Source organism: Neoroseomonas alkaliterrae (genome assembly GCF_014199195.1).
GTDB classification, from domain to species: domain Bacteria; phylum Pseudomonadota; class Alphaproteobacteria; order Acetobacterales; family Acetobacteraceae; genus Neoroseomonas; species Neoroseomonas alkaliterrae.
In genome coordinates this window covers 1-170898 of the sequence record NZ_JACIJE010000010.1, presented here as the reverse complement: position 1 = coordinate 170898, position 170898 = coordinate 1, and the positions used below count along the sequence as shown (strand labels likewise).

The window sequence follows — 170898 nt, the reverse complement described above, 5'->3', positions numbered from 1 at the left end:
CCATGGTGAGCCTCCGATGCTCACCAGGGTGAATCACATCACCCCCGCGTCGGGGAATCCCCCACCTGAGTCACACGCCATGGGAATTGGTATAACATTCCGCCTGGATCACTCGATGGGGGCTGGTCAATGACGACATGCCGGAACTCGGCGCGGCGACCCCGCTCGAGACCTGCCTCGCGGAAGCGCGCGAGGCCGGCTTCGAGGGCATCGAGCTCGGCAACAAGTTCCCGCGCGAGGCGCCAGTCCTGGCACCGATCCTCGCGCGCCACGGGCTCGCCCTGGCCTCGGGCTGGTATGGCGCGCGGTTGCTCGAACGCGATGTGGAGGCGGAGATGGCGGCGGCGGAGCCGCATCTTTCTCTGCTCTCCGTCATGGGCTGCACGGTCTGCGTCTTCGCCGAGGTCTCGCGCGCCGTGCACGGGGCGCGGACGACGCCGCTCTCCCGCCGGCCCGTGCTGGGCGAGGAGGACTGGGCCGTGCTGGCGCCACGCATGAACGAGATGGCGCGGCGCATGGCCGCGCGCGGCCTTCGGCTCGCCTACCACCACCATCTCGGGACGGTGGTGCAGAGCGAGGCCGAGATAGACCGGCTGATGGCGGCCACTGATCCCGCGGTCGGGCTGCTTCTCGATACCGGCCACCTCACGGCTGCCGGCGGCGACCCGGTCGCGGCGGCACGCCGCCATGCGCCGCGCATCGCGCATGTGCATTGCAAGGACTTGCGCCGGGACGTCCTCGGGCGCACGACGGCGGCCGACCTGCCCTTCCTCGCGGCGGTGCTGGAGGGCCTCTTCACCGTGCCCGGCGACGGGATGGTGGATTTCGCCGCCGTCCTGGATGCCCTGGCCGCGGGAGGCTACCGCGGCTGGCTGGTGGTGGAGGCCGAGCAGGATCCCGCGAAGGCGCATCCCCTGACCTATGCGCGGCTGGGGCATGACCATCTCGCGGCCCTCGCCGCGCGCGCCTTTCCCGCCTGACCGCGCGGCGCGCGCCGGTCAGCCGATCCCCTCCATGCCCGCCAGCGCGAGGATCGCGGCAAGCGTAGTGCGCATGCCGCGCAGGCTTTCCTCCGGCGCCACGTCCAGCCATTCCTCGAGCGAATGCGCCCGCCCGCCGCGACCGCCCGCGCCGACCTTCAGGGCCGGGATGCCGAGGCTCATCGGCACATTCGCATCGGTGGAGGAGAATTCGAAGCGCGGCGTGTAGCCCTCGGCCGCCACGGCCGCGGCGGCGAAGGCGCGGATCGGCGCGCCCGCCGGCGTCTCGCCGGCCGGGCGATCACCGACGCGCTGCACCTCGGCGGTGATGACGCCGGCATTGATCGAACGCGCCGCATTCTCGGCCGCCACCGCCTCGTCCACGATGGCGAGGAAGCGCGCATCGAGCCGATCGAGCTCGGCCGCCGAGGCGGAGCGCAGGTCCACCTCCATCGTCACCGCATTGGGGATGGCGTTGATCGAGGTGCCGCCCGAGACGATGCTGACGCAATGCGTCGTCGGCGGGGAATTCGGCACCTCGACGGCGGCAAGCGCGCGGGCCGCCTCGGCCATCGCATACATCGGGTTCACCAGCCCGAAGGCGGCGTAGGAATGCCCGCCCGGGCCGCGGAAGGTCACGCGGTAGCGGCGCGAGCCGACGCCGCCGGCGACGATGCGGTCCACCTCCGGGCTGTCCACCGTGAGGAAGGCCCGGATGCGCTCGCGGTGGCGCGAGCGCGCGAAGAGGTGCCGCACGCCGCGCAGGTCGCCGAGCCCTTCCTCGCCGACGTCGCCGACGAAGAGGATGTCGTCCCGCGTGCGGATGCCCGCCGCATCGAGGGCGCGGATGAAGCCGAGATTGACCGCGAGCGACCAGGTGTCGTCCGAGATGCCCGGGGCGTAGAGCCGGCTGCCCTCGCGGCGGACGCGCACATCCGTGCCGGCGGGGAACACCGTGTCGAGATGCGCGGCGACGACCAGGATGCCACCATTCCCGAAGCCGCGCCGCAGGCCCATGACGTTGCCGATCTCGTCCTGCTCGACCTCCTCGAGGCCGTGGTCGCGCAGCATCCCGAGATAGGCCGCGGCGCGCCTCTCCTCGCCGAAGGGGGGCGCGGGGATCTCGGTCAGGGTGATGACATCCTGCACGATCCGCTCATGCTCGGCGGCGAGCGTCGCGGCGGCGGCGGCGAAACGCGCATCGGCGCGGATGGCGGCGATGGTGTCGGTGGCGTTCATCGTCTCGGTTCCCTTGCACTTCGCTGTCCCGGGCGCGAAGGCGGCGCCGCATGCGCCCGCTCACGCGATGCCCGCCGCATAGCCATCCCTCTGCGGGTCCGCCGCACCTTCCAGCAGCCCGTCCCACATCGCAATGCCATGCACACCGGCGAAGGCATAGGTGGCGGGCACGCGCTTCACGCGGTAGCCATCCGCCCGCAGCGCCGCCTCGGCCGCGCGGGGGATGCGCAGGGAGAGGTCGAGCGTCTCGCTCGTCGCGCTGATCCGCGGCGCCAGCACCGCCTCCTGGATGCCCATGCCGAAGTCGAGCAGGTTCACCAGCACCTGCGCGAGGGCCACGCCGATCCAGGCACCGCCCGGCGCGCCGAGGGTCGCGACAGGCTCCTCGCCCTCCATCACGATCAGCGGCGACATGGAGGAAAAGCGCCGCTTGCCCGGCGCGATGGAGGTCGCCCGGCCGGGCCGCGGGTCGTACCAGTTCATCGCCCCGTTCAGCATGAAGCCGAGGCCGGGCGGCACCACCCCCGAAGGCATGCCGAGCGTGTGCGTGACGCTGACCACCATCCCGTCCCGATCCACGCAGGAGATGGTCGTCGTGCCCTTGGGCTCGGCGCCCGCGCGGGCGAGGCTGGCGCGCTCGCCTGCCTTGATGCACGCCGCGCAGTCGGCGGCGTAGGCATCCGACAGCAGGCGGTCGAGCGGAATGTCCACGAAATCCGGGTCGCCGACATGGCGATCCTTGTCGAGCCCCGCGCGCTTCAGCGCCTCGGCCAGCACGGCGATCATCGCGGGGCTGTTGTGCCCCATCCCCGGCAGGTCGAAATGCTCGAGGATGCGCAGCACCTCGCCCACGAAGATGCCGCCCGCGGGCGGGGGCGGCAGCACAAGCGTGCGGCCGCGATAGGGCACGCGCAGCGGCGCGACGCGCCGCGCTTGCACGGCGGCGAGGTCGGCTGCGGTGACCAGCCCGCCATGGGCGGCCATGTCGGCGGCGATGCGCCGTGCGATCTCCCCGGTGTAGAAGGCATCGGCGCCGTCGCGGGCGATCGTCTCGAGCGTCGCGGCGAGATCCTCGTTCACCACGCGCTCGCCCGGCCGCTTCGGCGTGCCGTCCGCGCGCAGGTAGAGCCGCGCGGCATCCGGCGTGTGCGCGAGCTTGTCCGCGATGTTGACGCGGCCATAGGCGCGTTCGTCGGCCGTCATCATCATGTGGACATGCGGGCGGACCATCCACCCCTCGCGCGCGCAGGCGATGGCGCCGGCGAAGAGGTCGCGCCAGGGCAGCCGCCCGAAGGCGCCATGCGCCTCGGCGAAGGTCCGCAGGATGGAGGGCACCGTGACGGAGGCGCGGCCGACCTCGTTCGGCGCGCCTTTCAGCACGAAGCCGTAGCCGTCCGTGCATTCGCGCTCGAAGAGATGCGCCCACATCGCCTCATGGGCGGCGGCGGGGCAGGGGGAGAGGCCGTCGAAGACGATCTGCGCGCGGCTGCGCGGATCATGCACCGTCATCACGCCGAGCCCGCCGAGGCCGCACATCATCGGGTCCACGACACCCTGGGTGAAGGCGCAGGCCAGCGTCGCATCCATCGCGTTGCCGCCGGCGGCGAGCACGGCCGCGCCCGCCTCCACGGCCTCGGGCTGCGGCGCGACGATCATGGCGCGCGCGGGCGGGATCCGGCGCATCGGGCGCGGCATGGCTCAGCGCCTTCGCCAAAGGATGGTGCCGTCGGCGGCGGGCAGCCTTTCCACCCGCCCCTGGGCTTCGAGGCGGCGCAGATGCGCGAGCGTCTCGCCGAGGCCGAAGCCGAGGTTGCGGTCGTCGAGCGGCCGCCGGAACAGCGCGGGCAGCAGGCCGTGCGCCGTCGCGGGCGCGGCGCAGGCGGCTTCGAGCAGCGCGAGGCGCTCCTCGTGATGCGCCGCGAGCGCATCGAGACGCGCATGCAGCCCGCGGAAGGGCTCGCCATGCGAGGGCAGCACCAGCGTCTCCTCCGGCAGGGCGCGGAAGCGGTCGAGCGAGGCGAGGAAGGCCCCGAGAGGATCGGCCATCGGCTCGCCGGCATGCAGCCCGACATAGGGCGTGATGCGCGGCAGGATCTGGTCCGCCGCGATCAGCACGCCGGCCTCGGGGCAATGCAGGCAGGCCATGTCGGGCGCGTGCCCCTGGCCGGTGATGACGTGCCATTCCCGCCCGCCGATGCGCAGCCGCTGCCCGTCCGCGATGGACGCGAAGGCGCGCGGCGGCGGCGCGACCGCCCGCACATAGAGCGGCCCGCGCGCGCGCAGGAAGGCGCAGTAGGTTTCCGGCGCGCCGGCCGCGTGCGCGAAGGCCGCCTGGTGGTCCAGCATCTCCGCGCCGGTGTCGAACCACAGGGACCGCGCCTGAAGCCACTCGATGCGCGTCATCATTGGCGTCACGCCGTGCGCGCCGCAGAGCCAGCCCATCAGCCCGGCATGGTCGGGGTGGAAATGCGTCACCAGCAGCCCCGAGAGCGCGCGGCCGCCGAAGGCGGGGCCGCCGAGCGCCGCCTGCCAGTGGCCGCGGGTCTCGTCATTGGCGACGCCGGCATCCACCGCCGTCCAGCCCGCCTCGTCCTCGATCAGCCAGACATTCACGTGATGCGGCGCGAAGGGGAGGGGAAAGCGCATCCAGCGCAGGCCGGGCACGACCTCCCGCGCCTCGCCCGGCGGCGGGGTTTCGATGGGGGCCGGCTGGAGCGCGGCGGCCGCGCTCATGCCAGCATCGCCTCGCGCAGCCGCCCCAGCGAGGAGGCATCGAGGCCGAGCCCATCGGCCGCCAGCCCCTCGACGCCGCCGAAACGCGTCAGCGCCGCGTCCAACGCCTCCTCGAGCAGCGCCGGATGGGTGGCGAGGATCGCATCCGCCGCCGCCCGCGGTACGCCCGGCGGCAGCGGATGGTCGCGGCGCCAGAAGCGGTCGGTCGCGACATAGTCCGCGACCACCGTCGCGCGGTCGGCGCCGAGCACCGTCAGGATCAGCGCCGCGCCGATGCCCGTGCGGTCCTTCCCGGCCGAGCAATGGAACAGCAGCGGGCGCCGTTCCTCCTCGAGCAGCAGCGCGAAGAGGCGCCGGTAGGCCGGGAGATGGTCGCTCACATAGGCGAGATAGGCCTCCCGCAGCAGCGCCGTCGCCCCTTCGCCGGTCGCCGCCCCGCGTTCGAGCATGTCGCGCAGCGAGGCGCCGACGAAGGGCTCGATCGGCAGCGGATGCGCCGCCGCGCCGGGCGGCAGGCGGGAGGGCGCGCGCGCCGCCTCCTGCGTGCCGCGCAAGTCGCAGACCGTCCTCAGCCCGGTCCGGGCGAGCTGCCCGAGATCCGCCTCGGTCAGCCCGTGCAGCGCGGCGGAGCGGTAGGCGATGCCGTGGCGCACGCGACGCCCGTCGGCCACCGGCCAGCCGCCGATGTCGCGCAGGTTGGAGGCGCCCTCGAGGGCAAGGACGCGGGGATGGGCCTGGGTCATAAGACCAGTATCGCGGCTGCCGGCCGCCCTGCCCATTGCCCCCGGCGCCGATCGGGTCGAACCTGGGCGCAACGCTGGAGGAACCGTGACAGACGCCGCGATCGACTGCGACCTGCATCCGGCCGTGCCCGGGGTGGCGGCCCTGCTGCCCTACATGGACGAATACTGGCGCCACACGCTGGTCGAGCGCGGGATCGAGACGCTCGAAAGCGCCTCCTACCCGCCCAATGCGCCCTCTACCTGCCGGGCGGACTGGCGCGGGCCGAAGGGCCAGGCGCCGGGCGATGTCGCCCTGCTGCGGCGCCAGGTGCTCGACCGCTGGGGTGCTGCGGCGGGCATCCTGAACCCGCTCTTTCCCGCGCAACTGCCCTTCAGCCGCGACATGTCGGCCGCCATGGCGCGGGCGGTGAACGACTGGGTGCGGGCCGAATGGCTCGACCGCGACGCGCGGCTGCGCGCCTCCATCCTGCTGCCCAACGGCGTCGAGGAGGCGGTGGCCGAGATCGAGCGCCTCGCGCCCGATCGCCGCTTCGTGCAGGGCATGGTGCTCTGCATGGGCGAGATCCCGCTTGGCCGGCGCGAATGGTGGCCGGTCCATGCGGCGCTGGAGCGCCACGGCCTGCCGCTCGGCATCCATGCCGGCAGCGCCTGGCGGCACCCGCCCACCTCGGTCGGCTGGCCGTCCTGGCATGTCGAGGAATACGCGGCCAATTCCCTCGGCTTCCAGGCGAGCCTCGCCTCCCTGGTGACCGAAGGCGTGTTCGGGAAGTTCCCCGGCCTGACGGTGGTGCTGATCGAGAGCGGCGTGTCCTGGCTGCCGGCCTTCCTCTGGCGCCTCACCAAGTGCTGGAAGGGCGTGCGCTTCGAGATCCCGTGGGTGGACCGCCCGCCGGCCGAGATCGTGCGCGACCATGTGCGCCTGACCATCCGCCCCTTCGATGCGCCCGAGGATCCGGCGGTGGTGGAGCGGCTGATGGACCATCTGCGCTCGGACGCCATGCTGCTCTGGGCGACCGACTGGCCGCACTGGCATTTCGAGGGCGACGCAACCGCCCCGCCCGGCCTTCCGCCAGGGCTGCTGCACAGGATCATGGTGGACAATCCGCGCGCGACCTATGCTCGCATCCGGGAAGGAGGCACCGCATGAACCTCGTCCGCCCCATCGCCGCGCCGGGCCGCCCGGCCGCCGCGACCCTCGGCCTCGTGGATTGCGACATCCATCCGCGCGTGCGCGACCTCGGCGAGTTCCGCCCCTTCCTCACCGAGGCGGCGTGGCACCGCCTTGCCACCTACGGCATCCATGCGCGGCACGGCTTCGCCAAGGGTTATCCCTTCCCGAAGGCCGCGCCGCTCGCCTGCCGGCGCGACGCCTGGCCGCCGGGCGGCGGACCGCCCGCCTCGGACCTGCCCTTCCTGCAGGCGCAGCTGCTCGACGCCTACGGCATGGATGTGGGCGTGCTGAACCCGCTGCAGCCCTCGGGGCAGGGCGACGTGAATGACGGGCTGTCGGTCGCGCTCGCCAGCGCGGTCAACGAATGGCAGGTCGAGCACTGGCTGCGGCACGAGCCGCGGCTGCGCGGCTCGATCGTCGTGCCCTACGAGGACGGCGCCGCCTCGGCCGAGGAGATCCGCCGCCGGGCCGGCGATCCGCGCTTCTGCCAGGTGCTGCTGATGAGCCGCACCTCCGAGCCGCTCGGCCGGCAACGCTACTGGCCGATCTGGCAGGCGGCGGCGGAGGCGGGGCTGCCCGTCGGCATCCACGCCTTCGGCTATTCCGGCCACGCCATGACGAATGGCGGCTGGCCCTCCTTCTATGTCGAGGAGGTGCAGGAGCACGCGACCAGCGCGCAGGCGCAGGTCAGTTCCATGGTGGTGGAGGGCATCTTCGAGCGCTTCCCGGGCCTCAAGGTCATCATGATCGAATGCGGCTTCGGCTGGATGCCCTCGCTCGCCTGGCGGCTCGATGCGACGTGGAAGCGGCTGAAGGACGAAGTGCCGCACCTGAAGCGCGCGCCGTCCGAGGTCATGCGCGAGCATGTCTTCGTCTCGACCCAGCCGATCGAGGAGCCGGAGCGGCCCGAGCACCTGCTCGACGCCATGGAATGGATCGGCTGGGACCGCATCCTCTTCGCCTCCGACTATCCGCACTGGGATTTCGACGACCCGCGCCTCGCCATTCCCGCCTTCATCCCGGAGGAGAAGCGCGCAGCGATCTACGGCGGCAATGCGCGGAGGCTGTTCGGGTTCTGATGGCGAGGCATGTGGTGGCGCCGGTCGCGGAAATCCCGCCCGGCGCGCGCAAGGTGATCGAGGCCGCAGGCAAGCGCATCGTGGTGTTCAACCTGGACGGCGCCTTCTTCGCGCTGCTCGACCGCTGCCCCCATCAGGGCGGGCCGCTCTCGGGCGGCATCCTCTGCGGCCTGACCCAGTCGGAGGAACCGGGCACCTACCGCTTCTCGCGCGCGGGCGAGTTCATCCGCTGCCCCTGGCACCAGTGGGAGTTCGACATCCGCACCGGCAAGTCCTGGTTCGACCCGCGCCGGACCAAGGTGCGGCCCTTCCCGGCGCGGGTGGAGGCCGGCGCGGCGCTCGTGGAGGGCCCCTACACCGCCGAGACCTTCCCGGTGCGCGTCGAGGATTCCTACGTGGTGGTGGAGGCCTAGGCGGCCCCGGCGCGCGGCGCCTAGCCCGCCCCCGGCTGAAGCGCTTCACGGCGCGCGGCCCTCCGGCCGCGCATGCTGGGCACCGCCACGCTCGCGCCATTCTCGGCCGTGATCATGGCGCCTACAGTCGCGCCACGGCATGCGGGACTCCGCCGCGCGCCGCAGCCTTCCGCCCGGAGCCGACAGAACCATGGCGAGCCCGCGCTTCATCCTGAAGACCGACCTCCAGGGGCTCGAACCCGTGCTGGTGGGCGGCGCGCCCGTGCTCGAGGCCGATGCGCGGCTGCGCGCCCTGCTCGGCCCCGAGCGCGCGGCGCTCTTCGCCGAGCCGGTCGTGACCTGGGGCAATGGTCGCCATGCGGGCTCGGTCTCCTGGTATGCCGATGCGGCGGGCGAGCCGGTGCCGCTGGCCGCCCTGCCGCCGGCCCGTCGCGCGGCGGTGGAGGCGAGGCTGCAGGCCGAGCTCGCGGCCCTCGCCCCCCTCATGGGCGATCCGCTGCTGCGCGCCGCGCTCGTGACGGCGGGCCCGGACTCGATCCTCGCCCTCGATGACCGGCCGCTGATCGCGGGGTGGGGCCTCGCGCCCGCCGGGGCGCTGCGGGATCCAGCCGCCCGCGCGGCGCATCTGCGCGCGGCCTATGGCGCCCTCCTGCCGCCGGCGCTGCTGGCCGAGGGGCCGCCGCCGGCCGAGCCGCCCCGTCCCGCGCCTCCCCCGCGCCCGGCCCCGGCCGCCGCCCCTCCACCGCCGCCGCCGCCGGCCGTGGCCGCACCGGCGGCGCGCGCCACCGCCTCGGCCTGGAACTGGTGGCTGCTGCCGGCCGGCCTGCTGGTCGCGCTCGCCTTCCTTGCGCTCGGCTTCTGGCTGGGCTGGCGGCTGATCTCGGAACGGGTGGCCGAGCAGCGCCTCGTCGCGCCGGTCGCCGATGCCAGCCGGATCGAGGAGCAGATCGCCCGCCAGCGCGAGACCAACGACGCGCTGCGGCGCGAGATCGAGCAGGCGCGCCAGGCCCTGCAGGGCGATGTGTGCCGCCCCGGCGATTTCGGCCTCTCGCCGCTGACCCCGCCGCAGATCACGCCCATGCAGCCCTCGGCCCTGCCGCCGCCGGCGCCGGGCCAGCAGGCCTTCCAGGGCACGCTGATCGAACTGCTCGACCAGGGGACGGTGCTGGTGCTCGGGCCGCTGGCGAGCGGGCAGGGGGTGGGCACCGGCACCGGCTTCGTCGTGGCCCCCGGCGTGATCGTGACCAACGCCCATGTCGTCGCGCCGCTCGATCCGCAGCGGGTCTATGTGGTCAACCGCCGCCTCGGCCGGCCCGTCGCCGTGCAGGTCGCCGCGCAGACTCCGGACCCGCAGCCCGGGCGGCCCGATTTCGCGCTGCTGCGGCTGCCGGCGGAGTCGCAGCCGCTCGCCGCGCTCGGGCTCACGCGCGTGGCAAGCCGGCTCGATCCCGTCATCGCCGCCGGCTTCCCGCAGGCCATCATGCAGACGGATGCGAATTTCCGCGCCCTGCTCGACGGCAACACCCAGGCCATCCCGGAACTGGCGGTGACCGACGGGCTGGTCAGCGCGGTGCAGAACCTGCCCTCGGGCCTGACGGTCATGCCGCATACGGCGGCGATCAGCCGCGGCAATTCCGGCGGGCCGCTGGTGGACCGCTGCGGGCGGGTGGTGGGCGTGAACACCTTCGGCTTCTTCAACGCCGAGCAGGGCGAGCGCGTCTCCTACGCGCAGAAGGTGGAATCGCTGCTCGCCTTCCTGCAGGCCCATGGCGTCGCGGTGCCCGACCTCGCCGGCGCCTGCCAGCCCGCCACCGTCGCGCCCGCGCCGGCCGCGCCCGCGGCGGTGGGCGCTCCGGTGGCGCCCGGCGCGGATGCGGCACCGGCGAGCCCGCCCGCGCCCACGGCGCCGGCCCCGGTGCCGGTCCCGCGGCCGGCCCCGCGCTGAGGGGCGAGGCGCGCACCCCGCCATGGACGAGAGCCTGATCGCCACGACGCTCAACCGGGACCTGCTCGCGCAGGGCGTCGGCGGGCAGCTCGCGGTCCAGCACTGGGAGCAGCTGACGCAGTATCTGCGTCGCGCCCTCTCGCCCCGCCACGCGGCGCTGTTCGCCGAGCCCAACCCGGACCCGGAGCGCGGCAGCATCGACTGGTATGCGCCGGGGCAGGGGCCCGCGGTCCCGCTGCCGCAGCTCGACCCCGCGGCGCAGCAGGCCGCGCTCGCCGCGCTGATGCCGATGGTCGCCGAGATCCAGGCGGCGGCGGCGAAGCTCCGCGAATCGCCGAACGAGGGCGAGCGCTTCCTGGGCGAGCTGCTGCGCCTCGCGCTCGAGATCCCGGACCAGTCGGCGATCCGGCTGCGTGACGGCCAGGCCGTGCTGGCCCCCTGGGGTCACACCGCGGCCGGCGCGGGCGCGGTGCGCGAGCTGCTCGTGCGCATGATGCCGCAGCCCGTGGCGCCGATGGCCATGCGCAGGATGCCTGACGCGCCCGCCGCCTCCGGCGGCCGGGCCTGGCCCTGGCTGCTGGCCTTCCTGCTGCTGCTGCTCGCGCTGCTGCTCGCGCTGTGGCTGCTCTGGCGCGATCCCTTCGGCTGGTTCGCCGTGCCGCAGGCGCAATGCGCCGCGCCGCCAGGCCATGCCGCGGCGCTCGACGTGCTGCGGGAGGAGGAGGCGCGCGAGGGCGCGCTGCGGGCCGAACTCGCGCGCATCGTCGCCGAAGCCGGCGAGCGCCGTCTGCTCTGCCGCGCCCCGGAACCGCCGCCGCCGCCCCCGGCGCCGGTCCGCCCGCCCGAACCTCCCGCCCGCCCGCCTCAGCCTCAGCCGCCGCAGCCCCCGCCGCAGGAGCAGCAGCGCAACACCGACCTCGACCGCGCCGACCGCCAGGGCGCGCGGCGCGGGCGCACGCAGGTCATCCTCGCCTGGGACGACCGCAACGACCTCGACCTCGCGGTGATCTGCCCCAACGGGCAGCGCATCGACTTCCGCAACCGCGCGGCCTGCGGCGGCGCGCTCGACATCGACCGCAACGCGGCCGGCGGGCCGCTGACGCGCACCCCGGTCGAGAACATCGTCTTCGAGCAGAACCCCGCCCCCGGCACCTACCGCATCGTCGTGGACTATTTCGACCGCGCCGACGGGCCGCGCACGCCCTACCGCGTGACGATCCGCCAGGAGGGCCAGCCCGACCGCGTCATCACCGGCGTCGCGCAGGAAGGCGTGCGCGACCGCGTGGTGGGCGAGTTCACGGTGCCGCCATGAGCACGACCATGCTCCGCCTCGCCGCGACGCGCGCGCAGGATCTGCGGCCGCTGCTGCCGATGCCCCCGGCCGAGGCCCATGCCGCGCTGCAGGCCGAGGCGCAGCGCCTGTCGCCGGCCCATGCCGCGCTGTTCGCGCAGCCCGTGGCCGAGGAGGGCGCCATCGCCTGGGCCGCCCCGGGCGCGCGGATGGCGCGCTACGCCGACCTCGACGCCGCATCGCGCGCCACGCTCGCCGCCGAGGCGGGGCGCATCCTCTCCGACCTGCGGCGCGAGGCGGAGCGCCAGGCGGCCGAGGGCGGCGGCGCGCTCGCGAGACTGTGGCCCGCGATCGCGGAGATCCCGTCCTTCGACCTGCTCTTCGTGGTGGATGGCAGGCCGGTGCTGGCAGGCTGGGGCCATGTCGGGGCCGCGGCGCCCGGCCCGCTCGGCCTGCTCGCGCGCTTCGACGACGGGCTGCCCTGGCAGCCGCCGCCGCGCCGGCCCTGGGGGATCTGGGCGGCCACGCTCGCCGCCCTCGCGCTGCTGGCCCTGCTCGCGGGGCTGGCCGGGCCGCTGCTCGCCTGGCGGTTCCTCAGCCCGCCGCAGGCCGCCTGCGTGGCCGCGGAGGGCGACCTCGCCGCGCTCGCCCGGCTGGTCGAGACGGAGCGGAGCGAGCGCGACCTGCGGACCGAACTCGCCCGGCTGGAGGAGGAACTCGGACGCCGGCGCCTCGCCTGCCCGCTGCCGCGCGCGCCCGAGCCGCCCCGCCCGCCCGAGCCGGAACCCCCGCGCCCCGAGGAACCCCTGCCGCCCCCGCCGCCCGAGCCACCCCCGCCGCCGCCCGAGCCCGAGCCGCCGCGCGGCCCGCCCCCCGGCACCGAGCCCTGCAACGTGGACACGCAATCGGGCGGCGCGGGGGAGACGCGCACGCGCCACTACCTCGGCCCGAACCCGGGCCCCGTGACGCTCGACTACGACACCCAGACGGTGCCGGACCGCATCGAGGTGCGCTACCGCGGCCGCGTCATCGCCGCCACGCCGGGCATGGTCAGCGGGCGCGGGCGCATCGGCTTCGACTGGCGGCCGCAGGGGGGCGACTACGTGGTGGAGGTCGTGGTGATCGGGCCCTTCGCGAACACCCGCTGGCGCTACCGCCTCAACTGCCCGGTGAACTGATGCGCGCAACCCTCGGCAAGCATTGTTTGGCGCGAAGCGCGGCGCTGCGGCAAACTGCGCCGCGCGAGACGGAACGCCCATGAGCAGCACGACCACCGCCGGCCTGATCAGCCTGGTGCCGTCCTCCGGCATCCAGTTCCTCGACCTCGATTTCGACATGGACCGGCTGCCGCGCGGCGCGCGCTCCTACTGGGAGGAGACGCTGCGCGAGCAGCGCGACCACGAGGGCAAGTCCCCGGTCATCCTGCGCGTGCTGGAAGCCGACGAGGAGGGCAACCTCGCCGATCCGGTCACGCGGCAGGTGCCCCCGCCCGAGGAGACCTACGCCATCTCCCGCGCCCAGGCGCTCGAGCCCTTCCTGAACAAATGGGTGCCTCTGCCCTATTTCCGCGTCCATGCGCGGGGGGCGGACGGCAAGGATGTGTTCGACCGCGGCCCCTCCAACTGGGCGCGTGCCTATGTGGCGGAGAAGCCGCAGCGCGACATGGAGGGCCGTTCGCACCGCCTCGTCCTCGCCTTCGACACGGCGCTGATGCCGCGCAGCCCCGAGCGCCCCTATGTCGCGCCCGCGCCCGAGGACAGCGCGCGCCAGCAGGAATTCGCCCCCGTCCTCGGCCATGCCGAGAATGCCTGGTTCCTGAACGAGGCCTGGGTCGGCCAGTGGCTCGAGGAAGCCTTCCGCGAACTGCGGCAGGCCCAGCGCGGCGGCCGCGCGTTGCGCGCGGAGGACTTCCCCCATGCCTGCGAGCACTGGGCGCGCTACCTCTCCTTCCTCGGCCTGCTGGAGGGCATCGGCATCCTGCCGCGGGTGCGGCTGGTGGATGTCGTCTCGGACAATCGCGGCTATGCGCCGATCAATGTCGATCTCGTGCTCGACATCGGCAATTCGCGCACCTGCGGCGTGCTGGTCGAGGAGAGCCAGGACGCGCCCTCGCTGAACAACTCCTCGGTGCTGGCGCTGCGCGACCTCTCGCGGCCCGAGAACACCTACGCCCGCCCCTTCGAGAGCCGCGTCGAGTTCGCCGTCGGCTCCTTCGGCCGGGATGCCATCTCGCGCCGCTCGGGCCGGGCGAACGCCTTCCGCTGGCCCTCGCCGGTGCGCGTGGGCCCCGAGGCGATGCGCCTTGCCGCCGCGACCCAGGGCAATGAGGGCGCGACCGGCATATCAAGCCCCAAACGCTACCTCTGGGACCGGCGGCCCAACGTGCAGGGCTGGCGCTTCAACGGGCGGGCGAGCGACGGCGTGACGACGGAGCCGCCCGTCTCCGGCCCCTTCATGGCGCATGTGACGGAGACCGGGGAGGCACTGCGCCTGCTGCGCGGGCGCGGCCAGCCGGCGGTGCGCGCGCGCTTCTCGCGTTCCGCCATGTTCACCTTCATGCTGGCCGAGCTGCTGATGCAGGCGGTCAGCCAGATCAACGCGCCGGCCACGCGCGCCGCCCGCCGCTTCGCCGACGTGCCGCGGCGGCTGCGCCGGGTGATCCTGACCCTGCCGCCCGCCATGCCGCTCGCCGAGCAGAAGATCCTGCGCGAAAGGGCGGAGGGTGCGATCAAGCTCGCCTGGGACATGCTCGGCTGGACCGAGGCCGGCCCCGCCGCGCCGCCCGAGCCGCGCGTGCTGCTCAACCTCGACGAGGCGACGGCGACCCAGGTGGTCTGGCTCTACACCGAGATCACCCAGCGCCTGCAGGGCGATGCGGCCGGGTTCTTCGAGCTCGCCGGGCGCGTGCGGCCCGAACGCGGGCGCGAGCCCTGCCTGCGCGTCGCCTCGATCGACATCGGCGGCGGCACCACCGACCTGATGGTGGTGACCTGGAGCGTGGAGAACCGCGACACCATCGTGCCGCGCCAGGAGTTCCGCGAAGGCTTCAAGATCGCCGGCGACGAAGTGCTGGAAGGGCTGATCACGCATCTCGTGCTGCCGCAGGTGGCCGATGCGCTGCGCGCCGCCGGGATGTCCGATCCGCAGGCCTTCCTGCGCCAGACGCTGGGCGGGGATCGCGGCGGGCAGTCGGAGGTGGAACGCCATCTGCGCCGGCAGTTCGTCGCGCAGGTGCTGGAACCGGTCGGCCTCGCCGTGCTGCACGCCTATGAACGGATCGAGGGCCGGCAGATGGGCGAGGTGTTCCGCGCCCGCATCGCCGAGGTGCTGGCGGCCGAGCCGCAGCCGGCCAGCCCGCGCGCCATCGCCTTCTTCGAGACCGCGGCGCGGCAGGCCGGCGCGCAGGGCTTCGCCGTCGGCGATGTCGAGGTGGCGGCCGATGCGCGGCGCGTCGAGGCGGTGATCCAGGCGACCCTCGCGCCGGTGCTGGCCGACCTTTGCGAGGTGGTCTGGCATTACGACTGCGACGTGCTGCTGCTCTCGGGCCGGCCGTCGCGGCTGCGCGCGGTGACGGACATCGTGCTGGCGAAATCCCCGGTGCCGCCGCACCGCATCATCGGCATGCACCGCTACCAGGTAGGCGGCTGGTATCCGTTCCGCGACGCCAATGCGCGCATCGAGGACCCCAAGACCAGCGCGGCGGTGGGCGCGATGCTCTGCGCGCTCGCGGAAGGGCGGCTCGAAGCCTTCCTGATGCGCACGAGCCAGCTGCAGATGAAATCCACCGCGCGCTACATCGGGCGGATGGAGATCTCGGGCCAGATCCGCGAGCAGGGCGTGCTGCTGTCGGAGGTGGATCTGGAGAAGTCGCTCCGGCCCGGCGAGGAGGTCGCCTTCACCATGACCTTCGCCGCGCCGACCTTCCTCGGCTTCCGGCAATTGCCGATCGAGCGCTGGCCGGCGACACCGCTCTACGCCCTGGAATTCGCCAACCCTGAAAGCGTTCCGCGCATGGCGCTCCCGTTGAAGGTCAAGATCCGCCGCGCCGACATGGACCCAGACGCCCCGGGCCAGGAGGAGAAGCGCGAGGATTTCCGCGTCGAGGAGATCGAGGATGCGGAAGGCACCGCGCTGCGCCGCACCGATGTCGAGATCCGGTTGCAGACCATGAAGAGCGAGGCCGGCTATTGGCGCGACACCGGCGTTGTGGGGATGGCATGAGGCTCGACGCCAGCACCGATGCCGCCCTTGCCGCCGCCGCCCGCGGCACCGCCGAGGCGGCGATGGAGGCGACCGCCTGGCTCGCCGACAACCGCGCGACCGTGCGGGAGGAGGCGCAGGCCATCGCGCGCGACTTCCGTAAATTCGCGCGCCGTGCGCGGAAACTCGAAGCGGCTGCCGAGCGGCCGATGTGCGTCGCGGTCTTCGGGCCCTCGCAATCCGGCAAGTCCTACCTGATCTCCGCGCTCGCCCGGCGCGGGCAGGAACCCGTCACCGCGATGTTCGACGGCGTCGCACTCGACTTCGTGCGCGACATCAACCCCGAGGGCGGGCAGGAGGCGACGGGGCTCGTCACGCGCTTCACGCTGCGCCCGCCTGCGGCACTGCCGGGCCATCCGGTGGCGCTGCGGCTGCTGTCGCAGACTGATGTGATCAAGATCCTCGGCAACACCTTCCTCGAGGATTTCGACCCGGCGGAGGTGGACATCCCCTCGCCGGAACTCGTGCAGTCGCATTGCGCGAAATTCGCCGCGCGCGCCGGGGGCGAGCCGCTCGACCGCCTGACCGAGGACGATGTTGACGATCTGCGCGAGTATTTCGAATCCCTCTTTCGCGGCCATCCCATCGTGCCCGGCCTCGGTTCCGCCTTCTGGTCCCAGGCCGCGCAGATCGCGCCGCGCCTGCCGGTGGCCGAGCGCGCGGCCTTCTTTTCGATCCTGTGGAACGGGCACGAGGCCTTCACCGCCGCGGCGCGGGAGCTGCTGGTCGCGCTCGCCGCGCTCGACTTCCCCGACGAGGCCTTCGCGCCGCTCGCAGCCCTCGCCCCGCGCGAGACCTCCATCATCGACGTCCGCACGCTCGGCATGCTCGGCGATCCGGCGGACGGGACGCTCGCGGTGCGGACCCGCTCGGGCCGTCAGGCGACGCTGCCGCGCGCCGCGCTCGCGGCGCTGGTCGCCGAGCTCACCATCGCGCTGCGCGACAAGCCCTGGGATTTCTTCGACGTCACCGACCTGCTCGACTTCCCCGGCGCGCGCTCGCGCGAGAAGCTGACGCAGCCGGGGCGCTTCCTGGCCGAGAAGGGCAAGCTGCCCGGCCTCTTCCTGCGCGGGAAGGTCGCCTACCTCTACCAGCGCTACTGCGCGGAGCAGGAGATCACCTCCATGCTCCTCTGCATCGGGCCATCCAACCAGGAGGTCCGCACGCTCCCGCGCATGATCAAGGACTGGGTGGACGGAACCCTCGGCGCGACGCCGGAGGAACGCGCGCGGCACCGCAACGCGCTGTTCCTGGTGCTGACCAAGTTCGACACCGAGTTCGAGGAGAAGAAGGGCGCGACCGAAGGCACCGGCAGCCGCTGGACCATCCGCCTGAACGCCTCGCTGCTCGACTTCTTCGGCAAGGAGCACGACTGGCCGCGCAACTGGGCGAACGGCCAGCCCTTCGCCAACACCTACTGGCTGCGCAACCCCAATGTCGCGGCCAAGCACATCCTCGACTACGACGAGCAGGGGCGGGAGGCCGCGCCGCGCGCCTCCGAGGCGGCGCGCATCGCCCGGCTGCGCGAGGAGTTCCTCGCCAACGAGGATTGCCGCCGCCATTTCGCCGACCCCGCCCGCGCCTGGGACGCGGCGATGACGCTGAATGACGGCGGCATCTCCTACCTCGCCGAGAGCCTCCGCCCGGTCTGCGACCCGTCCCTCAAGCGCGCGCAGATCGCCGCGCGGCTGGAGGCGCTGCGCGCCGACATGGCCGGCCGGCTCTCGCCCTACTGGCATTCGGGCGACCTCGCCGCGGAACTGGCCAAACGGCGGGAGGAAGCGCGCGTGATCGGCCGCGCGCTCGTCGCCTGTGCCGCCGCCCAGGGCTTCGGCCGGCTGATCCGGAGCCTGCAGGTCACGCCGGAGGAACTGACCTCGGCCTGGTGGCGCATGCAGACCGAGCCCGCCGAGGAGACTCCGGTCGGCGCGCGGCTGGGCGAGGAGGATTATCTCGCCGAACTGGGCGATCTCGTCGCGCCGGCCGGCGGCACCGCGCACCGCGCGCGCGACGCCTTCGAGCGCTATGCGGACCTCGCCGTGGCCGAGTGGCTCGACAAGATGCACCGCGCGGCGGGCGAGCCGGAGATGGCCGAGCAGCTCAAGCTGCCGCGCGAGGTCGCCTCGGCGCTCGTCGCGCAGCTCGGCGCCGGGGCGCGGCGCACGGGGCTTTCCGCGCGCATCGCGCAGCGCCTGCGCGAGGCCGCCTCCTACCGCCAGAAGCTGAGCGAGAGCGCCGCGAAGCCCGTGATGGTCGCCGAGGGCATCGTGAACCGCTACGTCCACACCCTCGGCTACGCGGACATGCCGCCCGATCAGCGCCCGCGCGCCGGCCGCACGGACCGCCCCGTCTTCGCGCCGCGCCCGCCGGTCAACGGCATGCCGCATCTCGGGCCGCAGCCCGAGCCCTACGACAAGCAGTTCCACGTGGACTGGATCAGCGCCTTCGCGCGCCTCGCGGAGGAGAATGTCACCGCGCCCGGCGGCGGGGAGGTGGACGTCGTGCAGAATGCGCGGCTCGGGAAGATCCTGGGCGCGCTCGGCCAGGCGGCATGATCGCGCTGCGCGCCGCCGCCGACCCCGCCCATCCCGAGGGCGGGCACGCGATCGTGCTGCTTCAGGGCGTGATGACGCCGCCGGCCGATCCGCGCTTCCGCATCCTGCGCGAAGGCTGGGCGAAGGGCACGCTCGGGCCCGATGGCTGGCAGGTGGGTGATGCGCTGCTCAGCCCCGATCGCGTGGAACCGTCTCCGCAGGGGGTGCGGTTCTATCTCGGCCCACAGGTGGTGGATTGGCTGGAGGCCGGACCGGTGCTCTTCGCCGTGCCGGGGGCCGGGGTGCAGGCACCGCTGTTCTGGCCCGACGTGCCGCCACTGCATGGCGGCAGCGGGCACAGCATCGCCGAGCCGTCGCGCGCGCCGCCGCCGCGCCCGGCGCTGCCGATCGAGGATCCCGACGCGACCATCGCCGTCGCCCCGCGGCCCGCACCGCCGCCGGAAGCGCCGCCGCCGCCCGCCGCGCCGGCGCCTGTCGTCGCCGCGCGCCGTGGTTCGGCACTCTCCTGGGTGTTGCTCCTCCTCCTTCTCGCCCTCGGCGCCGGCGGCGTGTGGTGGTGGCAGACCGGCGCCGAGGCGCCGCGGATCGCCGAGGCGCTCGCGCCGGGACGGCCGCCGGAGCCGGCGCTCCCGCCCGTCCGCCCGCAGCAGGAAGCCCAGGGCCCGGCCACGCTCGACGGGCTGAGCGTGCCGGAGGTGATCGAGCGCGCCGCATCGCCCGCCGCCATCGCCGCCGAGGCGGCGCGCCGCCACGAGGCCGGGCGCTACGACGACGCGCTGCTGCTGTGGGAGGCGGCGGCCCGGGCGGGCCATGCGCCGGCGCTGACGCGGCTCGCGGGCCTCTACGACCCTGTCGGCTTCGTCCCGGGGCGGCCCTTCCGCGACCCGGACCCGCGCCAGGCCGCGCGCCATTATCGCGATGCCGTGGCGGCCGGCGATGCGGCGGCGGCGGAACCGCGCGCGCGCCTGCGTCGTTGGCTCGACGACCGCGCGCGCGAGGGCGATCTGAATGCGCCGCTGACGATCGGGGATTTCTGGCCATGACGCCGCGCCGCCTGATGCTGCTCGCCACAGCCTCCCTGCTGCCCGCCGCCGCGCTGGCGCAGCGCGCGCCGCGCCAGCCGCTGCTCATTCCCGGCAAGACGACGCTGTTCCAGCGCGTCATCCTCCGCCCCGGCGCGACGCTGCACGCCCAGCCCGAGGCGCCGCAGGCCCGCCCCGCCGCCGGCTTCTCGGTGATGCATGTCTATGCCCGGCGCGACGGCTGGATCGAGGTCGGGCGCGAGGCCGATGGCCGCGTCGAGGGCTGGGTGCGCGAGGAGCGCGCGATCGACTGGCGCCACGCCATGGTCGGCGCCTTCACCAACCCCGCCGGCCGCGAGCGTGCGATGTTCCTGCGCGACGCGCAGACGCTGCGCGGCCTTCTCGCCTCGCCCTCCATGACGCAGGACGCGGTGGCGCTGCGCGCCGCGGCGGGCCAGCCGGGCAGCCCGGTGCTCGCGCTCGAGCCCGAGACCTTCATCGACATCCAGCGCAACTTCTACCTGCTGCCGATCCTCGAGGCCGAGATCGTGCAGCGCCGCGACGGCACGCAGATGCGGCTGCTCGAAGTCATCTCCGCCCCCGCCGAGCTGCGCCAGGCCCCGCAGCAGGCCGACCCGGCGCGACTGCGTGATTTCCGCGGCGCCGTCGTGTTCGTCATAGACAGCACCATCTCGATGCAGCCCTATATCGAGCGCACGCGCGAGGCGATCCGCCGCATCGTCGCGCGCATCGGCGATACGGCGGTGCGCGACAATTTCCGCTTCGGCATGGTCGCCTACCGCGCCGACATCTCCGCCCGCCCGCAGCTCGAATACGTGGCGCGGGTGATCGCGACACCCGACCTCTCGCGCCCGCCGGGCGCCATCCTGCCGGCGCTCGATTCCGTGCGCGCCGCCAGCGTCTCGACCGAGCAGTTCGACGAGGACGCCATCGCGGGCCTGCGCCTGGCGATAGACCAGGTGGACTGGTCGGCCTTCGGCGGCCGCTACGTGGTGCTGATCACGGACGCCGGGGCGCTCGACGCCACGGATCCGAAGTCGCAGACGCGCCTCGGCATCCCGGAGATCAGGGCGCTGGCGGAGGCGCGCGGCATCGCGCTCTTCGCGATCCATCTCCTCACGCCAGAGGGGCGCGCAAACCACGCCTCGGCGCGGGCGCAGTACACGGAACTGACCCGCTACGGGGCGGCGGGCTCGCTCTACTTCCCGGTGGAAGGGGGCAGCCCGGCCGCCTTCGACCGCGTCGTGAACGGGCTGACGGACGCGCTGTTCCGCCAGGTGGCGGACACGGTGGGCCGCCCCGTGGGTGGCGTCGCCCCGGCACGCACGCCCGAGGCCGAGCGCATCGCCCAGCAGGTCGAGATCGTCGGCACCGCGATGCGCCTCGCCTATCTCGGGCGCGAGGGCGGCACCACCGCGCCCGATGTCGTGCGCTCCTTCACCACCGACCGCGACCTGCGCGACCCCACCATCGCCGCGCTGGACGTGCGCGTGCTGCTGACGCGCAACCAGTTGTCGGACCTGTCGCAGGCGCTGACGCGCATCCTCGATGCCGGGCTCGCCGGCCGCTCGGACCCGCGCACCTTCTTCGGCCAGTTGCGCGCGGCCTTCGCGGCGACGGCGCGCGACCCGGCGCGCCTCGGCAATCTCGCCCGCATCGGCCAGGCGCTGGGCGAGTATCTCGACGGCCTGCCCTACCAGAGCCAGGTGATGGAACTCACCGAGCAGGAATGGCTCGCCATGGGCGCGGCCGCGCAGCGCGAGCTGATCAACGGCATCGAGGCCAAGCTGCGCCTCTACCAGGAATTCGCCGCGCGCCCGGACCTGTGGGTGACGCTGGACGGCCGCCCCGGGGGCGAGGCCTTCTTCCCCGTTCCGCTCGACGCGCTGCCGTGACGGCGCTGCTCTCCCTGCGCGATGTCCGCAAGGCCTATCGCGGGGACGCCGCGCCCTTCGCGCTCGAGGTGCCCCGCTTCGAGCTCGCGGAGGGCGAGGCGCTGGCCCTTGCCGGCCCATCGGGCAGCGGGAAGTCCACGCTGCTGATGATGCTCGCCCTTGCCGCGCCCCCCGATGCGGGCGGCTTCGTCTTCGCGGGCACGGACATCATGCGTCTCTGGCGTGGGGCTCGGCGCGACGCGCTGGCCGCGCTGCGCGCGCGCCGCATCGGCGTCGTGCCGCAGACGGGCGGCCTGCTGTCCTACCTGACGGCGGAGGCGAACATCGCGCTGACCCAGCGCATCGCCGGCCGGCGGGATGCCGCGCGCCTGCGCATGCTGGCCGAGGAGCTCGGCATCGCGGCGCAGCTCGGCAGGCGTCCGGCGGAACTCTCCGTCGGCCAGCGCCAGCGCGTGGCGATCGCGCGCGCGCTCGCCCATCGCCCGGCCCTCGTGCTGGCGGACGAGCCCACGGCCTCCGTTCATCCGGAACTCGCCGACGCCGTGCTCGCGCTGCTGCGCCGCGAATGCGCCGCATCGGGCGCCGCCCTGCTCGTCGCGACGCATGATCCCGACCGCGCGGCGCGCGCCGGCTATCCGGTGCTGGCCTGCGCCACCCATGCGCCGGATGCCTCTGGCGTGGCGCGCTCGGTCTTCGACCGGCCGCCGCTCGCCGAGGCGGCCTGACGATGCTGCGCCTCGCCCTTGCCGACCTGTGGCACGAGCGGGTGCTGTTCCTCTGCTCGGCCCTCGGCTGCGCGGCGGTGCTCGCGCCGCTGATCGTGCTGTTCGGCCTGCGCCAGGGCGTGGTCGCGGGGCTGCGGGCCGAACTGCTCGAGGATCCGCGCGCGCGGGAGATCGTCTCGGTCGTCAACCGCACGCTCGAACCGGCGCTGTTCGAGCGCCTTGCGGCCGATCCGCGCATCGCCTTCATCGTCCCGCGCACCCGCGCGCTGTCGGCGACGATCCTGCTCGAGCACCCGGACCGCCCCGGCAGCGGCCTGCGCGTCGAGCTGCTGCCGACGGCGCCGGGCGATCCGCTTCTGCCCGGCCGCGGCGCGATGGCGGCCGACGAGATGGTGCTCTCCGCAACCGCGCTGCAGCGGCTGGGCGTAGCGGTGGGCGGCGGCGTCGTCGCCTCGGTGGCGCGCAGCCGCGAGGGGCGGCGCGAGGTGCTGAGCCTTCCCATGCGCGTCGTGGCCGAGGCGCCGTCCTCCGCCGCCCTGCGGGACGCCGCCTTCGCCACCCTTCCCGTGCTGCTGCTGACCGAGGATTTCCTCGACGGGACCGCCGCGCCGGATGCCCGGCCGGGCGGCGAGGAGGAGGCGCGCCGTCGCCCCTTCGCCGGCTTCCGCCTGCACGCCGCCCGGCTGGAGGACGTCCCCGCGCTCGACCGCGAGTTCCGCGTGGCGGGCATCGAGGTCGCCTCGCGCGCGGAGGCGGTGGCGGGCCTGCTGCGCCTCGACCGCAACCTCGCGCTGCTGTTCCTGACCATCGCCGGGGCAGGGGGGCTCGGCTACCTCGTCAGCCTCGGCGTCGGCCTCTGGGCGCAGGTGGAGCGCAAGCGTCGCGACCTGGCGCTGCTCGCGCTGCTCGGGCTGCGGCGCCGCGCGCTGCTCGCCCTGCCGCTGATCCAGGCGGGCGCCGTCGCGCTCGCCGGCGCGGCGCTCGCGGTCGCCATCGCGGCGGGTGTCGCGGGGGTGCTGAACCGGGCTTTCGCCGGCAGCGTCACCGGCGATCGTCCGGTCTGCCTGCTGACCCATGCCATGGCGGCGGGCGCGGCCGGCGTGACGCTGCTCGGCGCGCTGCTCGCCGCCGTGCTGGCGGGGCTGCGCGCCGGCGCGGTGCCGCCCGCCGAAGGCCTTTCGGAGGGCTGAGCCATGCGCGCCGCCTTCGCCGCCCTGCTCCTTCTCGCCGCGCCGGCCGCGGCCGAGGCGCCCTGGCCGCAGGATTTCATCAATCCGCGTCCCGCCGAGGGCGATCTCCTGCTGCCGATGCCCTGCGGCGGCGCAATGGCTTTCCGCCCGGTCGAGACGCCGGCGGGGCCGGGCGCGCTTGATGATCGCCCCGTGACGATCGGCACCACCGACCCCGCCGGGGGCGCCGCGGAGTTTGCGCGGCGCGAGGCCGTGGCCGGCCCCTTCGCGCGGGAGGGCCGCGACGTCGCGCTCTTCTGGATCGGCAAATACGAGGTCACGCGGGACCAATATGCGGCGGTGATGGAGGAGCGTTGCCCGGCGCCCTCGGCGGAAGGCCGCCTGCCTGCCGCGTCGCTCTCCTGGTTCGATGCCGTCGCCTTCGGGCAGCGCTACACCACCTGGCTGCTGCGCAATGCGCGGGCGCGGGTTCCGCAGGCCGACGGCGTGCCCGCCTTCATCCGCCTGCCGACGGAGGAGGAATGGGAATACGCCGCGCGTGGCGGTGCCGCGGTCAGCGAACTGGACTTCCTCGGCCGCACCTTCCCGATGCCCGAAGGCACGGCGCGCCATGCCTGGTTCCAGGGGCCTCGATCGGCGGCGGGCCGCGCGCAGCCGGTCGGGATGCTCGAACCCAACCCGCTCGGCCTGCACGACGTGCTCGGCAATGTCGGGGAGATGGTGCTCGAGCCCTTCCGCGCCGTGCGCGTCGGACGGCGGCACGGCCAGGCCGGCGGCGTGGTCGTCAAGGGCGGGGATTTCCGCACGCCGGAGGCCGCGCTGCGCTCCTCGCTGCGCATCGAGATCCCGCCCTACGACCCGACGGACGGCCAGCCGACCCGCCTGCCCACGGTCGGCTTCCGCGTCGTGCTGGCGGCGCATGTCACCACCTCGCTGCGCCGGGCGGAGGCGCTGAACCGCGCCTTCGAGGCCGAGAGCCGCGCCAGCGGCACGGAGGCGGAGAACGCCCGCCGCCAGATCGCCGCGCTGCGCGAAGGCGCGGATGCGCGTCTGCGCCAGGGCCTCGATCGGCTCGAGGCGCAGCTCATGGCGGCCGAGCGCCAGCGGCTCGAGCAGGAGCGCGCCGGGCTTCGCGCGCAGCTCGAGGGCGCGGCGGTGCTCGCCCGCTCGGCGGTGCTCTCGCAGCGGCGGCTCGACGGTTTCCAGGCGCTGCTCGACGGCGCGGATGTGGTGCAGGCCAGCCCCGAGATGCGCGCGAACTGGGCGCGCGCGGCCGAGGGGCTGCGCGTGGAGCGGGAGCTCGCGCTCGATGGCTACGGGCGGATCGTCGCCGATCTCGGCCGCAGCGCCGACCGCGCAACGCTCACGACCGAGGCGGGCGTCGTCGCGCGCGAGACGGAGGCGCGCGGCGTGCCCGACCTGCGCCCCTTCCTCGACATCGCCGCGCGGCATGCCGCCGATTCACGCGACCGCGGCCTGCCCGCGCGCGACCGGATGCGCGAGGAGGTGATCGCCGCCGGCCGCGCCATGGCCCCGCCGGCCCAGGCGGCCGCGCCGCCAGCGCGCCAGCCCGAGCCCGCGCCCGCCGCGCGCCCGCCCCAGGCCGCCCCGCCCGCGCGGCCCGCGCCGCCGCCTGTCGCGGCCCTCCCGCCGCCGCCGCCCGCGCCGCCGGTCACGGCGGAGCCTGAGCCGCCTGCGGCCTCCCGCCCGTCCCAGTCCTCGCAGTCCCCGCGATCTTCGCCGCCCGCGCAGCGGTCGCCGCCGCTCGGCACGCCGGGCATCAGCGTGAAGCCGCCGATCCAGCGCAGCGCGCCTGCCGAGCGGTGGGATCCCTTCGGCCCGCCGCCGGGCCTGCGCTGATCACTCGTCGTCGGAGCGCGAGGGCGGGCCGGCGAGCACGCCGCCGTCAATCACGATGGTCTGCCCGGTCATGAAGGAGCCGGCGGCGGAAGCGAGGAACACCGCCGCGCCCGCGATCTCGTCCGGCTCGCCGATGCGCTTGAGCGGCGTGTCCTTCGTGCGCTTCTTGTAGATGCCCGGATCCTCCCACAGCGCGCGGGCGAAGTCGGTGCGGATGAGGCCGGGCGCGATGGCGTTGGCGCGCACGTTCTTCGGTCCCCATTCGACCGCGAGGTTGCGCACGAGCTGCATGTCGGCTGCCTTGGAGATGGCATAGGCGCCGAGCACCGGCGAGCCGCGGAAGCCGCCGATGGAGGAGACGACGATGATCGAGCCGCCGCCGCGCTCGGCCATGCCCGGCGCGGTCATGTGCGCGAGCCAGAGGTTCGACTTGATGTTGGTCGCCATGATCTTGTCGAAGATCTCGTCCGGCATCGTCATCGCCGGGCCGAAATGCGGATTGATCGCGGCGTTGCAGACCATGACGTCCACCTGGCCCCAGGCGGCGATGGTCTGGTCGATCAGCGCCTGGCATTCGTTCTTGCGGCCGATATTGCAGGCCACCGCCATGGCTGTGCCGCCCTTGGCCTTGATCGCCTCCACCACCTCCTGGCAGGCCTCGATCTTGCGGGAGGAGACGACGACCTTCGCCCCGTGTTCCGCCATGCGTTCGCAGATGGCGCGGCCGATGCCGCGGCTCCCGCCGGTCACGACGGCGACCTTGCCGGTCAGGTCGAACAGGGACATGGCGCTTCCTCTCCCGCTGTCTCGCCGCGATGAAAGCAGCAGGAGGCGCGCCGCGGCAACCGGGGTTCCCGGGGCGGGCGCTTGCCGCCGGGCGCATCCTGCACGACACTCCGCCCCGACCGAGCGGTCGAAAGGCCGCGGATCAGGGAGAAGACGCCAGTGGCAGACCCCGCGTTCGTTCAGCATGACGCGAAGGGCGAGGTGCATGTGCTCCGCCTCGCGAATCCGCCCGTCAACACGCTTCGCACCGAGGTGCGCGCGGGGCTGCTCGCCGGCCTCAACGCGGCGAAGGCCGCCGGGGCGAAGGCGGTGGTGCTGATCGGCAGCGGGCGCATGTTCAGCGCCGGCGCCGAGATGACCGAGTTCGGCAAGCCGCGCCAGCCGCCCTCGCTGACCGAGGTTTTCGACGCCATCGAGACCTTTCCCGGCATCGTCGTCGCGGCGATCCATGGCTCCGCGCTCGGCGGCGGGCTCGAACTCGCGCTGGCCTGCCATGCGCGGCTCGCCTCGCCGGGCGCGCAGGTCGGCCTGCCGGAGGTCAAGCGCGGCTTCGTGCCCGGCGCGGGCGGAACCCAGCGCCTGCCGCGGCTGATCGGGCCGGAGGCCGCGGCGAAGATCATCGTCTCGGGCGACCCGGTGCCGGCCGAGCAGGCGGTGAAGCTCGGCTTCGTGGATGCCATCATCGAGGGCGACCTCGAGGCCGGCGCGGTGGCCTGGGCGCGCGCGAACATCGGCAGGACCTTCACGCTGGCGCGCGACCGCACCGACAGGATCAGCGGCCAGGATCCGGCGGCCTATGACGCGGTGGTGGCGGGGCTGCTCAAGCGCACGCGCGGGCAGGAAAGCCCCAAGGGCTGCGCGGAGGCGGTGCGGGCCTCCTTCACCATGCCCTTCGAGGAGGGGCTCGCGAAGGAGCGGGAACTGTTCCAGACGCTGGTCTCCGGCGAGCAGTCCAAGGCGCTGCGCCACATCTTCTTCGGCGAGCGCGAGGTGCTGCGCATCCCCGGCATGCCGGCGGATGCCAAGCCGCTGCCGGTGGAGCGGCTGGTGGTGATCGGCGGCGGCACCATGGGCGGCGGCATCGCCATGAGCGCGGCCAATTTCGGCGTGCCGGTGACGATCGTGGAGACGAGCGATGAGGCGCTGGCCAAGGGCCTCGCGCGCTGCCATGCGAACTGGGAGCGGACGGTCGCCTCCGGGCGGCTTTCCCAGGCTGAATACGAGAAGCGCAAGGCCCTGCTGACCGGCAGCACGGATTTCGAAGGCACCGTCGCGAAGGCCGACCTGGTGATCGAGGCGGTGTTCGAGAACATGGAGGTGAAGAAGGAGGTCTTCGCGCGTCTGGACAAGGCGGCGCGGCCGGGGGTGGTGCTGGCGTCCAACACCTCGACCCTGTCCATCGACGAGATCGCCTCGGCGACCACGCGCCCCGAGCTGGTGCTGGGGATGCATTTCTTCTCCCCGGCGAATGTGATGCGTCTGCTCGAGAACGTGCGCGGGGCGAAATCCTCCTGGACGGCGATCGCGACCGCGACGGAGTTCGGCAAGCGCATCGGCAAGCTGCCGGTGCTGGTGGGCAACTGCGACGGCTTCGTCGGCAACCGCATGACCGGCAAGCGCACGCCGCAGGTCGAGAAGCTGCTGCTGGAAGGCTGCCTGCCGCAGGACATCGACCGCGTGATGGAAGGCTACGGCATGGCGATGGGGCCGCTCGCCACCGGCGACCTCGCCGGCCTCGACATCGGCGCGGCCGTGCGCAAGGCGCGCGGGACGGTGGCGCCGATCGCGGATGCCATCGTCGCGCAGGGCCGCTTCGGGCAGAAGACCGGCAAGGGCTGGTACATGTACGACGAGAAGCGCAACCGCATCCCCGACCCCGAGGTCGAGAGGATCATCCTCGAGGTGGCGGAGAAGATGCAGGTGCGGCGGCGCAAGATCTCCGACGAGGAGATCCTCGACCGCCTGCTGCTGCCGATGGTGAACGAAGGCGCGCGCATCCTCGAGGAAGGCATCGCCTACCGGCCGATCGACATCGACGTGATCTTCGTCAACGGCTTCGGCTGGCCGGCCTTCCGCGGCGGGCCGATGTTCTGGGCGGACACGCAGGGGCTGAAGACGGTGCGCGACAAGCTCCGGCGCTACGCCGAGGCGACCAACGACGCCAACCTGAAGCCCGCGGCACTGATCGAGAAACTCGCGGCCGAGGGCGGAACCTTCGCCGGCATGGGCCGCTGACCGGATTCGAACGGGAGCAAAGAGGATGGAACTCCGCTTCACCGAAGAGGAACGCGCCTTCCGCCAGGAAGTGCGCGAATGGATCGACGCCAACCTGCCAGCCGAGACGCGCGAGCGCATGGCCTCGGGCCGCACGCCGACCAAGGCGATGCAGGTGGACTGGCAGAAGCGGCTCTACGCCAAGGGCTGGGCGGTGCCGCACTGGCCGGTGGAATGGGGCGGCCAGCCCTGGTCCGCGATCAAGCGCTTCATCCTGAGCGAGGAGATCCAGTCCACGCCGGCGCCTTCGCCGCTCGGCTTCAACTGCAACATGCTCGGGCCGGTGCTGATCGCCTTCGGGACGGAGGAGCAGAAGAAGTTCTTCCTGCCCAAGCTCGCGAGCCTCGATCTCTGGTTCTGCCAGGGATTCTCCGAGCCCGGCGCGGGCTCGGACCTCGCCAGCCTCAAGACGCGGGCGGTGCGCGAGGGCGACCACTACATCGTCAACGGCCAGAAGACCTGGACGACGCTCGCGCAGCACGCGGACTGGATCTTCCTGCTGGTCCGCACCGACCCCAACGCGGCCAAGCAGCAGGAGGGGATCTCCTTCCTGGTCGTGGACATGAAGACGCCTGGCATCACCGTGCGGCCGATCATCACCATCGACGGCGCGCATGAGGTGAACGAGGTCTTCTTCGACGACGTGAAGGTGCCGGTGGCGAACCTCGTCGGCACCGAGAACCGCGGCTGGGACTGCGCGAAGTTCCTGCTGTCGAACGAGCGGACCGGCCAGGCGCGCGTGGGCGCTTCCAAGGAGCGCATCCGCCGGCTGAAGCTGATCGCGAAGGAAGCCCCGGGGGGCGGGCGGCCGATCATCGAGGATCCGCGCTTCCGCTCGCGCCTGACGGATGTCGAGGTGCAGCTCAAGGCGCTGGAGATGACGACGCTGCGCGTGCTCGCCGACGAGAACCGCCAGCTCAGCCAGCGCAAGCCGAACCCGGCTTCCTCGGTGCTGAAGATCCGCGGGACGGAGCTGCAGCAGGCGATCAGCGAGCTCTACGTGATGGCGGCCGGCCCCTACGGCCTCGTCGCGCCGCACGATCCGGAGGCCGATGGCCGCAACGAGCCCGACGTGGCCGAGGACTGGCAGACGCTCGCGCAGGCGACCTACTTCAACTGGCGCAAGCAGAGCATCTACGGCGGATCGACCGAGATCCAGAAGAACATCATGGCCAAGGCCTTCCTGGGACTCTGACGCACCATGGATTTCGACCTCTCCGAAGACCAGCGGCTCCTGCAGGACAGCCTCCAGAAGCTGCTGAAGGACAAGTACGGCTTCGAGCAGCGCAAGGGCTACATGAAGTCCGAGACCGGCTGGTCGCGCGACCTGTGGGCGGCCTATGCGGAGCTCGGCCTGCTCGGCATGCCTTTCGCGGAAGCCGATGGCGGCCTCGGCTACGGCGCCGTCGAGACCATGATCGTGATGGAGCAGTTCGGCCGCGCCCTCGCGCTCGAGCCCTTCGTCTCGACCGTGGTGATGGGCGGCGGTTTCCTCCGCCATGGCGCGAGCGCGGAGCAGCGCGCCGCCATGGTGCCGGAGATCGCGGCCGGGAAAAGGCTGCTCGCCTTCGCCCACACCGAGCCGCAGTCGCGCTTCGACCTGCACGATGTCGCGACCACCGCGAAGAAGGACGGCGCGGGCTGGATACTCGACGGCCGCAAGGGCGTCGTCCTGCATGGCGACACCGCCGATGACCTGGTCGTGACCGCGCGCATCTCCGGCCAGCGGCGCGACCGCGAGGGGATCGGCGTCTTCCTCGTGCCCGCGACCGCGCAGGGCGTGTCGCGGCGGGGCTTCCGCACCTCGGACGGCCAGCGCGCGGCGGATATCACCTTCGACAACGTGAAGGTGGGCCCCGAGGCCGAACTCAAGGGCGGCCTCGCGCTGGCCGAGCGCGTCGTGGACGAGACCATCGCGGCGCTGGCGGCCGAGGCGGTGGGCTGCATGGAGGCGGCCAAGGACCTCACGGTGGACTACCTCAAGACGCGCAAGCAGTTCGGCCGCCCGATCGGATCCTTCCAGGCGCTGCAGCACCGCGCGGCGGAGATGATGGTCTGCCTCGAGCAGGCGCGCTCCATGGCGATGCTCGCCGCGATGATGGCGAGCGAGCCCGATGCCGCCGAGCGCCGCCGCCAGATGCGGGCGGTGAAGATCGAGGTCGGGCGCAACGCGCGCTTCGTCGGCCAGCAGACCATCCAGATGCATGGCGGCATCGCCATGACGATGGAATATGCCGGCGGCCACTACCTCAAGCGGCTGACGGTGATCGAGAACATGTTCGGCGACATGGACCACCACCTCGCCGCGCTCAGCGAGGAGGGCGGCGTCTTCCTCGCCGCATGAGCGGCGCGGAAGCGGCGCGCGCGGCCGGCCTCGCCGCCTTCCGCGCGAGCCTCGCGGGCGATGCGCCGCCCGAGGGGCTCCCCGCGCCGCTCGCCGCCCTGTGGTGGGATGCGAAGGGCGACTGGACGCGCGCGCACGAGGCCGCGCAGGCCGGAGGCGACGCCGACAGCGCCTGGGTCCACGCCTATCTGCACCGCAAGGAAGGCGACCTCGCCAACGCGCGCTACTGGTATGCCCGCGCCGGCCGCTCCGCCGCGTCCGGCGCGCTCGATGACGAATGGGCCGCGATCGCCGCGGCGATGCTCTCACGCTGAGGGCGCGGCATTGTCCCAGCGGTCGCAGAAGGCCTCGACATCCTCGGAGCGGAACTCCTCGAGCCGCTGCATGATGGTCGCGAAATCCCAGTCCCACCAGGCGATGCGCGCGAGCCGTGCGGCGATCGCGCGCGGGAAGCGCTCGCGGATCAGGCGCGCCGGCACCCCGCCCACGATGGTGTAGGGCGCGACATCCTTCGCCACCACCGCGCCCGCGGCCAGCACGGCGCCATCGCCCACCGTCACGCCGGCGAGCACCGTCACGCCATGGCCGATCCAGACGTCGTTGCCGATGCGCGTGCGCTGCGCCCGGCGCGCGGCGAAGAAGGCGGCGTCGCGCTTCTGCGCCGGGTCGTAGTATTCCGGGCAGTAGGTGAAGCGGTGCTGCGAGACGCGGCCCATCGGGTGGTTCGGCGGGCCGATGCGCACGCAGGCCGCGATGGCGCAGAACTTCCCGATCTCGGCATCGGCCACCTGGCAGTCATGCCCGAGATAGGAGGCATCGCCGATCGTCGCGTATTCGATGCGGCAATCCTCCAGGATCTCGCAGCGCGCGCCGATGCGGGCCTCGCGCAGGCGGACGCTCGGGTGGATGACGGTCTCGGCGATCTTGGGCCGGGGCTGGTCCATGGGCAGACTCCGCAGGCGGGGCGGGCGCAGCACGCCGGGGCAGGGCAGGGCGGTCAAGGCGGAGAAGGTGCCGGGCCATCCGCACAGCACGCGCAAGGGTTGCGCGCGCCCCGCGCGGTGCCCATGGTTGCGGCACGCCCGAACGGAGAGCCCGATGCCCGCCCCGATCCAGCTCTGGACCTGGCCGACGCCGAACGGTCACAAGATCCACATCATGTTCGAGGAACTGGCCGAGCAGGGCCGCGCCATCCCCTACGAGGTCGTCCCCGTCGCGATCGGCAAGGGCGAGCAGTTCCGCCCCGAGTTCCTCGCCATCACGCCCAACCACCGCATCCCCGCCATCGTGGACCCCGAAGGGCCGGGCGGCGTCCCGTTCAAGCTGTTCGAGAGCGGGGCGATCCTGATCTACCTCGCGGAGAAGGCCGGCTCCCCGCTGCTGCCGGCCGAGCCGGGGACGCGCTACACCTGCCTGCAATGGCTGATGTTCCAGATGGGCGGCGTCGGGCCGATGTTCGGCCAGTACAACCACTTCGCGAACTACGCCGCGGAGAAGATCCCCTACGCCATCGAGCGCTACGCCAACGAGGTCGCGCGCCTGCACCGCGTGCTCGACAAGCGCCTCGCGGAAAGCGCCTATCTCGCGGGGCCGGACTACTCGATCGCCGACATCGCCACCTTCCCCTGGATCCGCAACCCGGACCGTCGCGGCGTTGATCTCGGTCAATATCCGCATGTGAAGCGCTGGCACGATGCCATCGCCGCCCGCCCGGCGGTGCGGCGGGGCGTCGATGTGCTGGCCGAGCACCAGCGCCGCGGCCCGATGACCGACGCCGAACGCGACGTGATGTTCGGCAAGACCCAGTTCGCGGCGCGCTGATCCGCCGCGGGCCAACAGGAACGCCACGAACCCATGGCCGAGATCGACCACATCGTCATTGGCGCCCGCACCCTCGAGGAAGGGGCGCGCTACGTCGAGAGCCTGCTCGGCGTGAAGCCCTCCAGGGGCGGCGCGCATCCCGGCGTCGGCACGCACAACATGCTGCTCGGCATGGGGGCGAACTGCTACATCGAGATCATCGCGCCCGACCCCGACCAGCCCGAGCCCGCCCATCCGCGCCCCTTCGACCTCGACGACGCGGCCATGCGCACCATGCTCGAGGCCGAGCCGCGGCTGATCGCCTATGTCGCCTCCACCCCCGCTCTCGATGCCGTGGTCGCGCGCCTCGGCCCCTCGCATGCGGGGGAGATCCGCGCCATGTCGCGCGGCAACCTCTCCTGGCGCATGGCCTTCCCGCCGCAGCGCCAGGACATGGACAACCTGATCCCGCCCCTGATCCAGTGGGAGGGGGAGCGCGCGGCGAAGCACATCCGCGATTCCGGCTGGCGCCTCGTCTCCTTCGAGGCGGAGCACCCGGATCCGCAGTCGGTGATCGCCGCGCTGACTGCCCGCGGCCTCGCCGAGGCGGTGAAGGTCCGCCAGAGCCCGCATCCGCGCATGATCGCCCATCTGCGCCACCGCGACGGGCGCGAGGCGACGCTGACGAGCGCCTGAGCCCTCGCGCCTGCCGGGTGCGGTCCCGGCGCATGGCACGATGCGGAAACATTCCCGCCCGCAGAATGGATCCGGCCGGAGGTCGCGGCCTTTCGCCGCTGCGGCGCGGACGGTAGAAATCGGATCGGCCCCGCGCCATGTCGCGGCGCAGGGGCAGGGGAGCAGGTCAGGCATGGCGGGCAGGTTTGCAGGCGGCACGAGGCGGGTCTCCGTCGCCGGCCCCGCCGCGCGCGGCCGCCCCCCGTCAGCCCGCCCTGCGGTAGCGCCAGACGCTCGCCGGCGGGAAGTTCAGCGGCGTGAAGGCCTCGCGCCGCCCGGTCAGGCCCAGCGCCTTGCAGGGCAGGGGCGAGGTCACGCAGTAGGTGTAGAGCAGGAAGCCGCGCCCGGGCGCGACCGCCTCCACCGCCTCGACGAAGGCGCGCTGGCGCGCCGTCGGCAGCAGCACCAGCGGGATGCCGCAGATCGCCGTGCCCACGCGGCCATGCAGCGCGGCCGGCAGCGCCTCGGCCAGCGCGAAGGCATCGCCTTCGATCACCGTCACCCCCGGCAGTTCGCGCGCGAGGTGGCGGGCCATCTCGGGCACGATCTCCACCACCACGAGCCGGTCCGCCGGCACCCCGCCCTCGAGCAGCGCGCGGCTGACCGCCCCGGTGCCCGCGCCGAGCTCCACCACCACCTCGTCCGGCCCGCGCTCGACCAGCGCGGCGATCTTCCGGCCGAGCGCCGGGGAGGAGGGCACGATCGAGCCCATCTGCAGCGGGTTGGCGGCCCAGCGGCGAAGGAACAGGCCGACGCCCCCGGCCTCGCGCTGTGCCCGTTGCTCTCCTGCGGCGATGCCGGACATCCCATGCTCCGTGACAGAATGATGACGATTCAAGGGCTTGCAGCCCGTTTGCTGATAGGTCGCGGAACCGCGTCGCGCCAGTTACGGTTGAGTGGCAGGCAGGGCGGAGGTTCGGCGTGACGGCGCGCGTGCTGGTGGTGGACGACATCCCCGCCAATCTCCGGCTGCTCGAGGCGAAACTCCGCGCCGAATACTTCGAGGTCGCGCTCGCGGCCTCGGGCCCGGAGGCGCTCGCGCTCGCCACCGCCTGGTCGCCCGACGTCGTGCTGCTCGACGTCATGATGCCCGGCATGGACGGCTACGAGGTGTGCCGCCGCCTCAAGGGGCAGGAGGGGACGGCGCATATCCCGGTCGTCATGGTGACCGCTCTGACCGAACAGGCCGAGCGCGTGCGTGGGCTCGAAGCCGGGGCGGATGATTTCATCTCGAAGCCGGTGGACACCACGCTGCTCTTCGCCCGCCTGCGCGCCCTGCTGCGCGTGAAGCAGGTGCTCGACGCCTGGCGCCAGCGCGCCGAGACGGCGAAGGAACTCGGCTTCGAATCCGCCGGCGCGCCCGAGGAGGAGTTCATCGGCGCGCGCGTGCTGCTCGCCGGCGGGGATGATGCCGAAGCCGCCGTGGTGGCCGAGGCGCTGTCCGCCGACGGCATCCTGCTCGAACAGGCGCCGGACGAGACGGCCGCCTGGGAGCGCCTGCAGGCGATGCTGCACGACCTCGTGCTGGTGAGCCTGCCGCTCGCCGGGGGCGATGCGCTGCGCCTCTCCTCCCGCTTGCGGGCGCATGGCGAGAGTCGCGACCTGCCGCTCGTCCTGCTCGCCGCCGAGGACCAGCGCGCGGGCGTGCTGCGGGCCTTCGAACTCGGCGCCTCCGACCATGTGATGCGGCCGGTGGATCCGCCGGAGCTGCGCGCGCGGGTGCGCAACCAGCTCCGCCGGCGGCGCTACCAGGACCTGCTGCGCGAAAGCCTCGACCGCTCGCTCGAGATGGCGGTCACCGACGCGCTGACCGGCCTGCGCAACCGCCCCTACATCCGCCGTCATCTCGATTCGCTGCTGCGCAGCGGCACCGCCGCCGCCGTGCTGCTGATGGATGTGGACCGCTTCAAGCCGCTCAACGACCGCTACGGCCATGCGGCCGGCGATGCCGCGCTCAAGGAGGTCGCCGCTCGCCTGCGCGAACAGTTGCGCGCGGTGGACGTGGTGGGGCGCTACGGGGGCGAGGAGTTCATGGTCGTCATGTCCGGCGCGACGGAGGAGGAGGCGACGGCGGTCGCCGATCGCCTGCGCGCGGCCATCGCCGATGCGCCCTTCGATGTGGGGCCGGTCACGCTGCCGGTCACCATGAGCATCGGCGTCGCCGTCTCCGGCGGGCAGACGGCGGCGGACGGGCTGATCGCGGCGGCGGATGCGGCGCTCTACCGCGCCAAGGAAGGCGGGCGGAACCGGGTCGAGGCCGCGCGGCCCGAGGACTGGCAGGCGGGCGCGGCCTGAGCGGCGCGCCCCGCGCCCGGGCGCGGCGGGGTTCCAACGCAAAACGGGCGCGGCCCTGCGGCGCGCCCGCTCGATCCCCCTGGGGTGGTCACGCGGCGGGCGCCCTGGCCCGCCGGCGCGTCACTTGATCTTGGCTTCGCGGAAGACGACGTGCTTGCGCGCCACCGGGTCGTATTTCCGCTTCTCCATCTTCCCGGTCATCGTCCGGGTGTTCTTCTTCGTGACGTAGAAATAGCCGGTATCGGCGCTGCTCACGAGGCGGATGAGAATCGTATTCGCTTTGGCCATGACATGACTCCATGGCCCGTGGGCGAGCCGGCCCCGGGCGTCAGACGGCGCACCCTACCCATGATGGCGCCCGCGTCAAGCGAAAGCGGCGCGCCGCGCGCCAGCCCGGCGCGGTCCGGCCGGGCGGAGGCGGCTGCATCGCCCTCACCGCGCCACCGCCGCCGCATGGGCCAGCGGGTCGAGCGCCAGCGCGCGCGCCGCGGCGAGCTCGGCATCCGCCACCTCGCCCGGCGGGCAGCGCGCCCGCAGCGCTTCGATCTCGGCCGCCGGCACGGGATGGCGCAGCGCGCGCTGGCGGGTCTGCGCCGGCCCCATCGGCCGCGCGCCGGCCCTGAGCGCCGCCAGCGCGCGCGCCGTCTCCTCCGCGCCGCCCGCCATGCACAGCCCGGGTAGCACGCCGAGGCCCTGCAGCGGCCAGCCCGCCGGCATCACCAGCCGCGACCAGGACATCTGCAACTCGCCCCCGTCGGGAAGCGGAACCACAAGCTGCACCAGCCCCTTGCCGGTGGTGGCCGTGCCGGCGATCGCCGCCCGCCCGCGATCGCCGAGCGTGGCCGCCACGATCTCGGCCGCCGAGGCGGTGCGCCCGTCCACCACCACCACCAGAGGCCGGCCTTCGGCAAGGTCGCCGCCCGCGGTCACGTAGATCCGGCTCGCCTCGGGATGCCGCCCGGCGGTGCGGAAGGCCTCGCCGGGGCCGAGGAAGATGTCCGCCACCGCCGCCGCCTGGGACAGCAGCCCGCCGCGATTGCCGCGCAGGTCCAGCATCACCGCCCGCGGGGACCATTGGCTCAGCGCCCCGAGCAGCACCGCCGCCGCCTGGCGCTCCGTCTGGGCCGAGAAGGCGGGGATGCGGATGACCAGCACCTCCTCCGCGCGCTCGGCCGTGACCGGGCTGCCGGGCGGCAGGACGCGGCGCAGCGCCACCTCCTCGCGCCGCCGGCCGCGCTCGATCAGCAGGACCACCTCCGTGCCTTCCGGCCCTTCGAGCAGCAGCGCCGCCGAGGCGGCATCGCGCGGACGCAGCCGGATGCCGTCGATCGCCAGCACGCGGTCCCCGACCCGCAGCCCCGCCTCGGCGGCCGGCCCGGACGGCGAGACCGCGACCACCACCGTCCCACCCTGCCGGCCCGGGGCCAGCCGGAGGCCGAGACCCGCCTCGCCGGTCCGGCGCTCGCGCGCGGTCTGCGCCTCCTCCGGCGTCACGTAGCGGCTGAACGGGTCGAGGTGGCTGAACACCGCCTCGAAACTCGCCTGCACGAGGCGCGGCGCCCCCGCCCGCCTGACCGCCGCCGAGGCGCCCCAGGCCGCCTGGTGGAACAGCGTCAGCCGGTCCGCCGCCGCGCCGCCGGCGGCCGCGCGGCGCTCGCCGGCCTCCTGCATGGGCAAGGGGCGCGCGAGGAGGGTGCGTTCCCCCTGCCGCAGGACCACGTCGCGGCCCGCGCGCTGGATCGAGAGTTCGGGATCGAGCGATGCCATGCCCTGCAGCGCCCAGAGCAGGAGGTCGGCCGGCGTTGCCGCATCGAGGTGCCGGTCGAGGATGGTCTCGAACCCCGCGCCGAGCACAAGGCGCATCTCCTCGCGCGGATAGGCGCCGGTCCGCGCCGCCTCCTGCGCCGCCGCGAGGCCGGGCAGCAGCAGCAGCAGCAGCAGCAGCAGGATCAGCCGCGCCGGCCGCCCCGCCCGCCCCTGGGCGCCGCCCTGCCGCGCCCGCGCGCCGCCAGCCCCTGCATGAGGTGGAACACCATGCCCCCGGTGCGGGGCGTGGCTTCGGCAAGCCTTGCCTCCACCGCCTGGCCCAGCGTGAAGGTCAGCCTCGATCTGCGACCGGCCAGCGTTTGCGTGGCCTCGTCCAGGTCCCATCGGTCGTCCGGCAATGATCCGAGAGGGACGATTCCGCTCGCCCCGTTCTCCTCCAGCGTGACGAAGAGGCCGAAGCGAGTCACCCCGGAAATGCGCACCTCGAACGACTCTCCGACGCGCTGTGCCATGAACGCCGCGAGGTAGCGGTCCACCGCGTCGCGCTCGGCCGCCGCGGCGCGGCGTTCCGTGCTCGTGATGTGTTCGGCGGTGTCGGGGAAGCGCGCCGCCTCGGTCTCCTGCAGCCCGTCCTGGCCGAGGCGCAGCCCGCGGATCAGCGCGCGGTGCACCAGCAGGTCCGCGTAGCGGCGGATGGGCGAGGTGAAATGCGCGTAGCGCGGCAGCGCGAGGCCGAAATGGCCGATGTTGTCCGGCGCATAGGCGGCCTGGGACTGGCCGCGCAGCACCGCCTCGTTCACCAGCCTCTCCTGCGGGCTGCCGCGCACCTTCGCGAGCACGCCCGCGAAGTCGCGCGGATGCAGCCGGTCCGATGGCGGCAGCGAGATCCCGAAAGTCGCGAGGAACTGGCGCAGCCCCTCCATCTTCTGGTCCGAGGGGCGGTCATGCACGCGGTACATGCAGGGCTGGCGGAGGCGTTCCAGCTCCTCCGCCGCGCAGACATTGGCCGCGACCATGAACTCCTCGATCAGCCGGTGGGCATCGAGGCGCGGGCGCGGCACCACCGCCTCCACCTGGCCGCGCTCGTTCAGCACGACCTTGCGCTCGGGCACGTCGAGATCCAGCGTCCCGCGCCGCTCGCGCGCGGCGAGCAGCGTGCGGAAGGCGCCGTAGAGCCGGGCGACATGGCCCGCGGGCAGGGCGGCCGGGTCCTTGCCGGCATCGGCGGCGGCCTGCACCTGCTCGTAGGTCAGCCGCGCGGCCGAGCGCATGATGCCGCGACCGAAGGCGTGCGCCTGCTTCCGCCCCTGGCCGTCGAAGCGCATCTCGACGAAGAGGCAGCCGCGATCCTCGCCAGGGCGCAGGCTGCACCAGCCGTTCGACAGCGCCTCGGGCAGCATCGGCACGACGCGGTCGGGGAAATAGACCGAGTTGCCCCGCGCCCAGGCCTCGCGGTCGAGCGCCGAGCCGGGCGTCACGTAATGCGCGACATCGGCGATGGCGACGATCACGCGCCAGCCCTCGCCCTCGGGCTCGGCGAAGACGGCGTCGTCGAAGTCGCGCGCATCCTCGCCGTCGATCGTCACCAGCGGGATGTCGCGCAGGTCAACCCGCCCCCGCCCGCTGACACCGCGCGCGCGCTCGGCCTGCTGCACCGCCTCGGCGGGGAAGATGTCGGGGATGCCATGGGCGTGGATGCAGACCAGCGAGACCGAGCGCGGCTCGCCCATCACGCCGAGCACCTCGGTGATGCGCGCCGGCTTGGGGCCGAAATGGCGGGTCGAGGGCAGGGGCTCGGCGAGCACGATCTGCCCCGGCCGCGCGCCCCCGGCATCGGCGGGCGCGACCTGCCAGATGCCCTTCTGCCGCCGGTCGGTCGGGATGATCTGCCCTTCCTCGTAGACGCCGAGGATGCGCGCGGGCGGCGCCCCGCCGATGCGCTTGAAGGTGCGCCCCTCGTACTTGCCGGGCCCGATCGGGCGCAGCCGCGCAAGCACCCGCTCGCCCGCGGTCAGCGCCGGCTGCCCCTTCGCCTCGGGGCGCATGTAGATGACCGGAGGGCGGCCCTCGCCCTGCCATTGCAGGGGGCGCGCGATGGGATCGCCGTCGGGATCGGTGCCGGTCACCTCGACCGGCGCGATCTCGGGCAGCCGGGAGGGATGGATCATCGCCCGCTTGCCGGCCGGCGCGGCGCCGCCCTCGGCGGCGATCTCGCGCATCAGGGCGCGCAGGGCCGGGCGCTGCTCCGCCGTCAGGTTGAAGGCGCGCGCGATCTCGGATTTGCGGACGCGCCCGGTCGCGCCGGCGAGGAACGCCCGCAGCGCCGCCTTGCTCGGCAGCTCCGGCGGTGCGGCCTCACGGGCCGCGGCGCGCCGTTTCGCGCTCGCCTTCGGGCCGGCGGCGGATTTCGCGGTCGCGCGATGCGGCTTGCCGGAGGCGGGCTGGCGCTTGGGGCGCGCGGCGGGTTCGGGCGCCTCGGCCTCCCCCGCGGGCGGGGCGGCGCGCGGCGCGCGCGCCGCACCGCGCCTCGCGGCGGTGCCGCCCGCCTTGCCGGCCCGGGCCTTGTGCCCCTTGGCGGGCGGCCCCCTGCGGACCATCAGCCGGAGGTCTTGCGCGAGCGGGTGGCCGGGCGGGCCTTGGCGGCGGCCTTGCCGGAAGGCTTGGCGGCGGCCTTGGCCGGCCGCGCGGCCCCCTTCGGCGCCTTGGCGGCGGGCTTGGCGGCCGCCTTGCGCGCCGCGGGCTTGCGCGCGGGGGCGGCCGGCGCCTCGGCCTTGCGCGCCGGGGCCTTCGGCGCGGCCGCCTTGCGCCCCGCCGCCCCGCGCGGCTTCAGCGCCTTGCCCTTCTGCTCCAGCAGCGCCACCGCGTCGTCGAGCGTGATGTCCTCCATGGCGACATCGCGCGGCAGGTTCGCCACCGTCTTGCCGTGCTGCGCGTAGGGGCCGAAGCGGCCCTTGCGCACCACCACCGGCTCGCCGTCCGCGGGATGGGGGCCGAGTTCGCGCACCCTCGCGCGTGCATCGGCAAGCAGGGCGAGCGCCCGGTTCATGCCGATGGTCAGCACGTCGTCGTCCTTGTCGAGCGACTTGAAGATGGAGCCGCAGCGCACGTAGGGGCCGAAGCGGCCGAGGCCGGCGGAAATCTCCTCCCCGGTCTCGGGATCGCGGCCGATCACCCGCGGCAGGGAGAGCAGCCCGAGCGCCTGATCCAGCGTCACCGAATCAGGCGATACCCCGTTGGGAAGGCTGGTTCTCTTCGGCTTGACCGGCTTGCCCTTGGCATCCGTCCCGCCCTCGCCGAGCTGGATGTAGAAGCCGAAGGGCCCGCGCTTGAGCCAGACCTTCTGGCCGGTCGCCGGATCCTCGCCGAGTTCCTGGTCCCCGCCCGCGCCCTCTGCGCTGCCGGAATCGACGCCAAAGGGGCGCGTGTAGCGGCATTCGGGGTAGTTCGAGCAGCCGATGAAGGCGCCCGTCCGGCCGAGCCGCAGGCCGAGCCGCCCGTTGCCGCAGCTCGGGCAGGCGCGCGGGTCCGTGCCGTCCTCGCGCGGGGGGAAGATGTGCGGGCCGAGATCCTCGTCCAGCGCGTCGATCACGTCGCGGATCTTGAGATCCTTGGTCGCCTCGACAGCGGCCGAGAAATCCTTCCAGAAGGCGCGCATAACCGCGCGCCAGTCGGTCTGGCCGGCCGAGATCTCGTCGAGCTTCTCCTCCATCTGCGAGGTGAAGCCCGTATCCACGTATTTCTCGAAGAAGCGCACCAGGAAGGTGGTCACCATCCGCCCGAGATCCTGCGCCACGAAGCGTCGCTTCTCGAGCGTGACGTATTTCAGGTCCTGCAACCGCTGCAGGATCGAGGCGTAGGTCGAGGGGCGCCCGATTCCGAGTTCCTCCAGCCGCTTCACGAGCGAGGCTTCCGAATAGCGCGGCGGCGGTTGCGTGAAATGCTGGCTGGCGGTGACCTCGCCGCGCTTGAGGGGATCGCCCTGCTGCATCGGCGGGAGGATGCGGCCGTCCTCCTCCTCGGTCGGCTCGGCAGGCTTGATCCCGGCGCGGAGGTCGGCGGCCCGGTCGTCCTCGTCCTCCTTGTAGAGCTTGAGGAAGCCATCGAAGGCCACGACGGAACCCGTTGCCCGGAAACGGATCTTCCCGTCGGCGCTGGCGATCTCGACGGCCGTCTGGTCGAGTTCCGCGGCCGCCATCTGCGAGGCGACGGCGCGCTTCCAGATCAGTTCGTAGAGCCGCGCCTGGGCGCCATCGAGTTCGCCGGCCATGGCTTCCGGCGTGCGGCTCACGTCGGTGGGCCGGATCGCCTCGTGCGCCTCCTGGGCGTTCTTGGCCTTGGTCTGGTACTCGCGGGGGGCGGAGGGCAGGTAGTCGGGGCCGAAGGCGTCCTTCACGTGGTCGCGGATGGCGAACATCGCCTCCCGCGCCATGGAGACGCCGTCCGTCCGCATGTAGGTGATATGCCCGGCCTCATAGAGCGCCTGCGCCGTGCGCATCGCCTGCTGCGCGCCCATGCCGAGCTTGCGGGAGGCCTCCATCTGCAGCGTGGAGGTCATGAAGGGCGGCGGCGGATTGCGCCGCGTGCGCTTCTTCTCCACCGAGGCGACGGCGTAGGTGCCCGCCTCGGCCAGCGCCTTGGCGCGCTTCGCGCTCGCCTCGTCCGGCAGGTCGAACTGGTCGAGCTTCCTGCCGTCCAGATGCGTCAGGCGGGCGGTGAAGGGGGCGCCGGCGGGGGTCTGGAACTTCGCCTCCAGCGTCCAGTACTCGCGGGGCTTGAAGGCCTCGATCTCGGCCTCGCGCTCGCAGATCAGGCGCAGGGCCACGGACTGCACGCGCCCGGCCGAGCGCGAGCCCGGCAGCTTGCGCCACAGCAGCGGCGAGAGCGTGTAGCCCACGAGGTAATCGAGCGCGCGGCGGGCGAGATAGGCCTCGATCAGCGGCTGGTCGAGGTCGCGCGGGTGCTCGACCGCATGCTGGACCGCCCGCTTGGTGATCTCGTTGAAGGTGATGCGCCGGACATCCTTGCCCTTCAGCGCCCCGCGCTGGCCGAGCATGTCCTTCACATGCCAGGAGATCGCCTCCCCCTCCCGGTCCGGGTCGGTCGCGAGGTAGAGGCGCTTCGCTCCCTTCAGCGCGGCGGCGATCTTGCCGACCTGCTGTTCCCCGCGCGGGTCCTTGCCCCAGACCATGGCGAAGTCCTGGTCGGGCAGGACGGCGCCGTCCTTCTCCTCGAGGTCGCGGACATGGCCGAAGGAGGCGAGCACGGTGAAATCCCGCCCGAGATACTTCTCGATCGTCTTGGCCTTGGCCGGGGATTCGACGACGACGACGTCGGACATGGATATGAGTGTCACCCGTTCGCAGAGCGGACCACGCGATGGCCCGGCAGCAGCGCCACCCGGCCCTCGAGCTCCAGATCCGTGAGCACGGCCTGGAGTTCGGGGGCAGTCAGGTGGCAGCGGCGGAGCACCTCGTCAACCGATACCGGTGACAATCCAATCAGTTCAAGAACTTCGCCCGGGCCTTCCGGGGGCGGGCCCAGCCCTTCCGGCTCTGTTTCCTCCGGATCCGGGTGGTTCCGCGGGGCGAACAGGGGCGCCTCGCGCGGTGCCTCGGGCAGGTGCTCCAGCACATCCGTCGCGGTCTCGACCAGGTGCGCGCCCTGGCGCAGCAGGTCGTTCGAGCCACGGCAGCGCGGATCGAGCGGGCTGCCGGGCACGGCGAAGATCTCGCGCCCCTGCTCGAGGGCGAGGCGGGCGGTGATCAGCGTGCCCGAGCGGTGCGCCGCCTCGACCACCACCACGCCGAGGCACAGCCCCGCGACGATCCGGTTGCGCTTCGGGAAATGCCGGTTGGTCGCCACCGTGCCGAGCGGCGCCTCGCTCACCACCGCCCCGCGCGCCGCGATGCGCTCGGCAAGCGCCACGTTCTCCGGCGGGTAGGGCCGGTCCACCCCGCCGGGCAGCACGGCGACCGTCCCGCCCGTTCGCAGCGCCCCCTCATGCGCGGCGGTGTCGATGCCGCGGGCGAGGCCCGAGACCACGGCGAGCCCCGCCTGGGCGAGGCTCTCGGCCAGCTCCTCGGCGATCCGCCGCCCCGCGGCCGAGGCGTTGCGCGCCCCGACCACGGCCACAGAAGGCGCGGCCAGCAGCGAGGCATCCCCCAGCACCGCCAGCACCGGTGGCGCGTCCGGCAGGCGGGCGAGCAGCGGTGGGTAGAGCGGGTCGTCGAGGAAGACGAAGCGGCCGCCGCGCTTCGCGAGCGCCGCCGCCTCCTGCCGCGCCTCGGCTTCGGATGGCGGGCGGAAGGGCGCGGCGCGGCCGGCGCCGAGGGCCGGCAGCGCGGCCAGGGCCGCCGCGCCGTCCCGGTGCCGGGCGATCAGCTTGCGGAAGGTGAGGGGGCCGATGCCCTCGGTGCGGGCGAGGCGCAGGCGGGCGAGGGCGTCGGCGTGGTCCATCGGGGGCGCGTGTTCGACCCCGGCGGAAGGACGGGGAAGCGAAACTACGCACCACCCGCAGGAAGATTCAACCCACGCGCGATATCACCCCTTCTGGCCGATCCGCGGCTCCGTCCCGGCGAGCAGCCGACGGATGTTCGCCTCGTGCCTCCAGACGATCAGCACGCCGACGAGCAGCGCGAGCAGCGCGTGCTCGGCATCCGACAGGAGGAGGGCCAGCAGCGGCGCGGCGGCGAAGGCGGCGAGCGCGCCGGCCGAGGAGATCCGCGTCACCCGCGCCGCCACCAGCCAGACCGCGCAGCAGGCGAGCCCGACCGGCCACATGGCGGCGAGATAGACGCCAAGGCCCGTCGCGACGCCCTTGCCGCCGCGGAAGGCCAGCCAGACCGGGAAGGTGTGCCCCAGCACGGCCGCCGTGCCGGCCACGAGATCCTGCTCCCCCGCGACCCAGCGCAGGAGCAGCACGGCCGCCACACCCTTCAGGCCATCGAGCAGCAGCGTCGCGGCCGCCAGTCCCTTGCGCCCCGTCCGGAGCACGTTCGTCGCGCCGATATTGCCCGAGCCGATGGCGCGGATGTCGCCGAGGCCCGCCGCCTTCGTCAGCACGAGGCCGAAGGGCACCGAGCCGATCAGGTAGCCCCCCGCCAGCGCCAGCAGGAAGGCGATGGAAGGGTCGGTGATCATGCGCCGAAGACCCGTCGCCCGGCCTTCCAGGTGCCGAGCACGCGGCCCTCCAGCGCGCGGCCGTCGAAGGGCGAGTTCTGCGCCTTGCCCGGCAGGCTGCCGGCCTCGACCTTCCAGCCGCGCTCGGGGTGGAACAGCACGAGATCCGCCGGGGCGCCCTTCGCCAGCCGGCCAACCGGGAGGCCGAGCAGGGCCGCCGGCCGGCAGGTCAGCAGGGCCAGGGCCTCGAGCATCGGGAGGTCCCCGCCATGCACGCGCGCGAGCGTGACCGCGAGCAGCGTGGCGAGCCCCGCCCCGCCCGCCTCGGCCTGGGCGAAGGGCAGGCGCTTGTCGTCGGCGTCGCGCGGCTGGTGGTCGGAGGCGACGGCGTCGATCGTGCCGTCCTTCAGCGCCGCCACCACGGCCTGGCGGTCGGCCTCGGTGCGCAGCGGCGGGCTGAGCTTGGCATAGGTGCGGTAGTCGCCGATCGCCGTCTCGTTGAGGTCGAAATAGGGCGGCGCCGTGTCGCAGGTGACGCGGAGCCCCTCGGCCTTGGCCGCGCGGATGAGGTCGAGCGCGGCGGCGGTGGAGACATGGGCGAAATGCACATGCCCGCCGGTGATGCGCGCAAGCGCGATGTCGCGCGCGACCATCATCGCCTCCGCCGCCGGCGGGATGCCGGGCAGGCCGAGACGGGTGGCGAGCTCGCCTTCGGTCGCGGCGCCTCCGGCGGCAAGCGTGGGCTCCTCCGGATGCTGCACCACGAAGGCGCCGAAGGCCCGCGCATAGGACAGCGCGAGCCGCATCGTGCGCGCCGAGGCGATCGCGCGCGCCCCGTCGGTGAAGGCGATGGCGCCGGCCTCGCGCAGCAGGCCGAACTCGGCGAGTTCCTTGCCCGCGCAGCCTGCCGTCGCCGCGCCATAGGGCAGCAGCGAGACCGAGCCCGTGGCCTCCCCGCGCCGGATCATGAAGGAGAGCAGCGCGGGATCGTCCAGCGCGGGGTCGGTGTCCGGCAGCACGCAGAGCGTGGTGATGCCGCCCGCGGCCGCCGCGCCCGCCGCGCTCGCGATGCTCTCCCGGTGCTCGGCGCCAGGCTCGCCGAGATTGGCGCGCAGGTCCACGAGCCCGGGGGCGAGGCAGGCGCCGCCGGCGTCCAGCACCTCCGCCCCCTCGGGCGCGGCGAGGCCCGGGCCGAGATCGGCGATGACGCCCTCGCGCACCAGCAGGGCCCCGCGGGAATCCGTCCCGCTCGCGGGGTCGAGCAGGCGGGCATCGGTGATGAGCAGGTCGCGCATGGGGCCGGTTATAGACGGGCGCGCGAGTCCCGCCAGCCATGCGCGGCGCGGCCCGGGCGCGACGCTGGCCGCCGCGCCTGCTATGGGCGGGGGATGACGCTCGCCCTGCATCTCGAGACGCCGCGGGACTGGGACGCCCTCGGCGCGGCATGGGAGGCGCTGGAGGCGCGGGCGGAGGCGAGCGTCTTCCAGTCCTGGGCCTGGGTCGGCTGCCTCGCCGCCGAGCGCTACGAGGCGCCGCTGCTGGTCCGGGCCGAGGCGGGCGGGGCCTGCGTCGGCCTCGCGCTGTTCAACCGCGCCGGCGGCGCCCTGCATCTGCACGAGAGCGGCGATCCCGCCCGCGACCGCCCCTTCATCGAGCACAACGGCCCGCTGGTGGCGCGCGATGCGCCGCCGGGCACGCGGGGCGCGATGCTGGCCGCGGCGCTGCGCGCGGCGGGCGGCGGCGGGCTGCGCCTGTCCGGCGTGCCGGCCGGTCTGCCGGCCGAGGCGGGCGGCGTCATCTGGCATGCGCGGCCGCGCCCCGCGCCCTGGGTGGACCTCGACGCCGTGCGGGCGGCCGGCGGTGACTGGCTGGCGACGCTTTCGGCCAATGCGCGGTCGCAAATGCGGCGCTCGGACCGGCTGATCGCCGAGGCGGGCCCGATCGCGGCGCAGGAGGCGACGAGCGCGGAGGAGGCCAGCCGCTTCCTGGACGAGCTGATGGCGCTGCACGCCGCGCGATGGGACGGCCGGGGCGAGGGCGGGGCCTTCGCCACGCCCTTCCTGCGGCGTTTCCACGCCGCGCTGGTGCAGCGGCTGCTGGCGCGCGGGATGCTGGAGCTGCTGCGCGTCACCGCGGGCGGGTCGCTCGTCGGCGTGCTCTACAACCTTCGCCATGGCGGCATGGTCTCGGCCTATCAGAGCGGCTGGGCGGCGGCGCAGGACCCGCAGCGCAAGCCCGGCCTCGCCTGCCACCACCAGGCGATCCGGCGGGCGCTCGCGCGCGGGGATCGCGGCTACGACTTTCTCGCCGGCGAGGCGCGCTACAAGACGAGCCTCGCCAATGCCTCGCGCGAACTGGTCTGGGCGACGGTGGTGCCGCGGCTTTCGCTGCGCGGGCTGGTCGGGCGGATCGCGCGGCGGGGCGGAGCGGCGGGGTAGCCGGTCCGGCGCGGGTCGTATCGCCGAACCCGACAAGCGGTGCAGCAACGCCGATCCCCGCCGACCGGGCGACAGCCCGCGGTTCCGCCCGCAGGCGCGATGCCCGCAGGCGACAGGGCGCAGCGTGCCGGTTTCAGCGAGGGGCGGTGCGGCCCGGCCCGCGGGCGTTCATGCGGGCGCCTTGTTCCGCCACAGCGCGGCGTGGCGGGCGAACATCACCTCCTGGTCGAAGTCCCGTTCCGCGCGCGCGCGGTTCGCCGCGCCGATCGCCGCGCGCAGCCCGGCATCGCGGAGCAGCGCGCCGAGGGCGGCGGCGAGGGCGGCGTCCTCGCGCGCCGCGACATGCGGCGCGTTCTCCGGGGCGAGCATGGCGCGCACGTCGCCGACATCGGTCGCGGCCACGGGCAGCGCCGTCGCCATGGCCTCGAGCACCGAGAAGGGCATCTGCTCGGTGTCCGAGGAGAGCGCGAAGAGATCGAGCGCGCGATAGGCCGCGGCGGGGTCGGGGACATGGCCGGTGAAGCGGGTCCGCTCCGCGATGCCGAGCTCGGCCGCGAGCGCGCCGAGCATGACCCGTTCCGGCCCGTCGCCGATGACCGCGAGGCGGCAGTCCAGGCCCTCGCGCGCGAGGATCGCGACCGCGCGCAGCAGGCGCGCGACGTTCTTCTCGGCCCGCAGCGCTGCCACGGTGCCGATCAGCGGGCCCTCGCCCGGCACGGCGAGGTCCGCGCGCGGACCGCGCGGGGCGAAGCGCGCGAGGTCGATGCCGTTTGGCACGTAGAACAGCGTCCGATCCGGCAGCCGCCAGACCTCCCGCGCCGTGGCGAGCAGCGTCAGGGAGGGCAGCAGCACCCGGCTGCGCCGGAGCACGAGGCGGCGCGTCCAGACCCGGCGCGGCTTCTGCCCCGCGGCCTCGTCCGGGCCGAAGCCGTCCTCCATGTGCAGGTGCGGCAGGCGCGGCGGGACGAGGTTCGCCATCGCCCATTCGATGCTGCCCCAGTTGCTGGTGATCAGCGCGTCCGGGCCCACCGCGGCGATGGCGCGGCGGATACGCAGCAGGCGGGCGGGCAGCGCTTCGCCCTCGCGGCGCGGGAAGGCGATGGTCTCGATGCGCAGGCCCGGGGCGAGGCGTTCCACGCAGTCGAAGCGGCCATCAAGGGCAACGACGGCATGGCGGAAGCCCTCGCCGAAGCGGTTCATCAGCGCGGCCGCGCGCACCTGCGCGCCGCCCACGGTGAAGGAGGGGAAGACGTGCAGGAGGCGGGGCGCGGGCGGCGTCATCGCCGCGCGGGCCGGATGCGGCGCAGCGCGGCGAGCGCCATCTCGATCACCCTTGTCTCGGCGCCGTGCGGGCGGCCGGCCAGCCACCAGAGCGCGAAGGCGGCGCCGAGATGCGTCGCGGCGCCCGCCAGGGCGAGCAGGAGCAGCCGCAGCAGCGCCTCGCCGAGCTCGCCCGAGGCCGGCGGGAGGGCCGAGCGGAGCGCGAGGACCACCGCCGTCATGAGCAGGGCGGCGAGCAGCGGTCTCGCCACCGCCGCGCCCGCCATGGCGAGGCTGTAGCCGAGTTCGCGCCCACCCAGCCGGTGCCAGACCAGGGCATTGCCCAGAGATGTCGCGAGCAGCGCGGCCGCCATGCCGGTCGCCCCGTCCCACCAGATGCCGAGGACGACGAAGGGCAGGCGCAGCAGCAGCGTCGCGGCATAGGTGGCGACCATCTGCCCCAGCCGGTCGCGGATCGTCAGGATGCTGTGCGGGAAGAGGGCGATGTAGTCCACCAGCGCGAACAGCGCGCAGAGCGCGATCAGCGGCGCCGTGCCGGCCCAGTTCCGGCCGAGCGCGATGCGCTCGATCTCGGGCGCGGTCAGCGCGATGCCGACCGAAAGCGGCACGATCACCGCCGCGACCAGGGCGAGGCTTTCGAGGAAATGCCGGCGCAGGCGATCGGGCTCGCCCTGCACATTCGCATATCCGGCATAGAGCGGCTGCCTGACCGGCGAGGCGATCTCACTCACCGGCGCCGCGCCGAGCTGGTGGGCGACGGCATAGCGCCCCGTCGCGCCGACGCCCTGCAGCGCGCCGAGCAGGAGGTTCGGCGAGATGAGGTCGGTCGCGTTGCACAGGTTCAGGGCGAAGAGCCACTTCGAGAAGGACAGGAACTCCCGCCAATGCGTCAGGCACAGGCGTGGCCGATGCGGCGCGAGCAGGTAGGAATAGGGCACCGTGACCATCTTCGCGGCGAGGTTGCCGAGCACCAGCGCCCAGTAGTTGCCGAGCACGATGGCGAGCACGACCGTGAGCGCGAAGGAGAGCAGCCGCTGCGTGATCTGCAGCCGGAAGGCCGGGCCGAAGCGCAGTTCCCGCTGCTGGCGCATCAGGCCGATGCTCGTGAATCCGTCGAGCAGCGTCGTCGCCGCCACCACCATCAGCACGGCCTCGATCCGCGGCTCGCCCACCGCCCAGGCCTGCAGCGGCGCCGTCGCGACCGTGATCGCCGCGAGCAGGACGCAGCGGATCAGGTTCATCGTCCAGGCGGTGTCGTAGACGTCGCGGTCCACCGTCTCGCGCCGCACGAGCAGCAGCGCATAGCCGGTGGCCAGCGCCATGTCGGCCAGGGTGAAGGCGGCCGCGGCCAGGGCTATGATGCCGAAATCCTCCGGCATCAGCAGGCGGGCGAGGATCAGCGTCGAGAGGACGCCGATCAGACGGGCGGCGAGCCGTGCGGCCACCATGAAGGCCGCGCCCTTCGCCACCCGCTGCGCGAGTGAGCCGCTCATGCCTCGCGCGCCGCCGCTGCCATCGCCGCCACCCGCCGCGCATTCCCCGCCCAGGTGAGGTCGCGCGCCAGGATCTCGGCCCGCGCCGCCGCCCCGAGGCGCGCGCGCAGCGCGGGATCGGCGGCGAGCAGGCCGATCGCCTCCCACATCGCGCCCTCCCGCGCGGGGTCGAACAGCATCGCGGTGCGGCCGTGCTCCAGCACCTCGCGGATGTTGGGCTGGTCCGGCGCGACGATCGCGCGGCCCGCGGCCATGTACTCGAACACCTTCAGCGGCGAGGCATAGGGCACCGAGGCCGGCTGCAGCGCGATGTCGAAGCCCGCGACATGGCCCGGGATCGCCGCGCGCTGGGCAAGGCCGGTGAAGCGCACGCGGTCCGCGATGCCGAGCTCGGCCGCCAGCGCCTCGAGCCCCGGCCGCGCCGGGCCCTCGCCGACCACGGTCAGGGCGAGGCGCGTCGGCCCCCGCCAGGCGGCGATGCCCCGCAGCACGGCATCGAGCCCGTGCCAGTCCCGCACGAAGCCGACGAAGCCGAGGACCAGCGGATCGCCGCCCGGCGCCGGCGCGGGCTCGGGGAACTCGGCGAGGTCTATGCCGTTCGGCACCACCGTGATGCGCGCGGGGTCCACGCCCGCCGCGGCCACGCGATCGGCCAGCACCTGCGTCACCGGCAGCACCCGTGTCGCGCGGCGCCAGACGAAGCCCTCGCTCCAGCGCGCCAGCCCACCGAGCGCGAGGCCGCCGAAGCGCGCGCGCTCCTCGGCGAGCGGGGCATTGACCTCGACCAGGAAGGGCAGGCGGAGCCGCCGCGCGAGCCAGGCGCCCGAGAGGTAGAACAGGTTGTAGCGCTCGTAGATCGCATCCGGGTGGAAGGCGCGCGCCTCGCGCGCGAGGCGCCAATAGGCCGGCACGGAATAGGCGAGCTCGGCAAGCTCCGCCGCGAAACGCGGCAGGCTGCGGCGGATGCGCGCGACGAGGCCGCTGTCCCCGCCGAGTTCCGCCTCGGCGAAGGCGGCGGGGCCGACGACGCGCACCTCGTGGCCCGCGGCGCGCAGGGCGGCGACCAGCGCCTCGAGATGCACGCCCTGGCCGTCCTTCGAGCCGATGCGGTGGGAGTAGAGGATTCTCATGCGTCGCGCGCTTCCCCGGGGCTGAGGCGCCGCCGCAGCGCGCCGGCGGCATGGCGCAGGATGGCGAGCGCGCCTGCCGGGTGGCGCGGGTCGGCCAGCACCACGCCGATGCGCTGCTTGCGGCATCCGACCCACATGCGCTTGTAGTCGTCGTCGCCGCGCCCGAAATCGAGCGCGCGGATGTCCTGTTCGTCGAGGATGTGGCGGATCATCAGGGCGGTCAGGATGGTTCCCGGGCTTTCGGCGCGGGCGGCCTCGTCGTGGAACAGCTTCGGCACCAGCGCCCGCCGCCCGCCATGGTCGAGGATCCAGTACTGCGCCGCGATGGGCGCGCCATCCGCGCGGCGGCGCAGGATGCCGAGGCGCAGCACGCCCTCGGCGGCGGCCGCGCGCATCAGCGCGGCATCGAAGGCGGGGAAGGGTTCGGCGGGCTTCCAGCTGCGCGCGCGCACCGCCTCGAAGGCGGCGATGGCGGCCTCCAGCGCGGGGCCGGGCGCGGCGGTGATCTCATGGTCCAGCCCGCCTGCGGCCTGGGCGAGGCGGCGGCGGATCGTGTTGCGCAGCCGCGAGGGCCGCGAGGCGAGATAGGCGTCCCAGCCGAGCCGCTCCGCCCAGGCCTCGCGCCAATGCCCGGCATGGCGGTAGCGAAGCGGGAGGAGGCCCGCGGCACGCAGGCCCCGCAGGAAGTCCTCGATGCCCGGCGCGGCGGGATCGAGCGTGTCGAGCAGGCCCGGCGGGCTGCCGCGCCACAGCGTGCCGAGCCGCCGCCCGGCCGCGAACCAGTCCGCCCCCGGCGGGCCGAGCGGCGCCCAGCCCTGGGAATAGGGCACGGTCAGGCTCGACAGCCGCCGGCCCTCGCGCCGCAGCATCAGCCAGACGCCCTCGGCCTCCTGCGCCTCGGCCGCGGTGCCCGGCGGCAGGGCATGGGCGGCGACGGTGGCGAACCAGGGGCGGGAGGCGAAGAAGTCGCCCCCTGCCGGCGCGGGCAGGACGGCATCCGCGGCGGGCGGCGGGAAGGGCTGCATCGGGCGGCGGACCATGCCACGCGCGGGCGCGTGGTGCCAGGACGCCAGGGCGAGGCTCGCGCTCATGCCGCGCCGTCGCGCAGGCGATAGACGATCAGCCCGGCCCATTCGCGCAGCATCAGCCAGGACGCGCCGAGCACGGCGGGTCGCGGCACGGCGTCCGCCCAGCCGCCCCGCGGCGGGCCGTAGAGGCGGAGCGGGGCCGGATGCACGGCGAGACCGGCGCGGCGGAAGGCCGCCGTGGCGCGGGCGAGGTGCCAGCCGTGGCTGACCAGATGCACCGTGCCGATGCCCTCGGCGCGCAGCATCGCCGCCGAGAGCATCGCGTTGCCGCGCGTGTCCGCCGCCTCGGCCTCGATCCAGCGGGCAGTGACGCCGAAATCGGCGGCGAGGCTCGCCGCCATGACGCGCGCGACCGGCGGCTGGCCGGGGCCGAGCGTGCCGCCCGTGACCAGCACGGGCAGGCCGCTGCGCCGGTGCAGCGCCGCCCCGGCGCGCAGGCGTTCGAGCGTGAGCGGCCCGGGCTCGGTGCCGGCAAGGCCGCGGACGGTGTCGCCGCCGAGGATGACGATGGCGCCCGGTGGCGTCGTGGCGGCTTCCGGGATCCTCTCCTCGAGCCCCGCGCGCAGGCTGCCCGCCGCGAAGGGTGTCGCGAGGACGAGGATGCCGAGCCCGCCCGCTGCCGCGAGCGCGCCCGCGAACCGCGCGCGCCGCCAGGCGAGCAGCCCGCCGGCGAGCGCCGCCCAGGCGAGGATCAGCGGCGGCAGGAGCTGCGCTGTCAGGATCGAGGCGAGGCGCATCCCGTCTCAGTCTGCGGCCGCGCGCAGGGTCGTGCCGGCGGCGCGGCCGGGCCAGCGGACCTCCTCCCAGGAGCCCGGCCGGCCGCCGAGTTCCTCGCGGAAGAAGGCGTAGAAGGCGTCGAGCCAGCCGAGGAAGGCATCGAGGTCGCGCGCCGTCCGCACATAGGGCGTGTTGCCCGGCACCAGCGAGGGCGAGTGGTAGGTCAGCACGAAGACGCGATGCCCTGCCGCGTGCATGGCGCGGGCGAGGCGCTTCGCCTCCTCGATGGTGATGCCCTCGGGGCTGAGGCGGATGCGTTCGAGCAGGCCGAAGCGCGCGGCGACCCCGGTCACGCCGAGCCGCGTCGCGCCGCGGTTGAAGACCAGCGGCGCGAGGCTGCCGTCCCGCCGGCCTGCGAGTCGGCCGACCAGCGCCGCGGCGACCGGGATCTCCATCAGCGTGCGTTCGTGGTCGAGCCAGTAGGGCTGCGCCGAGAGGCGCCAGAAATCCGCGGGCGCGGGGCAGTTCTCCGCAGGCCAGAAGGGCATGACGCTGGTGTCGGCGGCATAGCCGAGCGCCCTCAGGATGTCGGCCGTGCGCACGCCGACGCCGAAGCGCCCGGTGCGCCAGATGCGCGGGCGCGTGCCGAAGGCCTCCTCGATCATCGCGGTCAGCATGCGCGCCTTCTCGAGCTGCAGGCGCGTGGGCAGGTTGCCGGCGAAGCTGTTGTGGTCGGAGACCGTCTCGTCGAAGGGCGGCGTCACCCAGGGATGGAGCTGCGCGCCGACCTCGGCGACGCCGGAGGCGATGAGCTCGCGCAGCGGCGCGCGCCCGTCCGGCAGCGCCGCGACGGGGTAGTCCGTGAGGTAGAGCGGGCGCACACCGTGCCGCTCGAAGACGCGATGCGCCAGCGCCTGCGCGGCCATCGAGCGGACATCGGTGTTCTGCCGGTCGAAGGGCCGCGACCAGTCGAAGGCTTCCTCGGCATCCACCATCGTCAGCAGCAGCGGCTGGCTGTCCGGCGGGATCGCGACCGGGCTGTGGAAGCGGCGGTCGAGCACCGAGGCGCCGGCGCCGAGGCCGGTCGGCGCCGGCGGCGCGGATGCGGGCGCGGCGGCCGGCCGCGGCTGCCCGCGATAGACGGCGAGGTAGCGCGCGGCCACCTCGTCCATGCTGAAGCGGGCCAGCGCGAGGCCGCGCGCCGCCTCACCGATGCGCCGGCGCAGCGCGGGATCGCGCACCAGGGCGAGCAGCGCGGCGATCAGCCCCTGCTGGTCGGTGAAGGCGAGGCCGGTCTCGCCGTCCACCACGAAATCCTCGTTCACCCCCGGCAGGCGGCGGACGACGACGGGCAGGCCATGGGCCATCGCCTCCGGCACCACCGTGCCGAAGCCTTCGAGGCGCGAGGCGAAGGCGAGGATGTCCGCGCCGGCGAACCAGGGATGCGGGTCGTCCTGGCGGCCGGCGAAGAGCACCGCCTCGGCAAGGCCAAGCGCGGCCACGCGCGCATGCAGATGCGCCACGTAGTCGGGTTCGAGTTCCGGCCCGACCAGCACGAGGCGCGCGCCGGGCGCCTCCGCGCGCACGGCGGGCAGCGCCTCGATCAGCGCGAGGGGGTCCTTGCGCTCGCACAGCCCGCCCACGAAGAGTAGCACGGGATCCTGCTCCGCCACGCCGAGCCGCGCGCGCATCGCCGGCCGCAGCGAGGCGGCATCGGCGGGGATGGTGATGCCGCAGGGGATGAGGTGGCAGCGGGCGGGATCGGCGACCGCGGCGAGGTTCTCCTCCTGCAGGCGGGGCGAGATGCCGATGTAGTCGTGGAACAGCGCGAAGCCGCGCCGCGCGATGGCGCGGAAGCTCGGGCGGTAGCGCGAGACCAGCACGGGGATGCTGTCGTCGAGCGTCGCGGAGATGACGAGCCGGCGGCCGGCGAGCCGCGTGAGCAGGTAGGTGACGAAATACCAGTCCGCATGGGTGCGGACATGGACCGCCGCGTAGCGATGGAGGTTGCGCAGGAACCAGCCGATCAGCGCGAGGTGGTGGCGCAGCACGCCCGTGGGGCGCCGCTGCAGGTAGATGATGCGCGCGAGCGTCGAGCAGGCGGCGTCCTGGGGCTGCACCGTCTCGCCCGGGGTGCGGGTCACGAGCAGATCGTGCGCGACCTCGGGCGCCTGTTCCTGCATCACGGCGCTGCAGCGTTCGAGGAAGACGCCCTCGCCGGTGAAGTCCGGGCGGTAGAACTTGAGGACGTGCAGGATGCGGACGGGAGCGGGCGGCGCGCTCATGGAGGCGGCAGCTTCCGTGCGCCGCGGCCGAACGACGCGTGATAGGTTGTCACGAGTTCCCGATCCGAGACCGGCGGGTCGTCGCGCAGGCGCCCGAAGAACCAAAGGCCGGATGCGAAATCCGCCGAGTTGGGCAGGAACCGGTCGAGAAGCCTCAGCGGCGCGGCGGCGAGCATCCCGGCCAGCCCCGCGACGCGCTGCCAAGCCCCCGCGGCCGAGATCGCGCGCAGGAAGCCCGCGAAACCGGCCCCGAGCGTGCTGCCGGCGCCCATTGCCACGCCCGCGGCCACCTCGTCGAAGGCTCGGAAAAGCCGGCGATGGCCGATCGGCGTGAAGCGCGTGAAATCGTAGGCGCCCATGTGGACAGGCTGCAGGAAGGGCGTGACGGCATAGACATACCCGCCGGGCCGCAGCACGCGGACGACCTCGGCAGCGCAGCGAGCGGGATCGGCAACATGCTCGAACACGGCGACCGCGACGACCAGATCGAAGGAACAGCTCTCGAAGGGCAGGTCGTGAGCGTCGGCGATCGCATCCACCTCCGCCGCGAAGGCGACATCCGTGTGCACGACATGGTCCTCGGCCGAGCCCAGGCGACATCCGCCGGAGCCGATGACGAGGACGGCAGGCGAGGAAGTCTTTGCCCGGACATGGGCCAGCGCGTCTTCCGGGCCGGGATAGGCGATGCTGCTCTGCACGTCGGCGAGGCGTCGCACGATCCGCCGTCCCAGTCGGCGCAAGCCCGATGTGCGGTCGGCAGCGCGGCCGTAGCTCGCCCCGCCATAGCCCTGCCCTCCGACGTAGTCCGCCACGGCGAAGGCCGAGTTCGCGTCGTTGATGAGCACCGGGATGCCGTTCACCCTGGGAAAGACCGCGGCGCACGCGCTGCAGCGCAGCCGGTCCGGGCCTTCCTCGACCAGCGCGGCGCGGTCAACGGGGCAGGCCAGTGCGACGCCTCGAAGCCTTGCCGGCGGCGCTGCGGATTCCTGGCGGTCCATCGTCGTCTCCGGTGCCACGACGTCACATTCCATGATGACCGGCTACGCCGCAGCCAGCCGGCAACCCTCGCGCAGCCCGCCCTGGCGGGCGAGCCAGCCCTCCAGCACCAGCAGCTGCCACAGGATCTGGGCGTTGTTCGCCCGCCCGGCGGCATGCTCGGCCACCAGCGCGCCGAGGGCGGCGCGGTCGAACAGGCCGGCATCGAGCATCGCGGGCCCGCTCAGCCGCGCCGCGATCTCCGCTGCGCGGGCGCGGAAGCCGGCGGCGAGGTCGTCGGCGAAGCCCTGCTTGCGCCCCCAGAGCAGCGCCTCGGGCAGGCGGCCGGCCATGGCGCGGCGCAGGACGTGCTTGCCCACCCCCTGGCGCAGCTTCTCCCGCGCCGGCAGGCCGAGGCCGAAGGCCACCACCCTGTGGTCGAGCATCGGCGCGCGCAGTTCGAGCGAGACGGCCATCGCGCTGCGGTCGGTCTTCACCAAGATGTCGCCGGGCAGGTAGGTGTGAAGGTCGGCATATTGCGCGGCGAGCAGAGGCTGGTCGGGGTCGCAGCGGCCGATCGCGGCGACGAAGCGGGCAGCGGGGTCGTGGCCCTCGACGCTGGCGCGGAAGGCGGGCGTGTAGAGCGCGCGGCGGCGCGCCGCGTCCATCTTGCAGGCGGTGGCGTAGTAGCCGAGGGCGGAATCGAGGCTGATCTCGGTCAGCGTTGTGCGCGCCCTCAGCCAGCGCGGGGCGCGTTCGAGGCGCGGGTAGATCGCGGCGAGCCTGCCGATGACACCGCGCCGCAGCCTGGCCGGGATGTGCGCGCGCACCGCCTCGACGAGGCTGTGGAAGCGGTGGCGGCGATAGCCCGCGAAGACCTCGTCCCCGCCATCGCCGGAGAGAGCCACCGTGACGTGGCGGCGCGCCAACCGGCACACGGCGAGCGTCGGCACGGCGGAATGGTCGCCGAAGGGCTCGCCGAAGATGGCGGCGATGTCGCGCGCGGCGGCGATGTAGTCGGTCGTGCCTTCCTCGGTGTGATGGGCGGCGCCGACGCGCGCGGCGACCTCGGCGGCCATCGGCCGCTCGTCGGCGCCGGCGAAGCCGATGGTGAAGGCATCGAGCGGCGGGCCGCCCGCCTCGGCCCGCGCCGCGGCGGCGAGCGCGACGACGGAGGCGGAATCCAAGCCGCCCGAGAGGAAGGCGCCGAGCGGGACGTCGCTCATCAGCTGGTCGCGCACCGCGGCATCAAGCAGGCGGCGCAGTTCGGCGGGCGCATCGGCCGGCGCGTCGGCGAGGTGGGTCGGCGGCGCCCAGTAGGGAAGGGGCTGCGGCCGGACCGTCTCGCCGCGCCGCAGCAGCATCTGGTGCGCGGCAGGCAGACGGCGGATCGCGGCATGGATCGTCGCCGGGTCGGGGATGTAGCCGAGGGCGAGGAAGTCATCGAGTGCTGCGGCATCGAGGCCGCGCGGCGTCTCGGGCAAGGCGGTCAGGCCGCCGATCTCCGAGGCGAAGGCGAAGCTTCCGTCGGGTAGCCAAGTGTAGTGCAGAGGCTTCTCGCCAAGCCGGTCGCGGGCGAGGAACAACTCGCCGCGCGCGCCATCCCACAGCGCGAAGGCGAACATGCCCTGCAGCCGGGCGGTCAGGCCGGTGCCCCAGCGCCGCCAGCCTTCGAGAAGCACCTCGGTGTCGCTGCGCGTGCGGAAACGGGCGCCCTGGGCGGCAAGTTCGGCGCGCAGGCGTTCGTGATTGTAGATCTCGCCGTTGAAGACGACGCAGATCGTGCTGTCCTCGGTGAACATGGGCTGGGCGCCGCCGGCGACATCCACGATGGCGAGCCGCAGATGGCAGAAGCCGAGATGCGGTTCGGCATGCAGCCCCGTGCCGTCCGGGCCGCGATGGGCCATGGCGGCGGCCATGGCGCGCAGCCGCGCCTCGGGCGGAATGCCGGGCGAGACGGGATGGAACAGGCCGCCGATGCCGCACATGGGGCGATCCTACGCGCTGCCGTGGCGTTCGGCACGAACGGAGCGGCGGGCGGCGAGGGGCAACACCATAGGCCAGGAACGTTCCGTATTAAGGATGAAATACAAAGAAAACGACGACGCGACCACAACCATTGCGGGTAGATCCATGCCGTTTTGGTGTATAGTGAAAGGGCGTCTTCGTATGGAGGTTGCAGTCGGCATGGCGATGCATCGGCCCGCGGGTCCGGACTCGCTGAGTGCAAGCGGCTTTCGAAGCCAGAAAGAGGCGGCGGCCGGGCAGCATGCGGACACACGCCTGCCGCGCAGCGTGGCGGCGCTGTTCATCCTCGGCATGAGCCTGCTCTGCTGGGGTCTCATCGGCATGGGGTTGAGGGCGCTGTTGTCCTAGGGGCGGGGCCTGCCCGCCGGCGGTGACGCGGTCCGAGCAGGAACCGTGCGCCTGGGGAGCCCGGCATCACGCTCCGTCCGCAGGCGACAGGCCGGGCCGCCCGGCCTTGATCCAGTCCAGCACCGTGGCAAGCCCCTCCCTCAGGCCGAGCGGTTCGCCGGTGCCGAGCGTCGCGCGCATCGCCGTGAGGTCGCCGTAGGAATGGCGGATTTCTCCGGCCCGCGCAGGGCCGTGCGAGACCCGCGCCTCGCGGCCTGCGATCGCTGCGATCTCGGCGACCAGGTCGAGGATGCTCGTCGGCCGCCCGGTGCAGACATTGACGACGGGCGCCTCCGTGCTCGCCGCCGCGGCGGCGGCGATCAGGGCGGCCACGACATCCGAGACATGGATGAAGTCCCGCGTCTGGCGGCCGTCGCCGTGGATGGTCAGCGGGCGGCCCTCCAGGACGGCGGCGGCGAAGATGGAGATCACGCCGGAATAGGGCGAGCCCGGATCCTGGCGCGGGCCGAAGACATTGAAGAAGCGAAGCCCGCAACTGCGCAGGCCGTGCATCGCGCCGCCGGCGCGGGCGTGCAGCTCGCTGCCGAGCTTGTCTGCGCCATAGGAGGAGAGCGGCCGCGGCAGGGCGTGCTCGGCGATCGGCAGCGCCGCCTGCTCCCCATAGACGGCGGCCGAGGAGGCATAGACGACCGGCACGGCGGCCTCCCGCGCGGCGTCGAGCACCCGGATCGTGCCGCCGAGATTGACCGCATGGCTGCCCATCCAGTCCTGCCGGCAGCGCTCGACCGAGGCGATGGCGGCGAGATGGAAGCAGCCGTCAACCCCCTCCATCGCCCTCCGCACTGTGCCCGCGTCCGTGACATCGCCGCGGATCAGGGTGGCGCCGGGGGCGAGGTTCTCGATCCGGCCGGTGGAGAGGTCGTCGAGAACGACGACCTGATCCCCGCGGGCGATGAGCGCTTGCGCGAGATGCGAGCCGATGAAGCCGCACCCACCAGTGATGAGATGACGCGACAGGAAGAGGATCCTCCGGCGATGCGTTCAATGGGGAGCGGGGGAAAGAGGCGGAAGGGGGTCGGGATGCTTGGCGGGGAGGAACCGGACGTCAATGTGCCGACGCGCCAGCTGGATCGGCATTGGATTGCAACAAAAGCCGAGACGCAACACAATTTTTCTTCATTTTCAGGATCTTCAGGGGTCAGCCTTGCCATCCGGTTGCAGGTCGGGCGCATCAAAATTGAAGCGGATCGTTCACAAATGGCAGTGAATAACGAAACGACCATGAATTCATACAAATCTCATGCTTGTGAACGGAGGTGTCACTGGCATATACACCCGGTTAGGGGAACCTATGGTTGCGTGAGCCGCGTCACAAAATCGAGCATCTCTGGGGGATTTTGACGGCCGCGCTTCCCTAGGCAGTGGGTAAGGGGGGTCTTTCGTGTCTGGAACCGTCATCCAGCCGCAGGCGCCTGTCGCCGCGGTGGGCGAGATCGTCGGCGTCACCTTCCAGAACGCGGGTGCGAGCACGCTCGCCGCCGGCATCGCCACCTTCGGGCAGGCCTTCGTGGCCGGGGATCTGCCCGCCGGCTCCACGCTCATGGCCCGCATCGGCGCGACGCTCGTGCCCGTGCAGGTCGATGCCAAGACCTTCCACCCCGACGGGTCGGTGAGCTTCGCCGTGCTGTCGCTCGCGCGGCCGGCGCTCGCCGCGGGCGAGAGCCTCCAGGTGCTGCTGCGCCCCGCCGAGGCGACGGCCGCGCCGGCCATCAACCTCGACACCGCGCTCGCCGGCCGCAGCTTCGTGGTCGAGATCACGCCCCAGGGCGGCGCGACGCAGAGCATCGACGTTCTCGCGATTCTGCGGGACGCCGTGGCGAAGGGCACGGCCAGCTACTGGCAGCAGGGGCCTCTCGCGACCGAGGCGCGCGTCTCGGTGGACCTTCCGGGCTCGCAGCGGCTCGTCTTCGACGTCACCGCCTATGCGGGCGGCGGCTATTCCGTGCAGGCCCAGTTCAACAACGACGAGGCCATGGGGCCGACGGGCGGCACCGTCACCTACACCGCCGTGGTGCGCATGGACGGGCGGGAGGTGGACCGCCAGAGCGTCACCCAGGCGCAGTACCAGAACTGGCGCGAACTCTATGCATCGAACGAGACCGATGGCGGCCAGGGCATCGGCGCGCCCACGCGCGGCTGGCTGAACATCCAGCACGACATCCCCTACCTGCAGGAGACGGGGGCGATCGCGCGCTACGACCTCGATTTCGGGATCGCGGAGACGAAGCTCGCCGACTGGGCGACGCAGATGCAGTCCGCGAGCTGGGGGCAGCCGCTCTCGGCGAACGGTGTCACGCAATACATGCCGATGACCGGCGGGCGGGATGACATCGGCATCACCACGGCGGCGAACACCGCCTGGCTGATCAGCCAGGACGCGCGCGCGGCCGCCTTCGCCCTCGGCCAGGCCGAGGCCGCGACCGCGGTGCCCTGGAACTTCTGGGATGCCGCCAACGGAACCTGGCTGAACACCGACAATTACCCGCGGCTGTGGACGGACCCGCGCGGCGGCACCGGCACGCCCGGCGATCCCAACTCGCGTGGCCTGACGCAGCAGGTTTCCACGACCACCGGCTGGTCGCCGGACCGCGCGCACCAGCCTGACCTATCCTTCGTTCCCTATCTGCTCACGGGCGACCGGGCGATCCTCGACACGGTCTACGCCCAGGCCTCGTTCTCGATCATGGGCCTCTGGCCCGACCCCCGGCTCCAGGGCGAGGGCATCGTCGTCAACGGCAACCAGGTCCGCAGTTCCGCCTGGGCATTGAGGCAGGTGCAGAACGCGGCCTGGGCGGCGCCGGAAGGCAGCGCGGAGCAGGCCTATTTCCAGGAGATCGCCGACCGCAACTGGGCCTGGCTGGTCGAGCAGATCCCGTCCTGGACGGCCATGCAGGGCGAGGCCTATGGCTGGCTGCCGGGAGCCTATGGGACGGCGGGCGCGCTGGCGCCATGGCAGCAGGACTATTTCGCGAGCACGGCGATAGCGGCGGCAAGCCGCGGCAACGCCGATGCGATGACCTTCCTGCAGTGGCAGACGAACTTCCTGGTCGGTCGGTTCATGCAGGGCCAGAACGGCTTCGCCGCGCATGACGGCGCCGCCTACAACATCGCGATCTCGCCCACCAACAGCAACCAGCCCTATACGACCTGGGCGGAGATCGGTGCCGCGACGGTCGCGCGCGGCATGTCCAACGGCACGGGCTGGTCCCAGAGCAACGGGGAGTATGCCCGCCTCGCCGGCTCGACGCTCGCCGGCATCTATCTCCTGACCGGCAACGAGGATGCGCTCAACGCCTTCCGCATGCTGGTCAATGACGGCGCGCCGGGCATGACGGCCGCGACCTATGCGATCGCGCCGCAATACGCGCTGTCGCTGGTGGATGAACTGAGCGGCATCGTGAAGGGCACGGCAGGCGACGACGTGATGGAACGCTCGGCCGCGGGCGGCGTCCTCGACTTCGACCTCGGCGCGGGGAAGGACGTGCTGGCGCTCGGCCCCGGCAACGACATGGCCATGGTCCGCAACGCCGAGACGGTCCTCGGCGGCGCCGGCAACGATGCGGTGACGGTGATCGGCGCCGAGGGCGGCACCTTCGTGGACCTCGGCTCCGGGACGGATACGCTGAGCCTGCTCGGGGGCACGGTGACGGTCTCCGGGGCGGAGCGCATCGTCGGCCTCGGCATGGCCGATGACGTCGTCCTGATGGATCGCCTGCTGGCGGACTCGCCGGTGGTGGATCTCGGCGCCGGAGCGGATCGCCTGCGCCTCGCGCCCGGGGACAATGTCGCCCGGGTCGCCAATGTCGAGACGGTGCTGGGGGGCACGGGCCGTGACGACGTGACGGTGCTGGCGGCGTCGCCGGGCAGCCTGTTCGATCTTGGCGCGGGCCTGGACGTGCTGCGGCTTGCGGGAAGCGGCAGCCTGTCGGTGCGGGCGGCGGGGGTGGAGACGATCCTCGGCGGCGCGGCGAGTGAGAGCGTGACGCTGCTGACGGCGATCACGGACGGTCTGGTCTCGCTGGGGGCGGGCAGCGACACGCTGCAGCTCGGCAACTTCGCGAACAAGGCGCTCGTGGAGGGGGTGGAGACGATCCTCGGCGGCACGGGCGCGGACTGGGTGATCCTGCAGAGCGCGGCGCTGCCGGGCACGCTGGTGGATCTCGGGGCGGGCAACGACACGCTGCGGCTTGGGGTGTTCAACAACACCGTGACGGTGCGGAACGTGGAGACGATCATCGGCTCGGGCCTGGCCGATGTGGTCACGCTGGGGACGGCGGCGGACGGGACGGTGGTGAGCCTCGGCGTCGGGCAGGACCGGTTGAACCTCGCCAACGGCACCAACCGGGTGACGGCAAACCTGGTCGAGACGGTGATCGGCGGCACCGGCGCGGACGACGTGACCTTCGGGGCGGCGACGGCGCTCGCCTCCTTCGTGGATCTCGGCGCCGGGGCGGACATCCTGCGCCTCGCCAACGGGGCCAACACCGTCACCGTCGCCAATGTCGAGACGGTGCTGGGGGGCACGGGCCGTGACGACGTGACGGTGCTGGCGGCGTCGCCGGGCAGCCTGTTCGATCTTGGCGCGGGCCTGGACGTGCTGCGGCTTGCGGGAAGCGGCAGCCTGTCGGTGCGGGCGGCGGGGGTGGAGACGATCCTCGGCGGCGCGGCGAATGAGAGCGTGACGCTGCTGACGGCGATCACGGACGGTCTGGTCTCGCTGGGGGCGGGCAGCGACACGCTGCAGCTGGGCAACTTCGCGAACAAGGCGCTCGTGGAGGGGGTGGAGACGATTCTCGGCGGCACGGGCGCGGACTGGGTGATCCTGCAGAGCGCGGCGCTGCCGGGCACGCTGGTGGATCTCGGGGCGGGCAACGACACGCTGCGGCTCGGGGTGTTCAACAACACCGTGACGGTGCGGAATGTCGAGACGATCATCGGCTCGGGCCTGGCCGATGTGGTCACGCTGGGGACGGCGGCGGACGGGACGGTCGTGAGCCTCGGCGCGGGTCAGGACCGGTTGAACCTCGCCAACGGCGCCAACCGGGTGACGGCGAACCTGGTCGAGACGGTGATCGGCGGCACCGGCGCGGACGACGTGACCTTCGGGACGGCGACGATGCTCGCCTCCTTCGTGGATCTCGGCGCCGGGGCGGACATCCTGCGCCTCGCCAACGGGGCCAACACCGTCACTGTCGCCAATGTCGAGACGGTGCTGGGGGGCAGCGGGGAGGACCGGATCACGGTGACCGGTTCCGTCGGTGCGCGCATCGAGGGGCGCGGCGGGTCCGACCTGATCGCGGGCGGCGCGGGGGCCGACACGATCATCGGCGGCGCAGGCGCGGACACGATGAGCGGGGGCGGCGGCGCGGACTGGTTCATCTTCGAGGCGGGGGATTCCTCCCTGTCGAGCCCGGACGTGATCCTCGACTTCCTGGCCTCGCAGGGGGATCGCCTCATCGTCGCGGGCCGCGACATGCACGACTACGTGGCGCGCGGCGAAGCCGCCTTCGCCCCCGGCGGTGGGCCGCAGATGCGCTTCATCGAGGCGACCGGGCGCGCGGAGTTCGACATTGACGGCAACGGCACCGCCGATCTGGCCATCATCCTTCAGGCCGGCATGACGACCGCGCTGCGGCAGGCGCCGGGGGATTTCGCGTAGGACGGGCCGCGACCGGGTGGAAACACCCGGAGGGCCGGGCAAGCCCCGCGGGACACGTATTCGCGCGTATCGCCGCGCGCCCCTGGCGCGGGGCACTGGCCCCTTGCCGTCACGGGCCGCGGGCGAGGGCATCCTTCCGGGGCGGGCGCCGGGCGCCTCGCTCTGCGGAACGCCGCAAGCGCCAGCCCCCGACGCGCATCGTCAGCCGGTCCGGCGGTTCCGCCCGTGCGCGGGGCGGCCCGGTCCGTGCCCGCTGGACGGAGGCCGCAATCAGCCCGGCAGAAGCCTCGGGAAGCCCTCGCTGACGATGCGCCGGTAGGTCGCGGCGAGGGCGGCCGGGTCGCGGCCCGCGCGCGCCTGCCGCAGCGCCTCGACCTGCCGGGCGTAGTGCACGGGGTCCGGGTCGTGCAGCGCCTGCTCGATCGCGGCCTCGAGGCCCGCCTCGTCCTCGCAGAGCGCGCCGATCTCGCCCATCGTCGCGAAGGCCTGCGCGCTCAGCGGCACGCGCGTGGCGATCACCGGGCGCAGCCAGGTGATCGCGTCGATCAGCGCGCCGCTGGCCGAGAGGTCGTAATAGCCGCGGCGGAAGGGCAGCACGACGTAATGCAGGCTGCGGATCCGCGCGGTGAACTCCTCGCGCGGCAATTGCGCCGCGGATGGCGGATGCGCGAGGACATCGGCGCCTTCATCCGGCGCGTTGCGGGGCATGGCCCCGACATGGACGAACTCCGCCTCCGCACCATGGCGTGCACGGATGCGCCGGGCGACGCGCAGGAACACATCCATGCCCTTGTCCGCCGTGCCGAGGCCGACGAAGCCGAAGCGCAGCGGCTTCTCCAGCACGGCCGGGGGCTCCGTGGCCTCGGCGGTGTTGATCGGCAGCGGCAGGGCGTCCGTCCGCGCTTGCGCGCCGGGCAGGCGTTCGCCGAGCGCATCGCGGATCCCTTCCTCGAGAACGAGGAAGCGCAGCGGCACCGGATAGCGCGCCGTCAGCGACGAGCGGGTGTCGAGCGCCCGCCACAGCGGGTTGCGCGGCCGGTAGCCGAAGGCATCGTTCAGGTTGCCGTGGAAGCCGACCTGCACCGCGGCGCGCCGGCCCGAGAGCCGCGCCGCCCAGGCGGCGGCGAAGGCGGTGGTGGCGTTGGTCGAGATCAGGAAGACGAGATGCGGCTCGTTCTTCGGCGCGGCGCGCAGCGCGCGGAGGAGGATGCCGAACTCCTGCCGCAGCCGGCGCGGGCAGACCACCGCGGGCTTGCCGTAATGCATCTCCGGGATGGAGATCGGCGCGAAGGTCACGTTGGGCAGGACCGTCAGCGCGGAGTCGCGCCGCAACTGCTCGACATGCGAGGGGTCGGCGTGGATGCGGACCTCCTGGCCGGGGAAGGCGCGCGCGACGATCTGCGTCGTCGCCGCGTTCCCCGGGGCATGGGTGGTGCCCTTCCAGGACAGTTCGAAGACCAGGATCATGACGGGCGGGGGAAGAGTTCCGCCTCGACCAGCGCGCAGATGGCATGGCCGAGCGCCTCGTGCCCTTCCTGGATGCGGGGCGTGCGGTCGGACGGGACATGGATGCAGATCTCACAGAGCGCATCCATCGGCCCCTGCGCCTGGCCGGTGAAGCCGATGCTCACAAGCCCCGCGGCGCGCGCCGCCTCGAGCGCGGCCAGCACGTTCGGCGAGCGGCCCGAGGTCGAGAGCGCGAAGAGCATGTCGCCGGGCCGCCCCAGCGCCTCGACCTGGCGGGCGAAGACGCGGTCATAGCCGTAGTCGTTGCCGATCGCCGTCAGGATCGAGGTGTCCGTCGTCAGGGCGATGGCGGCAAGGCCCGGGCGGTCGTAGTTGAAGCGCGAGACGAGTTCCCCCGCCCAGTGCTGGGCATCCGCCGCGCTGCCGCCATTGCCGCAGAGCAGCAGCTTGCCCCCGCGGCGCAGGCAGGCCGCGACCATCGAGGCCGCGCGCTGCGCCGCGGCGCACAGCGCCGCGTCCGCCGCCATGGCCGCGAGCATGGCCGCGGTGCCGGAAAGCTGCTCGGCGATCGGGTTCTGTCCCGTCATGTCGTGTCGGTCCTGCGGTGCCGGAGTTCGAAGCCTTCGGCAGGTTACGGCAGATCGCGCGCAACCGGTATCGGCAGGCTTGCAGGCGGCGGGGTGGAAGGCCGCTCGGGCACGGCAGGCACGCCCGGCTCACGCGCCCGCCGGCCCATCGGCAGGCATCGCTTGCCTGCCGCCGGGCCGCGCTGCTTCCATTCCCGCTCGGTCAGGCGCGGCGCCTGCCGCGCCGTTCCGTCCCGACCGAACCCAGGAGAGAGCCGTCCCATGGAGTTTCCCAGGCCGGGCATCCGGAGCCTCACCCGCGGCGCCTTCGTCCCCGTGCGCGCCCGCGCCCCGCTGCGCATCGGCCTTGCCGGCGGCGGCACCGACCTCTCGCCCTTCACCGACACCCATGGCGGCTGCGTGCTCAATGCCACGGTCAACCTCTACGCCTACGCCCACATCCTGCCGCGCGAGGACGGGCGGCTGGTCTTCGAGGCCGCCGAGACGGGCGAGCGCTTCGAGGGAGCGGCCGACGAGCCGATCCCGGATGGCGAGGCGGCGAGGCTGCATCGGGGCGTGCATGCCTCGATCGTCAGGCGCTTCCTGGGCGGCAAGCCGCTGGCGGTCACCGTCCGCACCACGGTGGACGTGCCCGCGGGCTCGGGCATGGGCGGATCCTCGGCGCTGGTCGTCGCGCTGATCGCCGCCTACCAGGAGTATCTCGGCCTTTCCCTCGGCGAGTACGACCTCGCGCGGCTGGCCTTCGAGATCGAGCGGATCGAGCTCGGCCTCGCGGGCGGGCGGCAGGACCAGTACGCCGCGGCCTTCGGCGGCTTCAACTTCATCGAGTTCCACGCGGGAGAGCGCGTGATCGTCAACCCGCTGCGCGTGCGCCCGCCGCTCGTGAAGGAGCTCGAGGCCTCGCTGGTGCTCTACTACACGGGCCGCTCGCGCAGCTCGGCGGCTATCATCGAGAAGCAGCAGGCCAACATGCAGCAGGGATCGAGCGCGGCGATCGAGGCGCTGCTGCGCCTGAAGGCCGAGGCGGTGACGATGAAGGAGGCGATCCTGACCGGCGACCTCCGCCTCGCTGCCGAGACGATCAATCGCGGCTGGGAGGCGAAGAAGGCGACGGCGGAGGGCATCTCCTCCTCGGAGATCGAGCGAGTCCTCGAACTCGCTCTGGCCAACCGCGCCCTGGCGGGCAAGGTCTCGGGCGCGGGCGGCGGCGGCTTCCTGATGGTGATGGCCGATCCCTTCGACCGGCAGCGGGTGCTCGATGTCCTCGCACAGCAGCCCGGCCGCGTGCTCCCCTGCACCTTCTCGGCAGAGGGCGCGGAGGCCTGGCGCGCGCGGCTGTAGCGCGCGCCTGCCGGGGGCGCGGGCGAAGGTGGCAGGCAAGACCCGGCCGGAGACAAGCCGTACGGCCCTTGCCGCGCGTCGATCAGGCCAGCGGGGAGCCCGGCAGCGCCGCGATGAAGCGGTGCAGGTTCCCGCCGGGGAAGAGATGGCCCGGTATCCCGGCCCGGCGCGCCGCCTCGATGTCGGTGTCGCGGTCGCCCACCAGCAGGCTGCGCGCCGCATCCACCGGCCAGGCGGCCATCAGGTCCTCGATCATGCCGGGGGCGGGCTTGCGCCGCCGGCTGTCCCGCCGCCATTCGGGCAGCGGCGCCTCGGGGTGGTAGGGGCAGTATTCGAAGGCGTCCACATGCGCGGCGTGGCGGGCGAGCTCGCCTGCCATCCAGCGGTGCATCACGCCGATCTGCGCCTCGGGGTAGAGGCCGCGCGCCACCCCGGCCTGGTTGGTGACGACGAAGACGAAGCAACCGGCATCGTTCAGCGCGGCGATCGCCTCCGCCGCGCCGGGGATCCAGCGCGCCTCCTCGGGGCGGTGGGGATGGCCGGTATCCTCGATCAGCACGCCGTCGCGGTCGAGGAACACCGCCGGCCGGCGCGCCATGGCCGGGATTGCCGACTGCGCGGCCGCATAGTCCTCCGGCACGCCGATATCCAGGAAGAAGCCGTCGAAGCCGATGCCGAGCAGCCTGCCCTCGGTGGCGAGCCGGGGGAACACATCGACCTCCAGCGAGACCGGGCCGGGCGGGACGCATCCGGCAATCGCGCGGTCGAGGAGGTAGACGCCGCCATTGATCGGCCCGCCCGCGATGCCCTCCGCCGGGCGCGGGGCGAAACCCGTCACCGTCCCGTCCGCCGCCAGCGCCACCGTGCCGTAGCGCGCGCCCGGCGCTTCCCGCCGCAGCGCGAGCACGCCGAGGATCCCCTCGCGCCAGGCACCAGGCAGGCGCAGCAGGTTCACGTCGAACAGCGTGTCGCCGTTCAGCAGCAGGAAGCGCGGCGCGAGGCGGTCGCGGAACAGCCGGAGCGCCCCGGCCGTGCCGAGCGGCTCGGGCTCGGTCAGCACTTCGATGCGCGCGCCGCGCAGGAGGCGGCCGTGATAGGGCGCGAAGCGTTCGGCCTCGAAGCCGGCGAGCAGCGTGACGCGCGGGATGCCGTGGCGCGCGACCTCCTCGATCAGCCAGTCGAGGAAGGGCCGGCCGCCGACCTCGAGCAGCGGCTTCGGCATGTGGCGCGTCAGCGCGCCGAGCCGCGTGCCGCGCCCGCCCACCAGGATGACCGCCTGTTCGGGGATCATGCCGCCGGCACCGCGCCGTTCAGTTGCGCCGGACCGAAAGGCGCGCGCCCTCGGTGACGAGGCCCGCGCGCTGCGCCTCGAGCACGCGCATCAGCAGCGCCCTTTCGCGCCCGCCGTCGCGCGGCGTGCCCTCGCCGCCGATCTCGATCACCGCCAGCACCGGGCCGCCCGGATGCCCGCCGCGCAGCGCGTGCAGCGCCTGGTCCGCGCGCGCGCGCAGCCCGTCGCCGACGATGCGGCCGTCGAGCCAACTCGCCACCGCCACCGTGCCGGGCCGGTCGCTCGGCTGGCGCGCGCGGAAACTGCCGCCGCCCGGCGCGGCCACGCTGAAGGTCACGTCCTGGTCGGAGACCGAGAGCGTCAGTTGCCGGCGCAGGCGCGCCACCGCATCCCAGTTCACCCCGGGCGGGAACAGCACGAGCCGCGCGCGCACCGGCACGCCGTCGCACAGCAGGGAGCCGTCGCCCTGCGCGTCGCAATACTCGGCCGGGAGCAGCGCGACCGCGCGCTCCTGCGGGACGAGGGCGGCCGAGCCGGCGTTCAGCCGCGAGGCCGTCATGGCCGCGGCGGCGGCGGGCAGAAGCGCCACCGCCGCGGCGATGGCCGCGAGCAGCGGCGCGCGCGCCGGCGGCTCGCCGGGCCCGCTCAGCACCGGCGGGCGGCCGCGATCCTCGCGGAAGGGCAGGCCGGCGGCGATCAGCAGCAGCAGCACGATCGAGAAGAAGCCCCAGCCGTAGAGGACGTGGTCGGCCTCGACCGCGGCTGCGCTGCCCTCGATATGGCCGAGCACGACGAGGCCGAAGGCGCGCACCCCGTTCGCGATGACCGGCACCACCAGCGCGAGCACCATCACGATCAGCCGCCGCCACGGGCTGCGGAACATCACGAAGGCATAGAGCGCGCCGAAGGCGAGGGCGGCGATGATGAAGCGCAGCCCGGCGCAGGCCTCGGCGACGTAGAAACTGCCGGCCGGGATCTCGATCAGCAGGTCGTCCACGTAGTGGGGGATGCCGGTGAAATCGAGGCCGATATCCACCATGTGCGCCGTCACGCTCTGCAGCATCGGCACGGTGAAGGCGCCGAAGGGCACGAGGAAGACGAGGTAGGCGAGCGGTGCCGCCATGGCGAGCGCGACCCGCCAGCCGAGCGTGCCGAGCACCAGAGCATAGACGACGCCGAGCGCGGCGAATTGCCGCCCCTCCATCACGCCGAGGCGCTCGGCGATGAACCAGGCCGCAGCGGCGGGAAGCCCCAGCAGCGCGAGCGCGGGCGCGGGCACCGGGCGCAGGAGCGCAAGGCGGTGCCGCCGTTCCCAGGCGAGCCAGAGGGCGATCGGCAGGATCAGCCAGCCATGATTGTAGGCTGCCGAACTCTCCCAGATGCGCACGGCGTGCACGGCCTCGGCGGCGAAGATCGCGCCCCAGGCGGCGAGGCCCGTCGCCAGCAGGATCAGCGGCAGGCGCCAGGCCGAGGGGCCGGGCGTGGCCTCGCTTGCCGCGATTTCGCCGCTCGCCACGGCGCGGCGCAGATCGGTCATGGCCGGTTCCCCCGGTTGCGCCGCGCGTCATCCTGCATGCGCGCAAGCCTAGCGCAGCCGGCGGCGGGCGGCGATGCCGCGGCCGCAGCCGCCTGAAAGATGATGCTGCCCGTCATGCCGGCAGCAGCGCATCGAGGGCCGCGAGCGTCGCCGGCCAGTCGTGGCCGGCGCGCACCGCTTCGCGCGCCGCGGCGCCGATCTCGCCATGCCCGCCCGCGAGCACCTCGGCGATGCGCGCCGCCATGCCGTCCGCCGTGGATTCCACCAGCAGGTCGCGGCCGGGCTGCGCGCGTACGCCCTCGAAGGCTTCGGGGGTGGCCAGGACGGGGCGGGCCATCGCCATCGCTTCGAGCACCTTGTTCTGGATGCCGCGCGCTATGCGCAGCGGCGCCACCGCGACCGCCGCATGGGCGATGTAGGGGCGCGTGTCGGGCACGGCGCCGGTGACATGCACATTCGGTGCTTCCAGCGCCCGCACCGCCGCGGAGGGGTTGGCGCCGACAATCCAGAACTCGGGCGCCGGGCTGAGCGCGGCGAGGCGCGGCATGACCTCGGCCGCGAACCACCCCACCGCCTCGACATTCGGGCGGTAGTCCATGGTGCCTGTGAAGACGAGCGCGGGTGCGGGACCATAGGGGCGCGGCCAGGGGGCGGCGGGATCGAAGCGTGCGAGGTCCACGCCATTGGGGATGGCGCCGATGCGTCCGGCGCATTCCGGGGCGAGGCGGGCGAAGAAGGCGGCCTCCTCGGCCGAGACGAACAGGCTCGTATCGAACTGCATCACGGCCCGGCGTTCGAAGGCGAGCAGCGTGCGCGCCTCCCGCGCCCAGACCTGGCGCATGGGAAAGCCGGCATCGGCGGCGTAGGCCTGCCACTTGGCCGAATCCACATCCACGAGGTCGAGCACGCGGCGCCGCATCCGCTCCGCGCCGGGCAGCAGCAGATAGGGTGCGACCGAGGAGGAATAGCCGAAGGCCATGTCCCAGCGCCCGGCGGCGAGGCCCTCGCGCACCCAGGCGGCGAGGCCCGCATGGTGGAACCAGGCGAGCGAGAGCGGCAGTCCGGGCCGGAAGCGGGCGAGGGCGCGCATCCCCGCGAGCGCGCCGCGCGGGATGGGAAGCGCCTTCACCTCGGCGCAGCGGGCCTGAAGCGCCGGCAGATGCGCGAGATCGGCCGGGTCGTCCACGAGGCAGCCGAGCGAGACCTCGTGCCGCGCCGCGAGGTGATCGAGCATGTGCCAGGCGCGGATCTTGTCCCCCTTGTTCGGCGGATAGGGGATGCGGTGGGCAAGGAAGAGCAGGCGGGGCATGGGTGAGAATCAGGCGGAAGGAACGCCGGCGCGCATCGCGGGTTCGTGCGTCGCGGCCGCGTGCGGGGTTGCCAAGCGCGGCCTCCTGGTGGCGCGGGATGGGGCGCAGGCCCGGCGGCGGCATCGCCGCAGGCAGCGCGCCTCACCGCCAAGAGCCATTCGTGCGGCGCGGTCTTCGGCTCTATCCTCGCCACGAGACCGACGCGCAACGGCCGGAGGCCAGGGACCAGGATGGAACGGAGCGTGTTCAAGAGCCTGATCCCGGCCCCGCTCCGCGCCCTTCGCTGGCGGCTGCGCTGGCTGCGGCAGACCGAGGCCTTCGCCGCCGCGCCCATCGCCTGCCTCGCGCGTGCGGCGCGCTTCACGATCAGCGAATTGGCGCGGCCGGAGTTCGGCTTCACGACCCCCGACGGGCTGAGGCTGCGCAGCATGCGCAACAATTTCAGCAGCTTCGCGATGTGCACCGTGGGCGAGCGCGACACGGAGATGGCCCGCTTCATCGCGCGCCATGTCCCGGTCGGCGGAACCTTCGTGGACGCCGGCGCGAATATCGGGGCCTATTCCCTCATCGCCGCCCGACGGATCGGCCCCTCGGGTCGCCTCCTCGCCTTCGAGGCGCATCCGCGAACCTGAGAATTCCTCCGCGCCAATCTCGCGAGCATCGGGCATCCCGGCACGCGGGTGTTCCAGTGCGCGCTCGGCGCGCAGGATGGCCGGGTTGCGCTCGCCTTCCACGGCGCGAATCCCGGGGAGACCCATGTGGCGCATGGATCCTCCACACCCGGTGCGGCATCCGTGCCGATGCGCAGGCTGGACGACGTGCTCGCCGAGGAAGGAATCCACGCCATCGACTACCTGAAGATCGACGTCGAGGGCTTCGAATTCCCGGTCCTGCAGGGTGCGATGGGCATTCTCGGCTCGAGCCCCCGGGTGGCGGTGCAGACCGAGATGCAGGAACGCCACGCGGCGCGCTACGGGCATGGGCTGGACGGGATCGGGCGTCTGCTGGCCCTGGCGGGGTTCCGGCCGCACCGCATCGCTCCGGACGGGACGCCGCATCGGCTCGAGGGCGCGGCCAGGGGCGAGGTGGTCTGGCTGCGCGATGCGTGAGCGGTAGCGGCCCGCGTCGCGAAGGCGACGGTCATGCCGCGCATCGGAGCGCGCGCGCCGGAACGCGCGGCATGTCCCGCGGCACGATGTTGAGCTGCGCGCTGGCCGCGTAATGCTCGGGCCCCGTGAAGGGCGCCCCGGCGCCCAGGAGCCAGAGATAGGCCTCGCGCGCGCGGGCATGGTTCAGCGTCTCGGTGATCTGCGCGAGGCTCTGCAGCGCCCAGCGGGAATAATCCCCGCGGCTCGTCCGCCAGGTGTCGCCATTGTGCCAGTCGCGCTGGCGCGTCGCCGCCGCGATGGCTGACCATGTCCGCAGGATCTGGTCATTCGGCCCGTCGGGTCGCGTGATGGCGATGAGGTAGGCCACCCCGTCCTCGCGCGGGAAGCCGGAGGCGCCCGCGAAGAAGCGGCCCACCAGGAAGTTCGTCATCCAGGCGAGGCAGACGCGCGCATCGTCGCTGCCGCGCCGCGCCGCGAGCGCCACCGTTGATGCGAGGTAGTCCTGCTGCCAGGGCGGCAGCGCCCCTGGCGTGCCGTAGGCGCCCGGCACCCATCCATGGGCCTCGCCCTGGCGTGCGGTCCAGTCCGCGAGGCGACTCCTCATCCAGAGCCAGTTGGTCGCCGTTGCGGCGCGAAGATACTCGCCGGCGGGATCGCCCTCGGGCGCGATCCAGGCCGCGTTGTCGAGCTGGCGCATGGACCAGGCATGCGTGCGGTTCTGCGCGCCATTCAGCATGATGACGTCATCGAGCGGCGCGCCCACGGGTGCGCCGCGGCGCTGGTCGCGCCAATGGAACACGATGTTCCAGCACCCCTGCGCGAGCAGGCCGTCGAGGAAGGCGCGTCGCCCTGTCAGCAGATAGGGCACGTAGCTGAGGTCGGGCTGGTGGGACTTGGTCATGCCCCAGCCAGTACCATCCGGGATCTGCTGCGCGAGGCCGCGTGGGGGCCGCCCACCCCGCCCGTCCGACCACAGGCCAGGCCAGTCCCGCGTGTTCAGCCACGTCGCCTGCCGCCTGGTGTCGCCGCTGTCCCAGTGATGCCAGGGAATGGCCCCGGCGGCTTCCGCCTGGTCCAGCGAGAACTCGGCCGCGCGCCGGTCGGCCCCGCAGAGCCAGAAGGCTTGATATCCTGTGACCGGACCGATGTCCGGCCGGCCGCCCCCGGTGCCCATGGCGGTGGTGATGTTCCGCGGCGCGAGGGGCGCATCCCAGGCCGGCGCCGATCGCGCCCGCGCGAGATCCTCGAGCCGCGCCAGTTCGACGCCCGTGCTCTGGTCATAGCGCGCGATTGCGGCCGTCTCGGCGAGATAGCCGACGTCGTGGCGCAGGAAGGGCGCGCGCGGTGGCGCACCGCCGCCGCGCGCCGCGCCCCGCATCCGGCCGAAGCCCTGGTACTGGAAGTGGCGGGGCAGTTCGGCAAGCAGTGCCTCGCGGCCATCGAGCGAGAGCGCAACGCGATAGGCGGCCTCGCCGCCGCCGGGCCGCATCGCGATGTCGTTCCGCAGCCAGAGATCCACCCACAGCGAGCCGTCCGCGCGCAGGGCGAGGTCGGCCAGCAGGCGCATGGATTCCGCCCCGCCGATCGCCGAGGGGGGGACGGGCAGGCTGAGCCTCTCCTGCACAGCGAGGGGGCCGGATTGCCAGGGCGTGGCCTCGCGCCGGGCCATCCATGCGGCGAGCAGATCCACACGCCAGGGGGCGCCTGCCCTGAGCGGCGTGATGTCGAGGACCGCCGCACGCCCAGCCAGCATGGCGGCGACATCGAGCCGCCCACCTTCCGCCGCGCCGCCGCGCGTGAGCACGAGCCCGATCCTCTCGCCCGCGCGCAGGGCCGGGACGGTGATGCTGACGATGCCATGCCGCGCCGAGCCGTCCGGATGGCGGATCTTGAGATCGAACTGCGTCGGCAGGCTGCGGCCATCGGTGCGACGGCAGCCGAGAAGCGCGCCGCGCGGCAGGTCTCCGGCGCGGAAGGCCTGGCCGAACACGAGCACCGCGGCATCGGAAGGGCCTTCGATGGTCAGGCCGACGATATCGCCGGGCCTCGCCGCGCAGGGCGGCGGCACGGGCATGACGAGCCTCGGCCCGCCCTGCGCCATCGCCTCGCGGCCGAACGGCGCCGCGAGGGCTCCGCCGAGGACCAGCGCGCCGCGCCGGGAGACAGGCACGGGGTCCATCATCGGCGCGTCTCCAGGATGTGCCGGAACAGCGCGAGCTGCCCCTGCGTCGTTGCTTCCCAGCCGAACTGCTCCGCATGGGCCCGGGTTGCGGCGCGCGCCTCGGCCGTGCCGGGCAGGGCGGCCACGGCGGCGGCGATCGCGCGCGGGTCCGCATCGACGACCACGCGGCCCGCCGCCTCCGTCGAGACGGCTTCGCGCGCGCCCCAGGCTTCGGTGCACACGACCGGCGTGCCGCAGGCCATGGATTCCAGCAGCACATTCGCCCAGCCCTCGCGCGCGGAAGCGAGGAGCATCACATCCGCCGCGCCATACCAGCGCGGAAGTTCGCGATGCGGGCGGGCGCCGGGCATCCGGAGCCGGTCCTGCACGCCGAGCCGGGCGGCCAGCGCCTCGAGCGCGGCGCGCTCTGGCCCTTCGCCGAGGATCACGAGGCGGTATCCGGGCAGATGCCGCAACGCCTCGATCGCGAGGTGGTGGCGCTTGCGTTCGATGAGATGCCCGACCGAGAGGATGGTCGGCCCATCCATATGCAGTTCCACGCGCAGCGCCGCGCGCGCCTCCGGCGGCCGGAACAGCGCGGTGTCCACGCCGTTGCGCAGCACCACGATCCTGTCGCGCGGCACGCCGAGGGCGACGAGGCCTTCCGCGAGCCCTGCGCTGACGGCGATGATGCCGTCCGCCTCGGCGAGCGCCTTGCGGATCATGCGCCCGGCGAAGGGCAGATCCGGAAGCTGGCTCGTATCGGAGCCCCGCGCCGTCAGGACCACCGGCTTGCCGAGAGCGCGCGCGATGCGGACCGCCGCGACACCGTCGGGGAAGAGGTAGTGGGCGTCGATGAGGTCGAAGTCGAAGCCCGAGCGCGCGAGATCCGAGAACGCGGCGAGGCCGGCCCGCGCCATGGCGCGCGGGTTGGTGGCGAGCCCCAGGCCCGGCACGGCGATGAAGCGCGGATGGAGCACGTGGATCCCGTGGCGCTGCTCCTCGTGCGGCACGGCGGCGCGCGACGGGCCGCGCCCCGGCCACCAGGGCACCGGCGCGATGACCTTGGCGACCGCCTCACCGCTTGCGAGCAGATGCCTCAGCCGGTTCTCGACGAAGACGCCGTGGTTCGGCTGCGCCGCGTTCGGATAGAGACTGCTGAAGGTTGCGAGCCGCACGGGCCCGCCAGCCCGCGCTCGCCTGTCCGGCGCCGGGCGCGGGGCTTCCCTCGTCGGGGCGGGGTGGTTCCTGTTCGAGCATGTCGAACGGCCATCGGTATCGCCGACGGAACTCGTCGGGCACGGCGGCCCAGATGCAGAGCCAGACGACTCCGGCCAGCATGGCGAGGAAATAGGCTGTCTGCATGCCGTGACCTTCCCTTCCGCGCTCATGCCGCCCTCGCGGCCTTCTCCCGGCGCCAGAGCGGCTCCGGGGCGGCGGCGCCGGACTGTGCCAAGGCGGGTGCCGCCGCGCTCTGGCGCACCAGCGCATGCGTCGCCCCGAGCACGATCATCAGCGTCCAGAACACGTCCCAATAGGCGAGCGACAGGAAGGCGCCGCCCACGAGATAGGCCAGGATCGAAACCTGCGACATGCGCGCGAGGTCGCCGGCCCAGGCGAGGTCCGGCCTGCCGCGCGAGGCGGCGATGATGCGCCGCGTGTAGAGCACCCCGAGGCCGATCATCGCCAGCCACACGCCGAACAGGATGAAGCCGTGCTCCCCGAGGACCTCGAAGTAGATGCTGTGCGTCGCGCGGGCGACGACGCCGGGCGCGTAGGTATCCACGACGCCCTGGTCATAGACGGCGCGGAAGCCGCCGCCGGTCAGCGGCCTCGCGAGGGCGACCTTGAGCGCGGCTTCCCAGATGCGCACGCGGCCCATCGCCGAGCCGTCCTGCTCGAAGGTCTCGATCGTCTCCATCCGCTCGACCCAGCTCTGCGGCATGAAGGCGATCACGCTGCCCACCGCGAGCACGATCGCGATGCCCGAGAGCAGCTTGCCCTTCGTCCGCAGCCAGAAGACGCCCGCCACGACGACCATGGTGACGAGCGCGCCGCGCGACTGGGTGCCGATGGTGGCGAAGAGCGTGAGCACCATCGCCACCGCAAGCCCGACCCTGACGAGGTGATGCGCCGAATGCATGCGCAGCCAGTTCATCAGCGGGATGACGATGAGCAGCGCGACCGCGATGTGGTTGCGATCGGCGATCATGGTGTCCTGCGGCCCCAGGACCCGGTGCGCGCCGCCGGTGACGATGGTGAAGACGCCGCCGCGCACGCCGAAATAGCCAATGCCGATCACCATCAGCCACACGAGCGCGTGGATGCGCCAGCGTTCCGTCAGCAGTGCCGCGGTCAGGAGCAGGCCCGCGATGATCTTGATCGTCCGGTCCCATTTCGCCCAGGCGGCATCGGCCGGACCGATCGCGACGAAGGTGGTCAGCGTGATCCCGACGGCGAAGACGACCATCAGGACCATGAGCGCATTGGGTCGGAAGCTCCGCGGCTCGCGCGCCATGATGCAGCCCACCACCGTCGCGAAGAAGGCGAGCGCGGCCCAGGGGATCGTCTGCGCCATGCCCCAGGCGAGGCGGTGCGCGTTCATGAACGAGATCCAGGACCACACCAGGATCCCGACGAAGGGCCGGGCGAGCGCGATCAGCAGCAGAAGCCCCGTGAGGGCGATGAAGACGGCGTCGCGCACCAGCGGGCGGCCCGGTCAGCCCCGGCGCAACTCGGCCATGAGCCGTTCGGCCTCGGCGCGCTCGGGGAAGGCGTCGGAGCGGGCGAGCAGGGGCTCGAGCACGCGCGCGGCCTCCGCCCGTTCGCCGGTCGCCGCCAGCGTCCAGGCAAGGCGATAGGCCATGCCGGCAGCGGCGGCCGGGTTCGTCCCCTGCGCGCCGGCAACCGCCTGGCGGAGCAGCGGCAGGGCGCGCTGCGGCTCGCCGCCGCGCGCGAGGATCCAGCCGAGCGTGTCCGCGATCTCGACGGTGGGCGCGAGGAAGAAGGCGCGCTCGGCGAGGCCGCGGGCCTCGCGCAGCGCCTCCGCGCCGCCCTTCTCCTGCAGCAGCCAGGCGAGGTTGTTCAGCGCGATCGCGTCGCGCGGCGCGCGTTCGGCCACGGCGCGGAACTCGCGCTCGGCCTCCGCGCTGTCGCCGCGCTGCATCGCGAGCTGCGCGAGCATCGCGCGCGGCGGCACGTCGTCGGGCGAGCGCGCGATCCAGGCGCGCAGGAGCTCCACTGCCTCGTCGCGGCGCTCCGCCTGCACCAGGGCCGCCGCCTGGCGCATGGTCAGCTCGGCGCTCGGATTGGCGCGCGCGGCCGCGGCGTAGGCCTGCGCCGCATCGGCGGCGCGCCCGGCCCCCATCAGGACATCGCCGCGCAGCGGCGCCGTCACCGTCGCGGCGCCGGGCAGGCGGCCGAGCCGTTCCACCGTCGCCAGCGCCGCATCCACCCCACCCTGCTGCTGCGCGAGCGCGATCGAGGTGCCGAGCAGCAGCGGATCGGTCGGGGCGGAGCGCAGCCCGGCATCGATCAGCGCCTCGGCCGCGCGGTGGTCGCCCCGGCGGGCGAGCAGCAGCGCGAGCTGGCGCATCGCCCGTGAATCGCGCGGGTTCTCGGCCAGCGCCGAGCGGGCCGCCGCCTCCGCTTCCGGCCAGCGCTCCTGCGCCGCGCGCACCTCGGACAGCCGCAGCGCCACCGTGCCGCCCTGGCCGGGCGCGCTGCGCAGCGCATCCGACTGCAGCAGCGCGACCGCGCGCTCGTGGTGGCCGCTGCGCGCGAGCACGGTGGCGAGCGCGAAGGCGAGGCCGGCATTGTCCGGGTTGGCGGCCTGCGCCTGCTCGAGCAGCGCGAGGCCCGCCGCGGCCCGCGGCCCGCCTGCGAGCGCGGTCGCGGCGAGCCGCCCGAGCGCCTCGGCATTCCCGGGATCGCGCTGCAGCACCTCGCCCAGCAGCCGCTCGGCCTCCTCGGCGCGGCCCTGCGAGGTCGCGACACGCGCAAGGCCCAGCCGCGCGGGGACGGAATCCGGATTGGCGCGCAGCACGCCCTCGAAGGTCGCGCGCGCGGCGTCGGGCTCGTAGCGGATGAACTGGATCATGCCGCGCAGCACCTGCGCCGCCTCGCCCTGCCGCTGCGCATCGTCGAGGCGGCCGAGCTCGGCCTCGGCGGCGGCGACGTTGCCCTGCGCGATCTCGCCCATCGCGAGCATCAGCCGCGCGCCCGGCACCGCCGGATTGGCCCGCAGCGCGCCCTGCGCCGCCTCCGCCATGCCCGCGAAATCACCGATGGACAGGCGCGAGGCGGCAAGCCGCGCGAGCCGCGTCGCATCGCCCGGCGCGAGCGCATCGGCGCGCGCGAAGGCTTCTGCGGCCTCGCGCGGACGGCCGGCTGCGATCTGCGCGCGGCCGAGCAGGTCGTAGGCCTCGACATCCTGGACGCCGCGGCGGACCAGGTTGTTCAGCACCTCGGCCGCATTGCGCGGGCGGTTCGCCTGCAGCTCGAGCGCGGCGAGCAGCCGCGCGCCGCGCGGATCCTCCGGCCGGCGCGCGACATGGCGCTGGGCGGCGTCGATCGCCTGCGCCGTCTGGTTGAGCTGCTGCTTGACGGTCGCCATCAGCAGCAGCCCCTCCGGCGTGTTGGGCAGCACCGCGCCGAGGCGGTTCAGCGTCTCCTCCGCCTGGCGCCATTCCTGGGCGCGCACCTGCAGCACCGCGAGCATGTAGTTCGCACCGGCATGACCCGGGGCCGTGCGCAGCGCGGCCTCCACATCCGCCCGCGCCGCCGCGTTGTCGCCCTGGCGCAGCCGGATCTCCGCGCGCTGCAGCCGTGCCAGCACATTGCCGGGCTGCGCGGCGATCGCGCGGCTCGTCACCTCGACCGCCGCAGGCAGCTCGCCGCGCTCGACGAGGAAGGTCGTCTTGCGCAGCAGGGCGGCCACATTGTCCGGCTCGATCCGCAGCGCCGCGTCCAGCGCGGCCTCCGCGCCCGCGCGGTCGCCCGCCTGCACGCGCACCGCGGCGAGCACGATGTGCGCCTCGGCGAGGCCCGGTGCCACGGCCACCGCGGCCTCCGCCGAGCGGCGGGCGTCCGCGGCCTGGTCCAGCGTGAGCTGCGCCGCCGCGCGGCCGGCGAGGATCACGCCCGCGAGGCGCGGCTCGGTGCCGGCGGCGGGTTCGGCGAACTCGCGCAGCACCTCGCGCGCGCGGTTGAGCGCGATCTGCGCGCGGATCAGCAGCGCGGTCGAGGCCACCCGGTCGTGGCCGCGCTCGATCGCCGCGCGCGCCTCCTTCTCGGCCGTGTCGGCATCGCCGAGGTCGAGGCTCGCCTGCGCCAGGGCGTAGCGCAGGGCGCCGTTGTCCGGCGCGCGGCGCACGGCGTTGCGCAGCTCGATCTGCGCCGTGCGGAGGTCGCCGCGCGCCTGCGCGGCCTGGGCGCGTTCGAGCGTGGCGTAGGCCTGGCCTGCGGGCAGCATGAGCACGGTGCCGAGGAGGGCCGCGCGCAGCAGGGATCGGGTTCGCTGTGCCATGGCTCAGCCTCCTTCGGGTTTCTGGTCCGCCGTGCCGCGCGCGGCGGCGATGCCGTGCGCGTCCAGCAGGTTGTAGAGCGTCGGGCGGCTCACGCCGAGCATTCTCGCCGCCTGGGCGAGATTGCCGTGGCTCAGCGCCAGCGCGCGGTCGAGGGTCTCGCGCTCGGCGCGCATCCGCGCGCTGCGCAGGTCGAGGTCCGGCTCGCCGGCCGCCTCCTCCTCGGGTGCTGCGAGCTCGAGCTCGGCCGCCGTGATCTGCGTGCCCTCGGCCATCAGGACGGCGCGCTGGACGCGGTTCTGCAGCTCGCGGACATTGCCCGGCCAGGAATGCGCGGCCATCGCCTCGAGCGCGCCGGGATCGAAGCCGCGGATCCGACGGCCGAACTCCTCGGCGTAGCGGGCGAGGAAATAGCGGGCGAGCAGCACGATGTCGCCGCCGCGCTCGCGCAGCGGCGGCACGCGCACGGTCATGGAGTTCAGCCGGTAGAGCAGGTCGCCGCGGAACTGGCCGCTCTGGGACTGCTCCTCCAGCGGCTGGTTGGTCGCCGAGACGATGCGCACATCCACGCGGATCTGCTGCCGGCCGCCGACCCGCTCGAACACCTGGTCCTGCAGGAAGCGCAGGAGCTTGGCCTGAAGCTGGACCGGCATCTCGCCGATCTCGTCGAGGAACACCGTGCCGCCGTCGGCGACCTCGAACTTGCCCGGCGTCATGCGCACCGCGCCGGTGAAGGCGCCGCGCTCGTGGCCGAAGAGCTCGGCTTCCAGCAGGTTCTCGGGGATCGCCGCGCAGTTGAGCGGGATGAAGGGCTTGCGGGCGCGGGGGCCGAGCTCGTGCAGCGCGCGCGCCAGCGCCTCCTTGCCGGTGCCGCTCTCGCCGAAGATCAGGACCGGGACCGAGACCGAGGCGAGGCGCTCGATGGTGCGGCAGACCTTCAGCATCGCCTCGTCGGCGGTGATGATGCCGCGCACGGGGGAGGGGCGGGGGCTGGCGGCGAGGCGGCGGTTCTCCTGCTCCAGCTCGCGCACGCGCAGCGCGCGGTCGAGGATGGTGCGCAGCAGCTCGGGCTCCACCGGCTTCTCGCAGAAATCATAGGCGCCGAGGCCGATGGCGCGGAGCGCGTTCTCCCGCTGGCCCTGCCCGGTCGCGACCACCACCGGAAGGTCGGGATGGGCGCGGCGCAGCGCCTCGAGCGTTGCGAAACCTTCCGAGACGCCCTCGGCGTCGGGCGGCAGGCCGAGGTCGAGCAGCGTCACCGAGGGCTGTTCCTTGGCCGCGAGGTGTTCGGCCTGGGGCCGCGTGCCCGCCAGGATCACCCGCCATTCGGGGAAGGCCCAGCGATACTGGGCCGACAGGCCGGGATCGTCCTCGACGATCAGGAGTTTGGGCTTGCTCATGGGGTGCCGGCCGGCAGGCGCAGGCGCATCGTCGTGCCCTCGCCGGGGCGGCTCAGGACGTCGAGCCGGCCGCCGGCATTCGCGAGCAGCTCGCGCGCCTGCCAGGCCCCGATGCCGCTGCCGCCGGGCTTGGAGGTCGCCATCGGGCGGAACAGCTCGTTGCGGATGAAGGTCTCGCTCATGCCAGGGCCGCGGTCGATGATGTCCACCTCGAGCCCGGCATCGGCGGGGCGCACCACGACGCGCACCGGGACGGTGGGCGGGGAGGCCTCGATCGCATTGTCGAGCAGGTGGGTCACGGCGGCGTCGAAGCTTTCGGGGGGCATGGCGACGAGAGGAAGGTGGGAACCCTCCTGCACGAGTTCCAGCGCGCCGGCACGGTTGCGCGCGAGCGCGCGCAGCCTCTCCATCACCGCGAAGCTGCCGCTGGCGGGGCGCGGCGCGGCGCCATCCTCCTGCCGCAGCCGGGCGATGAGCGTGTTGATACGGCTCACCGAGGACCGCATCGTGGTCAGCAGGTCCCGCTGGAACTCCGGGTCGTCCAGGTTCGCCTCGGCATTGGCGAGCATGAGGCTGAGCTGGTTGGACACCGTCTTCACGTCATGCGCGACGAAGGCGAAGCGCTTCGCGTAATCCGCGAGGCGGCGGCTGTCGGCGAGGCGCTCCGCGGCCTGGCGTTCGGCGAGGAACATCGCCACGGCGCGGCCGAGCGTGCCGAGGAGTTCGTTCACTTCCTCGTCAAGCGGGAAATGGGCGCGCGGCGGGGCGAGCAGCACCGCGCCGGTCAGGCCCTCGCGGTGATGCAGCAGCGGCACCGCGAGCCACAGCCGCCCCGAGCCGGCGAGCGGATCGCCTTCCGCCGGCGGGCCGAGGCGCAGGACCTCGCCGCGTTCGGCGAGGGCGCGATGCACCGGATGGTCGGGGAAGAGCACGACCGGCACGTCCGGCGCATTCCAGAAGGCGCTGCCGACCAGCGACCCGTCGGGGCTTTTCGTCAGCAGGATGCCGCCGGGCACGTCCACCGCATCGGCGATGGCGCGGATGGCGCGCACCGGCGCCGGGCTCTCCTCGTCGGCAGCGGAGAGCGTCGCTGTCGCGCGCATCCATTCGCGCCGGTAGTCGTACCGGGCCGCGAAGAAGTGGTCCACGATGCTGCGCCGGATGCGCGAGCGGAAGGAACGCGAGGAGAGCGCGACGGCGAGCGCCATCAGCGCCCCGGCAATGAGCCCGACCTGCGCGGTCCCGCCCCAGTCGGCATCGAGGTGGCGCAGCGCCTCGCCCACGGCGCCCACGCCGAGGAGGAAGGCGCCGGCGATCACCAGCGTCGCGCCGTGGAAGACCACCTCGCGCGAGACGGCCGGGCTGCGCTTCCAGCGCCTGTCGCGCAGCGCGGCCAGCACCAGCAGGGCCGGCGCGATGCCCCACAGAGCGCCGCGCGCATTCCACAGGACGGGGGAGAAGGCGCCGCTCAGCGCCGCATCGGCCAGGAGCACGAGGTCGAAGGCTGCCATGCCGCCGATGACGATGCAGGGCAGGTTGGCATGCCAGCGCGCGGCCTCGTCGAGATTGCGGATGATGTTCTCCGCGACGAGCACCACGAGCAGCGCGAGGGCAAGGCGGGCCGGGACCGCGAAGGCCGCCGGCAGGGCGGTGTCCAGTTGCGCCATGCGGGCCATCTCGACACCCGCGGCGAGCGGCAGCAGCGCCGCGGCGGCGAGGCCGAAGGCGCGGGCGAGCGGCACCGCGCCCGGCCCGCCCAGCCGGCGCCCGAGCGCGAGCAGCACCAGCAGCCCGAAGGCGGTCTGGACCAGATCGAGCAGCCCCGGCGGGCCGGTCAGCGGCGCGACCGGCCAGACCGCGACCGAGGCGGCCCAGGCCGCGGTGGCGAGGCAGAAGGCGGCCGGCAGCCAGGCCGGGCGCCGCCCCGCCGCGGCGAGCGGGATGAGCACGGCCCAGAGAGCGCACAGCGCCGCCGCGACGGCATGCACCGGCACCGATGCCATCATCGCCTCACCCCGGGGAACGGGCCCCGGCCGCGATCACCGAGAGCCCTCCTGGAACAGCACGACGCGCACCGTCGCGATCAGGATCAGAAGGTCGAGGAAGAGGTTGCGGCGGCACACGTAGTAGAGATCATAGGAAAGCTTCAGACGCGCGTCCTCGACCGAGGCGCCATAGGGGCAGTTCACCTGGGCCCAGCCGGTGATGCCCGGCTTGACCAGCATCCGCGCCTCGTAGTGCGGGATGGCCTCGGCAAGGCGCGCGACGAATTCCGGGCGCTCGGGCCGCGGCCCGACGATCGCCATCTCGCCACGCAGGACGTTGATGAGCTGCGGCAGCTCGTCGATCCGGACAAGGCGGATGAAGCGGCCGACGCGCGTGACGCGTGTGTCGTTCGGCCGCGCCCAGACGGCGCCGCCGGCCTCGGCATCCTCCCGCATGCTGCGGAACTTGAACACCGTGAAGACTCGGCCGTGCAGGCCGAGCCGCTGCTGCCGGTAGAGGATCGGTCCGGGGCTTTCGAGTCGGATCGCGATCACGGTCAGGATCATGACCGGCAGTGTCAGGAGCAGGATCGCGAGCGCGAGGACGATATCGAGGCCACGCCGGAAGGCGGCGGTGGCCGCGCTCTCGGCGCAGGTCTCGCGGGGCCGCCAGTCCTGGGGAAGCGACTCGAGATCCACCCGGCCGAGCGCATGCTCGACGAAACGCGACGTGGTCCAGACGGGAACGCGGAGCGCGCGGAGCCGGTCGGCCTCGCCGGGCGGCAGGCTCGCCGGATCGTCCGCGACCACGGCATCGAGGGGACGGGTGCGCAGCACCCGCTCGAGAAGCCGGGGACGGGTGGCATCGAGGCCCGGGGGAATGCCGTCGAGAACGGCATAGAAGGGATCGGCGGCGAGCCGCCCGCGCAGCCTTGCCGCGCCCGGCCCGGGCAGAAGGGCGACCCGCAGCCGCAGCAGGCCGCTGCGCAGCGCGAGGTAGAAGGCGGAGCGCGTGAGCAGCACGGCGCAGACGAAGGCGACGACCAGCTGCGTCACGCTCATGCCGATGCCGGGAAGCGGGGCGTGCGGCAGCATGTGCGCCGCCACCGGCGCGACGATGACCAGCAGCAGCCCGCCGAGCACGGCGCCGGCGAAGAGGCGGGCCGCGCGAAGCGAGTTCGTGGGATGGTACAGCCCGGTCGCGGCCACGGCGAAACTCGCGCAGATCGCGAGAACGCCCGACAGGACGAGAACGCCCGGCAGATCGGCAGTCGTTCCCTGAGGCAGTCCGAGATGCAGGATCAGGGCGAAGGCAGCGAAACACGCGAGCGCCTCGGTCACGGACAGCAGAAGCAGCTCCGACCGAACGCTGTGCCCGAAGAGATTGGTCACCGTGCAGCTCCTATGGACCGCCACGCGCACTCCCCAGCGACGCGCAACAGTCGTCTAGTGACTGCCCCCCTCGACATGATGTGACCATCCTTCCTGCGCGTTGACAAGCGGTTAATGCCTTAAAAATCCGTGTCTGTCGAAAATAAATATCTCACAGATACGCGAGGAGCAGAGTTGCAGAAATTTGGACGTTCATCCGCCGGAGAGCCCGCCGGCACCCCCTTATCGGCACAATCTGCCGTCTCCCGGTTGTATTCGCCGGAGAGAACACTCTTGTGACCTTGCGCACACCGGAAGGTCGCCGGCTATGGTTTGACCCGAATGCCCGACCGCGCAGAGCCGTGATCGGATTCCCGTTTGAAAAATGAGGCAGATCTCCTACAAACGATCCGACCGTTGGTCACTTGTTAACCCGCGCTCGGGGCAAGGCACACTGCGTCCGCTCACGCGCCCGCATCCCCGATCGGGCGGCGGCGTCAGAGGTTCGGGAGGTCATTGATGCTCAGGGTCTGTTCCATCCTCGCCGCGGCCCTGCTCGCCGCCTGCGCCCCGATGTCGCCGCCGCCGTCCGATGCCGCCGCGGTACCGCCTCCGGCCAGCGAGCAGAACTACGTCATCGGGCCCGGCGATACGCTCGGCATCTTCGTCTATCGCGCGCCCGAACTCTCCATGGACGTTCCCGTGCGCCCCGATGGCCGCATCTCCATCCCGCTCGTGCCCGACATCCAGGCTGCGGGGCGGACGCCGACCGGGCTTGCGCGTGAACTCGAGACGCGGCTCCGGCAATACGTCGTGGATCCGAACGTCACCGTCATCGTCCGCTCCTTCGTCGGCCCTCCGAACCGCATGATCCGCGTGATCGGCGAGGTCGCGCAGCCGCAGGCGATCCCCTATCGTGACGGCATGACCATCCTCGATGTCATGATCGCGACCGGCGGCCTCACGCGATTCGCCGCGGGCAACCGCGCCGAGCTGATCCGCCGCGACGCCTCGGGCGCCCGGCAATCCATCCCGGTGCGGCTCAACGACCTCGTGCGTGGCGGCGACATTTCGCAGGACATGCCGGTGCGCCCCGGTGATACGCTGGTGATCCCCCAGAGCTGGTTCTGAACCGATGAACATCCCCGCGCCGATCCTCCGATCGGCCAAGGCGTCCTGGCGTCATCGCTGGGTCGCGCTCGCCGCTGCCTGGCTCGTCTGCCTGGTCGGCTGGGCGATCGTCTACACCATGCCCAACCAGTATCAGGCCAGCGCGCGTCTCTACGCCGAGGCGGACGTCATCCTCGGCCAGGCGCTGCGCGGCATCGCCGTGGACGGCGCGCCGCAGCAGCAGGTCGAGTTGCTGACGCGCACCATGCTCGCCCGCCCCAACCTCGAACGTGTCGTCGCGCGGACGGATCTCGACATGCGGGTGGACAGCGCCCGCTCTCGCGAGGCGCTGCTCGACGAGCTGGCGCGCGAGATTCGCGTCACCCCTCAGGGCCGCAGCCTCTACCAGATCACCTATACCGATCACGATCCGCGCGTGGCGCAGGCGGTCGTGCGGACGCTTCTCGACCTCTTCATGGAGCGCGCGGCGAGCAACGACCGCCAGGCCATGGAGAATGCCCGCAGCTTCGTGAACCAGCAGATCAACAGCTACGAGACCCAGCTCCGCGAGGCCGAGCGCCGGCGCGCCGAGTTCCGCGCGCGCTACCTCGACCTGCTTCCCTCGGACGCGCGCGGCGGCGTCAGCCGGCTTGAGGACGAGCGCCGGCGCCTCGCCACGCTGCAGGGCGAGCTCGCGGATGCCCGGGCGCGTCGCGACGTGCTGCGCCAGCAGATCGAGGCCCTGCCGACGCAGCGCGCGGCGGGCGGCGGGGGCGGGGATCCGCGTCTCGCCCAGGCCGAGCGGGAGTTGCGCGAGCTGCGCCTGCGCTACACCGAGCAGCACCCGGCGGTGATCGCGCAGCGCAACATCATCGCCGAGCTGCGCTCCAGCGGTGCCGGCCGCGGCGGTGGCGGCGGCGTGGTCGCCGCGCCGCAGAGCACCCAGCGCGAGCTCCTCCAGTCGCGCCTCGTGGATGTCGAGCTCGCCATCGCCTCGCACGAAAGGCAGATCGCCAGCAGCACCGAGGAGGTGGAGCGGCTCGAGACGCTCGCCCGCAGCGCGCCGCAGTTGCAGGCGGAGTTCGACAACCTCGACCGCGACTATGGCGTGCTGCGCCGCCAGTACGAGGAGCTGCTGGCGCGGCGCGAATCGCTCCAGCTCGCCGGCGCGGCGCGCACCGGCGCCGACCAGGTGCGGATCGAGGTGGTCGAGCCGCCGACGGTTCCCACCATCCCGCGCGGCCCGAACCGGATCCTGTTCGCCTCGGTCGTGCTGGTGCTCGGGATCGGCGCGGGCGGCGCGCTCGCGGTCTTCCTCGGCCTGCTCGATCGGGGCTTTTACTCGCTGCGGGACCTGCGCGAGATCGGCCTGCCGGTGCTCGGGTCGGTGGCGGAGGTCGGCGCACCGCGCCGGCTCGTGCCCGCGGCCGTCTTCGCGGGCGGCCTCATCCTGCTGGTCGGGGCCTATGGGGCGATGCTCGCCCGCGGCCCCGAACTGGTTGCGCAGGGTTCGCGCCTTGTGGCACGGCTTCTCGCATGAGCGTGCAATCGCAACGCAGCCTCGCCGAACGCGCGGTCGAGGCCCTGGGCGGGGCTGGCGTGCTGCGCGGCGCGGCACCGGGCGGTGGCGCGCCCGCCGCACCTCCGCGCACCGCGCCTCTCGAATCGGCGGCGCCGCCCGCACCGGAACCGGCCCATCCGCCGATTGCGCGGGAGGCGCTCATCGCCGCGGGCGGCGTCAGCCTCCAGGGCACGCGCACGCGCTGCGCCGAGGAGATGGCGGTCATCCAGCAGCAGGTGCTGCGTGCGCTGAAGGACATCGAGCCCGCGCCGGAGCGGTGCGCGCGCCTCGTCCTCGTCACCAGCGCGCGGCCGGCGGAGGGCAAGACCTTCACCTCGCTGAACCTCGCGGTCGCGGTCGCGCGGCACGGCGGGATGGGCGCGCTGCTGCTCGATGGCGACGGCAAGCGCGGCAGCCTGACCAGCCTGCTCGGCTGCGAGGGCGCCCAGGGCCTGAGGGACATCGCGGCCGATCCGGCGCTGGACCCGGCGCGCATCGTCAGGCCAACCGAGGTCGCCCGCCTCCGCTTCATGCCCTCAGGCGTGGCGCCGGCGAGCGCGACGGATCCCAAAGCCTCCCCCAAGGCGCTTGCCGAGGCCTTCCACCGCATCGCCGCGGCCTTTCCGGACGACCTGCTGATCGTCGACGCCCCCCCCGTCCTTGCGACGAGCGACGCGAGCGCGGCGGCCGCCCTGGCCGGCCAGGTCCTGATCGTGGTCCGGGCGGAGGCCACCCAACGATCCGAAGTCGAGGCCGCGCTCGACATGCTGGACGCCTGTCCCACGCTCCAGCTCGTCCTCAACCGCGCGACCGCCTCCACGCCGGACAGTTTCGGGGCATACGGATATGAGGCCTACGCCAGCTGAACCGAAGGACGCGCGGCTGAGCCGGCGGCGGCGCGCCGCCTGGACGGCGGCCGCGGCCTGCGGCGGCATCCTCGCCGCGGCGCTGCCCGCCCGGGCCCAGGAGGCGACGGCCCCGGCCTCGGCCCCGGCCAGTGGTGGGGCCGCCGCCTCCCCGGGGGGCTCGGGCCAGGCACAGCCCGCGCCGGTGCGCCCCTTCGCCGGGACCGAACAGCAGCCGGTGGGCGGCATAGGTCCGTTCGGCGCCATCCCGCCCGCGAATTTCGTGCGCCCGGAGGCGCGGCCCGGCGGTTTCCTCGAACCCTTCTATGGCGGGCCGCCCGTCAATCTCGGCGGCAGCACGCCCACGCGCGGCTACGTGATCGAGCCGGCGCTGACGCTGCGCGTGCTCGCCACCGACAACAGCCAGATCGGGGACAGCCGTCGCGATTCGGAATTCGTGACAACGATCGCGCCGCAGATCCGCATCGCCGCCGAGACGGCCGCGCTGCGGGGATCCTTCTTCTACGCGCCTAGCGTGAATTTCTACGCGAACGGGACCGAGGATACGCGGATCGACAACCGCTTCCTCGGCGCCGCCACCCTCACGGTGGTGCCCGAGCGCGTCTTCGTGGATTTCCGCGCGCTGGGCAACGTGACGCCGATCGCGCCCGGCTTCAACGATGCCACCATCGCCTCCTCGCGCCGGGACGGCTTCACGCAGAACTACTTCTTCACGGTCAGCCCCTACGCCATCCAGCGCTGGGGCAGCGCCGCGACCTCGGTGATCGGCTACAATTTCGCCTATTCGCGGCGCGACGGCACCTCCACCCGTCTCTTTCCCGGCGGCCCCGAGGTTTCGAACGACAGCGAGCTCATCACCCATAGCGGCTTCGCCGCCGTGCGGTCGGGCGAGGATCTCGGCCGGCTGGTCCTGGAGGCGCGCGTTTCGGGCACCGCCTATGTCGGCGGCGGGGAGATCACCGATGGCGCGGAGCGGGGACTCGCCCTGCTCGAGGCACGCTACGCCATCACGCCCACCGTCGCCGTGCTCGGCGAAGTCGGTTACGAGCATCTGCGCTTCGGCGGCGTCCCGCCCTATCGCGTGGATGGCATGGTCTGGGGTGTCGGCCTGCGCCTGGACCCGAGCCCCAACACCACCATCACCGCCCGCTATCGCCGCCGCGACGGCTTCGATGCCCCTTCGGTGGAAGCGCGGATCGGCCTCGGCCAGCGCACCGTCGCCTTCGCCAGCTATTCGGAACAGGTGACCACGGCGCTTGCGCAGGTGTCCGACCTGCTGAGCACCGTGACGGTGGACGAGTTCGGCAATGCCATCGGCCGCGACGGCGCGCCCATTCCGCAGCTCGACAGCGGCGCCTTCCTCGGCCAGCAGAACGGGCTGTTCCGCAGCCGACGTGGCACGGCCTCGATCTCCCACCAGCTCCCGCGCGATACCTTCACCCTGCAATACGTCTTCGACCGCAGGACGCCGCTCGCCTCGGCTCCGGGGGAGTTCGCCTTCGCGCAGGAGACGCAGAGCGTCGCGCTGCTGTGGCGCCGCGAGATCGGGCCGGTCACGACCGGCTTCGGGTCCGTCGGCTACAGCTGGAACCGCTCGGACACCCTCGCCTCGCAATACGACACGCTTACGGCGCGGGTCGGGGTTGTGCACAGCTTCTCCGAGCGCCTGGTGGGCTCGCTGCAATACCAGTTCACCGAGAGGCTGCGGAGCGAGGGCGGCAATGCCGGGGCCTTCGCGCCGCGGGACACGACGCAGAACACCGTCATCGCCTCCATCACGACACGCTTCTGAAGGGCGAGGGGCCGGGCGCAACGGCCCGGCCCGCCTCCTGCCGCATGGGATGAGTTCGCAGCATGCTCGTCGAACACTACGGCTTCCGCGAGCCGCCCTTCCTGCTCACGCCCGACCCGCGGGTCTTCTACGCGAGCCAGGGGCACAGCCGCGCCTATGCGCATCTGGTCTACGGCATCGCGCAGCGCGAGGGCTTCATCATCGTCACCGGCGAGGTCGGGGCGGGCAAGACCACGCTGATCGAGCGGCTGTGCGCCGAGCTCGAACCGGGGGCCTTCATCGTCTCGCGCATCGAGACCTCCCAGGTCCAGGGCGAGGATCTGCTGCGCCTCGTCGCGCGCGGCTTCGGCGTGCCGACGGCCGGCACCAAGGCCGACCTGCTCGGCGCCATATCGGACAAGCTCCGCGCCACCGCCGGGGAGGGGCAGCCGCGCCACCTGCTGATCGTGGACGAGGCGCAGGCGCTCTCGCCCACCGCGCTCGAGGAGCTGCGCATGCTCTCGAACGTGACCGCGGGCGGGCGGGCGCTGCTGCAGACGCTGCTGATTGGCCAGCCGCAGCTCCGGCGACTGATCGCCAGCCCCGACCTCGACCAGCTCCGCCAGCGCGTGCTGGCCTCCTACCACCTCGACGGGCTCAGCAAGGCCGAGACGCGCGCCTATATCGAGTTCCGCCTGCGCGCCGCGGGCTGGGAAGGCCGGCCGGCCTGGGAGGAGGGCGCGATGGAGCGCGTGCATGAGCTGACCGGCGGCATCCCGCGCCGGATCAACCGGCTCTGCTCGCGGGTGCTGCTTGCCGGCGCGCTCGAGAAGGTGGACCTGCTCACCATCCGCATGGTCGAGGAGACGGCCGCCGAGCTCGAAGCCGATCTCGGCGCGGGCCTGAAGCCGGGCGAGGAGCCGGCGCCGCCCCCCGATCCCGGCGCAGGCGAGCTCGCCATCCTGCGCGCAGCGGTCGAGGGGCTCGCGAAGCGGCTCGATGCGCTGGAGAAGTCGAGCCAGCGGCGCGAGCGGATGCTCGGCCAGCTCGCCGACCTCGTCTCCACCTACACCAGGCGGCGGTGACATGAGCGCAGCCTCAGCATCCGTCCCGCGCAACGCCATGACGGTGGATGTCGAGGACTGGTTCCAGGTCCAGGCCTTCGCCGGCTGCATCCCGCGCAGCGCGTGGGAGACGCTCGAGCGCCGCGTCGAGGCGAATACCGGGCGCATCCTCGACACCTTCGCGCGGCACGGCGTTCAGGCGACCTTCTTCACCCTGGGCTGGGTCGCCGAGCGGCACCCGGCGCTGGTCCGGCGCATCGTCGCGGCGGGCCACGAGCTCGCGAGCCACGGCCATGGGCACGAGCTCGTGCATGAGATCGGCGAGGCCGCCTTCCGCGCGGACATCCGCCGCGCCAAGGCCGCGCTCGAGGATGCGGGCGGCGTGGCGGTGCGCGGCTACCGCGCGCCGACCTTCTCGGTCGGGCCGCACACGCCCTGGGCGCATCGGGTGCTGGCGGAGGAGGGCTACGCCTATTCCTCCTCGGTCTTCCCGGTGAAGCACGACCTCTACGGCGCGCCGAATGCGCCGCGCGCGCCGCACCGCCCGCACGCCGACGGCGTGATCGAACTGCCGATGACGACGCTGCGCGCCGCTGGGCGCAACCTGCCCTGCGCCGGGGGCGGCTGGTTCCGCCTCGTGCCCTATCCGCTGTTCCGCACCGCGCTGCGCCGGGTGAACCGGCGGGAGGGCGCGCGCGGCATCTTCTACTTCCACCCCTGGGAGGTGGACCCCGCCCAGCCGCGCGTCGCCGAGGCCGGCAGGCTCTCGCGCTTCCGCCACTACACCGGCCTTGCGAGCATGATGGCGCGGCTCGAGGCGCTGCTGCGCGACTTCTCCTGGGGCCGGATAGACCAGGTCTTCGCGCCCGACCTCGCGGCGGCCTGAGCCATGGCGGTGAAGATCGTGGAGATGGACGCACGCAGCGCCGCGGCCTGGGACGCCTTCGTGCGCGCGCGGCCGGAGGCGACCTTCTTCCACCTGAGCCCCTGGGCCACGGTCATCGGCCGCGCCTTCGGCCACGCGACGCACTACGTGATGGCCGAGCAGGACGGCGCGGTGGTCGGCATCCTGCCGCTGGCGCGGATGAAGACGCTGTTGTTCGGCGACCTGCTCTCCTCCACGCCCTTCTGCGTCTATGGCGGCAGCGTGGCGGCCACGCCGGAGGCGGCGGCGGCGCTCGAGGCCCATGCGCTGGCGCTGCGCGAGAGGCTCGGCTCGCCCGCGCTCGAGTTTCGCCGGCGCGAGGCGCCCGATCCGGGCTGGACGCCGCGCCCGCCGCTCTACTTCACCTTCCGCAAGCCGATCGCGATCACCGGCGACGACGCGAAGGACATGCAGGCCAACATCCCGCGCAAGCAGCGCGCGGAGGTGCGGAAGGCGATCGAGAAGTTCCGCCTGCGCTCGGTCTCGGGCAGCGACACGCGCACCCTGCATCGCGTCTATGCCGAGAGCGTGCGGAACCTGGGCAGCCCGGTCTTTCCCGCGCGCTATTTCCGCCTGCTGGCGGAGGCCTTCCCGGGCGAGCATGACGTGACCACCGTGCTCGATGGCGATACCGCCGTGGCCTCGGTGCTGAACTTCCACTTCCGCGAGGAGGTGCTGCCCTATTACGGCGGCGGGCTGCGCGCGGCGCGCGAGAACCGCGCCAACGAGTTCATGTACTGGGAGGTGATGCGCCGAGCGGGCCGCGAGCGCGGCGCGAGGCTGTTCGATTTCGGGCGCAGCAAGCTCGGCACCGGCGCCTTCGACTACAAGAAGAACTGGGGCTTCGAGCCGCAGGAGCTGCCCTATTGCTACCGCCTGGCCGAGGGCGCGGCGATCCCGGAGAACAACCCGAACAATCCGAAGTACCGGCTGTTCATCGCCGCGTGGAAGCGGCTGCCGGTGGCGGTGGCGAATGTGCTGGGGCCGCCGCTCGTCCGGGGCCTTGGCTGAGCGGGGCGCTCGCGACGGGGCGCGTCATGCCCCGGCGGCCGGACGATGGCGTGTTCCGCCGGCGAGGCCGGACGGGTTGCTGGCCGACACAGCGGCCTCGCCGCGTGGCGCTCCGGACGGCGCGCAGCCGGGCCGCGAGGGCCCGCGCCGGAAAGTCCCAGCCGCGCGCATCGGGCGTCAGCGGCGCCGGATACGCTCCTCGAAGGCCGCGAGCCAGGCCGTGACGCGGGCCCGGTTCGCACCGAGATCCGACCAGCCGATCAGGCTGCGCGAATAGAGCCAGAGGCCCGTGCCGGCGCCGGCCGGCGCAACCTCGGCCACCACGATGTCGGGGTAGTTCATCAGCCGCGTGCGCGCGACCCATTGCACCTGTCGCCGCGCCGGGAACTCCGCCAGCGGGAAGGTGCGCGGCATGGAAGCGGCGACGGCGCGGATCGCCGCGAGCGCCTCCTCCGGCGATACGGGGAAAGGGTCCCGGTGCAGATGGCCCGCGCCCGGTGCCGTCGCCGGCGTCAGCAGGCAGGTGTTGGGCGAGGTCGGCAGGACGAGCGTGGCGAAGTCCACGGGCTCGGGCGCCGGCACGCCCTGCGCGCCGCGGGAGAGGAGCAGGCGGATCATGGGCGGATCCTCAGCCGGATGACGCCGCGGATCTCGGCGCCGGGGTCCACAGGGCGGCCCTTCCGCAGCACCTCGATTCGGCCTTCGCGGGCCAGCGCGATCGCCTCGCGCCGCACGCGGCCCATCAGGGGGCGCCAGTCCTCGGGCGCGAGGGCACGCGCCACCTCGGAGGGGCAGAGGCTCTTGTCCGCGCCCCGCGCCACCGCGGCTGCGAGGATGGCTTCGCGGATCGCGGCGTCGCTCACGGCGCGATCCAGGTGGCGGAAAGCCGCCCGGCCTCGTCCCAGGCGAAGCGGGCGCGGCGGTGCCCCTCATGGGCGAGCAGCAGCCAGTCGAGGCTGTCCATCGCGATCACCACCGCCATGAAGTTGCCGCGCCCGGCCTCGGCATCGCGCGGCGCGGGGGGTGGCGCCGCAACGGCGGCCCCGGGCGGTTCCACCGCCGCGTAGCACATTCGGGAGGAGGCACGGCTGCCGCTCCAGGCGCTCTCGGCCAGGGCGTCGTCGTGATGCAGGCTGACCGTGCCCGCGATGCGCAACTGCACCTGCGCGGCCGCATCGTAGGCATGCAGCATGACGCGCGGCTCGGCGGCGAGTTCCGTCGCCTTGGCGCTGCGCCGGTCGGTGTGCAGGCGCAGCCGGCGCGTGCCGGGATCGAAGGCGCGCAGCACGACGGTGCGCGCATTCGGCGCGCCATCGGTCCCGCGCGTGGCGAGGGTCGGCGTATGAAGCGGGCTCCGCCGGTCCGCGACGCCGCGGGCGAGCAGGGCGAAGGCGCCGGCGAGGGCGTCCTCGAGCCGGTCGGGCGGCGGCGGCCGCGTCATGGCCGCGAGCCGGCGCGAGCGACGCCCCGCGTGGTGGTGTGCATCCCCATGGCGCCGGTATGACGCTGTGGCGTCGCGGCGCAAGCCCCGGATGCGTCGGGCGGGCGATGGTCGGGCCGTGCAGAGCGTTCCTGACGGGCTGGAGGCCGGCCAGCGGCAGCGGCCGCAGCGCCCGGACGCGAGGGGGCGACGCCGCGCGAGCGTGGCATCAACCCCCTGTGGCGCGGCATCAGGCGGTGGCCCGTTCCACGCGGGGGCCGGGGGCGGGCAGGGCGGCGATCTCGCGGATGATCTTGCGGCGCACCGCTTCCGCGAAGGCCTCGTAGCCCTCGGCCACCATCAGGAAGGCCCCCGGCCCGCCAATGACCTCGTCGCGGAAATACGCGTCGATCGGCGGAAGCCCGGCAAGCAGGGCCGCGGGCTGGGGATTGCGGTCGAGCACCGCGAGGCCGTTCAAGGTGACGCCACGGGCGAGCGCCTCGGCCCGCGCATCCGCGACAGGGCGCCCGGAATTGTTCACGCCATCGCCCGAGATGTCCACGACACGGCGCAGCCCTTCGTAGCGCGTGCCGAACTGGCGCATGGCGAAGTCGATCGCGCCGGAGATCGAAGTGTAGAGGTAGGTCTCGCGCGAGGCCCCATCCACGGCGGCGGCGAACCGGGCGCAGGCGTCCGGCCCGTCGAGCTTCGTCCAGGGCACGAGGATGTGCTGGATGTTCCAGTCGGACCAGACGAAGAGCGTGACGGCGATGGTCCCGATCGGCCCCCGCGCGATGCCCCGGGCAAGGCGCGGGTCGCGGAAGGCGGCGGCATAGCCGCGCATCTGCATCTCCATCTCCTCGGCATCCACCGAACGCGAGACATCCACGGCGAGGACGAGCTCGACATCCACCTCCTCCGCGGCGCGAGCGGCACGAGCTGACAGGAGAGCGGGAGAGGCGAGGCCGGTGGCGAGGAGCAGTCGGCGGGAGAGCATACGCGGCATGGCAGGGCCTCCTTTCGCGGGGCCGTGCGCGGCTGCCTGTCCATCCCGGTGCCTTCGTCGCGGAAGGCATTACGGCACAAATAGCGAACAGGATTGTGCATTGCAACAATCCAGGCGCGCGTGGGCGGGATCTTTCAGCCCTGTTGCATCAAAGGCACGCCTGCTCCGGCAGCCCGGTGCCCGAAGGCCGAAAGCCGCCGCGCCGGATGGTCCCTGGCCGTGGCTTCAGAACCCGCCGCCCGCCGCGAGCCACGCCTCCTCCTCCGGCGTGCTCGCCCGCCCCAGGGCCGCGTTGCGGTGCGGGAAGCGGCCGAAGCGCTGGATGACGACGCGATGCCGCCACGCATAGTCGATCGCGCCCCCAGGCCGGGCATGGCGCGGGTCGTCGCGCAGCCCCTCGAACAGCGCGACCGAGAGATCCTGGTCCGCCATCGCCTCGGAATGCTCGAAGGGCAGGTAGAGGAAGGGGCGCTGGATCGAGGTCAGCGCGAGGTCGAAGCGCCGGCGCAGCACGGCCTCGCGTGCGATCTCCCGCATCATCGCATCCGCCGCGAAGGCCTCGGCGCTGCCGCGGTGAAGGTTGCGCGGGAACTGGTCGAGCAGGATGGCGAGCGCCAGCGCACCCAGCGGGCTGTCCGCCCAGCCGGCGAGCGCGCCCTCCCGCGCGGCGGCGACCGTGTCGGAATAGCGCGCGCGGATGGCCTCGTCGAAGGCCGGGTCCTTGCGGAACCAGGCTTCGCGGAAGGTGTCCGGGCCTTCGGAGAACCAGAAGCCGAGGATGTCGTCGGGCGTCGTCATGCGAGGGCCTTCTCCAGCACGCGGACGGAATGCAGCGCCTCGCGCCCGGCGAGGTCGGCGATCTGGTGGCGGCAGGAGGTGCCGTCGGCGACGATGATCGCATCCGGTGCGGCGGCGCGCACCGCCGGCAGCAGGGCGAGGTCGGCCATGGCCTTCGAGACGCCGAGAGTCTCCGCCTGGTAGCCGAAGGCCCCGGCCATGCCGCAGCAGGAGGAGGCAATGGGCGCGACCTTCAGCCCCGGGATGCGCTTCAGCAGCGCGATCGCGGGCGGGAAGGCGCCGAAGGCCTTCTGGTGGCAATGGCCGTGGATATGCGCCTCGGCCTGCAGCGGCTTGAGCGGCAGCGCCGCCTTCTCCTGCTCGAGGAACTCGGCGAGGAGGAAGGCGCGTGCGGCGATCGCGCGCGCGGGCTCGCCCGGCAGCAGGGCGAGGAACTCATCGCGCAGCGTCGTCAGCGAGGAGGGCTCGATGCCGATGACGGGGCTGTTCCAGGCGGAGAGGGTCTCGATGGTGCGGCGCGCCTCGGCGCGGGCCTGCTCGACCAGACCGGCGGCGAGCAGCGTGCGGCCATCGTCGAGTGGCCGCATGCCGCGCGGCGGGCGCGCCACGGCCGGGTCGTAGCCGGCGGCGCGCAGGATTCGGATGGCGGCGCGCAGGTTCTCCGGTTCGAAATAGCGGTTGAAGGCGTCGGGCAGCAGGATGACCTCGCCCTCGCGGCCGTCCGGGGCGCGCAGCTCGGCATCGTGGAAGGCATGCCAGCGGAAGCGCGGAAGGCGGCGCTCCGCGGCAAGGCCCAGAACCCGTTCGGACAGCGCCGCGAGGCCAGGGATGGCATCGCGCGCATTGGCGATCGGCGGCAGCAGCGAGGCCCAGCGCGCCCAGCGCGGCATGGTGGCGATGATGCGCTCCCGCCAGGAGATGCCATGCCGCGATGCGCGCGCGGCCAGCACCTCGACCTTCATCCGCGCCATGTCCACGCCGGTCGGGCATTCGCGCTTGCAGCCCTTGCAGGAGACGCAGAGCGCCATCGCCGCCGCGACCTCGTCCGATGCCAGCGCATCCGGCCCCAGTTGCCGCGTCAGCGCGAGGCGCAGCGTGTTGGCGCGCCCGCGCGTGAGGTGCTGCTCGTCCCGCGTGACGCGGTAGGAGGGGCACATGACATTGGCGTCGAACTTCCGGCAGGTGCCGTTGTTGTTGCACATCTCGACCGCGCCGAGGAAACCGCCGAGCGGGCCGGGATGCTCCGACCAGTCGAGGACCGGCGTGATCGCATCATCCGCCGCATAGCCCGGCGCGTAGCGGAACAGGCTGCGGTCATCCATCCTCGGCGGGCGGACGACCCGCCCCGGGTTGAGCAGCGCGTTCGGGTCGAAGGAATCCTTCACCTCCTCGAAGGCGCGGGTGATGCGGCTGCCGAACATCGGCTCGTTGAACTCGGAGCGCACGATGCCGTCGCCGTGCTCGCCGGAATGGCTGCCCTTGTATTCGCGCACCAGCGCGAAGCATTCCTCCGCGATCGCGCGCATCTTCCGCACATCGGCCTCGTCCTTCATGTTCAGCACGGGCCGCACATGCAGGCAGCCGACGGAGGCATGGGCATACCAGGTGCCCTTGGTGCCGTACCGCTCGAACACCGCGTTCAGGCGCTCGGTGTAGTCGGCGAGGTCGGGCAGCGCGACGGCGCAATCCTCGATGAAGGAGACCGGCTTCCCGTCGCCCTTCATGGACATCATGATGTTCAGGCCGGCCTCGCGGACCTCGGCGATGGCGGCCTGGAAGCCGGCATCGGTGGCGCGCACCACGGCATCCGGGTAGCCGAGATCGGCCATCATCTCGTCCAGCCCGTCGAGAGCACGCAGCAGCGGCGCGTCCTCATGACCGTGGAACTCGACGATCAGCAGGCTGTCCGGTTCGCCCTTCACCATGCGGTCGATGGTGGCGCGGTAGATCGGGATGGAGCGGCCGAGGTCGATCATCGTCCGGTCCACCAGCTCCACCGCCTCGGGGTCGAGCGTAACGAGGTGCTGGGCGGCCGCCATGGCCGCGCGGAAGGTCGGGAACTGGCAGATCCCGAGCATCTTGCGCGGCTTGATCGGCCAGAGTTTGAGGTCGAGAGCGGCGGAGAAGGCGAGCGTGCCCTCGCTGCCGACCAGCAGGCGGGCGAGGTTGCCGCGTCCTTCCGCGCGCGCCGCCGGCGTCAGGCACTCGATGTTGTAGCCGCCGACGCGCCGCAACTGGTTCGGGAAGCGGGCGGCGATCTCCTCGGCCTCCCTCGCGCCGAGCGCGCGCAGGCGCTGGATGAGGTCGGCCATCGGCGCCGGCACATCCGCGCCGAGATTGTCCGGCAGGTCGGCGAAGGTGAAGCGCGACCCGTCCGCGAGCAGCGCGTCGATCGCCGTCACGTTGTCCGCCATCAGCCCGTAGCGGATGGATTTCGACCCGCAGGAATTGTTGCCCGCCATCCCGCCGATGGTGCAGCGCTGCCAGGTGGAGGGGTCCACCGGGAAGAACAGCCCGTGCTTCTTCAGCGCATCGTTCAGCGCGCCGAGCGTGATGCCCGGCTGCACGCGCGCGCGCGCGGCCGCCGTATCCACCTCGATGACTGCGCGCAGGTACTTCGTGCAGTCGAGAACCAGCGCGCGGTTGACCGTCTGCCCGCATTGCGAGGTGCCGCCGCCGCGCGGCAGCACGGGGATGCCCTCCTCTCGGCAGATCGCCATTGCGGCCTGCACGTCCTCGATGCTGCGCGGCACCAGGACGCCGTAGGGTTCGATCTGGTAGATCGAGGCATCGGTGGCGTAGCGGCCGCGGTCGGCGGCGGAGAACAGCACCTCTGCCTGCGTCTCGCGGCGCAGGCGGGCGGCGAGGCGGCTGTCGCCGATGCTGGGGCGGGTCGTGACGTTCATGCGGCGCTCTTCCAGTGGTCGCGGCGGCGGATCTGATGCCTCCCGCGGCGGAACGGCCGGACCCTAGCCCGTCGCCGCGCCGCTGTCCGATCCATAATGCTCATCGGCATGAGAAGCGGCGCTCATGATCGCGCCGGCTCATGGGGGGCACGCGCCGAACTCATTGGCGTGGGGTGCTGCTTGGGTGCAGAAAGCGCCCGAGCAAGGAGAGCGTCCATGGCCTATTTCCAGTCCAAGCCCGTCGCGGGCCGCCATTTCCTCCAGATCCCGGGCCCGACCAACGTGCCCGACCGTGTGCTGCGCGCGATGGACAACCCGACCATGGACCATCGCGGGCCGGATTTCGGCCTGTTCGGCAAGGCGCTGCTCGAGAAGATCCGCCACGTCTTCAAGACGACCTCGCATGTGGTCATCTACCCCGCGAGCGGCACCGGCGCGTGGGAAGCGGCGCTGACCAACACGCTTTCGCCGGGCGACCGGGTGCTGATGTGCGAGACGGGCTGGTTCGCCCATCTCTGGCACGAGATGGCCGGCCGGTTGGGCATTGTCGCGGATTTCGTCAAGACCGACTGGCGCCGCGGCGCCGACGTCGCGCAGATCGAGCAGCGCCTGCGCGAGGACAAGGCGCATGCGATCAAGGCGGTCTGCGTCGTGCACAACGAGACCAGCACGGGCTGCACCTCCCGCATCGACGAGGTGCGCCGCGCCATGGACGCGGCCGGCCATCCGGCGCTGCTGCTGGTGGACACGATCTCCTCGCTGGGCTCCATCGACTACCGCCACGACGAATGGGGCGTGGACGTGACGGTGGCGGGCTCGCAGAAGGGCCTGATGCTGCCGCCGGGCCTCTCCTTCAACGCGGTCAGCGCCAAGGCGCTGAAGGCGAGCGAGACGGCCCGCCTGCCGCGCTCCTTCTGGGACTGGAAGCCGATGCTCGCGGCCAACGCCACCGGCTACTTCCCCTACACGCCGGCGACGAACCTTCTCTACGGCCTCGACGCCGCAGTGGACATGCTGCTGGAGGAAGGCCTCGACAACGTCTTCGCCCGCCACGACCGCCACGCGGAGGCGACGCGCCGCGCCGTCCGCCACTGGGGATTCGAGATCCAGTGCGCCGAACCGCGGCACTATTCCTCCAGCCTGACCGCCGTGCGGCTGCCGGAAGGCCACAGCGCGAACGCGCTGCGCGCGACCATCCTCGAGCGGCACAACATGTCGCTCGGCAACGGCCTCGGCCAGTTGAACGACCGGGTATTCCGCATCGGCCATCTCGGCGATTTCGGCGACCTGCAGCTCATCGGCACGCTCGGCGGCGTGGAGATGGGGCTGCGCGCGGCCGGCGTGCCGCACCAGCCGGGCGGGGTGCAGGCCGCGATGGACTACCTCTCCGGCAACGCCTGACAAGGCTCGCGTGAGAGGGGAGAGGCGCGCCTCTCCCCGTCGCCTCATGCGCCGTGGATCGCGGCCCAGATGCGTTCCGGGGTCGCGGGCATGTCGATGTGCTTCCCGCCCAGCGCATCGGAAATCGCGTTCATCACCGCCGGCAGCGAGCCCGCGCAGCCCGCCTCGCCGCATCCCTTCGCGCCGAGCGGGTTCGTCTTGCACGGATCGGGCAGGCTCTCGAAGCCGAAGAACGGCACGTCGTCGGCGCGCGGCAGGCCGTAATCCATGAAGGAACCGGTCAGGGGCTGCCCGTCCTCGGTGTAGGCCACGCGCTCGTGCAGCGCCTGGCCGATGCCCTGGACGATCCCGCCATGCGCCTGGCCCTCGACCAGCAGCGGGTTCACGATCACGCCGAAGTCGTTGACCGAGGTGTAGCGGTCGATGCGGACATGCCCGGTCTCCGGATCGATCTCCACCTCGCAGATGTGGCAGCCATTGGGGAAGGCCATCGGCGCCTGGTCGAGGACGGTGCGGCTGTCGAGCGCGTTCGGTACGTCCTGGGGCAGGGGGCCGATCTCCCGCAGGCGCGCGGCCAGTTCCATGATGCCGATGCCGCGGTCGGTTCCGGCGATGGTGAAGCGGCCGTCGGCGAACTCGATGTCCTCGGTCGCGGCCTCCAGGATGTAGCCCGCCGCGCGGCGGCCCTTCTCGATCACGATGTCGGCGGCCTGCAGGATGGCCGAGCCCGAGGCCATCAGCGACTTCGACCCGCCCGTGCCGCCGCCGGCGATCAGCCGGTCGGAATCCCCCTGCACGAGGCGGATGCGCTCGAAGGGCACGCCGAGGCGCGCGTGCAGCACCTGCGCGAAGGGCGTCCAATGGCCCTGGCCGTAATCGAGCGTGCCGGTGACGATGGTGACGCTGCCATCCTCCCCGAAGACGATCTCGCCCTGCTCCTTCAACGGCGGCGCGGTGCATTCGAGGAAGTTGCCGAGGCCGCGCCCGCGCAGCATCCCCCGCGCCGCGCTCTCGGCCTTGCGCGCGGGGAAGCCGTCCCAGTCCGCGGCGGCGAGCGCGCGGTCGAGCACGGCGGTGAAATGGCCGGAATCGTAGATGGAGCCGGATGCGGCGCGGAACGGGAACTGCTCCGGCCGGATGTGGTTCAGCCTGCGCAGCGCGATCGGGTCCTTGCCCATCTCGCGCGCGGCGGTCTCGATCAGGCGCTCCATGAAGTAGTTCGCCTCCGGCCGGCCGGCGCCGCGATAGGCGGAGATGGGCGTGGTGTTGGTGACGACGTTCTTCGTCTCGACCAGCAGGAGCGGCGTCGCGTAGTTGGACTGGATGTTCTTGGTGAAGTTGCCGGTCCCCATGTTGTTGCCGACGGTCGAGAGATAGGCGCCCATATTGCCGTAGGAGACGAGCTTCACCGCGAGGAACCGCCCCTCGGCGTCGATCGCGAGCGAGGCCTCCGTCTCGTGGTCGCGCCCGTGGCAGTCGGAGAGGAAGGAGCCCGTCCGCTCGTCGGTCCATTTCACCGGGCGTCCGAGCAGCTTGGCCGCGTGCAGGATGCAGGCGTATTCCGGATAGGCGCTGGCCTTCATGCCGAAGGAACCGCCGACATTGCCGGTGAGGATCCTGACCTTCTCCGGCGAAACCTTCAGGATGTCGCGCGCGAGCTGGTTGCGCAGGCCGAACACGCCCTGGCAGCCGAGGCGCAGCACGTAGCGCCCCTCCTCCGCCTCGAAGCTGCCGATCGCGCTGCGCGGCTCCATCGCGCAGACGACGATGCGGTTGCTGCGGATGCGCAGCGTGGTGACATGCGCGGCCTTCGCGAAGGCCTCGGCCACCTTCTCGGCGTCGCCATGGCGGAAATCGAGCACGACATTGCCCGGCACATGGTCGTAGAGCTGCGGGGCGCCGGGGGCTGCGGCGGCGGAGGCCTCCGTCACCGCCTCCAGCGGCTCGATGTCGAGTTCCACCGCCTCGGCAGCGTCCCGGGCCTGGGCCTTGGTCTCGGCGACGACGAAGGCGACCGGATCGCCGACGAAGCGCACCTTGTCGGCGGCGAGCGGCCCGCGCTCGATGTTGATCAGGGGGCTGCCGTCCTTGCTCGTGAACGGCAGCAGGCAGCGCATCGGGCCGTATTCCGCCATGTCCGCGGCGGTGAAGACGCCGAGCACGCCGGGCATCGCGCGCGCCGCCTCCGTGCCGATGCCGCGGATGATGCCATGCGCGTAGGGGCTGCGGACCATCACGCACCAGACCTGCCCTTCGAGCGCGATATCGTCCGTGTAGCGGCCACGCCCGGTGAGCAGGAGCGGATCCTCCTGGCGCGGCACGGGCTGGCCGATCCCGTATTTCAGCAGGGACGGGTCGGGCATGGCGGTGTCGGGCATCGGGACCTCTGGCTTCGCTGCGGTTCGCACAGAGGGTAGGAGCGTCTTGTTGCAATGCAACAGGGCGCGCTTGACCCGCCGCGCGCGCCAGCCCAGCGTGCCGCGCCGGTGCGGGAGGCAGCATGGGCAGGCTCGTCGTCGTCGGCTCCTACAACCGGGACACGGTGCTGCGCGTCCCGCGCTTCCCACGCCCGGGCGAGACGCTCGCGGCGATCGGGCTCGCGCGCTTCCACGGCGGCAAGGGCAGCAACCAGGCGGTCGCGGCGGCGCGCAGCGGGGCGCAGGTCGCCATTCGCGCCGCAATCGGCACGGACGATGCAGGCGCGGAGGCGCTCGCGCTATGGCGCGCGGAGGGGGTGGACGCCGCCGCCGTGGAGCGCATCGCCGGCGTGCCGACCGGCGAAGCAGTGATTCTGGTGGATGATGCGGGCGAGAACCAGATCGTCATCCTGGGCGGGGCAAATGACGCGCTTCCCGCCCAGGCCGATATCCCGGCGATCGCCGCCGCCGCCCTGGTCCTGGCGCAGCTCGAGACGCCGATCGAGGCGACGCTCGCGGCCTTCCGCACCGCCCGTCGCTCCGGTGCGGCGACGCTGCTGAATGCGGCCCCCGCGCGGCCGCTGCCGGAGGAGGCGCTCGCGCTCACCGACATCCTGATCGTCAATGAGACCGAGGCGGCGCTGCTGCTGGGCCGCGCTGGCGAGGCCGAGGTTCTGGCGCGCGCCCTCTCGCCGCGCCATGCGCGGGGCGTGGTGCTGACGGCAGGCGCGGCGGGCGCGTTCTGGGCGCGCGGGGACGAGGTGCTCCACGTGCCGGCGCCGCCGACCGAGGTGGTGGACAGCACCGGCGCCGGCGATGCCTTCATCGGCGCCTTCGCCGCCGCCCTCGCCGAGGGGCTTGCCGGACGCGAAGCCTTGCGCCGCGGCGTCGTGGCGGGCTCGCTCGCCTGCCGCCGGGCGGGTGCCGTGCCGTCGCTGCCGCGGCGGGAGGCGATCGAGGCGCTCCTCGCGGCGGGCTACCAGGAGGGGTAGTAGCCCTGGGGCCCGGGCGGGGCGTAGCCGGGCTCGGGCTGCCAGTAGGAGCCGGGCGGCGGCCGGTAGGGGTCCGGGGCCTGGTAGTAGCCGGGCTGCCCGCCATAGGGCGGGTAATAGGCGCGGGCCGTGGGCGGCTGGCCATAGGGCGCGGCCGCATAGCCGGGCGGCGGGGCGCCGTAGCCCTGGTAGGGCGGCGGCTGGTAGGCGGCATAACCACCCTGGTAGGGCGCCTGCGGCGTGGTCGCCGCGCCGAGCGCCGCGCCGCCCAGGCCGCCGGCGACGGCGCCCACCGCCGCGCCGCGATGCCCGCCGGCGAGGCCGCCGAGCAGCGCCCCCGTGCCCGCGCCGATCAGGCCGCCGCCGACGGCGCGCTGCGTGGGATCATAGGGATTGGTGCAGGCCGCGAGGGCGAAGGCGAGCACGCCTGCCGCCATCATCCGGGTCGTGGGTCTGGCCATGGTCGTCGGGCTCCGATTCGTGAGGCAGCCTGGCGCGGCAAAGCGGCGCTGCTGTGGCGATGCGCTCAGCGCCCCTGCCGGCCATAGGCCGGGGCCTGGGGCAGCGCCGCCGAGGGCGGCCGACCGATATAGGTGCCCATGGGCTGCGGCGCTTCGTAGCGCGTGTCCCGCGGCGGCGGCTCGGGCAGAGGGCGCCAGGGTGGCGAATGGCCGACCGGCGGCGCATGGCCCGGCCATGGTTCCCATCGCGGCGGGCCGACCGGCACCCAGCCGTGGAAGATCGTGGTGCCGGTGGCGGGCGGCGGAGGGGCGACCCCGGGCGCGTGAGGGGCCGGCCGCGGCGGCGCGGGCGCGGGGCTGGGTTCGCCGTAGAGCACCCGCGGCTCCGCCGGTGCCTGATCCCCGTAGATGACGCGCGGCAGGCGGGACTCGGGGGCCTGCGCGGCAGCACCGGCCGGCAGCGCGGCAAGCGCGGCGAGCGCGAGGAGCACGACGGGGCGGGGGGATGGCTCCATGCTGCGTGGATCCTACCGCGAATGCCGCCCCTCCGCAGCACGCGCTTGCGTGAAGGCGAGCGCCGTCAGACCGGCCGGTCGCCCTTCTCCACGCGCAGGGTGCGGTTGTCCACGCCGGGCAGCATCCGCGCCGGGTCGCGCGTGACGATGACGTCGAGGACCGTGGGGCAGTCCGCATGCGCGAGGCCCTCGCGGATGGCGCCAGCCAGCGCGTCCGGGCTCTCCACCCGGATGCCGCGGCAGCCGAAGGCGCGCGCGGCCGCCGCGTAGTCCGTCTCCGCAAGGTCGGAGGACTGGTAGTTGCCCGGCCCGTAGACCGCGTGCTGCAGCGCCTTCACATAGCCCGACGCGCCGTTGTTGAAGACGCAGAGCACGTAATTGGCGCCGACGCGGCGGGCCGTCTCGATCTCGCCGATGGTCATGTTGAAGCCGCCATCGCCGGTCAGGCCGACGACGCGGCGCTTCGGCCCGGCGGCCATCTGCGCGCCCATGGCACCCGGCGCGCCGTAGCCGATGGAGGCGAAGCCGCGATCGGCGATGAAGTGCCGCCCGGCCTTCTTGGTGTCGAACAGCAGCCCGCCCCAGTGGCCGGCGAAGCCGCCATCGGCGACGAGGATGTCCTCCTCGCCCATCGCCTGGTTGAGTTCGTGGATCAGACGGCCGACATTGATCGGCGTCTCGTTCGAATGCAGGCGGTCGGCGGCGCCGGCGAGCCAGGCCGCCATGCGCGGGGCGGCGGCGGCGGCGAACTCCGCACGGCCTTCTGGCAGCGGACCCGCCGGCAGGGCGGCGAGAAGGTCCTCCAGCGCGAGGCGTGCATCGGCGGCGAGCGCGATATCGGCCCGCGTGGTGCGGCCGATCTCCTCCGACACGATCTCGATGTGGATCAGCGGCACGCCGGCGGGCATGAGGGAGAAGCGTTTGGTCGCGATCTCCCCGAGCTTGCAGCCGACGACGATGAGCAGGTCGGCCTCGGCGATGAAGTCGTTGGCGATGCGCGAATACCGCCCGAACACGCCGAGCGAGAGTGGATGCGTGCAGGCGATCGCGCCCTTGCCCGACATGGTGTGCGCGACCGGGATCCTCTGGCTTTCGGCCAGCGCGATCAGCGCGTCATGCGCGCCGCTGACATGGATGCCGCCGCCCACCAGCAGCAGCGGGCGCCTAGCCTTGGCGAGCAGCGCGGCGGCGCGTTCCAGTTCACGCCCGTCAGGCCGCGTGCGGCGCGCCTGCGCGGCCAGCGTGCCGGGATCGGCCCAGATCTCGTCGGCGGAGAAGGTGTGCTCGCCGTGGCAGACGTCCTCCGGCACGTCGAGCACCACCGGGCCGGGGCGGCCGGAGGTGGCGACGGCGAAGGCGCGGCGGACGAATTCCGGGATGCGCTTCGTGCTCTCGACGCGGATGAGTTCCTTGCAGGCGGGGCGGAGGATCTCCACCTGCCGCGCCTCCTGCGTCATGTTCTTCCAGGCGTGGTCGCGGTTGGCATCGCCGGTGATGGCGACGAGCGGAATGCCGGCGTTGAGCGATTCCACCAGCCCGGTGACGAGGTTCGTCGCCCCCGGCCCGAGCGTCGCGTCCACCACGCCCGGACGGTTCGTCACCCGCGCCCAGGCATCGGCGGCGAAGGTGCCGCAGCGTTCGTCGTTGATCAGGTAGTGCTTCAGGCCAAGCGCGCGCACCGCCTCGTAGAAGGGCAGCAACTGGAAGCCGCCCATGCCGAACATCGGCCCGACCTGATGGGCCTCGAGCATGCGCGCCAGCGCCTCGCCGCCGGTGATGGTGAGGGTCGCGTTGGATTGGCTCACGCGCGGTGGTCCTTCTCGATCGCTTCGGCCAGCAGGGTGATCGCCTCGCGCACCGTCCCGCCGGGCCTGAGGCCGAGCGCGGCGGCGCGCGCATTGACGGCGGAGACGATGCCGGTGGCGACCGCGGAGCGGCCGTCCCCGATCCGCGCCGTCCAGGCGGAATATGTGGCCGCCGCGATGCCGCGGGCATCGAGCGCGGGAAGGCGCGTGTAGCCCGCGCCGTCCACGCCGCCATCGGCATCGTTGTAGAGTGCCGCGAACACCGCGGCGCGCGCCGCGCTCTCGGGCCGGCCGCCGAGCAGCGCGCCATGGCTGCCGGTGACGACGATGGTCCCGTCGTCGTCGGGCGTCATCAGCGAGTTGGAATCCATGGCCGAGGCGCGGGCGCGTCCCGGGACTTCCAGCGGAAAGCGCGATTCCACGCTGTCCGGCGCCTCGGCGGCGGGAACGGCGGAAGCGGCGAGGCGTCGCGCGGCCTCCCGGCACCACATGCCGGGCTCGATGCCGAGGGCGGCGGCGGCGGCGTTCGCGTGGCTGACGATGCCGCGCCCGAGCATGTCGAAACCATCCCCGATCCGCGCGCTGCGATGGGAGCAGCAGGCGGCCGGGATGCCGAGCGGCTGGAGGTAGCCGAGCCCCGCGATGCCCGCGCCTTCGAGTCCGATTCCCGCATCGTTCAGCAGCACGCCCGCCACGCGCGCCTTGGCCGCGAGATAGGCGGCGTAGATGCCGCCATGGGAGCCGCCGACGATGACGCGCCCTTGCGCCTCCGGCCCCAGCCGGGTGACGCTGTCCACCACGATGAGCCGGTCCAGCATGGCCGCGTTCCCTCTCCCGTGGCGGGAGTAGAGCGCGCCTGCGGGGCTGGCAACAGGGGAAGGAACGGCATGTCGAACGAGACGGCGCGGCGGATGGCGATGCTGCGCGACATGGCGCGCATCCGCGCCTTCGAGCGCGAGGCGGTGGCCGCCATGCGATCCGGCGAGGCGCCGGGTGTGGTGCACCCCTCCATCGGGCAGGAGGCGGTGGCGGTGGGCGTCTGCGGCAATCTCCGCCGCGCGGACCGCATCACCAGCACCCATCGCGGCCACGGGCACGCCATCGCCAAGGGCGCCGATGCGCGGGCGATGATGCTCGAACTGCACGGCCGCGCGGGCGGCTCCTGCGGCGGCAAGGGGGGCTCGATGCACATCGCCGATTTCGCGGTGGGCATGCTGGGCGCCAATGGCGTGGTGGGCGCGGGCATCCCGATCGCCTGCGGCGCCGCCCAGGCCATCAGGCTGAGGAAGGAGGAGGCGATCGTCGCCTGCTTCTTCGGCGACGGCGCGGTGAACCGCGGCCCGTTCCTCGAAGGCATGAACTGGGCGGCGCTGTACCGCCTGCCGGTGCTCTTCGTCTGCGAGGACAACGGCTTCGCCGCCTTCACCCGCAACAGCGCGGTGACGGCGGGCGCCGGCCCGGCCGCGCGCGCCGAGGCCTGCGGGGTGCCCGCGAGCGCGGTGGACGGCGAGGACGTGCTGGCGGTGGACGCGGTGGCGGCCGAGCTCGTGGCGCGGATCCGCGCCGGTCAGGGGCCGCAGTTCCTGCACGCGCGGTGCTATCGCTGGGAGGGGCACACCGGCACCGATGCCGCGGCCTACCGCCCGGCGGAGGAGGCCGCCGCCGCGCGCGGGCGCGACTGCATCCGGCGCCTGGCCGCGCTGCTGGAGCAGGCGGGCGTCGCGCCGGGCGAGATCGCGGTGGTGGAGGCCGAGGCCGCGGCGGAGATGGCGGCCCATCGCGCCGCCGCGCTTGCCGCGCCCTGGCCGCCACCCGAGGCCGCCTTCAGCGATGTCCAGGATACGGGGGCGCCGGCATGACGCGCATGACCTTCGCCGAGGCGACGCGGCGCGCGCTGGCCGAGGAGATGCGCCGCGACCCGCTGGTCTGGGCGCTGGGCGAGGACCTCGTGCAGGGCGGCATCTTCGGCCAGTACAAGGGCCTGGCCGAGGAGTTCGGCCCGGAGCGCATCGTCTCCACCCCGATCAGCGAGAGCACGATCATGGGCGCGGGGCTCGGCGCCGCGCTCTGCGGCACGCGGCCCGTGATCGAGATGCGCATCGCCGACTTCACCCTCTGTGCCATGGACGAGCTGGTCAGCCAGATCGCGAAGGTGCGCTACATGTTCGGCGGGCAGGGGCGCGCGGCGCTGGTGGTGCGGATGCCGCAGGGGATGTGGCGCAACTCGGCCGCCCAGCACAGCCAGTGCCTGGAGGCGTGGCTGACGCACATCCCGGGCCTCGTCGTCGCCGCGCCCGGCACGCCGGCCGATGCGGCGGGGCTGCTCAAGGCGGCGATCCGGTCGGACGACCCCGTGGTGCTGATGGAGCCAAAGAACCTCTGGACCGCGGAAGGCGAGGTGCCGGAGGAGGTCGCGCCGATCCCCTTCGGCGTGGCGCGCCGGGCGGCGGAGGGCGATGCGGTGACGGTCGTGACCTGGTCGGCGATGGTGCCGGTGGTCGAGCAGGGCGCGCGCGAGAGCGGGATAGGCTGCGACGTGTTCGACCTGCGCAGCCTCTGGCCCTGGGACGAGGCGGCTGTGCTGGCCTCGGTGCGGCGCACCGGGAGGCTGCTGGTGGTGCATGAGGCGGTGACGGTCTCGGGCTTCGGCGCGGAGGTCGTGGCGCGCGTGCTGGAGGCGGTCGGGCCTTCGGGCCTGCGCGCGGCCGAGCGCCTCGGCGCACCGCGCGCGCCGGTGCCGTTCAGCCCGCCGCTCGAGGAGGCGATCCGCATCACGCCCGCGCGCGTGGCCGAGGCGATCCGGCGCATCGCCGCGACCTGAGGGCAGGCGCGCGCTCTCCGGGCGCGGCTGCTGCGGGCTGTCCTAAAGGCCCATCGAGCGCGGCAGCCACAGGGCGAGGTCGGGCACGGCCATGACGGCGGCCGCGGCTGCGCCCATGGCGAGGACGAGCCATGCCACCCAGGGGATCGTGCTCTCGATCGGCACCCCGGCGATGCGGCAGGAGACCATCAGGTTCACCGCCATCGGCGGGGTGAACTGCCCGATCGCGATCATCATCGTCAGCACCACGCCGAACCAGGTGAGATCCCACTGGAAGGCGGCGGCGATCGGCAGCAGCACCGGCAGCATGATCAGGAAGATCGAGATGCCGTCGAGGAACATCCCGACCACCACGAGGAACAGCGTCAGCAGCACGAGCGTCCCGGCCGAGCCGAAGCCGAGGCCCACCACCCAGTCCGCGATCGGGCGCACGATGCCGAGCGTGCTGGTGGACCAGGCGAAGACGGTGGCCAGCGCGACCACGATCAGGATGACGGCGGAGATCTCGCCGGCCTCGACCAGCATCTCGTAGACATCGCGCAGGCTCAGCGTGCGATAGACGAAGAAGCCGACGAACAGGCCGAAGAACACCGCCACGACCGCGGCTTCGGTCGGCGTGAACAGCCCGACCCGCATGCCGCCGAGGATGAGGACGGGGGCGAGCAGGCCCCAGATCGCCTCGCGGAAGGTCTGCCAGACGGCCAGCGCCTCCTGCCGGCGGGCCTTGCCGCCGAAATCCTTCACGATGGAGATCATCACCACCGCAGCGATGATGCAGAGGCCGGCGAGCAGCCCCGGGATCAGCCCGGCGGCGAAGATCGCGGGCACCGAGACGCCTGGCACCAGGACCGCGTAGACGATGAAGGCGATCGAGGGCGGAATGAGGATGTCGATCGCCGCCGCCGCCCCGACCGTGCTCGCGATGAAGGGGCGGGGGTAGCCGTCTTCCGCCATGCTCTTCGTCATCACCTGGCCGACCGCCGCGGCGCAGGCCGGGCCCGACCCGGTGATGCCGCCGAGGACCATCGCCACCATCACCGAGACCGAGGCGAGCGCCCCGCGCCCCGCGCCGACGAGCGCCGAGGCGAAGCGCACGAGGCGCAGCGCCACGCCCGTCCGTTCGAAGACGCAGCCGACGAGCACGAACATCGGAATGGCGATCAGCGGATACTTGGCGATGCCGGCATAGACGTTGGTCGGCATCGCCATGATGGACTGGCTGGCGAGCCAGATGGAGAAGGCCCCGGCGAGACCGAGGCCGACGCCCACCGGCACGCCCGCGGCAAGCATCACGCCGAAGACGATGAAGAGGCTCGCCGCGATCATGCCGCCCCGCCGCGGAGCAGACGCACCAGCCGCCCGGCCGCGCGCGCGATCACGAGCAGCGAGAGCAGCGGCAGCCAGCCCGTGTACCACCAGTTCGGATTGCCGAGCCCGTTCGAGAGCACCTCGAAGCGATACTCGTCGTAGGCAAGCCACGCCCCGTACCAGGCCAGCAGCCCGAAGCAGAGGATGGCGAGCAGCAGCGCCACGACCTCGAGCCCGCGCTGCCAGCCCGCCGGCAGCAGGGCGGCGAAATACTCGACCCGGATGTGCCGCCCGCCGGCGGCCGCGAGCGCGGTGCCGACCATGGTCACGATCACCATCAGCACGACGGAGTACTCCTCGGTGACGGCCAGCGAGGCGTCGGTCAGATAGCGCACCACGACATTGGCGGCGGTGATGAGCGCCATCGCGCCCATCGCGGCGGCGAGCAGCACGCGCTCGAAGGCGAGCGGGACGCGCACCGGCGGGTCCGGCGCGCGCGCGCCCGGGTCCAGGTCTGCGCTCACCGTCGCGTCAGGAGGTGGCGCGGCTGATCGCCGCCTGCGCCTTCTGCACCAGCGTCTGGCCCACGGTCTGCGCCCATTTGTCGAAGACCGGCCGCGTGGCGTTGGCGAAGGCGGTCTTCTCCTCCGGCGTGAGCTCGGCCACCGCGACGCCGCGGCGGATGCATTCCTCGATCGCGGAGCGGTCCCCGCCGATGCCGATGCCGCGGCGGGAGTTCGCGATCTGCTGCCGCGCCGCGTCCTTAGCGGCATCGGTGATGAGCGCGCGGTCGGCGGCGTTGAAGCCGTCCATGATGGATTTCGCGACCACGAAGATCCCGGCATCCGCCACGTAGTTCCAGATGGTCAGGTGCCGCTGCGCCAGCGTGTCCATGCGGAAGGCGAGGAAGAGGTTGACCGGGTTCTCCTGCCCGTCCACCGCGCCGGTCGAGAGGGCCGGCTGGAGGTCGGCGAAGGACATCTGCAGCGGGTTGGCGCCGAGGGCGGTGAAGATCTCGCTGAAGATGACGCCCGCGGCGAAGCGGATCTTCATGCCGCGCAGATCCTCCGGCCGCCGCACCTCGCGCCGCGAGTTGGACAGTTCGCGGAAGCCGTTCTCGCCCCAGGCCACGGGCACCACCTCGCGCGTGGCGAGCACGCGGAACAGGTCCTGCCCGACCTCGCCGTTGATCACCGCGTCGAAGCCGCGGTGGTCGCGCAGCAGGAAGGGCAGGGAGAAGAGGTTCATCTCGCGGATCTGGGGCGAGATGTTGATGGTGCTGAACACGGCCATGTCGATCACGCCCTGGCGCATCGCCACCAGTTCGCGCGTCTGGTCGCCGCCCACGAGCTGGCTGCCGGGATAGACCTTCATGTTGATCCGCCCGCCCGAGCGCTCGCGCACCAGGTCGGCCCAGACGAAGGCGCCGTCCGAGAGCGGGATCGGCCGGTTGCCGACCACCGAGACCTTGTATTCGGGCCGGTACTGCTGCTGCGCGCGCACGCGCAGCGGGATCGCGAGGCCGGCGCCGGCGGCGCCGAGCAGCAGCGTCCGGCGCGAGGCGGGCGGAATCGTCGCGGTCATGAGGCGGTCTCCCTGGACGGTCGTTCCCTGCGCCGGTGCCCGGCGCTTGGGGCCAAGACTGGCCCGGCGGGCCGCCCGACCGCAAGCGCCCCGGCGCTTGATCGCCTGCGACGGGCGCGGCAGAGGGGGCGGGGGAGGAACCGCCGATGATCCCGACCTCGAACCTCGCGAGCCTGCTGCTGCAGACCGCCGCCCGCCTGCCCGAGCGCCCGGGGCTGGTGTGGCGGGAGCGGAGCTGGAGCTGGGCCGAGATCGCCGGCCGCGTGCGCGCGGCGGCCGCGACGCTCCGGGCGCGCGGCATCGGCAGCGGCGACCGCGTCCTCGTCCACGCGCGCAACGGCAATGCGATCTTCGAATCCTGCTGGGCCTGCTGGCTGATCGGCGCGGTCTGGGTGCCGACGAATTTCCGGCTCAGCCCGCCCGAGGTCGCCTGGCTCGCCGCCAATGCCGGCTGCCGCGCGCATCTGTTCGATCCTGGCTTCCCCCAGCACCGGGAGGCGGCGCGCGAGGGGAACCCGGCCTGCTCGCTCGAGGTCACGATGGGGCAGGGGGAAAGCCCCACCTGGGATGATCTGGTTGCCGAGGGGCGGGGGGCGCCGGTCGGCGAGACGGCGGCGGTGGATCGTGACCACCCGGCCTGGCTTTTCTACACCTCCGGCACCACGGGCCGTCCCAAGGGCGGCACGCTGACGCACGGGCAGCTCGCCTTCGTCGTCACCAACCACATCGCGGACCTGATGCCGGGGCTGTCGCATCGCGACGCCTCGCTGGTGGTGGCGCCGCTCTCCCATGGCGCGGGCATCCACGCCATGGCGCAGGTCGCGCGCGGGGCCGTCTCGGTGCTGCTGCCGGGCGAGAGGCTGGACGTGCCCGAAGCCTGGCGCCTCGTGGAAAAGCACCGGGTGAGCAACATGTTCACCGTGCCGACCATCCTGAACGCGCTGTGCCGCGACCCGAGCGTGGACGCGCACGACCATTCCTCGCTGCGCCACGTGATCTATGCCGGCGCGCCGATGTACCGCGAGGACCAGAAGCACGCGCTGCGCAAGCTCGGCTTCTGCCTCGTGCAGTATTTCGGGCTCGGCGAGGTCACCGGCAACATCACGGTGCTGCCGCCCGAATGGCACAGCATCGAGGATGATCCCACGATGCCCATCGGCTCCTGCGGGTATCCGCGCACCGGGATCGAGGTGGCGATCCTCGATGCGGAGAACAGGCGCCTGCCGCCGGGCGCCACGGGCGAGATCTGCGTGCGGGGCCCCGCGGTGATGGCCGGCTACTTCGAGAACCCGGAGGCGAACGCCAAGGCCTTCGCCGGCGGCTGGTTCCACACCGGGGATCTCGGCCACCTCGACGAGCGCGGGTTCCTCACCATCACCGGGCGGCAGTCGGACATGTACATCTCGGGCGGATCGAACGTGTATCCGCGCGAGATCGAGGAGGTCCTGCTGACCTTCCCCGGCGTCGCCGAGGCCTGCGTGGTCGGCGTCCCGCACGAGAAATGGGGCGAGACCGGCATCGCCGTGCTGGTGCCCGAACCCGGCGCGACGCTCGATCCCGCCGCGGTGATGGCGCATCTCGACGGCCGGCTCGGACGCTACAAGTGGCCGTCGCGGATCGTGCTGTGGGATGCGCTGCCGCGCTCGGGTTACGGCAAGGTGCCGAAGAACGAGGTGAGGCGGCTGCTGGTGGAACGCGGCGAGGCCTGAGCCTCAGCCGCGCCCCTCGAAGGGCATTTTCGTCGCCTTGATGGTGAGGGTGAAGATGTTCGATTCGAGCGGCAGGTTCGCCATGTGCAGGACCGCCTGGCCGACATGGTTGACGTCCATCGTCGGCTCGACGGCGATGGAGCCATCGGCCTGCTTGACGCCCTGGGCCATGCGGCGCGTCATCGGGGTCGCCGCATTGCCGATGTCGATCTGCCCCGCGCAGATGTCGTATTTCCGGCCATCGAGCATCAGCGACTTGGTCAGCCCCGTGATGGCGTGCTTGGTCGCGGTGTAGGGCGCGCTGTCGGGCCGCGGCGTATGCGCGCTGATCGAGCCGTTGTTGATGATGCGCCCGCCCTGCGGCGACTGGTCCTTCATGATGCGGAAGGCGGCCTGCGCGCAGAGGAAGGAGCCGGTGAGGTTCACCGCCACCACCCGTGACCAGTCGGCATAGGTCAGGTCCTCGAAGGGCGTGCCCGGCACGTTCTGGCCGGCATTGTTGAACAGGAGGTCGAGCCGGCCGAATTTCTGCTTCACCGCGCCGAAGAGCGCGTCCACGGCGGCGGGATCGGACACGTCGGCGGGAATGGCGAGAGCGCGCGAGGCCGCATCGCCGGCCAGCGCGATGGTTTCCTCCAGCGGCTCCTTGCGGCGGCCGGTCAGCACCACGGTCCAGCCGCCGCCGAGCAGCGCGAGCGCGGCCGCCCTTCCCACGCCCGTGCCGGCTCCGGTGACGACGGCGATCCTGCTGCTGGTGCTCATGTCCGCTTCCTCGATGCGTGTGGCGACGTGGCGCGCAATGTGCGCGGCGCGCGCCGACCTGGCAACGCCGGTTGCCGGCCCGCACGGTGGCTGACATCCTCCCGCCGCATCGGAAGGGGAGGAAGGTGATGGCAGGCTGGCCGCAGGGCGAGGCATGGCCGGGCTTCGTCGCCGCCTGGCAGGCGGCGGTGGCGCAGGACGGGGTGCTCGCGGAATGGCGGCGCGGCGCGGCGGTGCGCTTCGCGATCCTGAGCGGGGAGGCACGCGCCGAGTTCGCCTTCGGCGATGCCGCCGCCTCGGCGGATTTCGCGCTCGCGGCGCCGCCTCGGATCTGGTCGCGCTTCCTCGAGCCGGTTCCGCCGCGCCACCACCATGCGATCTTCGCGATGCGCCACCGCGTGCCGGAGTTCCGCCTGGAAGGCGAGGAGCGCGCCTTCATCCGGCACTGCCACCTCGCGCGCCGCGTGCTCGAGATCGGGCGCTGGCTGGTCCTGCATGGCGCGGGCCCCGTGCCCGCCTTCCCGCGCCCCTCGCTCCCGGCGCCGCTCCGGCCCGAGCCCGCCGGGCGCTACGCGACCGTCGCCGCGGATGGCCGCGACTGGCGCATCTATGCCGAACAGGCAGGGCAGGGGCGGGACATCCTCTGCCTGCACACCGCCGGGGCCGATGGCCGCCAGTTCCACGGGCTGATGGCGGATCCGCGCATCACCGGCGCCTGGCGCATGACCGCCTTCGACATGCCCTGGCACGGCAAGAGCCCCCCGCCCGCCGAAGCCCCCGGCGCCTGGCGCCTGACGACCGATCGCTATGTCGCGCTCATCATGGGTGCGGTGCAGGCCTTCGGGCTGCGCAAGCCGGTGCTGCTCGGCGCTTCCATGTCGGGGGAGATCTGCCTCGAGGTCGCGCTGCGCCACCCGGAGGCCTTCTCCGCCATCATCGCCTGCGAGGCCTGCGACCATGTCCCGGGGCGGCGCAGCGCCTGGGCCGACGATCCGGGCATCAACCAGGCGATCTTCGTGCCGGAATGGATACACGGCCTGATCGCCCCGCAGAGCCCCGCCGAATGCGCGGCCGACATCTGGTGGCACTATTCCCAGGGCGGCTATGCCACCTTCGACCGCGACATCGGCTTCTATTCAGGCGAGTGGGACGCGCGCGACCGCGTGCACCGCATAGACACCAGCCGCTGCCCGCTCTTCATGCTCACCGGGGAGTACGACTATTCCTGCACCGCCGAGATGTCGGAGGCGACGGCCGCGAAGATCAAGGGCGCGCGCTTCACGCGCATGAACGGCATCGGCCATTTTCCCTTCGCGGAGAACCCCGCGCTCTTCGCGGAGTATCTGCTGCCCATCCTTGGCGAGGTGGCGCGCGGTCAGTAGACCGCGCGTCCGCCGGAGATGTCGAAGACCGCCCCGGTCGAGAAGGAGCATTCCTCCGAGGCCAGCCAGCAGGCCATGGCCGCGATCTCCTCCACCGTCACGAAGCGGTCCATCGGGATCTTCGACCGCATCCACGCGATCTGCTCGCTCGTCATCTGGCGGAACAGGTCCGTCTCCGCCGCCGCGGGGGTGATGCAGTTGGCCAGCACGCCGGTTCTGGCCAGTTCCTTGCCGAGCGACTTGGTGAAGCCGATCAGCCCCGCCTTCGAGGCGCTGTAGTGCGAGGCGTTCGGGTTGCCCTCCTTGCCCGCGATCGAGGCGATGTTGACGATCCGGCCGTAGCCCCCGGCGATCATCCCTGGAACCACCGCGCGGGTGACGAGGTAGGGCGCGATGAGGTTGACCTCGACCACGCGGCGCCACTCCGCCACCGGCAACGCCCAGGACGGCGCGTTGCCGCCGGTGATGCCGGCATTGTTCACCAGCACGTCCACCTTGCCATGGGCGGCGAGGGTCTCGGCATGGGCGCGGGCGATCGCGTCCTCATCGGTCAGGTCGAGAACATGCGCGCTCGCGCGGCCGAGGGCGCGCGCCGAGTCCTGCGCCGCCGCGCCGTCCATGTCCCACACCGCGACGGAGCCGCCCGATTCGATGATGCGCCGCGCGATGGCGAGGCCGATGCCTCTCGCCGCGCCCGTCACGATGGCCACGCGCCCTGTCAGGTCCAACCGGTTCATGCCGCCTCCTCACGATGGCCGGTGCAGTCTCGTCCCGCGCGGGCCGGCGGGGAAGCCCGCGTAACCGGGCGGTTCCCAACCCGCCCGGTCCGCCCCTATAGTCGCGCATCACCGCCCGCACCAAGCCGGCGGGAGAGAGGGAGAGAACATCCATGAAGCGCAGGGACCTGGTGCGCGGCGTCGGTGCCGGCACGGCGCTGCTGGCGCTGCCGCATGTCGCGCGCGCCCAGCAGGCGATCACGCTGAACGGCGCGGTGCAGTTCAACGATGACCACGTCTTCACCCGCGCCCTGGTGCGCTTCGAGGAGCTGGTGAAGCGCTACTACACCGCCGGGCCGGTGAACTTCGTGCTGCACAAGAACTCGAGCCTCGGGCTGGAGAAGCAGTATTTCGAGTACATGTCGGCCGGCCGCGGCGCCGTGGATTACGGCATCGTCTCGCCCGCCCACATGTCCACCTTCAGCCGCGCGGCACCCTTTGTGGACGCGCCCTTCCTGTTCCGCGACCTCGCGCACTGGAACCAGGTGCTCGACCAGGACCTCTTCGCCCCCGTGGCGCAGGAGATCGAGCGCCGCGCGCGCGTGGCGCTGATCGGCTATGCCGGTGGCGGGGTGCGCAACATCTTCGCCAACAAGCGCGTGACCAACATGGCCGAGCTTCGCGGCCTCAAGGTCCGCGTGCAGGGAGCGCCGATCTGGTCGCGCACCTTCCAGGCGGCGGGCATGTCGCCCTCGGTCATCGCCTACAACGAGGTCTACAACGCCATCCAGAACAACGTCATCGAGGCCGGCGAGAACGAGGCGGCGGGCGTGGAGGCGATGCGCTTCTACGAGGTCGCGCCCAACCTCATCATGACGCAGCACGCGATCACCATCCGCCCGATCTGCTTCTCGACCCAGACGCTCGCGCGGCTGCCCGCGCCGCTGCAGGAAGCGATCCGCCGCGCGGGCCGCGAGGCCGGCGCCTTCGGCCGCCAGGCGGAGAGCACCGAGGACGGGCAGAAGCTCGAGGCGCTGGAGCGCGCCGGCCGCCTGCGCCGCATCGAGTTCACCGAACGCGCCGCGCTCAAGCGTGCGGTAGACCCGGTGATGGTCGCCTATGCGCGCGAGGTGGATGCCGAGGCGATCTACAACCGCATCAACGCGCTCTCCTCCTGAACGCGGCGCGGCCGGGGGCTTTGCGCCCCCGGCCCCTTCCTTCCCGATCCTGGAGTTCCGCATGCCATCCAGCGCCATCCGCGGCGCGGTCCGGCGGGCTGCCGCGCTCTATGCGCGCTTCCTCTCAGCCCTGCTGGCCGTCTCGGTGCTCATCCTCGTCGTTCCGGTGAGCCTGCAGGTCTTCTCGCGCTACACGCCGCTGCTGCCCCACTACATCTGGACCGAGGAGATGGCGCGCTTCCTGCTGGTCTGGATGATCATGATCGGCGCCATGGTCGGCATGCGCGAAGGGATCCACTTCGTCGTGGACCTCTGGCCCGATCTGCGCGGGCGCGCGCGGGCGGCGCTCGACCTCGTGAGCGGGGTCTGTGTGCTGGCCTTCGCTGCGGCCTTCGTCTGGTACGGCATCGAGTTCGTGGACTTCGCCTGGTTCCGCATCAGCGAACTGGCGGAACTGCCGCTCTGGCTGATCCACCTGCCATGGCCGATCCTTGGTGCGACCTGGATCCTCTTCGCCGGAGAGAAGTTCGTGGACGACCTCCGCATCCTGTTCGGGGGCGATGGGCCATGATGGGGGGCAACGTCCTCGATCCGGCGCAGGCCTCCTGGATCCTGTTCGGCACCTTCTTCACGTTGCTGTTCCTGCGCGTTCCGGTCGCCGTGGCCCTCGGCCTGGCCTGCCTGCCGGTGCTGATGCTCGAGCCGCGCCTCGGCGCCATGACGCTGATGCAGGAATCCTTCAACGCCTACAATTCCTTCATCCTGCTCGCGGTGCCCTTCTTCCTGCTGACCGCCAACCTGATGAACATCGGCGGGATCACGACGCGGCTCGTGCGGCTCTCGCGCGCGCTGGTGGGGCATTTCCCGGGCGCGCTCGCGCAGGTGAATGTCGTGCTCTCCTTCTTCTTCGCGGGCATCAGCGGCAGTTCGACCGCGGATGCGGCAAGCCAGTCCAAGATCTTCATCCCGGCGATGGAAAAGGAGGGCTACAGCACCTCCTTCGCCGTCTCGATCACCGCGGTCAGTTCGGTTCTCGCGGTCATCATCCCGCCCTCCATCCTGATGATCATCTGGGGCGGCGTGCTCACGGTCTCCATCGGCGCGCTGTTCCTGGCCGGCATCATTCCCGGCCTGCTCATCGCGCTGGCGCAGATGGGCACGGTCCACGCCTATTCGAAGCTGCGGCGCTACCCCACCTATCCGCGGGCGGGGCTCGGCGAGATCGGTGCGGCGGCGTTCGTCGCCCTTCCTGCGCTGGCCACGCCCGCGCTCATCATCGGGGGCAAGGTCTTCGGCTGGTTCACGGCGACCGAGAGCGCCTGCATCGCGGTGCTCTATGCCGGCTTCCTGGCGCTGCTCGTCTATCGCGAGATGGACCTCAAGGGGCTCTTCGCCGCACTCGGGGAGACGGGGCGGCTGGCCGGGGTGACGCTGTTCTGCGTCGGCACCGCCTCCTGCTTCGGGTGGCTGCTCGCCTACTACAAGATCCCGGAGGCCATCCTTTCCGGGGTCGCCGCCTGGGGCATGGGGCCGATCATGACCGGCTTCTTCGTCGCGGCCGTCTTCCTGGTGGTGGGCTGCTTCCTGGACGCGATCCCCTCGATCATCATCGTCGGCGCCATCCTCCAGCCGATCGCCCTGGGGGCCGGCCTCGATCCCGTGCATTTCGCGATGATCGGCATCGTCAGCCTCGCCTTCGGCCTCGTGACTCCGCCCTACGGCCTGTGCCTGCTGATCGCCTGCTCGGTCGGGCGGATGCGGCTCGGGCAGGTGATGCGGGACGTGTCGGTGATGCTGCTGCCGATGTTCGTGGTCCTGGCGCTCGTCATCATCTTCCCGAAGATCGCACTGTTCCTGCCGCAACTGGTCTCGCCGGAGTTCCTTGACTGACGCAGGCGGCGCTTGCCTGGGCGCCGCGGGGCGGCGAAACAGCGTGACGGGGCGCGAGCCCCGCGCGCCGACCGCCCGGAGAATGCATGCCCAGCGACCGCAAGCCCCGGATCTTCATCGACGGCTACAACCTCTCCCTCGAGCAGGGCACGGGGGTTGCGACCTATGCTCGGAACCTTTCCTTCTCTCTGCGCGACCTCGGGGCCGAGGTGGGGGTGCTCTATGGCACCAAGGCTTCGACCCTCGGCCGCCATGCCCTGCTACGCGAGATCGCCTTCTTCGACCCCGGCATGCCGAGCGGCAACGCCTTCACCGAGGCGCTCAGACGCTACACCCGCCCATTGCGCTCGGCCTTCGGCGAGGTCGCGACGCAGGTTCCCATCACCGGCCAGGTGATCCGCCACACCTTCCGCAGCCGCCTGCCGCATTTCGACCATATCTGGAACGTCCGCGGCCTGTTCGAGGCGCAGCGCGTGCATTTCCGCCTCTATCGCACGAGGCTCGCGGTGCAGTTCCGCCGCCCGCCGGATCTGATGCACTGGACCTACCCGCTCGCGCTCTTCGCGCGCGGGGCGCGCAACGTCTACACGATCCACGACCTCGTGCCACTGCGGCTGCCCTACACGACGCTCGACAACAAGCGCAGCTACTTCCGCCTTGCGCGCCTGATCGGGCGCCGGGCGGACCACATCATCACGGTCAGCGAGGCCTCGAAGCGGGACATCGTGAACCTGCTCGGCGTGCCCTCGGAGCAGGTGAGCAACACCTACCAGGCGGTCGAGATTCCGGCGCGCTACGCGAACAAGCCCGTCGCCGATGTGCGCGCGGAGCTCGAAGGCACCTTCGGCCTGCCCTACAAGGGCTACTTCCTGTTCTTCGGCGCGATCGAGCCGAAGAAGAATGTCGGCCGGCTCCTCGAGGCCTATCTCGGTTCCGGCGTGCAGGATCCTCTGGTGCTGGTCGGCAAGCAGGCCTGGAAGTCGGAGCAGGAACTGCGCCTGCTCTTCGGCAATGACCATGTCCGCTACCTGCTGACGCGCGACGGCGTGACCGAGACGCGCTTCCGCGTGCGCCATGTGGACTATGCCCCGTTCCCCCTGCTGGTCAGCCTGATCCGCGGCGCCAAGGCGGTGCTCTTCCCCTCCCTCTATGAAGGCTTCGGCCTGCCGGCGCTGGAGGCGATGCTGCTCGGCACGCCGGTGATGACCTCCAACACCTCCTCCATGCCCGAGGTCGTCGGCGATGCCGCGCTGAAGGTGGACCCCTATGATGTCCGGGCCATGGTGGAGGCGATCCGGGCGCTCGACGCCGACGCCGACCTGCGCGGACGCCTCGCCGATCTTGGCCCGAAACAGGCTTCCCTCTTCGCGCCGGAACGCTATCAGGAACGGATCCGCGACGCCTATGCGCGCGTCGGGCTGCGGCTCGGCGAAGGGGCGCTGCGCGGGGACGGGGATCGGGATGGCTGACGAGCATTTCGGACCGGCCGCGGCGGGGGACCACCTCCGCCACGCCGATGCGCTGCGGGACCGGCGGCTCTGGACGGCCGCGGCCGCGGCCTATGCGGAGCATCTCGCGCTGCATCCGGGGGATTGGGCGGCGCGCATCCAGATGGGGCATTGCCTGAAGGAGGATGGCGATCTCGCCGCCGCGCTCGCCGCCTATCGCGAGGCGGCTTCGGCCGCGCCGCATTCGGCGGATGCGCATCTGCAGCTCGCCCATGCGCTGAAGCTGCTGGGTCAGGGGGAGGCCGCCTGGCGCTCCTATGCGCGTGCCCTGGAACTCGCGCCCGACAACGAGGATGCGGCGCGCGGTGCGGCCTCGCTCGCCGCCGTCGCTTCGGGCGTGGCCGTCAGCCCGCCGGTGGCGGGGCAGCTCGCACAGCTCGTCTTCGACAGTTCGGACCTCGTCGCCTATGTCATGCACAACCGGACGCCGACCGGCATCCAGCGCGTGCAACTCAACGTGACCATGCGCGCGCTGCTCGACCCGATCGAGGGCACCAGCACGGCAGCCGTCGCCTTCGACGAGGATTCGGGCTTCTGGCGCGAGATCGGCCGCGATCTCTTCCTGCGGATCTGGAACCTCTCGCGCACGGGGGGCGACCCGGACGCGCCGGCGTGGCGGGAAGCCGTGGCCGAGCTGCGCCGCGCCTTGCGGGAAGCCCCGGACTTCGCCTTCGCGCCGGGCGCGACACTGGTGAACCTCGGCACCTCCTGGTGGATCAAGGACTACTTCCTGCGCGTGCGGCATGTCGCGCGCCTGCACGGCGTGCGCTACGTGCCGCTGGTCTATGACTGCATCCCGCTCATGGCGCCCGAGCATTGCCAGCCGCTGCTCGTGGAGGAGTTCGCGCAGTGGTTCTCCTCCATGGCGATGCTGGCGGACAGCGCGCTCGCCATTTCGGAGTGGTCGGCCGCGGATGCCCGGCGCATCGCCGCCGAGGTCGCGCCCGAGCGCGCCTTGCCGGTCTCGGTCATGCCCCTCGATGCCGATCTGCGCCAGGACCTCGGGGCGGCGGCGGCGGAATCCTGGCCCCTTCGGCCGGACCTGCCCGAGCCGGGAGAGCCCTTCGTCCTCTGCGTCGGCACCATCGAGAGCCGCAAGAACCACCTGATGCTGTTCCACGCCTGGCTCACGCTGATCCGCCGGCACGGGGCGGCGCGCGTGCCGCGCCTTGTCTGCGTCGGCAAGCCGGGCTGGCTCGCCGATGCGGCAATGACGCTGTGGCGCAACGCGGCGGCGCTGCGCGAGCGCGTGCTGATCGCGCATGGCGTGCCGGATGTGGCGCTCGCCGCGCTCTATGGCCGCGCCCTCTTCACCGTGACCAACAGCTTCTACGAAGGCTGGGGCCTGCCGGTGACCGAGAGCCTCGCCTTCGGCCGGCTGCCGCTGGTCGCGCGCAACACCTCGCTCGTCGAGGCGGGCGGCGATTCGGCCGTCTATTTCGAGCCGAACAACCTGCCGGACCTCGTGGCGAAGCTCGAAACGCTGATCTTCGACGATGCCGAGCGTGCGCGCCTCGAGGCGCGGATACCGCATTCCGTCCGCCTGAGGCGCTGGTCGGACATCGCGGAGCAGGTGATGCGGGCGGCAACGGCCAGCCAGGAGCGCGCGCCGCCGCCGGTGATCGCGCCGGGCATCGTGCATCCGCTGCGCCTCACGGGCGGGGGCGAGGCGACACGGCTGAAGGCCATGGCGGATATCCTCCGCCACGGGCTCGCCTGGCATCCGCTCGAGCCCTGGGGCTGCTGGACGCGGCCGGGGGTCGCGATGCTGCACATCCGGCTGCCGGCCGGCAGTGCCGGGGGCAGGTGGCGCGTGCATCTCGGCTGCGTCATGCCGCCCGGCGATGCGGCGCCGCGCATCCGCGCATTCGGCGCCGGCGCCAGCCCCGGGCGCTTCCTGTCGGTCAGCGCGGAACCGGAGCGCCGCTTCGCCTGCGTCCTGGAGACCGAGGCGACGGAGGAGGGGATCATCGTCGAGATCGACGGCGGCGCAGGCGTCCGCATCGCGGCGGAGGACGGCGGCGCGGGCTGCACGGTCGGGCTCGGCGTCACCGATGTCATGGTCTGCCGGCCGGAGGACCTCGCCGCACGGCAGGATTTCCTGGAGCGGCTGGCCTTCCTTGTCCTGGGCCCCGGCTGAGCCCGGCGCGCGCGCCGGGCGGCCCCTTTGACCCGGGCGCCAAGGCGGAAGATGCTGGCGTGACGGAGGAACAGACACATGGCTCACTACCCCTTCACCGCCGCCGATCTCGAAGCCCTGCGGCAGTGGGACACGCCGACCATCTGCAACGCGCTCGAACTCGTCGCGCCGCATCGCCGCGGGCACGGCTTCACGGTGCGGCCGATGGTCGCCGTGGACCCGAAGCTGCCGCCGATCTGCGGCCTCGCGCGCACGGGCACCCTGCGCGCGGCCTTCCCGTCGGGACGGTCGAAGGAGGCGGACCGGGCCATGCGGATCGCCTGGTACGAATACGTCGCGAATGCCGAACTGCCGACCGTGGTCTGCCTGCAGGATCTCGACGACACGCCCGGCGTGGGGGCCTTCTGGGGCGAGGTGAACAGCGCGGTGCACCAGGGCCTCGGCGCGCAGGGCGTGGTGACGAACGGCTCGGTGCGCGACCTCGACATGTTCGCGCCGGGCTTCCAGGGCATCGCGGGGGTGGTCAACCCGTCGCACGCCTATGTGCACATCGTCGCGCTCAACCTCGACGTGACCATCCATGGCATGCAGGTGCGGCACGACGACGTGGTCCATGCCGACCGGCACGGGGCGGTCGTGATCCCGCATGACGTGGTGACGAAGCTGCCGGCGGCGATCGAGCTCGGCGCGCGGCGCGAGAAGGTGATCCTCGACATGGTGAAGTCGCCCGGCTTCAACGTGGCGAAGCTCAAGGAAGCCCTGTCGAAGGCCGACGACATCCACTGAGCCGATGCGCGAACCGCTCTGCCGCGTGCTGCCCGGATGGGTGGACCATTACGGGCACATGAACCTCGCCTACTACCTCGTCGCCTTCGATCTGGCGACGGATGCGCTCTGGCCGTCGCTGGGGCTGGGCAAGGCGTTCCAGGCGAAGGGACTCGGCACCTTCGCCGCGGAATCCTGGCAGGCCTATACGCGGGAAGTGACCGAGGGCGCGCCGCTCGCCTTCGACAGCGAGGTGCTGGCCTATGACGCGAAGCGCCTGCTGTGCCGGCACGTCATGTACCACGCGGAGGAAGGCTGGCAGGCCGCCGAGAACGAGGTGCTCTACCTCTGCGTGGATCTCGGCGCGCGGCGTGTCGGCGCATGGCCCGAGGAGGTGATCGCGCGCTTCGCGGCGCGCGCCACCGGGGCGCCGGCCAAGCGGCTCGCGCTGAAGCGCTGAGCGTCGGCTCTCGCGGGTCTAGTTCAGCCGCTCCCGGATCCGCGCGATGCCCGCCTCGGCGCATTGGTCGTCGAGATGCCCGCCGGGCGCGCCGCCGACGCCGATCGCGCCGACCACCTCCTCGCCGGCCCGGATGGGCATGCCGCCGCCGACGATCAGGAACCCCGCGATGTCGGGCAGGCGCGCGGCGCCCGGGTTGGTGCGGACGGTCTCCAGGATCTGGCTCGTGCTGGCGCGCATCGAGACCGCCGTGTAGGCCTTGGCCTGGGCGGAGGAGACGGTGTGCGGCCCCGCGCCATCCGCCCTGAGCAGCGCGCGCAGCACCCCGGCGCGGTCCACCACGGCGGCGCTGACGCGGTGGCCGCGCCCGGCGCAGGCCTCCACCGCGGCGGCAGCGGCCTCGGCGGCGAGCGCGGCGCTGACCGTGCGCTCGGTGACGAGGCCCTGGGCGGCGCCCGGCAGGGGAGCGAGAAGGGCGGCAAGGATCAGCGGAAGGTGGCGCATCGGGACGGCTCGGCGGCGTTTGCGCGCGCAGGATGTCGCATCGGCGCCCCGGCGCGCAAGCAGCGCTCATGCCTGGTGGCGCAGCACGCCGCCCACCACCGTCGCGACCACCTGCGTCTGCCGGATCGCGGCCGGATCGCAGGCGAGGATGTCGGTGTCGAGCACCGCGAGGTCGGCGAGCTTCCCGACTTCGAGACTGCCCTTCTCGTGCTCCTCCCGCTGCGCCCAGGCGCCGAGCCTCGTGTAGGCGGCCAGAGCCTGCATCGGCGTCACGGCTTCGGCCGCATCGAGATCGGCGCCGGTCTGGCTACGCCGCGTGACCATCGCGGCGATCGCGGTGAAGGGATTGACGCGGCAGACCGCAAAATCCGAATGGCCCGGTGCCGGGATGCCGGCGGCGATCAGGCTGCGATGCGGCCACATGTGGCGCATCGCCGCCTGGCCGCGATTGGCGACATAGGCCTCGCCGAGCTCGTCCATGAAGCCGGTGGCCGAGGAATCGACGAAGCCGCCGCGCTTCAGCCTTTCGAGGATGGGCGGCGTCACGTAGCAGCAGTGTTCCACGCGCATCCGGTGGTCGGCCACGGGATGCGCGGCAAGGGCGGCTTCCATCACATCCAGCGCGAAGTCGATGCCGCGGTCGCCCACGCCCTCGATCATCACCTGCAGCCCGGCCCTGTGCGCGGCGGTGGCGCGCGCCGTCAGGTCGTCCTTGTCGTAGAGCAGCATGCCGGTGTTGGGCACCGGCTCGCCCGGGACCGGCGTGCCGACATAGGGTTCCCAATAGGCTGCGGTGCGCCCCGAGGTTGAACAGTCCGGGCACCATTCCACGCCGATCAGCCGCAGCCATTCGTCGCCGAAGCCGGAGCGGATGCCCGCGCCGATCAGATGCGGGATCAGCGGCTCGTCGCGCCCGCTCGCGATGATGCCCATGCGCATCCGCCACCGGCCGTCGCGCCGCATCTGCTGGTAGGCTCGGATCGCCCTGATCGGCGTCAGCGAATTCGCCACCGAGGTGATGCCATGGCGCAGGCATTCGTCCTGCACCATCTCCATGCCCTCGGCGATGTCGGCCTCGCTGTCCGCGGCGTGCACGGCGTTGAGGAAGATGTGCGCCGCCGTCTCGCGCACCAGGCCGGTGAAGGCGCCGGTGGCGGGGTCGCGGTCGAAGGCGCCGAAGGGCGGATCCGGGGCGTCGGGCGGGATGCCGCAGGCGGCGAAGGCGGCGCGGTTGGCAAGGCCCAGATGCCCGTCCGTGCGCAGGATGAAGACCGGCCGCCCGCAGCCCGCCGCATCGAGTTCGTCGAGCGTGGGATAGCCGCCCGAGGCGCGCTCGTTCAGCCGGTAGAAGGCGCCCCAGCGCCCGGGCGGCAGGCCTCGGCACACCGCGCGGATGGTCGCGAGGAGCGCCTCGCGGCTCGTCACCCGATCGGGCGAGACCAGGGTCCAGGTGCGCAGCCGCACGGCATAGGCGTCGGGGTGGGCGTGGCTGTCCACGATGCCGGGAATGACGCGCCGGCCTTCGGCATCCAGCAGGCGCGTGCCCGCGCCGACATGCGCGCGCATCGCCTCGCTGCTGCCGAGCGCCACGATGCGCCCGCCGTAGGCCGCCAGGGCCGCGACCTCCGTGCCCGCCGCGTCCATCGTCGCGACGCGGCCGTTGAGCAGGACGAAATCCGCGTTCATGCCGCCGCCCTGTCGATGTGGTCGCGCAGCCGGTACCAGCCGCCGATGACGGGCAGGAACCAGTTCGGGTTGCCGTTGTAGAGAGGCAGGGTGGGGAAGGGGAGGCCGTCGAGCGCGAAGGGCGCGTTCGCGGCGCCCGCGATCTTGAGCGCGGCGTTGTGCCCGAGCCATGTCGCCATCGCCACGCCCGAGCCCTGGCATCCCGCCGCGTAGTGGATGCCGTCCTGCACGCCGATATGGGGCAGGAAGTCGAAGGTGAAGGCGACGTTGCCGGTCCATGCATGGGTGATGCGCAGCGACTTCGCTTCGGGGAAGACGGCGGTCATCGCCCGGTGCAGCGCCGGCGCCGCATTCGCGGGGTCGGTCGGGCCGAAGCTCGCGCGCCCGCCCCAGAGGATGCGGTTGCCGGTCGGCGAGGGGCGGAAATAGTTCAGCACGCGACGCGTGTCGCTGATCATGCGGCGGCCGGGGAAAAGACGGTCCATCGTCTCGGCGGGCAGTTCCTCCGTGGCGATGATGTAGGACCCGACCGGGATCATCCGCCGCGCGAGCCACGGCATCGCAGCGTTGCCATGCGCGTCCCGTGAATAGCCGTTGGTCGCGACCAGCACCGCGTCGGCGCGCATCTGCCCGCGATCGGTCGCGAGGCGGAAACCCTCGCCCTCCCGCCGGATGCCGCCGACGCGCACGCCATCCACAAGCCGCGCGCCGGCCGCCTCCACCGCGGCGGCGAGGCCGCGCGCATACTTGCCCGGATGCAGGCTGCCGGAGGCATCGGCCAGCATGCCGCCATGGTAGTGGTCGCTGCCCAGCGCCTCGCGCTGGCGCGCGCGCGGGAGCATGCGCGTGGGCAGCCCCGTGACCTCGGCGATGAACTCGGCGCGCGCGGCGAGGGCGTCGTAGTGCCTCGGCGTCCAGGCCGGCACGAAGCGGCCGCAGCGCACGTAGTCGCAGTCGATCCCCTCGCGTGCGATGGTCTCCTCGATGAAGGGGAAGGAGGCGGCCGCGGCCTCGGCGATGGCGCGCGCCTTCTCCTTGCCGTGATGCTTCTCGAGCGCGCCGGAGGCCACCTTCAGCCCGCCCGAGACCATCCCGCCATTGCGTGAGGAGGCGCCCCAGCCGATGCGCTCGGCGTCGATCACCGAGACGTCGTGGCCGAGCCTGCGCAGCGTGAGCGCCGCGGAAAGCCCGGCATAGCCCCCGCCGACCACGGCGACGCCGGTGCGGTCCGGCAGGACGCTGTCGCGCCGCGGCGGTTCCGCGGCCTCCCACCACCAGGGGAGCGTCTTGAAGCCCGGTGCGAAAGGCGACGCGTCTTGGGTCATTGCCGGATGCTTCCGCCCGTGGTCAGATTTCGCCTCGGGAGAGTTCACGCCGCCACGGCAGCGATCGCAAGTGGGTTCGCAGGCAGGGCTCGGCTCCGGCCGCCATCGCCCTCGCCCTGCAGAGGAGGGACGGTGATGCAGAGCTTCCATGAGGATTGCGTCGCACTGGCGATGCGCCGCTTCCGCCGTGGCGAGGTCGGGCGCCGGGCGCTGCTGCGCGGACTTGCCGGCCTCGGCCTCGGGGCGATGGCCGTGCCCGATGCGCTGGCCCAGGCGGTTCGCCAGATCGTCATGGTCAATTGGGGCGGCATCGCCAACCAGGGCTTCGGCCGCTTCTACGGCGAGCCGTTCATGGCGGCGAACCCGGGCTGGCGCGTGGTGCAGGACAGCACCGGCCCTTCCGCCGGGCGCATCCGCTCGATGGTCGAGAGCGGGCGCGTCACCTGGGACATCTGCGACAGTTCCGCCACCACCTCGCACCTGCTCGGCGGGATGAACCTGCTGACGCGGGTGGATTACGGCGTGGTCAAGCGCGAGGACGTGATCGGCCCGACCTTCGCGCTGGAGTTCGGCGCCGCCCCCTATTCCTTCAGCAGCGTGCTCGTCTACGACAGCAGCAAGTTCCCGACCGCGCCCACCGGCTGGGCGGATTTCTGGGACCTGCAGCGCTTCCCCGGCACGCGCCTGCTGCGCCGCGACGCCGCCGGCGCGCTCGACGCGGCGCAACTCTCGCTCGGCAAGGATCCGGCGAATCTCTATCCGCTCGATGTGCGCGCGAGCCTCGAGCGCGTGCGCCAGATCCGGCGCAACCTCGTCTTCTGGACCAGCGGCTCCGAATCCGAGCAGTTCATGCGCACGGGCGAGGCGGTGATGGGCCAGATCTGGCACACCCGCGCCAAGGTGCTCGAGCAGGAGACCAACGGCCGCATCAAGTTCATCTGGAACCAGGGCATTCTGCAGCCGGGCATCATGGTGATCCCGCGCGGCAATCCCGCCGGGGCGATGGTGCAGAACTTCCTCGCCTCCATGCTGGCGAATGCCGAGCAGCAGGTCGAGCTGCTGAAGTTCCTCGGCAACGGGCCCACCAATCCGCGTGCCGCCGCCCTGGTTCCCGAGGAATACAGGCGCTTCAACCCGACCGACCCCGCCAATGCGCGCGTGCAGGTGCCGCAGGATGGCCAGTGGTGGGGCGCGAACTACGCCCGGGTGAACGCCGACTACATCGACATGGTGACCGGCTGAGCGGCGCCACGCTGCGCGGGACCGCAGCATGATCCTGGTGGTGAAGTCGGGCGGCGAGGCGGCCCTTCCCGAATGGCGCGAGCATTTCGCCGCGTTCGCGCCCGGCCTCGAATGCCGCTGGTGGGACGACCCGGCGCTCGACCCCGCCAGCGTGGATTTCGCGCTGGTCTGGGACCCCGAACCCGGGCGCCTCGCCCGCATGCCGCGGCTGCGGGCGATCTTCGGCTCCGGCGCGGGGGTGGACCTGATCGCCGCCGACCCTGACCTGCCGCGGCATGTGCCGCTCGTGCGCTGCGTGCCGCCCGAGGCGACGCAACGCATGGCCGAGTTCGTCGCCTGGGCGGTGCTCTCGCTGAACCGGGATGCACGGCGCATGGCGATCGCCCAGGCCCGCCGCGCGTGGGACTATTTCGAGGCGCCCTTCGCCGCCGCCGAGCAGACCGTCGGCATCATGGGCCTCGGAGCCATGGGCCGGCGCGCGGCGGAGGTGCTGCGCGCGATCGGCGTGCCGGTCATCGGCTGGTCGCGCACGCGCAAGGCGCTTGCCGGCGTCGAGTGCTTCGCGGGGCCGGACGAACTGACGGCCTTCCTCGCGCGCAGCCAGGTGCTGGTGTGCCTGCTGCCCGCGACACCCGAGACCACGGGCATCATCGCCGCGCCGCTTCTCGCGCGCCTGCCGCGCGGGGCCGGTCTCGTCCAGGCCGGGCGCGGCGCGCACCAGGTGCTGCCCGACATCCTCGCCGCACTCGACAGCGGCCAGTTGTCCGGCGCGGTGCTCGACGTATTCGAGCCCGAGCCGCTGCCGCCCGACAGCCCGGCCTGGGCGCATCCCCGCGTCATCGTCACGCCGCATGTCGGGAGCCTGCCGAGCCGACGCGAGCGCGCGCGCTATGTCGCCGACTGCATCGCGCGCCTCGGTCGTGGCGAGAGGCTGCCCAACCTCTACGATCCTGAGCGAGGCTACTGATGCCGCTCCCGCCCCCGCCGGTGAAGCCGGACCCCGCCCATGTCCCGAGCGAGCAGGAGGTGCGCGAGGATCTCGCCGCCGCCTACCGGCTCATCGCCCTGTTCGGCATGACCGATCTCGTCTTCACCCATCTCTCGGCCCGGCTGCCGGGGGAGGGGCATCGCTTCCTCGTCAACCCCTATGGCATGCTGTTCGAAGAGATCACGGCGAGCAGCCTCGTCGTCGTGGATGCGGATGGCGAGCCGATGCAGCAGACCGCCTGGCCGGTGAATCCGGCGGGCTTCGTCATCCACTCGGCGGTCCATCGCGGGCGCGCGGATGCGATGTGCGTGATGCACACGCACACCCTGGCCGGCATGGCCGTCGCCGCGCAGTCCGGCGGGCTGCTGCCGCTGAACCAGATGAGCATGGAGTTCGACGGTCGCGTCGCGCTGCACGACTACGAAGGCATCGCCGCGGACGACAACCTCTCGGAACGCGAAAGGCTGGTGCGCGACCTCGGCGACAGGCCCTGCATGATCCTGCGCCATCACGGGCTGCTGACCGTGGGCCGCACGGTCGCCGAAGCCTTCTACTGGATGTATTACCTGGAGCAGGCCTGTCGCATCCAGCTCGCGGCGCAGTCCTCGGGCGCGCCGCTCGCATTGCCGCCGCCCCCGGTCGTCCGGCGCGCGCGCGAGCAATTCGGCACCGGGCCCACCAAGGGCTGGCTGCCCTGGCAGGCGCTGCGGCGCAAGCTCGACCGCGAGCAGCCGGACTACCGCTCGTGAGCGAGCCGAAGGGCCATGCGCTCGCGCTGCTGAGCCTGACGAAGAAGTACGGCGATTTCGTCGCCGTCGCCGATGTCACCCTCGATGTCGGGCGCGGGGAGTTCCTGACGCTGCTCGGCCCCTCTGGCTCCGGCAAGACGACGATCCTGATGGCCGTGGCGGGCTTCGTCGCGCCCACGGCCGGCGCGATCCTGCTCGACGGGCGCGACATCACGCCGCTGCCGCCAGAGAAGCGCGACTTCGGGATGGTGTTCCAGGGCTATGCGCTGTTCCCGCACATGACGGTGGCGGAGAACGTCGCCTTTCCGCTCCGCGTGCGGCGGCTGCCGCGCGCCGAACGCGACGCCAGGGTGCGCGCCGCACTCGACCTGGTGCAGCTCGAAGCCTTCGCGGACCGCCTGCCGAGGCAGCTCTCGGGCGGGCAGCAGCAGCGCGTCGCGCTCGCCCGCGCACTCGTCTTCGACCCGGCGCTGCTGCTGCTGGACGAGCCGCTCTCCGCCCTCGACAAGAAGCTGCGCGCCGAACTGCAGGAGGAACTGAAGGCCCTGCATCGCCGCGTGGGACGGACCTTCGTGAACGTGACGCATGACCAGGAGGAGGCGCTCTCGCTCTCCGACCGGATCGCCATCCTCAACCACGGCAGGCTCGTGCAGGCGGGCGCGCCCGGCGCGCTCTACGAACGGCCGCGCACGCGCTTCGTCGCGGATTTCCTCGGCAAGTCGAACTTCCTCGAAGGCACGGTGTGGGGGCCGGCCCCCGGCGGCTTCGCGCTCGATGTCGGCGGTGCGCGCCTCGCGGTCCGCCTGCCCGATGGCGAGTCGCCGCCCGCCGAGGGCGCGCGCAGCCTGCTCTCGCTGCGCCCCGAGAAGGTCGCCCTCCTGAGCGGGGAGGAAAGCGCCGAGAACATCGCCGAGGGCCGCATCCTCGCCTTCGCCTATCACGGAACGGGCTTCGCCCTGCGCGTGGAGACCGCGCATCTCGGCGAGATCCGCGCCATCCTGCCGGCCTGGAAGGCGCCGATCGCGCCCGCCGAGGGCCTGGCCGTCCGTCTCGGCTGGGCGGCCGATGCCGCGGTCCCGGTGCAGGAGGACGCGGCGTGAGCGGCGCGGGCCGCCCCGGCGCGGGATGGTGGCTGCTGCTGCTGCCCGCGCTGGTGCTGGTGGTGGTGTTCTACGTCGCGCCGATCGCCCAGGTCCTGACGATCAGCGTGACCGAGCCGGAGCCGGGCCTCGGCAACTACGAAAGGCTCTTCACCTCACCGGCGGTGCAGCGCGTCATCCTCACCACGCTGCGCATCTGCATCATCACCACCGCCATCGCCCTGCTGCTCGGCTACGCGATCGCCTATGCCATCACGCTGGCGAGCCCGCGCGCCAGAGGCTGGTGGATCCTCGCCGTGCTGGTGCCGCTCTGGATCTCGGTGCTGGTCCGCGCCTTCGCCTGGGTGACGCTCCTGCGCCGGCAGGGCCTCGTGAACAACACGCTGCTCGAACTCGGCGTGATCGCCGAACCGCTGCCGCTCGTGTGGAACGAGTTCGGCATTATCGTCGGCATGGTGCACTACATGGTGCCCTTCGCCGTGCTGCCGATGCTCGCCTCGATGCGCGAGATAGACCCGCGCCTGCTCGCCGCCGCGCGCGGCCTCGGCGCCTCGCGGGGTGAGGTGTTCCGCCGGGTCTTCCTGCCGCTCTCCATGCCCGGCGTGATCGCGGCTGGCGTGCTGGTCTTCATCTTCTCGCTCGGCTTCTACATCACGCCGGCGATCCTCGGCGGCGGCAAGACCCTGATGGTGGCTGAATGGATCGGCCTGCAGATCCTCGACCTCGTGCGCTGGGGCCTCGGCACGATGATGGCGACGATGCTGGTGGTGGCGATCCTGCTCACGCTCGCCGTCTTCTCGCGCATCGTGGATCTGCGCCGCATCTTCGGGGCGGGGGGCTGAGGCGATGGACGGCGCCTACCGCAGCGGCCCCGCCGGGCGCTTCCTGGCCTGGAGCACCGCGCTCTATCTCGTGCTGCCCATCCTGATCGTCCTGCCCGTGGCGCTGACGGACCAGCGTTTCCTCTCGCTTCCCTACGAGCGGATCTCTCTCCAGCATTTCCGCACGGTGCTGACCTCGCCCGAATGGCTCGGCTCGATCTGGCAGTCCTTCACCATCGCGCTCGCCTCGACGGCGCTCTCGGTCGTGGCGGGGACTCTCTGCGCCATAGGCTGCTGGCGGATCTCCCGGCGCGCGACGGAGATGGTGCGCGTGCTGATGCTGCTGCCGCTCATCATCCCCTCCATCGTCTATGCCATCGGGCTCTATCGCTATTTCGGCGCGCTCGACCTGCTGGACCGCTTCCTCGGCGTCGTCATCGCCCATGGCGTGACGGGCATCCCCTATGTCGTCATCACCGTCTCGACGGCGCTCGCCGCCTTCGATCCGCGGCTCGAGCAGGCGGCGCGCGGCATGGGGGCCTCGCTGTCGCAGACGCTGCGCTGGGTGATCCTGCCGCGCATCGCGCCGGGCATCTTCTCCGGCGCCATCTTCGCCTTCATCCATTCCTGGGACGAGCTGGTGATGGTGCTGTTCATCGCCTCGCGCGACGTCTTCACCCTGCCGCGCCGGATCTGGGATGGCATCAACGAGAACCTCGACCCCGCCATGGCCGCCGTCGCGGTCCTGCTGATCCTGTTCACGCTGCTGCTGCTGATGGCCGACCTCGCGCTGCGGCGGCGGTCCCAGGGCCGGTGAGTGCGGCCGCCCCGCTACAGCGCCTTGCGGAACCACACCCTGGCATGGCCCGCCGGCATGCCCTCCAGCCGGCCGAACTCGACATAGCCGTTGCGCTGCCAGAAGCCGGGCGCCTGGAAGGAGAAGGTGTCGGTATAGGCGTTGGTGCAGCCGCGCTCCCGCGCGATCGCCTCGGCGCGCTTCAGCAGCTCCCCGCCGAAGCCCTTGCCGCGCAGCTCGGCGCTGAGCCACAGCCAGTCGATGAACAGCCAGCCCCAGAAGGTCAGGCCGAGCAGCCCGCCCGCCGTGCGCCCCTCGGCATCCTGGACCAGCAGCGTCACCGGCTCGCGGTCATACGGGCCGCCCATCGCCTGGTTGAAGTCGTGCAGCCCGCGCTGGATGGCCCCGACCGCCTCGAATTCCGGGGCGGCGTCCTCGACGATCTCGTAGGCCTTCTCGGTCGCGCTCATCCGCCGAAACGTCCCCAGCCCGCCACCGCGACGGTCAGCAGGCCCAGCATCAGGTTGAATGTGACAGCCTTGCGGATGGTGTCGAGCGCGGCCGCCGCTGCCGCCCGGTCGCCCGCCGCCACCGCGGCGCGCATCCGCGCCCAGGGGCCGAGCGCGACGAACAGGAACACGCCCGCCATGCCAAGCCCCGCGAGGTGCATCGCATGGACATGCCAGATGCTCGCCGCGAAACCCCAGTACCAGCCGATCCACATCGCCCAGCCGGTCAGGATCACCACCGGCACGACATGCCACAGCATCCGGAAGAAGCGGCGGAACACGCCCTCCATCAGCGCGATGCGCTGCGGCGGTTCCAGCGCCTCATGCGCCGCCGGCCGCAGCATCAGGATCGCGAAGGCCATGCCGCCGACCCAGACCACCGCACCCAGCAGGTGCAGCACATAGAGCGTGGTCGCCATCCTCAGCCTTTCCTCAATCCGCGCAGCGCCTCGGCCAGGGCCCGCGTCTCCTCCGCCGCCACCCCCTTGGGCGCGGCCTCCACGGCGCCGAGGCCGGCCATGAAGGCCTGGGCGAAGGCGGTGCGGTTGCCGAGCGTGGGGCCGAGCAGCGGCAGGCCGCGCTGCGCGATCGCGGCGCTCACCTGGTCGCGCAGCCGCCCCGCGCTCGGCACGCGGTTGAGAACCAGCGCGACCGGGCGGCCTTCCTTCTTCGCGAGGTCGAGGGTTGCGTCCATGGACCACAGGTCGGCCGCCGAGGGCTGCAGCGGCACCAGCACCAGATCGGCCGCGCGGATCGCCACGCGCGCATCGGTGTCGTCATGCGGTGCGGTGTCGAGCAGCACGATATCCTGCTCCCGCCGCAGGCGGTCGAGCACGCCCGGCACGCGCCAGCCCGAGGGCGCCTCGAAATGCAGCGGCCGGGCGCGGCGCGCCTGGCCGCGCAACTCGTCCCAGCGGGCGAGGCTGCGCTGCGGGTCCACGTCGAGCAGCGCCACCCGCTCCCCGGCCTCGGCGAAGGCGGTGGCGAGGTTTGCGGCGATCGTGGATTTCCCAGCGCCGCCCTTGCGCTGCGCGACGGCGATGACGAAGGCCATGCGCGACTCCGTATGTGGCCGCGCAGCATAGCAGGGCAGGGCACGCCATGCGCCCCGCCCTGCCGCTCACGTCAGTTCAGGAAGGGGTTGCCCCCGCGCGGTCCGCGCTGCCGCGGCCCGTAATGGGCGGCAAGGTAGTCCACGATGGTCTGGCGCAGCTCGCCTTCCAGCGGGTTCATGCCGTGCTTCTCGGTCATCCAGTCCATCAGCTCGTCCCAGCGATCGCGGGTGAAGGCGCTGCGGCGGATGACCGCGGTGTTGTGGCAGGCGACGCAGTAGCCGAAGGTCTCCGAACGGCCGGGCCCCTCGGCGAGCACCGTCTCCTCCTCGACATTCGCGGCGGCGACCGCGGCCGCCGCCTCCGCCTGGCGGCGGACCTCGGCGGCGCGGGCCTCGGCGGCGCGCTGCTCGGCCTCGAAGGCGAGGCGCGCTGGCGTGGGCGGCAGGGGCGGGGCGGGCTTGCTCCGCTCCTGCAGGCGTCCCTGGTGGACCGCGAGCGTCAGGATCAGCGCCCCGAAGCCCGCGATCATCAGTTGCGTGACGGCCATGTCGCCCCTTCAGCCGACCAGGATCGCCGCCCGGCTGACCGGGTTCGCGCCATAGCCCTGGGGGTTCCAGTTCGCCGGCGCGTGGGGCTGCATGCGGCCCTCGCTGTCGGTGGCGCGGTACCAGATCTCGAAGTATCCGTCCGAGGGCAGGCGCACGCGGCCCGTCCAGCGCTGCCAGGCGTGCCGGTTGTGCGGCTGGCCGAGTGTGACCTCCTGCCAGGTCGCGCCGAAATCCACCGAGACATGCATCGCGCGCACGGTCAGGTCGCCGGCCCAGGCGGCGCCGCGCACCTCGACCTCGCGCGTGCCCGCGGGCAGGCGCGTGCCATGGGCGATGTTCGTCAGCACGGAGCGGACGGGCATGCTCTCCATGTCGGCGAAGTCGCGCCCGTCATTGCGGCTGCCCGGCACGATCGGGCGGACCGGCAGGCGGTAGGAGGTGCCGCCCATGCCCCGGCCGCGATGCGGCTCGGCCAGGATCTCGATGCGGTTGAACCACTTCTGGCTCAGGCTGCCCGGCCAGCCGGGGATGATCAGGCGCGCCGGGGCGCCATGGATGTGCGGGATGGGCTGGCCGTTCATGCGGAAGGCGATGATCGAATCCTCGTCCATCGCCTTGGCGATGCGCATGCCGCGGCTGATCGCCGGCCCCTGCGCGGAGAGGTGGTTGTCCACGCCGTGATGGCCGGTGTAGCGGCCCGTCTCCTTCAGCCCGGCCGCGCGCAGCACGTCACGCAGCCGCACCCCGGTCCATTCGCAGTTGGAGATGGCGCCGTTGCCCCACTGGTTGCCCGAGGTCTGCGGATTGAAGGCGGCGCGGCCATTGCCGCCGCATTCCATCTGCAGCCGCCGCGTCACCACCTCGAAGCGGCTCTCGAGCTCGCCGAGGGTGAGTTCGAGGCGGTTGTTCACCTCGCCCTCGATGGTGATCTTCCAGCTCCGCGGGTCGCCGGTGAAGGGGTCGGGGATCTGGCCGTTGTTGCGGATGAAGAACTTGTCCGCCGGGGTCACGTCGTCATCGAGCATGTGCTCGGGTGTCTCGGCCACGAGGGGGCGCTCGCCGAGGACGATGAGCTGCGCCTTGCCGTCCATGCGCAGCAGCTGCGGCCCGCCCGAGCCCTGCGCCATCGCGGCGGGCACGAAGCCCGGCGGGGCATTGCGGGCGAAGGGGATGGCCGCGCCCAGGCTCGCGCCCATGGCGGCGAGCGCGGCGCCCTTCAGCGCGCCGCGGCGCCCCCAGACGAGCGCATCGGCGCGCTCGGGGTCGTCGCGATAGAGTTCCTCGAGGCTGCGCTCGTGCGTTTTGTGACCCGGCATGGTGTCCTCCCTTGCTTCAACGCTGGTGCATATAAGGTAACGATGACATGTGCGCCTCCGCAAGTCGCCTCGCGCTGCTGACGCCGCAGGAGATGGCCGCCGCCGATGCCGCGGCGATCGCCGGCGGCATTCCCGGCGAGCGCCTGATGGAGGCCGCCGGCCGCGCCGTCGCCCGCGCCGCCATGGCCGCCTTCCGCCCCTGCCGGACGCTGGTCCTCGCCGGTCCGGGCAACAATGGCGGGGATGGCTATGTCGCGGCGCGGCTGCTCGAACAGGCCGGCTGGCCGGTCGCGGTCGCGGCGCTCACGCCGCCGCGCGAAGGCTCCGATGCCGCGCGGGCCGCCACACGCTGGCGCGGCCCGATGCGCCCTTTCGCCCCGGAGGAGGCGGCGCGCGCCGGGCTGGTGGTGGATGCGGTCTTCGGCGCCGGGCTGGCACGGCCGGTGGAAGGCATCGTGGCCGCGACGCTCGCCGCCGCCGGCGGGCCGATCCTGGCCGTGGACGTGCCTTCGGGCCTCGACGGCGCGACCGGGCAGGCGAGGGGATACGCCCCGCAGGCCGCGCTCACCGTCACCTTCTTCCGCCGCAAACCGGGGCATCTGCTGATGCCCGGCCGCGCGCTGTGCGGGCGGATTCTGCTCGCCGATATCGGCCTTCCCGAATCGGTGCTGCGAACCGTACGGCCCAGCACATGGGAGAACGGCCCTGGCCTCTGGCGCCTGCCCGCCATCACGCCCCTCGCGCACAAGTACAGCCGCGGCGTCGTCACCATCCTGGCCGGCGCGGGGATGACCGGTGCGGCGCGCCTGGCGGCGGCGGGCGCGAGGCGCGCGGGGGCGGGGCTGGTGACCCTCGCCGCGCCGGATCGCGCTGCCGGTGACGTGCTGCGCGCGGGCGAGCCCGGCGTCATCGTCACCGAGGCGCCCATCGCCGCGCTGCTCGCCGATGCCCGGCGCGATGTGTGGGTGATCGGCCCCGGCATGACGGCGGAGGAGGGGACGCTCGCGGCCTTCGGGGCAGTGGCATCGGCGGGGCGACGCGTGGTTGCCGATGCCGGGCTGCTGGCGGCGGCGGCGGGTGCGCCGGAGCGCCTGCGCGGTGCGGCGGTGCTGACCCCGCATGAGGGGGAGTTCACCCGCCTGTTCGGTTCCCCCGGCACGGACAGGCTTTGCGCCGCGCGCGCGGCGGCCGCGCGACTGGGATCGGTGGTGCTGCTCAAGGGGCCGGACACGGTGGTGGCGGCGCCGGATGGCCGCGCCGCGATAAATGCCCATGCACCGCCCTGGCTGGCGACGGCGGGAACGGGCGACGTGCTGGCCGGGATGATCGCCGCCCTGCTCGCCCAGGGGATGCCCCCCTTCGAGGCGGCGTCCGCCGCGGCATGGCTGCATGGCGATGCCGCCCTGCGCTGCGGGCCGGGCCTCGTTGCGGAGGACCTTGCCGCGGCACTTCAGAAAACACTTGAGGAATGCCGCGCAACGTGAGTTGTTTGAATCGCATGTAAAAAACCGGACGTCGCGCACCACGATTTTATTACTGAGACGACCGAAATAGGATCGAGACTCCCCTTGCCGCGGGAGGTTGCCCTGCCCCAATATATCGGTGGTTGAACCAAGGCGCTCCACAAGATGTGGCGCGTCCCGCAAAATGAGATGATCGCAGCCTAGGGCGTTGAATTTTCGGATTCTTTTCGTCTAGGGTTGCGTATCGGGGAACCTAGGGGGATCCAATGAGCAGCAGCCTCGTTTCCACGCTCCACAATGAGGAGCGCTCACTCGTCGCCGAGCTTCGGGCCTCCAAGCCCTTCCAGAGGCTGGAAGGCATCCGTCGCCTCCTGGCGCTCTATGACGCACAGCCCTCGGTTGCAACGGGCCTCGACATGCCCGCGACCGCCGGCGCCGGCGAGGTCATCCAGCTCACGCCCGCCATGGCCGTCGGCCCGGCCGAGCCTGCCATCCCGCTGCCCGGCCCGGCCGCGGCGCCCGTCGCCGTTGCCCCCGTCGCCGCGGCGGCCGAGGCCGCGGTCGCCGATGCCGTGCGCGGCCCGGCCCCGGCGATGGTGGGCCCGGAGCCGGTGGGCGGCGAATCCGCCAGCGTCGTCTCCAGCGTGCGCGCGGCCCTGCTCGGGATCGGCAAGGGCTGACGTAGACCGGCGTGGGGCGCGGCCGGTTGCCGCGCCGCGCGCCGCCGGGTGCGGGATGGGGGTTCCGTCGCCCGGATCGGCGCGCAGCCATGGGGGTGGCTGCGCGCCGGCAATATCGGGAAGGGCCGCGGGCATCAGCCTGCGGCCCTTTTCCGTTGTGACCCGCACGGCAGGCTCATGGCACCGTTCCGCGCTGGAATCTCACCGGTTGTTTCGCTAGATTTCAATCGTTGGGAACTGAGGTGAGCCATGAGCGAGGTCGCCGTCCAGGACGGGTTGCTCGACAGGGCGCTGCGCCGCGTCTCCTCGCTCTGGCGGGACATGGCGGCTGCCGTCGGCGTCAGCGAGCAGCAGGCCGACATTGCCGCCCGCCTGCGCGATGCGCTCGACGGCCGCGGCGGGGAGGTTTCCGCCCGCAACCGCGCCGCCGGCCTCGCCGAGGCCTATCGCGCGCTTGACCGCGACGGCCGGATGGACTTCCTGCGCGCGCTCGCCGGCTTCGATTCCGACCCGGCCGCCGTGGCCCGCGCCATGGAGGCGGTGGCCGCCGCGCAGGACCCGGCCGAGCGCGCCGTTGCGACCGCCCGCCTGCGCCGCGCCCTCGAGCCCCCGCGCATCCGCCTGCTGACCGCCTTCGCCGCCATTCCGGACGGGGTGAAGCTGCTGGTGGAGATGCGTGCCGCGCTGCTCTCCGGCATGGCGGGCGACAAGACGCTGCAGGCGCTCGAGACCGACCTGAAAGGCCTGCTCGCCGCCTGGTTCGACGTCGCCTTCCTGGAACTGCGCCGGATCGACTGGCATTCCCCGGCGGTCATCCTCGAGAAGCTGGTGCAGTACGAGGCGGTGCATCGGATCCGCACCTGGCGGGACTTGAAGAACCGGCTCGATTCCGACCGGCGCTGCTACGCCTTCTTCCATCCGCGGATGCCCGAGGAACCGCTGATCTTCGTCGAAGTCGCGCTGGTCAAGGGCATGTCGGACAGCGTCCAGCGCCTGCTGGACGAGAAGGCGCCGGTCCTCGATGCGCGCGAGGCGGACACCGCCGTCTTCTATTCCATCAACAACTGCCAGCGGGGCCTGGACGGGATCTCCTTCGGCAATTTCCTGATCAAGCGCGTGGTCGAGGTTCTGGGGAACGAATTCAGGAACATCAAGACGTTCTGCACGCTTTCTCCCATTCCAGGCTATCGGCGATGGCTCGATGCGGCGCTCATGGCCGGGGAAATCGCCCTGACCGACGCCGAGGAAAAGGCGCTCCTCGCCCTCATGCCCCCGCAGGCGGCGCTGCCCGCGCCCGAGGCCGGCGCGCCCGAGGCCGAGGGCACGCAGCCCCGCCCGCCCGGCCTCGTCGCCCTGCAGCGGCTTCTCTCGGATACCGCCTGGAAGCGCGACGAGGCGGCGCAGAAGGTGCTGGAGCCGATCCTGACCCGCCTCTGCGCGCTCTACCTCGCCAAGGAGGACGCGCCGGGCCGGCCCGGCCGGGCGCGCGACCCGGTGGCGCATTTCCACCTCTCCAACGGCGCGCGGATCGAGCGGCTGAACTGGCGCGGCGACGTCTCCGAGAACGGCTACCGCCAGTCCGCCGGGCTGATGGTGAACTACCTCTATGATCCGGAACGGATCGAGGAGAACCACGAGATCTACATGGGCGAGGGCAAGCGCGCCGTCTCCACCGCGCTGCGCCGCCTCGCCCGCGCCTGATACCCCTCGGAGTAAGGATCGGCCTTTGTCGGCAGGGTAGCAGGATCGGGGTCCGCGCGCGGCCACCCCACCAGCCCCGCGCGTGAGACCAGCGGGCGAACGGTCGAACCTTTCTTCCCCGCCTGAGGCGTTCCGCCCGCCGCGTGAGGCGCATCACGGCGGAGGCGGGCGCGAAGGCGCATCACATCGCCCCGCGGACCGGACAGCGCGCCGCGGAGCGAGAGGAAGCCATGTCGCTCAGCGTGATCCTGTTCTTCGCCCTGCCTGGCCTGCTGCTGGCGCTCGGCACCCGCCGCCCGGCCGCGGCCGCCCGCCGCGGCGGCGATCCGGTCGCCTTCCCGCTGCGCCGCCGCGCCGGCTGAGCCGCGGCGCGCGGCCTTCTCGGCCCGCGGCGGAACGCCCATAGTCTCCCGGACGAACCTCGACGGGAGAGACCGGGACATGACCGCGCAGGGGAAGGGAAGGCGCCTCGACACGCCGGATGCGGCGCGGCGCGTCGAGATCCTGCACGCGCTGGAGCGCAAGCTGCTCTGGCTCTCGGCCTGGATGATCCACCACGCCAACCACATCCGCCCGAACAGGGACGGGCTGAAGGTGGGCGGGCACCAGGCCTCCTGCGCCTCGGCGGTCTCGATCCTCGCCGCGCTCTATTTCGGCATCCTGCGCCCGGCGGACCGGGTGGCGGTGAAACCCCATGCGGGGCCGGTCTTCCATGCCATCAACTACCTGCTCGGCCGCCAGCAGCGCGAGCGGCTCGAGACGCTGCGCCAGTTCCGCGGCATCCAGCCCTATCCCTCGCGGACCAAGGACGGCGCGGAGGTGGATTTTTCCACCGGCTCGGTCGGGCTCGGCGTGGCGCTCGCCTCCTTCGGCTCGCTGGTGCAGGACTATGTGCATCTGCACGGCTTCGCGCCGGAGGGGCTGCCGCAGGGCCGGCATGTGGCGGTGGTGGGCGATGCCGAGCTCGACGAGGGCAACATCTACGAGGCCCTGCTCGAAGGCTGGAAGCACGACATCCGCAATGTCTGGTGGGTGGTGGACTACAACCGCCAGTCTCTCGATTCGGTGGTGCCCGACCGGCTGTTCGGGCGCATCGAGGGGCTGTTCCGCGACATGGGCTGGAATGTCGTCACCCTCAAATACGGCCGCCGGCTGGAAGCCGCCTTCGCCCGGCCGGGCGGCGAGGCGCTGCGCCGCTGGATCGACGACTGCCCGAACTCCCTCTACGCCGCGCTGACCTTCCAGGGGGGCGCGGCCTGGCGGCAGGCGCTGCTCGCTGACCTTGGCCGTTCCGAGGGCATCCGCGCCATCATCGACCCGCTGACCGATGACGAACTTGCGGCGCTGATGACCAATCTCGGCGGGCACGACATCGAGACGCTGATCGAGGCCTTCCGCGCCCAGGACGCCGAGGGCGACCAGCCCACCTGCTTCATCGCCTACACCATCAAGGGCATGGGCCTGCCCTTCGCCGGCCACAAGGACAACCATGCCGGGCTGATGACGAAGGAGCAGATGGCCGGCTTCCGCCAGTCCCTCGGCATCCGCGAGGGGCATGAGTGGGATCCCTTCGAGGGCCTCGGCATCCCCGAGCAGGAACTGAGGGATTTCCTCGCCTCCGTCCCCTTCGCGCAGCCGCTGACGCCGGGCGGGCGCGCGCTCTCGGCGCCCGCGATCCATGTCCCGGCGGCCTTCGCCCCGCCGCGGGTGGGCGAGGGGCGGCGGATCGCGACCCAGGCGGCCTTCGGCGACATCCTGGCCGAGATCGGCCGCGGGCAGGGCGAGTTCGCCGAACTCGCGAAGCGGATCGTGACCACCAGCCCGGACGTGACGGTCAGCACCAATCTCGGCCCCTGGGTGAACCGCCGCGGCATCTTCGACCGGCACAAGAAGAACGACGTCTTCCGCGATGCGAAACTCGCCTCCGCCCAGCGCTGGGGCATGTCGCCCGAGGGCCAGCACATCGAGCTCGGCATCGCGGAGCAGAACCTGTTCCTGGTGCTGGCGGGCCTCGGTCTGGCCGACCGGCTCTACGGCGCGCGGCTGCTGCCGGTCGGCACGGTCTACGACCCCTTCGTCAATCGCGGCCTCGATGCGCTGATCTACGCCTGCTACCAGGATGCGCGCTTCCTGCTGGTCTCCACCCCCTCGGGCCTGACGCTGGCGCCTGAGGGCGGGCAGCACCAGAGCGTGAACACGCCGCTGATCGGCATGGCCGCCGACCGGCTCGCGAGTTTCGAGCCCGCCCATGCCGACGAGCTCGCCATCCTGCTGCGCCACGCCTTCGCGCACATGCAGGCGCCCGATGGCTCGGCGGTCTGGCTGCGGCTCTCGACCCGCGCGCTGGAGCAGCCGCAGCGCACCCTCGACCCCGCGGCGGTGATCGCCGGCGCGCATTGGGTCGTGCCGCCCGCGGCGGGCGCACGCATCGCCATCGCCTACCAGGGCGCCATCGCGCCCGAGGCCATGGAGGCCTTCTCGGAACTGCGCGCGGAGGAACCCGGCGCGGGCCTGCTCGCCATCACCAGCCCCGACCGCCTGCACGCCGACTGGCTGGCGGCCCGGCGCAGCGTGCGCGGCGGCGTCCGCGCAACCTCCCATATCGAGCGCATCCTCGCCCCGCTCGCGCGCGATGCGGCGCTGGTCACGGTGCTCGACGGCCATCCGGCGGCCCATGCCTGGATGGGCGCGGTGCGCGGGCAGCGGGTGGTGCCGCTCGGCGTGGACCGTTTCGGCCAGGCGGGCGACATCCCGGACCTCTACCGGGAATACGGGCTCGATGCGGAGGCCATCCTCGATGCCTGCGCGGAGGCGCTGCTGGGCTGAGCGCCGAAGGCCGGCGTTCCGGCGCCCGGGGCGGGTTGGAAACCCCGCCATCCTGCGCTACACCCCGCCCCCTGCCGCCGCGTGGCGCCTGCGCGGGCGGGCGTGGTGGAACTGGCAGACACGCCGGATTTAGGTTCCGGTGGCGCAAGCCGTGGGGGTTCGAATCCCTTCGCCCGCACCAAGGCGCCGCCGGGTTTCTCTAGCCTTTGGAAGTCCCTCGATGCAGGTCACCGAGCTCGCCAATGACGGGCTGAAGCGCGCCTATTCCGTCACCCTCTCCGCGGGGGACATCGCCTCGACGCGCGACAGGCGCCTCGCCGAGATCGCGAAGACCGCCACCATGCCGGGCTTCCGCCCGGGCAAGGTGCCGCTCTCGGTGGTCAAGCAGCGCTACGGCGCGGCCGTGCTGGGCGAGGTGCTGGAGCAGTCGGTCACCGAGGCCTCGCGCCAGGTGGTCACCGACCGCGGCCTCAAGCCCGCCCTCCAGCCGAAGATCGAGGTGGTGAACTTCGCCGAGGGTGCAGACCTCGAATTCCGCATGGACCTCGAGGTGCTGCCCGAGGTCCCGATGCCCGAGTTCTCCGGCATCGCGCTCGAGCGGCTGAAGGCCGAACCGACGGAGGAGGCGGTCGAGAAGGCGCTCGCCTCCATCGCCGAGCGCAACGGCACGCTCGAGGATGCCGAGCCGCGCGCCGCGGCGGCGGGCGATGTGCTGGTCTGCGACTTCTCCGGCCGCCTGCCCGCCGACCTGCTGGCCAACGGCCCCGGCCTCGGCGCCGTGCCCGGCAGGCCCGGCAGCGCCCCGCAGGGCTGGAGCATCGCGCTGCCGGAGGGCGTGGAGCAGGAGATCGCCGCGATCGGCACCGAATCCGGCCTTCCGTATTTCGACCTCGCGCTCAAGGGCGAGGCGCAGGCGGGCGCGGTGCGGATCGGCTTCGGCGGCATCGCCGCCAAGGCGGGCCAGGCCGTGACGCTCGAGGGGCGCGCCACGGTTGTCGCCGGTGCCCTGCCGGGCGGGGCCGAGGCGGCGCTGGTCCTGGGCGGCGCGCGCCAGGGCGTGAGCCTCGGGGCCGCGGCGCTGCGCGCATGCCTCGTCGCCGATGCCGATGACCCCGCCGCGGCGCTCGAGATCGCGCTGCCGGCCGGCGCGCTCGACGTGGCGCTGCGCATCGGCCCCGCCCGCGCCTTCGCCGGGACCGAGGAGCCCGAGGCGCGCGCCTTTGCGGGCGGCGCCGCCTCCGACATGCCGATCGAGGTCGGCGGCCAGGGCTTCATCCCCGGCTTCACCGAGCAGATGATCGGCCTCACGCCCGGCGAGAGCCGGGACATCGACGTGGTGTTCCCCGCCGACTACGGCTCGGCCGAGCTCGCCGGCAAGCGCGCGCGCTTCACCATCGCGGCCAAGGCGCTCAAGACGCGCAAGCCGCGCGCGGTGGACGACGAGCTCGCCAAGGCCGTGGGGATGGAGGATCTCGCCAAGCTGAAGGAGGCCATCCGCTCCTCCCTGCAGCGGGAATACGATTCGCTCTCGCGCATGCGGCTCAAGCGCGCGCTGCTCGATGCGCTGGCCGAGAAGGCGAGCTTCCCGGTGCCGGAAGGCATGGTCGAGGCCGAGTTCGCGCAGATCTGGCAGCGCGTGGAGGCCGACCTCAAGGCCGGGCGCCTCGATGCCGACGACCAGGGCAAGGACGAGGCGACGCTGAAGGCGGAGTACCGCGCCATCGCCGAGCGCCGCATCCGCCTCGGCCTCCTTCTGTCCGAGATCGGCCGCGCCAACAACGTGCAGGTCGGCCAGGAGGAGATGGCGCGCGCCGTCCGCCAGGAGGCGATGCGCTACCCCGGCCAGGAGCAGCAGGTGCTCGAATTCTTCCGCAAGAACCCGCAGGCGGCCGAAAGCCTGCGCGCGCCGCTGTTCGAGGAGAAAGTCGTGGATTTCATGATCGAGCTGGCCAAGGTGACGGAGCGCCAGGTCAGCCCCGAGGAGCTGACCGCCGCCTGAAGGCGGGGAACCGTCCGGTTCGCCTGGGGGGCAGCCGCGCGCCGGCTGCCCCTTTTTCGTGCGCGCGATCGCGGGGGAGAGGAAAATGCGGGGCCTTCATGCAGCCCCGCCTTGCGCGCAACGCCGCCCCGCGCCTAGATGGCGGCTCAGTATCACGAGCGGCCATGCAGGCCGTCAGAGGGAAGGGGAGCGCTTCAAGGGTGTCCGACGCCATCCTGGAGACGACAGGCCTGACGAAGGAGTTCCGCGGCTTCGTGGCCGTGAACGACGTCAACCTGACCGTCCGCCGCGGCACGATCCATGGTCTCATCGGGCCGAACGGCGCCGGCAAGACGACCTGCTTCAACCTGCTCACCAAGTTCCTGCCGCCGACGCGCGGGACCATCCGCTACGACGGGCGCGACATCACCGGCATGAAGCCGGCGGAGGTGGCGCGGCTCGGCCTGGTGCGCTCCTTCCAGATCTCGGCGGTCTTCCCGCACCTCAGCGTGCTCGAGAACGTGCGCGTGGCGCTGCAGCGCGAGCGCGGCGGCTCCTTCGACTTCTGGCGCTCCGAGACGCTGCTGCGCCGCTACGAGGACCGGGCGCGCGAACTGCTCGAGGATGTCGGGCTTTCGGCCTACGCCAATCTTCAGGCGAGCGACCTTCCCTACGGCCGCAAGCGCGCCCTCGAGATCGCGACGACGCTCGCGCTCGACCCGGTGATGCTGCTGCTCGACGAGCCGACCGCGGGCATGACGCATGAGGACGTGGACCGCGTCGTCGCGCTGGTGAAGCGGGTCGCGCAGGGGCGGACGGTGCTGCTGGTGGAGCACAACCTCAAGGTCGTGCAGGGCCTGTGCGACACCATCACCGTGCTGGCCCGCGGAGCGGTGCTGGCCGAGGGCGACTACGCCGCCGTCTCCCGCAACCCGGATGTGATCGCCGCCTATCTCGGCACCGAAGCCCCGCCCGTGGAGGCCGCCCATGGCTGACGCCCTCGCCGATCTGCCGATCGCCGCGCAGGAAGGCGCCTCCCCGCTGCTCGCGGTGCGCGGCCTCGAAGCCTGGTATGGCGAGAGCCACGTGCTGCACGGCGTGACGCTCGACGTGCACGAGGGCGAGGTGGTCACGCTGCTCGGCCGCAACGGCGCGGGCAAGACGACGACGCTGCGCTCGATCATGGGCCTCGTGCCGAAGCGCTCCGGTTCGGTCCATTACGCGGGGCGCGAGCTGATCGGCGCGCGCTCGGACGCCATCGCCCGCGCGGGCATCGCCTATTGCCCGGAGGAGCGCGGCATCTTCGCCTCGCTCGACGTGACCGAGAACCTGATGCTGCCCCCGGTGGTGCGGCCGGGCGGCCTGCCGCTCGAGACGATCTACGAACTCTTCCCGAACCTGAAGGAACGGGCGCGCAGCCAGGGGACGAAGCTTTCGGGCGGCGAGCAGCAGATGCTCGCCATCGCGCGCATCCTGCGCACGGGCGCCAAGCTGCTGCTGCTCGACGAGCCGTCCGAGGGCCTCGCGCCGGTCATCGTCCAGCAGATCGGCCGCACCATCCGCGAACTGAAGCAGCGCGGCTTCACCGTGCTGCTGGTGGAGCAGAATTTCCGCTTCGCCCAGACGGTCGCGGACCGCCACTATGTGATGGAACACGGCAAGGTGGTGGACATGGTCCGCAACGAGGATCTCAACGCCTCGATGGACCGCCTGCACGAATACCTCGGCGTCTAGGCCCCACTAGAGGGCTGGCCGGAAACCAGGACAACAGGGAGACGACAGGAATGACCGAGACCAGCAGACGAACGGTCCTCGCGGGCGCCGGCGCCCTTCCCATCGCCGCCGGCCTCGCCCTGCCGCGCGGCGCGCGCGCCCAGGGCGCGCCGATGAAGATCGGGCTGCTTTCCGACATGTCGGGGCCGTATCGCGACCTGAACGGGCCGAACAGCATCGCAGCGGCCCGCGTCGCGATCCAGGAGATGGCGCCGCGGATCAACGCGGAGCTGCTCGTCGCCGACCACCAGAACCGGCCCGATGTCGGGGTGAACATCACGCGCCAGTGGTTCGACCGCGACGGCGTGGACATGGTGCTGAACCTCGCCGCCTCCTCGGTGGCGCTGGCGGTCTCGGACCTCGCGCGCGAGCGGAACAAGGTCGCGATCGCCACCTCGACCGCCACCTCCGACCTCACGGGCCGGGCCTGCAACGCGAACACCATCCACTGGGTGTACGACACCTACATGCTGGCGAAATCGACCGGCGGGGCGATGGTGCGCGCGGGCGGGGACACCTGGTTCTTCATCACCGCCGACTACGCCTTCGGCCATGCGCTCGAGCGCGACACGGCGAACTTCGTGCGCAATGCCGGCGGCCGCGTGGTGGGCGCGGTCCGCACGCCCTTCCCGGGCACGACGGACTTCTCCTCCTTCCTGCTGCAGGCGCAGGCCTCGCGCGCGAAGGTGATCGGCCTCGCCAACGCGGGCACGGACACCACGAACTGCATCAAGCAGGCGGCGGAGTTCGGCCTGGCGCGGCGCGGCATCAAGCTCGCCTCCATGCTGATGTTCATCTCGGACGTCCATGCGCTCGGGCTCGAGACGGCGCAGGGGCTCGTCTGCAGCGCCTCCTACTACTGGGATCTCAACGACCGGACGCGCGCGATCGCCCGCCGCATCCGCGCGGGCGTCAACAACGACACGCCCGTCACCATGGCCCATGCGGGCGACTATTCGGCCACGCTGCATTACCTCAAGGCCGCGGCCGAGATGGGGGCGGCGGCGGCCAAGGCGGATGGCCGGGCCGTGGTCGCGCGCATGAAGGCGATGCCGACCTCGGACGACGCCTTCGGCGAAGGCACGATCCGCGCCGATGGCCGCAAGATGCACCCGGCCTACCTGTTCGAGGTGAAGAGCCCGGCCGAGAGCCGCGGCCAGCACGACTACTACAAGCTGCTGCAGACCAGCGCGGCGGATGACGCCTTCCGGCCCTTGGCCGAGGGCGGCTGCGCCATGGTCCGCAGCTGACGTGAACCGGGACGGGCCGGGCGGGCACGCCTGCCCGGGACGCCCCACAGCGAGGACAGAGGGATACGCATGACCGATCTCAACCGCCGCGGCCTTCTCGCCGCCTCCGCCGCCGGGGCCGCCTTCGGCGCCCTGCCTGTCGCCCGCGCCCGCGCGCAGGCGGCCAACACCATCAGGATCGGCGTGCTGAACGACATGTCCGGCCTCTACCGCGACGTGAACGGGCCCGGCTCCGTCGTCTGCGCCCGGCAGGCGGTGGTGGATTCCGGCGTCACGGCGCGCGGCATCAATGTCGAGATCGTCGCGGGCGACCACCAGAACCGCCCCGATGTCGGCGTCAACATCGCGCGGCAGTGGATCGACCGTGACGGCGTGGACGTCATCCTCGACGTTCCGACCTCCTCGGTCGCGCTCGCGATCAACACGGTGGTGCGGGAAAAGAACAAGGTCTTCCTGAACTCCTCCGCCGCAACCTCGGACCTGACGGGCGCGCAGTGCAGCCCGAACACGGTGCACTGGACCTACGACACCTACATGCTGGCGAAGTCCACCGGCGGGGCGATGGTGCGCGCGGGCGGGGACACCTGGTTCTTCATCACCGCCGACTACGCCTTCGGCCATGCGCTCGAGCGCGACACGGCGAACTTCGTGCGCGCGGCCGGCGGCCGCGTGCTCGGCCAGGTGCGGACGCCCTTCCCGGGCACGACGGACTTCAGCAGCTTCCTCGTGCAGGCGCAGGCCTCGCGCGCGAAGGTGATCGGCATGGCCAATGCCGGCGGCGACACCATCAACACCATCAAGCAGGCGGCCGAGTTCGGCATCACGCGCCGCGGCGTGAAGCTCGCCGCGCTGCTGATGTTCATCTCGGACGTGCACGCGCTGGGGCTGCAGACGGCGCAGGGCCTCGTCTGCACCGAGACCTTCTACTGGGACCTCAACGACCGCACGCGCGCCTTCACCTCCCGCGTTGTGCCGAACATGCCGCAGGGGCTGCGGCCCGGCATGGCGCAGGCCGGCTGCTATTCGGCGGTGCTGCACTACCTCAAGACCGTGGCGGACATGGGCGCGGCGCAGGCCAAGGCCGATGGCGCGGCGACGGTCGCGCGCATGAAGGCGATGCCGACCGAGGACGACGCCTTCGGGGCCGGCACCATCCGCGCCGACGGGCGCCGCCTGACGCCGGCCTATCTCTTCGAGGTGAAGGCCCCGAACGAGAGCCGCGGCGCCTGGGACTACTACAAGCTGCTGCAGACGACCCCCGGCGAGGAGGCCTTCCGCCCCATCGCCGAGGGCGGCTGCGCGCTCGTGCGGAGCTGATCCGTCACGGCGGACATCCGGGCGGGGCCTGACGGCTCCGCCCGGCCATAACGAGAATCAGAACCCGACAACAGGTGGAAGGACGTCCAGGATGCAGATCACCCGCCGCTCCGCCCTCGCGGGCACGGCACTCGCCTTCGGCGCCGGCATCGGCGGCCTGCCCTACCGTTCGGCGAAGGCGCAGGCTGCCAACACCATCCGCATCGGCGTGCTGACGGACATGTCCGGCATGTACCGCGACAACACCGGCCCGACCTCGGTCGCCTGCGCGCGCCAGGCCGTGGCGGAGTTCGGGCAGCGCGGCTTCAACGTCGAGGTCATCGAGGCCGACCACCAGAACCGTCCCGATGTCGGGGTGAACCTCGCGCGGCAATGGTACGACCAGGGCGTGGACGTGATCATCGACGTGCCCACCTCCTCGGTCGGCCTCGCCGTCAACCAGATCGCGCGCGAGAAGAACAAGGCCTACATCAATGTGGGCTCGGCGACCGCGGACCTCACCGGCGCGCAATGCAGCCCGAACACCGTGCACTGGGCCTACGACACCTGGATGCTCGCCAAGTCGAATGGCGGCGCGACCGTGCGCGCGGGCGGGGACACCTGGTTCTTCATCACCGCCGACTACGCCTTCGGCCATGCGCTCGAGCGCGACACGGCGAATTTCGTGCGTGCCTCGGGCGGGCGGGTGATCGGACAGGTGCGCACGCCCTTCCCGGGCACGACCGACTTCAGCAGCTTCCTCGTTCAGGCGCAGGCCTCGCGCGCGAAGGTCATCGGCCTCGCCAATGCCGGGGCGGACACGCAGAACTGCGTGAAGCAGGCGGCCGAGTTCGGCATCACGCGGCGCGGGATCAAGCTCGCCTCGCTGCTGCTCTTCATCAACGACGTGCACGGCCTCGGGCTGCAGACCGCCCAGGGCCTGACCTGCACCGAGACCTTCTACTGGGACCTCAATGACCGGACGCGGGCCTTCACCCAGCGCGTCCTGCCGCGCACGCCGAACAACTACCCGAACATGATCCATGCCGGGTGCTATTCGGGCACGCTGCACTTCCTCAAGGCGATTGCCGACATGGGCGTGGCGGCGGCGAAGGCCTCGGGCGTGGACATCATCAACCGCATGAAGGCCATGCCGACCGAGGACGATGCCTTCGGCGCCGGCCAGGTGCGCCCCGACGGGCGCCGCCTCATTCCCTCCTACCTCTTCGAGGTGAAGTCGCCCGCCGAGAGCCGCGGGCCCTGGGACTACCTCAAGCTTGTGCAGACCACGCCGGCGGCCGAAGCATTCCGGCCGCTCGGCGAGGGCGGCTGCGCCCTCGTGCGTTCCTGACAGGAGCCTGACCACCGCATGGACGAGATATTCGGCATACCGGCGCCGCTGCTCTTCGGGCAGCTGCTGCTCGGCCTCATCAACGGCGCCTTCTACGCGATGCTGTCGCTCGGCCTCGCGGTGATCTTCGGGCTGCTCAACATCATCAACTTCACCCATGGCGCCCAGTTCATGATGGGCGCCTTCGTCGCCTGGATGCTGCTGAACTGGCTCGGCCTCGGCTACTGGTGGGCGCTGCTGCTCGCCCCGCTGATCGTCGGGCTATCGGGGGTGATCATCGAGCGAACGATGATCAGCAGGCTCTACAAGCTCGACCACCTCTACGGCCTGCTGCTGACCTTTGGCATCGGGCTGATCATCGAGGGCGTGTTCCGCAACTACTTCGGCTCCTCGGGCCTGCCCTACCGGCCGCCGGCCGAACTGCAGGGCGGCTGGGATCTCGGCTTCATGTTCATGCCGGTCTACCGGTTCTGGGTCGTCGTGTTCTCGCTCGTCGTCTGCCTCGCGACCTGGCTGATGATCGAGAAGACGCGGCTGGGCGCCTATCTCCGCGCCGCCACCGAGAACGCGGCGCTGGTGCAGGCCTTCGGCGTGAACGTGCCGCGCCTGATCACGCTGACCTACGGCTTCGGCGTGGCGCTCGCCGCGCTGGCGGGCGTGCTGGCGGCGCCGATCTATTCGGTCAACCCGCAGATGGGCACCAACCTCATCATCATCGTCTTCGCCGTGGTGGTGATCGGCGGCATGGGCTCGATCCTCGGCTCCGTGCTCACCGGTTTCGGCCTCGGCGTCGTCGAGGGGTTGACAAGGGTGTTCTGGCCCGAGGCCTCCGCGACCGTCATCTTCGTCATCATGGCGATCGTGCTCGTCACGCGACCCGCCGGCCTGTTCGGGAGGGCGTGAGCCATGGCATCCGAGACCACCGCCGGCGCCATCGCCAGCCCGAGGGACGAGATCGGCTTCTGGGGCTTCTCCAAGCCCCAGCTCGCGGCGCTTGCCGTGCTGATCGCCTTCATCGCGGTCGCGCCGTACTTCCTCTACCCCGTCTTCCTGATGAAGCTGCTCTGCTTCGCCCTCTTCGCCTGCGCCTTCAACCTGCTGATCGGCTATGTCGGGCTGCTCTCCTTCGGCCATGCGGCCTATTTCGGCATGGGCGGCTACATCGCCGGCCATACCGCGAAGGTCTGGGGGCTGACGCCCGAACTCGCGGTGCTCGCGGGTGCGGCCTTCGCCTGCGTGCAGGGCTGGATCTTCGGCTGGATCGCCATCCGCCGCCAGGGCATCTACTTCGCGATGATCACGCTGGCGCTCGCCCAGATGGTCTACTTCTTCTGCCTGCAGGCGCCCTTCACGGGCGGCGAGGACGGCATCCAGGCCATCCCGCGCGGCAGCCTGTTCGGCGTCATCAGCCTCGAGCCCGACATGACGATGTACTGGTTCGTCGCGGCGGTGTTCCTGGCGGGGTTCCTCTTCATCCACCGCATCATCCACTCGCCCTACGGCCAGGTGCTGAAGGCGATCCGGGAGAACGAGCCGCGCGCGACCTCGCTCGGCTACCGCACGGACGACTACAAGCTGGTCGCCTTCATCCTCTCGGCCACCATCTCGGGCGTCGCGGGCGGCGTGAAGTCGCTCGTCTTCGGCATCGCGACGCTGACCGACGTCTTCTGGGCGATGTCGGGCGAGGCGGTGCTGATGACGCTGGTCGGCGGCATCGGCACGGTCTTCGGGCCGGTGGTGGGTGCGGCGGTCATCGTGACCATGCAGAACTACCTCGCCGAGATGGGCGCCTGGGTGACGGTGATCCAGGGCGTCATCTTCGTCATCATCGTGCTCGCCTTCCGCCGCGGCATCGTCGGCGAGATCGCGAACCTGCTGCGCGTGAAGCTGTGACCGGGCAGGGGGCTCGAGCCCCCGCCCGCCCTTACGGCAGGCATCGTTCCGACGGCCGGCGCTCTCGCCGGCCGTCTCCTGTTTCTGCGCGGGAACGGCGCTCAGACAAATGGCCCGGGCGCGCCACGGCCGCGCAAAAGTTCTGCGCCTGACCTGCCCTCACACGGGCAGGCCCGCCGGCGGCTTGACCGTGCGCAGCACGAAGGCGCTGCGCGTGTCCTTCACCCCGGGCAGGCGCAGCAGGCGCCGCGTGGCGAATTCGCCGTAATCCTCGAGGTCGCGGGCCACGACCTGCAGCAGATAGTCGGTCTCCCCGCTCATCGCCCAGGCGGCGAGGATCTCGGGCATGCGGCCGATCGCGGCGTGGAAGGCCTCGACTGTCTCCTCCGCGCGCGAGGCGAGGCTCACTTGCACGAAGGCCGTCAGCCCGAGGCCGAGCCGCCCCGCATCCAGCACCGCGGCGTATCGCGCGATGACGCCCGCCTCCTCCAGGCGCCGCAGCCGCCGCGCGCAGGGCGTGGCCGAGAGGCCCACCCGCTCGGCCAGCGCGACCACGCTGGCCCGCCCGTCGCGCTGGACCTCGCGCAGCAGGCGGCGGTCGGTGGCATCGAGTTGCGTGGCGGAATCCATCGTCTGATCCTGTGCGTGCAGAGGATTTCACCAATCCTACCGCAACGATCGCGATCATTCGCCGGAAACCGGCGTCTCCCTGCGGCGATCCTCCCGCCCTCCGCTTGAAGGAACGCGCCCATGGACATCCCCCCCGACCGCACCGCCATCGCCGGCATCGTCTCCGAGGCCAATCCCATGGGCACGGACGGGTTCGAGTTCGTCGAGTTCACGGGCCCGGATACGGCGCATCTGGAATCGGTGTTCCGGGCCATGGGCTTCGCCCCGGTGGCGCGGCACCGTTCGAAGCAGGTGACGCTGTGGCGTCAGGGCGAGGTGAACTTCGTGCTCAACGCCGAGCCGACCTCCTTCGCCCAGGGCTTCGCGCGGGTGCATGGCCCCTCCTGCTGCGCCATCGCCTTCCGGGTCGCCGATGCCGCCCAGGCCTTCGAGCGCGCGGTCAGCCTCGGCGCACGGCCCTTCCACGGCCGGGTGGGGCCGATGGAACTGAACATCCCGGCCATCGAGGGGATCGGCGGCAGCCTGATCTATCTCGTGGACCGCTACGGCGCGAAGGGCAGCATCTGGGAGGTGGATTTCCGTCCCATCGAGGGCGCGGACCAGCACCCGAAGGGCGCCGGTCTGACGGTGATCGACCACCTGACTCACAACGTCCATCGCGGCCGCATGGACGCCTGGGCGGGCTTCTACGAGCGTCTCTTCAACTTCCGCGAGATCCGCTACTTCGACATCGAGGGCAAGCTCACGGGCCTGAAGTCCAAGGCCATGACCAGCCCCTGCGGGCAGATCCGCATCCCGATCAACGAGAGCAGCGACGACCGCAGCCAGATCGAGGAATACCTGCGCGCCTACAATGGCGAGGGCATCCAGCACATCGCCATGGGCACGGACGACATCCACGCGAGCGTCGAGGCGCTGCGCGAGCGCGGCGTGCGCTTCCTCGACACGCCCGACACCTACTACGAATTGCTGCCGCAGCGCCTGCCCGACACCGGCGAGGACATCGCGCGGCTGGCGAGGAACCGCATCCTGATGGATGGCTCCCCCTCGGGCGGGCGGCTGCTGCAGATCTTCACCGGCACGGTGATCGGGCCGATCTTCTTCGAACTCATCCAGCGCAAGGGCGACCAGGGCTTCGGGGAGGGCAACTTCCGCGCCCTGTTCGAATCCATCGAGCTCGACCAGGTGCGCCGGGGCGTGCTGAAGCCCGCCTCCTGACGCGGCCGCCCCAACCCCAGTCGGCGGGCATCAGAATCCCGGCGGCGGATCAACCGCCGCTTCACCTCTGCCTGGGAGACTGCAGGCGTCTTCCACGGCAGGGGAACAGGGCATGCGCGACTGGCTGCGCTCGATCCGCGGCAGGATCATCACTCTCGTCGGGGTGCTCTCGCTCGTCGGCGCGGCAGGCGGGCTTGTCGGAGCCGGCCTCCTGCGCAGCCATGCCGAGGATGTCGAGGCCATGGCGCGGGAGCAGGAGCGCGCCTACCTCCTCCAGCGACTCAATGCCGGCATCTATGCCACGGTGATGGAAAGCCGTGGCCTCTACATGGCCCGCGACGCGCGCGAGATCGAACGCTTCGGCACCGGCCTGCTGCGCCACACTGCCCAGCTGCGCGAGGACGCCGCCGCCCTGGCCGCCATCGCCGGCTCCGACCCCCTGATCCCGCCTGTCGTCGCCGCGGTCACGGAGTTCGCCCGCTTCCGCGACGAGGTGGCGCGCGTCGCGCGCGCCGAGGGCGCGCAGGCGGCGGACCGGATGGGCAACAACGAGACGAACCGCGCCAACCGCACCGAGGTGAACCGCGCGCTCAGCGCCGCCTCGGGCGCGATGCGCGAGCGCGCGGTCGCCGCCGCCGCGACGATCGAGGCCGAGGGGCGGCGCTATGCGAGCCTTCTGCTGCTGGTTCCCCTGGCCACGCTGATCGCCGGCGGCCTCGTGGCGTGGCTGGTCCATGCGCGCGTCGCGCTGCCGCTCGCCTCGGTCACCAAGGCCATGGCCGCGCTGGCCGAAGGGCGGACGGACATCGCCCCCGCCGAGGCCGGGCGGCGCGACGAGATCGGCGACATGGCCCGCGCGGTGGAGGTGTTCCGCCGCAACGCGCAAGAGAATGCCGCGCTGCGCGCCACGCAGGACGCCGAACGCGCCCGCGCCGAGGCCGAGCGCCTGCGCGCCATCGAGGAACTCGGCCGCCGGATCGAGAACGAGACCCGCGCCGCCGTGGAAGCCATCGCCCAGCGCATCGGCGCCATGGCGCGCGATGCCGAAAGCCTCGCCGCGGCGGTCGGCGCGACGGCGCAGGATGGCGCGATGCTGGCCGATGGCGCGCGCACCAGTCTCGAACACGCCGCCGGCAGCGCAGCCGCCGCCGAGGAACTCTCCGCCTCCATCAGCGAGATCGCGGGGCGTGTCGAGCAGGCCGCCGCCGCCACGCGCCGCGCCGTGGCCGGGGCGGAGCAGGGCGGCGAGGCAATCGCCGGCCTTCAGCAGGCGGTCGAGCGCATCGGGGAGGTCGCGCGCCTGATATCCGACATCGCCGCGCGGACCAACCTCCTCGCGCTCAACGCCACCATCGAGGCCGCGCGCGCGGGCGAGGCCGGCAAGGGCTTCGCCGTGGTGGCGGGCGAGGTGAAGGCGCTGGCCAGCCAGACCGCGCGCAGCACCGAGGAGATCGGCCGCCAGATCCAGGCCGTCGTGACCGCGACGCGCGAGGCGGTGGAGAAGGTGCAGGGCATTTCCGCCACGGTGGGCGAGATGGAGGGCATCGCCGCCGCGATCGCCGGCGCCATGGCGCAGCAGAATGTCGCGACCAGCGAGATCGCGCGCACCGCGGCCGGCGCGGCCGCCTCGGCCCAGGCCATGACCGCGCGCTGCGAGGCCGTGGGCGAGGCGACGCGCGGCGCCGATGCGCGCGCCGCCGCGCTGCGCCAGGCTGCGATCGAGGCTGATGCCGCGATGGCCGATCTGCGTCGCGCGCTGATCGGCATCGTCAGCGAGGCGCGCTCGGGCACCTCCGCGAGCCAGCCGCTGGCCCGCGCGGCCTGAAGCCGCGCTCGCCGGCGCGGCACCTCCTGCACAGCGGGCGGGCAGGGCGGGGCAGGGCCCGCGTGCCCGCTTCGGGGGCTTGCGCCCGGGGCGCGGCGGGGGCTTTCTGCCGGCCATGATCCGCCGCCGCGCCAGCCGCCCGCACGGACGGGCCGCATGACCCCCGCCCTTGAGGTCATCGGCCTGACGCTCGACTTCCGGCAGGAAGGGCGCAGCCTGCGCGTCCTCGATGGCGTGTCCTTCCGCGTCGAGGCGGGACGCACGCTCGCCATCGTCGGCGAATCGGGCTGCGGCAAGTCGGTGACCGCGCTCGCCATCATGGGCCTGCTGCCCGGCACGGCGCGCATCGGCGGCACCATCCGCCTCGGCGGCCGCGACCTCGGGGCCATGAGCGCCGAGCAACGCCGGCTGCTGCGCGGCGGCGAGATGGCAATGATCTTCCAGGAGCCCATGACCAGCCTCAATCCGGCCTTCACCGCCGGGGACCAGGTGGCCGAGGCGTTGCGGCTCCATCAGGGCCTCGACAAGGCGGCCGCCTTCGCCGAGGCGGTGAGGATGCTCGACCGCGTGCGAATCCCCGACGCGTCCCGCCGCGCGAAGCAGTATCCGCACCAACTCTCGGGCGGGATGCGCCAGCGGGTGATGATCGCCATGGCGCTCGCCTGCAAGCCGCGGCTGCTGATCGCCGACGAGCCGACCACGGCGCTCGACGTCACCGTCCAGGCGCAGATCCTCGCGCTGCTGGACGAGATGAAGCGGGAGACGGGCACGGCCGTCATCCTGGTCACGCACGATCTCGGCGTGGTGGCCGATCATGCCGACGATGTCGCGGTGATGTATGCCGGCCGCATCGCCGAGCAGGCGCCGGCCGCGGCGCTCTTCGCCCGCCCCGAGCATCCCTACACCGCCGGCCTGCTCGGCGCCGCCCCGGGGGAGGGGGAGCCGGGCGAGCGCCTGGCCAGCATCGAGGGCACTGTGCCCGACCTGCGCGCGCCCCCGCCCGGTTGCCGCTTCGCCCCGCGCTGCCCCTTCGCGGTCGCGCGCTGCGACAGCGTGCCGCCGCTGGTCGAGGTCGCGCCCGGCCATGCCACGGCCTGCTGGCGGGCGCCGCTCGACCAGGTGCTGGAGGCCGCCTGATGCCCACCGGCAGCACGGCCCCGGCACCCCGCTTCGGCCATCAGTTCCCGAAGGACACGGAAGGTTGGGGGGTTCGGGGGGAAGTTCCCCTCCCCCCGATTTCCGCATGACCCCGCTGCTCGAGCTCTCCGGCCTCGTGAAGCGCTTCCCGGTGCGTGACGCGCTCGGCCGCCGTGCCGGCGCCGTTCATGCCGTGGATGGCGTCTCGCTCGCGGTCGCGAAGGGCGAGGTGCTGGCCATCGTCGGCGAGTCCGGCTGCGGCAAGTCCACGCTGGGCCGGCTGATGCTGCGCCTGATCGAGCCCGATGCGGGCAGCGTCCGCTTCGACGGCGAGGATCTCGGCGCGCTCTCCCCGGCCGCGCTGCGTGCCCGGCGGCGGGACATGCAGCTCATCTTCCAGGATCCCTTCGCGAGCCTCGATCCGCGCATGACGGTGGAGCAGGCGGTGGCCGAGCCGCTGCGGCTCCATCGCATCGTCCCGCGCGAGCAGGAGGCGGCGCGCGTCGCGGAACTGCTCTCGCGCGTCGGGCTGCGCCCGGAACTCGCGCGCCGATGGCCGCATGAGTTCTCCGGCGGGCAGCGCCAGCGCGTGGCCATCGCCCGCGCGCTCGCGAGCAACCCGCGGCTGATTGTCGGCGACGAGCCGGTCAGCGCGCTCGATGTCAGCGTGCAGGCGCAGGTGGTGAACCTGCTCTCGGACCTGATCCGCGACCTCGGCCTGACCTTTGTGCTGATCAGCCACGACCTCGGCGTGGTGCGCCATGTCGCGGACCGGGTGGCGGTGATGTATCTCGGCCGCATCGTCGAGCAGGGGCCGGCGCGGGAGGTGCTTTCGGCGCCGCGCCATCCCTACACGCGGGCGCTTCTTGCCGCCGTGCCCGGCCATGGGGTGAAGGCGCCGCCGCTCGAGGGCGACGTGCCATCGCCGATCGCGCCGCCGCCGGGCTGCCGCTTCCACACGCGCTGCCCCTTCGCCGAGGCGCGCTGCCGCGACAGCGTGCCGGAGCTCGGCGGCGGGGATCATCGCGTCGCCTGCCACCTGGCGGACAGCCTCCCGGCACCGGAACCGCTGCCGCCGCGCCTGGCCGGTGGCGACCGGCTCCGCCGCCTGCAATCCTTCTTCCGGGCCCCGGCCCCCAACCAGGGAGCGCAATCATGAGAGCGTCCATCAAGGCCATCCTCGCGGCCGCCGCGGCCATCATCCCGGCCGTCGCGGCGGTCGCGCCGGCCTCCGCGCAGCATCTGCGGATCGGCCTGCGCGAGGACCCGGACATCCTCGACCCGACGCTGAGCCGCACCTATGTCGGGCGCATCGTCTACATGGCGCTGTGCGACAAGCTGTTCGACATCAACGAGCGGCTCGAGATCGTCCCGCAGCTCGCCACCGGCTTCCGCTGGGAAAGCCCGACGCAGCTCCTGATCACGCTGCGCGAGAATGTGCGGTTCCACGACGGCGAGGTCATGGACGCCGAGGCGGTGCGCTACTCGCTCGACCGCCACCTGAACATGCAGGGCTCCTTCCGCCGCAGCGAGATCGCGGACATGGAGCGCGTCGAGGTGGTGGACCCGCGCACCGTGCGCATCGTGCTGAAGGGGCCCTCGGCCTCCTTCCTCTCGGCGCTGACCGACCGCGCGGGCATGATCGTCAGCCCCCGCGCGGCCGAGGCGGCGGGGCGGAACTTCGGCACCCGCCCGGTCTGCGCCGGGCCCTTCCGCTTCGTCGAGCGCGTCGCGCAGGAGCGCATCGTCGTCGAGCGCTTCCGCGAGTACTGGGACGCGGCGAACATCCACTTCGACCGCGTGACCTACCTGCCCATCCCCGACAACACGGTGCGCCTCGCCAACCTGCAATCCGGCGCGGTGGAGTTCGTCGAGCGCATGGAGCCCGACGACATGCGCACCATCCAGCGCAACCGCAACCTGCGCGCGGTGGCGGTGGATGAGCTCGGCTACCAGTCCATCACCATCAACATCGCCAACGGGGAACGCGCCAACAACCCGCTCGGCCGCGACGCGCGCGTGCGCCAGGCCTTCGAACTCGCGATCGACCGCGCCGCGCTCAACCAGGTCGTCTATCAGGGCATGTACACGCCGACGCGCCAGCCCTGGCCGCCGGCCAACCCCTTCCATGTGCGCGACTTCCCGCCCACCCAGCGCAATGTCGAGCGCGCCCGCGCCCTGCTGCGCGAGGCCGGCGTCACCACGCCCGTGCAGGTCGAGCTGACGGTGCCGAACAACCCGGACCTCCGCCAGGTGGGCGAGGTGATCCAGGCCATGGTGAACGAGGCCGGCTTCAACCTGACGCTGCGCGCGATGGAGTTCGCCTCCTCGCTCCAGGCTGCGCAGCGCGGCGACTTCCAGACCTACCTCGTGGGCTGGTCGGGCCGCACCGACCCGGACGGGAACTTCTTCACCTTCACCCGCACGGGCGGCGGGCAGAATGACGGCCGCTATTCCAACCCCGAGGTGGACCGGCTGCTCGATGCGGCGCGCACGGAACTCGACCTCGAGAAGCGCAAGGATCTCTACGCCCAGGCGCTGAGGATCGCGATGGGCCAGGATGTGGCGCGCATCTATCTCTGGCACCGCAAGAACATCATGGCGCACAGCGCGCGCCTGACAGGCTATCGCCCGGTCTCGGACGGGATGATCCGCCTGCAGGGCATGCGGCTGCAGTGATCCGCGACCGCGCCGGGGCCTGCGCGGCCCGCCGTTCCGCCGCTCCGCCCGCCGCAACCCGGCGGGCGGGCAGGGAGTAGCGCCGCATGGGCATCTGGCTGCTGCGCAGGCTGGGGCAGGTGATCCCCACGCTGCTGATCCTCTCCGTGATGATCTTCGGGCTGCAGCAGCTGATGCCCGGCGATCCCGCGCTCATTCTCGCCGGCGAGGAACGCGGCGACCCGGCCGTGCTCGCGCAGATCCGCGCCGAGCTCGGCCTCGACCGCCCCATCCACGAGCAATACCTGATCTGGATGGGCAAGGTGCTGACCGGGGATTTCGGCTTCTCCTGGCGCATCCGCGTGCCTGTGAGCGAGCTCATCCTCGCCAAGCTGCCCGTCACCTTCCAGCTCGCCTCCATGGCCTTCCTCATCGCCATCCTGATCGGCGTGCCGCTCGGCATCGTCTCGGCGGTGCGCAAGGACACGCCGGCGGACTGGCTCGCCAACGGGGCGGCGCTCGCCGGCATCTCCACGCCGAATTTCTGGCTCGGCATCATGATGATCCTGCTGTTCAGCGTGGAGCTCGGCTGGCTGCCGCCCTCCGGCTACGTCCCGATAACCGAGGATTTCTGGCGCTCCATCGCGACCACCATCATGCCGGCCTTCGTGCTCGGCACCGGCGTGGCGGCGGTGCTGATGCGCCACACGCGGGCGGCGATGCTGACCGCGCTGAGCCAGGACTACGTGCGCACGGCGCGCGCGAAGGGGCTGAAGGAGCGCGTCGTGGTCTGGAAGCACGCGCTGCGCAACGCGCTGATCCCGGTGGTCACACTGGGCGCGATCGAGTTCGGCCGCCTGCTGGCCGGCGCCGTCCTGACCGAGCAGATCTTCACCATCCCCGGCTTCGGCAAGCTCATCGTGGATGCCGTGTTCAACCGAGACTACCCGGTGGTGCAGGGCGTGGTGCTCGCGACCGCGCTGATCTTCGTGCTGCTCTCGCTGGTCGCAGACCTCCTCTACATGGCCATCAACCCGCGGCTGAGGCAGGCATGAGCGCGACCGCCGCCCTGCCCGCTGCCGAGAGCCCCACGCGGCGCGCCATCCGCCGCTTCTTCCGCCACCGCCTCGCGGTGTTCGGGCTGGTGGTGGTGGTGCTGTTCGTCACCGTCGCCATCCTCGCGCCCGTCATCGCGCCCTACGACCCGCTGCAGACCTCCTGGGCGCGGATCCGCAAGCCGCCCTCCTGGGAACACTGGATGGGCACGGACGAGAACGGCCGCGATGTCCTCTCGCGCGTGATCTGGGGGGCGCGGGCCTCGCTGATGGCCGGCGTGATCTCGGTGCTCGGCGCGCTCGTCATCGGCGTGCCGCTCGGCCTTCTCGCAGGGCTCGCGGGCGGCTGGACGGATGCGGTCATCTCCCGCATCGCCGATGCGATGCTCTCGGTGCCCTTCCTGATCCTCGCCATCGCGCTCGCCGCCTTCCTCGGCCCCGCGCTCGAGAATGCGATGCTCGCCATCGCCATCACGGCCTCGCCGGTCTTCGTGCGCCTCGCGCGCGGCATGGCGCTGGATGCAAAATCCACCGACTGGATCGAGGCCGCGCGCGCGCTGGGCAACCCGCCCTGGCGCACCGCCTTCGTCCATGTGCTGCCGAACATCGTCCCGCCGCTGCTGGTGCAGGCGAGCCTCGCCATCGCCGAGGCGATCATCGCCGAGGCGGCGCTCTCCTTCCTCGGCCTCGGCCAGCAGCCGCCGCACCCTTCCTGGGGTTCGATGCTGAACTCCTCGCAGCGCTTCCTCACCCAGGCCCCCTGGCTCTCGATCTTTCCCGGTGCCACCATCATGCTCGTGGTCCTGGCCTTCAACCTGATGGGCGACGGGTTGCGCGACGCGCTCGATCCCCGCGCCGAGAAGAAATGATCGAACTGCGGGATGCGCCCGCGGCACTGCCGCGCGGGCGCCGCATCTACGCGATCGGCGACATCCACGGCGCGGCGACGAAGCTGCGCGCGCTGCACGCCCGCATCGCGGAGGATCTGCGGCGCCGCCCCGTGGCCTCCGCGCTGCTGCTGCATCTCGGCGACTATGTGGACAAGGGCGCCGACAGCCGCGCGGTGATGGAGCACCTGATCGGGGAGGATCCCGTCCCCGGCCTGCCGGTGGTCAACCTGATCGGCAACCACGAGGAGACGATGCTCGCCGCCCTTTCGGGCGATGGCGCGGCGGCGGCCGACTGGCTCTGGGGCGGCGGCCGCGCCACGCTCGAATCCTGGGGCATTGATCCCGACACCCCGCGCGAGGAATGGCCGCGGCACTTCTCCGCGGCGCATCTGCGCTTCCTGCGGCGGCTTCACCTGCACCACCAGGAGGGCGGATACCTCTTCGTCCATGCGGGCATCCGCCCGGGCATCCCGCTCGAGGAACAGTCGCGCGAGGACCTGCTGCGCATCCGCCACGACTTCCTCGGCTCCGAGCGCGACCATGGCGTGGTGGTGGTGCATGGACACACCGCCGGCTTCAACCCGGTGGTCCGCGACAACCGCATTTGCCTCGACACCGCCGCCTGGTCGGGCGGGCCGCTCACCTGCGGCGTGTTCGAGGGCGCGACGCTCGGCTTCCTCCAGGCCTGACCGCCGCGCCTCACCCGCGCCGCGGCGGCCCGGCCATCATCGTCGCATCCTCCCCGCCGCGCGGATCGCGCAGGAAGGAGAGGTCCATCCGGTAGGGGCCATCGGGCAGCGACGGATCGAAGGCGACCCGGATGTGGTCCATGTGGCGCATCTGCGGCACCGGGTCGAAGGGGATGGGCGGGCTCTCGAAAAGCCGCTGCGCGCCGCTGCGCGGGTCCGTCCATCGCGCCTGCAGGATGCAGGCATCGCCCGCGCGCCGGAGCCCCACCAGCGGCACCTCGAGAATCGCCGAACCCGGCGGCCCCTCCGCGTCGCCGAATGCGCCGCCCGCGGCGGCCAGTGTCGCGCTCCCGCGCAGCATGCGCGGCAGCACGAGGCCGAGCAGCGTGAAGACCGAGCCCATCCCGCCCAGGATGGTGGGCAGCAGCCAGGAACTCAGGAAGCCCGTCATCCGCCCGCGCGTCGGGTCGGCCGGGTCGTAGCGCACGCGCACCGCGTCCCCGACCTTGCAACAGGGCGGGGAGGAGGAAAAGGAGGCGGTGACCCGCACCTCCCGCCCATCCGGCAGGCGATAGGCGAAGACCGGCGTCCAGTTGGTGCTCGAGCCGCCGTCGCGGTCGCGGGTGATTTCGCGGATCATCTCGACGATGCGCCCGTCCGTCTCCACCGCCCGCTCGCGGAAGGCGAGTTCGAGCCAGACCGCGATGCCCGCCCCGGCGATCAAGCCGAGGCCCACCAGCAGGAACAGCGGTCCGAGCCAGCGCGGCGCGGCCCTGCCGCCGCCCGCCTTTCCCATCGTCAGCGCCATGGCGGCCTCCCCTGCTTTGCCGTGCGGCGCGGCGCAAGTCTCTCCCCGTTCGCCGCCGCCCCGGCGTGCATCATGGCGCGGGCGGGCGGAGGCTTTGAAGCCCGCCGGCGCCGTCAGCCCGGCTGGCCCCGCTTGTGCGCGATCAGCGCCATCAGGCGCCGGTCGCGCCAGCCGCTGCGCTGCCCGATCGCCTCGCGGGGCAGGAGGGCGCGGCGCGCCGCATCCACCTTGGCCACCGTCCCGGCGTCGTAGTGGAAGGGCGTCTGCTCCTCGGTGATGCCGCCCATCAGCCCGCCGAACCGCGCCGCATAATCCGCGACGCCGCCCGGCGCGTTCATGTCGATCGTCTCGAACGGGCCCATGAAGGACCAGCGCAGCCCGAGCCCGTCCTTCACGCAGGCATCCACATCCTCGACCGACATCACGCCGTCGCGCACCAGGCGGAAGGCCTCCGCCACCAGCGCGGCCTGCAGGCGGTTCAGCACGAAGCCGCGCGTCTCCTTCATCGCGGTCACCGGCACCTGGCCCACGCGTTCCATCAGCGCGCGGGTGCGGGCGATGACGGCCGGATCGGTCCAGGGCGCGCCGACGAGTTCGACCAGCGGCACGAGATAGGGCGGGTTGACCGGATGCGCGACGAGGCAGCGCGCGCGCCCGGCCAGGCCCTCGGTGAAGGCGCTCGCCGGAATGCCCGAGGTCGAGGAGGCGAGCACGACCTCCGGCCCGCACAGCGCATCGAGGCGCGCGAAGGTCTCGCGCTTGAGCTCCACCCGCTCCGGCCCGTTCTCCTGGACGTGCTGCGCGCCCTGCACGCAGTCCTCGAGCGTGGCGGCGATGCCGATGCGCGCGGCGACGGCGTCCGGCGCCTCGCTGATGAGCCCCGCGGCGGCGAGGTCCGCGAGCCGCTCCGCGACCACCGCCATGGTCCGCGCGGCGGCGCCCTCCACGGGATCCCAGACCCGCACGGCATGGCCCGCGCGCGCGAAGACGATCGCCCAGGCGCCCCCGATCAGCCCCGCGCCCACCACCGCGATCCGTTCCATGCGCAACCCTCCCGCGCGCGCCTTGATCGGCGCCCCGCCAGGGGCGATCTAACGGCGCGTGACAGGCTTCCGCAACGCACCCTCCGCCCCGCCGAGCACGCCGCCGCCTGTCGGCACGCGCATGATCGGCTTCTTCCTGCTCGGCGGGACGATGTGGATCGCCGGGCTGTTCGCGCTGTTCCGCGCCGTCATGGCGGTGGCCGCACCGTGATCTCGGCCTTCTGGCGGCGCTGGCTGCTGCCCTTCACCGTCCTGCCGCTGCTGCCCGCGACGCTGTTCAACCTTTTCGCCGGGCGGGAATGGGCGCTGCTCGGCTGCCTGCTCGGCATCGCCCTGCCGATGGGCGCCACCTGGCTGATGCGCCGGGGCAGGGCAGGGGATGCGCGCCTCGCGGCACTGGCCATGGGTGCGGCCGCGGCCATCGTCGCGCTGCTCGGCGCCGAGGCCGGGCCGGTCGCGGCCCTGCTGCTCGGCCTCGGCGCCTGGGGCGGCACAACGCTGCTCTATGCCGGCGTCGAGGAGGCGCCGCCGCCGGCCGTCGCGCCGCCACCCCCGCCCGAGCCCGAGGCGCTGCGCGAGGCCCGCAGGCGCATCCGCGCGCTGATGGAGCGGGCCCGAGGCCTTGCCATGCCGCGGCTGCTGCCGCCGATCCTCGCCGTGGAGGGCGTGCTCGACGACCTCGCGCGGCGGCCCGAGCGCATCGCCGAGGCGCGCGAGCTGCTCGCGCTGCACATAGACGGCCTCGAGCGCATCACCGCCCGCCTTGCCGCGGGTGCGGCGCCGCCCGAAGGGCTGCCCGCGCTGCTCGCCGACCTCGAGGCCGATGCGCGGAACCTGCGCGCGCGACTGCAGGAGCAGGAGAGCATGGCGCTCGCGGTGCAGGTGAAGGTGATCGGCGACCGCCTGCGCCGCGACGGCTACGGCTGAGGCCGGCTGGCGACGCGGCGGATGCATCGGCGCGCTGGTGTTCGGGACCGAATTTGCGCGACCGCCCCCATCCGGCAGCCGCACGTCGAACGCCGGGCCGGTGGGCGGATTTCCCGCCTGCGGGAACTGGCCGCGTGTTAGCCTTTCAGGACATCTTGGAGGAACGGCCCATGCGCTCCATCCCGGCCCTGAGCGTCCTCGTCATCCTCGCGGGCTGCACGGCGGAGCCGCCCACACCCGTCACGCTGCCGGGGCAGACCGATGCCACTGTCTCGCGCGACCCGATTGTCGAGGTCGGCCAGGACATCGCCGCCTTCTATCGCCGCCCGCAGCCGAACCAGCCGGCGGCGGCCGCGCGCGCCATCGCCGAGATCGAATGGCTCGCCGTCTCGCTGCCGATGTCGCCGCGCTGGCGCACGGCGCCGGGCGGGGGCATGGCGCAACTCACCTTGGCGCGCGACGAGGCGCGCACGGGCCTCGGCATCCCGCGGAACGCCTCGCCCCAGGCCGTCATCAACGGCCTGAGCGCGGCGGCGGCGGCCATCGAGGCCGGGGACGACGCCGCCCTTGCCCGCGCCCTGCCGCGCGCGACCTTCCCGCTCGGGCCGCAGGAGACGGTGCGCCGGCTCGCCGGCCCGCCGCCCAACCGCAACATCATGCCCGCGCTCTTCGCGCTGCGCGGGGGCATGCGCGGCGGCGGCGGCTGACACGGCGCCCGGGCCCGGCTTGACGCCGCGCCCTTCGCGGGCGACCTCCTGGTTCAACCGAACACCGGGAGGTCCAGAGAACCATGATCGAACGTCGCGCCCTGCTGACCGCGGCGGCGGCCCTTGCCGCCCCCTCGATCGCCACCGCCCAGGGCGCCTGGCCCTCGGGTCCCATCCGCATCGTCGTGCCGTTCCCGCCGGGCGGCTCGACCGATGCGCTGGCGCGGCTGCTCGCGCCCCGCTTCCAGCAGGAACTGGGCGTGCCCATCGTGGTGGAGAACCGCGGCGGCGCCTCGGGCTCGCTCGGCACCGCGCTGGTGGCCCGGGCCGCGCCGGACGGGAACACTTGGCTGATCGTCTTCGATACCCATGCGGTCAACCCGGCGCTGATCCCCAATATCGGCTTCGACACGCAGCGCGACCTCACACCGCTGCTGCTCTTCGGCACCGCGCCGATGGTGCTGACGGCGCATCGCACGCGCCCCTACCGCAGCCTCGCGCAGGTGATCGAGGCGGCGAAGGCCCGGCCGGAGACGGTGACCTACGGGACCATCGGCAACGGCTCGCTCGCGCATCTGACGATGGAACTCGCCCAGCGCGCCGGCGGCTTCCGGCTGGTCCATGTGCCCTATCGCGGCGGCGGGCCGCTCGCCGTCGCCGCCGTGGCGGGGGAGGTGGACCTGCCCATCGCGACCCGCCCCGCGCTCGGCGTGCACATCGATTCCGGGGCGATCATCCCGCTGGCGCAGACCAGCGCCACCCGCTCGCCCTCCATGCCGGACATCCCGACCTTCGCCGAGGCCGGCATTCCCGGCATCGACGCCCGCGCCTTCTGGGGCTTCCTCGGCCCGGCCAACCTGCCCGCGCCGATCAAGCAGCGGATGGAGGCGACGCTGCGCTCGGCCCTTGAGGTGCCGGCGATCCGCGAGCGCGTCCTCGCCCTCGGCATCGACCTCGACCCGCAGGGCGAGGCGGTGTTCGGCCCCTTCATCGCGCGCCAGATGGAGATCTGGGGCCGCGTGGTGCGGGAGAACAACATCCGCCCCGACTGAGCGGGCTACCCGCCGCGCCGCCACATGCCCGCCGCGAAGCGCGGGCATCCTGCGGTCATGAGGATCGCGCTTCCGCTGCTCCTGGCCGTGCCGCTCGCGGCCTGCGTCATGGTCCGGCCGGTGCCCGTCGCGGTGCCGGCGGGCCCGGTCTGCGATGACCCCGCCGCGGGTGCGGCGCTGGGTGCCGCGCTCGGTGCGGGGCTCGGCGCGCTCGCGGGCTCGCCGAGCGCGGATGCCGGGCGCGGGGCGCTGATCGGGGCGGGCCTGGGTGCTGCGGCGGGGGCGGCGATCGGCAGCCAGCCCTGCGCGCCGCCCGCCCCTCCGCCACCGCCGGGCGGGCTGCCGAAGGATTGATGCCGCGCGCGGCCCCGGCGTGCTTTGGGACCGTGCTCCCCTCCTGCGTGGATGCTCCGAGGTTGCGCGGCAGTTCCGGCTCGCACGGCCCGCCGCGTGTCAAGCGCAAGCCGGCCGGTCGCCCGATCCGGCCCGACTGGTGGCCGGGCAGCCTTCGGGGCATGGACTCGGCCGCCGCCGAGCGGTGTTCCTTCGCTGGTGGCCCTCAGCGCGGAACCTGGGCGCGCCGGTGCCGTGAGCGCGGGCTGGCGTTGTGGTCACGCGCGAACGGCGCGGCTGCTCCCTGGCCGCAGCCGCCGGTCCAAGCCTTCCGGGCATCAGGCGCGCCCGGCGCCATGCGGGGCGCGCGCTCGGGGGGGCGGCCGAGCCGCCATTGCGCCCGGAGCACCCGCCGGCCACATCCCCCACCATGACCCGCGCCAGCCCCCCATGCGTCGCGTGCTGACCGCCACGGCCATCGTCATCGCCATACCGCTGCTGCTCGGCGGCGCGCTCTGGGCGGGGCAGGAGAGGCTGATCTTCCTGCCCGATCCCCGCCGGCTCAGCGCCCCCGCGGGCTGGGAGAGGCCGAGCCTGCGCACGGCGGACGGGCTCGACCTCGCCTTCCTCGCCGCCCCGCCGCCGGGGCCCGAGGGCATGGTCATCCTCCATTTCCACGGCAATGGCGGCAATGCGGGCGACCGTGCCGGGCTCGGGACGCTGCTCAACCGCGCCGGCTTCGGCGTGGTGCTCGCCGAATACCGCGGCTATGGCGGCAATCCGGGTCGCCCCTCCGAGGAGGCCTTCGCCGCCGATGCCCGCGCCTATCTCGACTGGACGCGGGCGCGCTTCCCCGCCGCGCGGATCGCGCTGTGGGGCGAAAGCCTGGGCTCGGGCGTGGTGACGCGCCTGGCCGAAGGGCGCGCGGACATCGCCGCCATCGTGCTGGAGAGCCCCTTCACCTCGGTGCGCGAACTCGCCGCCGGGATGTATCCCTGGCTGCCCACCGACATGCTGCTGCGCCACCCCTTCGAGAGCCTCTCACGCCTGCCCGGCGTGCGCGCCCCGGTGCTGGTTGTGGCGAGCGAGCAGGACCGCATCACCCCGGCCGACCATGCGCGCCGCATGGCGACCGGTGCGCGCGAGGGGCGGCTTGTCATGCTGCCGGGCGGGGCGCATCCGGCGGTGCTCAACGATCCGGGCGGGGAAGGGGTGCGGGCGGTCCTGGCCTTCCTGCGCGGGGTGCCGCGGTAGCGGTCAGGCATCAGGGGTTCCGACATCAGCGCCGATGTTGCCCCATCCCTCCGTCGCCGGCGACGCGGTTGCGCGGTTTGGACCGCATGATCATTCCGATGTCGGGAAATCTGACACTCCACCAGCAACGCGCCTGTTCCCGCAGCGGAAGTGTCTGATTCCCTAGGGTGGCTCAGATCTTGCTATCCAGCCTTGCGCCGGGTGTCATTCTTCATGGAAGGTTCCGATGGCTGACCATCGGAGTCATCTGGCTTGCGTTCTTGCCGTCGCATTGACTGCCACGCTGCCGGCGGCGGCCTCGGCGGCGACCGCGACCTACAATTTCGAAGGGGTGACGACCACCGGCAACACCGGCGGCTACACGAGCCTCTCGCTCAGCGACAGCGGCCTGACGGCGACCTTCTCGCGCGGCGGCACGGTGAGGTTCGACATCCGCGACATTTCGTCCTTCACAGGCGCGCCCGCCGCCTTTGGCGCGGCGACGTTGAGCCCCTTCTTCGATCCGCAGGCGGCGCCCTTCCTGCTCAGCTTCTCGCAGGCCGTGACGGGCCTGACCTTCCAGGCGGGCGACTTCTTCGCCGACAGCGACGTGCTCAACGTCGTCGCCTACGAGAACGCGGACGGCACCGGCGCCGTCGTGGACAGCGTCAGATACCGTCATGCAATGCAAGGCCCTTCTGCGTGGCCCGCAGGGACGCGCGGCTGCGCTATTTGGATGGCTACGCCGCGCGCCCCTGCTCTG

At 72.6% G+C, this 170898-nt stretch carries 141 protein-coding genes, 1 tRNA gene and 3 pseudogenes; 83 read left to right on the top strand and 62 right to left on the bottom strand.

Going from position 1 to position 170898, the window contains the following annotated elements; all coding sequences use genetic code 11:
* Positions 1-137 precede the first annotated feature (137 nt).
* Positions 138-980 carry a myo-inosose-2 dehydratase gene (iolE, locus tag FHS88_RS16850; RefSeq protein ID WP_184486633.1) on the top strand — a complete coding sequence of 281 codons (843 nt, stop codon included), beginning with the start codon at positions 138-140 and terminating at the stop codon, positions 978-980.
* 18 nt (positions 981-998) lie between these two features.
* Here the strand turns inward: iolE and FHS88_RS16845 are convergent, their stop codons facing one another.
* The 4 genes from FHS88_RS16845 to FHS88_RS16830 are packed head-to-tail and all read right to left on the bottom strand — an operon-like array spanning position 999 to position 5695.
* A complete protein-coding gene (locus FHS88_RS16845) occupies positions 999-2219 on the bottom strand; it encodes a M20/M25/M40 family metallo-hydrolase (RefSeq protein WP_184486632.1) in 1221 nt (406 codons plus the stop codon).
* 60 nt (positions 2220-2279) lie between these two features.
* Entirely contained in the window at positions 2280-3902 is a 1623-nt protein-coding gene (locus FHS88_RS16840) for a gamma-glutamyltransferase family protein (protein ID WP_184486631.1), read from the bottom strand.
* A 15-nt stretch (positions 3903-3917) separates the two neighbouring features.
* Entirely contained in the window at positions 3918-4952 is a 1035-nt protein-coding gene (locus tag FHS88_RS16835) for an MBL fold metallo-hydrolase (protein WP_184486630.1), read from the bottom strand.
* Entirely contained in the window at positions 4949-5695 is a 747-nt protein-coding gene (locus tag FHS88_RS16830) for a tyrosine-protein phosphatase (protein WP_184486629.1), read from the bottom strand. The genes FHS88_RS16835 and FHS88_RS16830 overlap by 4 nt, the downstream gene beginning before the upstream one ends.
* A gap of 85 nt (positions 5696-5780) precedes the next feature.
* Here FHS88_RS16830 and FHS88_RS16825 point away from each other — a divergent pair, with 85 nt between their 5' ends.
* From FHS88_RS16825 to FHS88_RS16765, 13 genes are all read left to right on the top strand, one after another.
* The gene (locus FHS88_RS16825) at positions 5781-6842 is read left to right on the top strand and encodes an amidohydrolase family protein (RefSeq protein WP_211842644.1); all 1062 of its coding nucleotides are present in this window, start codon (positions 5781-5783) and stop codon (positions 6840-6842) included.
* The gene (locus tag FHS88_RS16820) at positions 6839-7945 is read left to right on the top strand and encodes an amidohydrolase family protein (protein ID WP_184486627.1); all 1107 of its coding nucleotides are present in this window, start codon (positions 6839-6841) and stop codon (positions 7943-7945) included. Before FHS88_RS16825 ends, FHS88_RS16820 begins: the two co-directional genes overlap by 4 nt.
* On the top strand, positions 7945-8358 hold the full coding sequence (locus FHS88_RS16815; RefSeq protein ID WP_184486626.1) for a Rieske (2Fe-2S) protein: 414 nt from the start codon (positions 7945-7947) through the stop codon (positions 8356-8358). Before FHS88_RS16820 ends, FHS88_RS16815 begins: the two co-directional genes overlap by 1 nt.
* Before the next feature lie 190 nt (positions 8359-8548).
* Positions 8549-10303, top strand: a complete 1755-nt coding sequence (locus FHS88_RS16810; protein ID WP_184486625.1) for a S1 family peptidase — start codon at positions 8549-8551, stop codon at positions 10301-10303.
* Between the two features lie 22 nt (positions 10304-10325).
* On the top strand, positions 10326-11615 hold the full coding sequence (locus FHS88_RS16805) for a hypothetical protein (protein WP_184486624.1): 1290 nt from the start codon (positions 10326-10328) through the stop codon (positions 11613-11615).
* Positions 11612-12772 carry a hypothetical protein gene (locus tag FHS88_RS16800; RefSeq protein ID WP_184486623.1) on the top strand — a complete coding sequence of 387 codons (1161 nt, stop codon included), beginning with the start codon at positions 11612-11614 and terminating at the stop codon, positions 12770-12772. The genes FHS88_RS16805 and FHS88_RS16800 overlap by 4 nt, the downstream gene beginning before the upstream one ends.
* Before the next feature lie 79 nt (positions 12773-12851).
* Positions 12852-15815 (top strand): virulence factor SrfB, encoded by a 2964-nt coding sequence (locus FHS88_RS16795; protein WP_184486622.1) that lies wholly within the window; start codon positions 12852-12854, stop codon positions 15813-15815.
* Entirely contained in the window at positions 15812-18409 is a 2598-nt protein-coding gene (locus FHS88_RS16790) for a virulence factor SrfC family protein (RefSeq protein WP_184486621.1), read from the top strand. The genes FHS88_RS16795 and FHS88_RS16790 overlap by 4 nt, the downstream gene beginning before the upstream one ends.
* The gene (locus FHS88_RS16785; protein ID WP_184486620.1) at positions 18406-19452 is read left to right on the top strand and encodes a hypothetical protein; all 1047 of its coding nucleotides are present in this window, start codon (positions 18406-18408) and stop codon (positions 19450-19452) included. The genes FHS88_RS16790 and FHS88_RS16785 overlap by 4 nt, the downstream gene beginning before the upstream one ends.
* On the top strand, positions 19449-21347 hold the full coding sequence (locus tag FHS88_RS16780; protein WP_184486619.1) for a vWA domain-containing protein: 1899 nt from the start codon (positions 19449-19451) through the stop codon (positions 21345-21347). The genes FHS88_RS16785 and FHS88_RS16780 overlap by 4 nt, the downstream gene beginning before the upstream one ends.
* Positions 21344-22072: an ABC transporter ATP-binding protein gene (locus FHS88_RS16775; RefSeq protein ID WP_338146628.1), complete on the top strand. Its 729-nt coding sequence runs from the start codon at positions 21344-21346 to the stop codon at positions 22070-22072. Before FHS88_RS16780 ends, FHS88_RS16775 begins: the two co-directional genes overlap by 4 nt.
* A gap of 2 nt (positions 22073-22074) precedes the next feature.
* Complete coding sequence (locus tag FHS88_RS16770) at positions 22075-23262, top strand: FtsX-like permease family protein (RefSeq protein WP_184486618.1); 1188 nt, start codon at positions 22075-22077, stop codon at positions 23260-23262.
* Positions 23263-23265: 3 nt separating this feature from the next.
* Positions 23266-25122 (top strand): SUMF1/EgtB/PvdO family nonheme iron enzyme, encoded by a 1857-nt coding sequence (locus FHS88_RS16765; protein WP_184486617.1) that lies wholly within the window; start codon positions 23266-23268, stop codon positions 25120-25122.
* Here the strand turns inward: FHS88_RS16765 and FHS88_RS16760 are convergent, their stop codons facing one another.
* Positions 25123-25908: an SDR family NAD(P)-dependent oxidoreductase gene (locus tag FHS88_RS16760; RefSeq protein WP_184486616.1), complete on the bottom strand. Its 786-nt coding sequence runs from the start codon at positions 25906-25908 to the stop codon at positions 25123-25125. It lies immediately after the preceding gene.
* Between the two features lie 159 nt (positions 25909-26067).
* Here FHS88_RS16760 and FHS88_RS16755 point away from each other — a divergent pair, with 159 nt between their 5' ends.
* From FHS88_RS16755 to FHS88_RS16740, 4 genes are read left to right on the top strand one after another with little or no spacing between them, the layout of a single operon-like run.
* A complete protein-coding gene (locus FHS88_RS16755; RefSeq protein ID WP_184486615.1) occupies positions 26068-28143 on the top strand; it encodes a 3-hydroxyacyl-CoA dehydrogenase NAD-binding domain-containing protein in 2076 nt (691 codons plus the stop codon).
* Positions 28144-28168: 25 nt separating this feature from the next.
* Positions 28169-29377, top strand: coding sequence for an acyl-CoA dehydrogenase family protein (locus tag FHS88_RS16750; protein ID WP_184486614.1), 1209 nt, complete (start codon positions 28169-28171; stop codon positions 29375-29377).
* 6 nt (positions 29378-29383) lie between these two features.
* Positions 29384-30526 (top strand): acyl-CoA dehydrogenase family protein, encoded by a 1143-nt coding sequence (locus FHS88_RS16745; RefSeq protein WP_184486613.1) that lies wholly within the window; start codon positions 29384-29386, stop codon positions 30524-30526.
* The gene (locus FHS88_RS16740) at positions 30523-30840 is read left to right on the top strand and encodes a hypothetical protein (protein WP_184486612.1); all 318 of its coding nucleotides are present in this window, start codon (positions 30523-30525) and stop codon (positions 30838-30840) included. The genes FHS88_RS16745 and FHS88_RS16740 overlap by 4 nt, the downstream gene beginning before the upstream one ends.
* On the opposite strand, the gene FHS88_RS16735 is transcribed toward FHS88_RS16740, so the two are convergent.
* Entirely contained in the window at positions 30832-31470 is a 639-nt protein-coding gene (locus FHS88_RS16735; protein WP_184486611.1) for a DapH/DapD/GlmU-related protein, read from the bottom strand. The genes FHS88_RS16740 and FHS88_RS16735 overlap by 9 nt on opposite strands.
* Before the next feature lie 154 nt (positions 31471-31624).
* Here FHS88_RS16735 and FHS88_RS16730 point away from each other — a divergent pair, with 154 nt between their 5' ends.
* Both FHS88_RS16730 and FHS88_RS16725 read left to right on the top strand, forming a co-directional pair.
* Positions 31625-32347 (top strand): glutathione binding-like protein, encoded by a 723-nt coding sequence (locus tag FHS88_RS16730; protein ID WP_184486610.1) that lies wholly within the window; start codon positions 31625-31627, stop codon positions 32345-32347.
* A 33-nt stretch (positions 32348-32380) separates the two neighbouring features.
* Positions 32381-33022 carry a VOC family protein gene (locus tag FHS88_RS16725; protein WP_184486609.1) on the top strand — a complete coding sequence of 214 codons (642 nt, stop codon included), beginning with the start codon at positions 32381-32383 and terminating at the stop codon, positions 33020-33022.
* A gap of 244 nt (positions 33023-33266) precedes the next feature.
* On the opposite strand, the gene FHS88_RS16720 is transcribed toward FHS88_RS16725, so the two are convergent.
* On the bottom strand, positions 33267-33866 hold the full coding sequence (locus FHS88_RS16720; protein ID WP_184486608.1) for a class I SAM-dependent methyltransferase: 600 nt from the start codon (positions 33864-33866) through the stop codon (positions 33267-33269).
* Between the two features lie 116 nt (positions 33867-33982).
* Here FHS88_RS16720 and FHS88_RS16715 point away from each other — a divergent pair, with 116 nt between their 5' ends.
* Positions 33983-35356 carry a PleD family two-component system response regulator gene (locus tag FHS88_RS16715; protein WP_184486607.1) on the top strand — a complete coding sequence of 458 codons (1374 nt, stop codon included), beginning with the start codon at positions 33983-33985 and terminating at the stop codon, positions 35354-35356.
* Between the two features lie 120 nt (positions 35357-35476).
* On the opposite strand, the gene rpmG is transcribed toward FHS88_RS16715, so the two are convergent.
* The 7 genes from rpmG to FHS88_RS16680 form a co-directional block, all read right to left on the bottom strand.
* Positions 35477-35644 carry a 50S ribosomal protein L33 gene (gene rpmG / locus FHS88_RS16710; protein WP_184486606.1) on the bottom strand — a complete coding sequence of 56 codons (168 nt, stop codon included), beginning with the start codon at positions 35642-35644 and terminating at the stop codon, positions 35477-35479.
* Positions 35645-35788: 144 nt separating this feature from the next.
* A complete protein-coding gene (locus FHS88_RS16705; RefSeq protein ID WP_184486605.1) occupies positions 35789-37219 on the bottom strand; it encodes a S41 family peptidase in 1431 nt (476 codons plus the stop codon).
* An 86-nt stretch (positions 37220-37305) separates the two neighbouring features.
* Positions 37306-39720 carry a ribonuclease R gene (gene rnr, locus FHS88_RS16700; protein ID WP_184486604.1) on the bottom strand — a complete coding sequence of 805 codons (2415 nt, stop codon included), beginning with the start codon at positions 39718-39720 and terminating at the stop codon, positions 37306-37308.
* Positions 39720-42461: a type I DNA topoisomerase gene (gene topA / locus FHS88_RS16695; RefSeq protein WP_184486603.1), complete on the bottom strand. Its 2742-nt coding sequence runs from the start codon at positions 42459-42461 to the stop codon at positions 39720-39722. The genes rnr and topA overlap by 1 nt, the downstream gene beginning before the upstream one ends.
* A gap of 11 nt (positions 42462-42472) precedes the next feature.
* The gene (dprA, locus tag FHS88_RS16690) at positions 42473-43579 is read right to left on the bottom strand and encodes a DNA-processing protein DprA (RefSeq protein ID WP_184486602.1); all 1107 of its coding nucleotides are present in this window, start codon (positions 43577-43579) and stop codon (positions 42473-42475) included.
* An 84-nt stretch (positions 43580-43663) separates the two neighbouring features.
* Positions 43664-44263 (bottom strand): glycerol-3-phosphate 1-O-acyltransferase PlsY, encoded by a 600-nt coding sequence (gene plsY, locus FHS88_RS16685; protein WP_184486601.1) that lies wholly within the window; start codon positions 44261-44263, stop codon positions 43664-43666.
* Positions 44260-45537, bottom strand: a complete 1278-nt coding sequence (locus FHS88_RS16680) for a dihydroorotase (RefSeq protein WP_184486600.1) — start codon at positions 45535-45537, stop codon at positions 44260-44262. The genes plsY and FHS88_RS16680 overlap by 4 nt, the downstream gene beginning before the upstream one ends.
* 93 nt (positions 45538-45630) lie before the next feature.
* Between FHS88_RS16680 and FHS88_RS16675 the strand changes: the two genes are divergently transcribed.
* Positions 45631-46680: a GNAT family N-acetyltransferase gene (locus FHS88_RS16675; protein WP_184486599.1), complete on the top strand. Its 1050-nt coding sequence runs from the start codon at positions 45631-45633 to the stop codon at positions 46678-46680.
* 168 nt (positions 46681-46848) lie between these two features.
* Here the strand turns inward: FHS88_RS16675 and FHS88_RS16670 are convergent, their stop codons facing one another.
* From FHS88_RS16670 to asnB, 8 genes are read right to left on the bottom strand one after another with little or no spacing between them, the layout of a single operon-like run.
* A complete protein-coding gene (locus tag FHS88_RS16670) occupies positions 46849-47961 on the bottom strand; it encodes a glycosyltransferase (RefSeq protein WP_184486598.1) in 1113 nt (370 codons plus the stop codon).
* On the bottom strand, positions 47958-49454 hold the full coding sequence (locus tag FHS88_RS16665; RefSeq protein WP_184486597.1) for an oligosaccharide flippase family protein: 1497 nt from the start codon (positions 49452-49454) through the stop codon (positions 47958-47960). Before FHS88_RS16665 ends, FHS88_RS16670 begins: the two co-directional genes overlap by 4 nt.
* Positions 49451-50584 (bottom strand): glycosyltransferase family 4 protein, encoded by a 1134-nt coding sequence (locus tag FHS88_RS16660; protein WP_184486596.1) that lies wholly within the window; start codon positions 50582-50584, stop codon positions 49451-49453. The genes FHS88_RS16665 and FHS88_RS16660 overlap by 4 nt, the downstream gene beginning before the upstream one ends.
* Positions 50581-51675: a GNAT family N-acetyltransferase gene (locus FHS88_RS16655; protein WP_184486595.1), complete on the bottom strand. Its 1095-nt coding sequence runs from the start codon at positions 51673-51675 to the stop codon at positions 50581-50583. Before FHS88_RS16655 ends, FHS88_RS16660 begins: the two co-directional genes overlap by 4 nt.
* Complete coding sequence (locus FHS88_RS16650; protein ID WP_184486594.1) at positions 51672-52409, bottom strand: YdcF family protein; 738 nt, start codon at positions 52407-52409, stop codon at positions 51672-51674. The genes FHS88_RS16655 and FHS88_RS16650 overlap by 4 nt, the downstream gene beginning before the upstream one ends.
* 6 nt (positions 52410-52415) lie before the next feature.
* Positions 52416-54674, bottom strand: a complete 2259-nt coding sequence (locus FHS88_RS16645; protein ID WP_184486593.1) for a glycosyltransferase — start codon at positions 54672-54674, stop codon at positions 52416-52418.
* Positions 54671-55705, bottom strand: coding sequence for a methyltransferase domain-containing protein (locus tag FHS88_RS16640; RefSeq protein WP_184486592.1), 1035 nt, complete (start codon positions 55703-55705; stop codon positions 54671-54673). The genes FHS88_RS16645 and FHS88_RS16640 overlap by 4 nt, the downstream gene beginning before the upstream one ends.
* Before the next feature lie 9 nt (positions 55706-55714).
* Positions 55715-57637, bottom strand: coding sequence for an asparagine synthase (glutamine-hydrolyzing) (asnB, locus tag FHS88_RS16635; RefSeq protein ID WP_184486591.1), 1923 nt, complete (start codon positions 57635-57637; stop codon positions 55715-55717).
* Positions 57638-57731: 94 nt separating this feature from the next.
* Between asnB and FHS88_RS16630 the strand changes: the two genes are divergently transcribed.
* On the top strand, positions 57732-58025 hold the full coding sequence (locus tag FHS88_RS16630) for a hypothetical protein (RefSeq protein ID WP_184486590.1): 294 nt from the start codon (positions 57732-57734) through the stop codon (positions 58023-58025).
* A gap of 66 nt (positions 58026-58091) precedes the next feature.
* Here the strand turns inward: FHS88_RS16630 and FHS88_RS16625 are convergent, their stop codons facing one another.
* Complete coding sequence (locus tag FHS88_RS16625; RefSeq protein WP_338146630.1) at positions 58092-59006, bottom strand: NAD-dependent epimerase/dehydratase family protein; 915 nt, start codon at positions 59004-59006, stop codon at positions 58092-58094.
* A 460-nt stretch (positions 59007-59466) separates the two neighbouring features.
* Between FHS88_RS16625 and FHS88_RS21245 the strand changes: the two genes are divergently transcribed.
* A complete protein-coding gene (locus FHS88_RS21245) occupies positions 59467-63744 on the top strand; it encodes a calcium-binding protein (protein ID WP_184486589.1) in 4278 nt (1425 codons plus the stop codon).
* Positions 63745-64014: 270 nt separating this feature from the next.
* Here FHS88_RS21245 and FHS88_RS16615 read toward each other — a convergent pair whose 3' ends face one another.
* Both FHS88_RS16615 and FHS88_RS16610 read right to left on the bottom strand, forming a co-directional pair.
* A complete protein-coding gene (locus FHS88_RS16615; RefSeq protein WP_184486588.1) occupies positions 64015-65211 on the bottom strand; it encodes a glycosyltransferase in 1197 nt (398 codons plus the stop codon).
* The gene (locus FHS88_RS16610) at positions 65208-65798 is read right to left on the bottom strand and encodes a D-sedoheptulose 7-phosphate isomerase (protein WP_184486587.1); all 591 of its coding nucleotides are present in this window, start codon (positions 65796-65798) and stop codon (positions 65208-65210) included. The genes FHS88_RS16615 and FHS88_RS16610 overlap by 4 nt, the downstream gene beginning before the upstream one ends.
* Positions 65799-66059: 261 nt before the next feature.
* Between FHS88_RS16610 and FHS88_RS16605 the strand changes: the two genes are divergently transcribed.
* On the top strand, positions 66060-67139 hold the full coding sequence (locus tag FHS88_RS16605) for a GHMP family kinase ATP-binding protein (protein WP_184486586.1): 1080 nt from the start codon (positions 66060-66062) through the stop codon (positions 67137-67139).
* A gap of 82 nt (positions 67140-67221) precedes the next feature.
* Here FHS88_RS16605 and FHS88_RS16600 read toward each other — a convergent pair whose 3' ends face one another.
* From FHS88_RS16600 to FHS88_RS16590, 3 genes are all read right to left on the bottom strand, one after another.
* The gene (locus FHS88_RS16600; RefSeq protein WP_184486585.1) at positions 67222-68430 is read right to left on the bottom strand and encodes an HAD-IIIA family hydrolase; all 1209 of its coding nucleotides are present in this window, start codon (positions 68428-68430) and stop codon (positions 67222-67224) included.
* A gap of 19 nt (positions 68431-68449) precedes the next feature.
* Positions 68450-69967, bottom strand: coding sequence for an exosortase A (gene xrtA, locus FHS88_RS16595; RefSeq protein WP_184486584.1), 1518 nt, complete (start codon positions 69965-69967; stop codon positions 68450-68452).
* Positions 69968-70079: 112 nt separating this feature from the next.
* Positions 70080-71276, bottom strand: coding sequence for a TIGR03087 family PEP-CTERM/XrtA system glycosyltransferase (locus FHS88_RS16590; protein WP_184486583.1), 1197 nt, complete (start codon positions 71274-71276; stop codon positions 70080-70082).
* A gap of 243 nt (positions 71277-71519) precedes the next feature.
* Here FHS88_RS16590 and FHS88_RS16585 point away from each other — a divergent pair, with 243 nt between their 5' ends.
* Positions 71520-71909 (top strand): class I SAM-dependent methyltransferase, encoded by a 390-nt coding sequence (locus FHS88_RS16585; RefSeq protein WP_184486582.1) that lies wholly within the window; start codon positions 71520-71522, stop codon positions 71907-71909.
* An 18-nt stretch (positions 71910-71927) separates the two neighbouring features.
* A pseudogene (locus FHS88_RS16580) lies at positions 71928-72386 on the top strand (FkbM family methyltransferase); the annotation flags it as partial.
* A 31-nt stretch (positions 72387-72417) separates the two neighbouring features.
* Here the strand turns inward: FHS88_RS16580 and FHS88_RS16575 are convergent.
* The 7 genes from FHS88_RS16575 to FHS88_RS16545 form a co-directional block, all read right to left on the bottom strand.
* Complete coding sequence (locus FHS88_RS16575; protein ID WP_184486580.1) at positions 72418-74565, bottom strand: hypothetical protein; 2148 nt, start codon at positions 74563-74565, stop codon at positions 72418-72420.
* Positions 74565-75725 carry a glycosyltransferase gene (locus tag FHS88_RS16570; protein ID WP_338146624.1) on the bottom strand — a complete coding sequence of 387 codons (1161 nt, stop codon included), beginning with the start codon at positions 75723-75725 and terminating at the stop codon, positions 74565-74567. Before FHS88_RS16570 ends, FHS88_RS16575 begins: the two co-directional genes overlap by 1 nt.
* A gap of 209 nt (positions 75726-75934) precedes the next feature.
* A complete protein-coding gene (locus FHS88_RS16565; RefSeq protein ID WP_184486578.1) occupies positions 75935-77251 on the bottom strand; it encodes a putative O-glycosylation ligase, exosortase A system-associated in 1317 nt (438 codons plus the stop codon).
* 15 nt (positions 77252-77266) lie between these two features.
* Complete coding sequence (prsT, locus tag FHS88_RS16560) at positions 77267-80074, bottom strand: XrtA/PEP-CTERM system TPR-repeat protein PrsT (protein ID WP_184486577.1); 2808 nt, start codon at positions 80072-80074, stop codon at positions 77267-77269.
* A gap of 3 nt (positions 80075-80077) precedes the next feature.
* Entirely contained in the window at positions 80078-81472 is a 1395-nt protein-coding gene (gene prsR, locus FHS88_RS16555; protein ID WP_184486576.1) for a PEP-CTERM-box response regulator transcription factor, read from the bottom strand.
* Entirely contained in the window at positions 81469-83475 is a 2007-nt protein-coding gene (prsK, locus tag FHS88_RS16550) for an XrtA/PEP-CTERM system histidine kinase PrsK (protein WP_246420131.1), read from the bottom strand. Before prsK ends, prsR begins: the two co-directional genes overlap by 4 nt.
* Positions 83476-83511: 36 nt before the next feature.
* The gene (locus tag FHS88_RS16545; RefSeq protein ID WP_184486574.1) at positions 83512-84849 is read right to left on the bottom strand and encodes an exopolysaccharide biosynthesis polyprenyl glycosylphosphotransferase; all 1338 of its coding nucleotides are present in this window, start codon (positions 84847-84849) and stop codon (positions 83512-83514) included.
* Positions 84850-85347: 498 nt separating this feature from the next.
* Between FHS88_RS16545 and FHS88_RS16540 the strand changes: the two genes are divergently transcribed.
* From FHS88_RS16540 to FHS88_RS16510, 7 genes are all read left to right on the top strand, one after another.
* The gene (locus FHS88_RS16540) at positions 85348-85959 is read left to right on the top strand and encodes an XrtA/PEP-CTERM system exopolysaccharide export protein (RefSeq protein WP_184486573.1); all 612 of its coding nucleotides are present in this window, start codon (positions 85348-85350) and stop codon (positions 85957-85959) included.
* 4 nt (positions 85960-85963) lie between these two features.
* A complete protein-coding gene (locus FHS88_RS16535) occupies positions 85964-87478 on the top strand; it encodes an XrtA system polysaccharide chain length determinant (protein ID WP_184486572.1) in 1515 nt (504 codons plus the stop codon).
* Positions 87475-88365 carry a P-loop NTPase family protein gene (locus tag FHS88_RS16530; protein ID WP_184486571.1) on the top strand — a complete coding sequence of 297 codons (891 nt, stop codon included), beginning with the start codon at positions 87475-87477 and terminating at the stop codon, positions 88363-88365. Before FHS88_RS16535 ends, FHS88_RS16530 begins: the two co-directional genes overlap by 4 nt.
* Complete coding sequence (locus tag FHS88_RS16525) at positions 88346-90157, top strand: TIGR03016 family PEP-CTERM system-associated outer membrane protein (RefSeq protein WP_184486570.1); 1812 nt, start codon at positions 88346-88348, stop codon at positions 90155-90157. The genes FHS88_RS16530 and FHS88_RS16525 overlap by 20 nt, the downstream gene beginning before the upstream one ends.
* Before the next feature lie 62 nt (positions 90158-90219).
* The gene (locus FHS88_RS16520) at positions 90220-91221 is read left to right on the top strand and encodes an AAA family ATPase (protein WP_184486569.1); all 1002 of its coding nucleotides are present in this window, start codon (positions 90220-90222) and stop codon (positions 91219-91221) included.
* Between the two features lies 1 nt (position 91222).
* Positions 91223-92086: an XrtA system polysaccharide deacetylase gene (locus tag FHS88_RS16515; protein WP_184486568.1), complete on the top strand. Its 864-nt coding sequence runs from the start codon at positions 91223-91225 to the stop codon at positions 92084-92086.
* A 3-nt stretch (positions 92087-92089) separates the two neighbouring features.
* Positions 92090-93136, top strand: coding sequence for a FemAB family XrtA/PEP-CTERM system-associated protein (locus FHS88_RS16510; RefSeq protein ID WP_184486567.1), 1047 nt, complete (start codon positions 92090-92092; stop codon positions 93134-93136).
* A 177-nt stretch (positions 93137-93313) separates the two neighbouring features.
* Here the strand turns inward: FHS88_RS16510 and FHS88_RS16505 are convergent, their stop codons facing one another.
* The 6 genes from FHS88_RS16505 to FHS88_RS16480 form a co-directional block, all read right to left on the bottom strand.
* Positions 93314-93754 carry a DUF1499 domain-containing protein gene (locus FHS88_RS16505; protein ID WP_184486566.1) on the bottom strand — a complete coding sequence of 147 codons (441 nt, stop codon included), beginning with the start codon at positions 93752-93754 and terminating at the stop codon, positions 93314-93316.
* A complete protein-coding gene (locus FHS88_RS16500; protein WP_338146622.1) occupies positions 93751-93999 on the bottom strand; it encodes a DUF3253 domain-containing protein in 249 nt (82 codons plus the stop codon). Before FHS88_RS16500 ends, FHS88_RS16505 begins: the two co-directional genes overlap by 4 nt.
* On the bottom strand, positions 93996-94577 hold the full coding sequence (locus tag FHS88_RS16495) for a pyridoxamine 5'-phosphate oxidase family protein (protein ID WP_184486565.1): 582 nt from the start codon (positions 94575-94577) through the stop codon (positions 93996-93998). The genes FHS88_RS16500 and FHS88_RS16495 overlap by 4 nt, the downstream gene beginning before the upstream one ends.
* A gap of 229 nt (positions 94578-94806) precedes the next feature.
* Positions 94807-95562 carry a DUF1194 domain-containing protein gene (locus FHS88_RS16490; RefSeq protein WP_246420130.1) on the bottom strand — a complete coding sequence of 252 codons (756 nt, stop codon included), beginning with the start codon at positions 95560-95562 and terminating at the stop codon, positions 94807-94809.
* Positions 95563-95787: 225 nt separating this feature from the next.
* Positions 95788-96360, bottom strand: coding sequence for a DUF924 family protein (locus FHS88_RS16485; protein WP_184486564.1), 573 nt, complete (start codon positions 96358-96360; stop codon positions 95788-95790).
* Complete coding sequence (locus FHS88_RS16480) at positions 96357-99266, bottom strand: FAD-binding and (Fe-S)-binding domain-containing protein (RefSeq protein ID WP_184486563.1); 2910 nt, start codon at positions 99264-99266, stop codon at positions 96357-96359. The genes FHS88_RS16485 and FHS88_RS16480 overlap by 4 nt, the downstream gene beginning before the upstream one ends.
* Before the next feature lie 216 nt (positions 99267-99482).
* On the opposite strand from FHS88_RS16480, the gene FHS88_RS16475 reads away from it, so the two are divergent.
* Positions 99483-100667 carry a pyridoxal-phosphate-dependent aminotransferase family protein gene (locus FHS88_RS16475; RefSeq protein ID WP_184486562.1) on the top strand — a complete coding sequence of 395 codons (1185 nt, stop codon included), beginning with the start codon at positions 99483-99485 and terminating at the stop codon, positions 100665-100667.
* 44 nt (positions 100668-100711) lie between these two features.
* On the opposite strand, the gene FHS88_RS16470 is transcribed toward FHS88_RS16475, so the two are convergent.
* Positions 100712-103045, bottom strand: a complete 2334-nt coding sequence (locus FHS88_RS16470) for a xanthine dehydrogenase family protein molybdopterin-binding subunit (RefSeq protein ID WP_184486561.1) — start codon at positions 103043-103045, stop codon at positions 100712-100714.
* Between the two features lie 122 nt (positions 103046-103167).
* Here FHS88_RS16470 and FHS88_RS16465 point away from each other — a divergent pair, with 122 nt between their 5' ends.
* Entirely contained in the window at positions 103168-104076 is a 909-nt protein-coding gene (locus FHS88_RS16465; RefSeq protein WP_184486560.1) for a ribokinase, read from the top strand.
* On the opposite strand, the gene FHS88_RS20915 is transcribed toward FHS88_RS16465, so the two are convergent.
* The 4 genes from FHS88_RS20915 to FHS88_RS16445 form a co-directional block, all read right to left on the bottom strand.
* The gene (locus tag FHS88_RS20915; RefSeq protein WP_246420117.1) at positions 104061-104537 is read right to left on the bottom strand and encodes a YMGG-like glycine zipper-containing protein; all 477 of its coding nucleotides are present in this window, start codon (positions 104535-104537) and stop codon (positions 104061-104063) included. The two genes, FHS88_RS16465 and FHS88_RS20915, sit on opposite strands and share 16 nt — an antisense overlap.
* Positions 104538-104602: 65 nt before the next feature.
* On the bottom strand, positions 104603-105052 hold the full coding sequence (locus tag FHS88_RS16455; RefSeq protein ID WP_184486559.1) for a hypothetical protein: 450 nt from the start codon (positions 105050-105052) through the stop codon (positions 104603-104605).
* 65 nt (positions 105053-105117) lie between these two features.
* A complete protein-coding gene (locus tag FHS88_RS21240) occupies positions 105118-106857 on the bottom strand; it encodes a thiamine pyrophosphate-binding protein (RefSeq protein ID WP_338146621.1) in 1740 nt (579 codons plus the stop codon).
* Complete coding sequence (locus tag FHS88_RS16445; RefSeq protein ID WP_184486558.1) at positions 106854-107675, bottom strand: hypothetical protein; 822 nt, start codon at positions 107673-107675, stop codon at positions 106854-106856. Before FHS88_RS16445 ends, FHS88_RS21240 begins: the two co-directional genes overlap by 4 nt.
* 69 nt (positions 107676-107744) lie before the next feature.
* Here FHS88_RS16445 and FHS88_RS16440 point away from each other — a divergent pair, with 69 nt between their 5' ends.
* Both FHS88_RS16440 and FHS88_RS16435 read left to right on the top strand, forming a co-directional pair.
* Entirely contained in the window at positions 107745-108716 is a 972-nt protein-coding gene (locus tag FHS88_RS16440) for a thiamine pyrophosphate-dependent dehydrogenase E1 component subunit alpha (protein ID WP_184486557.1), read from the top strand.
* Positions 108713-109678 (top strand): alpha-ketoacid dehydrogenase subunit beta, encoded by a 966-nt coding sequence (locus FHS88_RS16435; RefSeq protein ID WP_184486556.1) that lies wholly within the window; start codon positions 108713-108715, stop codon positions 109676-109678. Before FHS88_RS16440 ends, FHS88_RS16435 begins: the two co-directional genes overlap by 4 nt.
* 42 nt (positions 109679-109720) lie before the next feature.
* Here FHS88_RS16435 and FHS88_RS16430 read toward each other — a convergent pair whose 3' ends face one another.
* Genes FHS88_RS16430 through dctP form a run of 3 tightly spaced genes read right to left on the bottom strand, consistent with a single transcriptional unit; the run spans position 109721 to position 112570 of the window.
* On the bottom strand, positions 109721-111004 hold the full coding sequence (locus FHS88_RS16430) for a TRAP transporter large permease (RefSeq protein WP_184486555.1): 1284 nt from the start codon (positions 111002-111004) through the stop codon (positions 109721-109723).
* Complete coding sequence (locus tag FHS88_RS16425; protein WP_338146619.1) at positions 111001-111510, bottom strand: TRAP transporter small permease; 510 nt, start codon at positions 111508-111510, stop codon at positions 111001-111003. Before FHS88_RS16425 ends, FHS88_RS16430 begins: the two co-directional genes overlap by 4 nt.
* Before the next feature lie 7 nt (positions 111511-111517).
* Positions 111518-112570: a TRAP transporter substrate-binding protein DctP gene (dctP, locus tag FHS88_RS16420; protein WP_184486554.1), complete on the bottom strand. Its 1053-nt coding sequence runs from the start codon at positions 112568-112570 to the stop codon at positions 111518-111520.
* 146 nt (positions 112571-112716) lie between these two features.
* Between dctP and FHS88_RS16415 the strand changes: the two genes are divergently transcribed.
* Positions 112717-114279, top strand: coding sequence for an acyl-CoA synthetase (locus FHS88_RS16415; RefSeq protein ID WP_184486553.1), 1563 nt, complete (start codon positions 112717-112719; stop codon positions 114277-114279).
* A gap of 3 nt (positions 114280-114282) precedes the next feature.
* Here the strand turns inward: FHS88_RS16415 and FHS88_RS16410 are convergent, their stop codons facing one another.
* Complete coding sequence (locus FHS88_RS16410; protein ID WP_184486552.1) at positions 114283-115041, bottom strand: SDR family oxidoreductase; 759 nt, start codon at positions 115039-115041, stop codon at positions 114283-114285.
* Between the two features lie 128 nt (positions 115042-115169).
* On the opposite strand from FHS88_RS16410, the gene FHS88_RS16405 reads away from it, so the two are divergent.
* Positions 115170-116423 (top strand): alpha/beta fold hydrolase, encoded by a 1254-nt coding sequence (locus tag FHS88_RS16405; RefSeq protein ID WP_211842347.1) that lies wholly within the window; start codon positions 115170-115172, stop codon positions 116421-116423.
* Here FHS88_RS16405 and FHS88_RS16400 read toward each other — a convergent pair.
* The gene (locus FHS88_RS16400; RefSeq protein WP_184486551.1) at positions 116417-117160 is read right to left on the bottom strand and encodes an SDR family NAD(P)-dependent oxidoreductase; all 744 of its coding nucleotides are present in this window, start codon (positions 117158-117160) and stop codon (positions 116417-116419) included. The two genes, FHS88_RS16405 and FHS88_RS16400, sit on opposite strands and share 7 nt — an antisense overlap.
* A 152-nt stretch (positions 117161-117312) precedes the next feature.
* Here FHS88_RS16400 and FHS88_RS16395 point away from each other — a divergent pair, with 152 nt between their 5' ends.
* From FHS88_RS16395 to FHS88_RS16365, 7 genes are all read left to right on the top strand, one after another.
* The gene (locus FHS88_RS16395; protein ID WP_184486550.1) at positions 117313-118317 is read left to right on the top strand and encodes a TRAP transporter substrate-binding protein; all 1005 of its coding nucleotides are present in this window, start codon (positions 117313-117315) and stop codon (positions 118315-118317) included.
* A gap of 61 nt (positions 118318-118378) precedes the next feature.
* Positions 118379-118888, top strand: coding sequence for a TRAP transporter small permease (locus FHS88_RS16390; RefSeq protein WP_184486549.1), 510 nt, complete (start codon positions 118379-118381; stop codon positions 118886-118888).
* Positions 118888-120207 (top strand): TRAP transporter large permease, encoded by a 1320-nt coding sequence (locus FHS88_RS16385; protein WP_184486548.1) that lies wholly within the window; start codon positions 118888-118890, stop codon positions 120205-120207. Before FHS88_RS16390 ends, FHS88_RS16385 begins: the two co-directional genes overlap by 1 nt.
* 86 nt (positions 120208-120293) lie before the next feature.
* Entirely contained in the window at positions 120294-121676 is a 1383-nt protein-coding gene (locus tag FHS88_RS16380) for a glycosyltransferase family 4 protein (RefSeq protein WP_184486547.1), read from the top strand.
* A complete protein-coding gene (locus FHS88_RS16375; protein ID WP_184486546.1) occupies positions 121669-123855 on the top strand; it encodes a glycosyltransferase in 2187 nt (728 codons plus the stop codon). Before FHS88_RS16380 ends, FHS88_RS16375 begins: the two co-directional genes overlap by 8 nt.
* A 78-nt stretch (positions 123856-123933) precedes the next feature.
* Positions 123934-124641, top strand: coding sequence for an RraA family protein (locus FHS88_RS16370; protein WP_184486545.1), 708 nt, complete (start codon positions 123934-123936; stop codon positions 124639-124641).
* Positions 124642-124645: 4 nt separating this feature from the next.
* On the top strand, positions 124646-125080 hold the full coding sequence (locus FHS88_RS16365) for an acyl-CoA thioesterase (RefSeq protein ID WP_184486544.1): 435 nt from the start codon (positions 124646-124648) through the stop codon (positions 125078-125080).
* Between the two features lie 18 nt (positions 125081-125098).
* On the opposite strand, the gene FHS88_RS16360 is transcribed toward FHS88_RS16365, so the two are convergent.
* The 3 genes from FHS88_RS16360 to FHS88_RS16350 form a co-directional block, all read right to left on the bottom strand.
* Positions 125099-125584, bottom strand: a complete 486-nt coding sequence (locus FHS88_RS16360) for a GlcG/HbpS family heme-binding protein (protein WP_184486543.1) — start codon at positions 125582-125584, stop codon at positions 125099-125101.
* Positions 125585-125650: 66 nt separating this feature from the next.
* Entirely contained in the window at positions 125651-127270 is a 1620-nt protein-coding gene (locus FHS88_RS16355; RefSeq protein WP_184486542.1) for an amidohydrolase, read from the bottom strand.
* Positions 127267-128595 (bottom strand): NAD(P)/FAD-dependent oxidoreductase, encoded by a 1329-nt coding sequence (locus FHS88_RS16350; protein ID WP_184486541.1) that lies wholly within the window; start codon positions 128593-128595, stop codon positions 127267-127269. Before FHS88_RS16350 ends, FHS88_RS16355 begins: the two co-directional genes overlap by 4 nt.
* A 135-nt stretch (positions 128596-128730) precedes the next feature.
* Here FHS88_RS16350 and FHS88_RS16345 point away from each other — a divergent pair, with 135 nt between their 5' ends.
* Genes FHS88_RS16345 through FHS88_RS16320 form a run of 6 tightly spaced genes read left to right on the top strand, consistent with a single transcriptional unit; the run spans position 128731 to position 134312 of the window.
* On the top strand, positions 128731-129837 hold the full coding sequence (locus FHS88_RS16345; RefSeq protein WP_184486540.1) for an extracellular solute-binding protein: 1107 nt from the start codon (positions 128731-128733) through the stop codon (positions 129835-129837).
* 28 nt (positions 129838-129865) lie between these two features.
* On the top strand, positions 129866-130804 hold the full coding sequence (locus FHS88_RS16340) for a 2-hydroxyacid dehydrogenase (RefSeq protein WP_184486539.1): 939 nt from the start codon (positions 129866-129868) through the stop codon (positions 130802-130804).
* The gene (locus FHS88_RS16335) at positions 130804-131574 is read left to right on the top strand and encodes a class II aldolase/adducin family protein (protein WP_184486538.1); all 771 of its coding nucleotides are present in this window, start codon (positions 130804-130806) and stop codon (positions 131572-131574) included. The genes FHS88_RS16340 and FHS88_RS16335 overlap by 1 nt, the downstream gene beginning before the upstream one ends.
* Positions 131571-132674: a polyamine ABC transporter ATP-binding protein gene (locus FHS88_RS16330; RefSeq protein ID WP_184486537.1), complete on the top strand. Its 1104-nt coding sequence runs from the start codon at positions 131571-131573 to the stop codon at positions 132672-132674. Before FHS88_RS16335 ends, FHS88_RS16330 begins: the two co-directional genes overlap by 4 nt.
* Positions 132671-133516, top strand: a complete 846-nt coding sequence (locus tag FHS88_RS16325) for an ABC transporter permease subunit (RefSeq protein WP_184486536.1) — start codon at positions 132671-132673, stop codon at positions 133514-133516. Before FHS88_RS16330 ends, FHS88_RS16325 begins: the two co-directional genes overlap by 4 nt.
* Before the next feature lie 4 nt (positions 133517-133520).
* Entirely contained in the window at positions 133521-134312 is a 792-nt protein-coding gene (locus tag FHS88_RS16320) for an ABC transporter permease (RefSeq protein ID WP_184486535.1), read from the top strand.
* A 14-nt stretch (positions 134313-134326) separates the two neighbouring features.
* Here the strand turns inward: FHS88_RS16320 and FHS88_RS16315 are convergent, their stop codons facing one another.
* From FHS88_RS16315 to FHS88_RS16295, 5 genes are all read right to left on the bottom strand, one after another.
* On the bottom strand, positions 134327-134761 hold the full coding sequence (locus FHS88_RS16315; protein ID WP_184486534.1) for a GNAT family N-acetyltransferase: 435 nt from the start codon (positions 134759-134761) through the stop codon (positions 134327-134329).
* A complete protein-coding gene (locus tag FHS88_RS16310; RefSeq protein ID WP_184486533.1) occupies positions 134758-135219 on the bottom strand; it encodes a CopD family protein in 462 nt (153 codons plus the stop codon). The genes FHS88_RS16315 and FHS88_RS16310 overlap by 4 nt, the downstream gene beginning before the upstream one ends.
* Positions 135220-135221: 2 nt before the next feature.
* Positions 135222-135854 (bottom strand): ParA family partition ATPase, encoded by a 633-nt coding sequence (parA, locus tag FHS88_RS16305; protein WP_184486532.1) that lies wholly within the window; start codon positions 135852-135854, stop codon positions 135222-135224.
* A 71-nt stretch (positions 135855-135925) separates the two neighbouring features.
* The gene (locus tag FHS88_RS16300) at positions 135926-136402 is read right to left on the bottom strand and encodes a hypothetical protein (RefSeq protein WP_184486531.1); all 477 of its coding nucleotides are present in this window, start codon (positions 136400-136402) and stop codon (positions 135926-135928) included.
* A 9-nt stretch (positions 136403-136411) separates the two neighbouring features.
* Positions 136412-137719, bottom strand: coding sequence for a sulfite oxidase (locus FHS88_RS16295; protein WP_184486530.1), 1308 nt, complete (start codon positions 137717-137719; stop codon positions 136412-136414).
* A 47-nt stretch (positions 137720-137766) separates the two neighbouring features.
* Between FHS88_RS16295 and FHS88_RS16290 the strand changes: the two genes are divergently transcribed.
* The 15 genes and pseudogenes from FHS88_RS16290 to FHS88_RS16225 all read left to right on the top strand — a co-directional run bounded on the left by FHS88_RS16290 (position 137767) and on the right by FHS88_RS16225 (position 153930).
* Complete coding sequence (locus FHS88_RS16290; protein WP_184486529.1) at positions 137767-139203, top strand: NAD(P)H-hydrate dehydratase; 1437 nt, start codon at positions 137767-137769, stop codon at positions 139201-139203.
* A 245-nt stretch (positions 139204-139448) separates the two neighbouring features.
* The gene (locus FHS88_RS16285; RefSeq protein ID WP_184486528.1) at positions 139449-139862 is read left to right on the top strand and encodes a hypothetical protein; all 414 of its coding nucleotides are present in this window, start codon (positions 139449-139451) and stop codon (positions 139860-139862) included.
* 249 nt (positions 139863-140111) lie between these two features.
* Positions 140112-141563: a malonyl-CoA decarboxylase domain-containing protein gene (locus FHS88_RS16280; protein WP_184486527.1), complete on the top strand. Its 1452-nt coding sequence runs from the start codon at positions 140112-140114 to the stop codon at positions 141561-141563.
* Between the two features lie 230 nt (positions 141564-141793).
* Entirely contained in the window at positions 141794-141925 is a 132-nt protein-coding gene (locus tag FHS88_RS21130; RefSeq protein WP_272872838.1) for a hypothetical protein, read from the top strand.
* A gap of 79 nt (positions 141926-142004) precedes the next feature.
* Positions 142005-144389 (top strand): 1-deoxy-D-xylulose-5-phosphate synthase N-terminal domain-containing protein, encoded by a 2385-nt coding sequence (locus tag FHS88_RS16275; RefSeq protein ID WP_184486526.1) that lies wholly within the window; start codon positions 142005-142007, stop codon positions 144387-144389.
* Between the two features lie 96 nt (positions 144390-144485).
* Positions 144486-144570 (top strand) — tRNA-Leu (locus tag FHS88_RS16270).
* Positions 144571-144609: 39 nt separating this feature from the next.
* A pseudogene (locus FHS88_RS21125) lies at positions 144610-145026 on the top strand (trigger factor); the annotation flags it as partial.
* A 501-nt stretch (positions 145027-145527) separates the two neighbouring features.
* Positions 145528-146388: pseudogene (gene tig, locus FHS88_RS16260) on the top strand (trigger factor); the annotation flags it as partial.
* A gap of 200 nt (positions 146389-146588) precedes the next feature.
* Positions 146589-147362 carry an ABC transporter ATP-binding protein gene (locus FHS88_RS16255; protein WP_338146616.1) on the top strand — a complete coding sequence of 258 codons (774 nt, stop codon included), beginning with the start codon at positions 146589-146591 and terminating at the stop codon, positions 147360-147362.
* A complete protein-coding gene (locus FHS88_RS16250; protein ID WP_184486524.1) occupies positions 147355-148101 on the top strand; it encodes an ABC transporter ATP-binding protein in 747 nt (248 codons plus the stop codon). Before FHS88_RS16255 ends, FHS88_RS16250 begins: the two co-directional genes overlap by 8 nt.
* A 50-nt stretch (positions 148102-148151) precedes the next feature.
* Positions 148152-149390 (top strand): ABC transporter substrate-binding protein, encoded by a 1239-nt coding sequence (locus FHS88_RS16245; protein ID WP_184486523.1) that lies wholly within the window; start codon positions 148152-148154, stop codon positions 149388-149390.
* A 69-nt stretch (positions 149391-149459) separates the two neighbouring features.
* Positions 149460-150707 (top strand): ABC transporter substrate-binding protein, encoded by a 1248-nt coding sequence (locus FHS88_RS16240; RefSeq protein WP_184486522.1) that lies wholly within the window; start codon positions 149460-149462, stop codon positions 150705-150707.
* Positions 150708-150798: 91 nt separating this feature from the next.
* A complete protein-coding gene (locus tag FHS88_RS16235; protein WP_184486521.1) occupies positions 150799-152037 on the top strand; it encodes an ABC transporter substrate-binding protein in 1239 nt (412 codons plus the stop codon).
* A gap of 18 nt (positions 152038-152055) precedes the next feature.
* Complete coding sequence (locus FHS88_RS16230) at positions 152056-152940, top strand: branched-chain amino acid ABC transporter permease (RefSeq protein WP_184486520.1); 885 nt, start codon at positions 152056-152058, stop codon at positions 152938-152940.
* A 3-nt stretch (positions 152941-152943) separates the two neighbouring features.
* Entirely contained in the window at positions 152944-153930 is a 987-nt protein-coding gene (locus tag FHS88_RS16225; protein ID WP_184486519.1) for a branched-chain amino acid ABC transporter permease, read from the top strand.
* 159 nt (positions 153931-154089) lie between these two features.
* On the opposite strand, the gene FHS88_RS16220 is transcribed toward FHS88_RS16225, so the two are convergent.
* A complete protein-coding gene (locus FHS88_RS16220; RefSeq protein ID WP_184486518.1) occupies positions 154090-154560 on the bottom strand; it encodes an Lrp/AsnC family transcriptional regulator in 471 nt (156 codons plus the stop codon).
* A 120-nt stretch (positions 154561-154680) separates the two neighbouring features.
* Here FHS88_RS16220 and hppD point away from each other — a divergent pair, with 120 nt between their 5' ends.
* From hppD to FHS88_RS16180, 8 genes are all read left to right on the top strand, one after another.
* The gene (gene hppD / locus FHS88_RS16215; protein ID WP_211842415.1) at positions 154681-155778 is read left to right on the top strand and encodes a 4-hydroxyphenylpyruvate dioxygenase; all 1098 of its coding nucleotides are present in this window, start codon (positions 154681-154683) and stop codon (positions 155776-155778) included.
* 112 nt (positions 155779-155890) lie between these two features.
* Positions 155891-157603, top strand: coding sequence for a methyl-accepting chemotaxis protein (locus tag FHS88_RS16210; protein WP_184486517.1), 1713 nt, complete (start codon positions 155891-155893; stop codon positions 157601-157603).
* A gap of 156 nt (positions 157604-157759) precedes the next feature.
* Positions 157760-158740, top strand: coding sequence for an ABC transporter ATP-binding protein (locus tag FHS88_RS16205; RefSeq protein WP_184486516.1), 981 nt, complete (start codon positions 157760-157762; stop codon positions 158738-158740).
* Between the two features lie 106 nt (positions 158741-158846).
* The gene (locus tag FHS88_RS16200) at positions 158847-159899 is read left to right on the top strand and encodes an ABC transporter ATP-binding protein (protein WP_184486515.1); all 1053 of its coding nucleotides are present in this window, start codon (positions 158847-158849) and stop codon (positions 159897-159899) included.
* The gene (locus FHS88_RS16195) at positions 159896-161419 is read left to right on the top strand and encodes an ABC transporter substrate-binding protein (RefSeq protein WP_184486514.1); all 1524 of its coding nucleotides are present in this window, start codon (positions 159896-159898) and stop codon (positions 161417-161419) included. Before FHS88_RS16200 ends, FHS88_RS16195 begins: the two co-directional genes overlap by 4 nt.
* Positions 161420-161505: 86 nt before the next feature.
* The gene (locus FHS88_RS16190) at positions 161506-162453 is read left to right on the top strand and encodes an ABC transporter permease (RefSeq protein WP_184486513.1); all 948 of its coding nucleotides are present in this window, start codon (positions 161506-161508) and stop codon (positions 162451-162453) included.
* Complete coding sequence (locus FHS88_RS16185) at positions 162450-163322, top strand: ABC transporter permease (RefSeq protein WP_184486512.1); 873 nt, start codon at positions 162450-162452, stop codon at positions 163320-163322. The genes FHS88_RS16190 and FHS88_RS16185 overlap by 4 nt, the downstream gene beginning before the upstream one ends.
* Positions 163319-164032, top strand: a complete 714-nt coding sequence (locus tag FHS88_RS16180; protein ID WP_184486511.1) for a metallophosphoesterase — start codon at positions 163319-163321, stop codon at positions 164030-164032. Before FHS88_RS16185 ends, FHS88_RS16180 begins: the two co-directional genes overlap by 4 nt.
* A 10-nt stretch (positions 164033-164042) precedes the next feature.
* Here the strand turns inward: FHS88_RS16180 and FHS88_RS16175 are convergent, their stop codons facing one another.
* Together FHS88_RS16175 and FHS88_RS16170 are read right to left on the bottom strand one after the other, a co-directional pair.
* Positions 164043-164840, bottom strand: coding sequence for a DUF3592 domain-containing protein (locus FHS88_RS16175; protein ID WP_184486510.1), 798 nt, complete (start codon positions 164838-164840; stop codon positions 164043-164045).
* A 113-nt stretch (positions 164841-164953) separates the two neighbouring features.
* A complete protein-coding gene (locus tag FHS88_RS16170; protein ID WP_184486509.1) occupies positions 164954-165883 on the bottom strand; it encodes a 3-hydroxyacyl-CoA dehydrogenase in 930 nt (309 codons plus the stop codon).
* Between the two features lie 58 nt (positions 165884-165941).
* Between FHS88_RS16170 and FHS88_RS16165 the strand changes: the two genes are divergently transcribed.
* The 7 genes from FHS88_RS16165 to FHS88_RS16135 form a co-directional block, all read left to right on the top strand.
* Entirely contained in the window at positions 165942-166094 is a 153-nt protein-coding gene (locus FHS88_RS16165; protein ID WP_184486508.1) for a hypothetical protein, read from the top strand.
* A complete protein-coding gene (locus FHS88_RS16160; RefSeq protein WP_184486507.1) occupies positions 166091-166810 on the top strand; it encodes a hypothetical protein in 720 nt (239 codons plus the stop codon). The genes FHS88_RS16165 and FHS88_RS16160 overlap by 4 nt, the downstream gene beginning before the upstream one ends.
* A gap of 170 nt (positions 166811-166980) precedes the next feature.
* Positions 166981-167517 carry a hypothetical protein gene (locus tag FHS88_RS16155; RefSeq protein ID WP_184486506.1) on the top strand — a complete coding sequence of 179 codons (537 nt, stop codon included), beginning with the start codon at positions 166981-166983 and terminating at the stop codon, positions 167515-167517.
* Positions 167518-167600: 83 nt separating this feature from the next.
* The gene (locus tag FHS88_RS16150) at positions 167601-168569 is read left to right on the top strand and encodes a tripartite tricarboxylate transporter substrate binding protein (protein WP_184486505.1); all 969 of its coding nucleotides are present in this window, start codon (positions 167601-167603) and stop codon (positions 168567-168569) included.
* Positions 168570-168626: 57 nt separating this feature from the next.
* The gene (locus tag FHS88_RS16145) at positions 168627-168923 is read left to right on the top strand and encodes a YMGG-like glycine zipper-containing protein (RefSeq protein WP_246420111.1); all 297 of its coding nucleotides are present in this window, start codon (positions 168627-168629) and stop codon (positions 168921-168923) included.
* Between the two features lie 429 nt (positions 168924-169352).
* A complete protein-coding gene (locus FHS88_RS16140; protein WP_184486504.1) occupies positions 169353-170156 on the top strand; it encodes an alpha/beta hydrolase in 804 nt (267 codons plus the stop codon).
* 226 nt (positions 170157-170382) lie between these two features.
* Positions 170383-170898 (top strand): hypothetical protein (locus FHS88_RS16135; protein ID WP_184486503.1); only part of this gene is annotated, 516 nt, incomplete at its 3' end.

Bases quoted from the DNA above. Each gene is read 5' to 3' on its own strand.
- FHS88_RS16285 (WP_184486528.1), top strand. From the start codon at position 139,449: ATGAGCAGCAGCCTCGTTTCCACGCTCCACAATGAGGAGCGCTCACTC.
- FHS88_RS16645 (WP_184486593.1), bottom strand. From the start codon at position 54,674: ATGAGCGCGCCGCCCGCTCCCGTCCGCATCCTGCACGTCCTCAAGTTC.
- FHS88_RS16335 (WP_184486538.1), top strand. From the start codon at position 130,804: ATGCCGCTCCCGCCCCCGCCGGTGAAGCCGGACCCCGCCCATGTCCCG.
- FHS88_RS16650 (WP_184486594.1), bottom strand. From the start codon at position 52,409: ATGCGCCTCGCCTCGATCCTGACAGCGCAGCTCCTGCCGCCGCTGATC.
- FHS88_RS16360 (WP_184486543.1), bottom strand. From the start codon at position 125,584: ATGCGCCACCTTCCGCTGATCCTTGCCGCCCTTCTCGCTCCCCTGCCG.
- FHS88_RS16485 (WP_184486564.1), bottom strand. From the start codon at position 96,360: ATGACGACGCCCGACGACATCCTCGGCTTCTGGTTCTCCGAAGGCCCG.
- FHS88_RS16340 (WP_184486539.1), top strand. From the start codon at position 129,866: ATGATCCTGGTGGTGAAGTCGGGCGGCGAGGCGGCCCTTCCCGAATGG.
- FHS88_RS16415 (WP_184486553.1), top strand. From the start codon at position 112,717: ATGATCCCGACCTCGAACCTCGCGAGCCTGCTGCTGCAGACCGCCGCC.
- FHS88_RS16235 (WP_184486521.1), top strand. From the start codon at position 150,799: ATGCAGATCACCCGCCGCTCCGCCCTCGCGGGCACGGCACTCGCCTTC.
- FHS88_RS16410 (WP_184486552.1), bottom strand. From the start codon at position 115,041: ATGAGCACCAGCAGCAGGATCGCCGTCGTCACCGGAGCCGGCACGGGC.
- FHS88_RS16345 (WP_184486540.1), top strand. From the start codon at position 128,731: ATGCAGAGCTTCCATGAGGATTGCGTCGCACTGGCGATGCGCCGCTTC.
- FHS88_RS16670 (WP_184486598.1), bottom strand. From the start codon at position 47,961: ATGACGCCGCCCGCGCCCCGCCTCCTGCACGTCTTCCCCTCCTTCACC.
- FHS88_RS16600 (WP_184486585.1), bottom strand. From the start codon at position 68,430: ATGATCCCCGAACAGGCGGTCATCCTGGTGGGCGGGCGCGGCACGCGG.
- FHS88_RS16250 (WP_184486524.1), top strand. From the start codon at position 147,355: ATGGCTGACGCCCTCGCCGATCTGCCGATCGCCGCGCAGGAAGGCGCC.
- FHS88_RS16525 (WP_184486570.1), top strand. From the start codon at position 88,346: ATGAGGCCTACGCCAGCTGAACCGAAGGACGCGCGGCTGAGCCGGCGG.
- FHS88_RS16760 (WP_184486616.1), bottom strand. From the start codon at position 25,908: ATGTCCCTGTTCGACCTGACCGGCAAGGTCGCCGTCGTGACCGGCGGG.
- FHS88_RS16290 (WP_184486529.1), top strand. From the start codon at position 137,767: ATGTGCGCCTCCGCAAGTCGCCTCGCGCTGCTGACGCCGCAGGAGATG.
- FHS88_RS16480 (WP_184486563.1), bottom strand. From the start codon at position 99,266: ATGAACGTCACGACCCGCCCCAGCATCGGCGACAGCCGCCTCGCCGCC.
- FHS88_RS16520 (WP_184486569.1), top strand. From the start codon at position 90,220: ATGCTCGTCGAACACTACGGCTTCCGCGAGCCGCCCTTCCTGCTCACG.
- dprA (WP_184486602.1), bottom strand. From the start codon at position 43,579: ATGGACCACGCCGACGCCCTCGCCCGCCTGCGCCTCGCCCGCACCGAG.
- rpmG (WP_184486606.1), bottom strand. From the start codon at position 35,644: ATGGCCAAAGCGAATACGATTCTCATCCGCCTCGTGAGCAGCGCCGAT.
- FHS88_RS16200 (WP_184486515.1), top strand. From the start codon at position 158,847: ATGACCCCGCTGCTCGAGCTCTCCGGCCTCGTGAAGCGCTTCCCGGTG.
- FHS88_RS16435 (WP_184486556.1), top strand. From the start codon at position 108,713: ATGACGCGCATGACCTTCGCCGAGGCGACGCGGCGCGCGCTGGCCGAG.
- plsY (WP_184486601.1), bottom strand. From the start codon at position 44,263: ATGATCACCGACCCTTCCATCGCCTTCCTGCTGGCGCTGGCGGGGGGC.
- topA (WP_184486603.1), bottom strand. From the start codon at position 42,461: ATGTCCGACGTCGTCGTCGTCGAATCCCCGGCCAAGGCCAAGACGATC.
- FHS88_RS16845 (WP_184486632.1), bottom strand. From the start codon at position 2,219: ATGAACGCCACCGACACCATCGCCGCCATCCGCGCCGATGCGCGTTTC.
- prsR (WP_184486576.1), bottom strand. From the start codon at position 81,472: ATGAGCAAGCCCAAACTCCTGATCGTCGAGGACGATCCCGGCCTGTCG.
- FHS88_RS16680 (WP_184486600.1), bottom strand. From the start codon at position 45,537: ATGCGCGACCTGCTCATCACCGATGCCCGCCTGCTCGACCCCGCGAGC.
- FHS88_RS16295 (WP_184486530.1), bottom strand. From the start codon at position 137,719: ATGCCGGGTCACAAAACGCACGAGCGCAGCCTCGAGGAACTCTATCGC.
- FHS88_RS16225 (WP_184486519.1), top strand. From the start codon at position 152,944: ATGGCATCCGAGACCACCGCCGGCGCCATCGCCAGCCCGAGGGACGAG.
- FHS88_RS16785 (WP_184486620.1), top strand. From the start codon at position 18,406: ATGATCGCGCTGCGCGCCGCCGCCGACCCCGCCCATCCCGAGGGCGGG.
- FHS88_RS16530 (WP_184486571.1), top strand. From the start codon at position 87,475: ATGAGCGTGCAATCGCAACGCAGCCTCGCCGAACGCGCGGTCGAGGCC.
- FHS88_RS16170 (WP_184486509.1), bottom strand. From the start codon at position 165,883: ATGGAACGGATCGCGGTGGTGGGCGCGGGGCTGATCGGGGGCGCCTGG.
- FHS88_RS16605 (WP_184486586.1), top strand. From the start codon at position 66,060: ATGGAGTTTCCCAGGCCGGGCATCCGGAGCCTCACCCGCGGCGCCTTC.
- rnr (WP_184486604.1), bottom strand. From the start codon at position 39,720: ATGGTCCGCAGGGGGCCGCCCGCCAAGGGGCACAAGGCCCGGGCCGGC.
- hppD (WP_211842415.1), top strand. From the start codon at position 154,681: ATGGACATCCCCCCCGACCGCACCGCCATCGCCGGCATCGTCTCCGAG.
- prsT (WP_184486577.1), bottom strand. From the start codon at position 80,074: ATGGCACAGCGAACCCGATCCCTGCTGCGCGCGGCCCTCCTCGGCACC.
- FHS88_RS16300 (WP_184486531.1), bottom strand. From the start codon at position 136,402: ATGGCCGTCACGCAACTGATGATCGCGGGCTTCGGGGCGCTGATCCTG.
- FHS88_RS21130 (WP_272872838.1), top strand. From the start codon at position 141,794: ATGTCGCTCAGCGTGATCCTGTTCTTCGCCCTGCCTGGCCTGCTGCTG.
- xrtA (WP_184486584.1), bottom strand. From the start codon at position 69,967: ATGACCGATCTGCGCCGCGCCGTGGCGAGCGGCGAAATCGCGGCAAGC.
- FHS88_RS16185 (WP_184486512.1), top strand. From the start codon at position 162,450: ATGAGCGCGACCGCCGCCCTGCCCGCTGCCGAGAGCCCCACGCGGCGC.
- FHS88_RS16470 (WP_184486561.1), bottom strand. From the start codon at position 103,045: ATGCCCGACACCGCCATGCCCGACCCGTCCCTGCTGAAATACGGGATC.
- iolE (WP_184486633.1), top strand. From the start codon at position 138: ATGCCGGAACTCGGCGCGGCGACCCCGCTCGAGACCTGCCTCGCGGAA.
- FHS88_RS16495 (WP_184486565.1), bottom strand. From the start codon at position 94,577: ATGACGCGGCCGCCGCCGCCCGACCGGCTCGAGGACGCCCTCGCCGGC.
- FHS88_RS16815 (WP_184486626.1), top strand. From the start codon at position 7,945: ATGGCGAGGCATGTGGTGGCGCCGGTCGCGGAAATCCCGCCCGGCGCG.
- FHS88_RS16675 (WP_184486599.1), top strand. From the start codon at position 45,631: ATGACGCTCGCCCTGCATCTCGAGACGCCGCGGGACTGGGACGCCCTC.
- FHS88_RS16350 (WP_184486541.1), bottom strand. From the start codon at position 128,595: ATGACCCAAGACGCGTCGCCTTTCGCACCGGGCTTCAAGACGCTCCCC.
- FHS88_RS16230 (WP_184486520.1), top strand. From the start codon at position 152,056: ATGGACGAGATATTCGGCATACCGGCGCCGCTGCTCTTCGGGCAGCTG.
- asnB (WP_184486591.1), bottom strand. From the start codon at position 57,637: ATGTGCGGCATCGGCGGCCTGTTCCATCCCGTCTCGCCCGGCATTCCG.
- FHS88_RS16750 (WP_184486614.1), top strand. From the start codon at position 28,169: ATGGAACTCCGCTTCACCGAAGAGGAACGCGCCTTCCGCCAGGAAGTG.
- FHS88_RS16240 (WP_184486522.1), top strand. From the start codon at position 149,460: ATGACCGATCTCAACCGCCGCGGCCTTCTCGCCGCCTCCGCCGCCGGG.
- FHS88_RS16380 (WP_184486547.1), top strand. From the start codon at position 120,294: ATGCCCAGCGACCGCAAGCCCCGGATCTTCATCGACGGCTACAACCTC.
- FHS88_RS16590 (WP_184486583.1), bottom strand. From the start codon at position 71,276: ATGCCCCGCCTGCTCTTCCTTGCCCACCGCATCCCCTATCCGCCGAAC.
- parA (WP_184486532.1), bottom strand. From the start codon at position 135,854: ATGGCCTTCGTCATCGCCGTCGCGCAGCGCAAGGGCGGCGCTGGGAAA.
- FHS88_RS16175 (WP_184486510.1), bottom strand. From the start codon at position 164,840: ATGGCGCTGACGATGGGAAAGGCGGGCGGCGGCAGGGCCGCGCCGCGC.
- FHS88_RS16575 (WP_184486580.1), bottom strand. From the start codon at position 74,565: ATGGACCCCGTGCCTGTCTCCCGGCGCGGCGCGCTGGTCCTCGGCGGA.
- FHS88_RS16275 (WP_184486526.1), top strand. From the start codon at position 142,005: ATGACCGCGCAGGGGAAGGGAAGGCGCCTCGACACGCCGGATGCGGCG.
- FHS88_RS16440 (WP_184486557.1), top strand. From the start codon at position 107,745: ATGTCGAACGAGACGGCGCGGCGGATGGCGATGCTGCGCGACATGGCG.
- FHS88_RS16390 (WP_184486549.1), top strand. From the start codon at position 118,379: ATGCCATCCAGCGCCATCCGCGGCGCGGTCCGGCGGGCTGCCGCGCTC.
- FHS88_RS16615 (WP_184486588.1), bottom strand. From the start codon at position 65,211: ATGATCCTGGTCTTCGAACTGTCCTGGAAGGGCACCACCCATGCCCCG.
- FHS88_RS16810 (WP_184486625.1), top strand. From the start codon at position 8,549: ATGGCGAGCCCGCGCTTCATCCTGAAGACCGACCTCCAGGGGCTCGAA.
- FHS88_RS16145 (WP_246420111.1), top strand. From the start codon at position 168,627: ATGAGGATCGCGCTTCCGCTGCTCCTGGCCGTGCCGCTCGCGGCCTGC.
- FHS88_RS16365 (WP_184486544.1), top strand. From the start codon at position 124,646: ATGCGCGAACCGCTCTGCCGCGTGCTGCCCGGATGGGTGGACCATTAC.
- FHS88_RS16730 (WP_184486610.1), top strand. From the start codon at position 31,625: ATGCCCGCCCCGATCCAGCTCTGGACCTGGCCGACGCCGAACGGTCAC.
- FHS88_RS16795 (WP_184486622.1), top strand. From the start codon at position 12,852: ATGAGCAGCACGACCACCGCCGGCCTGATCAGCCTGGTGCCGTCCTCC.
- FHS88_RS16280 (WP_184486527.1), top strand. From the start codon at position 140,112: ATGAGCGAGGTCGCCGTCCAGGACGGGTTGCTCGACAGGGCGCTGCGC.
- FHS88_RS16835 (WP_184486630.1), bottom strand. From the start codon at position 4,952: ATGAGCGCGGCCGCCGCGCTCCAGCCGGCCCCCATCGAAACCCCGCCG.
- FHS88_RS16395 (WP_184486550.1), top strand. From the start codon at position 117,313: ATGAAGCGCAGGGACCTGGTGCGCGGCGTCGGTGCCGGCACGGCGCTG.
- FHS88_RS16630 (WP_184486590.1), top strand. From the start codon at position 57,732: ATGAAATACAAAGAAAACGACGACGCGACCACAACCATTGCGGGTAGA.
- FHS88_RS16655 (WP_184486595.1), bottom strand. From the start codon at position 51,675: ATGAGCGCGAGCCTCGCCCTGGCGTCCTGGCACCACGCGCCCGCGCGT.
- FHS88_RS16355 (WP_184486542.1), bottom strand. From the start codon at position 127,270: ATGAACGCGGATTTCGTCCTGCTCAACGGCCGCGTCGCGACGATGGAC.
- FHS88_RS16840 (WP_184486631.1), bottom strand. From the start codon at position 3,902: ATGCGCCGGATCCCGCCCGCGCGCGCCATGATCGTCGCGCCGCAGCCC.
- FHS88_RS16140 (WP_184486504.1), top strand. From the start codon at position 169,353: ATGCGTCGCGTGCTGACCGCCACGGCCATCGTCATCGCCATACCGCTG.
- FHS88_RS16780 (WP_184486619.1), top strand. From the start codon at position 19,449: ATGACGCCGCGCCGCCTGATGCTGCTCGCCACAGCCTCCCTGCTGCCC.
- FHS88_RS16180 (WP_184486511.1), top strand. From the start codon at position 163,319: ATGATCGAACTGCGGGATGCGCCCGCGGCACTGCCGCGCGGGCGCCGC.
- FHS88_RS16720 (WP_184486608.1), bottom strand. From the start codon at position 33,866: ATGTCCGGCATCGCCGCAGGAGAGCAACGGGCACAGCGCGAGGCCGGG.
- FHS88_RS16640 (WP_184486592.1), bottom strand. From the start codon at position 55,705: ATGGAATGTGACGTCGTGGCACCGGAGACGACGATGGACCGCCAGGAA.
- FHS88_RS16665 (WP_184486597.1), bottom strand. From the start codon at position 49,454: ATGAGCGGCTCACTCGCGCAGCGGGTGGCGAAGGGCGCGGCCTTCATG.
- FHS88_RS16400 (WP_184486551.1), bottom strand. From the start codon at position 117,160: ATGAACCGGTTGGACCTGACAGGGCGCGTGGCCATCGTGACGGGCGCG.
- FHS88_RS16820 (WP_184486627.1), top strand. From the start codon at position 6,839: ATGAACCTCGTCCGCCCCATCGCCGCGCCGGGCCGCCCGGCCGCCGCG.
- FHS88_RS16770 (WP_184486618.1), top strand. From the start codon at position 22,075: ATGCTGCGCCTCGCCCTTGCCGACCTGTGGCACGAGCGGGTGCTGTTC.
- FHS88_RS16245 (WP_184486523.1), top strand. From the start codon at position 148,152: ATGACCGAGACCAGCAGACGAACGGTCCTCGCGGGCGCCGGCGCCCTT.
- FHS88_RS16210 (WP_184486517.1), top strand. From the start codon at position 155,891: ATGCGCGACTGGCTGCGCTCGATCCGCGGCAGGATCATCACTCTCGTC.
- FHS88_RS16515 (WP_184486568.1), top strand. From the start codon at position 91,223: ATGAGCGCAGCCTCAGCATCCGTCCCGCGCAACGCCATGACGGTGGAT.
- FHS88_RS16320 (WP_184486535.1), top strand. From the start codon at position 133,521: ATGGACGGCGCCTACCGCAGCGGCCCCGCCGGGCGCTTCCTGGCCTGG.
- FHS88_RS16800 (WP_184486623.1), top strand. From the start codon at position 11,612: ATGAGCACGACCATGCTCCGCCTCGCCGCGACGCGCGCGCAGGATCTG.
- FHS88_RS16490 (WP_246420130.1), bottom strand. From the start codon at position 95,562: ATGCCGCGTATGCTCTCCCGCCGACTGCTCCTCGCCACCGGCCTCGCC.
- FHS88_RS16740 (WP_184486612.1), top strand. From the start codon at position 30,523: ATGAGCGGCGCGGAAGCGGCGCGCGCGGCCGGCCTCGCCGCCTTCCGC.
- FHS88_RS16830 (WP_184486629.1), bottom strand. From the start codon at position 5,695: ATGACCCAGGCCCATCCCCGCGTCCTTGCCCTCGAGGGCGCCTCCAAC.
- FHS88_RS20915 (WP_246420117.1), bottom strand. From the start codon at position 104,537: ATGGCCAGACCCACGACCCGGATGATGGCGGCAGGCGTGCTCGCCTTC.
- FHS88_RS16735 (WP_184486611.1), bottom strand. From the start codon at position 31,470: ATGGACCAGCCCCGGCCCAAGATCGCCGAGACCGTCATCCACCCGAGC.
- FHS88_RS16155 (WP_184486506.1), top strand. From the start codon at position 166,981: ATGCGCTCCATCCCGGCCCTGAGCGTCCTCGTCATCCTCGCGGGCTGC.
- FHS88_RS16610 (WP_184486587.1), bottom strand. From the start codon at position 65,798: ATGACGGGACAGAACCCGATCGCCGAGCAGCTTTCCGGCACCGCGGCC.
- FHS88_RS16430 (WP_184486555.1), bottom strand. From the start codon at position 111,004: ATGATCGCGGCGAGCCTCTTCATCGTCTTCGGCGTGATGCTTGCCGCG.
- FHS88_RS16150 (WP_184486505.1), top strand. From the start codon at position 167,601: ATGATCGAACGTCGCGCCCTGCTGACCGCGGCGGCGGCCCTTGCCGCC.
- FHS88_RS16660 (WP_184486596.1), bottom strand. From the start codon at position 50,584: ATGAGAATCCTCTACTCCCACCGCATCGGCTCGAAGGACGGCCAGGGC.
- FHS88_RS16375 (WP_184486546.1), top strand. From the start codon at position 121,669: ATGGCTGACGAGCATTTCGGACCGGCCGCGGCGGGGGACCACCTCCGC.
- FHS88_RS16725 (WP_184486609.1), top strand. From the start codon at position 32,381: ATGGCCGAGATCGACCACATCGTCATTGGCGCCCGCACCCTCGAGGAA.
- FHS88_RS16765 (WP_184486617.1), top strand. From the start codon at position 23,266: ATGCGCGCCGCCTTCGCCGCCCTGCTCCTTCTCGCCGCGCCGGCCGCG.
- FHS88_RS16745 (WP_184486613.1), top strand. From the start codon at position 29,384: ATGGATTTCGACCTCTCCGAAGACCAGCGGCTCCTGCAGGACAGCCTC.
- FHS88_RS16505 (WP_184486566.1), bottom strand. From the start codon at position 93,754: ATGATCCGCCTGCTCCTCTCCCGCGGCGCGCAGGGCGTGCCGGCGCCC.
- FHS88_RS16445 (WP_184486558.1), bottom strand. From the start codon at position 107,675: ATGCTGGACCGGCTCATCGTGGTGGACAGCGTCACCCGGCTGGGGCCG.
- FHS88_RS16805 (WP_184486624.1), top strand. From the start codon at position 10,326: ATGGACGAGAGCCTGATCGCCACGACGCTCAACCGGGACCTGCTCGCG.
- FHS88_RS16535 (WP_184486572.1), top strand. From the start codon at position 85,964: ATGAACATCCCCGCGCCGATCCTCCGATCGGCCAAGGCGTCCTGGCGT.
- FHS88_RS16220 (WP_184486518.1), bottom strand. From the start codon at position 154,560: ATGGATTCCGCCACGCAACTCGATGCCACCGACCGCCGCCTGCTGCGC.
- FHS88_RS16315 (WP_184486534.1), bottom strand. From the start codon at position 134,761: ATGAGCGCGACCGAGAAGGCCTACGAGATCGTCGAGGACGCCGCCCCG.
- FHS88_RS16310 (WP_184486533.1), bottom strand. From the start codon at position 135,219: ATGGCGACCACGCTCTATGTGCTGCACCTGCTGGGTGCGGTGGTCTGG.
- FHS88_RS16705 (WP_184486605.1), bottom strand. From the start codon at position 37,219: ATGCGCCTTGTGCTCGGCGCGGGGTTCGAGACCATCCTCGACCGGCAC.
- FHS88_RS16405 (WP_211842347.1), top strand. From the start codon at position 115,170: ATGGCAGGCTGGCCGCAGGGCGAGGCATGGCCGGGCTTCGTCGCCGCC.
- FHS88_RS16465 (WP_184486560.1), top strand. From the start codon at position 103,168: ATGGGCAGGCTCGTCGTCGTCGGCTCCTACAACCGGGACACGGTGCTG.
- FHS88_RS16790 (WP_184486621.1), top strand. From the start codon at position 15,812: ATGAGGCTCGACGCCAGCACCGATGCCGCCCTTGCCGCCGCCGCCCGC.
- FHS88_RS16205 (WP_184486516.1), top strand. From the start codon at position 157,760: ATGACCCCCGCCCTTGAGGTCATCGGCCTGACGCTCGACTTCCGGCAG.
- dctP (WP_184486554.1), bottom strand. From the start codon at position 112,570: ATGACCGCGACGATTCCGCCCGCCTCGCGCCGGACGCTGCTGCTCGGC.
- FHS88_RS16475 (WP_184486562.1), top strand. From the start codon at position 99,483: ATGGCCTATTTCCAGTCCAAGCCCGTCGCGGGCCGCCATTTCCTCCAG.
- FHS88_RS16510 (WP_184486567.1), top strand. From the start codon at position 92,090: ATGGCGGTGAAGATCGTGGAGATGGACGCACGCAGCGCCGCGGCCTGG.
- FHS88_RS16540 (WP_184486573.1), top strand. From the start codon at position 85,348: ATGCTCAGGGTCTGTTCCATCCTCGCCGCGGCCCTGCTCGCCGCCTGC.
- prsK (WP_246420131.1), bottom strand. From the start codon at position 83,475: ATGGCATCGGTGCCGGTGCATGCCGTCGCGGCGGCGCTGTGCGCTCTC.
- FHS88_RS16190 (WP_184486513.1), top strand. From the start codon at position 161,506: ATGGGCATCTGGCTGCTGCGCAGGCTGGGGCAGGTGATCCCCACGCTG.
- FHS88_RS16385 (WP_184486548.1), top strand. From the start codon at position 118,888: ATGGGGGGCAACGTCCTCGATCCGGCGCAGGCCTCCTGGATCCTGTTC.
- FHS88_RS16370 (WP_184486545.1), top strand. From the start codon at position 123,934: ATGGCTCACTACCCCTTCACCGCCGCCGATCTCGAAGCCCTGCGGCAG.
- FHS88_RS16455 (WP_184486559.1), bottom strand. From the start codon at position 105,052: ATGGAGCCATCCCCCCGCCCCGTCGTGCTCCTCGCGCTCGCCGCGCTT.
- FHS88_RS16195 (WP_184486514.1), top strand. From the start codon at position 159,896: ATGAGAGCGTCCATCAAGGCCATCCTCGCGGCCGCCGCGGCCATCATC.